Genomic DNA, 197,502 nt, shown 5'->3' on the forward strand with positions numbered 1-197,502 from the left:
ATTATGACCCACTTACACATCTTTGTGCGACAATGAATATTTACCGCGAAATACCGAAGCTCGCTCGTGAAATTGCTAATGAATATTGCGACGGTCGCTGGATCGCTGTCGGCGGCGGTGGCTATGATCACTGGCGCGTCGTTCCAAGAGCTTGGGCACTCATTTGGCTCGAAATGAACAACATCCAAAACATCTCAGGTTATCTCCCTCCAGAATGGATTGCAGCTTGGAAAGGACAAGCAGAAACAGAACTTCCCCTCACATGGGAAGATCCAGACAACATGTATAAACCTATCCCCCGTAAACCAGAAATTGAAGAAAAAAACGCATTAACTGTAGCGAAATCCCTTGAAATTATTCGGAATAATATGACAAAATCTTTATACTAACGAAAAGGAGGCTCGTTTTTGAATAGCCTCCTTTTATTTGAAGTTTGCTATTATTGTCGTTTTCTGTCGGTAAGTCGATATATGTTAATAATCGCTGATATATTCCGAGTTACGCCGATATATTCTAATAATCGCTGATATATTCCGAGTTGCGCCGATATATTCTAATAATCGCTGATATATTTTCATTTCATAACAGTCTGGCCCAACTTTTATGAGAAAAGGTCGTGATATTATGTGGACACAACAAATAATCAACACGAAACGCGGTACATTTGAACTCTTTACAAAAGGAAATGGCGAATCGCTTTGTATTACACATCACTATTCACAATTTAATGAAACTGGTGATTACTTTGCGGATGTTTTTACTGCTACGCATCGTGTATTTCTCATTAATTTACGAGATACTGGTCGCTCTGTAACCGCCCAGTCAGAAAACGAATTAAGCATGATTGAAACAATCCACGACTTAGAAGCCATACGAGAAGCATTACAACTTCCAACATGGCATTTCGCCGGTCATTCAGCAGGTGGTATGCTTGGACTTTTATATGCGATTACATATCCAAATTCCTTACACTCATTAGTCATAGCAGGCGCTGCAGCAAGTAACTATACCGAAACACCATTTTGCATTTATCACCCAGCACATCCACAGTTTCATTATATGCAAAAACTCATCGAAAACTTAAAAAGCCCTCACCTTACAAGTGAAGAACGAAAAGAACTATCTACTGAGAGAACAAAATTATCATTGTTTAAACCAGAAAACTACAACTCTTATTTTTGTAAACCAATCAACAAAACAATGTCCATTAGCCGGATGAATGCTTTCGCCAATGAATATCCTTCATTTGATTTAAGAGAGTATTTACCTTTCATCCAAACAAAGACACTTATTATATGCGGAAGATATGATGTGCAGTGTCCTATTCAATATTCCATCGAGATACATGAGGGTATATGCGATTCTACTTTTGTGACATTTGAGGAGAGCAACCATTATCCTTTTTTAGAAGAAGCGACCCTGTTTACTTCTACTACTCAAATATTTTATAAATCGTTACGCCAGTACCGTTATTATTAAGGAAAGCTCACAGTCTCTATAAGACTATGAGCTAAATTTTCAGAAGAAATATTTCGTACTATATAAAAATAAAAGATAAAAGGAAAAGAGCACCAAACCTACATCAAACAACACTGACTTTTTATCCCCTTCTTTTAAACCTATCGTAATATTAAAAATGCTTCTAACTATCCAACCTAATACTAAAAATAACCAGCCGAAATGATCATTTGTATAATCTTTATCATAAAACATTTGTATTGCACCAATAATTAATAAAATAATTATAATATTAGTTCCAATCCTTAAGACCTTGTTTGATTTATTATCTTGTAATGTATCTCCCAAAATGTAGCACACCCTCTCATGCTCTACTATGTTTTATCTCTCTTTATATCTTAACACAAATTACCTATTATTTCCTTTTTGCAAATAACATAAAAAACCTGCCAATTACTCGGCAGGTATATTACACGTTAAAACGATAACCAGCTCCCCATACTGTTTCAATATATTGCGGGTGAGCAGGATCTCTTTCAATTTTTTCACGTAGCTTTCTAATGTGGACGACAACAGTGGCTAAATCCCCAGCGGAATCTAATCCCCAAATGCGTTCAAATAACTGTTCTTTATTTAATACTTGGTTTGGATGTGTGACAAAGAATGTTAATAAATCAAATTCCTTCGTTGTAAACGCAACTTCTTCATTGTTTATAAAAACTTTTCTCGCTCGTTGATCGATAGAAATTCCGTGAATATATAACGTATCACGTTGCTTACTTACATTTCCTAATAATCTTTCATAACGGGCAATATGTGCTTTTACTCTTGCGACTAATTCACTCGGGCTAAACGGTTTCGTTATATAATCATCCGCTCCTAATCCGAGTCCGCGAATTTTATCTATATCTTCTTTTTTTGCTGAAACAAGTAGAATCGGAATATCTTTTACAGCACGTATTTGTTTACAAATTTCGAATCCGTGCATTTTCGGAAGCATAATATCTAAAATAATTAAATCATAGTCTTCTTGCAGAGCTGTTTGTAAACCTATTTCTCCTGAATGCTCTACATCAACTTGGAAATCATTAATTTCTAAATAATCTCTCTGTAATTCTGCAATACTTACTTCATCTTCTATTAATAAAATTCTTTTCAATTTACTCACCACATTCCTCTACTTTTTCCAATGAGAAGAAAATGCTTGTGCCTTTACCAAGCTCGCTTTCCGCCCAAATTCCCCCGCCATGTTCTTCAACAATTTGCTTCGCTATCGCTAAACCAAGTCCACTTCCACCTGTGCTAGAATTCCGCGATTGCTCTGCACGATAAAAACGTTCAAAGATATACGGCAATGTATCAGATTCTATACCTGATCCGTTGTCCATCACTTTCACAATAACTTTATTATTATCACTCGATACTGTTACAGTAATTTTCTTCTCTTCTTTATCCATGTATTTCACACTATTATGAATTAAATTTGATATAACTCTATTGATCTTTTCGCAATCAGCCGTTACATATAGTGGTGATGAATGTAACTGTAGGCGCACTTCTATACCTTCTTCACTTAAATCCATCTGCATCTCTTCTATTAATTCTTGCATAAACGTATTCAATTCAACTGTTTCAAACTGGAATGGAACCCGATTCAAATCGAGCTTCGAAAATAAAAATAGTTCATCAATGAGTGTGTCCATATGTTTTGCCTTCGTATGGATAGTTGATAAATACTTATCCATTTTTTCTGGCGTATTTGCTATCCCGTCCTTTATTCCTTCTACATATCCGATAATTGATGTAATCGGTGTTTTTAAGTCATGAGAGATGTTTGAAATAAGCTCTTTTCGATTTTCTTCATACTGTGTTTGCACTTCAATCGATTCTTTTAACTTCTTCCTCATTTCTTCAAATCCTTGATTTAATTGCCCGATTTCATCATGCGATGTAACTGGAATTTGAAAATTTAAATCCCCTTCTTTTATTTTCTCAGTCGCATCTTTCAATACGAAGATTGGCTTTATTACACTTCTTGAGACGAGGTAACTTAATAATCCAATAAGCAAAATGGCTAACAGTAAAAGTGATACGAACAAAATCGGAAATAACTTTTGTGTAAGATCTACAAATGAACTTTGTCTTTTTAGTACAAATATACTTCCTTCTTCATCCCCGGGAAAATAAAAATCAAATTTTACATATCGATAAAATGTATCGCCTAGTTCCGTTGTACCACGACTATTAATATTTGCTGATTCAAATTTCGGAAGGGCTTCTTTTAAAGATATACTTTCAAATATTTTTGTAGCATAAGAAATGGTTTCTCCCTTTCTTACAACTATTTTCACACCTTCTTTTTCAAGTGATGAAACGAACAATTCATCTAATAGTTGTGATTGATTTTTCTTTGCCGCTAATTTCAATTCCATATACGTATTCTCTTCTTCTGGTGTAAGCGGCTTTTGAATGTAAGAACTTTTATAGAAATTTTTCACTGCTTCCAAGTCACCTGTTATCGAAAAAACGATTAAAAATCCCGCGACTAATATAAGCGTAATGGAAACGAGGATAACAGCAATATAAGAAAATAAAAACCTTGTTTTAATAGACATATCTTAAATCCTCACTTTATCAAACCTTATTATTTATAAGCATAAAAAGATATGTTCAATTACTCAAGCGATTTTATAGTAATTTTAGCGTCAGTTTATAAAAATTTAATGTTCCTATTTTACAGTTGAAATTAGGAGGTTGAAATTCCATGTTCAAAAAAACATTCAGTATGATATGTTGCGTAATTTTTTTACAAGGATGCTCGCAAGAACAAGAAATAAAAAAGGAGATGATAAACATGGAGACTGCACTACTAGCAGCCACTGAAAAAAATGAAACGAATACTGTTATATCTTTACTAAAACAAGGTGCAAATATAAATGCGACGGATAGTCAAGGACGCACTCCGCTTATGATTGCTACATACAAAAATGATGTAAAAACCGCAAAGGCGCTTATCGAAGCTGGTGCTGACGTAAATATCCAAGATGACATGAAAAACAATCCCTTTCTATACGCCGGTGCGGAAGGTTACTTAGACATTTTAAAACTAACAATTGATGCTGGTGCAGATCCTACGATTACAAATCGTTACGGCGGAACAGCTCTTATCCCAGCCTCAGAACATGGCTATATTGACGTTATAAAAGAACTCCTCACTCGAACAAATATTGATGTAAATCATGTAAATAACCTGGGATGGACAGCTTTAATGGAAGCCATCGTACTAAGTAACGGAAACGAAACACAGCAACAAGTCATTCGCCTTCTTATTGAGCACGGTGCAGATGTAAATATTCCAGACAATGATGGTGTTACCCCGTTAGAGCATGCTCGCACTCATCACTTTGAAGAGATAGAGAAGATTTTGTTAGAAGGCCGTAAGTAAAAAGCTAATTTTTGCCTTCCTCCCCCACCCTATGCTACATTTAAGCCGTTACATTACTATTAATAGGGTGGGAATAAAAATGAACAAACCTAAAATTGGGATGATTGGACTTGGAAGTATTGCGCAAAAGGCCTATCTTCCAACACTTACAAAAGAAACTGATTGGAATTTTGTAGGGGCGTTTACACCTAACGCACAGAAAAGAAAACAAGTTTGCCAGCAATACCGAATTCAAGACTTTCATTCTATTGAAATGTTAGCTTCGGAATGCGATGCAATCTTCGTTCATAGTTCAACTGCATCGCATTATGAAATCGTTTCTGAACTTCTAAAAAAAGGGATCGACGTTTATGTTGATAAACCGCTAGCAGCTACAGTGGAACAAGCTGAGCAACTAGTCGAGTTAAGCGAGAAGTATAACCGAAAATTAATGGTCGGATTTAATCGCAGATTCGTTCCTATGTATGTCGCTGCCAAAGAACAGGCTCATGATATTTCATGGATTCGAATTGAAAAGCATCGTACAAATAAAGTCGGGCCATATACGTACGACTTCACTATGTTAGATGATTATTTACACATTGTAGATACTGCTCGCTGGTTAGCTAATGATGACCTTAACGCCGTTCACAATATGATGCAAATCAATGAAAAGAATGAACTTCTTTACGGACATCATACATATACAACTCCAAGTGGACTATTACTTTCTACTGCAATGCATCGCCATGCCGGTACTAATTTAGAACAAATTGAACTTGTAACGATAGGAAAAATCATTCGCGTAAAAAATATGAATACATTTGAAATTGAACAGGAAAACTCAGTTTCACAAAGTGGTTCCCCATCATGGGATACGACGTTAAAACAACGTGGTTTTGAAGATGCTGTTCATCATTTTATTGAGTGTGTACAAGGCGATACAAAGCCCGTTGTAGATGGATTAGAAGGATTAAAAACGCAGCAACTGTTGCAATCTCTACTAGATGATGTAAATAAAAATTAAAACGGATACATTTTTCAGAATTTACTTTCATTCCCATTCCCTCTTTATTTCTCTCATAAATTTCTATAGAATATGTTGATAGGAATTATAAATTTCATAATGAATCGTGGAAAGGATGGGATTAACACATGTGGAACGAGTTTAAAAAGTTCGCTTTCAAAGGGAATGTAATCGATTTAGCTGTCGGGGTTGTAATCGGTGCTGCATTCGGTAAAATCGTTAGTTCTTTAGTAAAAGATATCATCACACCATTACTTGGTATGGTATTAGGTGGCGTTGACTTTACAGATTTAAAAATTACATTCGGTAAATCATCTATTATGTATGGTAACTTCATCCAAACTATTTTTGATTTCTTAATTATTGCAGCTGCTATCTTTATGTTTGTTAAAGTTTTCAACAAACTAACATCTAAAAGAGAAGAAGAAAAAGAGGAAGAACTTCCAGAACCAACAAAAGAAGAAGAACTTCTTGGCGAAATTCGCGACTTACTAAAACAGCAAAACTCTTCTAAAGATAGAGCATAATTGAACGGATAAAAAGGCATGTCCCTCGGGACATGCCTTTTCTATATGCTATAACGTTTCCGAATTCATATGAATAAATAAAATAATACCAGCAACCACAAGTACCATAATGCTACCTGCAAATAGTGTAATACCAATAAACATTAAACTTGTGCTCATATCTACTGATACACTTTCAATAAAAATAGAAATTACATACGTGATAAGGGCAATTCCTGCAAGAATACTTCCTGGAACAAATCGCTTTAAACCATTTTGTTTTAACGTCATATATGCAAAAATAGCAGTCATACAAAGCGTAATTATCCAAAGAACGATCATCTCTTTTCCCCCCTCACAAGCCTTTTCTTTCTATTATACATGACATTGCCCTATAATAGTTAAATTTGCACTTATGTGACATATAACAAGGAATAGCCCCATCTATAGCGAAGGCATTATGAAGAGAATCACAATACACTTTTTGAAGAAAGCATTATTCTTGTTAAAGCAAACAGTTTAGAGGATGCTCACGAACTTGGTAAAAAAATTGCTATGCAATCTGAAGATACGTACGATAATGTGTACGGTGAGCAAATAACGTGGAAGTTCCGAAAAGTGTTGCATGTGTTTGAATTAGACGATACCCCCTTTGAAACTGGAAAAGAATTGTACGCAAGATTTTTACACGTTAAGAAAAATAAAGCGGTGGATACAGTCGTACAAAAATACTATCCTGAATCCGAATAAAAGCTCACAGCAAATGCTGTGAGCTTTTTTATACTTACTTCGTTGAATCTCTAAATTGGATACGGTGAGGTAAGATAACAGTGTGATCTTCCACTTTTTCTTTGTTCATATACTTTGTTAATAAACGCATTGCTACTGCACCGATATCATACATCGGTTGAACAACTGTTGAAAGCTGCGGACGAACCATTAATGCAAGACGTGTATTATCGAAACCAAGTACTTCTACGTCAGTTGGTACGTTTAATCCAGCGTCTTGTGCTGCATGGATTACACCTAGTGCCATTTCATCAGAAGACACGAAGATTGCTGTTGGCTTTTCATCATTGCTCCAAAGCTTTTCGAATGCTTCAATACCTGAGTCATATGTGTAATCTCCATCGATTACAAGATTTTCATCATATGAAATACCTGCTTCTTCTAAAGCTTTTTTATAACCTTGTAACTTCTTCGCGCTTCCCGCTTTATCAATGAAAGGACCAGAGACGAAACCGATACGTTTATGTCCTTGCTCGATAAAGTGCTTCATTGCATCATAAGCTGCTTGTGTATAATCAATATTTACTGATGGCGTTTCATTTTGCTCATCAAATGACGCTGCTAATACAATTGGTACTGGAGATTTTTTAAATTCTTCAATGTGAATGTCTGTAATATCTTCACCCATGAAAACAATTCCGTCCACTTGTTTTCCAAGCATCGTATTTAATAAATGGAACTCTTTCTCTTTGTTTTGATCAGAGTTACTTAAAATGATGTTATATTTGTACATTGTTGCGATATCTTCAATTCCACGTGCAAGTTCTGCATAAAACGTATTTGAGATATCAGGAATAATAACACCTACTGTAGTTGTCTTCTTACTTGCTAGTCCACGTGCTACCGCATTCGGGCGGTATCCTAAACGATCAATTGCTTCTAATACTTTCTTTCTTGTTGTAGGCTTTACATTTGGGTTACCGTTCACAACACGAGATACGGTAGCCATTGAAACGTTTGCTTCGCGCGCTACATCATAGATTGTTACGTTCATCTCATCGCACACTCCTTCTATTTTTGTTATCTATTTTTATGTATCGGTTACTTGAATGAAAAAAAGACATCAACTCTATTTGCAGATGCCACCAATCGTCCCGAGTTCTTCCTTTTACTAATGATACGATAAAAACGCAGGCTCATACAATATTTTCCCGCAAAAGTTTCGAAAAAATTCGCTTCTTTTCTCGTATTTTCGTATTTTTTATGAAAAAAGGGCATTTTTTGTAAAAAAATAGATGTTTCCTAAGTAAAAATCTTATTTTAAGCAGTACGATAGTAAATGAAATTTATATCGGCGATTTTTCGAATATATCGACTGTAACTCTAATTATATCAGCGATTTTCCAAATATATCGACCGCAACTCTAATTATATCAGCGATTTTTTAAATATATCAACTTACCAACAAAAATCGACAATGACAGTCGCTATACAATAGGAGAAAGCTGTTCCAAAATGCCTTTTTGGAACAGCTCATTAAAAGTTTTTATAATTTACTTCCAAATGATTTTAATTCATTCATAAAATCATTGAACTGCGGTATATTCATTTGCTGCGCCGCATCTGATAAAGCTACAGCTGGATCTGGATGTACTTCAGCCATAATTGCATCTGCACCAATTGCCATCGCTGCTTTTGCAGTTGGTAAGAGAAGGTCACGTCGCCCTGTAGAATGCGTTACATCGACAACGACAGGTAAATGTGTTTCTTTCTTTAAAATCGGCACAGCGGAAATATCAAGCGTATTACGCGTCGCTCTTTCATACGTGCGAATACCTCGTTCACATAAAATAATGTTCCCATTTCCCTTTGCCATAATATATTCTGCCGCATTAATGAATTCTTCAATCGTTGCTGATAGACCACGTTTTAATAATACTGGTTTATTTACAGCACCAGCTGCCCTTAGCAAATCAAAGTTTTGCATATTGCGAGCACCAATTTGAATAACATCAACGTAATCTAATGACATCTCAATATCATTCGGATTTAAAATTTCACTAATAACAGCCAAATCATATTCATCTGCTACCTGGCGCAAAATTTGTAATCCCTCTAATCCAAGACCTTGAAAATCATACGGTGAAGTACGTGGTTTGAACGCACCACCACGCATTAATTTCAGACCTTGCTCTTTCATTGCTTCAGCAACTTGACGTACTTGTTCATAACTTTCCACTGCACACGGTCCCATAATAAAATGCTGATTTCCGTCACCAATTTTTTCACCATTAATTTCAACAATCGTATCTTCTGTTTTTTTCTTACGAGAAACAAGTAATGCTTTACGATGATCATCTTCTTGTAATTCTAAACCAGCTTGAAAAATTTGTTTGAAAATATGTTGTAAAGTCGAAGTTTCAAATGGACCATTATTATTCTCTGCAATTAAATCCAGCATATTTCTTTCACGTACAGGATCAAAACGTTTCACACCTTGTACTTCTTTTAAATTACCAACTTCTTGTACGAGACGACCTCTTTCGTTTAGTAACTCTAATATTTGTAAATTAAGTTGATCAATTTCAGAACGTAAACGACCTAATTGTTGTGATGCCATAAGAAAGCCACCTCTTTCAAATTCCTATATGTTACTTTTTTAAGATAACTTATTATAGCTGATACATATACGATTGTCACACGATATACAGCAATGAATTACTATCAAAAAACATTGTATATTTTCATTTAAAATAAAAAAAAGACAGTTTACATACTGTCTTTTTTTACAAGAAGGAAACAAACGGTTTATCACTGTTTTTCTCTTTTATAATAACGGCCTCAATTTTACTCTCGGACTTAATCTGTAATTGTACTTTCGCATCTTTAGGCAATTTGTCTAACATGCCTTGAGCAGCCAATTGGGTAAGAGCCATTAATTCTGTTTTACCGTTATATTTAATAACAATATTCATATTTAATGTATCCATTTGATCTTTCTTATAAGAAACTTTAGCGTTGACTGGAATAAAATCTCCATTAGAAAAACCTTTTATTTCCTTAGCAAAGTTATTTATTTTTGTATTATCTTCTCCATGTGCTTGTGTAAATTCATCAGAAGGATATGAATACGACTTTTCATCAATTGTACTCCAATTTCCAAGGTTCGTATCATTCTTTTGAACAGTAGCACTAGCAATATACGTACCATTTTTTAAAGAACTAGTACTTTCTTGCTTAAAGATAGCAAACGTAATTGGAGATTTGTTATACTTATCATTTTTGTTAATAGCTTCAATAAGTTGTTTAGCAACTTCAGTCCCTTTAGACATAGCTTCTTCATTCGATACACTTGAAGACATAGCTAAACCTATCATAACACCAGATAAACTTAATTCATTTGAATTCTGTTTTCCGAAATAGTCTTGTTCTATAATATTTGTCAAAACTGGCGCTTCTACTTTCGCAACTAGTTCATCAACTAGTTTCTCTGGAATATACTGATTTAATTGCAGTACGTGACTCTCTGTATCAAATTGCTGCGTTGCAATATTTATTAAACCATTTTCATACTCTGCTAAATCTAATTTAGAATTTGTTTTTATATTAGCTGTATTAATAACCTTTTGTTCTTTTAAAGGAATAACAGTTCTATAATAATCTTTAGAAACAGCAGTTCTCGGAATCATACTTTTTTCTTTTGTATCTTTTTGTATAACTTCATCCTTCTTACTAATCGTATTACTATTGTTACTACAAGCTCCTAGTAATAAACTTACGACTGCGAAGGATAATGCCATTTTCTTCATTACTTAAAACCTACTTTCAACAATCTAGTTATTTAGTTTGAACTATTAATAGTGTACCACTAAATATATTTCAACAAAAACAAAAAAAAAGAAGCAAGCACCTTTAGCTTGCTTCTTTTTACTTTATATTCTCTTCTAAAGCATCTTTTTTAATATTCCAATGAGATGTATTCCATACTACCATCCCATCTTTTATGTATAGCACTTGCGGTGATTCATGTCTAATACTGTATTGTTCTGCAACACGATTTGACACATCTCTCGCATCTTGTACGTATAAGTAATACGCTGGCACTTCTCTTTCTTCACTGCAATACGCTTGAAATTCTGTGTATGCACCGTGACTAATCGGGCATGTCGTACTATGTTTAAAAAGAACATACGGCTCATTCTTTTCTACTAAGACTTCAAGCTCTTCAATTGTTTCAAGTTTTGTCATATTCATCACGATTCACCTCTCATACGAAATCTAGAGCGCTTCTCTTTCTTTTCAGCTTTTTTCTCAATTCTTTCTAATTTACGCTCTTCTTTTTCAACCTTCTTCTCTTGTCTCGACGCACGGTAATGATTGTATACTTCAATCGCCGCACTGCTCCACTGTACAACTTGCGCTACTTTATCAGCGTTATTTTCAATTTCGTCCGTTACAGAGTCTGATACATTACGAAGCTTCGTATTTAAAGATTGGATTGTCGTTCCAATCCCATCTACACCCGCTACCACTTTATTTAATGACTGTGACTTCTGTTGAATATCATCAGCTAACGCATTCGTTTTATGTAATAATTGCTCTGTCTCTACGCTAATTCCTTGCATTTGCTTTTCTAAACCTTCTAACGTGCTTGCAACGTTTTCCAACGTCTTCTGAACCGATAACAACGTTCTGCATACATACACTACTAATACTGCGAAAGCAACCGCGATAATAGCCGCACTTACATATAAAAGAACTTGCATTTCATCACTTCCTTTATCTTTTTCATACTTTCCCCTATTATACAATCATTTTCCGTTTCATTCTAATCCCTATCTCATCATTAGAATTTTCATACTTATTCGTTAACTGTAACATAAATCATTCAACAAATTCCACTAAGTAGGTTACAATAGGAGAGGATACATAATTAGTAGGGAGGCTTTACATATGAAAGATCCACGTATTGAAAAGTTAGCATACAATTTAATTAACTACTCTATCCGCTTACAAAAAGGTGAAAAAGTATTAATTGAAAACTTTGGCTTACAAAAAGAACTTGTAACTGCACTTGTAAAAGAAGCATATGCAGCTGGTGGTTTCCCATTCGTCTCTTTAAAAGATCATCAAGTAGATCGCTCTTTATTAATGGGTGCTACTGAAGAACATTTCGAACAAATCGCTGCATATGAAGCAAGCGTAATGAAAGACATGGACGCTTATATCGGTCTTCGCTCTGGCGATAATATTAATGAACAAGCTGACGTTCCAAGTGAGCGTATGAAAGTTCATGGCCAAACAGTTGGTAAAAAAGTTCATAGAGACATTCGCGTTCCAAAAACACGCTGGGTTGTTCTTCGCTACCCAAATGCTTCTATGGCACAGCTTGCTAAAATGAGTACAGAAGCTTTCGAAGACTTCTACTTCGAAGTATGTAACTTAGACTACGGCAAAATGGATAAGGCAATGGATAGCCTTGTTACATTAATGAATAAAACAGATAAAGTTCGTTTAACTGGTCCTGGAACTGACTTAACATTCTCTATTAAAGACATTCCAGCTATTAAATGCTCAGGTCATTTAAACATTCCAGACGGTGAAGTATACTCTGCACCAGTTCGTGATTCTGTTAACGGTACAGTTTCTTACAACACACCATCTCCTTACAACGGTTATACATTTGAAAATGTACAACTTAAGTTTGAGAACGGTCAAATCGTTGAAGCAACTGCAAACGATACAGAGCGCATTAACAAAATCTTCGATACAGACGAAGGCGCACGCTACGTTGGTGAGTTCGCAATTGGCGTAAACCCATACATCTTACATCCAATGGGAGACATCCTATTCGATGAAAAAATCGATGGCAGCTTCCACTTCACTCCTGGACAAGCTTACGACGATGCATGGAACGGCAACAACTCGAACATCCACTGGGATTTAGTATGCATCCAACGCCCTGAATACGGCGGCGGCGAAATTTACTTCGACGACGTACTAATCCGTAAAGACGGACGCTTCGTTGTACCTGAACTAGAAGCTTTAAACCCAGAGAACTTAAAATAATAATAAAAACGCTCGGAATTTTCGCCGAGCGTTTTTTATTTCTTCCCTACCATTTCTATTTTCACATGTGGATTTTCTTTCTCTATAAGCCTTAAGAATTCATCCATATTTTGCGGCATCGCAACCATATGTACTTTATATGCATTCGTCGTAATTTCAAGAAACTTTCCGACCTGACGTATAATTCTCACATCTTTTAATACAATATCATCATTTAAAATACCGTACTTTAATACGCCATTTTCTACTTTATGTTTTTTAATAAATACTTCCCAAACGAGTGGTACATTTACAATGAAGCATAAACCCATCCCAATCAACGCTGACATCCAATGCGCTTTATTAGTGAAAAGCATGACAATTGGATATATAAACATAAAAACTAACGTAAGACAAACGAAAATGACTACTGACTTACTTCTTTGAATTGGAAAGTTCATACCTACACCCCCTAACCTAAATTATACCATTATTTCTATTTTGCTTCATAGAAAAAGGCCATTTCTAAATGACCTTTTACACAATGTACCTATAAAATTTCTTATCTACCTGTAGCACCGGAAAGTTTTTCGGCAACTCGTCTATACTCACACTTTCAAAACCATTCTTTTCATAAAAACGATGTGCCGCTAAAAATTTTACTGTTGTTCCTAAGTAAATATCTTTCAATTTTTTATCCTCAGCCCATGAAATTGCTGTTTGAAGCAACATATGTGATGCGCCCCATTCTTTTCCGCGAAACTCTTTCTTCACGAACATTTTTCTTAACGCTACTTGATGATTCTCAATATCTAATAAAGCTACTGTTCCAACTACTTTCCCATCATAAATTGCTATCCAAAAGTTTCCGTAATCCTTTTGATAGAATGTTTCTATTTCAAGTAAATCAGGTTGCTCTTCTTTCGTAATTGAAACATTATACTCTTTTTGCTGAATAGGAACGATAAGATCTACTACTTCCTCTTGAAACGTACTTTCATACGGAACAATACGAATCTTCTCGTTCATCGAATATCTTTCCATTCTGAAGCTAGTAAACTATATACAGCGATATCATGAAAATGATCATATAGCCATTCTTCCTCTCTTAAAATACCATCTAACTTAAATCCTAAACGTTCTGGAATTGCGCGGCTCTTCGCATTTCCAACACCGCACCGAATTTCAATTTTATTCAACTTTAAATTTTCAAATGCATAGTGAAGTACAGCCTTTACGCTACGCGTCATAATACCTTTCCCGCCAGCATCTTCTGCAAGATAATACCCAAGACTCGTCGCTTTCTTCCCCCAGCTCACTGGATGAATACCTACCATCCCAACGAGCTTTCCTTTGTAACGTATGCCACTTTCAAAACCATCTCCCTCTGCAAATTTCTTTAACCACATCGGAAAAATCTCATCATACGCATCAGCTGATTTCGTCCCATCTACCCAAGGGAGCCATTTTCGTAAATGATTACGGTTTTGATCTAATAATTGATATAATTCCCCTTTATGATGTTTTTCTAGTAATTGTAGTTCGATTTCGTCATCTACTCGGAGTGTGAACATGTTTTTTAGTCCCCTTTTTATTTTTCTTATTATTCTAACATTTATAACTAAAGACATATACGCTAATATATCGACTTATCGACTTATCGACTAACCTCAAGAATCATATATGCCAACATAGCACACAAAAAAGACGCACAGCCATCGCTATGCGTCTTTTCTATTACTTCTCTGCAACTTGAACTTCTTTTACGTAAGCTGCTTCGAATTTTTGGATGTCTCCTGCGCCCATGAAAATTAGAACGCCGTTTTTATGTTTCTTTAATACATCCGTTGTTGTATCTGTAATTAGTTCTGCACCGTCAATACGCTTTTGCAGATCTTCGATTGTTAATTCACCTTTGTTTTCGCGTGCTGATCCGAAAATATCACATAAGTATACTTGATCAGCTTTGCTTAGGCTTTCTGCGAACTCATCTAAGAACTTTTCTGTACGTGAGAATGTGTGTGGCTGGAATACAGCGACAATTTCACGCTCTGGATGTTTTTGACGAGCTGCTTCAATCGTTGCATTAATTTCTGTCGGATGGTGTGCGTAGTCATCGATAATCACTTGCTCTCCCATCGGCTTTTCATTAAAGCGACGTTTTACGCCTTCAAAAGTTGTTAGCTGATGCTTTACTGCTTCTACATCAACGTTTTCATAATGGCAAAGTGCAATTACTGCTAACGCATTTAATACGCTGTGATTGCCGTATCCTGTAATTTTGAACGTGTCATAGTACGTATTACGAACGAATACATCAAAAATAGTACCATCTGTTCTCTTTTGGATGTTGCGTGCTTGGAAATCATTATCTTCTCCAAATCCATAGAAAATAACAGGTACTTTCGCTTGAATTTTTTGAAGTTCTTCATCATCTCCACATGCAATAATGCCTTTTTTCACTTGCAATGCCATCTCTTGGAATGCACTGAATACATCATTGATGTCTGCAAAATAATCTGGATGATCAAAATCAATATTCGTCATAATTGCATAGTCTGGATTATAAGACAAGAAATGACGACGATACTCACAAGCTTCAAATACAAAATACTTACTATTTTCTACCCCATGCCCTGTTCCATCTCCAATAAGGTAAGATGTTGGGTGTGCACCTTGCATTACATGGGCTAACAAACCTGTTGTTGATGTTTTTCCGTGTGCACCAGTTACAGCAACACTTGTGTATTGGCTCATCAGGTCACCTAAGAAATGATGGTAACGATGGACTGGGATGTTTAATTCTTTTGCTGCTACGATTTCTTCATGCGTATCAGGAAATGCATTTCCTGCAATAATCACTTGTCCTTCTTCTACATTATTCTTATCAAAAGGAAGGATCGAGATACTACGCTTTTCCAACGCTGTTTGTGTAAAGAAACGCTTTTCATAATCAGACCCTTGAACAGTATGCTTCATATCATGAAGAATTTGCGCTAATGAACTCATTCCTGTTCCTTTAATTCCTACAAAATGGTAAACTGTCATCTTAAAGAACCTCCAACATTTCGAACTAATACAACGGCCTATCTATAAGACAGTATATGAATCTTTTCTTATTTTGGTAATCATCATACATTTTTGATGTAGTGAAGTTATTCTTCCCTTCACTTATCAGGATAAACTCGTACGTACTTCTTTATATATCCATAACAAGTCCATTATAGCAAAAAAGAAGCCGCTATACTATGATAACAGAAAAACTGATAGGGTCAATCACCTATCAGTTTTTCTCTCTTTTACATCTCTTCTCTTTTTTCTAATTGAACACGCTCTAAACGTGGGTTTGGACGATATTTACGACCAGCTTTTGCTTCTGGTTTCCCATTTAATTCTACATTATCACCAGTAAAGCCAATATTCATTTTTAATAAGCTACTTCCTACCCCGTATATGTCAACAGGTACGTTTTGAGCTTCAAATTCACGAATACGCTTCTCATCAAATCCACCAGTTACAACGATGTCTACATGCTGGAATCCTTCTTCATCAAGTGCTTTACGAAGTGCGAATACAAGCGATGGGTTTACACCACGTGGATCGAATGTTCCAAGTACTTCTGGGTGGCGAATGAAGTATTGATCAATCATCGTGCGGGACGTATCTACACGTACACCTTTTAATGTTGATCCAAATTCACGCGCTACGCGAAGTGCATCTGTAATGACATCATTGTTGTAATCAATTAATACAACTAATTCATCTTCTGGGAATTTCTTATGATATGCTTTTGCCGCTTCTACAACATCACCATTAAACATTTGAATTAATGCGTGAGGCATCGTCCCCATACCACTTTTGCCCCACCATTCATTCATCGCATGCGTCGCTTGTGCGCTCATACCTCCGATGTATGCTGCATAACCGTCACCAGCTTGTTGTGTATAATGATCGTCACGATCTCCCATGAAAATAACTGGTTTTTCTTTATCTACGCTACGCGCAGCTTGGACAACGTTATATACGTTTGTCGCAACCGATGTACGACGAGCTAAAATCCCATCAATGACACCTTCTAAAAATCCGAAATTTTCATAAGGACCATGAATTGTTAACACTGTTTCAAATGGACTAATTTTATCGCCATCTTTTAAAGAGTTAATCTCAAGTTCCTCAGGATTTTTAGCGAATGTTTGTAGCAATGCAATTACTTCATCCGTTCCGCAAAGAACTGCATTTTCCTTTTGGAAAAATTGCATCGTTACAACACTTTTCGGGCGAAATTCTTCGATGATTTCTCTAGTCTTTAAAAAGTAAACGGCAGAGAACCACCCTTCTCCAACACGTTCGTCAAATTTAAATGTTTTATTTGTTAGTCTATTTATTTCACCTTTTAATTTTAATTCAATTTCTTTCATGTCGCTTTACTCCCTACTTTACTATCCAACATTTTCTCTTAGTATACAGCATAACCGTTTACTATACATTTGTTTCCTGCATAGCAGCGAATTCATCCTCAGAAATAAGGACATCTCTTGGCTTCGTTCCTCTTGCTTCAGAAATAATTCCTTGCGATTGCATCTCTTCAATGAGACGTGCTGCGCGATTATAACCGATGCGGAATTTTCGCTGTACAGAAGATGTGGACGCTCCCCCTTGTTCTACAACAAATTGACATGCTTCGAAGAACAATTCGTCTTCCGACTCAGCTTGTTCTGTTTTCGCTAATAAATCCTCTTGCTTAAATAAGTAATTCGGCTTCATTTGCTTTTTCACATGATCAACTGTTTTTTCAATCTCATCATCCGATACATATACACCTTGTACACGAACAGGCTTAGATGTACCGTTCCCTAAGAATAACATATCACCACGGCCAAGTAATTTCTCCGCGCCACCAATATCGATAATCGTACGCGAATCAACTTGAGATGATACAGTAAACGCAATACGCGTTGGAATGTTTGACTTAATTAAACCTGTAATAACATCTACAGATGGACGCTGCGTCGCTACTAATAAATGAATACCACAAGCACGTGCTTTTTGCGCAATACGACAAATCGCTTCCTCAACATCACCAGGTGCTACCATCATTAAGTCGGCTAACTCGTCAATGACAATAACGATATAAGGTAATGTTTCTCCCGGAATTTCTCGCTCACTTACAATCGTATTATAACGAGTTAAATCACGAGCACCTGCGTGCGCAAACAATTCATAACGGCGTTCCATTTCCTCAACTGCCCATTTTAATGCAGCTGTTGCTGCTTTTACATCCGTAATAACAGGTGCTACAAGATGTGGAACAGAATTGTATGGTGCAAGCTCAACCATCTTCGGATCGATTAACATTAACTTCACTTCATGTGGTTTCGCTTTATATAAAATACTCGTTAAAATCGCGTTAATACACACACTTTTACCTGAACCCGTTGCACCCGCAATAAGTCCGTGCGGCATTTTTCGAATATCCGTTACAATTGGATCCCCTGAAATATCAAGCCCCAGCGCAACAGTAAGCGGTGATTCACTCTTTGTGAATACAGGACTTCTTAAAATTTCGCGAAGAAATACTGGCTTACTTTCTTTATTTGGAACTTCAATTCCAATCGCACTCTTCCCTGGAATTGGCGCTTCAATACGAATATCTTTCGCAGCTAAACTTAACTTAATATCATCACTTAAATTTGTAATTTTATTTACTTTCACACCTGGGTCTGGCTGCACCTCAAAACGAGTGACTGCCGGACCTTGCGATACATTAATAACATGTGCTCCAACGTGAAAATTATTAAACGTTGTATCTAATAATTCTTTCTGCTCCTCTAACCATTCTGTATTATCTAACGCTGATTGCTGTGGAATCGACAACAGCGCTAATGGCGGAACAGTGTATGTCGGTGGTGTGTGCAATACATTTCGCATATCGTTCTCTCTTTGATTTACAACATATGCTTTCTCTTGTACTTCCGTACTTGAAATTGGCTTTTGTACTTGCTCTACCACTACTTGCTGTACTGGTTGTTCTTCCACTTGTGGCTCTGCTACTACTTGCTGCACTGGGTGCTCTTCCACTTGTGGTTCTGCTACTACTTGCTGCACTGGGCGTTCTTCCACTTGTGGTTCTGCTACTACTTGCTGCACTAGGTGCTCTTCCATTTGTGGTTCTGCTACTACTTGCTGCACTGGGTGCTCTTCCACTTGTGGTTCTGCTACCTCTTGTTGCACTGGCTTATTCTCTACTCGTACATTAGCAGAAGGCTGCATTGCATTTGCTCTAGCTGCATGTCTTTCCATTAATCGTGTTCTATCTTGTTTCAACATAACAACATTAAATGGTACATGACGCTTTTTCTCACGTTTTGGTTCTTCTTTTTGTACAACTGGTTGTTCTTCTGCGACTGGTGTTTCCTCGGCAACTGGTTGTTCTTCTACGACCGGCGCTTCTTCTACAACTCGTTGCTCTTCTACGACCGGTGCTTCTTCTACAACTCGTTGCTCTTCTGCGACTGGCGCTTCTTCTACAACTCGTTGCTCTTCTACGACCGGTGCTTCTTCTACAACTCGTTGCTCTTCTGCGACTGGCGCTTCTTCTACAACTGATTGCTCTTCTACGACCGGTGCTTCTTCTACAACTGATTGCTCTTCTACGACCGGTGCTTCTTCTACAACTCGTTGCTCTTCTGCGACCGGTGCTTCCTCGACAACTGATTGTTCTTCTACAATCGGTGCTTCTTCTACAACTGGTTGTTCTTCTGCAATTAAAACATCCGCAAAGCTTTGAACATCTTTCTTCGTTTGTTCATCAGCCTCAGCAACATGTATGAATTCACTCTTTTGTTCAATTGCTTCAGCTTCTTGCTGAATGTCCTCAAGTGCTACAAATGTCTCTACTACAGGCGCGTTTATTTCTGCAATCACTTCTACTTCTTCTGACTCTTCCGTTTCCGCAATTACTTCAGCTTCTTCTGACTCTTCTACTTCCGCAATTACTTCCACTTCTTCTGACTCTTCTGCTTCCGCAATTACTTCCACTTCTTCTGACTCTTCCGTTTCTGCAATTACTTCCACTTCTTCTAACTCTTCCGTTTCTGCAATTACTTCCACTTCTTTTGACTCTTCCGTTTCTGCAATTACTTCAGCTTCTTCTGACTCTTCTGCTTCCGCAATTACTTCCACTTCTTCAGGTGCCTCTGTTTCCATAACTACTTCTTCAAGCTCTTCCGTTTCTGCAATCACTTCTACTTGTGACACTTCTTCTGGTATTTCCACAATGATTGTTTCTTCAAGTTTTTCTTCTGCTTTGACAATCACTGATTCTTCTAGAGCTTGCTTTTCTACTTCAATAGTAGGTTGTTTTATTTCTGTATTACGTTTAATTTCTTCTGATAATATTGTATCCTCGTGCTCTACTTTAGAAGCTACTAATTCTTCTTGTAGATTGTTTTCGTTTAACACCACTACATCTTTTTCTAGCTTAGCACTTTCCATCTGCTCAGCTACTGTTTTATGAAGTAATTCATCCGCTGGAACTTCCTGCGGTGTACTCATTTCTTGAATCACTTCTTTTTCTTCTACTAAAGGCACTTGGCGTTCAATTTCATAACCGTTTTTCTCTAGCCATTGATCAACAACTGATTTTTCTTCTTTTTTGCTCTGTTGACCTTGCTGTTCAACTACTTCACCTGAAGCAGAAGACGTTGCTTGTCCTTCTGAGAAATCAGATAATGTATATCCTTTTTTCTCTAACCATGCATCAACGACTGATTTACCCTCTACAGATATTTCAAGGTCTTCTCTTTCCTTTACTTCCTCCTGCTTTTCTTCCTTTTTCTCTACTGAAGGACGATTATATCCATAAATTGGCGAAATCATTTCTGTTGGCCGAAATGGTCTACGGTTACTCTCTTGCGAAGGTGCAGATGCCTTTTTAACGACAGACTCCCGCACCGGTTCATATTGCACTTCCGGCTCTTCATATGTAGAAACTACCTTTTCCACATACGGTCGTCTGCTTCTTTCCACCTTTATTCCTCTTTGGGCAGTCGGTTCTTCATATGTTACTCCTTGAACAGGTTGTTCTTCGAAGCGATTTACTTCGCTTTCATCCTCTTCATCGAACCCATTATCCGGTACTAAAGGAAAACGGCATTTACCTGCATTCCTACTTGCCATTTGTGCTTCTCTTGCTTCAGTGTAGTGGTTTACACGAGGAATTTTCGGCTGACTTTCAATTTGCTTTGGTACTTCTTTATTCATCGCTGTTTGTTCTTCCTCTTTGTTAAACAGCTTTTTCATCCAATCTAACATGCTTACCACTCTTTCTACTAAATAGTAACATCCTTTATTGTATCAGCATTCGGCAAAAAGTGCAGGTAAAATTAAGCATGTCATATTTATCCATAATATTCTAATTTACGAGTGTTTTCATATAAAAAAAACGCAGTCTTTCATGTAAGACTGCGCTTAAGCTTTACTCTTCTGATATGCATCTATGCTATCCGTTACACTTTGCAATAAAGAATTTACATACTGCGGGTCAGATAATTTTTTATCTTCTTCATGGTTTGACATAAACCCAAGTTCTAATAACACACCAGGAACCTTTGCCCAATTAAATCCAGAAAGATCATCCCGAAATTTAATTCCATTTACTTTTACTTGCTGGTTCTCCCTCATTTTATTTACAATCATTTGAGAGATTTGAAGACTTTCCGCATAAATCTCTTTCGTATATGGACTTCCTTCTGCCGGCGTCAATACAGCGAATCCACTTTGGTTTGGATTTTCAGAACCATCTGCATGAAGACGTAAAAATAAATTAGCCTTATGATTATTTGCGAATGTCGCCCTTTCTTTATTACTTATATCAACGTCTTGTGATGTTCTCGTCATTAATACTTGTATTCCCTTTGCTTCTAACTTTTCTTTTAATACGAAAGCCATTTCTAATACAAGTACAGCCTCTCTCTTTTTCGTCACAACACCTGTTGTACCGTCTGTCACTTTATATTTTTGCGTTGTTGCCCCTGGTCCAATCGGCTCTAAATTTAAATTCGCTTTTTGTTGATGCCCTGGATCAATAACGACGAGAAACTTCTCTTGTTTTTCATTACTCTCTACTTTTTGTTCATTATTTTGCACTGGTTGCTCAGTCGGCTGCACTGGCGTAGTTTCTTCTTTCTTTTCATCAGATGATACTTCCTCTTGCTTATGTTCTACTTGCTCATTCGTTTGAATTGCTTGCGATTCTTCGTTCTTTTCTTGTTCTTGCTGCTTTTCTACCGGTGCATCTTCTTTGGTATCTTTGTTTTTCTCTTGTATAGAAGATGTAGTTTCTTTTTTCGGCTGCTCTTGTGAACAACCGGCCATATATATTCCAATGAATGCAATCATGCTCATTATTTTTATATACTTCATACTTCTCTCCCATCACTTTGCACCGGATTCAAAGTTTTTCTTATAATTGCCCTATAATCTCATCCATATTTCCAATATAAACTGGCTGCCATTTTTCTGTACCACGTTCTGCAGTATAAACCGGATAAGCGTCATCATCTATATTTACGAAAACTGGATCGCCCATATCCGTTTCATATCCAATTGTAATCCATCCTTCTTGCCACTTTCCATTTTCTTCACTTATTAATGAATTTTTATGTTTATCATATCGATAACCGATTTGTCCTTTTTCTAATTCACTTTCACTAAACACATATATTTCATAAGTACCTAGCTCAATATCTTGCTGTTTTGAAGTTTCAATTCGTTTTAGAAGTTCTGCGATTTTTGGTTGTTGTTTCATACGTCTATCCCCTTCTACTTTTCTAAATTTTAACTAGTTTGTTTATAAAATACAATATAGATTTTAAGAAAAAAGGTGACATCCTTATCATATTAACAATTTTTTGAATATATCTATCACTACTCTCAATATATCAACGATTTTTTAAATATATCTATCACTATTCTCAATATATCAACGATTTTTTGAATATATCTATCACAACTCTCAATATATCAACGATTTAACACGAAATTTCGATTTACCGACAAAGAATGACAAAAAAAGAGAGGTTGTCCAAAAGGACAACCTCTCTTTTCTTATATCAATTAAAATTTGAACTCTTGTCCAACTTCAAAGCTATCTTCTAATACAAGAATACCTTTTTCTTGTGGAGCGTCTGGAAGCTCTAATTCACGTGCAGAGCAGATCATTCCAGAAGAAGGAACACCGCGAAGTTCTGCTGGTTTAATTAACATACCGCTTGGCATTACAGCACCAATTTTTGCAACGACAACTTTTTGTCCTGCATCAACGTTTGGTGCACCACATACGATTTGTAGTGTTTCTGTACCGATTTCTACTTTACAGATGTTTAGCTTATCAGCATTTGGATGCTTTTCTTTTTCAGCTACATAGCCTACAACAAATTTTGGAGAAAGATCTGCTTCTACTGTTTCTTCAAAGCCATTCTTCGCTAAAATTTCGTTGATTTTCTCTACAAGCTCTTTCGTTAATGTAAGGTTGCCTGTTTCTTTTACTTCTAAGTAAGAAGATGCATTAAAGATGTTGAATCCTGCTGTCTCGTTGCTTTCACGATCGTATACGCGTGCAACATCTCCTTTGCGATCAAAAGTACGGTTCTCTAAAGTAATATCTTGTAAGGCAACAATTAAAGTGTCACCAATTCCTTCAAGGTTGTAAAAAACGTTCACTTCGTTCATCCTTTCTCTTTTCCATCTGTCTTCTTCCGATTTTTCGCTAAAATAAAGATTGGTTCAAATTCTCCATCTTCATATACGAATGAAAGTGATGTAATCGGAACATGCCCTTCGGCAAAAAATTTCATTGTCATTTGTGCAATAATATCATAACCGATTTCGTTGACGATATCAGCAATAATTAATACATCTTGGTGAGGAACAGCAACAACCATGTCACCAGAAATCTTTTCACGCATCGATTGTAGTAACGATTCGTTTAAAATACGAGTCGCGTCATACCCATCATTTGTGTTTAAAAAGTAGAATGTATTACCCGCTACTGTGTCTTGTTTAAATTCATAACCTAATGAGCGTGCGTTGAATAATGCCATTTCACGCACTTGCTGTTCTGTAAGTTCTAATTTTTGTAATAGACGCTCGTCAATTAGTCGATACGTTTTATTCGAATCTAACGCATAGTAAATACGTGTTTCCGCCGTATGATCCGTCATAATAAACGGATTTCCTTCTTCTGCTTGTTTCGGGAAAGAAGTAGAGCGAATAACAGGTAAAATTTTCGCTCCGCTATTTTCTTCTTTATGCATCGCAATTAGCGCTTCTTGTACGTAATAAGCAACTTCTTCAATTGCCTTTTCTTTGTTCACTTCCCATTTTGCCACAACTCCTGGAAGCGATACGTTAATACCTTTTTTGGAGTCTTTTTGTTCAATACGTAAAACTTCTTTCTCACTATCATACTGAAAGTCCCATTCTGGGCGAGATAATTTCTTTATTAACTCATCTTTCATCTTTTTACTTGTCATCTTCATCTCTTTTTCCTCCCTTCCAAAAAAATAACCTCCCCCGCGAAGGTAGAGGTTGTTTTACAATTCAATTGGCAAATTGCCTTATTTTAAACCTTCAATGAACTCTTCGATTTGTTCTTGTGTTTTACGATCTTTGTTTACATAGCGACCAGTTTCTTCACCTTTATTGTACGCTACAAAGCTCGGAATGCCAAATACGTCTAATTTTACACATAGATCAATAAACTCATCGCGATCTACATAGTAAAATGAGAAATCACTATATTTCTCTTCTACTTCTGGCATAAATGGGTCTACAAAGCGGCAGTCTGGGCACCATTCTGCTGAGAACATAAAGACTACATTCTCTTCATTTTTTAACTGTTGGAATTGCTCCATGCTTTCTAATGACTTCATCTATATTTCCTCCTCTAACGAGTGCATTTTTCATGTTATAATCTTTCTTTTATACTACCATACATCGCGCACGGTGCAAGGTTTATGCTTGCTTTTTGTCATACTTATATTGCCCAACTAACAACTTAACAACGTGTACAAATAATTCCGTACGGTCGACATAATCATCTGTAAAAATACCGATCGCACCTTCGTGACTACGAATATCTTTTCGCTGCACAAACTCTTCCATCACTTCGCTTAATTCCTTACCATCTTCAAGAGGTGCTAAAAAATCGTCTGGTAACGTAATACGCGCTCCTCCGGCCACAAATACTTTCCCATCACTTGTTGCTAGCGCGCCCCAGTTACACATAAATAAACCGTGCTCCGTTTTCATTACGCCGCCTTCTAGCCCAATACCAATTGGAGCTTCTCCTTCCTCTAGCGCTCGCTTCGCTCTATTAATCGCTCCTTGCATCGTCTCTTCATCTGAGAAAGGCTGAGCTGATACTCCTGACGGAACAGAAAGAGATGTAATTTCAGCATCTTTCCAAACCTTCTCCACAGCCCCAACCTTCGTTTTATTCTTTGATCCAACCACTACTTTCATTTCGTTCACCTCTATAAAAATTCATCATTCTATTCTAATATCCGCTTCGGCACAAATTAAGTACCAACCACTACCACACACCATCAGGGAATTCCTTCTCCCCATAAAAGAAGGTCGCTTTCTACAATATTACTGGTCCTAAACACAAAAACAGGCTTCTTCTTTCTTCCTACCCGCGGTCTTAATACATCATTCGAGCACCCATTAGGCACTAACCGCCACCACTCATCGCTGGGTCATCTATTCAACCTAAAAAAAGAAGGGTTTTTCGCCCTTCTTCTCTACGCGTTATTCTTAATTGTCTCTAACGTCGTTTTATCTGTTGTTCTTACAAGCTTCGTAATTAATTCTTTCGCCGCTGCATAATCATCAACATGTAAAATTGAAGCATGTGTATGAATGTAGCGTGCACAAACACCAATTACTGCTGATGGGATACCAGAGTTACTTGTATGTACACGGCCCGCATCTGTACCACCTTGTGAAATAAAGTATTGGTACGGAATGTTGTTTGTTTCTGCTGTATCTAAAATGAATTCGCGCATTCCTCTATGTGTTACCATCGTGCGATCATAAATACGAAGAAGAGCACCTTTTCCTAATTGACCGAACTGCGTTTTGTCACCAGATGCATCGTTTGCTGGACTTGCATCAAGCGCATAAAAAATGTCTGGTTGAATCATATTTGCAGCTGTTTGCGCTCCGCGGAGGCCTACTTCTTCTTGTACAGTAGCACCAGAATATAATGTATTTGGTAATGTTTCATCTTTTAATTCTTTTAACAATTCGATTGCAAGACCACATCCGTAACGGTTGTCCCAAGCTTTCGCCATAATTTTCTTCTCATTTGCCATCGGTGTGAATGGGCAAATCGGCACGATTTGTTGTCCTGGTTTTACACCAATTTCAATCGCATCTTCATAACTATCTGCACCTATATCAATTAACATATTTTTTATATCCATCGGTTTTGCACGTTGCGCGTCACTTAATAAATGAGGAGGAATAGAACCAACAACCCCAATAACAGGACCATTCTTCGTCATAACTTGTACACGCTGTGCTAATAAAACTTGACTCCACCATCCGCCTAACGTTTGAAAACGAAGCATTCCGTTTTTCGTAATTTGCGTAATCATGAAACCTACTTCATCCATATGACCTGCTACAAGAACACGCGGGCCAGTTTCGTCCCCTTTTTTCAGACCAAATACGCTACCTAAACCGTCTTGTACAATTTCATCCGCATATTTGCTTAATTCTTGTTTCATAAAACGGCGTACATCATGTTCAAAACCTGATGCACCTTGTAATTCTGTTAACGTACGAAATAATTGTAATGTCTCTTTATTCACGAAGTCCCCTTCTTTCAAACCTTAGTAGAATACCTCTTTTATTGTAACGAAATTTTCGAAATGTTTCTAGTTTCTTCTTTTTTGGCTGTATTTGCTTTATAATTATTATCGGTACACTATTTTTATTTTATAGAATTGAGGTGAATATATGAGCTGGAAAGGTTTAGTAGCAGGTCTTGGCGTTGGGTTCGCAGCTGGTTATCTCGTTGCAAACAAAGTACAAGAACAATCCCATATTTCTTCAGAAAAAGCATTGAAAATGGTGAAACAAGCATTAAGTCATAAAGGTGAAATTACTGGCTCTTGGGTACATATGGTTCCAGAGACATTTGAAAAATATGATGTCGCATATGAAGTTTATCGCGGCGGTCTTACAACAATGTTAAATGATATACAAGAACGATTTGAATTTTTAGTTGATGCTAAAACAGGTACTGTTTTAGAGGTTATAGCAGCATAAAAAGGAGGGTTCCCATTAGGTGAACCTCTTATTTTTTTTGAAATTGCGGGTATTGATTAAAATTATATCAGCGATTTCCCAATTATATCGGCGCAACTCAATTTATATCAGCGTTTGTTTAAATATATCGACTTACCGACAAAACCCGACAATAAAAAAGAGGCTGCTCCAATAAATATGATGGAACAACCTCCTATTTTTATGCTTCTATACTCGTTTTCCGTTCTACTTTTTCTACGATATGCCCTTCCTCATTCCACTTCACAGCGCGATAATATGCGTCATGGTAAAACGTAAACCATGCCTCTTTTTCAGCACCATACTTCATCCACTTTTGTTTATTTTCAATCGAGGTCATCGGATAATCGTCGTATGCCATTACCCATAATACATTTTGATGTGCGTGCGTCGGTAATAGGTCTGCTAAATGAAGCATCGTTTCCCCATGGCTTTCTAAAGCAATAACTGCATGTCCATCACTATGACCACCTGTATGCACCATTTTTATTTCATCTGTAATTTCTATTTCTTGCTGGAACGTAACAACTTGATCTACAATCGGCTCCCAATTTTCCTTCCAATATGTATTACGGGATCTAATATTTGGGTTCCTCATTTCATTCCATTCTGTTTCACTTACGTAAACTTTCGCATTTGGAAACGCAGGTACAAGGTGATCATCTTCCCATTTTGTTAAACCAGATGCATGATCAAAATGAAGATGTGTCATTAAGACGTAGTCGATATCTTCTGGCTTTAATCCTAGTTTTTCTAATGATTCATAAACCGATGATTCTTCTGTTACACCTTGATTTCGCTTCATCTTTTCATTCAATTTACCGTTTCCTATTCCGGAATCAATGAGCATATTTCCGTCTTTCGTTTGCAAAAGTAACGGATCTGTTCGTAAATAAATATGATTTGTATCATTATGTTTATACTTACGTGACCAAAGTACTTTCGGGACGACACCAAACATCGCTCCCCCGTCTAAATGTGTGTTCCCACCTTTTAGCCACGTCACTTTTATATCTCCAATTTGTAACTGTTCCATTTTTCATCCCCCTTTTCTTTTAATACTAACATAAAATTCTGATTATTTTAGATACAAAAAAACCTATGCATTACTGCATAGGTTCTGTACGATATTTTGCTTCCACTCGGTAAATACGATGACCTTTACTAGAGAATTTCTCTTCGTACTCAGTCATAATGTTTCCTTCATAATCACTATTATGAAGATCTAGGCTAAGGTAAGTTAATAACATACCATACTCAGCCATACTCATAAGAGAATATTCAAATAAACCTTGGTTATCTGTTTTGAAATGAATTTCTCCGCCTTCTACTAACACTTCTTCATAATTACGTAAAAACGTTTTATACGTTAAACGACGCTTCGTATGACGTTTCTTTGGCCATGGATCTGAGAAGTTTAAATAAACGCGATCAATCTCACCTTTTGCAAAGAAAACTGTTAAATCTTCAGCATCTTTATTAATTAACTTTAAGTTCGGTAATTCTTCTTCAATTAATTTATCAAGTGCGTCTACAACAACACTTGTGAATTTTTCAATTCCAATATAATTAATATGTGGATTTGCTTTTGCCATATCATACATAAAGCGGCCACGACCTGTACCTACTTCAATATGAATTGGTTGTTCATTTCCAAATACTTCTTTCCAGTTACCAGCGCGCTCCTCTGGGTTTCCAATTACGATATGTGAATACTCATTAATTCGATCCATTGCATATGGTTTATGTCTTAAACGCATAGATGTCTCCCTCTCTTTACATAGCTATTTTAAAGGAATAATTCCTTCTCTCTGTTTTTAATCAATCTACCAAACAAAAAACCAAGTACGTACGAGCACTCGGTCCGTTTCTTTCAAGTATAAGATGTACCATCTTGATAAAAACTACATACAGCATTAAACATTCCATGACGAAACAGCTTTTTCTCTTACATTTCTAAAAAGAGAAAAACAATCGAAAGGATGATCCGTTCATGCCAATTAATCAACAACATCAATTAGAAGTGCTGAAAGATATTTTAGTCAATCACCAAAGTGATTGTTGCGGGACAGTTTCTGAATGCGAGCAATTAGAGCGTCTCATTCAATCGTTACTCGCAAACGATAATGTAAGTAGTGACGCTAAAGCAATGCTAAACGATGTATATTCTTATAGTCAATCGGGTAAATCTTCCTCTAATTTGGACAACCACATTTCCAATAATCAAGAACAACTTACTCAGTGGATTGCTGGAATGGACAATTTTTCTTAAGTATTATTCTGAAGCAAGTAGTTGCTGTAAATATTGATGCCAATATTCAGCTTCTGCTTGCTGTTTTTTTGTTGTATGCCATTGAATAGACAAAATCGTTTGTGCTATCACATACCATCTCATACGCCTAAGCAGCGATTCATCCATTTCAATATCATAATAACCGAGCCACTCACTCCACTCCTGGCGCGGAATGTACCAATATAATAACATACCGAGGTCTAGAGCTGGGTCAGCAATTACAGCTCCATCCCAATCAATTAAAAACAATTCATCTTCATCCGACAATAGCCAGTTGTTATGGTTTACATCACAATGGCATACAACGAATTCATTGTATTCAATAGCTTTTAATGAATCCATTAAATATTGAAGGCCTTGCTGAATTGTTTCATCATCCCTTATATCTCCTCTTAAAACGAGTTGCAGTTGTTGTAATAACTCTTGTGCGTGAAGCGGCTGCTTCCCAAGTCTTTGAATCATCTGTACAAGCGCTTTAGAGGAGTGTATTTTCTTCAAAAGTTTCGCAACACGTTCTAGTTTCATATCCTCTGGCTCTAGCTTCTGTCCCGGAAGCCATTTTTGAGCAGAAATTACATCACCATTCGTTACCCTTCTTGTCCAAAGTAATTTTGGAACAATTCCTTCTGCTGACAATACCGCTAAAAAGGGCGATGTATTCCGCTTTAAAAATAACTTCTGTTGTCCGTTTTGCGCAATATATGCATCGCCCGTTACTCCACCAGCCGGTACAAGACTCCACTCTTTTCCTAATAATTGTTCCAACCATTCCATATTCATTACCCGTTAACAAATCCTTATCTTTTATAGTTATGAAAAGAAAAACCGCAACATTTCTACACATGTTGTGGATTCATATATTTTACTGTAAATGAAAAGAAAAATTAGCCTAAGCCAAAAATCCTCTATTTTATTTTACAAAACCTGTCATAGAATGACAACTTATCAAAATCGTCACCTTTGTCAATTCTACATTTATTACATTCTCATCGTCAAGTAGCGATTTGTCACATTATCGTCAATATATACGTGCTAATTGGAGCGAGCCTAAGTTCCTTTCCTCTAAATGAAGAAATTGGCTCTATTTTCGCTTCGTTTTCGTTTACTAACACATGCCACGTTGCTTCTTTCGGAAGTTGCACAGTTTTAGCTTCTAAACCGCTATTAAATAAGACGATAATCTCTTTCCACGGCCCAAACGATTCTGCATGCTCTAGGTGATATGCAAGTACTTCTGTAGATGTTTGTAAAAAAGTCATATGTTTTTTTATAAGGTCTGCACTTTGTAATCGGAATGCCCCATGCTCTTTACGAATCGCGATTAAACCTTTTATATAGTTAACGGTCTCTATCTCTTTCTCTTTTTGATCCCAATCTAATTGATTGATCTCATCATTTGCATTATAACTATTTTCATTTCCTTTCTTCGTACGATAAAACTCTTGCCCTGCGTGTAAGAAAGGAATGCCTTGTGAAAGAATAACCATTGCGCTCGCTAACAGGTGACGTTTTTTCAAAATCGTTTCTGATTCTTCATTACTGCGCACTAGTTTATCCCACATCGTCATATTATCATGACATTCTACATAGTTAATGCTTTGCGCTGGCTCTAGAAACAGCCCTGTTTCTTTCATACTTAAAAGACTTCCTGCTGCAATATACTGCAAATGATTACAGTCTACATGCCCACCAAATGCAAAACCACGCTTATTTATATGAAATGTACTCCCTTTTATCCCATCACGAAATTGATCATTAAACTGTGCGATATGTGGCATTTTCTTCGCATTATTTAACGTTGCTTTTTCCTCAAGAGGAAGCGGTGTTTGTAAATCCCATCCTTCTCCTAATAACAAAGCATCTCGTTTTATGTTTCGCACTTCTTTCTCTATCATATTCATTGTATCAACATCTAAAATTCCCATTAAGTCGAATCGGAATCCATCGACATTGTATTCAGTAAGCCAATATAAAATAGACTCTACAATGAATTTCCTCATCATTTTCCGTTCAGACGCTATATCATTTCCGACTCCCGTCCCATTAGAAGGCATACCATCTTCACCATGACGAAAATAATATCCTGGAACAAGCTTCTCAAATGATGATAGCTCTCTTTCATAAACATGATTATATACAACATCTATAATCACCCTAATACCTTGTTCATGAAATGTTTCAATTAGTTGTTTGCACTCAACTATCCTGTTATACGGATCAGAGGGGTTTGTAGCATAAAATCCTGTTGGTGCATTGTAATATAATGGATTGTACCCCCAATTATAGGCAGAAGAAGGATTCGCCTCATCCACACCACCGAAACAATATAAAGGCAATAATTCAACATGCGTAACACCTAAATCTTTTATATGAGACAAACCTGTCAATGTCCCATTTCGTCCTGTTGTTCCTTCTTCCATTAGCCCTTTATACGTCCCTTTTTTACTCACTCCACTGTTCGGATGAATAGTAGCATCACGAATATGCAATTCATACAATATGGCATCTGTCATTGCTTGTAATGGTGGTAATTGCTCTCGTTTCGTTACAGTCGTCTTTTCTAAATCGATAACAATGCCATACTTTCCATTTACAGTCACTGACTTTGCGTAAGGATCCACCGCTTCGTTCCATATTAAATTAATACAAACAAGAAATGTATAGCGTGCTCCGTCTAAATCACCTTGTAATGTTTGAATCCAAACTCCGTTTTCTCCCCTGTACATTTCATGATCGGTATATTCTTTATCGCTCTTATAAATTCTTACTTTCGCAAGCCTTGCAGTTGGGGCCCATACTTTAAATGTCGTTTCTTGTTTTTGATACACAGCACCTAAATCTGTACCTTCGTAATAATACTTTTCATCGAAAATTTTTGTTCGAATAACAGCACCTATTTGTAAATCAGTTTCTTCATTCCGTTCATCTCGTACTGTATAATACTTCCCCACATCTAGCGGCTCTTCTATAAAGCACTCATACTTCGTTGCATCTGGAAGCGCAATAGTATGAGCAATCGGTAAATCTTTCACATTACTTCCTTCTTGCAAACGAAATGTCCGACTTGTTCCATACGCATGTGGGAGCAAAATTGTAATTTTATTCATTTCATCTAAATAGGCATCAAATGGACGTTTTACTTTCAACATAAAAAAATCACCATCATTCTCAAAGTTAAAATAAAGTGAAACTTTAATGAGCGAGAAAATTTTTCCATCCTCACTTATTATTAGCCTTCACCAATTAGGCGAGATAAAATGAGCTGCAAATGATAAGGCTTTTCTTATCAACAAGACTCTATACAGTAACTCCATTCTTCTCTATAGTATATTCACCTGCATAAAAAACGTTTTCAACATTCTATTTTTGTAATTTTATTTCAGCAATCGATTTATACTTCGGGGTTTCTTTCACGTGGGATTCGTATAAAGTAATTGTATCTACTTGAAATGATATTTCAGGCACTTCTTTTATACTTTCTAAACGAAACTTTTCTTCTCCTATCCATTTACGAGCAATGGTAATATGCGGGTGATACGGGCGTGTTTCTAGAGAAAATCCATTTTCTTCACAAATGGCATGTATTTGCTTTTGCAACTGAAACAAATCGTGATTCTCACTTACCTTCGCCCAAAAAATACGAGGCTGATCTTCCCTACCAAACGTTGAAAAACCTTGTAACGTGAAGGATAGTTCTTTTGTTTCTGCAATTGTTTGTAATCCATTCTTTATTCCCTCTAACTGTTCCTCCGTTGCACTCCCTAAAAATGAAAGGGTAATATGATAGTCTTCTTTATGTACCCATGAACGAAATTGTAATTCCTCTTGCATGTCCTCTTTATAGTTAGACAGCATTTCTTTTATATGATTCGGTAACGTAATTGCGACAAAATAATGCAGTTCCATGTACATCTTCTCCTTCTTTCTATTGTTGCTTTTCTTTCTTATCTCATTCAGGTAAAAAGAAGCCGCTCTCCAAAATAGAGAGCGGACATTATTTATATATCCATTACTTCGCTAATTCATGAATTGCTTGCGCGTAAATTGCTGTTGCTTTTAATAAGTCTTCAATTTCGATATACTCATCTTTTTGATGCGCAAGTTCTTCTTTTCCAGGGAATAGCGGGCCAAATGCCACACCAGCTTTTAATGAACGAGCATAAGTACCGCCGCCGATTGCTAATAGTTCTGCTTTTTCACCTGTTTGTTCTTCATACACACGTTGTAACGTACGGATTAATACGTGATCTTTATCGACGTGATGTGGGCGAGAATTAGAATAGTCAGCCACTTCAAAACCATGTGTACCAACATATTCTTTCAACTTCACAATTGTTTCTTCAAAGTTAGTTGTAACTGGGTAACGTACGTTTAGCCCTAAGTTACCACCGTTTTCTTTCGTATAAGAAATGCGACCGACATTCACTGTTAACGGACCGCTAATTTCATCTTTATAAGCAATAGTAGCTTTTTCACCAAAAATATCACCAGTAAATGTTTCTGTTGCAAATGTCGCAAATGCAGTTGCTTTTCCATCAAGTGAAACTGTAGTTAAGAAGTTTGCTAATAATAAACCTGCATTTTCTCCTTTTTCAGGAGTAGATCCGTGCGCTGAAATTCCTTCTATTTGCACCGTCACTGTATTTCCTTCTATAGTCGATTTCCCTATTTTTTTAGCAGTTTGTAAATACTCTTCATATGCTACTGTAAGTGCATTTACATCTTCTCCTGTAATAACCGCTTCTGCAAAATCAGGAACCATATTTAAACGGCGCCCTGAATCAAATGAAACAAGTTCATATGTACCTTTTTTCTCTTCACTACCATTTTGCACAACTTGTATATCAGAAATTCCTTTTTCTGCATTAATAATTGGAAAATCCGCGTCTGGCGCAAAACCGATTGTTGGCATTTCTTCGTTTTTAAAGTAGTGATCTACACATTTCCAATTGCTTTCCTCATCTGTTCCTATAATCATACGAACACGTTTGGAAAGAGGTAAGCCTAATTCCTTCACAATTTTCATCGCATAATATGCTGCCATCGTTGGGCCTTTATCGTCAATTGCACCACGTGCAAAAATCTTTCCATCGCGAATATCCGCACTATATGCAGGAGTCGTCCAGCCATCTCCTTCTGGTACAACGTCAACGTGACAAAGAATGCCTACTAACTCTTCTCCTTGTCCCATTTCAAGATGACCTGCATATCCTTCTAAATTTTTAGAAGCAAAACCTTCAGTTTCTCCTTTATGTAACATGAAAGATAAAGCTTTTTCTACACCTTCACCGAATGGTGCGCCCTCTTTCGCCGATTCTTCTTCCCATACACTTTTAATTTGTAAAAATTGTTGTGTATCACGAATTAAATCATCTTTTCGTTTCGCAACTTCTTCTGTCCAATTAATTGCTGACATCACGCATCCATCCTTCACTATATTGTTTCTTTCATCATAACAAACCGAAATCTCTTATGCCATACACGAAAACTAAATACCGAACAATTGTAATATTTCAGATATTTCTTATTAGTTTTTCTTTTATTTTTTCAAAAAAATTTGCAGGAATTTGGCGTTTTACGTAGAATTTTATGTGTTAGTTGACTGACCATATATACAATGTCAACTACCAATATTTTTCTATATGAATATTTGTTAAATTTCTGTAAAATTTAAGTAGATTAAAGCATGAATTTTATCATGTAGAGTACAATGGTAGTAACGACCTTCTTTCCTGAATGGGGTCAAAAAAACTAGTAGAGGAGTGGTTTTCTCTTGAAACCTACAACTACTCGTATGCTAACACGCATTAAATCAATTTATATGTACATCAATGAAAACGGAACGGTAACGACGAAAGACCTTGTAGATGAGTTCGGGATCACACCGCGAACGATACAACGTGATCTAAATGTGTTGCAGTTTAATGAACTCGTGTATAGCCCTTGCCGCGGTAAGTGGACAACAACAGGAAAGAAAGTGAGAATGACCTCATAATGAAAAATAATTGTATGTAAATAAATACATACCCCTTTCTAATAATTAGAAAGGGGTCTTTTCTGCGCCTATAAAGGTACTACTTTTCAGTATCTACTTGATATGTTTTTAACATTTCTACTTCTTCATCTGTTAGCTCTCGGTATTGTCCAAGTTCTAGTTCTTCATCTAATACTAACGGACCCATCTCTGTTCTCTTTAGGTAGACTACTTTTTTCCCTACCGCTTCAAACATACGCTTCACTTGATGGAATTTCCCTTCCGTAATCACAAGCTCAATTTCAGAAATATCATCGCTTTTCAATATTGTAAGTGCACCTGGCTTTGTTTCATAGCCATCATCTAAAATAACACCTTTAGCAAACTCTTTTACATCCTCTTCTGTTACTACTCCTGCAACGTGTGCATAATATTTTTTCGGCACATGCTTTTTCGGAGATAATAATTGATGTGATAACTTCCCATCATTTGTTATCAATAAGAAACCTTCCGTATCGATATCAAGTCGTCCAACTGGGAACGGATCAAAGATTGCATCTTCTAATTCTAATAAATCTATTACTGTTTCATGATTATCATCTTCCGTCGCTGAAATAACACCTTGTGGTTTATGCATCATTAAGTAAACAAATTCTTTGTATTCCACAACTTCACCGTGAATCATAACTTCTTGCTCTTCTACATTTACATGAACTTTCGCATCTTTTACTGGCGTTCCATCAATTTTCACAACGCCGTCTTTCAATAATTTCTTTACTTCTTTTCTACTTCCATATCCCATATTTGCTAATAATTTATCTAATCTCACGTTTTTCACCTTCTTTATTTATCATAGAAAAGGGGACGTAATTACGCCCCTCTTGATTTCAACTTTATTTTAAATCTACTACCAAGTTTACGTTGAATTTTATCTAATGCTTCTCCGCCAAATACTCTTTCAAGTACTCCTGTGCGAATTGCTAACAATCCGTAAACAAGACCGCCAATACCTGCACAAATTGCAACTGTTATAAGAGCACCCATACGGCCATCAGGCGAAATCATGAAGGATAGAAGCCATTGTGATAGTTTTACAGCAACGACCATTATAAGTGTTAGTACTGCAATTTGGAATGTTCTTTTATATACAACACCGAATGAATAGTGTGCGTATTTTTTAATTTGTTGATTTGTGTACCAAACAGAAGCTAAGAAACCAACTGCTGTTGCTAGAATTGCTCCTACTGTACCGAAATAACGAATAAAGATTACGTTACATACAAATTTCAAAATAACGCCCATTATAAGCGCAATAATCGCATGCTTCTGCTGGTTAATACCTTGCAGGATTGCCGCTGTTACTGTAAATAAAGCGAATAACAACGCAACTGGTGCATACCACATTAATACTTGTCCACCTAGTGGATCTGAATCGTAAAACGCAGTATAAATTGGATATGCCAGTGAAGAAATACCGACAACTGCTGGCAATGTTAAAAACATATTCGCCTGGAATGTTTGTGTAATTTGTAATTTCAAATAACGGTATTGTTTTTCAGTAAATGATTTTGTAATTGCTGGTACAAGCGTTAAACTAAACGCTGTTGCAAGTGATACAGGAATCATAATTAACTTATGCGTCCACATTGTGAAAATACCGAGAGCTCGCTCTGCGATATCACCTTGACCAATCGCCTGCATAATTGAGTTAAATGTCAATGTATCAATTTGTTGATATAAAGGAATTGTTAACCCAATTACAACGTAAGGAATCGCATATGCAAATAACTCTTTAAACAATTGAACGGTGCTTACTGTTGATTCTGGTACAGTTTGTTCAATTAGATATTGATCCAAATATTTTTTACGTTTTAACCAGTACCAAATTAACACACCGAGTGCTCCAACCGCTGAAACGAACGCAGCAAATGTCGCTACTCCAACTGCTGTTGCAACTGTACCGCCAAGTACTTTAATAACGATAAAACTACCTGCTAATAAAAAGACGATACGAATAATTTGTTCAATAATTTGTGAAACGGTAGTTGGTCCCATAGACTGGTGACCTTGGAAATAACCACGAATTAAACTCGCTGCTGGTACAACAATAAGTGCGAAACTTACAAGACGAATAATCGTCGTAACTTCTCCTACATTATTGTGTATACTTTGTTTACCAAGCATCGCTTCTGCAAACAATGGCGCCGTCATGTACAGTACTAGGAACGAAAGAACTCCTGTTACTATCATCATAACCATTCCCGAGCGGAACATTCTCCGGCTCGTTTTATAATCGCCAAGCGCATTATATTTGGAAACAAATTTTGAAACAGCAAGTGGCACACCTGCCGTTGCGATACTTAAAAAAATCGTATATGGAATGTATCCATATGTATAGAGCGTTCCGCCTTCTGTTCCTACTAATGCATGAAACGGAAAGACGTAAATCATGCCTAAGAACTTTACTAAAAATGTCCCTAGCGTAACAATAAGCGTTCCGCGCAGAAATTTCGAATCGGACATACAAAAATCCTCCTACATCTACATAAAGTGAAACTATAATTAGTTGGAGACTTCTCTCCTACTCCTTATTAGTTGAACCATTCGAGCATTTACAGGCTAACAGACTCCCTATTTACTTCTCCTAAATCTTGAGGTTTTAGTCTTATCGCCTACAAATGGCAGGATAGTGCTGAACTCTAACTTTTGTATTGTACCACAATTCTCTCATTAAGCAGTACTTCACTCTATTTTTCTTTTAAGGGAAAACATGCTATTCTTTTAGGCAGGAAATGTAGAAAATGAGGTCGATATATTATGCATTATGATGTTATTGTCATCGGCGGCGGTCCTTCTGGGCTAATGGCTGCAATTGGTGCTGCAGAAGAAGGCGCAAATGTCTTACTTCTTGATAAAGGAAATAAACTTGGGCGTAAACTTGCAATTTCTGGTGGTGGACGCTGTAACGTAACAAACCGTCTACCACTTGATGAAATTGTTAAACATATACCAGGAAACGGTCGCTTCTTATACAGCGCTTTTTCTATTTTTAATAATGAAGATATTATTACATTCTTCGAAAATCTCGGTGTTAAATTGAAAGAAGAAGACCACGGTCGCATGTTCCCTGTGTCAAACAAAGCACAATCTGTTGTAGACGCACTTTTAACACGATTAAAAGACTTAGGTGTAAAAATTCGTACAAATACACCTGTTGAAACGATTGAATATGAAAATGGTCAAACGAAAGCAGTTATACTGCAAACAGGCGAAGTGTTAGAAACAAATCACGTCGTTATCGCTGTTGGCGGAAAATCAGTTCCTCAAACCGGATCTACTGGAGACGGATATGCTTGGGCTGAAAAAGCGGGTCATACAATTACAGAATTATTCCCAACAGAAGTACCTATCCTTTCAAACGAGCCGTTTATACGTGACCGCTCATTACAAGGTCTTGCTTTACGTGATATAAACTTAAGCGTATTAAACCCGAAAGGAAAAGTTATCATTTCTCACAAAATGGACATGCTCTTCACTCATTTTGGCCTATCTGGTCCTGCTGCTCTTCGCTGTAGTCAATTCGTCGTGAAAGCACTGAAAAAGTTTAAAACGAATACAATACAAATGAGTATTGATGCATTGCCAGAGGAAAATAGTGAGCAACTATTCCAGCGCATGCTGAAACAAATGAAAGAAGATCCAAAAAAAGGAATTAAAAACGTTTTAAAAGGTTATGTCCCTGAACGTTACTTCCTATTCTTATTAGAAAAAAATGAAATTGACGGTAGCGAACAAGCTGGACAAGTTTCTCACGAAAAGATTCGTGCACTTGTGAAAGACTTTAAAGAGTTTACTGTGAATGTAAATGGTACGCAGTCAATTGAAAAAGCATTCGTTACTGGCGGCGGTGTATCCGTGAAAGAAATTAACCCGAAAGAAATGTCTTCTAAATTTACGAACGGCTTATATTTCTGCGGAGAAGTTCTTGATATTCATGGTTATACTGGTGGCTATAATATTACATCAGCCCTTGTTACTGGTAGAATTGCCGGAACGACAGCTGGAGAAAACGCGAAAATGCAGTATTAAAAAAGGAAACAGGGATTCCTGTTTCTTTTTTTATAGGTACATGAAATTATATGAGCGATTCCACAACTTATATCAGCGATTTCCCAAATATACCGACTCGCCGACAAGAAACGACAAATATACGCTCCACTTAACTTCCCATTGCTTTTTTGTTGCTTTATATACCTTAGTACCTTTATATTTTATATTGTTGAATATTTAAAAAAGGGTAAGGGGAAAGCAAATGAGAAAAAAAGTCATGATGTCTTTAATGTTAATGACGTTTCTTTCTGCGGTAGAAGGAACGATTGTTAGTACAGCAATCCCTCGTATAACGAGTGATTTGTCAGGCGTCGAACTTGTTAGTTGGGTATATGCAATTTATATGCTTGCAACAGCTGTTTCGACTCCAATATACGGAAAGCTCGCTGATTTATTTGGCCGTAAAAAAGTTTTACTGATCGGAGCTACAATCTTTTTAGTCGGTTCTGCACTTTGCGGAGTCGTTACATCGATGGAACAATTAATCTTCTTCCGCGCGCTTCAAGGTATCGGTGCTGGTGCTGTTATGCCAATCACAATGACGATTATTGGAGACTTATATAGCGAAGCGAAAGACCGCGCGAAAGCACAAGGTTGGATGAGTGCCGTTTGGGGTGTATCCGGTGTTATCGGACCGTTAGTAGGTGGATTTTTAGTTGATTCTCTTTCTTGGCGTTATATTTTCTTCCTAAACGTTCCATTCGGAATTATCGCTTGCTTAATGATTGCAATTTACTACAAAGAATCTATTAAACCTGCTAAGCATCATATCGATTATCTTGGTGCAACAGTCTTCTCATTAAGTACAATCGCTCTACTATATGCATTATTAACAGGTAGCAGTAAGCAAAACTGGGGAGACATGACAATTATCGGCCTATTAATCTTTGCCGCTATTTCATTTATTATTTTCTTATTCATCGAGAAAAAATCTCCAGAACCATTAATTCCGCTAGCACTTTTCTCTAACCGTACATTATCTACGATAAATATATTAACTCTTATTGCTGGCGCAATGATTATTAGTATTACAATGTACCTTCCAATTTGGAGCCAAGGTGTATTAGGGAAAAATGCTACAGAAGCTGGACTTATTTTAATGCCAATCCCTGTTATGTGGACATTTGGCGCTATTTTCTCTGGTAACTTAGTAGGCAAATTAAAAACGAAACAAATCATTTTACTTGGAGCTAGCATTTTATCAGTCGCTACGTTCTTATTATTTACACTATCAACAAATTCACCATCGTTCCTTATTTATGTAGCAGTCGGATTATTCGGCTTAGGAATGGGGCTTGTGACACCGATTTACATGGTAACAATTCAAGCAGCCGTACCAGCTCATACACGCGGAACAGCTGTTGGTTTAAACACATTTATTAATACATTCAGTCAAACGTTAGGTGCTGCAATCTTTGGAACAATCTTTAATACGATGATTCATGCACGCGGCATTAAAAACCTTGATCTTGTATCTGGTGGACACGGCGGGACTACAGCAAGTGTAGCCACTGAATCACAATCCGCATTAGCTGCAAGTGTACACGTTATTTATATGAGCACTTTCGTATTAGCAGTATGTACATTAATTATCGGTTGGCTTTTATTAAAGCCAGCTACACAAACAAGTGAGCAACAATAAAAAGGATGACCATTTTGGTCATCCTTTTTTTATTCTTCATTCTCCACAATATGTTTCAGCATGGATAATTTATTATCCCAAAAACGTTCATAATATGAGAGCCATTGTTGTAATTCTTCTAATGGTTCTGGATGCAAACGATATATCTTCTCTCTTCCGCTCTTTCTTCCACTTACTAAATTCGCTTCCGAAAGAATATGAAGGTGCTTTACAACCGCAGTACGACTCATCGGAAAATGATCCGTTATTTTGGAAATCGGTAACTCTTTGTCACTTAATAACCGTATTACTTCTCGGCGGGTTGGATCAGCAATTGCTTGAAATACATCATATTTCGCTGCTGACGAGGACACTTAGCCTTCGACAACCTTTTTCAGTTTTTCATTTACAATCGCTACCCAACCACCGCTCATTCTATCGCGAATAATAGAGCTCTTCGCATTTGCTTTCGGAAGAATTTCATCAGGATGTTTCCAGCCGCCGTGAATTAACGTAAATTCTGTTTTGTTATCTCCTAAGTCTTTCAAATTAAATGAAACAACCCAGCCATCTGTATCCCATGAGAAAGATAAATGGTTTGGCTCATCAATTTCTAACACTTTACATGGTGATGGCCCAAATGGTGATTGCACATGAAATTCATGTCCTACCTCTAATACAAAATCATTTGGCATAAACCATGACGCAATCCCTTCTGCAGTTGATACTACACTCCATACCTTTTGAATAGACGCGTTAAAAACGATTGTTTGTTTAATATCATTTAATGTATTTTGTTGTTCCATTTTCATTCTCCTTTACTCGGCGTTATAACATAACACCTTTTGGTTATACTTCGATAATATAACACCTTTTAGTTTCATGTCAACGCCAATTCTTTTACTGTTGAGAAATTCTCAACATTTTTTCAACAGGACAAACACCCTCTGAGCATTTCCTCATAATATACTCACAAAGGCAATACAAAATAAAAACTTCTCTCAACATGAAACTCCATCATTTATCTTGAGAGAAGCGCCTTACTTATATCATGCGTACTTCGTCTCTCCTCCTTCCCTCAAGGGACAATACGCGAGATATGACAAATCAGAAGGAATATGCCCACCATTTGAGTAGGTAGTTATTTCTCTTCTCCTCAACATTTTCTCAGGAGCGAAATGACTACCGACTCACTTTTTTCAAATAAAAATAAAAAGGGGATGAAAGCTATGTTCTATTGCATTAACTGCTCTGATATTCATCATGAAAAACATCCGAATGATAAAGTATTCAAAAACGGTTTTTATATTGATCCATTTTTAGGTGATCGTTATCACCTTGGTATGTGTAAAGATGCTCAAAATCATGAAACAGGGGAGCCTCTTTTAACGACAAAGAAATTAGGCACACCCCAATCTATTATGAACGTATTACCGACACATGTTGTCCCAACATAAAACATAAAAAAGAGCTGGGTGAGCCAGCTCTTTTTTATGCTTTATAAACGATCATTGCTGAAAAACAATAAATTTGGTTTTCATCGTCATTAATGGAAACACCAACTTGATACTTAATATCTACAAAGTTGCTATCATCAATCTTTTTCAAAAACACATTCACAGCGTCTTCTAAGTCTTTTTCGTGACTTTCATCAAACACTTTCACACGAATCATGTTAACACCATCCTAGATCGCAGCCCTCCGCCGCTTGATTATTGCCACGGTGCGTATCTATGATGCGATAAAACTTTCCATTCTCATATATATATCCGTCTTCTAACACATATTTTTTATCTTCAGTATAGACATAAAACTTACCTATCATAAATTTACTCGTATATAATTCCAAATAATTTGGTCTAAATTTAGCTACAACTTTATTTGTAATATCAATTTTTATTGTGCGCCCCACCTTCTCTCCCTCCTTTGCAAAGAACGGATTTAGGTATATTGTATTAGCGCTTTTACATTTTATGCTTAAAAATAAGTGGATATGCCTTCTTTCTCACCTGTACTATTTTTCTAAAAAAATCACTATAAAGTGAAACTTTAATCAGCCCGACCCCCACCTAACTTCTTTGCTTTCTCTAAATTTTGAGATGGGGGTCTTATCGCCCGTTAATGCGGGATAAATAAGTTCAAAAAAAACATAAAAAAAGCACTTTATCTTATTGACTCGAATATAAATATTATGTTATTATATAAAATTTGACATTTTTACATACGTATGCTATCATTAAAAGTGGTTACCACATATGGAGGTGGATGATTTGTTTCAAATTGGTGATAAAATCGTTTATCCAATGCACGGTGCAGGAATCATCGAAGCAATTGAAGAGAAAGAAATATTAGGTACTTCACGTCAATATTGTGTGATACGCATCATTAGTAAAGATATGCAAGTAATGCTTCCGATGGAACAATTAAAAAAATCAGGTATTCGTTATATCGTTGATCGAGGTACGTTAGATGATATACTTCTTGAATTTCAAAACGGGGAGTCAGACCCATCACTCTCATGGAAACAAAGATATACAATGAATATGGAAAAAATGAAAAATGGCAATTTACAAGATAGCGCAGAAGTGGTTCGGGATTTACTTCGCCGTAATAAAGAGAGAACATTAAATGCGAGCGAAAAACAAATGCTAGATAATGCACGAAAAATGATGATCAGCGAAGTCGCGCTCGTACAAAATGTTACTGAACATCAAGCAACAGAATTTCTTCAAGATACAATTAATCATTAAATTTAAAATAGCTGAACGCTATTTTTTTGTAAAAAAGGACAAAGAGATAAAACTCTTTGTCCTTTTCATATTACCCACGCCCAGCTTGAAACGATGGGTATAAAGTCATTCCACCATCTGCAAATAACGTAATTCCAGTTACGTAACTCGCCTCTGATGAAGCAAGCCAAGTTGCTACTGCTGCGATTTCTTCAGGTTTTCCAATGTAGCCCATCGGTATCATACTTTCTACGTCAGCCCGTTTTTTAGGATCAGCAAACTTTTCGGCATTAATTGGCGTATTAATTGCACCTGGCCCAATATTATTTACTCGAATACCTTTTGGCGCATATTCTAGCGCTAACGTTTCTGTCATCAGTTTAATACCACCCTTACTTGCTGCATAGTGCACAAATAGTGGCCACGGAATTTTCTCATGAACACTAGACATATTAATGACAGACCCTTTAATATCATGTTCTACAAAATATTTAATTGCTTCACGACTTCCTAAAAAAGCACCTGTTAAATTTGTATTAATTACCCTATTCCAATCTTCAAGCGGCATTTCATGCGACGGTACCGCGTTTTCTATCCCTGCATTATTAATCATAACGTCAAGCGTACCAAACTCTTTCACAGCAGATTGAATAAGATTCACAACATCTGATTCGACGGTTACATCACCTTTTACAGCAATCGCTTCGCCGCCTACCTTTTTAATTTCTTCTAACACATCATTCGCTTCTGATTCTCGTGAGCGATAATTAATAACCACTTTCGCTTTTTCCTTAGCAAACCTTACTCCCATCGCTCTTCCGAGACCAGTTGCTGATCCTGTAATAACGACAACTTTCCCTGCTAAATCACTATACATTTCCATACCTCCTTTAACTTTTGGCTATACCTAACATAATTCCGGCTGCGATAATAAAAACGATACCGACAACGATACCCGTTAATTGACGTTTCGTTTTCTTTTCACCTAATATAAGGATCCCACCAAGCGTGGAAATAATAATTCCCATTTGCGATAGCGAGAAACTTGTTGCGACTCCAACACGCGGCTGTGAAATGAATAAAAACATATTTCCAGCTGCCCAAATTAATCCTGGAATAATATTTCGAATTGCATATTTATTAAATGGATGATGTTTAAAGGTAAGCAAAATCCCACCTAACACCATACCAACTGCTTGTGGCAACAAAGCCGACCAGCCATCTACGTTAAATAACCTAATTACTACTACGTAAACTAAATAACCGACTGTTGAAATTAATAAAATTACGATACCTCTTTTAAAGTTTGCTGCTTGCTCTGCATTCTTTTCTTCTTCACTTTGAAGCGATGTTAAAATAACACCGATAATAATACAAACGAGCGCTAAAATCCCAAGGACGACCGATATTGTCGTGGACCATTCATGAAATACGATAACGCCAAATAAAGTCGTCGCGACTAATTGAAGTCCTGTTGAAATTGGCATCGTCCTCGAAACACCCATTAAATCAATACTTTTCAATTGATTTGCCTGACCAAGCGCCCAAAATAAACCTGACACAACTCCAACTCCGATAACGGTAGGTGTTAATACTGGCTTCATAAAAATATAAACAACAATTGAGAAAATAAGTGCTCCAAACGTTGTTCCGAGCGTTTGACTATACGGGCCCCCGCCCAGTTTTACGTTAAATAGCACAATACTTCCCCAAAATATAGCTGGTAAAATCGCTAAAAATATATCCATCACTCATTACCTTTCTTTACTAAATGCCATAGATTATCACTCTAAGTCGTTAGAGTGAGCTTTTATTTTTTCTTTTTCCCGCTCACAAACTTTTTCTGCAATAACGTCAGAAACATTCTTTTCTCGCTCCACTTTCTTTATCTTTACGTGATCTAAATGATCTTCCAAAGTAAGCGTAACTTTATCGTTCGGCGGATTATGCGCTCCTTGAAATGTAAGAAATTGTAGCTTCACTTCGTATCTAGGAACAAATTCATCTTTCTTGCCAAGACGCTTTATATCTATAACTGAAGCACATTCATATTGATCTTCTGTCACTTGTCTAATAACTGAATAGTACCTATTTGATAATGCACTCTCTAAAAGCTGTTCTCTTGATTCTTTCGCGAAAGAATCGCTTGGAGGAGAGAAAAAGGCCACACAGAGCATTGTGATAACTACACATATTTTTTTCATAGTTCCCTCCTTGTTCTATAGATTAGTGTTCTCAAAACTGCCATAAAAAAACGACTTTCCCTATGTAGGAAAGTCGTTTTAATAAATCCAATATTAACCACCGCTCACTGGTGGAATTAGTGCAACAACATCACCAGATTGGACCCTGTCATCTTCATTTGCGTATTCTTCATTAATCGCAACCATAATTGGCTCTGAAACTGGTACATTATATTCGTTCGCAACAACATCTTTTAACTGTGCAACCGTAATATTTTCTTTCTCTATTTGTAATTCACTTGTCCCTGCTTCTTCTTGCAAGTGCGCAAATAACAATACTCTAATCATACTTATAGCTCCTTCCCAGGCTCTCCCGCCGGATATGTTGTTTTTTCTAATTGATCACCAATCCATGAATCACCATCTTCCCAAAACTCCTTTTTCCAAATCGGCACAATTTGTTTTATGCGTTCCATAATATATTCGTTCGCTTCATAAGCCGCTTTACGGTGTGGTGTTGAAACAACAACAACAACCGCTATATCAGAAATTTGCAACGTACCGATGCGATGTGTAATCGCAACGTATGTACCTGGCCATTTCTCTTTCACTTCCAAGCCAATTTTCTCTAGCATCTTTTCTGCCATCGTCTTATAAGCAACATACTCTAAGTATAATGTACGACGCCCTTTCGTAAACTCTCTAACCGTTCCAATAAATGTTGTAACAGCACCGCATTCACGTCGAATTACTTTCTTCGTTACTTCTTCAATCGAGATTTCTGTATCAATTACTTCATAATATGTATTTATCATTTCGCACTCCTAACCGTTTGTAAAAACCAGTCTATGTACAACTCTTCTTCTGTTATATGAAATACTTTATATTCTTCTCGTATATTTGCCGGAACATCATACCACGTAATAACCGCCACTATATTTTCTACTTTATGTAAAAGCTCAATGTCTTCCGCAGAACAAAGTAACACTACTTTCGAGTAATTCTCTTTTTTATAGCCTTCTATTAAAATTGTATCCACTTCAAAAAACTCATATAAGCGAATAATTTCTTGCAAGGACCATTTCTTTTTTAGTGAAGAAAGTGAAAGCAATCCAGCACCTTCTACACTACTTACGACAGCACCAGCTTTACGGTGTCTTTCGCTATCTTTTTGCGCTACTTCTGGAAAGCCTCCGTGCCCGTGATGTTTAATTGTAGCAACTTTCATTTTTCGTTCAGCTAATGCATGCACCACTTTCTCAACAAGTGTTGTTTTCCCGCTATTTTGATATCCTACTATTTGTAAGATTGAAGGGGCTTTGCCCATGGCCAATCACATCCCTCAGAGTGCTCTAACAATAATACGGATACTTTCATTCCGGTCTCAAATCCTCTCGTTCCTCCAGGTAACACGATAAAAGCATTCGCATCTGCAAGTGAAGATACCGCACTCGATTTATCTAAACCAACTGGCATCGCTTGTAACGCCCCGTCCACAATTGTTACGTTCGCTCTTACGAAACGAGTAAATGGATTTGGCTTTGGAAAATCTTTTTGTAAAATAGCATCCGCTCTATATACGTGAGGTTCCTTCGCATACAAATACGTTTTTATAATTGGATGCACAAATAATTCAAAGCCTACATAACAAGCAGACGGATTTCCTGATAAACCAAAGAGTAACTTTCCATCAACTTCAGCTACTGTCGTTACACTTCCGGGCCTCATGGCTATCTTATTAAAGAGTACATTTGCCTGTAACCTTTCATAAATAGCTGGTAAGTAGTCATAATCTCCTACTGATACACCGCCTGTTGTAATTAAAATGTCGACCTCATCCACCGCTGATTGAACAGCTGTAAAACATGCATCTAACTCATCCGCGAGTTGACCATAATATCGGACTTTACCTCCAGCTTTCATAATTTGAGCAGCAATCATATAAGAGTTACTATTTCTAATTTTCCCCGGTTCTAACGGCTCATGTACTTCTAATAATTCACTTCCTGTCGTTACAATACCGACAACAGGCTGTTTTACAACTTTCACAGTACTATATCCAAACGTTGCTAATAAGGCGGCAACACCTGGATTAATTGCAACGCCTTTCTGAACGAGAACTTGATTTTGTTTTATATCTTCTCCTTTAAACGACACATTGTCACCGTTATTAAAAGGGCGTTTTAACTTCATATATGTTTTCCCGTTCTTCTCAAACCCTTCTGTCAGCTCTAGCATTACGACTGCATTGCAATCTTTTGGAATAGCTGCTCCTGTCATAATACGAACCACCTGAAAAGATCCTACTTCTTCTGTAAAAACAGAACCCGCCCCGATTTCTCCTATTACTTCAAATTCAACTGGATTCTCTTGAGTTGCTTCTTTCGTATCTTCTGCTCGAATGGCGAAACCATCGTAAGGGGAACGATCAAAATGAGGAACGTCATGATCTGAGACAACATCTTCCCCGAGAATTCTCCCGTAACTTTCCGTAATAGAAATTTCTTCTACTTCACCATGCTTTGCATATTTCATTACCCGTTCTACTGCCTCAGCAACTTGAATTGGAATTCGTTTTTCTACCATCGTTTCTCACCTCATATTTGCAATTTTTTTTATCTCGATTAAACTTTATATATTCAATAGAAATTACTTCAAGGAGGAATTCCATGTCTTCATTTACACACTTTAATGACCAAGGACGCGCGAAGATGGTTGATATAAGTGACAAAAAAGCAACCGTTCGAACAGCAATTGCGTGCTCTAGCATTGTCGTTACGAAAGAAATTTACGATAAAATCTCTCACAATGAAATTGGAAAAGGTGACGTATTAGCAGTTGCGCAAATCGCAGGCATTATGGCTGCGAAACGAACTTCTGATATTATCCCAATGTGCCATCCTTTACTATTAAAAGGTGTTGACGTTTCTTTCGATTGGAAACAATCAGAAGAACAATATCGTTTACTCATTGAAGTAAAAGTTAAAACAGAAGGTAGCACCGGTGTTGAAATGGAAGCTTTAACAGCTGCTTCGGCTACCGCTCTTACTGTGTATGATATGTGTAAAGCTGTCGATAAAGGTATGATTATCGGCGAAACGTACTTACTTGAAAAAACAGGTGGAAAAAGTGGAGATTATACGAGAAATTCATAATCCTTTCTCCGTTGAACCTAAAGGATTTCCTTTAGGTTCAACCTATATATCTTGCATATAAACTTTTCGCTACATTTATATCATTCGTCCCATGAATGAAAGCTCTGCCATCTGTAAATAAAACAAAACGATATTCTTCTACCGGAAACGATAATAAATAAGGTGTCGCCTTTATCTCTACACTTCTTTGTAAGCGCTTTTTAATTTCTTCCAAATTAAAATTCTTCCGCACACCTGGACGAATTTGCACTGTATTTCGCCCACATAACACTTCTGTTTTCGTTTGTGCTTCAAATGTTAAACTCGGATATGTACGTAACCTTCCGCAAGATAAACAAGTATCTTTTTTCTGCCTATTCACTTTAAATGCCATCTGTTGATTATTCCAAAGATCAAATGATAACATCGTTTCACGAAGCGCTCCGTAGTCTTCTACTAATATTTTCAGCGCTTCCGTAGTTTGATGCGCAACTACTAATTGTACTGCCGGTTGTATAATACCAGCTGTGTCACATGTTGCTCCGCTCGCCGGATGCTCCATTAAACAGCGAAAACACGGTGTTTTCCCTGGTAAAATTGTATACGTTACTCCGTAGCTTCCAACGCACCCACCATATATCCACGGAATATTATACTTTTGTGAAATATCATTAATGAGAAGACGCGTTTCAAAATTATCTGTCGCATCTAATATTAAATCTACATCATTCACTAATTCTTCCATTTCTTGCACCGTTACATCCGTCACAACAGGAGTTATTTCCACCTCAGAATTAATCGCTCTTAAATGCTCTGCTGCCGCTACCGCCTTCGGTTTATACTGCTTTGCATCTTCTTCTGTATATAGTTGTTGTCTTTGTAAATTACTCCATTCTACATAATCACGATCAGCAATCGTTACTTTTCCAACACCCGCTCTAACAATCGCTTCTGCATTTGCCGCACCGAGAGCACCAGCACCAATAATAAGCACATGCTTCTCTCTTATTTTTCTCTGTCCTTCTTCTCCAACACCAGAAAATAATATTTGTCTTGAATATCGCTCCTGCATGCGATACCCCCCTTTCTTATCCTCCTATATAAGACATTTCGATTTTCGGACGATTTTTTGCACTTTCTTCTGTTCGTTCATCCGAATACCTATCTTTTCTATTCATCCATACATCTTGTATAACACTTAATAACTCCTCATCCGAAAGATTTCCTCTAAGAAGTTCTCTTACATCCAAACCATCTGTCGCAAATAAGCACGTATAAAACTTTCCATCTGCCGAAATTCTCGCCCTCGTACAAGAGGCACAAAATGACTCAGAAACAGATGTAATAAAACCAACTTCAACATTTGTTCCAACGTACCGATATCGCTTTGCAACTTCACCAAAGTAATGGGCTTCAGCTGGCTCAAGCGGATACACCTTATGAATCATCTCAATCAATTCTCGTTTTGTAACGACTTGATCAAAATTCCACCCATTTGTACTACCAACATCCATAAACTCAATAAACCGAAGGGTGATTCCTTGCTCTTTAAAATACGCAGCCATCGGTAGTACTTGATGATCGTTCATCCCTTTTTTCACAACCATATTTACCTTTACTTCCAAGCCCGCCTCTTTAGCTGCTATAATTCCCTTAATTACCGGTTTCGTATTAATATTTCGACCATTAATATTCTTAAATATGTCATCATCTATCGCATCTAAACTAACATTCACTCTATGTAATCCAGCTTCTTTTAATGCCTTCGCTTGTTTCGTTAAATGAATAGCATTTGTCGTTAACCCTATATCTATTAGCCCATCAATTTTCACAAGACGTGCAATAAGTTTTGTTAAATCTTTACGAAGCAGTGGCTCACCGCCAGTAAGTCTAATTTTCCGTACACCGATTCTAACAAATAATTTTGCCAAACGCTCAATTTCATCAAAAGTTAGTAAAAACTCGTCTTTCAAAAAAGCATATTCTGGCCCAAATATTTCCGCTGGCATACAATATGTACATCTAAAATTGCAACGATCAATGACAGATATACGTAAATCTTGAAGTGGGCGTCCAAAAAAATCTTTAACCATCTCCTGCATCGCCACCCTCCCTTTCTGCCAAATTTCTTTCTTTTCATTCTATTATAATATATTTTCGAACTGCGATGTTTTTGCTCAAGTGAATAAAGTGAAACTTTAAATAATTAGAGGGGATCCACTCCCCCTGGTTAACGAGGTTTACTTACAAATACAAAGATAAAAAAACCTTGAAACATAAAAGCTTCAAGGTTCTCTGCTTATTAACTTAATCTAATAATAGTCAAGGTAGCCCCTGGCGTTGCTGTAGATAATGTAGCTATTGCAACTACTCCAAATAACTGTAAGCTAACAGCAGCTCCAGCAGGCAAGTTAGCAATTATTGTTGCACTAAATGAACCAGTAGCAACTGTCGGAGCATTTATCGTTCCCGCAAGCGGACTGCCATTTACAGTTATACGAGAACTTACAAGTAATCCTGCCGTTAGATTAATTGTATAAGCTATATAATAATTCCCTGCATTCGCAACTGTAAATACAGTATTTCCTCCACTAACAGTAATTCCTGGACCAATATTTTGATTGTTCGGTAATGGTACATTCGTACCACCTAATAAAACGGAAATAGCGGTTCCTGATGTATTATTCGCAAATGCATACGTTGCAGTTGTACTAACTCCAGTCGCCCCGGTCGCTCCAGTGGCTCCAGCTCCGGTTGGACCTGTATCTCCAGTTGGACCTTGTGAACCCGTTGCTCCTGTAGCCCCCGTTGGACCTTGGATTCCTTGCGGGCCTTGAATTCCTTGGGGACCTGTCGCTCCGGTTGCTCCTGTAACTCCCGTTGGACCTTGAATTCCTTGCGGGCCTTGGATTCCTTGTGGACCTTGAATTCCTTGGGGGCCGGTTGGACCTATGTCGCCTTGTGGGCCTTGAATTCCTTGTGGACCTTGTGCTCCGGTTGCCCCCGTTACTCCTTGGATTCCTTGTGGACCTTGAATACCCTGTGGACCGGTTGGACCTATCTCTCCTTGAACACCTTGGATTCCTTGCGGGCCCTGTAAACCCGTCACTCCGGTTGCTCCCGTTGCTCCTGTCGCTCCTGTCACTCCAGTTGAGCCTGTCGCCCCGGTATCTCCTGTTACTCCTGTCGCACCTGTTGCTCCTGTCGGACCAGGTGGTCCACCTGATGGACCTGTCACTCCTGCCGGACCTGATGGCCCCGTTGGGCCGGTCGGTCCTGCTGGTCCTCCTGACGGGCCAGTCACCCCTGTTGGACCGGTTACTCCTGTTGGACCGGTAGTTCCTTCTCCCGTCGCTCCGGTTGCCCCCGTATCTCCTGTTGCTCCCGTCGGACCTTGTATCCCTTGAATCCCTTGTGGGCCTTGCACTCCTTGTGCACCTGTTGCTCCTTGAATCCCTTGTATACCTTGCACTCCTTGTGCGCCCATCGGACCGGTTGGACCAATCGCCCCTTGTATACCTTGCACTCCTTGGGGGCCCTCTGGACCCGTTGCTCCTATTTCCCCTTGTATCCCTTGAATTCCTGTTGCTCCCGTTATCCCTTGCACACCTTGTATTCCCTGTATTCCTTGTGGACCTTGTAGGCCTGTTGCTCCTACCGGTCCTTGAATGCCTTGTATCCCCTGAGGACCCTCTGGACCCGTTGCTCCAACTGGCCCTGGCACACCTTGTATTCCTTGCGGGCCCTGAAGTCCTTCTGGGCCTTCTGGACCTGTTGGACCTATCTCTCCTTGTATCCCTTGGATTCCAGTTGGACCTTGTGGCCCAGTCGGACCTATGTCACCTTGCGGACCTTGGATTCCCTGTGGACCTTGTGCTCCTGTTCCCCCTGTCGCTCCTTGGATTCCTTGAGAACCTTGTAGGCCTTGAATTCCTTGTGGGCCGGTTGGACCTATGTCGCCTTGTGGGCCTTGAATCCCTTGCGGACCTTGATCTCCAGTGGCCCCCGTTACTCCTTGAATTCCTTGGAGACCTTGAACACCTTGGGGACCCGTCGAACCTATCTCTCCCTGCACACCTTGGATTCCTTGCGGACCTTGCAAACCCGTCACTCCGGTTGCTCCCGTTTCTCCTGTCGCTCCTGTCACTCCAGTTGAGCCTGTCGCCCCAGTATCTCCTGTTACTCCTGTCGCACCTGTTGCTCCTGTCGGGCCAGGTGGTCCACCAGATGGACCAGTTACTCCCGCCGGACCTGATGGCCCCGTTGGGCCGGTCGGTCCTGCTGGTCCTCCAGATGGGCCTGTTACCCCTGTTGGACCGGTTACTCCTGTTGGGCCTGTAGTGCCTTCCCCTGTCGCACCTGTTGCTCCCGTATCTCCTGTTGCCCCCGTCGGACCTTGGATTCCTTGAATTCCCTGTGGACCTTGCACTCCTTGTGCGCCCGTCGCTCCTTGAATTCCTTGTACTCCTTGCACACCTTGGGGACCCATCGGACCTGTTGGACCAATCCCCCCTTGAGCACCTTGCACTCCTTGGGGACCCTCTGGACCCGTTGCTCCTATTTCCCCTTGTATCCCTTGAATTCCAGTTGCTCCTTGTACTCCAGTTGCTCCCGTTATCCCTTGCACACCTTGTATTCCCTGAATTCCTTGGGGACCTTGTGGGCCTGTTGTTCCTACCGGTCCTTGAATACCTTGTATCCCCTGGGAACCCTCTGGACCCGTTGCTCCAACTGGCCCTGGCACACCTTGTATTCCTTGCGGGCCCTGAAGTCCCTCTGGGCCTTCTGGACCTGTTGGTCCTATATCCCCCATCGGACCTTGTATCCCTTGAACTCCCTGTGGGCCTGTTGCTCCTGATGGCCCTGGTACTCCTTGTATTCCTTGTGGACCTTGATCTCCTGTTGCTCCTGTGGCCCCTTGAGGCCCTATAGCCCCCTGTATACCTTGTGGACCTTGATCTCCTGTTGCTCCCTTTGCCCCTTGAATACCTTGAACTCCTTGTATTCCTTGTTCACCAGTTACTCCCGTCGGACCAGGAATACCTTGAATACCCTGTGGACCTTCTGGACCTGTTGGCCCAATTGGCCCTTGAATCCCTTGGATTCCTTGCAAGCCCTGTGCTCCCGTGCTTCCAGTCGGACCTGTACTTCCCGTTACCCCTGTACTTCCTGTAGCTCCAGTATTCCCAGTTGCTCCAGTCGCACCTGTACTTCCACTCGGTCCACCGCCCGGACCTGTCGCACCAGTCGGCCCCGTCGGACCAGGAGGTCCTCCAGATGGTCCAGTTATCCCAGTTGGACCTGTTATTCCAGTCGGGCCTGTTATCCCCTGACCAGTTGCTCCGGTTGCACCTGTATTTCCACTCGGTCCTTGTGTTCCTTGTATCCCTTGTGCTCCTTGTATTCCTTGTGGACCAGTTGCACCCGGCAACCCTTGGACACCTTGAATTCCTTGAGGTCCCTCAGGTCCCGTCGCTCCAATTGGCCCCTGTAATCCCTGTATCCCTTGTATACCTTGTGCCCCAGTCGCTCCCGTTGGACCAATCGGACCTTGTAACCCTTGCACCCCTTGAGGTCCTGTCGCTCCAGTTTCTCCTTGTGGTCCTCTCAATCCTTGTGGGCCCTGCTGTCCTTCTGGTCCAGTTGCACCTATTGGCCCAACTGATCCTTGTATCCCTTGCACACCTTGAGGTCCTGTCGGGCCCATCTCCCCCATCGGACCTTGTAATCCTCTTGGTCCTTGAGGTCCTGTTGGGCCTTGTGGACCGGTTGGACCAGTAATCCCTATACCTGTAAACCCAGTTGGAACAGGGGGGAAAGTAGGACCAATAAGTTCGGGTGGAATTCTAAATTTAGAGCTTAACGAATTTTGCTTCCGATTATTATCACGATTCTTCACACTTTCACCGCCTACAAACCGTCTTTTTCATAATAAATAAGCCTCTTCTTAATCTATTTACAAAAATAATTTCCAAGACTATTTTTATTTTAAATAATAAAAACTCCCTTAATTTCTTAAGGGAGTCCTGCAATTGAATCCATATTATCTGTATTAGGGACAGCTTGCGCTATACTCGATGTATTTACATTTTGCCCCATATTTGCTCCTGTTACAGTACCAGCAGGAGTGCCCCTTGTATACGTCGTCGTCACCGAATCTCCCGGCTGTAAACAAAGCTTCGTCTCCGTCCCTATTACTGTAACAACATCAATCCAAGTACACCCCATTGAACCACTATATGATTTCGAAGCAGTAAATGAAGTGTCGCTCAAATTATCACCGGTAAATATATTTCCAGTGTTATTCACAATAACAAACTCTTTTATATGAGCAGGCATAATTACACTCTACCTTTCCTCTATGAACCTAACGTACGTGTACTCGTTGCCAAAGGCGGAAGAAATACTGATGTTCTAATGACCGCTTCTGGCTGCCTTTTTCCATTTAAAAAAATAGCCGCACTCGATCCTCCAGCACCTGCATATACTTTTGCTACAGCTAAAGGTGAGAGATCATAACAGTCACCGACATTAACAGCTCCTGTATTATTAATAATTTTTACTTTACGCAAATTAATCCCCATTTACCCCTCCTCCTTTTTTATACTGTATGCAAAAGAAAAAAACTTGAAACAGACTCGTTTCAAGTTTTTTACAATTAACTATTTCGTTTCACCTTCATATTGAAGCATACCGCCAACCATGTTCACTGTTTTAAACCCTTGTTCATTTAAATAATGACATACATTTTCACTGCGCATTCCTGAACGACAAATAAAGATATATTCATTCTCTTTATTAAAGAAATCTACTTTATGTGGGATATCGCCCATTTTAATATGTACAGCTTCTGGAATCTTTCCTGCCGCTACTTCTTCATCTTCTCTTACATCTACTAAAAATAACGTTTCTCCATTTTCTAAACGCTCTTGTACCTCTTCTGTAGTGATTGTTTTAACTTCTGTCATATGTAGTTCCTCCTTATATACAATAAAACCTTTAGTTTCTTTTTCACAAACATTCTCTACCAATTTTAGCATGCAAAAGAAAGAACGCAAAGAATCGAAAAGCTATTTCTCAATTTTCTCGTAAAACTTATTCTTTACAAACATAACTAGCACATTGTATCCTCAATATACTTGTTTTATGAAAGGAGTCGATTAAAATGACGCTTTTTCTTTTCATTATAGGCATTGTGTTCTTACTCGCTGCAATTATTGTACTTAGTATGAAAAATAATAAAAAGATAAAATCGCCACAAGAAATGTCATTCTTATTTCTATTGCTTAGCATAGCGTTTTTCGGTATAGCAATTGCTACATATATTTTCCGTCTACAAATCATGTGAAAAAAGGTGCCTACTTCAAACACTGCACCTTTTCCCCATCATTTTCCTTCTACACAAAACTAGATACTTTCCGATTCAAAAATTCATAAACTTTCTTTTCGAATAAATGAATATCCAATACTCCTGCCATATGCCCATTTATACTTTCTATCTCATATACTTCCGCATACTTCCCTTGTTTTTGCAAAATATCTACCATTTTATAATTATAACGAGACGGCTGAAGCAAATCTTGTTTACACGGAATCATAAGTACATTCGCTTCTATGTTAGAAAGAGATTCTTCTAGTGAAGAAAACCCATGTGCAATATCATGCAATAAAACTGCCTTCGCAGTATACATCCATGAATTTGCATCTACTAGCTCTATACTTCTATATGTCGCTTTATTTATCTCTTTTTCAAATGATGTTAGTGTAGCAAACTTTTCATAAGGTTCTACCTCTATACTGTTACGAGAAAATGTTCTTTCATAAAAATACTCATCAAAAGCGTTCATAAACATCATTCTATTTGCTAAATGAAGCCCCTTTATCGGCTGCTCTTCTCCATATTTTCCATCTTTCCAATTTGGATCGAGTTGAATTGCCTCAATCGCATTTTGCGCTACGTTTACTGACGTAATAATTGGGTTTTGTGGGTTCGTAATAACGCCAATCATCCGCTCTACCATATGTGGATAGTGAACCGCCCATTGTTGTGCAATCATCCCCCCCGCCGACGGTCCGATTACAGCGTGTAACCTTGAAATTCCCATACCTTTTATTAACTCATATTGTACACGAGCTACATCAAGAAATGTAAAAATCGGAAAATCCATAGCATATTCTTCTCCAGTTTCTGGATTAATTGATTTCGGTCCTGTTGTAATTACATATGGATTCCTCACCTGCACATTACAAAGATTATCCGTACATATAACAAAATACTTATTTGTATCAATTGCTTTTCCAGGTCCAATGAGCCCATTCCACCAACCAGACTCCTCATCATGCACTGTATATTTTCCTGCCGCATGACTTGTTGCACTAAAATAATGACAAACCAAAATCACATTTGACCTTTCTCTATTTAAAGTGCCATATGTCTCGTATCCCATTTGAACAGGAATTTCTCTGCCATTTTCAAACGTAAACCCTTTTAAAACAAACTTCTCCTTTTTTACAATTTGCACAGACTCTCCCTCTCCCCGTTATAGTATGAACTGCTTACTAAAGTTTTTTTTCTATGCAAACTAATCTCCTTCTTCTTTTCATAAATAAATGAATAATATACAAAATTAGCCACAAAATAGCACTATATTACAAGATTAAAGAGGGCGTACATATGATTTGGAATTGGTTACGTAAGAAAAAAAAATCAAATACATCAAAATTAAACGAAACAGATAACCAGGAGCAGCATTCTAACAATCAAGAGGATGATAACAAAGAACAGACTAGAAGTATGAAACATAATAAAGGTAAAAATAACGAGCAAAAAGATTCTTCTCAGAATAAGCAACAAAGTGCTAAACAAGAGGATTCCTCTCAGGATAAGCAACAAAACGCTAAACAAGAGGATTCCTCTCAGGATAAGCAACAAAACGCTAAACAAGGTGATTCGTCTCAGGATAAGCAACAAAACGCTAAACAAGAGGATTCCTCTCAGGATAAGCAGCAAAGTGCTAAACAAGATGACCCTTCTCAGGATAAGCAACAAAACGCTAAACAGGATGATTCCTCTCAAGATAAGCAGCAAAGTGCTAAACAAAATGACCCTTCTCAGGATAAGCAACAAAACGCTAAACAGGATGATTCCTCTCAAGATAGGCAACAAAGTGCTAAACAAGGTGATTCGTTTCAGGATAAGCAACAAAGCGCTAAACAGGATGATTCCTCTCAAGATAGGCAACAAAGTGCTAAACAAGATGATTCCTCTCAAGATAAGCAACAAAGCGCTAAACAGGATGATCCCTCTCAAGATAGGCAACAAAGTGCTAAACAAGATGATTCCTCTCAAGATAAACAACAAAGTGCTAAACAAGGTGATTCGTCTCAAGATAAACAACAAAGTGCTAAACAAGGTGATTCGTCTCAAGATAAACAACAAAACGCTAAGCAAGGTGATTCGTCTCAAGATAAACAACAAAACGCTAAGCAAGATGAACCTTCTCAAAGTAAGCAACAAAGCTCTGGAGGTAATAGTATTTATGACTTTACAAAACCAGAAAAAGATCGTATTCATTCTTTACAAAATTTAATAGAGAAGCTGAAAAAGTCTAGTGATTTTGTAAATTATCATACATCCGACGATGAAACGATGCCTTATTGGATTTCTTACTATCGCCCTTCACTTGATGGAGAAAAATTACAAAAGTATTTAATGCCCACTCTTTTAGAACGACCTAACGCATCACTAGAAGAGCTGAAGGAACATATCCCGATGAGCGGCATTACAATTACGAACGACTTGCAAAAAATTGAGGATATGGTTTTAAAGGGGCATGCGATTATTCAATTGAATCAGCAAGATCAAAAATGTATGCTTGCAAACATTGCAATTGATAATTATCGTGCACCAACCCCTCCTTTAAACGAATCAACTGTTATTGGTCCGCAAGAAGGTTTCGTAGAGGATATTGATACAAACATTAATTTAGTTCGAAAACGTCTTCCTGTTTTAGATTTACAAACAAAAGAAATGATTATCGGCGAGTTTTCCAAAACAAAAGTTGTCATGATGTATTTAGACAACCTTGCTGAAAAAGATAATGTAGATTTTCTAGAAGAGTCATTACGCGCTCTTGAATATGATCAAATTAATGATAGTGCTTATTTACAAGAATTAATGGGTGAAAAATCGATTTTCCCTCTCTATATCAATACAGAACGTACTGATAGAGTTACAAAAGCACTAATTGATGGAAAAATCGCTATTTTTGTTGATGGTTCTCCAAGTGTTTTACTAACACCCGTATCCTATTTTGATTTTTTCATTTCACCAGAAGACTATAATGTCTCCTGGATGTACGCTACATTTTCAAGGATTTTAAGATTAATTGCCGTTCTATTTTCAATTTGCGCTACACCGTTATACGTTGCAGTTTTAAATTATCATTATGAACTTATTCCAAGTGATTTACTTGAAACTTTGATTTTATCAAGGGCACAAGTACCATTCCCACCTTTAATTGAAGCGCTCTTTCTAGAACTCGCAATCGATTTATTAAGAGAAGCCGGGGCGAGGTTACCGATGAAAGTTGGGCAAACGCTCGGTATTGTAGGCGGTATCGTAATCGGACAAGCATCTGTACAAGCTGGGTTAACGAGTAATATTTTATTAATTATCGTTGCACTATCAGCACTCGCTTCCTTTATTACACCTATTTATAAAATGGGTAATGCTGTTCGATTACTACGTTTCCCGTTTCTAGCATTCGCGGAAATAGGGGGGCTTTTCGGTATCTCTCTTGGGTTTATCTTTTTATTTACCCATCTATTTAGACTTACTTCCTTACGTAAACCGTACGCTTTGTTTTATCCGACAAGACAACAATCTGTTAAAGACTCTTGGATTCGTTTCCCGTTAACAATGATCGATACAAGAGATGTACAAGCAAGACCACAACATGTAAAAAAAGCTGCTAAAGGAATTTCAACAAAACATAGATCAGACTTTGATGATTAAGAGATGAGGTGCATTGATGAGTAAAGTTCAAGAAAAATATCAAATATCTCCTATCTTTGTTTTCTTCTTAATTCACGGTGCACAGTTTGGAGCTGGCGTTCTCGGATTTGCTCGAATCACCGCAAAGGCCGCTGGATACGACGGCTGGATAGGCGTTGTAATCACAGGCATCGTTATCCATGTTCTTATGTGGATGATGTATTTTTTATTAAGGGAAACAAACGGGAATTTAATTGATTTACAACGACAAACCTTTGGAAAGTGGATAGGGAACGTCTTTAATATCATCTTTGCAACTTATTTTTTAATCGTCAGTATTTCGGTTATTCGAACATACGTTGAAATTATTCAAGTATGGATGTTCCCAACTGCCTCCACCTTTATGTTAACACTCTTTTTGTGCCTAGTTAGCTATTACATCATTTCTTCTGGATTTCGTGTCATTACAGGCATTTGCGTCATCTCTGTTGGTGGTACACTAGGGTATTTATTTCTAAGCTTATTCGTTTTGAAATACTCACATTGGGAAAATTTATTACCCATTCTCACACATTCTTTTTCAGATATTTTAAAATCCGCTCAACTGTCAATCTACAGTATGACTGGTTTTGAGATTTACCTCATGGTTTATCCATTTGTGAAAAACCCTAAACAATCTCATAAATTTGCTCAATATGGGGCACTATTTTCAAACCTTCTATATTTATTTAGCACTCTTTTAGCCTTTTCGTTTTTTAGTGAAAAACAATTGTTAAAAACGATATGGGCCCAACTTTCTATGACCCAAGTTGTTCAATTACCATTCATAGAAAGGCTAGAATATATCGCAATTTCAGCTTATGCCCTCGTTATCATTACAAGTTTTATTCTACCTTTGTGGGCGGCAACGAGAGCAACGCACGAAATATTCCGTGTAAAACAAAGAGGTGTTTTAATCGCTTTTATGTTTATCACCCTCATTGTTTCACAACTTCTAACAAACAGACACGATATTAATAATTTTATTAGTAATGCATCAAAAGGAAGCTTTTGGCTCATTTATGTATACATCCCAATTCTATTTATTATTGTGTGGGTGAAAAGAAAATGGAAAAAATCAAAAGAAAATTAATACTTATCTCTTGTATAGCACTCTTTAGTCTAACTGGATGTTTACAAAAAAATATTATCGATGACGTACACCTTATCCAAGGAACTGTCTTCGATGTAGCAAAAGATAATAAAATAAAGGTAACATTTGTTTGTCCTATTCAGCAAAAAGGAAACAAAGTTCAAGTTTTTGAAGGAACAGCAAATGCGGTAAAACAAGTAAAAGCTGACACATCTTTAGAGTCTTCTCAACCATTTGCTAGCGGGCAAATGCGGGTTGCTCTATTTACCACCCGAATTGCTAAGAAAGGAATGGTTGCTTCCTTCGATACATTAATTCGTGATGTAAACATCGGGAATGCCTTATATGTTGCTTTACTTGAAGGTAATGGTACTGAACTTTTAAAAGGAAAGTACACGACTTCATCCAACGTTGCAATTTATATAAAAAAAATGCTAGAACATAATATGGAGACCGGTCCTTTACCAACAGATAATCTGCATATAGGAGCATTCCGTTATTATCAAGAAGGGCAAGACTACTATATTCCAATTTTAAAGAAACATGGTGATAAAATAAAAATAACGGGAATTGGTCTTTTTAAAAAGGATAAATATGTTGGTAAAATTGCAGAAAAAGATATGTTTATATTCAAAGGACTTTTAGAAAAACATAAGTTAGATTCACATGAATTTAAAGCAGATCCTGGGTACGTAATGATTAATAATATTCGTTCTATTCCAACATACGATATAAAAATAAAAAATGGTAAGCCTTCCTTTTCCATTCATGTTAAACTTGAGGCTCGTATTCAAGAAGTATCGAAACAGATTAACTTAGAGAATGCTAAGAATACAAAAAAGATTGAGAAGGTCGTTCAAAAACAATTGGAGACACAAGGTAAGAAATTAATTAAGCATTTTAAATCTCTAGATGTCGACCCTCTTGGGCTAGGAGCTAAATATAAGCAACATTATCGCCCATTCAAATTAGAAGAGTGGAAACAAATTTACAAAGATGTTCCCGTTACTATAAAATATACCGTAGACATTACAAATTCTGGTGTAATTGAATGAGAAATGATTGAACTCCTCTCTCCAGCATGATACAACGGAGAGAGGAGTTTTTATTTTAGATAGAGAGAGAAGATATTTATGGGGGAGCTTATGTCTAAAAAATTAGTAAAGCCTATTTTAAATGGTATTTTATTTCTCGCCGTCTTTTTATTTGCTCATACATACTTAAAAAATGTTTCCTTCACACGTTATTTACTTGTCGTTATACCAATGTTACTCGTTGGTATATTCGGTATTGATCTTATTTTATCTATTTTAATTAAGAAAGAAGAATAACGAGCGAACATCTTATTTCTATAAGATGTTCTTTTCATTTCATAATCACCTTATGTTACAATAAACTTCGGCATAACGTAAGAAAGGATGAAACAACATGACAAACGAAAAAGGTTTAGATAAAGGATATGAACTTGTTGCAAAAATGCATGAAGTATTCGGACATCCTGTAACAAATACTCCAACAAAATTAACAGAAGAGCGTGCAAAAATCCGTGCAAGTTTTATGCAGGAAGAACTAGAAGAATTTCTTGAGGCAACGACTGTTGAAGATCAATACGATGCACTGATTGACCTTATTTACTTTGCATTCGGAACGTTTGCAGAAATGGGCGTACGTCCAGATAAAGGATTCGAAATTGTAAACAACGCCAACATGGCAAAACTATTCCCTGATGGGAAGCCTCGATTCCGTGAAGGCGACGGTAAGATTCTAAAGCCAGAAGGCTGGCAAGCACCGGAACCACAACTTCGTGCTGAAATTGAACGTCAGCGCCAAGAAGCTGAAAAAAACTGCTAGGATTTCCTAGCAGTTTTTTATTATGTCTTTTTTCTGTTGGCTTGTTAATGACCCACGTGTCCCGCGTGCCCTGCTGCTCCACTAATGCTAGCCGCTCCTGCCGCTGCTCCTGCTGCTCCCGCTCCAATTCCACCTGTCCAAGGAGAAGATTGTTGTTGTTGATATTGCTGATATTGTTGGTGTTGGTGCTGTTGACTATGCTGTCCTTGATGACCGTGGTGACCTTGTTGGCCTTGATGGTGATGATGTCCATGATGACCTTGGTGCCCTTGGTGGTGTCCATGATGACCTTGGTGCCCTTGGTGGTGTCCATGATGACCTTGGTGCGTTTGATAAAGAACAGCTTGCGGATGAATGTGGTGGTGTCCATGGTGATGTACTTGTTGTTGGTGATGACCATGATGGCCGTGTTGACCTTGATGGTGGTGATGACCATGATGGCCGTGTTGACCTTGATGGTGGTGATGTCCATGATGGCCGTGTTGACCTTGGTGGTGGTGATGTCCATGATGGCCGTGTTGACCTTGGTGATGATGGTGTCCATGATGGCCATGTTGACCTTGATGGTGGTGATGTCCATGATGACCGTGAACAACTTGCGGATACGCACCTATTCCTCCAGCTACAACACCTATTCCTGGTACCGGAAATCCTGTCTGCACTCCTCCAACGAAAGAAGGAAATGTAGTTGGTGCTCCTACTGGAATTCCTGTCTGTACACCAGCTACTGATGTTGGAAATCCACCTGTTATTGTAGGCATTCCAGCCCCTGATGTCGAAAAGCCTCCCATTGATGTAGGCATTTCAGTTTGCATGCCAGCTACCGATGTTGGAAATCCACCCGCGCCTCCACCCATCCAGCTCGGAATTCCACCGTATCCTTGTTGTCCTCCTCCCATTAACATCATTTGTTCATAACTATCCGATCCACCCCCGACGAAACCATGTGGTGCATTATTGTCCATCCCTTTCATTCCTTTCACCTCTTCTACTCAATTTAGCCTACCTTTTTTATCATATTTCCTATAGAAGAATAGGTGTTTGTCTGCACTAGAATTCCGCTTCTTTTTCTTCATTCATGATAAAATTAATTAACTGAATATTTTTTCTAGGAGGTATGTATATTGAAGAATGTAACAAAGGCTTCTATCAATGATTTAGATTCAATCGTCCATATAGATATTGACGTAATTGGAAACGATAGTAGACGAAATTATATTAAGCACACTATCCGTGAAGGCAGATGCATCATTGTAAAAGAAGAAAATTCTATCTCTGGCTTTCTAACATACGATACAAATTTCTTTGGTTGTACTTTCCTCTCATTAATCATTGTTTCACCAACTAAAAGAAGGCAAGGCTATGCAAGCTCGTTAATCTCATATATGTTAAGTCATTCTCCTACTCAAAAAATATTTTCTTCAACGAACGAATCGAATGAAAGTATGCAGAAAGTATTTAACTCGAATGGTTTTATACATAGCGGAATAGTTGAAAACTTAGATGAAGGTGACCCTGAGATTATTTTCTATACAAAAAAGCTCAGAGCATAAACGCTCTGAGCTTTTATTTAGAATGAATTAGTTTGCAACAACGTTAACAAGTTTTCCAGGAACAACAATTACTTTACGAACCGTTTTCCCTTCAATTTGGTCTTGAATTGCTTCAAGTGCAAGTTGTTCCATTTCTTCTTTTGATGCGTCTTTACTCATTGTTAGTTTTGCGCGAACTTTACCCATAACTTGAACAACGATTTCAACTTCATCTTCTACAAGTTTAGACTCATCAAATGTTGGCCAGCTTGCATATGTGATTGTTTCATTGTATCCAAGCTTGCTCCATAGCTCTTCCCCGATATGAGGTGCAACTGGTGCAATCATTTTTACGAAACCTTCTACATATTCTCTTGGAAGTGTTTCAGCTTTGTATGCATCGTTGATGAATACCATCATTTGAGAAATCGCTGTGTTGAAGCGAAGCTCTGCATAGTCTTCTGTTACTTTCTTCACTGTTTGGTGGTAAGCTTTTTCAAGCTCTTTATTTGGTGCGTCAGTAATTTTCTCACTTAATTCACCGTTATCTTGAACGAATAGACGCCATACGCGGTCTAGGAAACGACGAGCTCCGTCAAGACCATTTTCAGACCAAGCAATTGAAGCATCTAATGGACCCATGAACATTTCGTATAGACGAAGTGTATCTGCACCGTGGCTTGCTACGATATCATCAGGATTTACAACGTTACCTTTTGATTTACTCATTTTCTCGTTGTTTTCACCTAGAATCATACCTTGGTTGAATAATTGTTGGAACGGTTCTTTCGTTGGAACTACACCGATATCGTATAATACTTTATGCCAGAAACGAGCATATAGTAAGTGAAGTACAGCGTGCTCCGCTCCGCCGATATAAATATCAACTGGAAGCCATTGTTTTACTTTTTCAGGATCTACAAGTGCTTCGCTATTGTTTGGATCGATGTAACGTAGGTAATACCAACAGCTACCAGCCCATTGCGGCATTGTATTTGTTTCACGACGACCTTTTTTACCAGTCTCAGGATCAACAACATTTACCCACTCGTCAATGTTGGCAAGTGGTGATTCACCTGTACCTGAAGGACGGATGTTTTCTGTTTTCGGAAGAACTAATGGTAATTCCTCTTCTTTCACAGCTGTCATTGTACCATCTTCCCAGTGAATTACTGGAATTGGCTCACCCCAGTAACGTTGACGGCTGAATAACCAGTCACGTAGACGGTACGTTACTTTTTGATTTCCTGCGCTCGTTACTTCAAGCCATTCAATCATTTTTGCGATTGCTTCTTCTTTATTTAAACCATCAAGGAATGCTGAGTTTACGTGTGCACCATCACCTGTGTACACTTCTTTCGTAATATCTCCGCCTTTTACAACTTCCTTCATTGGAAGATTAAATACTGATGCGAATTCATAGTCACGCTCATCGTGAGCTGGAACTGCCATTACAGCACCTGTTCCGTAAGTTGCAAGAACATAGTCAGCAATCCAGATTGGTAATTTCTCACCGTTTACTGGGTTAACTGCGTAAGCACCAGTGAATACACCAGTTTTTTCTTTCGCAAGTTCTGTACGCTCTAGATCACTCTTCATTTTTACAGCGTTAATGTAAGCTTCTACCGCTTCTTTTTGTTCTGCTGTTGTGATTTCTGCAACAAGTGCATGTTCTGGAGCTAGTACACAGTATGTTGCACCAAATAATGTATCAGGGCGTGTTGTGAAAACTGTGAATTTCTCGTCTGTACCATCGATGTTGAAGTGTACTTCTGCACCTTCAGAACGACCGATCCAGTTACGTTGCATATCTTTTAAGCTTTCAGGCCAATCAAGCTCATCTAGATCTTCTAATAGACGATCTCCGTAAGCTGTAATTTTTAACATCCACTGTCTCATCGGACGACGCTCAACTGGATGTCCACCACGCTCACTCTTACCGTCAATGATTTCTTCGTTTGCAAGTACTGTACCAAGTGCTGGGCACCAGTTTACAGGTACTTCATCAACGTAAGCTAAGCCTTTTTCAAATAGTTTTAGGAAGATCCATTGCGTCCACTTATAGTAATTTGGATCTGTTGTATTTACTTCACGATCCCAATCGTAAGAGAAACCTAATGATTTAATTTGGTTACGGAACGTATTAATATTATGCTCTGTAAATTCAGCTGGGCTGTTTCCAGTATCAAGTGCATATTGCTCTGCTGGAAGACCGAATGCATCCCATCCCATTGGATGAAGAACGTTATATCCTTGCATACGCTTCATACGAGATAAAATATCTGTCGCTGTATAACCTTCTGGATGTCCTACGTGTAGGCCTGCACCTGATGGATATGGGAACATATCTAGTGCATAAAATTTTGGTTTTTCTGTCTCATCTGGCGTACGGAATGTTTTATTTTCTTCCCAGTACCCTTGCCACTTCTTCTCAATTTCTTGATGATTAAAGCTCATGAGATACCCTCCTTGAAATTATATTTATTTTCACCGCCCAAAATACAAAAAACCTCTCATCCCTAGAAAGGGACGAGAGGTTGTAGATTCCCGCGGTACCACCCTAAATTAATGTACAAATGTACATTCGCTTAGATCCGTAACGTGGATTAACGGCAATTGCTACTATTAATTTCACAACTGCAACTCAAAGGCGAGTTCATAACGAAACGTGGATTGACTTGCACCGACCGTCAACTCTCTAAACCAGCTTCTATTACTACTACTCCTTCTCACTGTTATTACACATATAAGTTACGTGAACTATCCTTCACCTAGTATCTCTTAAGAGCTTACTAAAGCGAGGACTTCTCGGTTAATCGTTACTCTTCATAACTAACGAATTCATCTTAAGACAGCCGAGCTATCTCCCTTGTTCTAAAGGTTGTTTTATTTAAATATATTCTAAAACATGTGAACATGTTCCGTCAAACTAAACTGCAATTTTTTCTTCAACTGTTTCTTCTACTTTTACTCGTTTATCATAAATACTTGTTGCTACAAGCGCTACTACAAGCATTACCATGATTGCTATAAACAATACTTCCATATTGTATAAATCAACAATTGCTCCGCCAACGACCGGTCCGAACATTTTCCCTACAGTCGCCGCACTATTTACGACCCCTTGATAAAATCCTAATTTATCTTTTGGTGCAAGTATATTTGCAATCGTTGGAACCGCAGGCCATACAAATAACTCACCAATTGTTAATGTTACCATCGCAACGAGGAACATCGTAAATTGCTGCGCTTGACTTAACACAATGAATGACGCCGCAAAAATGAAAATTCCAATCATAATTTGCTGTTTTAAGGAACGCTTCATCCAGCGAATTAACATACTAACAAGTGGCTGCGCACAAACGATCATTGCTCCGTTTATCGTCCATAATAAACTATAATGACGAAGACTAATGTTTAATTCCTGCATATGTGTTGCAATTGCACCTTGCCACTGTACGTATGTAACCCAGCATAAAGCATATGCTACACACACGATAAGAAGTGCTTTAAATCCAGGTGTAAGTGACCAACCTTTTTTCATTTCGACTTCTTTTTGTACTCCTGGCTCCTTCTTGTCCTCCATACCACGGAATCCAATAAAAGCAATTAAGAAGAAAACAAAGTATAAAATAAAGTTCGCTAAGAAAATATAATCAAAACGATACGAAGCAACTAATCCACCACACGCTGTTCCAATCGCAATACCAACGTTTTGTCCAACATACATCGCATTAAATGCTCGTCTTCCGCCCTCTGGCCAAACTGTACCGACCATCGCATACATCGATGGGAAGACCATTCCAGAACCGAAGCCGATTAACGCTAGCCACACAACGTATAACGGCCAACCGTGGAAGAACACAAGACCTAAAATTGATACAAGTGTAATCACAATCCCTACTAAAGTTGATTTATAACCGCCCCATTTATCAAATAAAACACCGCCGAGCAAGTTTCCGATTACACCGGTAAGCGAGTTGATCATTAATACCATTCCGGCCACAGATAAAGATTTTCCTAGGTGATCATGCAAATAAATTGTATTAAAAGGCCATAAAAAAGAAGCACCCGTGACATTAATAATCATCCCAGCTACTAATAGCCATACTTTCCTTGGCATAGCTTCCCCTCCTATTCTATTTTTTTCGTTCATATATAACAGTAAAATTGTAGTCGTTTTTAAATAGGAAGGCAACTGATTAATAGTTGATGAAATTCAGATAATAGTTCGTCGGTAAATGAATTTATATTGGTTGCTTCTTGGATTATATCAGCGATTATTAGAATATATCGGCGCAACTACAAATATATCAGCGATTATTAAAATATATCGACTTACCGACAAAAAACGACAACAGTAACAATATATAAAAGGGTAGACTGCATGAAATTTTCATGCAGTCTACCCTTATTTGTACTATCCAACTTCCTTTTCTCGCTTCACACGTTCTTTAGCACTCCATTTAAACACCTTATCTAGTAGCGAGTATATTCTCCCAGATTCTTTCGTTAACAAAGGTCCTAACGATGCTAATATTAAAACATACAAAGCTGAGAACGGTTTAATCGCTGCCATTAAGCCACCCGCAATTCCAATATTCGCGACGATAATAGAAAATTCTCCGCGTGATACAAGCGTTAAACCGATATTCGTAGAAGCCTTATGCGATAACCCAGCTTTACGCCCCGCAACCATTCCAGCAGTAAAATTACCGATAAGAGTAATGAAAACTGCTCCTAATGCCAACCACACTGCTCCGCCAAGTGAAAATGGGTCTATACTTAAACCGAAGCTGAAAAAGAATATAGCTCCAAAGAAATCACGAAACGGAACAACAAGCTGTTCAATTCGATCACTATGCTCTGTTTCAGAAAAGACGAGCCCCAATAATAATGCTCCAATCGCCTCCGCAACATGAATCGTTTCTGAAAATCCTGCTACAAAGAACAAAATAGCAAATATTACGATAATAAAAATTTCATTGGACGAAATATCTAACATTTTATTTAAAAATCGTGTAGCTTTTCTAGCAACTACAAAGAATAGTAGCATATACCCTACTGCGATTAAAATAGATGTAAGAGCACCTACAAATGACGTTGCCCCTCCGAGTACTAATCCTGAAACGACTGATAAATATACCGCTAAAAAGATATCATCAAACATAATGATTCCTAAAATTAGCTCCGTCTCTTTATTACCAGATCTTCTTAAATCAACAATTACTTTCGCAACAATTGCACTCGATGAAATTGTTATAATCCCAGCAATAATTAATGTTTCTAATAAGGGGAAACCCATTATATATCCGTAAAGTAAACCTAATATAAAATTAAGCGATATATGAACAGTTCCCCCAAAAGCAATTGATTTTCCTGATTTAATTAATTTTTTAATTGAGAATTCTAAACCTAAGTAAAATAGGAGGAATATGACGCCAACACGGCCGAGGAAGGAAATAACTTCTCCACTTTCAATAAATCTTAAATCGATAAGCCCTAAATCTGGGGCATGAGGCCCCACTAGCATACCGAGTATAATAAGAAACGGGATAATCGAGAACTTTAACTTTGCAGCAAGAATAGCTGCAAAAGCGACTAATACTAACGCAGTTCCAACTTCAAAGATTAAAGTATCCATCGATTATGAATCCCCTCCTACTGAAAGCAACTCATTAATAATTCTTTTCACTTCATGTCTTTCACCTGATAATACGAGCATATCGCCAGCTTCAATGATAGAATCTGGGCCTGGATTAAAGAACTTCTTCATATTCTTTTTCAAAATGGCAATAATCGTTACGTTATATGTGTTTCGAACATGTAAACTACCAATTGTTTTTTGTACAACTGGTGCATTATTTTCCACCTTAAACCACTCAATTGATAATCCCTCAAAAGCCATTTCAATCGTATCTAAAGCTTGTGGTCTATATACCATTCCGCCCAATATAGCTGCAATTTGTCTCGCTTCAGAATCACGAAGAGAGACGCTTGAAATACTCTCTTCATGATCAGTATCAAAATGGTACATTTCTCTTCGGCCATCATCATGAATAACGATAACCATCTTTTCATTACCTTTTGTAATCACTTCAAACTTACATCCAATACCCGGCAGTTCACTCTCTCTAATATTCATATTTTCCGCCTCCTAATTTTTTAGTTACGGCTTTTATAAATCGACATCAATCTCCGTTTTAAAGCTCTCATCCTTTGAGATCCCTAAATACTTTAGTGTCTCTGATGGAGTCGCGTGATGAAAATGTTTTTGCAATAGCGCAATCGCTATCCCTCTTTTGTAAGCATGAAATCCGAACGTTTTTCGCATTGAATTCGTTCCGATTTTACCAACAACTCCAACTGCTTCTGCAGCATTATGAATTACACGATACGCTTGTTGGCGCGTAATTGAATTTGGCGTTTTATTAGATTGAAATACGTAATTTTCTCTTTTAACGCCAATAGATTGTACGTAATCTAAAAGCGCTTCTTTTACTTTTGTATTTAAATAAATATCTTGTTTAAATTTTTCATCTTTCACAGGAAGAGCATAAAACTCTTTAACAGTCCCGTCTTCATTTAATACATCTTCAAATTTCATGCTAAGTAATTCTGTAATTTTTAATCCTGTGTTAATTCCAATAACAAATAAAAGATAATCTCGCTGGGAGTGCTCTTTTAAATATTTTTTCATAGCCTCAATTTGGCTTATATCTTTTAATGCCTCTACAACTTCCATACATGTATTCTCCTCATCTTATGAACGGTAATTTTCTCATTATGTTGTCCATTTTACCTTATCATGCTATGAGATTTCCATGTGTTATCCATTATTTTCACAATATACTCAGGTGGTTCTGAAAACTTTCAATGTGGAAACTTACGATTGTATAAATACGTTGCGGTAAAAAAATGTGGGGGTAAAAGTTCAGCTTTTTTCTACAGATTGGATTCCTCCTTTCCTTATCCAGCTGCTCCTACTTTTATATTACGTTACTTATTTACATTATATTATACATTTCAGTAACATTAAAGTGTTTTTTCTGAAAATAATAAAAACCGAGCGTTTTTGCTCGGTTTTTATTATTAATCTTCTTTCGGAAGAACAATTCCTTTATACAATTGAACTGTAATGAAGTAATAAATCGCATAAATAACTACGAAAATTACGATTGGTACCCAAATACGGAAGTACGGATCGATTAAAATAAATCCGAAAATATTCATACCAACTAATACGTGAGCGATACCCACAATTGCTGGGAATAAGAATACTAAGAATAACTCTTTATAAATTGATTTCGTTAATAACTCACGGCGCACACCGATTTTACGAAGCATTTGATAACGCGTAATATCTTTTGATGCACCAGAAAGAATTTTAAACATAAGGCAGCTTGCCATCATTGCTAAGAACGCAATTCCAAGGAAGAATCCCATAAATACTGTTCCACTCGCAATGCCATAGAACCCACTATAAGCTTGATATTTACTATCCATTTGTTCAGCTTTTACATTTTTATATTTATCTAGCTGCAACTCGTCAAGTTTTTTCCATTCTTTTTTATATGTTAAAAAATCATCTGTTTTTCCGATAAATGCTATACCATCTTTACCATTTATCCCATCGTACATTTTTTGATCTACAATTTTAATTGCATGATCATTGTATAAATAATATGGATGGATTGTACTAAAAGCATCTATCCATTCCACTGAAAGTTCTTTAGTGTTCGCATCTTTTTGATTCATCTCTCTAGAAACTGCACCTACCGGTAGTTCCTCTGAAACTTTTTTCGTATTTACTAAATCCTTCATAGACTTCATCTTTGCCATATCTTTTACTAAAGGACGATTTTTCTCTAAATCTTCTTTTACATAGTAAACGTATTTATCATCAACTTTGTAACGATATTCGCTTTTCTCTTTAAATGTAATACCGTCTAAAACTTTCTTTTCTTCAGCTGTTGGATTATGAACTACTGAATCATATATTACTAAACCATCTACCATTTTTATAACGTTATTTTTAAACGCCATACCGCCCGAAATTGCACCAGCTCCAAGCGCAACTAACATTGCCACTGTTGCAAGCACTTTCGTTAAACTATTAATTCGGAAGTTTAATTGTGCAAATGTAAAAGCGTTAAGTCCTTTTTCACTACGCTTTTTATTACTCTTTAATTTTTTAATAATAACCGGGAGAAGTGAACTAAATAGCATATAAGTACCAGTTGTTGTCGTAATTAATGCAATAAGGATTCCCATCTCTTTTAGTTTTTCCATATAGATCATAGATGCATAACCTATACCTAATAAAAGAACAGCAAGGAATGCCACTACAACTGTCTTTTTACCTTTTACTGCAACACGCTCTGTTTGCGCATCTGCATGTACTAATTGCAATACAGAAATACGTGACAATTTAATACTGTTCATAATTGCTGATAATACAAATAGTGCAAAGAAGAAGATGCAAGTAACAGTCATAGATGGTAGATAAAATGCTTTATACCCTTCACCAGCAAATTCAAGCTGTTTCATTAATAACTGTCCAATACCTTCTGCAAGTCCTACTCCAACTGCAATCCCGATTGCAAGAGACGCAGCACCTAATACGATTGTTTCAATAAACATAAGTAATGTAACTTTATGTTTTTTCGCACCTAACATCATATACATACCGAACTCTTTTTGACGAAGAGATAATAAGAAAGAGTTTGCATATAAAATGTAGAAGAACGTTATAATTGCTAATAAAAATGATCCTGCTTGGAATACGAATCCAATAGATTTAATCACTGAATTAGATTCTAAAAATGCTTTATTCAGTGCTAACGTTTGGAACATGTAAAAAATTGAAATCGACATGACAAGACCGACAAGTAAGACGATATAATCTTTCAGCTTACTTTTCAGCCCCGACATGGAAAGTTTAAATAACATACTGGAACCTCCTTTCTTACGCCTTTTGTGTACCTAAATCTGCAAGTACATCTAAAATTTCTTTGTAGAACTCTTCACGCGTACCACCGCGATGAATTTCTTTATATAGCTCACCATCTTGAATGAATAAAATACGCTGACAGTAACTTGCACTATATGGATCATGCGTAACCATCATAATCGATACGCCTTGATCTTTATTTAAGTTTGTCATCGCATCAAGTAAACTCGTTGCATTTTTAGAATCAAGCGCTCCTGTTGGCTCGTCCCCTAAAATAATTGCCGGCTCATGCACAAGTGCACGCGCTGCTGCTGAACGTTGTTTCTGTCCACCAGATACTTCAGATGGATACTTTTGAAGAATTTCTGTAATCCCTAACATACCCGCTACTTTTTCTACTTTCGGTCCAATATTACGTGATGCGACACCTTGAAGAGAAAGTGGAAGTGCAATGTTTTCATAAATAGATAAGTTCTCTAATAAGTTAAAGTCTTGGAAGATGAATCCTAACTTTTGTGAACGGAAATCAGAAAGCTCACCTTGTTTCATTTTCGTAATATCTGTACCCGCAATTTCAACAACGCCGCCCGTTGCTTTATCAAGCGTTGAAATTACATTTAATAATGTCGTTTTACCAGAACCAGATGGTCCCATAATCCCAACAAACTCACCCTCTTGAATTGAGAATGAAACACCTTTTAACGCGTGTGATTGGTTCTCACCTTTTTTACCGTACACTTTTTGAACGTTTTTCACGTCTACAACTGGTTTCGTCATATATATCCTCCTACGCTTGTTTTTCCATTACCTATTTTGCGCCTTTTGGAGGTGAACTGCTATTTGTTAACATTACAATTACCTTACACTTTTGTAATATAAAGAAGGTGGGCGTGTAAGTTTGGCTTTTCATACTAGTTCGCATTTCGGCATAGTAAATCGGTAAATGAAATTATATCGGCGATTTTTCAAATATATCAGCGGTTCTTACACTTTTATCAGCGATTTTTCAAATATATCGGCGATTCTTACACTTTTATCAGCGATTACCAAAATATATCGACTTATCGACAAAAGATGACAATAAAAATAGGCTGTTCCGCGAAAGGAACAGCCCACTGATTAAAGTTTCACTTTATTTCTTTAAAGGTGTTACCGTCCAGTACGTAATAACACGCCAAACCCATTCTAATGGACCCATTTTAAAGATTTTCATCCAAATTACACTAAACACAATTTGAATTGCATAAATTGCGATACATACATATAGCGTCTGCATGTATGTTAAGTTACCTGCAAAGTTAAATACACTACCAGCGATTAAAATCATTGCCGTTTGTCCGATATAATTTGTTAAAGCCATACGACCGTAGTATTTCAATGGTGCTAATAATGTTTGAACTGGTTTTAACTGAAGTAATAAAATTAATGCTCCTACATAGAAAGCTGAAATAATTGGTCCAACAGTAATACCAATTTTTAGAAAATGGCTTGCAGCATCCATTGTTCCATCTTCATTCATCAATATCATATTTACAAATGGGCCAGCAGGCACGTGTCCATATTGATACCATACAGCTGCCACACTTAAAACAAACATAATGCCTGTAAAAATAGCGACTTGCTTTATGTTTTTTGAAAGATTTTCAAATACACGATATTGTCCTGCAGCAAGACCTAATAAAATTAAACCAAGTGGTAATAGTTCTTTAACACCCATTATACTAAAGGCTATTGTCAAAATAAGACCAATTACTAAGTTCGCTTGTTTTTTCGCTTTATAAAACGGTAAAACGATTAATCCGCAAATTGCATATAACGTTAACGCTTCTCCAGGCTGAAACATGTAATGAATCAAACCAAAAATAAATAATGCAACTACGCGGCGGAAAAATAGAACATATCCATTTTTCCCTTTCGCAATCGCTCTTGTAATGAAGATATAGAATCCCACTCCAAATAAGAATGAGAAAATTGAGAAGAAACGACCTTCTACAAATAAGTATAGAAACCTTTGATAGCTAGCATCTACTGTATTAGGATCTGGAGTTTTAATATTAAGTAGCGCTAGAATATTTACTAAAATAATCCCCAGTAATGCGAAGCTACGAATGTAATCTAACTCATCAATTCGTTTGTTTGTAATATTGTTCCCCATAAGCAACTCCTTGTCCAAAATTTAATCCTCCCTTACTCTACTGGAAAAGGACAATTACAACTATCGGCAAACCTTACAGAAATCTTACATTATTGTCATATAGCAAAATAAAACCAGGTCATATTTCGACCTGGTTTACTCTGATTGTTTTGATTTTTGAGGTTGTCCTTTTTTACTATTACGCTGTTTTACTTGAACAATGGGATCAAGTTCATTCGAAAACTCAGCGTTATGTCCATTTTGTGTTTTTTGCTCTGGATTATTTTGATTTGAACGTTTCGCCATTACATTCACTCCTTCTTAGTGCGGTGTAATAATCATTTGATGTTGCAATTGGCGAATTGCCATGCGTGCTCTATTTAGCTGCTCACGTTGCTCATCATTCGCATGTTGTTGCATCGTTTGTAAATCGTTATATGCTTGTTCTAATTGTAACTGCGCATCTGAATACTCCATCGTATTGTAATGCTCTTGTCTCATGCCTTGGTCTAATTGTTCTTTCGCATATTCCACAGCTTGTTCCGCTTGTGTAATATACGATTCAAGTGATTGACGCTCTGCCATAATTGTCCCTCCTTGCTTCAATTCCCCTTTAGTGTGTCCCTTCCATCTCCACCTTATGAGTATGTTATAATGGATTTTGTTTCATTTTGACTCGGCTTAGGAGGGAAAGTAATGAAGGTTCAAAACCCTTTTCCATATACAAACGACAATAAACGTTATCATACATGGAATTACCATTTACGAAATGAATTTGGTGAAAAAATCTTTAAAGTCTCATTAGATGCTGGCTTCGATTGTCCGAATCGTGACGGTACAGTTGCTTACGGCGGTTGTACATTTTGCAGTGCCGCTGGATCTGGTGACTTCGCCGGTGATCGCCGCGATGATGTTATAACGCAATATCATGAAATGAAAGAAAAAATGCGCTCTAAGTGGAAAGATGGAAAATGTATCGCTTATTTCCAAGCGTACACAAATACACATGCACCACTTGAAGTGTTAAAAGAAAAATTCGAACCGCTTCTAGCAGAAAAAGACGTTGTCGGTCTTTCTATCGCAACTCGTCCAGATTGTTTACCAGATGATGTTGTTGAATATTTAGCGGACTTAAATAAACGCACATACCTTTGGGTTGAACTCGGTTTACAAACTGTTCACGAACGAACTGCAAACCTTATTAATCGCGCTCACGATTATCCGTCTTACGTGGAAGGCGTAAATAAATTACGTAAGCACGGCATTAAAGTTTGCTCTCATATTATTAACGGTCTTCCACTTGAAGATTACGACATGATGATGGAAACAGCTCGTGAAGTAGCGAAACTTGATGTACAAGGAATTAAAATCCACTTACTTCACTTATTAAAAGGAACGCCAATGGTGAAGCAATATGAAAAAGGACAACTCGAATTCCTTTCTCTTGAGGATTACGTAAGTCTCGTTGTTGACCAACTTGAAATTATTCCAGAAGACGTAATTGTGCACCGTATCACAGGTGACGGCCCACCTGATTTAATGATTGGTCCAATGTGGAGCTTAAATAAATGGGAAGTATTAAATTCCATCGATGCAGAATTTGTACGCCGCGGAAGCTGGCAAGGAAAATATGCAAATGAGGAGAAACAACAATGAAATTAGAACGTGTATTACCGTTTGCTCGCACACTGCTGCAAACGGCTGTTAAAGAAGGCGACTACGCTGTAGATGCAACACTTGGAAATGGTCATGACACTTGCTTCCTAGCTGAAATTGTTGGGGATAGCGGAAAAGTATTTGGATTTGATATTCAAAAAGAAGCAATTGAAAGCTCAACAACTCGTCTAAAAGAAAAAGAACTTTTTGAACGTACTGTTTTAGTTCACGATAGTCACGATACACTTCTATCCGTACTACCAGAAGACGCAAAAGGAAAAGTAACAGGCGCTATCTTCAACTTAGGTTACCTTCCTGGCGGTGACAAGCATATCGTTACAAAACCGAACTCAACAATTTCGGCAATTGAACAATTACTAGAAGTAATGGCACCTGAAGGAATCATCGTCCTCGTCATTTACCACGGACACCCAGAAGGACAAGTAGAACGCGACGCTGTTCTCAAATTTGCAGAAGAGCTAGACCAAAAACAAGCTCACGTACTGCGATATGGCTTCATTAACCAGCAAAATAACCCGCCATTTATTGTGGCGATTGAGAAACGATAAAGTGAAACTTTAATCAATGGGGGGAATCCCCTACTGATTATTAGTTGAACCAATCGGGCATTTATGGGCAGTTTATCCCCCACCTAACTTCTTTGCTCCAACTGAATTTTAAGGTGGGAGTTTTACTGCCCGTTAATGCGGGGTAATATATCAACGATTTTTTCGATATATCGACGATTCGACAAAACATAACAAAAAAAGACGTGCACTCATTGCACGTCTTTTTGTTATTCTCCTATATAATGGATATATACACTATTTAAAGAAAGAAGGATAGAACTTTGCTAGTAGAACTAAGGGGAATTCAAAAGAAGTATGGAAAATCGCTTATACTAGACAACATTGATTTATCCATTCCAGAAGGAGAAGCACTCGCTATTGTTGGCGGGAACGGGACTGGAAAAAGTACTCTACTCAAAATAATTGCAGGCTTTATTTCACCTACGGCAGGGACAATTCAAAGGAAAGAACATATACAAATCGGTTATGTACCTGAACATTTTCCTGAAGGAATTCGTTTTACATTAGAGGATTATCTATTTCATCTCGGCCACATTCACGGTTTATCAACAAAATATGTAAAAGATAAAATTCCGCTGCTTCTTCAATCTTTTCACCTACATCATGCAAGGCATTCCGTTGTACGAAACTTTTCAAAAGGCATGAAACAAAAAACAGGCATTATGCAAGCATTACTTACGGACGTACATTTATTAATTTTAGACGAACCTCTTTCTGGGCTCGATCCGAACTCTCAACAAGAACTAGAACATATTTTACTATCATTAAAACAACAAGGTATATCTATACTCTTCACATGTCATGAAAAACAACTATTAGAAAACTTCGCCGATAGAATTGTGACGTTAACAAATCATACAATTGCAGAAAATATCTCTGCACAAAAAGGAGCAGAACAAGTCTATATTGAGGCAATCGTTCACGAAACATTCTCAGCGATAGAACTACAAAAGCAATCCGGTTTTATACACGTTGCACACAATGCAAATCAAAATCTTATTCAATTACAAATCGAAAAAGAATATACAAACGAAATGCTTCAGTTTTTATTACATAAAAAAGCATCTATCACACTGCTACAACCTAACTTTTAAATCGAAAGAAGGTTTATTATGTTCGCGCTTATTCGTTACCATTTTCTCGACTATACAAAATCGTATAAGTACATCCCTCCTATTGCGATGTACTTTGTGAGCTTGCTTTTTGTATATACATATAAACCGACTCCTATTGTACCGACATATTTAGAAACAGCACTCGCACTTTATTTATTATCTGCCTGGATTACGGTCACAATTTTTCATACTGAAGACCCTGTACAAGAACAAATTACTATTTCTCACACAAATAATATTTCCGCACTATATGTGGGTAAATATATTACGGCTCTTCTCATTTGTACTGTATTATCTTTTATATCCGTAATCTATCCAATTATTTTGCAAATGTTTAATGAAAAAATGACAGTTTCTTTATTTCTAGTCGGATTTCTCTCTCACATGTCTTTCTCTATACTAGGAATTTCAATCGCAACATTATTTACTAGAAATATGATTCAAAAAGCAGGCACTGCTTGGCTTAGCCTTACCTTTATATTGCTTATAACGATCGCATCTATCCGGTTTAAAAAAGAGTTATTATGGTTTTTACCACCTGTCGAAAGCTTTCTAATGCTTGGCCAATACAAATATAATATACTGACTCACACACTATGGCTCACAGCTTGGGCTATCGTATATTCATTTTTATTATTTACCTTATTTCTTTTTATCGTTCGCAAAAAACGTTTTTAATTACATATTAAAGGAGACGAGACAATGATCGGAATACTAGCAGGAATGGGGCCAAAATCAACCGGACCATTCGTCGATACAGTTGTAGCAGAATGCCAAACAATATACGGAGCAAAGCATGATATGGACATTCCTCATATGATGATCTATTCGTGCCCAACACCGTTTTACATAGATCGCCCTATTGATCACGAAGCGATGAAAAAAGCGATTATTGAAGGAGCACAAAAACTTGAAAGTACTGGCGCAAGCTTTATCGCTATGCCGTGCAATACGGCACATCTTTATTTTAAAGAATTACAGCGTTCTCTTTCTATCCCGATTTTAAATATAGTTGACGAAACGTTAAAAGCAATTCCTGAAACTGCAAAAAGAGTCGCTCTTCTTGCAACGGAAGCGACAGTTCAAGCTGGTATTTATCAAGACGGGATTGCAAAGCGGAATATAGAATACATTCATTATGAAAAATGGCAAACGATGATTAATCAAATTATTACGTATATTAAAAGCGGAAAAGTTGAAGAAGCTCACAAATTATGGAGCGCACTCGTTGTGCAATTGAAGGATGAAGTAGATAACGCAATTATCGCATGTACTGATTTGAATGTTGTGGCTAGTGAGGATTTTGTTGATTCTTCTCAATGTCTTGCGAAAGCGGTTGTTAGGATGTACTTATCAAATATAAAGAGATCTTCATAAACATAAAAAACACTCCTTCTAAAATGTGTTTTCTGTTTAATAAAAATCCCACAAACTTTTAACTTTCTTCACAATTCTTTCAAAGTAATCACACTTAATCTCGCTATATTAAATACGTAGTTATTCATATAGGGAAGGTTAGGGGAACTGAAAGTATGAAAGTAAATCGTTCGCTTCATTACATTTTTTGGCGTTGGCATTTTTATGCTGGACTTTTTATTACACCGCTTCTTATTACGTTGTCACTGAGCGGAATTGGGTATTTATTTCGGGAAGAGGTTGAAGATTTCATCTATAAAGATTTATATTTTGGGAAGAGCGCCCAAACAGAATCTATTTCGATGTCTGATTCTATTTCCTTAACCGAGAAAAAATATCCACATTATAGTGTGGCGAAAATTAGTGAGTTTAATGGGGATTATAATACGAGGCTTACGATTGCAAATGAATATACGGGGCAACAAAAGTATGTATATTTAGATAGCAATAATCAAATTGTCGGAGATCAAAACGCAAGTGAAACGTTTGCGAATATAATGAGGGAATTACATAGTTCTCTTTTAATCGGTGGCACTGTCGTCAACTATACTGTAGAACTCGCGGCATGCTGGACAATCTTTTTAATCGTAACCGGATTGTACATGAGTATACGACAGTTCAAAAACACACCATCATCCAATAAGCGAGAAAAAGCAAAAAGACGTCATTCTATTATCGGTATTATATTTACAATTCCACTCGTTTTGTTAGTCGCATCTGGATTGCCATGGTCAGGATTTATGGGTAACCAAATTTATAAAATTGCATCGTCGAATGAATCGATTGGATATCCAAAGTTGTATATGGCACCGCCTGAATCAAAGGTAAAAGAATTGCCATGGGCAACAAGAAAAGAAGCTCCTCCTGAATCGAATTCGAGTAAGCCAAAAACAATTTCTGTCGATGAATTACAAAAAGGAATTGAAATAAAGAAGCCATACGTTATCTCACTACCAGCTGATCCGAAAGGTGTATTCACTGTTTCGAAATCGAGCGGTTCTGGTATTACAGGTATGCATGTTGCACCAAATGAAGAGATAACAGCTTACTTTGACCAATATAGCGGAAAGCTTATTTCCAAAACGGACTATCGTGATTATGGATTACTTGCACAATGGTTCACTTACGGCATCCCGCTTCATGAAGGACATTTATTTGGATGGCCAAATAAAATATTATGCTTACTAACGACATTATCTCTACTACTTCTTATTTATTACGGAGTAAAAATGTGGTTAGCAAGAAAGCCGAAAGGAAAATTAGCAGCACCTCCAAAACAAAGAGATAAGAAGAGCATAATCGTTTTCTTTATCATGATGGTTATACTAGGCGCTATCATGCCTTTATTCGGACTATCTGTATTAGTGATTTTTGCGATTGAACTTCTTATATATGTATTTTTAAAAATACGATCATAATGAAAAAAAACCACTCTACATGAGTGGTTTTCTTCATCACTGCGCTGTTTTCTTTCGGTACATCTTCCCATTCCAATAGAAGAATCGTGAAGTGAGGCCTCCGTACTTTACAATGCGCCGTGCCATTTTGTGCATATTCTTTTGTGCTGATACTTTTTGATCTGATAAATAAATACCAAGTAACCCTCGGCTTATGAGACGATGAAACTTCGCATGAGGCAAATCACCAATGCTCTTCTCTGCTTCTTCTACAAAATGTTTCATACGATCTAATATCGCTTGCTCGTTTTCGTAATAACTACAGAAATTCAAATCTCCGCCTATACGGTCTTCTTCTTGATCAATGAAATAATCCAGCAAAATATGAAGTCCTTGTACGTAAGGGAAGTATCCTTGTCTAATTTTCGCAATATCTTCATCATGTAATTCATCATGAAATGCATATGCGACAAGACAGAAAATCCCAAGTGTAGAACCGGCACATGCTGAAAATTCAAACCAACTCATCTCAGGTAAGTTTTCTTTATGTGCTTCAAACCAATTTTTCAGGCGCGGCTCTCTTTCTTCTAATTTCACGTGTTTATGAATTTGCAAATCACAATAATAACAAGCAAGTTCATGAAGAACAGGAGCAATTTTGTCATAGTGCTTCGTTTTCTTTAAAACATCTTGGCATGTTTCAACAAGTTCATCTAAATAACCACCATCATCTTGATCATCACGATAACGATAATAATTACCGCCGCCTTCTACTTCAGGTGATAATGCCATTAACATCGATTCATGCAGTGCGGCAAAATCATTTGGATCAAGTGATGTACTGCGATCACATAAATTATCTAAATAGTCGCTGATCGTTTGATACGCTACGATAAAACGAATACATTCTTCTCGGTGTTCATTTGCTAGCAGAGCTAAAATGCCACCGCCCTCACAATGAAACGTTTTATGCTCAATACTTGCGATTGCCTGACTATGAAGCTCATCGTTCGGAATATGGTAGGCACGCTCTTTCCACATCGCTAGCTCATGGTGTACAACCGGAAACACATCACGGTATACTTTCGCCATGAGCGTTATGGGATTACTCGGTACGTTCACTTCTTCCTTCATCTCCTCTATTAAATGTACAAATAATGATTTATTTGTTTGTTTTTACTATATTATTGACATGCATTTCAGTAAATGACTGAATATAACTCAAAATTTCATCACGCTCATACTCATTTAATAGCTCGTGATAACAATTCGGCCATTCTTTAAAAGCCTTATCACTTATTTTAACATTATCAAACCAAGTGCGGACACGTGTTTTATCTACAAGTTTATCCTCACAAGCTTGCATTAGCAAGAGCGGAACATCTGGAAAATCATCTATTTTTTTATGAGCAATTTCGATAGACTTAATCAATTCACTATACCAACGTACTGATACTTTGCGCAAGAACAAAGAATCATTCTCCATTGCATCTCTCACTTCATGGTTACGTGTTGACATTTCCACCGTAAGATTCGTTGCAAATTGCAATTTTGGAGCCACAACATTTAATATTTTTGAAGCAAATTGAAGCGGAGCAGAGGGTCCAGTCACTACCCCTAAACAAGGCGAACTCAAAATAATACCCTCTACATCTTCTCTCTTCGTTTCTTGCATCATACGAATGACAATAAGACCACCCATACTATGACCGAATAGAAAAATAGGTAACCTATACTTTCTTGCTTCTTTCACCCATAATTTAACTTCCTCTATGTATTCATCAAATGAATCAATATGTCCTCTATTTCTTGAAGTCGTTCCATGTGACGGAAGATCCCCCATCACGACGTGGTAGCCGATATGATTCCACATTTCCGCAACGGCTTCGTAACGTCCGTGATATTCCATTGCGCCGTGCACAATAACAATGACAGCCTTTGCTTCCTCCGCTTCATAATTCCACATACGGCTCTCCTCCATTTCACTCTTTCTCATAATTTGATACACTAAAACTAGTCTCTAGGAAAGGAAGACTTTACATGATATATCCTTACAAAGAAAAAAATCCGAAAATTGCGAGTAGTGCTTTTATCGCTGACTATGTTACGATTACAGGCGATGTTTCCGTTGGCGAGGAATCAAGTATTTGGTTTAATACAGTCATCCGTGGTGATGTATCACCGACAATCATTGGAGACCGAGTAAATGTACAAGACCAATGTACACTTCACCAAAGCCCGCAGTATCCTCTTATTTTAGAAGACGACGTAACAATTGGGCATCAAGTCATTTTACATAGTTGCCATATTAAGAAAGATGCTTTAATTGGAATGGGATCTATTATATTAGATGGTGCTGAAATTGGCGAAGGAGCTTTTATCGGCGCTGGAAGCCTCGTTTCACAAGGAAAGAAAATTCCACCAAACACGTTAGCTTTCGGTCGTCCCGCGAAAGTCATTCGTGAATTAACAGAAGAAGACCGTAAAGATATGGAGCGTATTCGCACGCAATACGTTGAAAAAGGTCAATATTATAAATCATTACAGAAGTAAATTTCCGCTGCCATAAGATTGGCAGCTTTTTTTATATAAAATCTAACTTTTTCTTTACAAAACATTATTACTCCCTCAACAAAATCTTATTAAAATAAAAGCTAATATCTCCATATATATGTAGATGAGGGAGGAGAATTTTCATGAAGGTCAGTGGATTATATAAAATAGAATGTTACATTTTCAGAGGAATTAACCGCTACTTTGATCAAAAAACATTAAATATCTTTTTCAGCAATATTACTCATATCGGTGGCGCGACTTTCTCCATCGCACTCACACTTTTCTTTTTAATTTTCGCAAAGGGAACTTTGCATCAAGCTGCAATTGCAACTGCTATTTCGTTAGCAATTAGCCATATTCCTGTGCAAATATTAAAAAGGTGGTATCCGCGAAAACGTCCTTATTTAACAATTCAGGATGCAAAATATCCAGTCCATCCATTAAAAGACCACTCTTTCCCGTCTGGTCATACAACAGCCGTTTTCTCTGTCTTCATTCCATTTATTTGCTATAATCCAAGCTTACTTGCTTTCCTATTACCGTTAGCATTATGCGTCGGTATTTCACGTATTTATTTAGGACTTCACTATCCGTCAGATGTATTCGTCGGTATGTGCCTTGGCACTTGCTCTGGCATCATCTCTTTTTATCAATTCATCCCACTTTTCACATAAAGGAGTGATATGATGAGAGTCGCCATTTTTACCGATACTTTTACGCCACAAGTTAACGGGGTTGCGAAAACGTTAGAGCGATTAACACAATATTTTCAGAAAGAACAGATCGCCTATTCTGTTTTCGCCCCTCAGCATACAGCTGAAGATAATTTTGTAGCGAATGTGAATAAGATGAGAAGTATCCCGTTAACAATATTATATCCAGAATGTCGTTTTTCTTTTCCTACTCCGCGCATTAAACGGGAACTACTTTCCTTTAAACCTGACATTATTCACATTGCCACACCTTTCAACATGGGACTTTGTGGATTGTATTATGCAAAAAAGTTAAACATCCCAGTTGTCGGTTCTTATCATACTGATTTCGATGCCTATTTACGTTATTACAAAATCGAATTCCTCTCCAATATGCTGTGGAACTATTTAAAATGGTTTCATAGTCATATGCAAAAAAATTTTGTACCTTCCTTTGAAACATTACATCAATTAAAAAACAAAGGCTTTCAGACCCTCTCTATATGGGGACGTGGTGTAGATTGCACACTCTTTCATCCTGCTTACAATACAGACCTATTCCGAAAAAAATATAATATTACAGCGAAGTATGTCCTTTCCTATGTTGGACGAATTGCTCCTGAAAAAGATATTGATACGCTGCAACACCTTATCGTTAAAACAGCACATACTCGAAACGATATTCATTGGCTCATTGCAGGAGATGGTCCTCTAGCAACAAGTTTACGTGAAGCTGTTCCGAAAACAAATATCACTTTTACTGGCTATTTACAAAGTGCAGATTTAGCTGAAGCATATGCTTGTTCTAACATAATGGTGTTTCCATCAGCTACTGAAACATTCGGAAATGTCGTACTTGAATCACTCGCATGCGGTACACCTGTCATTGGTGCAAATAGTGGCGGGGTTAAAAATATTATTACAGATGGAAAAACGGGAGTTCTTTGTCCGCCTAAAAATGAAGATGCATTTCTATCATCCATTTATTTTTTATTACAAAATGCAGAAAAACTTGAGCAGATGGGAATAGCAGCTTCATCTTTTGCGAAATCAAAGAGCTGGGATGAGATCTTTCGTGGCTTGCTTAACCAATATGAAGAAGTCCTTCAGCATAACGCATCAGAGTTGCTTGCTTAAATAGAAAAACTCCCTTCAAAAAACGAAGGGAGTTTATTACATGGTCATAAATTTTAGTTTAATAAATGATACATAAGGTTAAGCATTGTTTTATTTCTATATTAATTATACCAAAAATAAACATAACTAAACAGACTTGTAATAAAAACCCATAAAAATTAATATATGGTTATACAGTATTTTAACTGTATAATGATTTTAAAAATTCCCTTTAAAATCAACTTACTCACATACCTTTATACAGCAATTGTTCCCCAATTCTGTATATCAAAAAACCTTTCATTCATTTGAAAGGTCTTTTTGAGCCTGCACATATTCTTCTTTCGTATTTACATTTATAAACCAATCCGCATTCGCTTGTACATCTTCTCCAGAAACATATTTCACATTACATTGTGATAAAAGCTGGCCCACACTTCTTTTTTCTTCCTGAAGTAAAGCATAAATCTTTTCTTTCACGCGGTTGTGATACGCTGCAAGTAACGGTTGTTTTCTTCCATTAATAATAGGTACAACCGCATCATATTCATTGCTCGTTTGCTCTAATAAAATGGTAAACCATTCATGCGAAACATTTGGCGCATCGCAAGGCATAATAGCGTACCAATCTGCTTCTATGTATTCCATACCTGATACAATGCCGGCCAGCGGTCCATTCCCTTTATAGTGCGGGATATCCTCTATAACAGGAACTTGTACGAATTGCTCTACTCGCTCTTTTATATCAGTACGGCTAATTACTACAATGTCTTGCAAAGTATTTCCCATCACTTTCACAATATGCTCAACAAAAGTAGTTCCCTTCCAAATTGCTAACGCTTTCGGCTCACCAAACCTACTCGACATACCACCCGCTAATACAATCCCAGCACACTTACTCATTGGCGATGCAGCTCAAATGTAATATGGCCTAATTCCGGTAAAATTAATTTATTCATCGCAAGTCGAACCGCTCCGCTAGACCCTGGCATCGAGAAGACTACTTTGCGCCCAATTGTACCACCAATCGCTCTACTTAACATTGCGCTGCTTCCGATATCTTCTAAATAACTAATCATACGGAACAGCTCACCAAATCCAACAATTTCTTTATCTAATAACGCTGATACTGCTTCAATTGTGACATCGCGTTTCGTAATACCAGTACCGCCATTTGTTAATACAACATCTACATCTTCCTTATGATAACCAGCTAACACTGCTTGCTGAATACTTTCTTTATCATCTTTTACAATTTCATAAGAAGTTACTTTATGTCCTGCTTCTTTTAACAATTCATGTAATAGTTGTCCGCTCTTATCTGTTTCTTCCGTACGTGTATCGGAAATCGTAACAATCTTGCAACGCACTTCTTTTGGAGCTTGTTTTTTATGTTCAGTTACACTCATTTTTTATCTTTCCTTTCTTAAAGACTTTTCTTCATTTTATCATACATACCTTTACACAATTATGCATGAAACCAATCATGCGCCATGATACAATATAAGTATGCTAACCCACAAAAAGGAAAGTGCACTTTCTTATACTCCTAGACTACACATCTTTAGCTACTCTTTATATTTTCTACATAATAGAATTCAATTTTAAAACTTGTACTAAAAAATAAATTGGAGGTCTACATAGTATGGAACTTTATAAAAAATTAACAACAACATTTATCCTCTTATTCATCGCTTCAATCACTGTCGGCTTTTCCTTAAAAGGTGCAATTCCATACGCTACATTAGTAAGTATTATATTCGCGACACTATTTTTACTAAGTAGTGCCTTTTGCGCAAGTAAAGCACGTCAAATGAAAGGTTGATTACATATGTTCAAAAAGAAATCAATCTTTTGTAAATCATGTAAAACAGAAATACAAACGTATGAAAAAGCGTGGATTCATATGCCCATTCCGGCGAATGGCATGACGAATATGAAAAAGTATATTGAATTAGAAGGACAAATTTATTGTAGTTCGTGTGTTGAGATAATGAACAAAAACCAATAAATACAAAAGGGGTGTTTACATTGTTTGAATCAAACCGTATCCAGTTACGAAAGTTTTCCGAAGATGATATTCTAACATATTATAAATGGCATAATGATGTAGACGTTATGAGTTCAACTACACTCACTCTTGATAAATATTCCTTTCAAGACACAGAAAAACTTTGCCAGCAATTTATTCATTCTTCGAACTCTAAGAGCTATATCATTGAAGAAAAAGCTACGCATCTTCCAATTGGTATTACTTCTTTAATTCATATTGATTCGTATAATCGAAACGCTGAATGCATTATTGATATTGGTAAAAAGGATTACTGGGGGCAAGGTTATGGGCAGGAAGCTTTAACCCTATTATTGGATTATGCATTTTTAGAATTAAATTTACATCGCCTTTCTTTACGAGTATTTTCTTTTAACGATAGAGCAGTTAAATTATATAAATCACTTGGTTTTCAACATGAAGGAACTTGTAAAGAAGCTATATTCCGCAACGGCACTTGGCATGACATTGAACTCTTCGCTTTATTCCAACGTAATTATAAATAAAAAAAGCTTTGCGCTCACCGCGCAAAGCTTTTTTTCATATATTATAGACCAGCTTGCTCTTTTAAAGCTGCAGCTTTGTCTGTACGTTCCCATGATAGATCTACATCAGTACGTCCGAAGTGGCCGTAAGCTGCTGTTTGTTTGTAAATTGGGCGACGTAAGTCTAGCATTTTAATAATACCAGCTGGGCGAAGATCGAAGTTGTTACGAACTAGTTCTACTAGTACGTCTTCAGATACTTTACCAGTGCCGAATGTATCAACTGAAATTGATACTGGTTGTGCTACACCGATTGCGTATGCAAGTTGTACTTCTGCTTTTTCAGCAAGACCAGCTGCTACGATGTTTTTCGCAACATAACGAGCTGCATATGCTGCAGAACGGTCAACTTTCGTTGCATCTTTACCAGAGAATGCACCGCCACCGTGGCGAGCGTATCCACCATAAGTATCAACGATGATTTTACGTCCTGTTAAACCAGCATCACCTTGTGGTCCACCAATTACGAAGCGGCCAGTTGGATTAATGAAGAATTTCGTTTCTCCATCCATTAATTCTGCTGGTACTACAGCTTTAATTACGTGCTCTTTTAAATCGCGATCGATTTCTTCCCATGTAACATCTGGGTGATGTTGTGTAGAAATTACGATAGTATCAACACGTACTGGTTTACCATTTTCATCATACTCAACTGTAACTTGCGTTTTTCCATCTGGACGTAAGTATGATAATGTATCATCTTTACGTACTTCAGTTAAACGGCGAGCTAATTTGTGAGCAAGCGAGATTGGAAGTGGCATTAATTCTTGTGTTTCATTACATGCAAAACCAAACATTAAACCTTGGTCTCCTGCACCAATCGCCTCAATCTCAGCGTCAGTCATTTGACCTTCGCGTGCTTCTAGCGCTTGGTCAACACCCATAGCGATGTCAGCGGACTGCTCATCGATAGATGTTAAAACAGCACAAGTTTCTGCATCGAATCCGTATTTTGCGCGTGTGTAACCAATGCCTTGAATTGTTTCACGAACGATTTTCGGAATATCTACGTAAGTAGAAGTCGTAATTTCCCCCGCTACCAATACTAAACCAGTTGTTACAGTTGTTTCACAAGCTACACGTGCATTTGCGTCTTTTGATAAGATCGCATCTAAAATTGAATCAGAAATTTGGTCACAAATTTTATCTGGATGTCCTTCAGTTACAGACTCAGATGTGAACAGATGACGTTTTTTTGTCATGTGGTAAACCTCCCTACAGTAATTGTATATATTGTACGGAACTCATCCTTAATTTGCCACAAACTGCGACATACATTTATTCTCCCACACAAGCATACAGAAAAACCTTTCCTACTTTACATAGAGGAAAGGTTTAATTTGCTACTTGCATACTGCTTTTTGCCCTTCGCTCTTATCGTTCGAGACCTGTAGCCTCGCACAGGTTTTAGCACCTATTCACCTGCATTTATCAATACAAGTGAGGTTGCTGGGCTTCATCGGGCCTGTCCCTCCGCCAGCTCGGGATAAGAGAGTATCCGTCCCAACCTATACTAAAGAAATGATATTCATTTGTCAATTAATATTCACATTTTCCTGAAAGTTTTTCTCAATACGCCTGAAATGAAATATTAATAGGGAAATAATGCATTCACACAAACAAAAAGAAATAAATAGTATACATTATTTATATAATTGTGTTATACTCTTGTTGGGGATTACGAGAAATATTTCATTAAATGAAAAGGATGGTATATAAATATGAGTACTGTGAATGTCCAAATTGGTTTACACGAATTATTGAACGGAAGCAATGCACAGATTCAACTAAGTGTTCCGCAATTAGTGGAAAAAGTATTAATGCGAAATGAAGGGAAATTAACTTCTACTGGTGCCGTTTCTGCTTCAACAGGAAAATATACAGGACGTTCTCCTAAAGATAAATTTATTGTGAAAGAAGCATCGGTTGCTGACAAAATTGCTTGGGGGGCTGTGAACCAACCGATTTCTGAAGAACATTTTAATAAATTATATACTAAAGTTTTAGAATACTTAAAAGAAAAAGAAGAGTTATTCGTCTTCAAAGGATTTGCAGGCGCTGACCGCAATTACCGCCTACCAATTCAAGTTATTAACGAATATGCATGGCACAATTTATTTGTACATCAATTATTCATTCGTCCAACTGAAGAAGAATTAACGACTCATGAATCAGAGTTCACAATTGTTTCTGCACCGAATTTCAAAGCTGATCCAGCTGTTGACGGTACAAACTCCGAAGCATTCATTATGGTTTCATTCGAAAAACGCATCGTATTAATTGGTGGTACAGAATACGCTGGAGAAATGAAAAAATCAATCTTCTCTATTATGAACTTCTTATTACCTGAACAAGATATTCTTTCTATGCATTGTTCTGCAAACGTAGGTGAAGAAGGCGATGTAGCATTATTCTTCGGTTTATCTGGAACAGGTAAAACAACATTATCTGCTGATCCAAACCGTAAATTAATTGGTGATGATGAGCACGGTTGGTCTGATAACGGTGTATTCAATATTGAAGGCGGTTGCTACGCGAAATGTGTAAACCTTTCTCACGAGAAAGAACCACAAATTTTCGATGCAATCACATTTGGATCTGTTTTAGAAAACGTTATCATTAATGACCAAACGCGTATCGCAGACTATAACGATACTACTTTAACAGAAAATACTCGTGCTGCATACCCTATGCATGCGATCGACAATATCGTACTGCCAAGTGTTGCTGGACACCCAAATACAATCATTTTCTTAACTGCTGATGCATCTGGCGTATTGCCTCCAATCAGTAAGTTATCAAAAGAACAAGCTATGTATCATTTCTTAAGTGGTTACACTAGTAAACTAGCAGGAACAGAGCGCGGTGTTACATCTCCGCAAGCAACATTCTCAACTTGCTTCGGTTCACCATTCTTACCACTTGATGCATCTCGCTATGCTGAAATGCTTGGTGAAAAAATTGAGAAACACGATGCGAAAGTATTCTTAGTAAACACTGGCTGGACTGGTGGCGAATACGGCGTTGGTAAACGTATGAACTTAGGTTACACTCGTGCAATGATTCAAGCTGCATTAAACGGTGAACTTGCGAAAACTGAAACAGCTAAACATGACATCTTCGGTCTTGAAGTTCCACTTCACGTACCAGGTGTACCTGACGAAGTGTTAATGCCTGAACAAACTTGGGCTGATAAAGCTGCTTACAAAGCAAAAGCAATCGAACTTGCAAATGAATTCAAAGCTAACTTCAAAAAGTTCGACAGCGTATCTGAAGACATTATTAACTTAGGCGGTCCAATCGCTTAAATTAAAACTTTCTGTTGAAATAACCCTTTACTCATATGAATAAGTGTCGTGTAACCGTAAAGTTTCGCGTACTCACCGACAAAACCCAATGCGGCTTAACGGTTTATACACACTTACATAAAAAAGAAGCTTACGTGAAAACGTAAGCTTCTTTCTATATCTTATATAAAGTGAAACGCTAATCTCTTCATCTGTGACTTAGATTATAAAATTACAGCTTCGGATATATAAATTATATCCCTACTCGCTACATCTCTCTGTTTTCACACCACATGGGGCCAAAAAAGTCCCCGACCGCTTCTATCCGTGGCTGGATCATCTATCCCATCTAAAAAGAAGTCTTTTAGCTTTTTATCTTTTTAATTCTTTCTCATCTTTCATGCTATAGTATCCTAAATTAACAACGATTAAGAAATAACCACCCATAATCCCTACTGCAAATGCCCACATAACCATGTGGTGCTCAATTTCGTACATAATAATAGCACCCAAAATGGCAGCTGCAAAACGGTTAAACATACCGAGTGTCGGTGCTTTCGTCTTCTTTACAATACTATCTCCAAGCTTCTCAATTCTTCTCCCTAAAAGCCAAACGCAATACATACTTACAATAAGCCCAATTCCAGCACCTAAAAAGTGTGCTGAAAACGGTGTTAACATCCATCCTAGTAACAAAATACCTAGTATATAATACGATTGGATTTTAAATGATCTTAGTGACATACTAATCATGCTGTACCTCTCTTCATTCGTTCTTATCTATCCAACAAAAAATTTCTTTCAAATTCATATTCCTTACATCTATTTCACTCAAATTAAAAACAACATAAACAGTATGTTTATGTTGTTTAAATATTTTTAGAAAATAATATTATACAAGATTTCAAACATCATATCCTCATATTTTGTGACGGTTTTTCAAACTTTTTTCGTCCATTTATGAAAAAAATGATATCAATCTATGAACATACGGATATGATGTAATAAGCACACAAATAAAGGGGGCGTCTAATGATTTATTTTTTAATGGCTCTCATTCACATCATTATCCCTGCACTTATTGGACTTTCATTGTATTGGTACACGAAAAACCATAGCATTTTTTACGCTGTCCTCGGTGTTCTTCTTCCAGGTATTATTCTTATTACACTCTTCCGTATTCCATTTTTAAACTTAATTCCACTTATTACTGCTATCTTATTTCTCATCTTCTTACCAAAAATAAAAAAATAGGAAAGCAGATCATAGGTGATCTGTTTTCCTATTTTGATATAGGTTCCCCTGCAATAGAATGAACTTTTACTTTCTCCGATTTCACAAACCATAGACCAACAAAAATGATAATTCCACCGATGATTTGTTGAAACGATACATATTCATTTGCCCAGACAGCTGCAAATAGAACCGCTACAAGCGGCGTTATATACATATATACCATCGTATGTGACGCCCCAATTTTTTGAACACCAACATACCACATTACTAGACCAAATACTGTTACAAAGAAAATAGAATATAGTAAAGCAAATAGTGTCATTTCGTGAGTAATGTGAAATGGCATGACAAACACATGTGGACCACTTAACAATAATAGCGGAATCGCACCGACTAATGCAGACCATGCTGTAACACGTAATGCTGAATATTTTTTAATTAATGGTCCTGCTAAAACAGGATAAAGTCCCCAGCATATTGATGTAATAAGTCCAATTCCATTGCCATAAAAAGAACTAGTAAGCGAATGTCCTGCTACTAAAACTAATGCTGCACCAACAAAGGCAGTCATAGAACCGATTAACTTTCGAGAAGAAAACTTTTCTTGTTTCAAGAAAATCGCAAATGCAGTTGTAAAAATAGGTGAAATAGAAATGAGTAAAGAGGCATTTGTAGCGGATGTATATTTGACAGTTTCCATAAATAACGTTTGATACAGTACAATACCTACAATGCTAACGATAATTAATCTAGGTATATCCTTTCGCTCCATATAAACCGACTTCTCAATAAAAAAGGTAAGGAGTAACAGAAGCGGTGCCGCCGCCATCATGCGAAGTGCAGTAAACTCAATTGCTGTAAATTCTAAAAGTCCATACTTCGCAATTGTATAGTTAATCCCCCAAATAATAACAACACTCAAAATTAACAACTCAATTCCCCATCTTCTCATGCGTATCCCCTCCGCAAAGAAGATTATACAGAAAATTCAATCATATGTACATTTCATTATGTGAAAAAATCTTTTTATTATATGAAACGTTTTGGTAAATGAAATTATATCGACGATTTTCTGAATATATCGGCGCAACTCCATTTATATCGGCGATTTCCCAAATATATCGACTTATCGACAAAAATCGACAATAATAGCGACTTATAAAATAAAAAAGGTGATTCCAAAATACATTTTGGAATCACCTTTCCTTTACTATATTCGAACGTGTAACTTCATATTTGGATTATAAAACTGGCTTGGGCTCTTTAACTGAAAAGTTCCTCCACCTTCATGCCAATCAACAGTTAACTTATCATCCATAAATACAAGCTTTGTACGATCAGCGATAAAGTTCATTGTGCTTGATTCAATATCCACATCGCGCTCATCTTTCTCTGCTACAGCTACTAAATCGATAATTCCGCTCATAACACAACCGCAACCTTCATTATCGTAAAATAACTTTATATATTTCGCTTCACTTGGAATCGTATCCATAATCTTTTTATATGCTGCTTCTGTTACAGTAACGTACATACGTTAATCTTCATCCTCTCTTCTCTTATCATTCATATATTGTATCACCATTTTTCTTAAAAGTTATATACAGAAAATTAAGACTAATATACAATGTATGTGATAAAGTTTCAGCAATCGAGCTTTTATGAATAGTTCATGCAGAAGAAAGGAGGTTTACTATCCGTGTTCAAACTACAACGATATCCTATGTTATTAGGGTCTATTGGGTAGTTTCTTCATTTCTAGCGGAATACTGTTACAGCATGTACTTCCCTATTCTCATTCTATCGGCTGGATTCTAGGTTTTATTTGTTACCTATCCGCTTCTTATTTTACTACGAAGAATACAAACAACTCATAAAGCAAGAATCATCTTAAGGAGGATTATCAAACATGCCAGCCTTAAAAAAAATAGAGCAATCACTCAATCACTTATTCCAAATTGAAAAATACGGAAAAGATAGTGCCTTTAGTCGATTTATCCCAGCCGTATATGATCCTATCAAATTTCCTTGGCAACAATTTTTCGACGCAAATTTTGTAGATTTATTTAACGGCCTTATGATGCACGGATCTGAAAATGTAAACAAAGTATTTTTAGCTGTATTCCCTACAGATGACGTTCTTGAAACATTCATTTCACAATCCACATCTGGTGATTTACTCTTTATGCACCATCCCCTTGTAATGGAGTGTGGTGATCCGCTTGGAAGATCAGGTCGCGGTTTCATACCAATTCCTGAAAAATATTTGCAAGGAATAAAAGAAAAACAACTTTCTATATATACATGTCACGTACCAATGGATTTTCATCAAACGCATGGAACGAGTATTTCAATTGCAAAAGCATTAAACGCTACTGTAGTGGACGACTTTGCATATGGAGGTCCAGAACAAGAACCAATTGGCCTTATTTGTGAAATAGATGAAACATCAACAGAAGCACTCCAAAAACATCTAAAACAACTCTTCCAGATTCCTTACACAGACTTCGAAGGTAAACGACATGATTCCATTAAAAAAATCGCAATTATCGCTGGGTGTGGCGATGTTGTATCTTTAATGAAGGAAGCAGAAGAAAAAGGTGCTGAAGCATATATTACAGGAGAAATCCATTGCCATATCGACAATGATTACGGCCGACATAAATACTCGCTCATTATGGATTATGTAAAAGAAACGAATATGTCTCTAATTGGTGTGTCACACTCTGCCTCTGAATATTTAGTGAAAGAGACATTGATGTATGATTGGTTTAAAGAAAATTTTGATGTGGATGTTATTTTGCTTCCGCAGGAGAAATGGTGGCTCTAACGCTATCATTTTTTAAATTTATATACACAATACAATCGACCACAGAAAAATAGATAAAGTGAAACCTTAATCAGCCCTCACCAATCGGGCTGCCCGGCAAATAGCTGGATAAATGAGAAAGCACATGTACCAACGTAAATGTTTTCGTTGTGCCAGAAAACGATCCTGCCAGTATTACAGCTGGAAACCTATTTTTGAGAGCGAATACAACCTCTCTTTATATTCATGCTGCAAGTGCTGTATATTCTATTTTTCCAATTACTTACATATAGCAATTCATTTCATAAAAAAAGACCCGAGATTCGGGTCAACAAATAGAAATATAAATGAACTACAACAAATAACAGACAAAGCCATTATATATTTTTCATAGTAAAACATCCATTATTTTCTTTTTACACTATCAATATATTATTTTTCGTTATAGTCCTCTTTTTTAGAACGTCTACCTAAGAAGAACACAAAAACATTACTTCCAAATAAGTGATGTTTTTTCTATTTAATGCAGTGGTAACATAACCTCAACCGTTGTTCCAACCCCAACTTCACTTTCAAAACTCATTTTACCATTGTGGTCTTTAATAATTTTTTCTGTAACTACTAAACCTAGACCAGTTCCTGTTTCTTTCGTTGTATAAAAGGCTTCATTTAACTTTGGAATTTTATCTTTCGGAATACCACATCCCTCATCTTTCACTTGAACGATGATTCCATCTTTTACAGTAACTTTAATCGTAATTGTTCCCCCAACTGACATTGCTTCAATTGCATTTTTGATTAAATTAAAAAAGACCTGTTTTAATCGTTTTTCATCACATGTAATGGACGGTAAGTCTTTACTGTAAATACCTTGTATGTGGACTCCTTGTTTTAAAGCAGGCTTTTCCATAACTCGAATAACATAAGAGATAATTTCTTGTATGTTATGAGTTTCTGATTCTAGTGATTTAGATTTCTCAAATCCACTAAGTTCTGTAGCAATTATATGAATCCGATCTACTTCTTGTTTCATAATATCACTATAAATTTTATCCTCTGGATGCTTGTCTGCCTGTTTATTCACAAGTTTTTTTAAGTTTGCTAAAGGTCTTCTAATCTTATAACCAATAACCGTTGCCATTTTTCCAACAGCTGCTAGTTTTTCTGTCTGTTTTATTTCTTTGTCCATCATCTCAAGCGTACGAACGTAAGACTGAACCCTCAAAAATATAATCCAACATATAATAGTAAATACACTATATAATGCCATTGGGATTAAAACGAGAGAAGATTGAATAATGATTCCTGTAAGAGCGTACTTCCCGACAAGTATCGCTGGAACTAACCAGAAATATCTTTTGTTCACAAAGATTGGTGCGAACAAAATAAAAAATACTTCTACTATATTTCCACCGTCAAATTCCGCATCGCTACCATAATAAATCATAATGTTATGGATACAATCTAATACATTATAGCCAATTAGAATAATATACTTTACCACAAAAACATTCTTCCATTTCATAAAGTATATTCCAATGCAAAACAATACTACCGTCAAAAGGTAAAGCCATAAACCTAAACCATCTTCAAACTTTCCTACGCCTTCTTGCTCTCCCGCGATTAAAGGTACGATAAATTCATAGGCAAGATCATACACAAAAAATATAATAAAAAATAAACTTAAAAATACTTTCAATGCCTTTATTTCTTCATTTTTAAATATATAGCCTTTATTCATATGGTAACTCCTAGCTTTTCTTCCACTTGGATTTCAGTATTTCCACACTTCCTTGGGAGAATGATGTCTATTCTCGTTCCAGTATCTCTTTCACTTGAAATATGCAGCTCACCAAGGTGCTCGGCGACAATTCGATTCGCTACCGTAAGTCCCAGACCAATTTTATCTTGTTTCGTTGTATAAAAGGCTTCTGTAACACGGGTTAAGTTTTCTTGCTTAATACCATGACCATTATCGATTACGCTGATTATTACATATTCTTTCCCTTTATTCTCTAATTGTAAATGTAATATGCCACCTTGTTCCATTGCCTCTAAAGCATTTTTTATCGTATATAAAAAGACTCCTCTTATTTTTCGTTCATCACATTCAACTTCTATTGTTTTTTCTTCCACATTAGAAATAAACTGCACGTTTAATTCATTCATTTTTCCGCGAAGACTTGTTATTACTTGTAATACAATTTTTCCTACATCATGTTTCTTATAAATAGAAGGTTTGCATGTAGCAACTTCCATCAACTCACTTATCATATTATTCATATTTTCTATTTCAAAAATCATACGTTTATAAATAGGATCCTCTTCATGCTTCTCTCGTTGTAATTGCGTAAATCCTTTTAATGAAGCCAGTGGATTTTTAATTTCATGTCCAACAGTCGCTGCCATTTTTCCGATTACTGCTAATTTTTGTGATTCACTAGCAATCGCAATACTTTCCTTTACAGCTGAAAGATATTGTAAAAATCGATTTAAAATGATATATGCAGCTATTAACATAAGCGTACACATAATAAGGAACATAAATGCTTTTATTTCCTCTAATACAAATAAATAAATTAAATATTTTCCTAAAATAGAGGAAAGCAAAAACACATAAAATTTTTTATTTAAAAATATGGGTACAAAGAAAATGAGAATAATTTCTATTATATTTGTCGCATCAAACGCCGCCTTATTATAAAAAATATACGAAACTATATTAGCGATTTCTATCCCTATGTATGCAAATATCCATGCATATTTAACAAGGTTTGCCTTCTCTTTTTTCAGTAAATATATATTCACGCATAGTATTGCTACTCCGCAAATAACTTGCCATATTATGTTGTATCCCTTATCCATTATTGATTTATCTTCTAATACGATTGCATAGAAAATTTGATATACAATAACAATGACATATAACACCCATAAAAGGATTTTTGCATTCCTTTCTTCTTCTTTATATGATAGAAAACTTTCTTTCACTTCAACACCCCTTCAAAATAACATCTCAAAGAATACCATTTATTATAATAAATGATTTTCATAGACAAACAAAGATAAATCGAACATTTGAGGAAAATCATCCCAACGATGCAATACCTTCATGCTATATACAAGCATAAAAAATGTAAACAATAATACGTATATTATGGGAGGTGTTTTTTATGGATGGCAAAAAAATAAAAAGACCGAACAACTCCAATCTTTCATGCGTGAAAATGAAGGAAAAGAGATGAAAACTCTTTAACTGCCAGTGATCGTTTCCGAACGATTAGGCATAGTGCAGGGAAATGATACTTTCTTAACAGGCTCACCACTCCTTTATGATGGATTACTTCTTATCGGCGGAAAGATGGAGGATCATTCTCTTAACAAAGCAAGTTCATTTTTCGTAGAATCATATAATCGCTTTAAGCCGATTGGCTCCTTCCAAAACTGCTCTTCTATTATTCAATCTTTAAATATCGAAGGAAAACCTGGTTTTTTAATAGAATAAGACCCTACGCGACTAGCAAATGAATTTATTAAAGCTATAACAAAACAACGCTTTTGGGATAGAACATATTCATAGAATAGGGGGACATTTATGTTTGTTACTGTCGAGAAAGATGTGCATATTTTTGTGCAAGACGTTAATCCTGGTCCAGGTAGTAAGACTGTTTTCTTCGTTCACGGATGGCCTTTAAATCATCAAATGTATCAATATCAACTCAATGTTTTACCAGAGCATGGCTTTCGCTGTATTGCCATGGATATACGAGGGAATGGGCAATCTGATAAGCCATGGACTGGTTACACGTATGATCGATTAGCCGATGATATCGCAATTGTTCTGGAAGCACTTCAAGTAGAGAACGCTACATTAGTCGGTTTCTCAGTTGGTGGTGCTCTTTCTATTCGCTATATGTCTCGCTATAATGGGCGCCGCATTTCTAAGCTCGCATTAATTGACGCTGTCTCCCCCTCTTTCGTTAAAAATCAAGAGTCCCCTTACGGTGTACCGAAAGAACAAGCAGATGCTCTCATTAATCAAATGTATGCTAATTTACCAAAATTTTTAAATGACGTATCTTTATCCTTTTTCAATAGAAACTTAGGGGCTGCAACCCTTGAATGGTTTTCTTATCTCGGTATGCAGTCCGCTTCTTATGCCCTTATCAAAATTTTACAAGCAGCTGCAAATGAAGATGTAACGAAAGATTTAAATAAAATTAACGTCCCAACAAAAATCTTCCACGGCGTTCACGACCAACTAATTCCTTACAAAAGTGCTGAACTTACACAACAACGAATTAAAAATTCTCAGTTACATGCTCTTACAAATAGTGGTCATGGTTCACCAATCGATCAAGCGGATGAATTAAATAAAGAACTGATAAAATTTTTACAAACATAACAACTGCAATATAAGAATGAAAGTTAACATAATCGTTTTTATAAAACATAAAATTCACACATTTCTCACAAATACACGAATAAAACGATTACATTTTCATATATACTAAATGTACAAGTAATACTCCCTAAACCCAGCTTGTCTGGTTACCCCGTTAAATACTATGAAAAAAGAACTTGTATCGTTATACAAGTTCTTTTTGTTTCTTTTATTTAAAGAGGATATCTTTACTATATTGATTTCCAACGAGTAAATCATATTGAAGCATTTTATATTGCTCTAACATTTCGTTTTGTTTCTTTGTTAAATCATTGATTACTTCTCCATTTTTATCAACTTTTAATTCATCTCTAAGCACTGGTATTTCCTTGTAAAGTTCCGATAAAAATTGATAAAATAAGGATTTATTTAATCCTGCATAATCAAAAATAAGATTAGAAAAATGAATTGGGCTTACTAAACCTATATTATCATTTGGCATATCAAAGTTTGCATACATTAATAGCGGCGTTTGCGCCATCGCTAAACGTTCACTCGGTATTTTTTCATTCGTTATATACCCGTTTTCTTTATAAAAAGATTTATTTGTTCCTAATGATGGAAGATGATCTCCAAAGAATACTAATAATGTAGGTCTATCTAAATTATCTAGTTGCTCTATTAAATATTGAAGTGCCTCATCTGAACGTCTTAATCCTTCTGTATACGTCTCTAATTCTCCTTTTGATTCTTCATTTTCTAGACCGCTAATTTCTATTAGGTTTTCACCAAATCGGCCTTCTGTAAATGGAAAATGATTTTGCATCGTAACTGCATGAATAAATGTTGGCTGTTTTTGTTCCTCTAACTCAGCAATTATCTCTTTACTCATCGCTAAATCACTAATATAATCTCCATCAATATCTACATTTTCCATCGTGTCCTCTGCATTAAACTTATCAAATCCTAACACCTTATATACATCGTCACGTTTAAAGAATGTGCGACCAAATGAATGAATTGCACTTGTATAATAACCTTCTTTTTTCAACGCCGTAGGGATTGATGGAACTTCTTTCTTATTTGTAATAACCTGCTGATATGGTATAGAACCTGGCTTTAACAAACTCATTGAATAACTTGTTAATGCTTCAAATTCAACGTTCGCTGTATTTCCCCCAAATGTAGGAGAAATAGTTTGTCCCCCAGGAAAGTTTTCTATATAATGATGCAAATTTGGTACAGGATCTTCACTAAAAGAAAGGTTGGTTACTTTCGTCGGATCCCAAAACGATTCACTCATTACAAAAATAATATTCGGTTTCTCTTTTTTCTTTTGATTCCCTATATTTCCACTATATTGTTTTTTTATATCGTTTGCTATTTGAAGCATATTTTCTTTAGAATAATTTTTTGGTTTTTCCATAACTGTTGTATCTAAATTGCTAATAAACCCAAGTACAAAACCATTTGAAGCGTAGTTCTCATTTTGATTCCACAAAACAAAATCTACACCTGATTTTTGAAATACTTTATTCATAAATGTATTCGCAAAATTACCGTACGCATATAGAACAAAAATAGATCCTACTACTAATAAGGCTCTTATTCCTAGATGAATCTTTACATTTTGAATATACCTTCTCATATATATCCCTGCTACAATACAAGCTACGATACTTACGATAATGACAAAAATATAACTCCAACTAAAATAGTCCATCACCATCGGTATAACAGATTGCATATGCGTAATTTGTGTGAAATCAGAAGGATATAACGGATCACCTCTGAAAATAAGCTTCAAATAATTCACAATACATAAAATGACTAACGTACAGCTCGTTAAAACCATACTTAGAAAAACCTTACCTATTAAATTATATACAAGAATATATATTGCATAAATTACTACAAAACTTAATATAAACTGCATATTATAAAAGTAAATCCAATTCATTGCCTCTATGAAACTCATATTAACTTGCATGACAATATAAAATAACGCTACTGTATGAGCTAATAAAAGTAATATAAAATGCACTCGCAGGGATGCTCTAAGTATAGACATCTCTTTTTTATTGAAATGCGTAATATAAAACGTTATGCCCCATATGAAAATCATCATAACACTTAAAACAAGCTTTTGATTTAAATGATCTTTCATCATGTCTAAATTAAAAACCTTTAAAATCATAAACAGCATAGTTATTACTAATAAAGTCACCATACTACTTATAATGCTAGAAATTAATATATTTCTTTTTGGAAGATGAAAAAGTGTAGAACCATACTTCAATTCATTCCCTCGTTTCTATGTCTTAATTTCCCCCGCATCGAAAGAACTATTTCTATTAAAATAACATATATTACATATTTCGTCTGCATACTTGCTTCTACTATAAATGTATTGTCTTAATATTCCCTTAATCAACAGTTAAATTGTGGTATACAAATTACTCATTCTTGAAAAACTTAATTTCAGCATTCCACTTTATGATATAATAACTATGTTTTGGAAATCCTTAATACTATTAAAGATTTCACATAAAAATACGAAAGAATTAATAAAAAAGGAGTTGCTCATTTTTGCTTACTAAGTTTAAGAGTTTGCCTAAAGCGGTATATGCAATTTTGGCGCTTTCTTTCCTGTTGCACGTTTTTTGTTTAGTAAAACAGCCAGGATTAGATGGAGAGTTAGTCAAAGTAACATATGGTGCAAATGATGCCTTTAACTATTCGTTAACAGCTGAACAACTATTAAAACATGGTGTATTTGGTTATGTGTATTTAGAACCTAGTGAAGTTCCAGGGAAAAATGCATATATTACACCAGGTCAGCCATTACTATTAGCTGGCGCTATGATTATTTCTGATATTACATCAATTCCTTACTATTACGTAGCAACTGTTATTAACATGATCATGAACCTTTGCACAGTGCTATTAGTATTCTTAATAGGAAAAGAATTGTTCGAAAAAAACATTTATGGAATTGTTGCAAGTATTTTATATGCTATTTATCCAAGTAACTATACATACTTCCGTACATTGCTAACAGAAGTTCCATCCATATTCTTATTGGCGTTATGTGTATATGTATTTGTTCTCGCATGGAAATACAATAAAGTGAAATTCCATATATGGTTTGGAATTGTCGTTTCAATTTTACTTATGTTCCGTCCAAATCCAGCTCCAATGATGCTTATTCCTGTTCTTGTTGTGTTATTTACATATGGATTTAAAGAATCCATTCGAATCGGATTGTTATGGTTTATCGGACCTTTCTTTATTATTGGCGCATGGGTTGTTCGTAACTACTTAGCACTCAACCAATTTATTTTATTCTCAACCCAAGGTGCAGATCCACTAATTGCCGGTGCAGATCCATTTAATAAAATTGGATATGAAAATATAGTAAATGAAATGAGAGCTAAAGGCTTAGATGACAAAGGTGCATACGCAAAAGAATTAATTAAGAACGGATTTAAGACGGACTTCACTTATTGGTTCTCTTGGTTCACTGTCGGTAAAACAATTGAATTATTCAAAACAGCTCCTGCTGTAGACCAATATCGTATTCACAACTTTATGCAACTATGTCATAGAGTGTTTATCATCGGTACATTCTTGAGCAGCTTCTGCTTCATGCTAAATTCATTTAAACATAAACGCGTTATGATGCTAGTAGCAAGTTCAATTATTTACATTATCTTCTCAAACTTATTCTTAGCAATTAATCGCTATGGATTTTTCATTAATCCTCTTATGTGCTTAATTCTTGCATACGGATTAATTCACATTGTGCAGAAGCTTCCATTCTTCCGCACTAATCAAGCATAATAAGAAAGAGGTCGTCCACCGTTGGACGACCTCTTTCTTATTCCCCCACACTTTACACACGGCCAATTTGTCCATTCTGTAATCACACTTTAATTCCGTATGTATGTGTGTCTGTATTTGTCAAAATATCTTTCACAACACCACTCACTGTTTTACGTATAAATGCAAGTTTTTTACAACTATTACTATAACCACAAAATCAAAAAAATCTAATCTCGGGCCTTTTTCATATTCATATGTAGCCACATATGAAACCATTTTATTTTTGTATATTTATGGATGTTTTTCTTTGCAAATCGTTAAATAAGCATTTGCATAATAAAAAATCCGGCCACAAAAATAAATACTAAGATGAGAAATCCAATCACAAAATTCCTCCTATTTTTGTAGCGTTTTTTCTACTATCCGATTTTTCAAAACCCACTCTTCAAACTGGGCACTTCCAAATTCCCAACTAAGATCGCGAGCATGTACAGAAAAAACGTAATAACCGGCATATTCGTCCATAAACCTACCTAACTCTACATCGTCTTTCTGAATACCGTATACTCCAAAATTAAAATACACATCCCATACGTCTTCATTCTTCCTCTTATAAGCGATCGATTCCATATCACATTCTGTCCCGAAATAATCAAGATGTAAATGTACGCTATCATCGTATTCGTACTCCATTTTATCACCCCTTATATTTGTACTTCTTTACCACCCAAAAAATTCCTGCTATCTACACTCACATATGGGCACTTACCTACATATCATGCTTGTAGAGTGACTTCTAGGAGGTGTTATATAGTGAAAAAATTAATCGCGATTTTTTGCATCATGTTACTAGCTGTTTTTACTTTTGCTGCTTGTAGTAGTAAAAAAGAAAGTACGAAAGAACAAACTCAAAACATTCGCGTTGGCGAAGTTACCCATTCTCTCTTCTATGCCCCATTATATGTCGGGATTGAAAAAGGATTTTTTAAAGATGAAGGACTAAATATTGACCTACAAACAACAGCTGGTGGCGATAAAACGATGACCGCCCTATTATCTGGCGGAATTGATATTGCTCTCGTCGGTTCTGAAACGTCTATTTACGTTCATCAACAAGGAGCGAAAGACCCTGTCATTAACTTTGCACAGCTTACACAAACAGATGGGACATTTTTAGTTTCACGTAAAAAACTAGACTCTTTTAATTGGAATGACGTAAAAGGTGTTACATTTTTAGGACAGCGTAAAGGCGGCATGCCGCAAATGGTTGGGGAATACGTTTTAAAGAAAAATGGCATTGATTCTCGGAAAGATACGAACTTAATTCAAAATATCGAATTTGCTAATATTGCAAATGCCTTTGCATCTGGTACAGGAGAGTTTGTGCAGCTCTTTGAACCGACTGCAAGCATATTCGAAAAAGAAGGTAAAGGTTATATCGTCGCTTCATTCGGAAATGAATCTGGTACTGTTCCTTATACAACGTTCATGGCAAAAGAAAGTTTCTTAAAGAAAGATAAAGCTGCTGCTGAAAAGTTCACAAGTGCGCTCTATAAAGCACAGCAATGGGTTGATACACATAGTCCAGAAGAGATTGCTGATGCTGTTTCTCCGCTATTTAAAGACACTTCGAAAGACATTACAGTAAAAGTAATTGAACGGTATAAAAAACAACATTCTTATGCGACAAATCCACTACTAGATGCGGAAGAATGGAAACAGCTCCAAACGATTATGAAAGACGCTGGTGAATTACAAAAAGAAGTCCCACATGAAGCGCTCGTCAATACAAAAATTGCCGAAAGCGTTATTAAGAAATAGAGGCGAAGTGTATGAGTTTTTTACAAATACGTAACGTTTCTCACTGTTTTTTCGCAAAAGAGAATGCCAAACTTATTCTCGAAGATATGAGCTTACAAGTGGAAGAAGGCGAATTTATTTCTATACTCGGCCCAAGTGGTTGCGGTAAAACAACGCTCCTCTCAATCATTGCTGGACTACTTGATCCAATTGATGGTATCGTCTTTTTAGATGGTGAACCAATTACAACGAAAACTTCATCTATGGGATATATGTTGCAGCAAGATTACTTATTCCCGTGGAAAACGATTGAAGAAAATATTATGCTTGGACTTCATATTCGAAAGATTTATGATGAACAGATGAAAGAACATACTTTAAATCTTTTACAACAAGTCGGTCTACATGGGGTAGAAGGACAATATCCTCGTGAACTATCCGGCGGTATGCGTCAACGTGCTGCTCTCGTTCGAACGTTAGCAACTGATCCGAAAATTTTATTACTAGATGAACCATTCTCCGCACTCGATTATCAAACGAAATTAAAACTAGAAGAACTCGTTTTCAACTTACTAAATAAATATAAGAAAACATCACTACTTGTTACTCACGATATTGAAGAGGCGATTGCGATGAGTGATCGTATTTATTTACTTCAAGCGAATCCTGGAAAAATCGCAAAAACCTTTATCGTCCCGGAAAGTATCCGTTCTTTATCACCGTTAGAAGCACGCCATCACTACGATTTCCCAGCCCTCTTTCAAGATATATGGAAGGAGCTGGAACGACTTGGATAATATAAAACAACTACATGAACAATTTCGAAAGAAAGAACGCAGGCGTGCTTGGATTGCTCGCTCATTACAGCTTTTACTACTTATTCTTTTCTTTGCACTATGGGAAATAGCTAGCAAAAAAGAATGGATCGATCCTTTACTCTTTAGTTCTCCTTCGAGTATTTGGGACCTCTTCTTAACGAAATGGATCGACGGTTCACTTTGGGCCCACATATGGACGACATTGCTGGAAACAGGAGTAGGCTTCATTCTCGGAACGGTACTCGGTGCTATTATTGCCACGTTTCTTTGGTGGATGCCACTTCTAGCCCGCGTACTTGATCCTTACCTCGTCGTTCTAAATGCAATGCCAAAAGTTGCACTCGGTCCAATCATCATCGTTATTTTCGGTCCAAACATTTCATCTTCTATCGCAATGGGAGTAATCATTTCCATCATCATTACCATTCTCGTTATTTACAGTGCATTTCAAGAAGTCGATTCTAACTATATAAAAGTGATGGACACATTTGGCGCAAATAAATGGCAATGTTATAAGCAAGTCGTTCTCCCTGCATCCTTTCCAGCAATTATCTCAACGTTAAAAGTAAATGTTGGTTTATCCTGGGTCGGTGTTATTTTCGGAGAACTTCTCGTTTCCAAACAAGGACTTGGCTACTTAATTAGCTACGGATTCCAAGTCTTTAACTTCACACTCGTCTTACTTAGCGTACTACTCACATGTGTTCTTGCAACTCTTATGTATGTATTTGTTGAGGCATTTGAAAAAATTCTAATTGGAAAAAGAAAAAGAAGCTGACTCAAAACAGTGCGCTATAGTCAGCTTCTTTCTTTTACCTTTTATCACACATTTTCGTTTCATTTGTAATGTTTCCATCCGCAACCGTAACTGTATGGAAACAGTCTTTCACACGTACTGTAACGACATTATCTTTTCGATCTATCACATGATAATCATTAAACTTTTCATTCAAAGCACTACGAATTTGCTCCCCTTCAAAAATCGGAAAACCGTGAGACATTACCCAAATGAGACCAGCAACAGCAAGAATCGTTTTCATACGTTTCATTACCTCCTCGAGAGTAAACTTATAGTCCCTACAACACGCGCATTATAATTGTGTCTAAATTGTGACATTTTTATACTAATTCTATTTTATACCGCAAGTTCCTTCTTCTTTTTAATAAAATACAGAATTTTCAATTTTATCAACATAAAAAAACGCAAAGAATTAAAAATTCTTCACGCTTTTCTTTAACGAAACTATATCGAATGCATAACTCACATTAGTCTCCACTTTGTTGTTCTATCGTTTTTGAAACACCATATAATCCCGACAGCACTTCCGCTCTCATTTTTACAAGCTCAGGAAACTGATAGAAGAAAGCAATTTTCTTATATTTTAACTCTGTTCCTTCTTTCACCTTTTTTGAATCTTGTAAAATGAACGCTGTAAATGTATCTGCGATATCTTCCGTTACATTTGTTGTTCCATACAGCGATACAAACTCATCATGCTTTTCTTTATAAAATTTAATTTGTGCCTCTTCACTTTCTTCTACTTTCTTTTCTGTCCACTCTTGCTCAATTGGTTTCCAAAATTCATTATAAAATTGGTTAATATACGAAGTTTTTCTCGCACATCCATTTTTCAAGAACACCGTGTTACATTTATTTCGATATGATGAAATGTCTTTCTCTTCATCAAACGCCTCTAAATATTTCCTATCCACTGGTACTTGTTTATGCCCAATCGTTAATACGTGAGCCGTTTCATGAATTAATGTTTTCATCACTTCATCTATATTCACCCCAGAATCGAGCACGTCTAAACTAAGCAACCAATCTCTCGGGTCATCCATACTTGGCATGACATGGGCAACAACGCCGTCATAACCATCCGTTATTAAATCCACCCCCGTTATATTCTCACGATATTTCACTGGAATGAGAGTGCGATACATGTCCCATAACGTTTCATGATACTCTCTATCTTGTCGCTGGCTTAACAAATCATCTTTTGCTACTTCGTCATCTGCAAAAACTTTATTCAATCTCTTACGATCCAATTTTTCAAAATAAGGATCTACAATTTCATCATCATCGATATAATAAGAAGCTAAAAAGAAGTAATTGTCATCCTCTTCTTTTTTCTGTTCCGCCTCTTTCATATTCATACTTTCATACTCTTCTATGTCATAATCCTCTACTTTTTCAAGTTCTGAAAGTCCCTCTATCTTTTTATATACTTTTTGTAATGTTTTATCTCCTATTTGCGTGCACTCTTCTTCTGTTTTACAAATTTCTTTTTCTTTCGTAACCTCGATAGCACTCTCGCATCCTGCAACTAAACTGCTTGCTATAATACAACACACTAACTTGCCATACAGTTTCTTCATACAATCCCCCATTATTCCATTCTACAAAATATCATAATCATTTTTTTGCGAATATGCGATAATTAATTATAAAAACTGCAAGGAGGCTTCCCATGATTCGTGCAATCTTATTCGACTTAGATGGAACACTATTAGATCGGCGCCAATCTTTAGAACAATTTATTTGTGAGCAATATAATCGCTTCGCCTCACATTTGAAGAGCATAGAGAAATCAGAGTATTGTTCTCGATTTCTTGAACTCGATAATAATGGCTATACGTGGAAGGATAAAGTATATGCTACTCTCCTTTCCGAATACAACATTACTACTTTAACGCAAGAGCAACTACTACACGACTATATTACAAACTTCCAACATCATTGTATTCCTTTCAAAAACACGCATGAACTACTTCAACAGTTAAAACAGCGAAACATTAAAATTGGTATTATTACAAATGGTTTTACTGAATTTTAGATGAGCAACCTTCGAGCACTACATATACATACGTATACAAACGCCATTCTCGTTTCGGAAGCTGAAGGAATTAAAAAACCTCATCCTGAAATTTTCGAACGTGCTTTGCAAAGACTAGATGTGAAGGCAGAAGAATGTCTTTATGTTGGAGATCATCCAGAAAACGATGTGCTTGGTTCTGAACAAGTAGGGATTCTTGGTGTTTGGAAAAAAGATTCGTTTTGGGGGAATTTTAAGCATTCACGTATCGTAGATGATTTGTTGGAGGTGCTTTCGTTTTTAGAGGTGGAGATAAAGTGAAACTTTAATCCGCCCCCACCTGAAAGAAATATATGCAAATAACCAATTCCAAACGACAAAGCAATTATTATAAAAAATAAAGAAAAGTTTAATTTAACCATCGAAACAGTAACAGTCGTTTCTTTTATCCATCTTTCCCCTCCTAAAATGTAAATATATCTTTACAAAATTGTATAATATACCCAAAATAATATAAAGATATATTTACATTTATTCTTACATACAAAAAAAGAAACCGGCTACTTTACTTCGTAAAACAGCCGATTTCTTCTATATGTTTCATCGTACGCGCTAATACGTCATCGCGCATTATAAAGCTAAATTTTCTATTCGTTTTAATGTTGTCAGGAATGTCTTTTAATAAAACAGACCCTTTCGTTTCTTCGTAATGCGTATGTTCTTCTACCGCACTAATTGTTGCAAAATAAATGTTTTTAATGATTATTTTGTCTTTTCCAGATACTTTGTATTGTCCTAAGTAAGTTAAATCAGAAACTATGCCGCCGGTTTCTTCATGAACCTCTCGAACTGCCGCTTCTTCCGGTGTTTCCCCTAGTTCTACTTTACCACCTGGAAATTCAAGACCGCGACGTAAATGATGCGTTAATAACCATTGATCCCCGTACCGGCATACAACCCAAACATGCTTTGGCTCAGGAGAAAATGGATAACGTTCAAACGATAATTGTACAGTGTTGTGGTAATAATCTTTAAATTTGTACATGCCATTACTCCCCTATTGATGGTTACAAGTTTTTCCTACCACAAATTGTAGCATATTCTCGCTTTTCTGCATAATATTATCCAATTACAATCCATTGATTATTCCCATTTGCGCGACTAATTCTTTCGTCTCATGATTTCCTAAATCATAAATCATTTTATATGCTTTTTGTAGTTGTTCATCATATCGGTCATTATTTGAATCGTGATGATACTCAACAAATGGAACGTGGGAGCGTACAAATGACCCTAAATCTTCTACATATGCTTGATCGAAGTGCTCTCTTAATTCCGTAATTTCTTCATCATTTGCGGAAATCTCAAAATTATAAGTATCCGCCGTCTTCACTTGTGAAATTTGACCGTTTCCTATTGATATATAATATGTTTTTTTCGTATCCATGTAACACCCTTCTTTCATCCTTTTAATTTCTATTGTTTTCATCAATTACAAAATTATGTAAAATAAAGAAAAGGAGGGGTTTTATGTTCAAAATATTAATTATCGGTATTATCATCGTCCTAATCATCCTCGTACTCTCCATCATGACAATTAATAAAGGCTATGCTTATAAACATTCGGTCGATAAACTAGAAGATAATCCTTATACAAAAAAGAATAAGGAGGATTCATAATATGCTTCGTATACTCCGCATCACAATCGCCCTCACTGTGATCGTTATGTCGGCAATTGGATTATATACAGGTCAAAATAAATTTGTACCTCTTTCATAATTTCTATTAGGGGTTTTAATGTTTCTCATCGCATTTGAACAAATAAAGAAAAAGGAATTAGCAACTGGACTTATTTGTATTATTGCTGGTGCCTTCATTTGGATTGTTCTCATTATTACCTACATAAAATAGAGGAGGTCTTTTATGCTAAAAGGAGTCCGGATTACTTTATCACTTATTGCCTTATGTATAGCAACCTATGGATTTTTTACTGGTAGTAGAGAAATAATGCCTTATATGTTCATCTTTTTAGGAGGTATGGCCCTCACCATAAGTTTAGAGGAAATATTAAAACGACAAACAGGAGGTAGTCTGCTCGCTCTACTAGCAGGAGCCGCTGCTTTATTTATTGGTTTCACAGAAATATTCTAGTAAATGGTCTAAAGGAGGCCATACAATGCTAACTCTAACTATATTACGGATTTTTTTAGCATTTCTCATGCTTCTCTTACTCACTTTAAGCACTTATGTCCATGTTACCGATAATTTTTCACTTCTTCCATACTTACAATTTATTCTCAGTTGTTCCTTTATTCTTCTAGGAATTAATGAATTAAAATCCGGACGAAAATCAATGAGTATCCCGTATTTTTTCGTTTCTGGTCTTATATTCTTCTTCTTAATATCGAACTACTTTCACTACATGTAGAATGAAATTTTGACCAATTTAGCATTTATAATTATTTTCTCTCAGTAACTATGTCTTTCTACTAAGGGGGATTCCATGTTAAAAAACATTCGAATTATAATCGCCACTATCGCTCTTTCTCTCGCCCTATTTAGCTTCTTTGCAAACTTCACTATTCTTTTACCTTACGTGTTCATCCTTTTAAGTATTATGTGTATCCTTTTTGGAATCGATGAAATAAAGCAGCAGCAAAAAACGAAAGCATTTATTTATTTTCTCTGTTCTGCCTTTGTTTTATATGTTGGAGTATCTAATATATTTTCATAAAAAAGAAGAGTATGGCCGCTCTTAGCACAATAAAAAAACTGCCCTTTCACAGGCAGTTTTTCTTTTTATCCAAAAACTTTCTCAAGTTCATCTTTATCTTGGCTTAACCAGAAGTTCATTAAGCGTTGTGCTCCTTCTAAGTCGTGAAGCTTCGCTTGACCACATTGCGTTTCATTTGCAGCCGGAATTTCTGTAATTTGAACCGCATCTTTTAATGTTAGTTCTAATAAATCAATGATTTCTCGAACTGTCGGCGTTCCGCTCACTACAAGATAATATCCTGTTTGGCAGCCCATCGGTGAAATATCGATAATATCAAAATGCGGATAACGATCAATATATTTACGTAAATTAAATGCTAATAAATGCTCTAACGTATGAATAACATCTGGTTTCATTGCTTGTTTATTCGGTTGACAGAAACGAATATCAAATTTATTTACAATACCGTCACTACCTACATTGTGAACTCCGCAATGTCTTACATAAGGTGCCTTTACAATCGTATGATCTAATTCAAAGCTTTCTACTGATGGCATACAACATCTCTCCCGCTTTTAATTTAATTCCGTTATATCCAATATGATATAACGGAAATGCACATTAGTAAAGTATTATGTACAGTCGTGCTATAATACTTTAAGAGTATGCTGAAAAGGAGACCGTTATGAAACAGATTTTTATTGGGATTATACGCTTTTATCAAAAGTTCATTTCTCCGATGACACCACCAACATGCCGCTTTTATCCAACTTGTTCTCATTATGGATTAGAGGCGTTTCAAAAACATGGTGCACTCAAAGGCTTTTGGCTTACTTGTAAGCGTATATTAAAATGTCACCCTTTCCACCCGGGAGGATTTGATCCTGTCCCAGATAAAAAGGATGACAAAGTAAATTCTTAATTGTCGTAACCATTCACAACTAAATCTAATTTTCCTGTATCAGGATCTATAACAAGACCGTGAACAGGTACTTCTTCCGGAAGTAATGGGTGGTTGCGAAGTACCGATACGCTATGTTCTACACTTTCTTCCACACTAGAGAAACCGCGCAAGAATTGTTCTAAATCGATTCCAGAATAACGAAGCATATCTAATTTCTCTTCTGTTATACCGCGTTCTTTCATTTTCTCAATCGTACTCCTTGCTTGAATTTTTGCCATACCACAATCATGGTGACCAACTACACATACTTCATCAGCACCAAGTTCGTATACAGCGACTAAAATACTACGCATAATACTTCCAAATGGATGTGAAATAACAGCGCCTGCTACTTTAATAATTTTCACATCACCGTTACGCATATTCATCGCTTTCGGTAATAGTTCAACAAGTCGTGTATCCATACAAGAAATAATTACCATCTTTTTGTTTGGAAATTTCCCCGCTACAAACTCTTCATATTTTTTCTCTTCAACAAATTTCTCATTGTACTGCAAAATCTCTTCTAATGACTTCATAGTAAAGGACCCTCTTTTCTCTCATTTACACTACATAAATAGTGTACCAAAATATGAAAAACTCAAAAAGGATATCGCTTTATAGTAAAAATAAGATATTTTCAGATAATCGACATAATTCTTTCAAAATATACACACAGCTTTGTAACAAGTTTCACATACTTTAAACGTATTTTCACTATAAACTGATTGTAGATAATGTAAAAAAGGAGTGAATATTTATTATGTCCGACGTTCTGTTACTGAGTCGTTTTCAATTTGCAATTACTATTTTTTATCACTTTTTATTTGTACCTTTGACAATCGGACTTGTCATTTTAGTAGCATGTATGGAAACTCAATACGCCCGCACATTGAATCCAACATACCGTAAAATGGCAAATTTCTGGGGTAAATTATTTACAATTAACTTCGTAATGGGGATTATAACCGGGATTACGATGGAATTTCAATTTGGAACAAACTGGTCTGAGTACTCCAAATATATGGGAGACATTTTCGGATCACCTCTCGCAATCGAAGCACTTGTTGCCTTCTTCTTAGAATCTACTTTCATGGGAATATGGTTATTCGGTAAAGACAAAATTTCACCAAAGTTCCGTGCCTTCTGTATGTGGATGGTTGCACTTGGAACAAACATTTCCGCCCTTTGGATTATTACAGCAAACGGCTTTATGCAAAACCCTGTTGGCTACGTAGTACGTAACGGCCGCGCTGAATTAAATGATTTCTGGGCACTCGTTACGAATCCATACGCTTGGAATATGTTCTTCCATACTGTAGTTGGTTGTTATATCGTAGGTGCTTTCTTCGTTATGGCAATTAGTGCCTATCACTTATTACGTAAAAATGAAGTAGAATTCTTCAAAAAATCATTTAAGTTTGGTTTAATGTTAGGCTTATTCGCCGCAACAATTACACCGTTTATGGGACATCAATCTGGTGTATCAGCAGCTAAATATCAACCCGCAAAAGGAGCTGCGATGGAAGCAGTTTGGGAAACTGGAAAAGGACAAGGCTTCTCAATTGTTCAAATTCCTGATGTAAAAAATGAGAAGAACTTTGAATTCCTTACGATTCCAAAACTCGGAAGCTTCTTCTACACAAATTCATTTGATGGCGAAATTGTTGGTTTAAAAGATATTCCGAAAGATGAACGTCCAAATGTTAACCTTGTGTATTATAGCTTCCGCTTAATGGTTGCACTCGGTATGTTCTTTATGGCATTAACTTGGTATGGCTTCTATTTAAACCGAAAAGGAAAACTAGAAAACTCAAAACGTTATTTAAAAATTACAATATGGTCTGTCTTACTTCCTTATATCGCAATTAACGCAGGATGGATTGTCGCTGAAGTAGGTCGTCAACCATGGACAGTATATAAACTAATGCGTACAGCAGAATCTGTATCACCTATATCTGTCCCGCAAATTTGGTTCTCATTAATTAGTTTAATTTTATTCTACACTTTACTTTTAATTGCAGACGTATACTTAATGCTAAAGTTCGCGAAAAAAGGACCTGCCGCATTAGAAGAACCTGCTACTGAGGGAGGTGTGGCTCATGTCTCATGATATGCTTGCAATCATCTGGTTCGGTTTATGGGGCGTGATTTGGACAGTTTACTTCATTCTTGACGGGTATGCACTTGGTAACGGAATGATTTTTCCTTTCGTTACGAAAGACCGACAAGAACGAAATCAATTACAAGAAGCAATTGGCCCGTTCTGGGGCGGTAATGAAGTATGGTTAATTACAGCTGGTGGCGCAACATTTGCTGCCTTCCCAGTCACATATGCTAATATGTTTAGTTATTTATATACACCGTTATTCTTAGTATTACTTGCACTATTTGCTCGTGCCGCTGGACTGGAATTCATGCATAAAGATGATTCACCAATTTGGCAAAAAACTTGTAAATGGGCATTTGCAATTGGCAGTTTCCTAATCGCCTTCTTATTCGGTGTTACATTCGCTAATCTTTATTACGGACTACAAATCGGAAAAAATGGCTATGAAGGAAATTTACTTAGCTTACTAAACCATTACGGTATATTAGGTGGTCTTTTCTTCACTGCTATATTTGTCGTATCCGGTGCCCTTTGGGTCATGATTAAAACGACTGGTGAAGTATCTGATCGTGCTTATAAAATCGCAAGACCATTTTCAATGGCAGCTGCTATTATTTTAGCTATCTTCTATGTAGCAACTGCTAATCGGACAAACTTATTCCAAAACTTTACGGAATATCCGGTACTATTCATTCTTCCAGTACTTGCAATGCTAATGAGTGTACTCGCACTTATTATGGTGTACAAACATAAAATTGGCCTTGCATTCACATTCATTTGCCTAACAATCGCAATGTTTATGACAACTGGCTTTGCAGGTATGTTCCCAAGAATGTTACCATCTCGTATTAACGATGCATACAGTACAACGTTATACAACGCAGCTGGTAGTCAATTAAACTTAAAAATTATGTTCTTCGTTGCAATGATCATGGTACCAATCGTTATTGGATATCAGCTTTGGAGCTACAGTATTTTTAAAAATAAAATTCATAAAGACTCTGCTAAAGGATATCACTAAAATACAAAAGACACTTCGTTTGAAGTGTCTTTTTTTGTACGTATGATTTTCGATAAGATGTTATATTTCTAATCTAACAACTATAATACAGAAGAATCATTAACAGCTCACAGCTAGATTGTATCATAGGGCAACTTCATCATTTTATGCAATTTTACATACTGTACTATAAAGTAAACTGTATCCCCTGATCATTCGCATCATTATCCCATACATCAGCTGTACTAATCCCGCTAAACGTTTGTACTTTCATTCCTGTATTTGATGATCCCGATCCATTATAAGCCTTCGTCTTTTCAATCGGCTGTACGTTATATTTGTCACCTACATTAATTGTTCCATTGCAGTTTTCAATAATAACACCTTCCACAACTGCCGGCATTTTGTCACCCACTTTCATTTCTTTACTTTTATTTTATGAAAATCGCCTAGAAAAATAGCATGTTTCAATAAGAAAAAGCACTCAATTTGAGTGCTTTTTCTTTAAGCATAAAGACAAGTTTGGAGACAGTTGACTTCTTCAAAATTTTATTAGGGGTAATATTTTGAAAAAGAAAGCCTTTCATATGTAGGTTAACACCACTGGAATATATAGTAAATTGATAATATTTATACGGAAGATTGCTAATGTTTAGTATAGATAGTTTACACTATGCTAACAGTGAAAACTATCTATACTAATAAAAAAAGGTGCCTTTCAAAAACAGACACTATAAAACAGAATTATTTATTGTTATACGATTGTTAGATACAAAAAGTAGAGGGAAATGTTTGTATTAAATTCTGCTTTATAAAGTCTGTCTACAAATTATATTGTAATCCTCTTCATTTGAAAAAAAATATAATATGCACAATTGCATACAAAAAGAAAAAGCACTCTACTGAGTGCCTTTTCAACCATTTTACTTTTAATATATCGCTTTGAATATATTGTAACATATGTATCCATATATTTTATTGAGAAAATTCAAAATCCTTTTTCTTTCATTTTCACTTATAAAATCATGTAATATAAAAGGTATGTCAAATTCTTATACAAATTGAGGTGTACTATATTTATGATGTATTTCGGAATTATTCCTCTTATATTATTTATTATTTTTCTTATCTCATATTTAAAAGATCCGCGAAAAATAATAAACGGCTTTTTATTTAATTCCTTTGTCTGTTTTTTCCTTCTTTTTTGTGTGATTATATCTGTAAATTCAAGTAGTGATGTCCTACGCTATATTATAATTTTACCTATTTTAGCACTTCTTATTATGCTTCCTTTCGGTATTGTTGCTTTAATGTTTGGGCTATTTCTTAATGCTAGAATTTTAATGAAGCGAGAAGGAAGACGGTTCACTAACTGTTTAACACTCCTTGCTGCTTTAGGGATGTTATTCTTTATGTTACTCCCTATCATAAACCCAGCAAGTTTGGTCTCATCGCATTTAGAGCCTATTTTTGCAGCTATTTCTCTTATAAGCTTCTATTTCTTTATACACTTATCTAACTTCTTAAGCGCATATTTTTTATACCAATTCAACAGACCAAGACGTAATCAAGATTTCATTATCGTTCTTGGTAGCGGCTTAATTAATGATAAAGTACCACCATTACTTGCAAGCCGCATTAATAAAGCTATCGACTTCTATTGGAAACAAGCAGCTGTAAATACACCACCAACAATTATTTTCTCTGGTGGTCAAGGTCCAGATGAAGGTCTTCCAGAGGCAGAAGCAATGCAAAATTATGCTGTTGAAAAAGGAATTCCTCTTGAACATACAGTACAAGAAAATCGCTCTGTAAACACATATCAAAATATGTTGTTCTCTAAAGAAATTATGGATTCTTTAAAACCTGAAGGTAAATATAAAAGTATTTTTACCACAAATAATTTCCACCTTTTCCGCGCTGGCATATACGCTAGACAAGCTGGTCTTAATAGCCAAGGAATCGGGTCAAAAACTGCATTTTATTACTGGCCTAACGCAATGATTCGCGAATATGTTGCGATTGTCGTAATGGGACGTAAGCGCCATATGAAAATATGTGGAACTATTTTAGGTTTCGCTTTATTCGTATCAATACTTAGTTTTATATTTTCTTAATAGCATCCCATCCTTTGAAAGGATGGGATTTCTTATACTGATTTCAAAAATATTTTAAAGATAATATGGTGATAATATTCCCTGCATACACCCATTAAAGGAGAATTTTTTCAAATTAAATGTTAAAATAAAATTTAGGTGTGAATGACGTAACAAATAAGAAACTAGTTTGAAACGAGGAAATTATATGGAGAAAATTATCAAAAACAAGCCCAATAAGCTAAAAATTGCTTCAAAAGCTTTGATGATTATTATTGGGGCATTTATCACAGCGTACGGATTAGAAGCAGTATTAATTCCAAATAACGTATCGGACGGTGGTGTGACTGGTTTAAGTATCGTTAGTTCAAGATTATTTGGATTGCCATTAGGAGCTCTAATCGCAGTTATTAACATTCCTTTCGTTTGGTTAGGGTATAAGCAAATCGGTAAAAGCTTTGCGATTTATTCTATTATCGGAATTGCTTCATTAGCAGTAGGTACCGTTGTCATGCACGGAATACCAGCTATTATTGAAGGCGATACATTATTAGTTACAGTTGTTGGTGGTATTATCATCGGTTTTGGTATGGGACTAGCATTACGTAACGGTGGGGCATTAGATGGAATCGATATGCTTGCTGTATTGCTTTCTCGTAAGTTACCATTTGGAACGAGTGACCTTATTTTATTCTTAAACATGTTCGTATTTATTTTCGTATCAACGGTATTCGGTCTTCAAGGAGCTATCCTTTCGGCAATTGCTTACTTTATCGCTTCGAAAGTGATTCATATCATTGAAGTTGGTTTAAGTGGTTCAAAAGCATTTAAAATTATTACAAAAGAGCCTGAATTAATGGTAGAAACAATTCGCGATCGTTTAGGCCGAAGTGCAACATATAACGAAGTATACGGTGGTTATTCAAGAGAGAAATTCAAAGAAATTTCTTGCGTAATTAACCGTTTAGAAGAAAGTAAAATGAAAGAACTTATTAATGAAATCGATCCACACGCCTTTATTACAGTTTATGACGTAGCAGAAGTAAAAGGCGGTAATTTCAAGAAACGTGATATTCATTAATCGTTATATAAAAGAGGGTATGCCAAAATTTTGGCACACCCTCTTTTTATTATTAAGTTGCTATCGTTGTTAGTTTTTGTCAGTAAGTCGATATATTTCAATAATCGCTGATATATTTTAAGTTGTGGTCGATATATTCCAATAATCCCTGATATATTTTAAATTGCGGTCGATATATTCTAATAATCGCTGATATGTTTTTACTCGCCCCCTTATGCCTAAATTGCACCAACTAAAAGGAATTAATTCCCACAACACGAAAAAAGACCAAAAAGCAAATTCAACTTTTCGGTCTCTATACTATCTTCTCTTTGTAATTTTCCCTGAACCACCGACCCTTGTTTTCGGAGGAGATGTATTCCTTGGCGGCGTTTTAATAGATGATTTTGGCTTCACATCTGATCCGCTTGAACCACCTGGTGTTTTCGTAATTTTCCCCTTGCTTCCAGTAGAAGGTGGGGGCGTCGTATTACTTCCTTTTTCAGTAATACTTCCCTTATCACCTACTGATGGTTTCGAATCTACATTATCGCCTCGCTTAATGATAGACCCTTTCCCTTCCTTCGTAATTGGAGGTGGGGTTTTCTTTTCTTCTTTTGTAGGTGGTCTTTCTGGAATAACTGGTTTATGATTTTGTCTATCGTTATATCCTCGATAATCACCGTATGATGATTTTCGTGAACCGAATATATCGTTTAATATGCTACCCATAATATATCCTTGCAAGAAGGACGGTTGGTAATTTTGACGGACAAATTCTTTGTTACTTATTTCAATTAACGTATCAGATGGTTTCTCTTTATCCTTTTGCAGGTTATAAATCTTATCAGAATAAACGAGGAACATTTGATTTTCGTCTTCTTTAGATGCTTGCTTCGGTTCTCTTTCGTTAATGAGTTCCTTCGCTACTTCAGGAACTGACCGATTGGCGGCCCTATACACGTAAGATTCTTGTTTACCTTCCTTGGCAACAGATTCAAGTGGATAACGGTCTTGAATCGACTTTGTCTGCCCGCCTTGACAACCTGATAAGGCATAACCAGCAACAACAAGTAATATAACGATAGCAAGTATAGGGATTACAAACGATTTAATCATGGTAAACAATCGGTTTGACATGATTACGCCCCCTTACGTTGCTCTTATAATTTGTACATCAGCAGGAATGATTGCTTCTCCCTCATACATCATTGTCCGACCATTTTGCCATTCAATACGCAATAATTTTCGATTATCTGATTGGAATTCCCATACGTACTGTTCTTCTGAAGCTGAGAATGGAGTTTTTCCCATAACAACAACACGTCCGTTATATTGTTCTTCCATATGGTACTCGGTATCATCCATTTCAATTGTCGTCGGAATTTCATCAATTGAATCTAAGCGACCATCAATTGGTGTATATAATTTGTAATACGTATTTTCACGATCTTCAATTTTTAAATAACGAATGTCTTTTCCATCTTGCAATGTCAAAACAATTTCCTTACGCGAATGCATACTCGTTTTCCCGATTAATTCATACATAACTAATGACACTTCAATCATATCGCCAGGAGCTAACGTTAAAAGACTCTTTTCCGGCTTCGGTGGCTCTGGGCTTTTCATTATATTTTTAATTCGTTTAAATAAACTCATGATCTACCCCTCCTTTTCTCTTTATAAACAAGCACCTAAAATTAGTGCACCAACAATATGTAATGATCCGGCTAACATCGCATGTGCAACGCTACCTTCTTTCGTACCTTCTTCTAAATCAAGACCAGACATTTTCTTTAATACAAATTCGATAAACATTTCTACCACTAATAAAATAACGAAAGAAACTGCTGAAGCAAGAAGTGCCTGCCATAAGTCATTTGCTTTCGTAATTGATTGGGATAAAATGTACCCTTGTGCAAATAATTTCATAATAAAACGAGTTGTTACAGCTGTATTTCCATTTTTAATTTCTTTTAAATCATTGTATTTTGTAAAAATTGAATCAACCCACATAATTGCAAATAAAAGTACTGCACTCGCTCCAGTCCATACAAGCATGGCAACTACATTCATCCATGTCATTGCAAAACCTCCTCTAAATATAATAGAAAACCGACATGAATATATTTAGACATGTCGGTTCATTTGTCTCTATTCTATATTATTTCTCATACTGCTTCATAATACGAGCTAATTCATCGTCAACAGCAGAATTTTTGTTTAAGCTTGCGAATTCATCATCTAATGATTTTTCTTTCTTATAAACTTCACCGCTTGCTTCTGCTTCAGCCTCTAATTGAAGAGCTTTCTCTTCCATACGGCTTAAACCAGCTTTTGCTGAGTTTGAATCAAATCCAGACATTGCCTGATTAATATTCTTTTGTGCTTTCGCCGCATTTACACGTGCTACAAGTGTTTCACGCTTATTTTTTAGCTCATTTAATTGCTTGCGCATTTCTTCTAGCTTTAGGCGCAGGTTATCAGCAGCAGCTTTATTTTGCTCGTAGCTTGCTTTATACTCATTCATTTTTTGTTCTGCATTTTGTTTCTCTTCTAATGCACGACGCGCAAGATCTAAGTTATTAGCTTGAACAGCCATATGAGCCTGCTCTTCACGTTTTTTCACAAGTGCTTCTTGCTCTTCAAATAATATTTTGAATTTCTTCTCAAGCGCGATTTGAGCTGCTACACTTTTCTCAGCTTCTTGTACATCCGCTTGCATATCGCGTAAATATTGATCAGTCATCTTAACTGGATCTTCCGCTTTTTCAATTAATGAATATACATTCGACATTGTTAAATCTCTTAATCGTTTGAATACAGACATCTAAATTCCTCCTATGATATACCTCATATTTCAAATTCACTACTTGGAAAACTGAAAAATCTCCCTTTACAGTAAAGAATATTCATTTTTACAGCCTATGTGTTTATTATAACAAAACTAATATGTCCTTACATGTTATTTCCAAAATACATCCATTATAATATGACATTCTATATACAATATTGTATTTCTAATATATTCTCATTATCCCTCTTTGAAATTAACTTACTTTTGTGCAATTTCACTAAATTACATAAGTGTAATGTTACTGTAAGCTAACTCGATAGTTGCATTCTGATATTTCTTATACACTAATACCAGAAGCAACAAACAAGCTTCTTCACTTGTAAGCAACAATACAAAAATTGTATTTAATATAAAACATATAAAAGGAGAAATCATCATGAAAAAATTAGTAGGAATCGGATTAGCAGCAGCAATTTCACTTGGAGCATTATCAGGTTGTTCTTTATTAGGAGAGAAAGCGAACGGTTTTGTACTGTACGGCTCAGAAGAACAAGTTCAGCAAATTACAGATAAAAACAAAAAAGAAGTGAAAGAAAAAGACTTCTATAAAATGAAAATGACAACATTAGATGGTAAAAAAGTTCTTGTAATGGATAAGAAAACTGGTGAGGAACTAGTGAAAAAAGAGTTACTTAGCAAAGTTGATGAAAAAGACAACACGAAACCACTTGATAAATTACCAGCTGTAACAACAGAACAAGGTGTATTATTTGCAAAAGAAAAAGTAGAAAATGCTACACTTGATGGAGCCAAATTAAAATATGAAGGCAACACAATTATCGGAAGTGGCCGTGCATATACAGATATGTATGCGATTGTCGATGACGCAACTTACAACAATGTAAAAGGTGATGAAAAATCTGTAGGTGTATTAAAATTTGATAAAGACCCAAGTAAAGAATTCCCTGGTTACAACGGCGTCGAAGCTTCTCAACTTGTAAAAATTAAAAAGTAAAACAAAAAAGCTTTGCGAAATTCGCAAAGCTTTTTTCTATTTATTATGAGCAACTTGTTCCATATCTGGACTACAAGTTTTCGACTGACATGACTTATTTAAAGAACATGCTGCGCATTTTCCTTTTTTACTTCTCTTTACAAAATTAACTAACGTGTATGCTGCATAACCAAAAATGATAGCTCCAATTATAATATTGACCATCATTATACATCTCCTTTTAGAATCCTAGTAAAGATCCAACTTGGTATATAATAAGCGTTAATACATACGCAACAACAAGCGGGTAAACGACTGAGAAAATCGTCCATTTCGCTGATCCTGTTTCACGTTTAATAACAGCCACCGTCGCTAAACATGGAACGTATAATAAAATAAAGAACATAAATGCATAAGCTGATAATGCTGTATAATGTGCTCCCATTACGTTTCCAAGCACATCTTCTTTAACTGCATAAATAATTGCCATTGTTGAAACGACAACTTCCTTCGCTAAAAATCCTGTTAAAAGGGATGCTGCAGCTTGCCACGTTCCAAAGCCGAGCGGTGCAAATAGCGGTGCGATAAATCCACCAATCATCGCTAAGTAACTGTCTCCCATATCAACACCAAATCCTGATGGACCTGCATAGTTTAATAACCAAATGATAACTGAACCACCGAAGATGAATGTACCAGCTTTACGAACAAATCCTTTTCCTTTCTCCCATGTGCTCAGCCATAACGTTTTTGCTTGTGGCACACGATAAGGAGGTAATTCAATTACGAAAATAGACTTTTCCGCTTTCAAAATCGTAAGAGACATAATTTTTGTAACTAATAACGCAAGAACAATCCCTGCAACATATAAAGAAAATACAACAGTCGCCTGACTATGCGGGAAGAATACGCCCGCAAATAATGCATATACAGGTAATCGTGCTGAACAAGACATAAATGGTGTTACTAAAATGGTAAGTAAACGTTCTTTCTCCTGTTCAATCGTTCTCGCAGCCATAATACCTGGAACGTTACATCCAAAACCGATAATCATCGGAATAAAAGCTTTTCCGTTTAAGCCGAAAAACTCCATAATTCTATCCATAACAACCGCAATTCGCGCCATATACCCTGAGTCTTCTAATAATGAAATGAAAAAGAATAGTGCAAAGATTTGTGGTACGAATACTAATACAGCACCAACACCGGCAATAATACCTTCTGTAACGAGTGCTTGAATAAACTGAGAAGCTCCAATACTTGTAAGTCCAGCCGTCACCCAATCCGTAAGCTGGCCACCAAAAAACTCATCTAACATATCAGATAAAGGTGTACCAATCCACGTAAACGTAACCTGAAAAATAAAAAACATAACTGCTAAAAAGATTGGAAGTCCTAAAATTTTATGTGTAATTAATCTATCAATTTTTTCTGAAAAAGGAATTTTCCCTTCTTTCTCATGCTTCATAACATTTGTTTTTAACTTTTCAATATACGCTTCACGAGTTTTGTAAATGTGCTCTTCTAACGTACAATCAAGTTTTCCTTCTAAGCGAGATCGAATGGCTATGAGTTCCTTATAAATTGGTAATGCTTTCATTTCTTTTTCTACTACTTCGTTATTGCTTAAAAATTGAAGTGCTAACCATCTCGGATGCTCGTAATTCACTGTCTCTAAAAGAGCAATTACTTCTCCAATTCCTTCATCCATTTGTACACCATATGAAATAAGGAATGGCTTTTTCTCTTTTTTGTCATTTTCTTTAAGAGTCGTAAGCAGTTCTTCACAGCCTTTTCCACTCCTTGCAACAACAGGAACGACTGTTACACCTAATAGTTCTGATAATCGTTTTACATCAATGACAATTCCTCTTTGCTTCGCCACATCAACCATGTTTAAACCAATTGAGACTGGCTTACCAAATTCAAGTAACTGCAACGTTAAATGCATATTTCTTTCAAACTGCGAGGAATCTACGATATTTAACATATGATTAAATTCTTCTGTTAATAGAAAGTTTGTTACAACACCTTCATCACGTGAAACTGGATTTAAATCATAAACACCTGGTAAATCAATTAATGTTCCTTGTCTATCTTTTAATTTACCAACCTTCTTTTCTACTGTTACACCGCTCCAGTTTCCTACATACTCATAAGAACCAGTAAGTGCATTAAATAATGATGTCTTCCCTGTATTCGGATTCCCTAGCAAAGCTACCTTATTCACGCTAATTCCACCTTTATCATTTTCGCGTCACAATGACGAATACTAATTAACTGTCCACGACACTCCAATGTACAAGGACCTTTAAACATCGCTTTCTGTTTCAGGCGAAGTTCGCTTCCTTCAGCAAGACCGAAAGCAGCTAGTCTACGCTTTAATAGCTGATCTAAAGACTGAATACTTTTTACTAACACTTTCTCTCCAATTTTAATATCTACTAAGCTCATAACCTTCCCCCTCAGAAGAGAATGATAATTATTTTCAAAAAAATTATACCACACCCAATTTCTCTTGTACTATACCCTTTTGCTTCATATTTATTAACATTTCGCTACAATTCTATTTCAATTATTGTCATACTGTATTCGTTTGCCATTCTCATCCATTTCGCTTACAATAAACAATAGCAAATAAAGAATCTCGTTATCACTGGGGGAGCCATGTCGCTGAGAGGGAACACTTCGTTCCGACCCTTCGAACCTGTTAGTTAATGCTAACGCAGGGATTGTGCAAACGTCCGAAATACATACCTCATTTTTATTTACGTATTTCGTATCCTCCTATGATATCTATTCTTTTTTGTACAACTTGGATTTAGGGGGAGACAACATGCGTAACACTAATTTACAAGCGATGATCGAATCTGCTATTCTTGCAGCCTTCGCCTTGGTCATCGACATTTTACCACTTTCAATAAAAATATCAGCAACAGGCGGTTCCATTTCATTTGCTATGATTCCTATTTTTATTATCGCATACCGCTGGGGCTTCAAAATGGCTTTCTTAGGGGGCCTAATTTGGGGATTATTACAAATTGTCGTAGGCGATGCCATTATCGTCACACCAATTCAAGTACTAATTGAATACTTTGTTGCTTTCGCATTCATTGGATTTGCTGGTTTATTCTATCGTCCAATTCAAAAAGCACTTTTAACTTCCAATGATAATAGCGAAGAGCAATCAAATTTAGGTAACCGTAAAGACAAACCTTCATCAAAACCAAACCAAGGAAAGAAAGTAATTGGATACATTATCGTCGCTACTTTTATCGGTAGTCTAGCTCGTTACTTCTGTCACTTTATCGCTGGTATCATTTTCTGGGGACAATATGCACCAAAAGGCCAATCGGCTTTCCTATATTCTTTAATATTTAACGGTAGTACAATGATTGGTTCCTATATTCTATGTACCGTTTTACTTATATTTTTATTTATCACTTCACCACGCTTATTCAAAAGCATCAGTGCTTATCAAATGAATACACAAAAAAAGGGCGCTTAATGAGCGCTCTTTTTTCATATCGTAATATTAATTAAAAATACAATAAATGCGCAAAAGAAAATAAATACCATTATACTTAGCCAATTGCTATGCACGGTTCATCGACTCCTTACATAACCTCATATTCTAAACAAATTATACTGATTAAAAATAAAGATTAGGTAAAGATAATATGAAAATAAATTAAAAAAGCGTAGCATGCATTATCTACGCTTTTTTCGGTAAGTAAAAGTAAAATAATACACCGTCTTCTGTATTTTTCACTCCATATTCAGCATCGTGTAATTCTAAAATATTTTTAGAAATAGCAAGCCCCAGTCCCGTCCCACCTTGTGAACGCTGACGAGCTGTATCCACGCGATAAAAACGATCCCAAATTTTATCTAATTGTTCTTCTTCAATGTGAGTACCTTTATTTTCAATACAAACTTTTATACGATTCTTCTCATCTATTGTAGAAATAATAATATCTTCTTTATTTGGTGTATAACGTATGGCATTCGTAATGAAGTTCACGATGACTTGTTCAATCCGGCCTTGATTTGCAATCACTTCAAATGAACATATATTTTTATGAACATGAAGTTCTTTTTTCTCTATTTCCACAGATAGATGTTCACATATATCTTCAATTACTGTATCAATATAAAACGAATCCTTTTTCATTTTATATGTACCAGATTCAAATTTAGCTAACTCAAGCATATCCAAAATTAAAGTATCCATTTTGTCTACTTCTCTTTCCATTGCCTGAAAATAATACTCTTTTTTATGTTCAGCTACTCCATCTTTTAAAATAGAAATACAGCTTTTCATAATACTTAGCGGTGTTTTTAATTCATGTGAAACACCAGAAATGAATTCTTTTCGCGTCCTTTCTAACTTTCTTTCCTTTTCAATATCTTCTTCTAACTGTCCAATATGGGAATGGAGTTTATTTGATAGCACATTAATATTTTTCGATAAATCCCCAATTTCATCTTTTGAAGTAATTGGTATTTTTTCTGTAAAATCTAATTGTGCTATTTTCTTCGTCGTATCATTTATTTTTAATAACGGTTTGGCAATTTGTTTTGAGTAATAGAACGAAGCTAAAAAAATAAGAACGACTACAAATGCAATGATGTAGATATAGTAATCTTGCACCATTTGTACAGCTTCATCTACGGGCTGTAAAGAAGCCATCGCATAAATATATGTTACTGATCCGTCTTTTTCTTTTATTGGTTTCATTAATAATTTATATTTTATATCATTCTTTTCATAGTCCATTGTTTGTGTTGTATATTGTATGTGTTTGTTCTCTTTTAATAATAAATCAGTTTGAAATTCTTTTATGTTATCTAAGAAGATGCCATTTTTATAAATTGGATTCACAGGACCTTTTACATCTGGTAACTGTACTTTTGTAACACGTCCACCTATGTAAACATTTGATTCTTGAGCAGCTTGCTCCTGAACAGCTGGTTTCTTTTCCTTAACAAGTTGTTCCTCAGCTGCTCTCTTTTTCTCCTCATTTAATTTACTCATTTTCTCATTAAATGCTTTTTCTAACGGTTTATTAGATCCACTTAAATTCTGCTTAGATAAAGAAAAAGAGAATGGAATAAAACTATCTTCTTTTTTCACTCCAGAAAAATAAATTTCTTGCCCTAAAAACTGCTCTGATAATTTATTATCAATTTCCTCTATATTGACGAGATTACCTAAGGGAATTTTAAATATTTGTTGTCCAAAGCTCTTTTGTTGCCTACGATCTATCGTTACTTCAAAATAAAAATCATCTGTATGTTTTAAATTCCCGTTCTTATCTAATGTCGTAATCCACGTATTATTTTCTCTTAAAAAGTCTTGCTCTAGTTTCTGAATTTCTTCTGCATTTCCTGCATAATTTAAATAATTCTTCTCAAAGGAATTTAAATTTACTTTAATATCTTCCACTTTTCGATTCGCATAATATTGTTTAAAAAATATCGTTTGTCCAATAAATATCGTCGCTAAAATCAACATACATAATGCTGTTGTAAGAGTAAATAATTTTAGTACAATTCCTTTCTTCATACATTCCCCTCAAATTTATAACCAGTTCGTACTACAGTTGTAATATACTTTGCTTTCTCTCCTAATTTATTTCTTAAATTACGAATATGGCTATTCACCGTTCGATCATCGCCAGCAAATTCATATCCCCAAATTCTTGAAATGAGTTGCTCTCGCGTTAAAACGATTCCTTGATTTTTCATGAAATACACCAATATTTCAAACTCCGTATGCGTTAAACTAACATCTGCCTCATCAACAGTAACAGTACGCGACGGAAAATGGACATGGATGCCATGAATCGATAACGTATCATCTTCGTTCTCTAAAGGTTTCTTCGATGCTTTTCTACTTTCTAATAATCGTTTCGCTCTTGCTAATAAAATTGGAGGACTATACGGCTTCGTCACATAGTCATCTGCTCCAAGTTCAAAACCAAGTAACGTATCGTCTTCATCTACGCGCGCCGTCAGCATAATAATAGGCACCTCGGACGTCTTCCTAATCCTTCGGCAAACAGACCATCCATCGAGTTCTGGCAACATAATATCTAAAATAACTAAATCAACCTCTTCTTCTTCAAATACAACTAAAGCCTCTTTCCCGTCCCTCGCTTCAAACACTACATATTGTTCACTTAAAAAATAATCTTTTAATATTTCACGTAATATGTCTTCATCTTCAACAATTAAAATGTTTTTTGACATAACTTATATATCCCCCTCTCGCTTTCAGAAACTATAATTTCACTTTGAATAACTGCCAGTTAACTTCGCCTCGATAATATATCTATCTGGTGCATCCCCTATATAATCAAATGGGTAACAAGTTGTCAGTGTTAATATCGGTTCTTCTTTTTTTATAATAACAGTACGATCATCCGCATGAGTAATCCATGTCTTTTGAATTTCATATGTGTACGTTTTATTATCATACTCTAAAACAAGGGTATCCTTTTCTTTCAACTCTTCTAAATCTGTAAATACAGTATCTCGATGTCCACTCAGTACAGTATGTCCCCCTCCAGATGGAGTTGTCGTTAAATCACTAACGAACATACCCACTCCTTTTTTCAAAGTCGTATCATCTGCTCCCCAATATATAGAAAACTTCTTCTTTATTTTCGGTATGTTTAACATCGCTACCTTTTCTCCTTCTTTATGTTCTGTTTGAGAAGAAGGCACTTGAGAAGTTACAGGTGTTTCATGAGAAAGTTGAGTATCTTGTATATTTTTAAGGCTCTTTATTTCTTCTGCCGTTAATTGCCCGGCAGAGCTTTTTCCTTTATACCATTCCACAGCGTAATAGGACCCCATGAATAGGCCTATAGCCATCAATATGATACCGATATAATTAAGTAACTTCATTCTTCATCCCTCCATGCCAAAAATGGTAGGAGTAACCTACCATTTTTAATATATGAAATTATCCCATTCTTTATAGGAAAATATTTTATTTATGCTTTAATCTTATTGCGACGATTCAAACCAAATAATGTACCTACCGCTACAAGACATGCACTTAATCCCATCATTACTACATTATTTGATGCTGTATTTGGTAATTTTTCACCTTGTACAACTGGCTTTGCTTCTTCTTTTTTAGCTACTTCATTCTTTTGCTCGGCTTTTATCGCTGCTTCTTTTTTAGCCATATTGTTTTTTAACTGTTCTTGCGCTATTCTCTTTTTCTCTTCTTCACTTTTTTTCTCAGCTTTTATTGCTTCCTCTTTTTTAGCCATATCATTTTTTTCTTGTACTTGTGCCGCTTGCTTTTTCTCTACTTCACTTTTTTGCTGTTCCTTAATTGCTTCTTCTTTTTTAGCTTTATCCTGTTGTACTTGCGCTTCTTCTTCCTTTGTTACTGTTCCAGTATCCGCACTCGCTACTGAAGAATATCCTACTGTTAAAAGTGCCATTGCACAAATTGGTAATAGTTTCTTTTTCATTTTCACTCTCTCCTTATATTTTATTCACATCAACTCGCATCGGATGTATTACTAGAATAAGCAAGAGATATAAATATAAGATGCAGATGAAATATATTTCATTTAAAGATTTCATTGTAGAAAAAGAAAAAAACATCGCAATATGTACGATGTTTTTTTCGGGTGTGTGTCTCAATTATTTACATGTTACTTTCGCGTGATTTGGAAGTAGAACGGGCCGGAGCGATAACTAATTGTCTCGGCTCAGTTTTCTTGAAGTGATTTTTGACGTTACACTTACGACGTTGAACAACCCACGCTTTAATAGGGTTTGTTAAAATAATCTTTTGCTCTTCGTTAGGGGCCTCTTCTTCAAACCTACAACTCTCGCTCCATTTATTCCATTTCATTGTAAATTTAGAAGAAGAATGATCATCTTCACGATCAAACAAGTGCAAAAAATCCATTTTTCCATCTAGCATTACGGTGTTACTAGTCGCTAAAAAAGAAAAGGTCGTCCAACGTTTCTCCATGCCCTCCTACTCCTTTTTCACATATAGAGTGCCTAAAACTTAATTTACCTAAAATATGCTTGCCTTTTACCTTACACCCATAGTTTATCCAAAATGCTCTTATGCAACTATCGATTTGCCTTACAACTACCTTACATTTTTGTAAGAAACAAAAAAACCTTCACTCTATATAATGAAGGTTTCTTACTTTTTATCTATATGATCTCTCATATCATCAAGTCCAGCTTCTTTTAGCTGCGACATCATACCGTGCGAAATTGCTCCTAACACTAAAGTCATTCCAATTAATGAAATACGAATCGCAGGTACATCAATTACGTAAGCCAACAGGCCAAGAACAATTGTTAAAAGTAATGCTTTTATAAATGTTACACTTGTGTACTGTTTCTTCTTCATCATATTCACCCTTTATGGAAGCGTTTTCTTAATATACTTAGTATATCATATCATCAGATGATTTTGTCGTTATCTTTGTAAAAAATTACTATCTCCTTTGACTTTTTCTATTCTATCCTTTACAGTCGAAATGTTCATAAGTTTTACACTGTAGGAGGATTACAATGAATATTGAAATAAAAGACACTTTAATTTCTGAAGAACAATTACAAGCAAAAGTTAAAGAATTAGCACTTCAAATCGAACGTGACTTTGAAGGAGAAGAAATCGTAGTTATCGCAGTATTAAAAGGTTCATTCGTATTTGCTGCTGATTTAATTCGTCACATCAAAAATGATGTAACAATTGACTTTATTTCTGCATCTAGCTACGGAAATCAAACAGAAACAACAGGAAAAGTGAAACTACTAAAAGATATCGACGTAAACATTACTGGGAAAAACGTAATTGTTGTAGAAGATATTATCGATTCTGGTTTAACACTTCATTTCCTAAAAGACCACTTCTTTATGCATAAACCAAAAGCACTCAAGTTCTGTACATTACTTGATAAGCCAGAACGTCGTAAAGTAGACTTAACAGCTGAATATGTTGGCTTCCAAATTCCAGACGAATTCATCGTTGGATACGGTATCGACTGTGCGGAAAAATATCGTAACTTACCATTCATTGCTTCAGTTGTAACGGAATAATCGTATAACTTAAAAAATCGATAGTACATAAAATGTATATCGGCGATTTTCAAAATATATCGACCGTAACTCAAATTATATCGGCGATTTTTTAAATATATCGACTTACCGACAATAACTGACAATCTTAGCGCCCAATTAATAGGGAGAAGCTGTTCTAAAATACATGGGAACAGCTCCTTTCTTTCCATTTACAAACTACAGGGAGAGATGAAATATGACAAAGACAAAATTTGAAAAAGTACTCCTCATCGTAAATCCGAAAGCTGGTCAAGGTGACTTACATACAAATTTAACGAAAATCGTACCACCTCTTGCCGCAGCTTTTCCTGATCTACATATCCTTCATACGAAAAAACAAGGTGATGCAACAAAATATTGCCAAGAGTTTGCTAGTAAAGTAGATTTAATTATCGTCTTTGGTGGTGATGGAACAGTATTTGAATGCACAAATGGCTTAGCACCTCTCGAAACTAGACCTACACTTGCAATCATTCCAGGCGGAACTTGCAACGACTTCTCTCGCACACTTGGTGTTCCGCAAAACATTGCAGAAGCGGCAAAACTTATTACAAAAGAACACATAAAACCAGTTGACGTTGCAAAAGCAAACGGACAACATTTCTTAAACTTCTGGGGCATTGGACTCGTATCTGAAGTATCAAACAATATTGATGCAGAAGAAAAAGCAAAGCTTGGTAAAATCGGTTACTACTTAAGCACAATTCGAACTGTCAAAAATGCTGAAACATTCCCAGTAAAAATCACTTACGATGGACAAGTATATGAAGACGAAGCTGTCCTTGTCATGGTTGGAAATGGTGAATATCTTGGTGGTATTCCATCCTTTATTCCAAACGTAAAATGTGATGACGGAACACTTGATATTTTTGTAGTCAAATCAACAGGTATTCAAGCATTTAAAGATTACATCGGAAAGAAACTATTTGAAGACTCAAATGAAAATGACATCTTCCACGTAAAAGCGAAATCCATTCATATTGAAACGAAAGAAGAAAAAGAAGTAGATACAGATGGAGAAAGTTCGCTTCATACACCTGGTCACATTGAATTATTACCAGGACACTTTACGATGATTTATAATCCTGCGGTTGTGTAATAAAAAAACGAGTGCTAGCACTCGTTTTTTCTCTTCTAATCTAGTTATATTGTTGGATCATTTCCTCTATTTCTTTAACTCTCTCTAAAGTAATTCCATTTCTTTGTTCGATCGCTAAAGGATGCTCGGTTGGCTCTAATTCAACATACGGTGCCATTCCTACTTCTCTTATATGTACATTTGTTTTTAAATTTAATGTTTCTGGATAAACTGGTATTTCTACAGATAACCAACCAAAATAAGGATCACTATTTTCTCGGCCTCTCTCATCCCACTTTTCTAATACTTCATCATAACTTTCTTTACTAAGTGATACCCACACAGTCCAAATAAAATTTTCGTGGTAATCAATGATAGGAATCTCTAAACATCCTCTAATAAAATAATGTTCATCATCCATTACACAAAGATCTGATGTTAAATGGAAGCGTTCCTCTCTTTCATGGGGCGCTACCTCGTAATAATAATATGGTGCTTCACTTCCGTAGCATAGAGGTAGTGCAAAACGATGCATTTGTACTTTTTCTCCGGATTTTCTTCTTCTTTTCATTTGTTATTCTTTCTCCTATCCTTTTCAGTCACAATCAAACTCCACCCAATTTTTCCAATGCGTATTAGCATTTTCAGTCACAATAACACTTGGATCTTTCTTCTCTATTGCAGCGGCTACTGATTGGAAGAATTCATTTTCACTTACTTTTTCGTCTTCAACATGTTTCCATTCTTCCGTTTCATACGCTACTTCCCAGTCGCCTTCTAAACCGAACTCTTCTAAAATTTCTTCTTTATCCCACCACAATAATTTTTGAGCTTCTTCATTAGTAGCAAGCATACGCATAAAGTATGTTGGATAATGTTCTGTCGTTTGTACTTCTATTCCATTATTTATATAATCCTCTTCTGTAAATTCATATTCAAAATGATGCTCGCGAATTTTCAAACTTCCTTTATAAATATTCGGTATAAATTCACCTTCATCATCAAACAACTCATAATCGCCATTATTTAATTGTAAAATGCAATCATCACCCATTGAATGAGTAATTCTATCGCCATATACTTGAATATCATTACATACACCTAATGAACCTACACCAACAATTTGAAACACCATTAGCCAATCCTTAGCATCTTTAAAGAAAAGAGAAAATTTCACTTGTGAAATATCCATATATTCATTATCAAAGGCAGGAAATTCATAGTTACTTTGCTTTTTATCTAATAGTTTTAAAATATCTTTTTGCATATGTATCATCTTCACCCCGATATAAACAAAAATATTTTTTTAATTTCACTAGAGTATAACATAACCATACTTACCTGTGACGTTCTAATAAAACTACTAAAAAATAGAAGAATGGCTTGTTTGCATACTCTAGTTCTTTTTATGTACAATGAAGGAAAGAAGCACCTTCATATAAGGGAGAGGACAAACTTTGTTCAACCAACAGTTAGTTAATTTACGCATTGATTTTGCATTTAAACAATTGTTTGGTACGAATGGTAGCGAAGATATTCTAATTGCATTTTTAAATGCTATGTTACAAGAGTCTTTAGAGTCGCCCATTGCTTCTCTACAACTAGAAGATCCACATTTACACAGGGAATATGAAGAGGATAAGTTATCTATTTTAGACATTTCAGCGACATTAGACACAGGAACAAAAGTCAATGTAGAAATACAACTCAATAATAATCACGATATGGTTAAACGCAGTTTATATTATTGGGGAAGACTATACACATCTCAACTACAAAAAGGGATGCCCTACAGTGCACTTCACAAAACCATCACCATAAACTTACTAAACTTCGTAATGTTTTCGGAACACCCAGCCTTCCAAACAACAAGCATATTATGGAATACACAACAACAAAAACTCCTGAGTGACGACATTGAAATCCACATTATAGAAATTCCAAAGTTAACTGAACAATGGCATGAAGAAAAAGTAAATCCGTGGAAAGATCCATTTGTTCGTTGGCTTTTATTGCTTTCAGCAAATGAGGATGAGCACTTAACTAAACTATTGGAGGATATTGCTATGAACCAAGACCCTATTTTACAAAAAGCGATAAATAAATGGGAACGTATGAGTCAAGATTCATCTTTCCGACAAGCCTATGACGCAAGGGAGAAAGTTTTAATGGATGAAGCAGCAAAATTCGCCCATGCAGAGACAGAAGGAATAAAAAGAGGAATGGAACAAGGGATGAAACAAGGAATTAAAAAAGGCATTGAAAAAGGCATTGAACAGGGCATTGAACAGGGCATTGAACAGGGCATTGAACAAGGTCGAAAAGAAGGAGTTCAGCAGGGAAAAATTCAAATGATTAAAAATATGTATGATCTTGGTATACCACTTGAAACGATTGCTAAGGCAAGTAAATTAAGTTTGCATGAGATTGAGCATATTTTAGGACATAAATAGTGATAAAAAAAGAGCTTGAATAGTTTCAAGCTCTTTTTTATCAACTCTCCTCAATATCATCCAATTGAGTCTTATAACATTCATCACACTCTGGCCTCGTAGGAAGAATTCCTCTTTCATCAGGTAATAAAACCCTCAAAACTTCTCGATCCATCTCTACGAAAGACTTCATAATAATGGGATATCCTTCAATAATATTCGTATACTCAATCCCTTGTTCAAACTTTTTTCCGCTCTTTATTTCTTCTATTATGGTACAAAAAACACTATGCGCGGCTTCAGGATCCATATTTAATGCTATTTGTAAATCTTGATGATTAAAGTTATCTCTTAGACCATGCGTATGATAATTAGCATGGATGCCATCAATATCTTCTGCTAATATGCTATGCATGTACCATCCATACTCTTGTAGCATGTTTTCTTCCCATTCATCTGCATCCTCTTCTAAATCTTCATCAAACAAATTCGGATCATACCACACGTCCTCGTAATCTCCAGCAATTAAAAATCTCCAACCAGGTGGTAACCCTAAATACTTCTTTATTTCAGGTGCCCATTCATCAATATGTTGAACGTGTAAAGGAAGAAAGAAATCTTCTTCTGTCCCCATTTCTTCACCAGCCCAAATGTACCAACCTGTCGTTCCGTTTTCTATAGGCATTCGTAACCCATTAATCGGAGCGATACCATCTTTCACATTTTGCGCTATTCCTAATTTCAAGTCATTCGGAGATTCTACATACTCCGCTTTATATTTATCACATATACTCCTCTGTTCTTTTATGTATGTTTCCATCCTTTTAGCACACTCCCCAATTTTTGAAAGATAGATTTCTTTGCCGAAGCACTCTCTAACTTCCATACCCCACACGGATTATAAAATGGATCCTCTTGTTCATAACGATTATCTATATAATGAGATAAAAGATACACTGGAGCATCTTCTGTGAAACTAATTGTATCTCCATCTTTCAAATTAGGTTTTTCCAATATATTATGTAGGTTAAAATCATTTAATAAATCTACAGCTACTTCCGGATCTATCCCTCCGTCTAAAACAACGTCTGGTAGATTAAATGCTTGCATTCCACATGAATAGTAGCCGTCCTCTTCATCTCCAACTAAAGTTACAAGGTGCGAATACATCGGGAATATTTCCTTATCCTCTGCAAGCTCTTGCCATTCTTCTTTCGAATAAGCCATACCTGCTGTTTCAACTTTTAAAGCAAGTCCACCTGCATTTAAAAGTTCCATTCCTACATCAATTACTTCTTGTAATCTCTCTGTATCGTCAACTTTTGCAATAACATACACTGTATAAGTATGCTTCTCCAACTCCTGAAGCAATTCTTCATCAAAACGCTCACCACCTGCATAGAAGAAAGCCTCTCTCAAAGAAGGGTCTTGTTCATATATATCAATTTCAAAGCCAATCTCTTTCTCCTTATGGTGCATAACATTTCCCGCTAATATATAGTTACTTTTACTCACAACTTCTTGTATTAATTCTGTTCTATCTTTCCATAAACCAGGTACTCCAATAACGATTTGTGTCTCCATCATATGCACTCCACTTCTCATCTATTTTCAATCTATTCTTTCAATCTTCCAAACTAAATTAGCTGGGATATCTTTCTCTAAGAAGGTTAACATCCATACAGTTTTTCCTTTATCGTTCATCAGCAGTACTTTATGGTTTAACTTCCAAGCCACTTTACTAACATGATCAAACATCTTATACATATCTTCTTCTCTAATAAGCTTTTCCTTTTTGATTAACCGCCTCGTTCTATACTCTCTTATTTCTAAGTACACGTCAGCATAAGCCACTTCATGCTGACATGTTATATTACATACGTATTTTTTATTCGGACTACTCTTTTTTATATATACGAACTCGTTTCTATAATTCAATTCTAGTATCTTATTCTTCACTTTTTCTAACTCTTCTATATCCCAATCATATTTCACAGCTAAACGCTTCATTTCCGCATGAACGATTTGAAGGGCTAATTCTTTTTTCTCTCTATCTGATAAATATGGAAAATCCCTCACACTCCCATATTCCACAAAAGCATTCATATATTCAGGGAAAATTCGATATTTCTTCTCCCACTCATCGAGTAATGAAATATCATCCACACAATGAATCAAAATACCTTTCTCATACTCCATTCTTAACTTTGGCATATGTCGACAATATAAAGAAGTAATACAGCTCGTCTCTTTACCAAAAGAGATATCTTCATCGTAGTTGCTTGTAGATGCTAACTGTAATGTCTCAGTGCTTCTAGTATGCTCTTTTACTTTTAGAAAACTCAATTGTATATCTCTTATAACCGGCATTTGCTCTCTCCTCTTCGCAATACAACTATGAAACATCTTTGTTAATACGCCTTAATCAATTTCAAGCCATCCCATTCCCATAGAAAGAAATAACAGCCCGATTACAAAAAAGAGACCCCCAGTTAAAAAATAGAACGGTGCTCCGTGCAATGGATCACTAAATAACTCTATCAAATTTCCAGCTACTACTTTCCATTTCTCTTTCTTTGAATTTTTTTCTTTTATTTCTTTAACAAATCGATAGATACTTATACTAATCAAAATAATTCCTATTAATAGGCATCCTACTATGATTAAAATCTCCAAATATAACACTCCATGTGTACATTTATATTTATTTTCGTTTACATACTATTGTTATTCATAATCCATTTTAGCTAATAAACAAACGAAAGAGAACTAGGTGGATTAATGTTTACTTAAAAATAAAAAGTCCGAAACTATATAAAGTGATTTCGGACTTTTTATTTTTAAAATATTAAATTACATTTCGAACAAAAAGGAGCTGAATTTCCTCTTCTAATTTTCGTATCACATTTTGGACAATATACATATCGTTCCTCTACCTTTTGTCGTTCTATCATGTGTAAGGATACTATTTTCATACTGCACATAATTCCAATTAAGATAAGGCTAAAAATGAGTAGCACAACGCTCTTCCTTCCTTAACTACTTACCTATATTTTACCATTAAATAAAGATAATTTTATACTTATAATCCTATCTTGTCCTTCATACTGGAAGAAACTTTCTTTACTTCTATTTACTCATCAGCGTGATTCTTTTTTGTCTATATAAATAAAGAATACCTGTAACTATAAAAACAATCACGCCAAAATACACGCCATATTCTATCGCGATCGCTACAATACTTTCAATATGTTTTCCAAATAAAGCACCGAGCACAAAGTAAACGAGTGTCCAAACAAATCCTGTCGTATAAGAATACAAAGCATACGTCTTAAATGACATGTTATTCATTCCAACTAAATACGGTACGATATGTCTTACAACTGGTATGAAGTAACTTGTGACTAACGCATAATGACCATACTTCTCTACCATTTGTTGAGATTTCAAAAGATATTTCGCCTTTTTCTTTTTCATTAGCTTATCAAGTACTTTCGTACCAAATATTTTCCCTAATATATAGCCTAAAGAAAGCCCAGATACAACACCTAAATATGTTAATAAAAATGCAGGAATGACACTTAATATCCCTAGTGAAGATACAAAGCCACCACTCATTACGATCATTTCGTCTGGAATTGGCATACCAATAATACCTAACCATAAACAGAAAAATAATGCCCAATAACCGTATTGTTCAATATAAGATAATAATTCATGTAATTCCATTATGCATATGCTCTCCTTAGCTCTTTTTTACAGCTAAAGACATACGCTGGTGGGAAATTGAGCCACACTTTCTCTAGCGTAATTTCAGGAAAGAAGTGCTGTATAAATCCTTTTTTCACAAGTGAATATTGAAATGTAATAAATTCACCATTCTCATGTATCCCTTCCATTACATTGTTTAAAATACGCTTTGAAACTTCTTCTGGTAAAGAGGTAAAAGGTAATCCCGATAAAACGTAATCCACGCATTCTATATTGAGATCTTCTATATACTTTTTTATATTTTCGGCTGAACCGTGTACAACAATGACGTTCTGCTCATCTTTAAATTTTCTCTTTAGCTCCTTGCAAAACACTTCATTAATTTCAATAAGAAGAAATATTGTTTCCTTCTTCTTTCTCTTCATAATTTCTTTCGTAAAGACTCCTGTACCAGGACCTAACTCTACAATGCATTTCGCTTTATTAAAATCAATTACATCTACCATTTTCTTTGCTAATATTTTTGAACTTGGCGCAATTGCACCAGTATGTTTCGGATGTTTAATAAATTCATGTAAGAATGTTATGAGTTGCATATAAACCTCTCCTCATTCGTTCAATAGTTTTTAACTTGTTTCTAAGTATAACTATTATTTCTTAACAAAAATTGAGGAGATTTCTTAAGATTTTATGAAGAATAAAAAAACAGCTATCGTCTCTAGCGATAGCTGTCCCTTATTACTTCGCACTCACGATCTTATAATAAGAACGAACCGTTAAGAAGTAATATCCAATATAAATCGCGCCGTATACTCCAATACTAATGAGAAGCGGAATCATAATTTCAAATGGTAATATATTTGACAAACCTTTTAGTGCAAATAAACTGTGTAAAATACCAATAATTAATGGAATAGCAAAGATAAAGCTCACTTGTTTTGCGATAGCTCTCTTCATCTCTTGCTTCGTTACACCAATTTTATGAAGAACAACGTAGCGATCACGGTCAGCACTTGCTTCTGTTAATTGTTTAAAGTAAATGATTGAGCCTGTTGCTAATAGGAATACTAATCCTAAGAATAACCCAATAAACATCATTAAGCCTGTTGTTTCAAGCCCCATTTGGAATCCTGTATAGAAATCGTTAAATGGTTTTAAAACTTCTGATTCTCCAGCTGGCATAATGCTTGCTAATTTTGCTGTTAACTCTTTACTATTTCGCTCACCTTTTACATCAATATTTTTTACAGTACGCGTTTCGTTTACTTGTTTCACTTGCTCATATGTTTTATCAGGAACGATTACAAATAGTTCATTTAAATTTGTAAGGCTTCTATTATTTACACCTTTAATTTTTAATTCTTTTGACTCGTTTCCAACAGGGAATACAGCTGTATTTCCTGTATAAAGAGGACCAAAATCAAGTTTCTCAATATATAAGCTATCATATACGAAAGCTTCATTCGCACTTAAATTTACAGGTTCTACATCTAAATGTTTCACAAGTGTATTAAAGCTTGATTGAGAAATAAGCTGGTACTGATTCGTAACATTATAGTGTGTGTTCAGAACTTGATCAGCTCTTTCACCTTTAAATGTTCCCTTCACAGGAATCATTTCAACTTCTGATTCATATGTGACTGGGTGATTATTCTTCTCTCCAGCAAGTATTTCATTTACTTTTTTATCTAATGCTGCATCTTTTTTCTCATAGGAATAACTATACGGCGCAGCAACTTTTGATTGCGTAAATGTGTTGTAATACATCGTAACTGACGTACCAACCGCTGTTAATGTAACTGCACTTAAAATAGCGATTGTCGCCAGTGATTTCGCATTTCCTTTAATACGATATAGTAACTGCGATGTCGTTACCATATTCATACCATTATAAAATGCTGACTTATTATTTCTTGCACGTTTCAATACAAATACTGTGAAGAACATGAACAGTAAATAAGTCCCTGCTACTGTCGCTAATAAAATATATAATGCAACGACCATAAAGTCTGCATACATAACTGCTTTCATGTACATTAATGCTAAAAAATAACCTGAACCGATTAAGAAAACTGAAATTAATGCCATGATGACAGATCCTTTTGGCATTGCTTCTCCTTCACGTTCTGCACGGAAAAGTTCAATTAACTTAAAGCGATAAATTAAACGATATCCTTGAAGTGATGTATATAAAATAATCACAAAGAAAATAATTGCTGTATCAATAATGGCAGCCACCGGTACTTCAAAATGAACGTTTAAATTTAATCCCATCATATTTACTAATAACTCAAGGAATAATTTTGAAAGGACACTACCGATCGCAATCCCAATTACTAATGACATTAATCCCATTAACATATTTTCATAAAAGAGCATTTTACCAATTTGTCTTTTCCGAATACCTAGTAAAGAATATAATCCAACTTCTTTTTTACGTTTACGTGTAAAGAATCCGTTCGAATATATAATAAACACTGCTACGAAAATGATAAGCATCACACTGGAAACTTGAAACGCACCGCTAATCTTTTTAGAAGCTTCTGCTGCTTTTTCCATTTGTGAATTATATTGCAGTGCTTTAAATGTAAAATAAATAACGATACTAAAAATCATAGATGCAAAATATACAAAGTAGTCTTTAAAGTTCCGCTGTATGTTGCGGAGGGCAATGCTAGATAAGGTCATCAGCCATACCTCCAGAAATAGAAGACATTACGTCAACAATTTTTTGGAAGAACTGTTTACGCGTCGATTCACCGCGGTGTAATTCTTTATAGAGTTCACCATCTTTAATGAAAATAACTCGTTTACAATAACTTGCTGCAAATGCATCGTGCGTTACCATTAAAATTGTTGAGTTATCATATTCATTTAACGACTTCATACTTTCAAGTAAATCTGTTGCAGATTTAGAATCAAGTGCTCCAGTTGGCTCGTCTCCGAAAATCATACTTGGATTCGTAACAATTGCACGCGATGCTGCACAGCGCTGCTTCTGCCCACCAGATACTTGATATGGGAACTGACTTAAAATATGATCAATACCGAATTTCTTTGAGATTTCAAGAACGCGGCGATCAATCTCACTCGCTTTCACCTTTGATAACGCAAGTGGTAAAGCGATATTCTCTTTCACCGTTAACGTATCTAATAAGTTATAATCTTGGAAAATGAAACCTAAATGATCACGGCGGAATAACGCTAACTTATCATCATTCATCTTTACAATATCTTTTCCATCAATTAAAATTTCACCGTTCGTCGCATTATCAATTGTAGAAAGAACATTTAGTAAAGTCGTCTTACCAGAACCAGAAGGTCCCATAATTCCAACGAACTCACCTTCTTTTACTTGTAAGTTAATACCTTTTAACGCTGCAAATTTATTCCCACCCGTGTCGTACACTTTTTCAATATTTTTTGCTTCTAACACTGTTTTCATCTCGACATCCCTCATTTCTTCTATTCTCTATTTTCAACTATATACACTCTCTACTCTTGCCACTATCGATGTTTCTTACACAAACATGACAGTTATGTAAGACGCATAAGTAAAGATATAAAAATTTAACCTACTGAACAAAAGTACTTTGTTACTATAACATTGGGATATCATACCATCCATTCATTCTCCTTACAGGAACATTACAATTTTGTAAGGTTAAAAATGTCCCCTACAAAGTTGTGCACGAAATGTCGGATGGAGCTATTTCGTTCCTGCTATTCTATGTACAGAGGAGGTCATAATATGGATTCACTTAAAAATATGAATACTGCAATGCGCTATATTGAAGATAACCTTACGAATGAAATTGATTTTAAAGAAGTTGCGAGGCTAGCTCTCTGTTCTGAGTATCACTTTAAAAGAATGTTTTCGTTTTTAGCAGGTATATCACTATCTGATTATATTCGCTGTAGACGTCTTACTCTTGCTGCCTTTGAACTAAAAAATAGCAATGCAAAAGTCATTGATGTCGCTATAAAATATGGCTACAACTCACCAGATTCATTCGCTCGTGCATTTCAAAACTTGCACGGTATAACACCTTCTGAAGCCCGAAATAGTAGCCGTTCTTTGAAAGCTTATTCACCAATGACCTTCCAGTTATCCATTCAAGGAGGAAATGAAATGAACTATCGAATTGAAGAAAAAGAGCCATTTCGAATTATAGGTATTACAAAACGAGTACCAATTGTTTTTAACGGTGTAAATGAAGAAATTGCTTCTATGTGGAAAAGTTTAAACCCAGAGTCTATTCAAACATTAAAGTCCCTTTCAAACATTGAACCTACTGGAATTATTAGTGCTTCTACTAATTTTTCTGAAGGAAGAATGGAGGAAAAAGGCGAACTCGATCACTATATTGGAGTAGCCACAACAAAGGATTGTCCAGAGGAGTTTAAACAGCTTGAAGTTGCTGCTTCAACATGGGCTATATTCGAAGCTGTCGGTCCATTTCCTGATGCACTACAAAATGTATGGGGACGTATTTATTCTGAATGGTTCCCTTCTTCGAACTATGAACTAGCGGAAGGACCGGAGATATTGTGGAATGAAAGCAAAGACGTATCCTCTCCGAATTTCAGAAGCGAAATATGGGTACCTGTTTTAAAAAAGTAATATAAGAGTCTAACCTTTTCAAAATAAAGAAGCTACTCTTCCTTTTTAAAGGAAAAGCAGCTCCTTTATTTTATACTTCTTCTCGACTCGTTCTTATACAAGAAAATAGTAATAATCGTAAGCACTATAATAACTGCAAAAGTAAATACTCTGTAGTTCGAGATAGTAGCAGTACCAATTAACAAGGCAGGTATAACCGCCACAATTAAGCCACCAAACATACCAACAAACGATCCTATACTTTGTTTTACTACTTGAGTTTCTGATACCCAATCATAATAACCAAATCGATTATTAATGAAAATCCCCCATACTGCTGAAAATAATGAATATGTTATCGGTGTTATTACGATGAAAAGAGAGCTCCAAACATCTAGCTTTAACCCGATTATCAGTAATACAGCACTAATAAGTGATGCAGGTATACTCAATGAAAGATTCATAAGAATTTTACTATCATAAATCATCTTTGGCGCTATAGGCAATGATTTAATAATCCATACATTTTTTCCTTCTAAAGACAATGACACACATGTTGTACATGTCATCGAAATCGCTGCTGCAATAGCAAATGGAGCAATCTTTTGCAACAGGGGCTCAATTCCAGGATACGCTATTAATTGGCTTGGTCCTACTACAACTATAGCTAGCGAGAAAGCTAGCGCCATCACGACTCCCATTCCACTATTTATGACATACACTGTAGAAGAGAAGAAACGTTTCAGCTCTTTTTTATACAATGCGACCAATACACTCTCTTTTTTCATGCTATTAATCTCATAATTTGAAAGCATATGATAAGTGGTGATCCCTGTGTTTATTTGCTTATATTTTAACGAAAGTATTTTTACAAAAAGATAATACCAAATCACTGATATCCCCACGAATAAGATGAAAGCTACCATATCAGCATTAACAATTGCTTTTTGAAACATGTTAGCTAATGGATACACTTTAGTTAATTGCTCCGAAACAATTGCACCAATTCCGTTCATATCATTAAGGCTATATTGAGCATTTCCGTTTTTTAGCATAAAGGAACCGAATGTAATAATTACTATAAAACTTAAAATCGTAGTTATTTTATTCGTATTTTTAAATTTAGAAGCGATTGCCGTAATCGAAGCTCCAAAGATTGCTGCGATTGTTGTTGGGATTAAAGATGCTATAAACATACTGATGAACCACATAAAGTAAAAAGAAACTGATGGATTTTCATGTATGCAATACACAACTCCCATTGGTAGCATGATTATGATTGAAAAGATTGTATTCAGCAAGTATAAATACAAAAACCTACTTGCAATAACAGTACTTACGCGAATCGGCAATGACATTAAAAAGTCGTAATCCTTAAAAGCAAAAATTTCTCCATTTGCCTTAAATATAGTGAAAAACAACGTTAATACACTGCTAATAACTAGTGCATAGACGGGAATAATTTCACTAATTCCTATTTTTATCAATCCATATGCCGAAGCTCCGCAATATAACATTAACATGACACCAACTAGAGCAATAGATACTGTCAGCAAAATCTTATTCTGCTTCTTTCTCTTATCTTTTTCGTATTTAAAGGTGTTTAAACCGAGCTGCGTTATCAACCGAATTTTCAAAAGACCTAAACTATTAGTATTCATTAGCAAGCTCCTTCATAAAGAGCTCTTCCAATGAGCCTTCCTTTATTAAAGAATTTACTTCTCCTGAAAGTGCTAATTTCCCTCTATTAATCATTGCTACTTTATTACATAACTTCTCAGCTACATCTAAAACGTGTGTAGAAAAGAAAATCGCACTTCCTTTTTCACAAAGCTCTTTCATAATACCTTTCAATACTACGGCTGCCTTTGGATCAAGACCAACGAAAGGTTCATCTAAAACTAATAATTTCGGTTTATGTAAAACCGCCGATATAATCGCTACTTTTTGTTTCATACCGTGTGAATAAGAAGATATTAAGTCCCCTAAGTACGGTGTAATCTCAAAAGCATCCCCATACTTCTGTATCTGTTCTTCCCGATCCCTCGCAGGCACTTTAAACACATCCGCAACAAAGTTCAAATATTGAATTCCTGTTAATTGCTCATATAAATCTGGATTATCAGGAATATACGCCATTACTCTCTTACATGCAATCGGATCCTTTTTTACTGAATGTCCATCAACAAAAATTTCACCCTCTTCAAAATCTATAACTCCTACTAACGACTTAATTGTTGTACTTTTCCCCGCACCGTTATGTCCAATAAATCCAAAGATATCCCCTGCTTTAACAGTAATATTCAAATGATCAACTGCTTTCTTACCGTCTTTATATGTCTTGCTAAAATTTATAATTTCTAACATGTAAATCCCCCCAAATCACCTTTTCGATTGAATTTTCAGACCTTAAAACGAAAAATTTACTCAGTGAGCTTTTCATTATTCCCACTGAGTATTAAAATCTCTTAACACATAGAAACTATAAATATAAAATTTGACTAATATAGCTCACATTTGTATTTCTTTTTTATACAAAACGTAAGAATATAAATTCGTTATAATGACAGCAACTACTATAATCCCAAGCATCATATAAGTTCTCCAATCAGCCGGAGCGAAAACACTTATAATCATAATAATTCCTAACGCCACAAATACTTTTCCGCTAAACCGATGTGTTTTCCGCCATACTTCTTCATTACTTAACGTCCATGGATTACGCATCCCAACAAAAAAGTTTGGCTTACACTGTGGTAAATAATTACCCATTACTAAAAATAAAACACCAACTAATAATTCAGGCACCCGATTAATGAATAAGTTATATCCTAATCCACTTGTAATAATATCTATATTTCCTACAAATAGTAGCAATAGTACACCATTATTCATCATCATAAAGGCTTTAGAAAATTTCTCGTAATTTGCTTTTCTTGGATCAATCTTTGGTATCACATTTAGAAATATATATAATGCAATCATAATTCCGACCATAGAAATCATTCCGTAAAATTTAGAAGAATATCCATCTACCTTACCGCCGCTCCAATGCGTTGCAATTGTATCCGGCAAATGTGGCCAAGCAAACGCCCAAGCTAAACAAGTTATAACAATTAATAAGATTGCAAAAAGATGTTTTTTCATTTCCCCTCTTCCCCCTTATTCGTAAATGTAAACACCCAAGTTAATAAATCTTGAAAGACAGTTGTGTTTAAAGAGTACACAACAAATTGCCCTTTCTTTTCATCTTGAATAAGTTCAGCATTTTTAAGTGCGCTTAAGTGGTGTGAAATACTTGGTTTTGTCATATTGAAATGTTCAGCGATTTCACCAGCGGTTAAATCACCTTCTTTTAATAAGTCTAAAATTTTTCGCCTTGTTGGATCTGCTAATGCTTTGAATGCTTGATTCAATGTCTTTCTTCCTTTCGATAATTAGACATTTAGATATTTATCTAAATGTTAAACCGATTACTGTTATTTGTCAATTGTATCCAGTGCCCTTTTTACTTTTCTCACTTTTAACCTATACTGTTTACTAGCTTATCTTTCAACATAATGAAAAGACTTGAAACACATGATACACTATAGCTACAATTGTTTTTCTGAGGAGGAATATACATATGTATAAAATTTTAATCGTTGAAGACGATCCAAATATTTCATCATTACTGCAATCTCACATTCAGAAGTACGGTTATGAAGCTGTTGTTGCAGAGAATTTCGATGATATTATGGAATCGTTTAACGCTGTGAAACCACATCTTGTTTTACTTGATGTAAACTTACCGAAATTCGATGGTTTCTATTGGTGCCGTCAAATTCGTCATGAATCTACTTGTCCAATTATTTTCATTTCAGCGCGTGCTGGTGAGATGGAACAAATTATGGCAATTGAAAGCGGTGCGGATGATTACATTACAAAACCATTCCACTACGACGTTGTAATGGCAAAAATTAAAGGACAATTACGCCGTATTTACGGTGATTATGCACCAAATATTTCTGAACGTATCGTTGAAGTAGAAGGTTTAAAACTATTCCCAGAACGTCCTGAAATTCACTTCGGATCTGAACAAGTTCTTTTAACGAAAAAAGAAGCTATTTTAGCTGAAATGTTATTATCTAAATTCCCTCGTACAGCAAGCCGTGAAGATTTATTAGCTGCGCTTTGGGATGACGAAAGCTTCGTTGAAGAAAATACATTAAACGTAAACATTACGCGTCTTCGTAAAAAGTTTAATGAGCTTGGTATTGAGAACTCTATTGAAACAGTACGTGGACTTGGATATCGCTTTAACGCAACTTGGAGTGAATAAGCATGAAGCTATTTTTACGTGATCATTTTGCATTTTTCCTACTGTACGTTTTAAACTTCGGTATCATTTTCGTTCTTTATGATGCAGTAGATGGATTTCAAAACAATAAATTTTATTTCGTCGTTTTAAGTTTATATTTATTTATTTGTTTCCTCGCTTACCGTTACGTTCGCAATCGTAGAATGTACCATAGATTAAGCGAGCAACCAGAGAAAATGGAAGATGCGTTTATTGAAAGAGCAACTGCTCCGATGCCTCACGGTGTAAATGAACTCGTGCGCACGCAATACCGTCTCTTCCAAAAAGAACTACAATCGTATGAAGTAAAACAACAAGAACATCAATTATTCATTAACCACTGGGTGCATCAAATGAAGACACCTGTTTCCGTTATGCAGCTTATGGTGCTCGAAATGGAAGATGAGCATTTGATTCCGAAATTCAAAAAAGAATTAGAGCGACTAAATCAAGGACTCGATATGGCTTTATATATGGCAAGGCTAAATAACTTCCATGAAGATTTCCATGTTGAGACGATTTCATTAAAAGATACGGTAACAAAAAATATTAACGGATTAAAAGAACTATTCATTCGTAATGGTGTCTTCCCTGTTTTAGAAGTCCATTCTGATTTAAAAGTTGCTTCTGATGCGAAATGGCTAAAATTTATCATCTATCAGTTAATGACAAATGCTGTTCGTTACTCTGGTGAGCGCGGAAAGAAAGTTTTCTTATCTGCTTACCGAAACGGAAAAGATATTATTTTAGAAGTTCGTGATGAAGGTGTTGGTATTCCACAAGAAGATATTCGAAGAGTATTTGAACCATTTTACACTGGGAAAAACGGTCGCGCATTCGGAGAATCTACTGGTATGGGACTTTATATTGTAAGTAAAATTTGTGATTATTTAGGTCACTCTGTCAAACTAGATTCTGAAGTTGGTAAAGGAACGACGATTAAAATCATCTTCCACAACGCTGCAAATAATCAAGCAGAACATACGGAGAAGGTGACCGAAGCATGATCGTAACATATGCAAGCAAAATGTATGAGAACTCACTCTCATACATTTTTTGCAATACAACTACTTCTATATCTTCTAGCCGGAGGTATAATCTATGACATTTTGGCAATTTGCATTTAAAAACGTCACGCGCAACTCGAGAGCTTATTTTGCTTACTTTGTAAGTAGTTCCTTTTCCATTGCTGTGTTCTTTTCGTTTGCTGTTTACTTATTCCATCCGAAATTACAAAACTTTGACATGACCTCTGAAATTTCAGGATTAATGATATTTTCAGAAGTAGTAATTGTATTTTTCTCTTTCTTCTTTTTACTATATTCCATTGGTACTTTTTTAAAAGTTAGAAAAAAACAATTTGGTGTTTTGACCATTTTAGGAATATCGAGAAAACAATTACATCGTCTTGTTTTTATGGAGAATATGTTAATCGGGATTTTATCTATCTTTTTCGGCATGCAGTTTGGAGTTGTTTTTTCTCAATTTTTCTTATTAGTAACAGCCAAACTTACGCATGTTCCAGGAATATATTTATACGGTCCTACTAACGCGTTTATTTTAACAACCATTGTTTTCCTTAGTCTTTTTATCATTGTATCTGCATTCACACCAATGCTTATTCGTACAAAAAAAGCGGTACACCTTTTAAAAACAAATGGTGGAAAACAAAAAGAAAGAAAACCATCCATACTTGTTTCATTATTTGGTGCGATTTGTTTATTTGGTGGTTATACGTTAGCTGGAAATCCTAAATATTTCGTATCAGTAAGCCCGCAAATCGGTGTTATATATATGGTTTCGAGTATTTTCGTTATCCCAATGCTAGTTACAATAGGAACATATTTTTTCTTTTCTCAAATTAGTTTCTTACTGATTTATATTTTAAAGAAAAGAAGAAGATTTTATATGAAACGGATTAATATGCTTTGGATTTCAGATTTAGCAAACCGTATTCGGACGAATATTAATATGCTTTTTATTGTAGCGATGCTCTCTACAATTGCTTTCACAATGATCACGTTCCTATATGGATTCGGGAAATTTATTAAGCTAGAGGTGAATAGAACTTCCCCTTTCCCAATTTCTTATTTCTCTTATGATGCGAACCCTTTTGTTACAGAGCATTTAAATTGGCTTGAGCAACAATTACAAAAAGAGCATTTCCCTTATCAAAAAATAAAAGCTGATATATATGAAACACCACTAAAAGAAGATAAAGATATAGCTATTTATAATGACGTATACGCAATTAAGCAAAGTGACTATAACAAACTTGCGAATTCTTTACGAATGAAACAACTATTTATGGATGATAACGAAGCATATGTGTTAACAGGGACATCTTATATCACCATATTCAACGAATTTGAGCAAAGCTACAATAGAGATTACATTACACTCTCTAGTACAAATACGAAATTAAGAGTTAAAGGCTATGAGCATGTAAATGCAATTCCATCTGGCTTTTCATATCAAACGATAGTTTTGCCTGATGTTATCGTAAATAACTTACCTAGCACCGTAAAGCATATATCAGCATACAATTACAAAATTCAAAACTGGGAACAGACATATGAAATTGCTGATAATTTTATAGAAAAGGTGCAAAAAGATCGAAATAAATACCAGTATGAAGGACCACTTATTCGCTCCTTTGAATCAGCGGGATCGTTATACAAAATAACATCAGGCAGTGCCGCGTACTTCCTAATCGGGACATTTTTAGGAGTTATTTTCTTCATTGGAGCTGGTAGCGTTCTTTACTTTAGAATGTATACAGATTTGACGAACGAACAAGAGAAATATATAACGATTTCTAAAATCGGTGTAACAGATACAGAGATGAAACGATCTGCAACCATTCAACTTAGTATTTTATTTTTCGTTCCGTACATTATGGCATCCATTCATACAATGTTCGCAACAAAAATGCTACAAGATGTAATTGGTCTGTCTTTGTTCAAAGAAGTTTCAGCCGTTCTTATTATTTTTGGATTCGTTGAAATCGTATTTTTCTTATTCATTCGTTCACTTTATATGCAAAAACTATCACATTACACGAGTGGACAAAATATTTAAAACAAACTTGATGAAAAGAGTATCTCTCATAATCTTTTCATCTTCACACTATTAGGAGGTTTAGGTGAATGACATTTTGGCAGTTTGCATTTAAAAACGTCACAAGAAACGCCAGAGCTTATTTCGCCTATTTTGTAAGCAGTGCGTTCTCCATCGCAATCTTTTTCTCATTTGCAGTTTATTTATTTCATCCTAAATTGCATATGACAGACGTGAATTTTTCTCTGAACATATTAATGACAATTTCAGAAGTTGTCATTGTATTCTTTTCATTTTTCTTTTTACTGTATTCAATCGGGACGTTTTTAAAAGTACGAAAAAAACAGTTCGGGATTTTAACAGTACTTGGCATATCTCAAAAACAATTAAAGCGACTCATATTTATAGAAAATATGTTAATTGGTGCTCTTTCTATATTTTTTGGCATTCAACTTGGACTTGTCTTTTCACAGTTCTTTTTGTTAGTTACCGCTAAAATTACACACGTACCTGGTTTATATTTATATCCGCCTACAAGTGCTATCGTTTTAACTATCATCATCTTTCTCGGGCTCTTCATTCTCGTATCATCTTTTACACCGATGCTCATTCGCACGAGAAAAGCCGTACGTCTTTTAAAAGAAGGAAAACAACAAAAAGAAAGAAAAGCATCCGTGCTCATCTCTCTATTTGGTGCGATCTGTTTAATATGTGGATATGCGTTAGCCGCAAATCCGCTGTATTTTATGTCGCTAGGTGACATAATTGGACTTTTATATGCCGTCTCTAGTATATTTGTCATCCCATCGCTTATTGCAGCTGGAACATACTTTTTCTTTTCACAAATTAGTTTTTTACTTATTCGTATTTTAAAAACACGAAGAACGTTTTATATGAAACGAATTAATATGCTTTGGATTTCTGATCTAGCATCACGTATTCGGACGAATATTAATATGCTCTTTATTGTGGCGATGCTATCGACGCTCGCTTTTACAATGATTACATTCTTATATGGATTCGGGAAATTTACAAAGTTTGATGCGATTAGACAAAATCCTTTCCCGTTTACTTATTTATCGCATACTGAAAATACGTTAGCTGATGAACATTTAAACTGGTTAGAGCAGAAATTTAATGAAGAGCACTTTACTTATACAAAATTTAAAACGGATATATATGAAGTATCTTCGGCTGAAGATAGCACGCAGCTCTATTATGCCATTAAACAAAGTGACTATAATGTACTTGCTAAGGCTTTAAATTGGGAAACGCTCACGGTCAATAAGAATGAATCTTATATTCTTATGAAAGACTTAGATGATCAAGTTATTGGAACGCTCCATAATAAAGAACAGAAAAATACTCTTACACTTACTCAAAACAATTTACAACTACAAGTGAAAGAATATAAAAGTTATAGCCCATTCCCAAACAGCTTAATATACCAATTACTCATACTATCTGATGAAAATGTAGAAGCCTTATCCACCGTTTCCAAACAAATGAGTGTATATAACTTCAAAGTTACAGATTGGGAAAAAGCACATAATATCGGTTCATCGTTTATAACAAAAATCCATAACGATAATGCAGCAATTCAAGCAGAGCATCCACCTTTCCATGCAAGTGAAGCGAGCGATTCTCTATATAAGACAAAACTAAATGTCGCTTCGTTCTTCTTAATTGGTACTTTCCTAGGAGTTATTTTCTTTATCGGTGCTGGCAGTGTTCTTTACTTCCGGATGTATACAGATTTAACAAATGAGCAAGAAAAATATATAACGATTACGAAAATCGGCTTAACTGAGACTGAAATGAAACGTTCAGCGACAATTCAGCTTGCGATTCTTTTCTTCGTACCTTACATTATGGCATCAATCCATACGATGTTTGCGACAAAGATGCTACAAGAAATATTACATCTCTCGTTCTTCGCTGAAATTACAGTCGTACTGTTGATTTTTGGAACAGTTGAAATTTTATTTTTCCTTTTAATTCGTTCCTTTTATATGCAAAAATTATCACAACACATTAAGTTTTAAAAAGTAGAAAGGTGATTACTATGGAAGAAGTATTACACATAAAAAACGTCTCAAAAGTATATGAGGGAAAAGTCCCTCATACTGCTTTAAAAAATATAAATTTACACGTGGATAAAGGGGAATTCGTTGCCATTATGGGACCATCTGGTAGCGGAAAATCTACATTTTTAAACGTTATCTCTACAATCGATTCTCCGACTTCTGGTGATGTCGTGATTAACGGAAAAAAACCGCACACATTTCGTAGAGAGAAGTTAGCTATTTTCCGAAGACAAGAGTTAGGATTTGTTTTCCAAAACTTTAACTTACTAGATACACTAACAATCGGTGAAAATATCGTACTACCTTTAACATTAGATAATGTTCCATTAAAAGAAATGGATGAAAAGCTTGATAACATTTCAAAAAAGCTTGGAATTGATCATATTTTGGACAAACGTATTTTTGAAGTTTCTGGAGGACAAGCACAGCGTACCGCAGTAGCACGTGCTGTTATTCATCATCCTTCACTTCTACTAGCCGACGAACCGACAGGAAACTTAGATTCAAAAGCGGCAATTGACGTAATGGAGTTATTTACGAAATTAAATAAAGAAGAAGATGCAACGATTTTAATGGTTACGCACGATCCGTTTGCAGCAAGTTATTGTAACCGTGTTATTTTTATTAAAGATGGCGAACTTTACAATGAACTGCACCGCGGATTATATCGCGAGAAATTTTATCAAGAAATATTAGATGTTTTAGCATTATTAGGAGGAAGACGTGGATGACATTTTGGCAATTCGCATTTAAAAATGTCTCACGTAATTCGAAAGCATATTTCGCCTACTTTGTAAGTAGTGCGTTTTCTATCATGGTTTTCTTTTCATTTACTGTATACGCGTATCACCCGCGGTTACAAAGTGTACAAAGTTTCCAAGAACGTGATCCTCTAATGAACTTAGCTAGTACAGCACAGCTTGTGATCGTTATGTTCTCGTTCTTCTTTCTCTTATATTCAATTGGAACATTTTTAAATGTACGGAAGCAGCAATTCGGGATACTCACCATTCTCGGTATCTCACAGAGACAATTAAAGAGACTGTTATTTACTGAAAATATGATAATCGGGATATTGTCTATCTTTATCGGCATTCAAGGTGGACTTGTATTTTCTAACTTTTTCTTATTAGTCACTTCGAAATTAACAAGTGCGAAAGGTCTCTATTTATATTGGCCAACAGAAGCGATTATCGTTACAACCGTAACGTTTATCATTTTATTTTTAATCGTTTCTACGTTTACACCAATGTTTATTCGTACTCGAAAAACAGCCCACCTCATTAAAGGGAACAAGAAAATGCCAGCTGAAAAAAGACCATCTATACTCATCTCTTTATTCGCTTTAATTTGTTTAGGGCTATGCTATTATATCGCTGGTTATCCGCAAGGCTACGTAACGGAAAAAAATGTGCAAAATGGATCTGTCTTTTTTATTATGTTATCTATTTTACCGCTCGTAATAGTCGGGACATATTTATTCTTTTCACAAACATTCCTTCTTTTCATCTATATTTTAAAGAAGCGCAGAAAGTTTTATTTGAAACAAATAAATATGTTATGGATTTCAGATTTAGTTTCTCGTACACGCAGTAATATTAATGTACTCTTTATTGTTTCTATGCTATCTGCACTTGCATTTACGATTATTATTGGATTATTCGCCGCTAATAACAATACGAAGGCATCAGTACTAGAGCGATATCCCGTTCCCTTCACGTATACATCAGAAGGTGACAATTCCCTTGAACAAAAGCATATTTCTACAATTGAAACGGAGCTTACAACTAATAATTTTCTTTACAAAAAATATAAGTTTACAGTATTAAAAGATACAGCTTCCAAAGAAGATATTATGCTTATGAAGATGAGTGATTATAACGCAATTGCTAAACAATTGAAAAGATCGGAAATAACAATTGATTCTACAGAAGTGTATATTATTTCTCGCCACTCACCAGAACTTCTCGATCTCGTATCTAATCCATTTGCAAAGCAAAATACGATTACACTTGGATCTAATAAAAAAGAATTTCATATTAAAGGGTTTATTAATAAAGGAATCGAACCATCATTTGCATTCCCTCATTTAGCTGTCGTACAAGATTATGTATTTGATAATATGATTCCTCATATTGAAACAACTGTAATCTATAACTACTTCGTAGAAAACTGGGAAAATGCAATCGTTCCAACAAAAAATATGTTACGTGTTATTAGTGGTGATGCACGTGAGTTCTACGAAAAGCATACTGAAGAGAAAGCTCAAGTTCCTTTCTTCATACATACGGCTACGGATGAACTTATTTACGGTAAAGGAAATGCAGTTGCTCAATTCTTTATTTGGGCATTTCTCGGCTTTATTTTCTTTATCGGTGCGGCTAGTGTTCTATACTTCCGTATGTATAATGACTTAACAACTGAAAGACAAAAGTATATTACGATTACAAAGCTTGGCTTAACTGAATCAGAAATGTTTCGCTCTGCTACCATTCAATTAGGAATTTTATTTTTCGTTCCTTACATCGTTGCTGGTGTTCACACGTTATTTGCGGTTAAGTTTTTACAAAGCATGTTTTCTTTCTCATTACTAAAAGAGACATGTATCGTACTCACCTTTTTCGGGATTATCGAGATTATTTTCTTCTTCTTAATCCGCTCTCTGTACATTAATAAATTATCACAGCATATAAAAATATGAATAAAATGGCCTTGTGCATATTGCACAAGGCCATTTTCAATAGTTTTTAATAATTAGCAGCAATATCCGCCGTAGCCACCAGCATAACCGCCGTAACCACCATAACCACAACCGCCGCCTCCGCCGAAGCAGCTAGCACCGATGATAATTAATAAAATAAACAATACGATTAGAAGCGCAAAACCGCCTCCGCACCCATGTCTGCGGTTACAATCATCATGTCTGTGTTCACACTTTTCGCTCATTACTCTATTCCTCCTTTAGTATCATTCATAACAAGTTCACCTTGCTCTAAATGAGGGGATTCCATTTATAGTATGTTTTCAGGGCGAATAGGAAGCTTGGCTTTCTTAAAAACGGGCTTGTTTTCGGAAATGGGCTTCATCAAAAAAAGATACCAATTAAGGTATCTTCTAAATAAACATATTTAATAAAAGTGCAAAACCAAATGCAATAAATGATAACAATGTCTCAAGTACCGTCCACGTTTTAAACGTTTCCTTCACCGTTAATCCTAAATACTCTTTTACAAGCCAGAATCCTGCATCATTTACGTGAGAAAACATTAATGATCCCGCACCTGTTGCTATAACGAGCAATTCTAAATTTACACCTGACATGTGCTGAATAACTGGTGAAACAATTCCTGCTGCCGTCGTTAATGCTACTGTTGCTGAACCTGTTGCGATTCGAATTAATCCAGCTACCATGAAAGCTAACACGATCGGTGATAACGATATATGTTCTGCCATTTGCGCAATCGCTGTTCCAACGCCGCTTTCAATTAATATTTGTTTAAACCCACCGCCTGCACCGATAATTAAAATAATGGAACCGACTGGTAATAAACTTTCATCCGTTAACTTTTTAATCATCTTTTTATTAATCCCTTGTCTTATTCCAAGTAAATAAAATGCTGCGAAACATGAAATAAGTAAAGCAATTACTGGGCTTCCTATAAATACTAAAAATTCAGTTATCTTTTTCGGTAATGAAATATATGGTGCCACTACTGATAAAATCATCAATACAACTGGTAATAAAATAATGAAAAATGAAACTTTACGACTTGGTAAATCTGTTGATACAGTCGTAACTCGAACAAGCTCTGGTTCATTTTCGGGTATAACCCTTTTATGTACCCACTTTGCAAATATCGGTCCTGCGATAATGGCTGCTGGTAACGCGATAAGTAATGAATATAAAAGTACCTTTCCTAAGTTCGCGTTATAAATACCGATTGCTGTCATCGCCCCTGGATGTGGTGGCACAAGCCCGTGCACAATAGATAATCCAGCAATAACAGGTAACGCAATTAATAATATATTTTGCTTCGTCGTTTTTCGAATCGAAATAACAAGTGGTAATAATATGACGATCCCCACTTCAAAAAACACTGGAATCCCTATAACAAAACCTGCAAATAACATAGCCCAAGGTAGTTTCTTCACACCGAAAAATCGAATAAAGAAGTCTGCCACTTGCATGCCCGCCCCTGAATCGGACATCATTTTTCCTAAAATTGTTCCGAGGGCTAAAATACCAACTAGATGCCCTAGTACACTACCAACACCAGTTTCATAGGCAGTCACTATTTTCGTCAAATTCAGTCCAGACATAATAGCTAAAAATAAACTCGCCACTGTTAAACTAATAAATGCATGCCATTTCCACCATGATACCCCTAAAATAACAATCGCAATTGCAAGTAATGTGACGATTAATAAGTATATATCCATCTCTCATTCTCCTTACTTTTATCCCGATTGGTGTGGGCTAATAATTAGTGGGTGATGCCCTCCTCCACTAATTAAAGTTTTACTTTATAAAAAAAGAGGGAACATCCCCTCTTTTATACGTCATAATTCACTACATAATGCTGCATTTCTGTATTGTAGTAGCCTTCGCTATATTCAATTACTTCGCCAACTTCATCATAAGAATAGCGCATACGTTTTAATAACGCTGTCCCCTCTTTTTCACCTAGCGCTTCTGAAACGAAACTAGGCGCGAGTCCAACAGCGAATTCATCTCTGAAGTTTTCTAAGTGAATGCCTCGGTCTTCAACTAAATCATAAAGCGATTGCAAGTCAAAGTCCGATAAATCTGTACTTGCCATTCCTGCTGAGAAATAGTGCGTATAATGAATGTAAGGTGCATCATTTAACGTATATAAACGTTCAATACGAAAACTCTCCTTGCCGAATAATCGAAATGGCACCGTTCCTTCTTCATTATGAACGATTTCTGCTTTTAGCAATTTCTTTTGTACTTTATATCCTTCTTCCACTAACACTTCTGTAAATTTCTTACCTTTTGACAACTTTGTCGCAGAAGTATTACGGATAACTTTCGTTCCTTTACCGCTTTTCTTTTCTAAATATCCTTCTTGAGCGAGTTCTTTAATTGCATTACGCACTGTAATTTTGCTCACTTTGAACTCTTCTTCTAACTGCGGTTCGGAAGGAATATTCGTATGAATCGCATATACACCATGCAATATTCGATCACGAATAATATTTTTTATTTGTAAATATAATGGTCCTTTTTTCCTCGTTACGTTCACCGTTACACCCACTACCTTTCTACATCACCTACTGATGCCGTCATTGCCCGAAGTATATCCTTCTCTGATGACATTGGCGTATCACCGACGATTGTATGTGCAAGCATTCCAGCTGCTGACGCAAATGAAACAGCTTTCTCTGGTGCAAACTCTTTTATCTCGCCATGAATAATCCCGCTCGTATAAGCATCTCCAGCACCTATTCTATCATATACAGAAAACGTAAGTGTTTTTGCAAAAGTGAACGCACCATCTTTACATATAAATCCGCGAAGCGAGTGTGTATTATCACTATTAATAGAGCGATGTGTACCAGCGATTGTAGCGATATGATATGTTTCAGCCACCTTTGGAATAAGATCAATAAGTTGTGCTTCTCGCTCCGTCTCCTCTGTTTTCATTCCAAGAACGAACATTGCATCTTTTTCATTCATCATAACGATATCAGCAAGAGCCAGCATTTCTTCATAATGTGGTTTCGCCTGCTCATACCCATCTTCTCCCCAAAGAGATGGACGATAGTTGCAATCAAAGACGACAGTGCCTCCGCTTTCTTTCACTGCTTTCGCTAAAGATTTCATATGATGGCGCACCGTATCATTCATCGCAAGTGTAATTCCGCAAAAATGAACGATATCAATTTCCTTTGCGATTTCTTCAAATTGATACATGTCTTCACATGCCGTATTGAAACTACTTTCTAATCGATTCGAATATGTAACGCGACTTGCCCGTGCGCCAAATCCATTTTCTAAAAAGTACATGCCGACATATTTACCGCTTCTTGAAATAAACGGTGCCTGAATGCCTAACTTTTGAATATGTGATACTGCAGCATCCCCAACAGAATTTTCCGGTAAAGTTGAAATAAGAAAGCCTTCATGACCGAGATGAGAAAGTGCTGCTGCAACGTTCACACCCGTACCAGAAAATGAGTAATTTAATGTGTTAGCTTGCGACAACAATTCATATCCTGGTACTTGCAGGCGCATCATTACTTCACCAAATGCTGCAATTTTCTTACGCATATTGATCAACTAACTTTTTCACGACTGCTAATAATTCACGAACATCTTCTACTTTCGTATTGCCAGTTTCTTTATCAATAATAGAAGAGTACACGTGCGGGATAACTTGCTCTACATTTGCCTCAAGCGCAATACGTACAATTGTTTCGAAGTTTTCTTTATCGATTCCGCCTGTTGGCTCTAATGCGAATCCTTCTTCCGCACAAGCTTTCGCAACTGCACGATATTCTTCTTCATGAGCTAGCCCTTTCATCGGGAAGTACTTCAATGAATTTCCGCCCATATCACGTACAAGTGCGATCGCTGTTTTAATTGGAACGATTGCTTTTTCTTCTCCAGCTGCGCTAATTGGGCCAGTAGAAATATTTACGTAACCTACTTTTCCTGTTGGCGATACTAAACTATTAATCCAGCTATCTTTTTCGCCAAGATTTGCACGTGTCGCTCCAACTGAAGGGAACACTTGGTTAATATGACTACCAGGATAATGCTTCGCAATTTCAGCGACAACTGCCGCTTGGCGATTATCTCCTGCGCCTAGTCCGATTGATACAGCGTCATCAATTTCTTTTCCGTATGCTTTCATCGCTGTAACAGCTTCTTCTACTGTTGGGTAGTCTTTTGATAACACTCCCACTACTACATAACCTTCTGCTGCTTCAAAAATATCTTTCGCATTTCGGGTATTGTTCGCTAATACATTTAATGCTACGCGGCCTTTATAAAAACGTTTTTGAATATTTGTCATTTTAGTTTCCCCCTACAATTTCTCTCAATTTTTCTTCAATTACATGTATGTCATCACCTTGAAGTGGACGTGGATCAATATCAAAGAATCCTTGTCTTACTCCGTAATCACGTGTATAGATTGCGATTTCCCCTTCGCGTAATGCTGTCACAACGTCTTTTGCCGATTTATTTAACTCTTTTTCGCTAATATGAATACGTGCTCTAAAGATTGCTCTTCCAGCTTCATCTTGAACGATCGTTACATTTACACCTTTTAATTCTTTTAGCGGCATAAGTACTTGTAGCAATTCTTTTTCTTGCTCACTTTTATCTTCTTTTACGCCGTACTCATCAAGCGCTTGAAGTAAGCCGAAAGTTGTTTCTTTCCCAACTTTCATACTTCTTCCGATGCAATGTAATTGCACTTTCAGCCACTCAATATATTTTCGTTTCCCGCCAACAATACCAGAAGTAGGTCCTTCAATTGCCTTTGAACCACTATAAATGGCAAGGTCTGCATACTTCACATATTTTTGAATATCTTCTTCAGCTGCCGCATCAACGATAAGTGGTACGTTATTTCGCTGCGCAACTTCCCATGCTTCTTCAACAGAAATCATATTTTTTTGCACGGCGTGATGGGATTTCACATAAAGAATCGCTGCTGTATTCTCACCAATTGCATCTTCAATATGCTCTGCTTTCCCTTCATTTGCGTAGCCAACTTCTACAAGTTTACCGCCGCCTAAATAAATCATCGTTTCGACTGGAGCACCGTATTGAACGTTATGCCCTTTTAACATAATCACTTCGTTTTTCGCGATGACCTCTTGATGAAGTCTTTCACTTTTACGGCGATTTCCTTCTGTCACGATACCAGCGATAGAAAGTGCAATTCCGCTCGATGCTGAATTCACAACGACCGCTGCCTCTGAATCTAGAATTCTCGCAATATGGTCTCCCGCTTTATCTACTAAATCAGCAATTTCCACATAATTTTGTCCACCATGTTTCATCGCATCCATCACTGTATCTGTCGGAGCGGATACACCTAAAATACTCATTCTACCGCTCGCATTAATTACTCTTTTTAATCCGTACTTAGCATTCAATGAATGACCCATTGATGACAACCCCTTTCGTATCAATTCTTCTTTCAGCAATGCGCTGATCCCCTTCTGAATCAATTAACGTAACCTTCTCATCTTTCACCGTAAATAAAGTTAAGTTTGCAATATCGCCTTCTTGAATACGACCAAGCTCTGGTTTTTTCAGCCACTCTGCCGCATGTTTCGTAACCGCATCAATTACTTCTTCTAGCGGATAACCTAAGTAAAGGAATTTCGAAAGAACGTGAGCCATACTATACACGGGACCGTGTATACGATTCTTCCGGTAAATATCTGTACTAATCGTATTAAAGGTGATATCGTGACGCTTCGCCGCTTCTGCTACTTTAAAAGAAAAACTAGCATTACCGTGACCAACATCTAAATGAACACCGCGCTTCACTGCATCTAGTAATACAGGTAGCGGTTTTCCTTTTTCATCAAATAAATTATTTTCTTTCCCGTTTAAGTAATGTGTAATGACATCATCTTTTTCTAAAAGAGGTACAACTTCCTCTATGCGAGGAGGTGCTGAACCGATATGTACCATAATCGGCAATGATGTTTCACGAGATAACGAGCGTGCAACATGAAGCGGTTCAATTCCACTGTCACAAACGACACTTTTACTCATTCTCGCCTTTAACCCAACGATTACATCTTTATACTTTTCTACTGCTTCTATTACTTTCTCTTTATCGATCCATTCCATATTGGATAATTCATCAATTCGTTTCAAACCGATGCGAGAAATATTTAAAAAGGCAAATAAATTCGTTTTTGCCTGCTCCCTACTTTTTATTAAATCTGCAATACGATCAGCTCCGCAGCTGCCCGCATCAACAATTGTCGTTACCCCTTGCTTAACGCCAATTTCATCCACCTCATCGCCATACGGATCAAACTCCGGAAAAGCATGAACATGTAAATCAATCCAGCCGCTCGATACGTAAGTACCTGAGTAATCAAGAACCTTTCCACCTTCGCCAGCACCAGCTTTCGTCACCTGTGCGATTTTATTATTTTCAATTACAATGTCAATCTCTTCCCCGTTCACACGTTTTACATTACGTAGTACGAATCGTTCTGTCATTGTACTTCCACCCTTTTCTATAAGAAGCCATAAGAATACGCTTACATTAAAGTTTCATTTTATATGTCTTTCACACGTTTAGCGTAACACAAAAAAAGGGAGAAGTAAATATAACGTTATAATGTTTGAAAGTGAATAAAAAGATGCTCCTCCAAAATGGTAATAGTATAGGAAATTATATCAACGATTTTTTGAATATATCTATCATAACTTACAATATATCAACGATTTTTCAATTATATCTATCATAACTTATAATATATCAACGATTCGACAAGGAATATCGATTTACCGACAAGAAACGTCAATTCCTTTCTTATATAAAAAAAGCTGTCCCAAATGGCACAGCCTTTTTCTTTATTCCTGAACCGTCACAATAACCCCATCCATATTGTTCCCGGAAATTTCATACTGCTTGTTTGCTGGAACGTTCACTTTCATATTCTCAGAAACTTTATAATAAGAAACAGTATATTTCTTACCTTCTACTTCAGTTGAAATCTCTTTTTCCTCTTTTAAAAACTCTAAATATTCCTCTAGTGTGAAATTTTTTTTTTGCATAATTGCGCTATGAGGTAGGCCAACATAACGGATATGCCATGGCTCATATTGAATTCCAGTAATGTTACTTTTATTTTTCGGATAACGTAATACAAAGCCATGCTTCCATACGTTCTCTTCGATCCATTTTCCTTCAGGCGCTTTCTCCATCTTCTTTTGCGTTGATCCAACGTCTAGTGATAATCCTAAATTATGTTCACTATATCCTGCTGGAAGCGCGTAATCAGATCCCATTTCTTTATATAATTTACTTTGTTCTTTAAAATCTCGATACCCACTACTCATTAAGAAATGCTGTACGCCATCTTTTCCAGCCGCATCGACAACGTTCAAAAACTTTTTTACAACATACTTTGATAAACGAAGATTTCTATCAAATATTACGTAGCCTCTCACTAATTCACTATTATGATTTACATTTATAATATCAGACCTAATACTATCTTTTTTTACTGGATAATCCCTATTAACTAATAATAAATCACCCTTATAAATTTGTTCCTTCGTAATCTCTTTCCTCTCGGTATTTGTCGCCTTTACTAGCTCATCTTTTCCGACAATTTTAACATCGATTTCCTTCTGAAATAACGGTGATATATAAAAGCCTACACATACTGTGCATGCTATAAAAAAAGAAATAAATACCCACTTTTTCATTTCTAGTTCCTCCTTAACGTAACTTACGTATAGAATAGAAAAAACTATTAAAATAAAAAGTGGGGTAAAGTTTAAATTTTTATTAAATTGTTAAGTTCTCGTCTTTTGGCAATCGCACTTCAAACATTGTTCTAACTACATTACTTTCAGCAGAAATTGTACCGTTATGCTGCTCAACAATATTTTTCGCAATAAACAGTCCAAGGCCTGTCCCGCCACGGTTCTCAGTTCTCGATTTATCACCTGTATAAAACATATCAAAAAGATACGGTAAATCTTCTTCTGGAATACTATCTCCATAATTTATAACTTGTACGACAACTTCTTCATTATCGATATACCCATTCAGATCAACAAATTGCCCATCATATCCGTATCGAACGGCATTTGTTAACAAGTTTTCAAATACTCTAGCTAACAATTTTCCATCACCGTTAATTGGCAAATGAGGATCAATATTCAACCTAGCTTGTAAATGATGTTTCTCTAATAAAGGATACAATTCCTCATCTAACTGTATAAGTAGTTCACTTATATCAATCGGCTTTTTATCCAGCTTTAGCATGCCATAATTCATACGTGTAATTTCAAATAACTCATCAATTAAACTTTCGAGCCTTTGCGATTTCGTATATGCAATTGTGGAGAAATGTTTAATTTGTTCTTTTGTTAAATTCTCATCTTTAAGAATTAAATCTAAATACCCTAACACGGATGTTAATGGAGTTCTTAAATCATGAGCTAAGTTTACAACGAGCTGATCTTTACTACTTTCAGCAAAGTCTCCTCTTTCCACCGCTTCTTTTAACTTTTCACTCGCAACATTTATTTCACGTGCGATATCTCCAAACTCATCGTTTGATGAAACTTGAACTTTATTCGTAAAGTTACCGTTCGCAAGATGATGAATCCCGTTAGAAATCTCACTAAAATACTTTAAATACGGTTTTGTCAAAAAGAAGAAAAAGATAATAGATAACGGAATAAAGAAAATTAAAAAGAAGTTAATGTCTCCAAATTCCCTTACCACTGACCTAAATTGCGCTAAAGGCTCTTCGTAGCGAACCATCGTTTTATAATACAGCTGCAATCCTTTATAAATTATATAAGTTACAGTTGCTGCAAGCACCATACTTAACGCAAATAAGGCAATCATTTTAAATCGAAAACTTTTCATCATATTAGCCATTGAAAGTATAACCTACTCCCCACACTGTTTTTATTAATTTATCCTTTCTTTTATCTTCCCCAAGCTTTTTCCGCAACGTACGAATATGTACCATAACTGTATTTCCGCCTTCATAATAATCATCTGCCCATACTTGCTGAAAAATATTTTCCACATTATACACTTTCTTCGGATGGCTCGCTAATAAATATAAAATATCAAACTCTTTCGGTGTTAACTCAATTTGCTCTCCATAGACGTTCACTGTTCTTCGCTCAGGATCAATAATAACTCCGCCTATCTCTAAAGCAGATTTATTCTCCGCTACTTTCGGCTGATTTAATGTAAGAAACCTACGTAATTGTGCATTTACACGTGCAACTAATTCAATCGGTGTAAAAGGTTTCGTCATATAATCATCTGCGCCTAATACAAGACCTGTCACCTTATCAAAGTCCGAAGTTTTCGCACTTAAGAAAATGATTGGCATATGGTGCTTCGCGCGAATTTGACGCGTCACTTCATACCCATCCATTTTCGGCATCATAATATCTAAAACCACTAAGTCGATTGGCTGCGTTTCAATAATATGAACAGCCTCTTCCCCGTCCGCTGCCTTCACGACGTGGTACCCTTCTTTTTCTAAATGTATCTCAATTAAATCAGCAATTTCTGCCTCATCATCCACTATTAAAATTGAAATGCGCTTCATTTTACTCCCCCTTTATACGCTCGATTGTAAACTAGTCTATCCAATTTGTACAATACGAAAAGGTTACTCGCGGGAGTAACCTTAGTAAATGAAATTTATATCGGCGATTTTTCAAATATATCGACCACAACTTGAATTATATCGGCGATTTTCCAATTATATCAACCGTAACTCGAATTATATCAGCGATTTTTCAGTTATATCGACTTACCGACAATTACCGACGAAATTCGCCCGCTATTTGAAAGACTCAACCTACCGCTCAAAAACAATCCGTTGCTTCGTAATTTCCGCCAGCCTTCCGCAGTCAACTTCATACTCAGCGGCAACACTTTGCGGCACCATCACTTTCCCGCCCTTAAGCGTCACTTCCGGCGAAATAATATCCTGCTCCCAATGTCTGCTAGAAGCAGATATATCGCCTGGAATCGTAAAGTTCGGCAATGAGGCAAGCGCAACATTTTGTGCTCTTGAAATCCCCATCTCCACCATACCGCCGCACCAAACGGGTATGTTGTGCTCCATGCAATAATTATGGATTTGAACCGATTCTGTTAATCCGCCCACTCGCCCTGGTTTAATGTTCACAATTTGGCAGCTACCAAGGGTAATCGCAACGCGTGCATCTTCTAAACTATGAATACTTTCATCTAAACAAATCGGCGTTTCAATTTTCTTTTGCAACTCCGCGTGATCAAGAAAATCATAATCGGCTAACGGTTGTTCAATCATCATTAATTGGAATTCATCTAGTCGTTTCAGCCTCTCCGTATCCCCTAATGTATATGCTGAATTTGCATCTGCCATTAGCGGGATATGCGGAAACTCTTTTCGAATCTCTTTCAATAATTCGTAATCATGCTCTGGCTTTATTTTCACTTTAAAACGCTCGTACCCTTCTTCTGCGTACTTTTCGATTTGTTTTAACATAACCGGAATTGTATTGATACCAATTACAACACCGACCTCAATTTCAGGTCTAGTCCCGCCTAGTAATGTCGCTAATGACTTCTTTTGTCGCTTCGCATATAAATCCCAAACAGCTCCTTCTATTCCTGCCTTTGCCATTCGGTTTCTTTTTATATGCTGGAACAAACTTGGCACTTCATTCGGATGAGAAATTTCAGCCTTTAATAAATCAGGTAATAAAAAATCTTGCAGTACATGCAATGCTGTCTTCACTGTTTCTTCCGTATACCACGGTTCAGAGAAGGCGACGACTTCGCCAAATCCAATGTATCCGTCCGTATCCTCTAATTTAATAACGATGCTCTCACGCTTCTCATACGTTCCGTAGCTTGCAGCAAACGGGATTACGAGTGGCATTTCTGTTATATGAAGTGTCGCTTTTTTTATTTCCACCTACATCTGCTACTAAAAATATAGACAAATGTATATTCTTAGAGTATTCCTGCTTCTACGTGCCCTGCCTCGCTAATCACTTGCTACTACAGTTTGCTGTGACACTCCACAGGCGTAAATTCCGATGTAGCCCACCGTACATATATACAATCTATTTACGTTAGTATTGTATATTTTTTTGCTTGTAAAAGGTTGATAGATGCATTTAAATCTCTATCCATTACATTTCCACAATCACATGTATATACTCGGTCAGACAGCTTTAAATCCGACTTTTTTTGACCGCAACATGAACATATTTTAGAAGATGGATAGAATCTGTCCACTTGCCGTAGTTCAATTCCATATTCCCTACATTTCGTTGATAACCATGTTTTAAAAGCATAAAAACATTGTTGCGCTACAGCTTTAGATAGATGTTTGTTCTTCATCATACCTTTCACATTCAAATCTTCTACTGTAATAAACATTGGCTTGGTTTTCACCACATCATTTACAATAGACTTTACATACGCTAATCGAATATTTGCTAGCCTAGCATGTAGCTGTTGCACCCTAAGAATATTTTTGTTTATATTCGCTCTTTTATTAGTAACAGGTTGTTCACCTCTCTTTCTTATATTTTCAAATTTGCGTGATAAAGAGCGTTGTTCACGTTTTAACCGTTTTTCTATCTTTTTTACTTGTACTGTTTTATTTATATTTTTGTGAGTTTTTCCATCGCTACGTACAGCGAAGTCTTTAATTCCCAAATCAATTCCTATACCTACTGCATTGAGAATTGAATTTGGTTTTACCTCTTTCACTTCACAGAGTATAGACACATAGTATCTTCCTGCTCTTTGATATACTGTACCACTTTTTACAGTTGTATTTTTTGAAATATATCCATACTCTTTTAACCTTATCCAACCAATTGTAGGGACTTTTACTCTATGTCTTTCTACTGTCCAATCTGTTTTGTTGTTTTTCGGAAAGTAGCACTTCACATCTTGCTTCTTCTTTTTTTTATATCGTGGAAACTTAGATAAACCTTTAAAAAATCGCTTAAAAGCTTTATCTCCATTCATAATCGCTTGTTTTACCGCTTTGCTCGACACTTCTTTAATCCACTGGTCACACTCTTTTGTATGAATGTTGTTTAACCATTTAGAAAAGTCATAGCCACTAAGAAATTTCCCATCCGACTCATATGCCTCTTTATTTTTAGAGATATACAGGTTATATACATATCGCCACACCCCAATAGTTTGACGGATTTTACTAACTTGTTCAGTTGTCGGTTTGATTTCTATTAAATATGCTCTTTTCATAAATCTTCATCCTCCGACATTTTCTTTTTGTATTTTCTCAACCCATATATTCTACCGCTAAATACATGAATGATAGATATTAAATCCTGCACAAGTTCTTCTTGAGGAGATAGTTTTTCATTGTTAACAATCATAATTTCCACTCCCATTTTACGAAGAAACTTTTCAAACCACTCATATCCAAAACGTACAAATCTATCTTTGTGTGCAATGATGATAGTCGAAATATTTCTTTCCATACAACTGTCAATCAGGTTATTCCACTGTTTTCTTTTGTAGTTTAATCCGCTACCAATATCTTTGATAACTTCATCTACAATCATCCCTCGTGCATTTGCGAATGTTTTTAAAAACTCAACCTGATTTTCTAAATCATCTTTCTGACCTGGATTTGATACTCTTGTGTAAATAACTACTTTGCCTACTTTATTTTCTTCTTGAATACCCATATATTCCTTATACTGTTCTTCTGTATAGTATCATCTTCCTTTTTGGTTTCGGTAAGCAGTTAAAACACCTTGATTGTCCCACCTTTGCAATGTCTTAACAGAGACATTAAGCATTTCTGAAAATTCTTTTGGTTTATATTGTTTCATAATTATTTTTTATTATATATGCCTACTTTTGTCTATGTTTTTGTTTACTGTTTCTTTCTCCTCCACTAATTCTCTTAACTCTCGTCTTAACAATTTTTTCGAAGCGTTACGTGGTAATTCCTCTAAGAAACATGCTTTCTTCGGCACTTTATATTTCGCTAATTTCTCCTCGCAAAAGTGAAGAATTTCTTCTTCTGTTACCGCCCCGCTTTTCACAACAAAAGCAGCGGGTACTTGTCCCCATTTATCATCAGTCATACCTACAACACCAGCTTCCGCTATCGCTGGATGGGACAGCAACACTTCTTCAATTTGAGCCGGATATATATTCTCTCCGCCAGAAATAATTAAATCACTGCGGCGATCTAATACGTATAAAAATCCTTCTTCATCTAAATAACCGAGGTCGCCAGTATGAAGCCATCCGTTTTGAATAGTCTCACGCGTCGCATCTTCACGGTTAAAGTAACCACCTGTTACGTTCGGTCCTTTTACTACGATTTCACCTTCCGCATGTGGCGGCACTACTACGCCATCTTTTTCAATACGAAGTTGGCACTGAAATAGTGGCTTTCCAGCTGATCCTACTTTCGTTAACATGTAATCTGCGGACAACGTACAAATTTGCGAAGACGTTTCTGTCATACCGTACGTTTGATACACAGGAATTCCTTTATCTACACACGTTTCTAATAACGGCTTCGGCGCTGGTCCTCCGCCAAGTAACATACATCGTAAAGAAGATGGATATGTTTCTTCTCCAAGTCTCTCTAATAAATCAGTTAACATTTTTGATACGACTGAAATAATCGTTACACCTCTCGTTTGAAGTGCTGTATGAATAAAATCAGCATCATATTTCGGAACGAGTAAAATGCGCATGCCGTACATAATATTTTTCATTAGAAGAGATAACCCGCCAACATGGAACATCGGCATACACGCTAACCAGCAATCATCATCACGAAGTCCTAAATTAAGCGAAGAGCCAACCGCGCTTGCCCAGTGATTGCCGTACGTTAAAATAACACCTTTCGGTTTTCCTGTCGTCCCTGACGTATAAATAATCGTCATCGCTTCTTCTAAAGAGAATTCTTCTTGTATAGAGGCTTCCTCTTTTGGTCCATTCATCACTTCGGCGAATGAATAGACAGGAACATCTTTAGCATCAAATTCTTGATCGGTCACTAAACAAATAACTTCAGCATCATCCATTTGCCAAAGTAGCTCTTCTCTTGAAAGACGCGTATTTAAAAGCACAGCTACTGCCCCTACGTACGATAGGGCGTGAATAACTGTAATCATCTCCATACCATTTTTCATCAGAACAGCCACCTTTTGCCCTCGCTTCACTCCAACATGCGTGAGACGTTCACAAACAGATACTACTGTTTCATGCAGCTGCATAAAAGTAACTTTCTCTTCCTCTATTTCAATTGCAGTTCGATCTGGTGTTAAAAACGCACGTTGCATTAACCAATTTGGCATAGTTTCCATCATACATTCTCCTTTCATGAAAGAAAGAGACTTGATATGACATCAAGTCTCTTAGTTGTTTTGTTTCCGGTTTGATCATTTGGTTGCGACTCACTTTGTGGGCGAGCCGCTTCCGTCTCAGAACCTTTGCCAACGAGGCTAAACAGTCGGCTCCGCTTTTGGTTTCATCCAGCTACAGCAGCTAGAATGTTCGGTGGCTTCACTTCTTCCTACGAGGCAAAAAACGCCTCTACGTCAGAAGCTCCATCCCCCTCACATTCTAAGCGAGCCGCTTCCGCTTTTGATTTGATCAAGGGAAACGAGGGAATTGACCGAAGTCCGGACTGCGTTTTTCTTTGAACGCGTCGCGACCTTCTTTTGCTTCGTCAGTTGTGTAGTACAATAACGTTGCATCTCCAGCTAATTGTTGAATACCAGCTAGACCGTCTGTGTCTGCGTTGAATGCAGCTTTTAGGAAACGAAGTGCCATTGGGCTGTTTGCTAAGATCTCTTGTGCCCATTGTACTGTTTCTGCTTCAAGTTGTTCTAATGGTACTACTGTATTTACTAAGCCCATATCAAGCGCTTCCTCAGCACTGTATTGACGGCATAGGTACCAAATTTCGCGAGCTTTCTTGTGGCCTACCATACGAGCTAAGTAACCAGCTCCGTATCCACCGTCAAAGCTTCCTACTTTAGGACCTGTTTGTCCGAATACAGCGTTGTCTGCAGCGATTGTTAAGTCACATACGATATGAAGTACGTGTCCACCACCGATTGCATAACCTGCTACCATTGCGATAACTGGTTTAGGAATTGCGCGAATTAGACGTTGTAAGTCTAATACGTTTAGACGTGGGATTTGGTCGTCACCTACATATCCACCATGACCACGAACTTTTTGGTCGCCGCCAGAACAGAATGCACGTCCACCTTCACCTGTTAAAATGATAACGCCAACATTTGCATCATCACGAGCTTGTGCAAAAGCGTCGATTAACTCCATTACCGTTTTTGGACGGAATGCGTTATGTACTTCAGGACGGTTAATCGAAATTTTTGCGATACCATTGTATGTTGAATAAATAATATCTTCGTAATTGCCTTCTTTTATCCATTCAATAGCCATTACAACTACCTCCTTGTATATTTCTGATTTCCTCTATAAGTGTAACTTCATTCTTAACTGAAAAAAGCATCACTGCATAGTTTTTAGAAATCCCTTTACTATTGTATCAAACTTTTCCGGTTGTTCCACATGAATTGCATGGCCAGCACCATCAATTTTGACAAATTTCGCGTCAGAGACGCATTTTTCGATGTTTTTTAATATGCGAAAGAACTTTTCATCATGCTCTCCGTTCATTAAAAGAACAGGTATTTTTAAGTTTTTCAGCTCATCCCACCATGAAGGCTGAGCCCCAGTTCCCATGCCTCGCAAGCTATTTGCGAGCCCTTTTGGGTTGTTAGCAAGTCGTTCTTTTCGCACCGCTTCTTGTACGTTTTTTGCTAAACGTCTTTGCGTTTCAAAAAGCGGAATATTTTCCCACATCGATACAAAACTTTCTATGCCTTCTCGCTCAATTTTATCGGCAAGTCGATCATCTTTTTCACGACGTTCTTTTCTATCTGCTTCGTTTTCGAGCCCAGCTGTACAATTTTCTAATAAAAGAGAATGTACATAATCTGGATATAGACATGCCATCGTAATCGCCAATCTACCGCCCATTGAATAGCCAAGTATATGTGCTTTTTCAATATGAAGATAATCTAATAGTTCTTTCATTTGCAATGCCACATTTCGAATGTCATAATGCGCAACATCTTCAGGACTCTCGGTCTTTCCATGTCCAACAAGATCCACTACAATAACTTGAAACTGCTCACTCCATGAAGAGATAAAAGAACGCCACGTTTCCATGCTTCCCGTAAAACCATGAAGAAGTAGAAGTGGTTCCCCGCTTCCGACTACTTCATATTCATACGATACACCTTGCAGCGTTACTTTCATTTTGATTCACCTTGTAAAGATGTAGTAATTACGTCCATCGTTTTTGTCCATAATGTACGGTGCAATGTTAAGTTCTCATCACGATTCGTACAAATTTCCACAACGTTTAAACCTTCCGCCCTTGTTCCCTTTTGTACCTCTTCTCGGAATTGCTCCCAACCGTTTACACGGCTAAATGAACCACCGTACATTTTGACAACGTGCTCATAATCAAGTCCAATTGGTGTTCCAAATAATGATTCAAAATGTTCCTTTTTCTCATACTGTGGTAAGAATGAGAAAATACCCCCGCCATCATTATTTACAACGACAATTGTTATGTTTAATTCATGTAATTTCGCTGCTAACAGTCCATTTAAATCGTGATAAAATGATAAATCACCAATCACTAATACAAGTGGGTCGCAAATAATGCTCGCTCCTAGAGCTGTCGAAATGATTCCATCAATACCATTTACACCACGATTTGCCATCACATGGATATTTTTATCCGATGTGAAGAAGAATGAGTCTGTATCACGAATTGGCATACTATTGCTCGCAAATAACGTTGCGTCTTCTGGTAATACGCGCACAATATCTGTAATAACCTTTCCTTCAAATGCAGTTTCATATGTTTCCATTTCACGAAGCGTTTCCTTCGTTTTTTCGTTTATATGTTGCCACATACTGAACCAATCATTCTTTTTCATAACTGGCATTTTTTCTATTAATGCCTTGCAGAATTCAATGTCACTTGCTTGCACAACTTCTGTCGCAACAAGAGCTGGATCTCTCCATTGTCCTGATTCATCGACAACGATATGAACTGCTTTTGTTTGTTTTTTTATGAACTGCGTTAATGATTTAGAAATAGGCATACCACCAAAGCGAATTAAAACGTCCGGTTTCCATGTTTCTTTTAACTGTTCATTTCGTAAAAATGTATCGTAACAGTCAATTACCATCGTTTTATCGTGGTGTCCGCTACGAATATTAGAAAGTGGGTCTGCTAATATAGGATAGCCAGTTTTCTCAGCTAATTGCGTTGCAAACATTGCAATTTCTGCATGACTATCATCTCCACAAATAATAAGCCCCTTTTCCATATGTGAAAGGCGCCCTACAAGAGAATCTACATATTCACTCGGCATCACCGCGTTTCCTTGCTGAACTACTCCTGTATATTCACTACGTCCTTTATCCCATAAGCTTTCTAGTGAGAAATCAGGGATAAGCGGCTCGCGAACTGGAAAATTAAGATGAACAGGACCCTGCGGCGCTAAACAAGCATTTGCTACTATACGCTGCGTCGTCATACGAGCGTAATGATACATCGCCTCACTTGCTTCTGGCAGTGCCATCTCTGTAAATTGTTTCACAAAAGTACCGTATAAATTAAATTGATTCATTGCTTGTGGTGCACCCACATCTCTTAATTCATGCGGTCTATCCGCCGTTAAGACGATAAGCGGGACCCTTGAATGAAAAGCTTCACATACAGCTGGATAATAGTTCGCTGCTGCTGTTCCTGACGTACATAATAATGCTACTGGGCGTTTTTTTGCTTTCGCAATACCGAGCGCAAAAAATCCTGCAGATCTTTCATCTACATGTAAATAAGTGTTCATTCCTTCATGTTGTTCCATTAGTAGAGCAATCGGCGTTGACCGTGAGCCTGGACTAATGACAACATCACATACATTTAGACGCGTCAGTTCATCCACGAACGCGCCTAAATAATATGATAATGCTTCTATATGATTGTTCATTTCATTAATTCCTCCAAAGCACCAAGCATCGGTCTAAACTTCAAACTTGTTTCTTCATATTCAAGTTGCGGTACAGAATCAATTACAATCCCGCAACCAGCAAATAATGATGCTTTCTCGCCATTTAATAACCCGCAGCGGAGTGCAACCGCAAACTCACCATTTCCTTCATCATCTATCCAGCCAATCGGTGCGCCATATAATCCTCTGTCTAACAATTCAACATCACGAATCAGTTTCATCGCTTCCAAACGAGGTGTCCCGCCAAGAGCTGGTGTTGGATGTAATTCTTCTACCATTGTTAAAAGACTCGCATCGCCCTTTGCCTCTACAGGCGTATATAAATGAATTAAGTTTTTCGTTGTTAATAAGCCCGGACTTTCCGGAATATTAACAGATTCGCAGTGCTCATTTAATACTCCTCGAATCATGTTTACAACATAACCGTGTTCAGCTAAATTCTTTTCATCATGAAGAAGCGCATTACTATTTCGCTTACTTTCTTCTATAGATTGACCATGACCAGTTGAACCAGCAAGACACATCGAAGTAAACTTCTCATCTTCTTTGCGAATTAACCTCTCTGGCGTCGCTCCTAAGAAGCATGCTCCTTTATAATCAAAAGAAAATACGTAACAATCCGGTTGCCCAATGCGAAGTGCTTCTAAAACGAGAGCAGAATCAATATGATGATCCATTTCTACTTTTAGCTCCCTCGCTAATACAACCTTCTGCACGTTCCCCTGCTTCATCTCATCTTGCACTTTCTCAATGGCATTCATCCAGCTTTTTGGATCTACTTCCACTTTAGAAGTAACTGTTAATTTCGATCCTTCTAATGCACATTTACTCTCCCCAAAAATTTTCTCTTCTAAAGAAACAATTTCGTTATAAAGAGTTTCTGCACAATCTGTTGCTGAAACGAATGTATTCATTGTTAACCATGCTTTTTCATTTTTTACAGTTAATAAAAATGCTGGTAGTGAAAATGTCGTATCATCGAATTCTTTCCATAAGTCCGTTTTCTCTTTTTCTTGGTCAAATGAAAATCCACCAAATAAAAGAGGACCTGTTCCAAATTCATATTTTTCTCTTTGTACAAATGCTTTCTCTTTTACTTTATCCCACTCGTCACGAGCCGCTTGAAAGCGTTTGTGAGAAGAATTTGCTATAGTGAAAACAGAGCCAATTCCAGCAAATATTACATGCTGAGCTGGATCTGCAAAATAACATCTATTTTCCAATGCAATCCTTTTTCCTGCTGCATAAAACAGAAGCGGATCCATCCAGTCTATTTGTTTTACAAAACTAACCAATATTTTTTCATCAGTTACATGCTTAATGGCTGCACTAAGAACTTCTTGCAAGCCTTTTTGTTTCGTTTGAATCACAATTGTCTCCCCCCTATGGGCGAAAAATAGTCATAATTACGCTTGATTTTAAGATACACCTCAAACGAAAGGCCTGTCAACGTTTAGCATTTCTGAGAAATTCACCTTCTCTTCCTAGAAAATAAACGTTGACACTAAATGATGCTTTTTCTACACTTAGTTGTGTACAATATGTGACCAAAGGAGGATTCAACATGGAAATGAACGTCGAAACGAATTCCTCTCCTACGGCGCCAAAACCAAGCAAGCAAACAGGCTGGCGCATTTGGTGGAGTTTACTACGTCCCCATACATTAACAGCAGCTTTCGTTCCTGTTTTCATCGGAACAGCCTATGCAATGCAGGTCGGAGGTATAAATCAAATACATCTCCCTCTTTTCCTTATAATGCTTCTTGCTTGTCTTCTCATTCAGGCAGCAACAAACATGTTTAATGAATACTTTGATTATAAAAGAGGACTCGATCACGAAGGTTCAGTTGGTATCGGCGGCGCTATCGTTCGCGATGGCATTCAGCCAAAAACAGTGCTTAACTTAGCATTTGGATTTTTCGGCATCGCAATACTATTAGGTGTTTATATTTGTATGAATTCTAGCTGGTGGCTTGCTGCAATCGGTCTTGTTTGTATGGCCGTTGCTTACCTTTACACGGGTGGCCCACTTCCCATTGCCTATACACCATTTGGAGAGTTAACAGCCGGATTATTTATGGGTGTTATCATTATTGGAATTTCATTCTTTATTCAAACTGGAACTGTAACATCAGAAGTCATTTTACTATCTATTCCAAGCTCCATTTTAATTGGTGCCATTTTACTAGCTAATAATATTCGTGACTTAGATGGCGATAAAGAAAACGGTCGTAAAACGTTAGCAATTCTCGTTGGACGTGAAAGAGCGGTTGGTGTACTTGCTTCTATGTTCATCGTTTCCTACATTTGGACAATTGCTTTAATTATCGTGGGCATCGTATCACCATGGATGCTTATCGTATTTTTAAGTGCACCGAAAGCATTTAAAGCGACGAAAGGCTTTATCGGCAAAAGCATTCCAATGGAAATGGTACCTGCGATGATTGCAACAGCAAAAACAAATACGATCTTCGGTCTCCTCATGGGAATCGGATTATTACTTGGATACTTTCTATAAAAGGAGCTGCTTATGCGGCTCCTTTTTCATATCTGAAATTCCTCTCATAATTCCTACTCGCAACGCTCATACTATGTAAAGAAACTGAATTGTAGGAAGGTGGACGACTATGTTAACTCCACAACAAATAAATCAATTTAAATCCGTTTTAGAAAAACAAAAACACGAACTAGAGCAAACGATACAAACACACGAAAATGAAGATCGTGCATCTGAACGTGAGTCTGTTGGAGAATTATCTAGCTATGATAACCATCCAGCTGATATGGCAACAGAGCTATATGAACGTGAAAAAGACTTCGGGCTTATTGAACTTTGGCATAAACAGCTAGAGGATACGAAACATGCCTTGCAAAAAATAGAAGCGGGTACGTACGGCATTTGCGAAGTGTCTGGCGAAGAAATTCCATTTGAAAGATTAGAAGCAATGCCGACTGCTACAACATGCATCCAGCACGCGACAAATAAGCTAAATATGAATACACGACCAGTCGAAGAAGAAGTGTTATCTCCTTCTTTCCACAAACATGATGAAGATCGTTCAGTTGAATATGATGCAGAAGATGCATGGCAAGATGTTGCTAATTACGGAACATCTGAAACACCATCTGATTTAGAAAGACAAGATTCGAAAAACTATAATGGCATGTACGTAAATAGTGAAGAAAACGTAGGCTACGTAGAGGATTTCGAAAACTTTATCGGTACAGATATGTATGGAAAAAATCCGCAAGTTTTCGCTACGGAAGAACATGAAGAATATGAGCAAATGCTTGATGACTTTGAAGAGCGTACGTTTAAGGGCGAACTATCTTCAAATGAGTCGAGTTCCAAAGAATAAAAAAAAAGCATTCCGAAAATCGGAATGCTTTTTATCGCTAGCTAATTAGTTTTTTGTAACGTTAGCAGCTTGTGGTCCACGGTTACCTTCAACGATTTCGAAAGAAACTTCTTGACCTTCTTCTAAAGTTTTGAATCCGTCACCTTGGATAGCTGAGAAGTGAACGAATACATCGTCTCCACCTTCAACTTCGATGAAACCGAAACCTTTTTCGCTGTTGAACCATTTAACTTTACCTGTTTGCATGTCATGTACCTCCTAAATAAAAATGAAACTATGAATCCACATGAAAAGGTGGATATAAAGGACATGAATGTATAACAAGCTTACAGCCTTTAATTCAACGTGCTTTATTTCCGTACCACATTATGTAGCTCAATAGTGATTTCACTATATCACGCTATATCCAAAACGTCAAATGAGAACACTTTCATTCCACCATTTTTTTATAATTTTAATATAATGTTGAATTTCCATATTCATATTTTATCCCACCATTTACGGGCAGCTTGATTGGCGGGAACTGCTAATCCGTTTTGGGTTGGCCCCATTTTATTTGAAAATTAACAAAACTAAAGTATTCTAATCCTATTAAATTCTGTACAATATAAGTATCTATTACATACGAGGTGAAAAAAATGAGAGCACACGAAATCGAATATAAGTTATACGGAGATGATATGCAGTTTGTTGAAATTGAGTTAGATCCAGAAGAAAGCGTGATCGCAGAAGCTGGCGCAATGATGATGATGGAAGATTACATAGAAATGGAAACAATCTTCGGTGATGGTTCTGGCCCATCTGGAGGTTTATTCGGAAAATTAATGGGCGCTGGTAAGCGTCTCGTTACAGGCGAAAGTATGTTTATGACTGTATTTACAAATACAGGTCACGGCAAACGCCACGTCTCATTTGCTGCTCCTTATCCTGGTAAAATTATTCCTGTAGATTTAACAGAATATCAAGGAAAAGTAGTTTGTCAAAAAGATGCCTTTCTTTGTGCCGCAAAAGGTGTTTCTATCGGAATTGAATTTACGAAAAAAATAGGAACTGGTTTCTTCGGTGGTGAAGGTTTCATCATGCAGAAACTTGAAGGTGATGGTCTTGCTTTCATGCACGCAGGTGGAACTGTATATAAACGTGAATTAAAACCTGGTGAGAAACTTCGCATTGATACAGGTTGTCTCGTTGCTATGACAAAAGACATTAACTATGATGTCGAGTTCGTTGGAAAAGTAAAAACAGCTCTATTTGGCGGCGAAGGTTTATTCTTCGCAACGTTAGAAGGACCTGGAACAGTTTGGATTCAGTCCTTAACACTTAGCCGATTAGCAGCACGCCTTACAAGCCCAGCAGCGCAAAGTACTGGCGAAGGTAGTGTATTAGGTGGCCTTGGTCGTTTATTAGATGGGAAAGAGTAAACTGTGCCCTTATGTGGGCATGGCCATCAACTAATAAAATAATAAAATTAAAACACCCTTGCTTGCAGTAATAAAGTGAAAGGGTGTTTTAATTTACGTCTACAAACGAGAAAAAGCAGTTAAAATAAAGTAATAAGGTTTACTTCAGGAAAATAAGGTATATTATATTTGTTGAGTAGATTCTCTTTAGAGACAAGAAAAGTAGGTGAACAAAGTGGGAAAATATCAATTGGATTCCAAAAGTCAGGTAGCTGTGGCAAAGTTCCATGAAAAACAGAAGCCTGCCAAATTTGATAAAAAGCAGCAACTTGAAAAATTGCGTATGGAGTATTTGAAAAAGAAGCAAAAACAAACAGATAAATAATATGTTTTATTTTCCGAATTTTTTCTGTATGTAACGCAAACAAACACAAGAAAATAGGTAAGTTATTCATCATTCAAATATATACAGGCTATTTTTTCAAACCTCTTACTTATGCAACTAACGCATGCGTCAGTTCATTAAGAATAACTAAAAAAGTCGATTCCTTGAGATGAAAAAGAGTAAACAGTGCCCTTATCAGGCACTGTTTTATTTTGACATTATAATTTCCTCCACTGATTTAGGTAAGCGATACAAGCTATTCCCCACCTCCAAAAGAATGAATCAAGTTCCTCACCGCATATATTAAACTATACCTTTTCTTAAGGAGGGCTACCTTAATGCGTACTCCTTTATCCTTTGATAAAGAAACTGCCATACTGTTAGCTTCTTGTTGTGAGTTAACGTATGAACAATATAAACAAAATGGTATTTTCGAAATACCAGATGGTTTTCAATATGTACAAGGTTTTCAAGGAAAGGCCATTCAAACAACAGAATGGTTCGGATTTATATTAGAATCTGAGGATACAATTATCGTTGCCTTCAGAGGCACTCAAACAGATCCAGATTGGATTATTGATTCTCTCGTCAATCAAAAACCTTATCCTTATGCTTTAAATGGCGGAAATGTCCATAACGGTTTTCTCTCTATTTATGAGTCTTGTCGTGATTCTATTATGGATATGCTCGTATCATTGCCAGCACATAAAAAACTGCTAGCTACTGGGCATAGTCTAGGTGGCGCGCTTGCCACATTACACATATTAGATGCACGTATAAATACTGCCTTCGCACAGTATGGACTTTATACATTCGCTTCTCCAAAAGTAGGAGATATCGCTTTTCGAAATTATTATAAACTACAAGTAGCTAGTAGCTTTCGTTTCGTCAACTTATTCGATGTCGTTCCACTTCTCCCTCCCCGAAACATAAATTTTAATGATCATGACTGGGAGTATGCACACGTCCATCACAACATGACATTTACAAAAAACACAAAATCCATTACAAATAATCATTCCATTACAACATACAAAACATGTCTGGCTTCTCATTTTTAACCAGTAAACAATTGGAAATAAAATATTCGTATACTATAATAATCTATGAAGTTATTTTTGGATGAGGGGACCTTACATGTTAAAATTTATCTTCGCATTTTTCCTTATTGTAATTTTTACGGTTACAGGTTTCTTTACATTTTCATACTTTGCGACAGGAGAGTATGATGGGGCAGGTATCATATATACCACTGTTCCATTTCTTTCTTAAGCAAAATAAATAAAACGAGCTTAATTTTATTAAGCCCGTTTTATTTATTAATATCCATTTCTGTTGGTAAATCGATAATATATCTCCCAATATAGCAACCTCTTTAAAACTGTTTAACAGCATTACCAATACCCCAAATTTCATTACTGTACTGCAAAATCGTTCGATCGCTCGCAAAATGACCAGACTGTGCAATATTTAAAATCGACATTTCTAGCCACTTCGTTCGGTTCTCATAAGCTCTACCGACAGCTTCTTGTCTTTCAGCATATGGACCAAAATCTCGCAGAACGAAATATTCATCATTTTGAATAACGAGAGAATCGTAAATTGCTTCAAATTCGGCTCCCGACTGTGCAAAAAAACCATTCGTTAACTGATCTACTACCTTTTTAATGTGCCCATTGTGGTGATAATAATCACTTGCACGATATCCACCATTTTGATAGTAATGAAGAACCTCTTCTGCTGTTAAACCGAAAATGAAACAGTTATCATCACCGACCCTGTCTTTTATTTCAATATTCGCTCCGTCTAACGTGCCGAGTGTAATCGCACCATTCATCATAAATTTCATATTCCCTGTTCCCGATGCTTCTTTACTCGCAGTTGAAATTTGTTCACTTACATCGGCCGCTGGGAATATATCTTCCGCTACAGAAACTCGATAGTTTTCTAGAAAGATAACTTTCATATATTGGCTTACGTACGGATCATTATTCACTTTTCTTGCGAGTTCATTTATTAATTTAATAATTTTTTTCGCGTAATAATAGCCAGGTGATGCTTTCGCTCCAAAAATAAAAGTACGCGGATAAAATGTAAAACTAGCATCCTCTTTCAGACGGTTATACAAATATAAAATATGAAGAACGTTTAGTAATTGTCGTTTGTAAGCATGCAGTCTTTTTACTTGCACATCAAAAATAGAATTAGGATCAATTGTAATCCCCATTTTATTATGAATGCGCGCCGCTAAAATCTCTTTACGCTCTTGTTTTACCTCTGCAAATTTCTCTTGGAAACTCGCATCGTATTGAACTAATTGTAGCTCTTGAAGCTTAATCGGTTCTTTCTTCCACTCTGTTCCAATCGCCTCTGAAATAAGGTTTGTCAGCTGTGGATTCGCCTTCATTAACCAGCGTCTATGAGCGATCCCATTCGTTTTATTATTAAACTTATCTGGATAAAACTCATAAAACAATCGCATTTCACGTTGCTTTAAAATTTCCGTATGAATTTTTGCTACACCGTTTACGCTATGGCTACCGACAATTGCCAAATGAGCCATTTTCACAAGATCATGTGCAATAATCGCCATCTCTTCAATACGATGCCATTCATACGGATAACGTTCCCAAAGCTCATGACAGAAACGTTCATTAATCTCTTCAATAATCATATAAATTCTCGGTAATAACGGTTTAAAAATGTGAATTGGCCACTTCTCAAGCGCTTCTGATAACGTCGTATGATTTGTATAAGAAATCGTTTGCGTCGTTATGTGCCAAGCTTCTTCCCATGCTAGTTTTTCTTCATCTAATAAAATACGCATCAATTCTGGAATCGCCAAAACTGGATGTGTATCATTAATATGAATCGCAATTTTCTCATGTAATTGACGAAGATCACCATATCTTTCTCTATGCATACGAACGATATTTTGCAAACTTGCTGATACAAGGAAATACTGTTGTTTCAAACGAAGTATTTTCCCCTCATCATGCGTATCATCTGGATATAAAAACTCCGATACCGCCTCTGTTTCACGCTTATATTTCAAAATATCTTTGCAATTTTGCGGGAAAGGAACTGGTTCAGCATTCCAAAGTCTAAGTGTATTTACAGTACTCGTCTCATAACCTACTACCGGAACGTCATATGGTACTGCCATAATCACTTCTGCATTCGTATGCCTAAACTCTAAACGTCCATCAATGTATAGCGGTTCAACATTGCCGAAATAACTTACTTCTACAGCTTGATCATGCCTTCTTACTTCCCATACGTTTTCATGAAGAAGCCATTGTTCTGGAAATTCAACTTGGTAACCATCAACAATCTTTTGATCAAATAAGCCGTGTTTGTAACGAATGCCACAACCATGACCTGGTAAGTTTAACGATGCAAGTGAGTCAAGGAAACAGGCTGCTAATCGTCCAAGTCCACCATTTCCAAGACCTGCATCTGCTTCCACTTCTTCTAACTCTTGTAACGAAATCCCTAGTTCAGATAACCCCTGCTCGCATACATCTCGAATACCTAAATTCAAGATGTTACTTCCAAGCAAACGTCCAAGCAAAAACTCAATAGACAAGTAATACATTTGCTTTTGCTCTCCGGATCGATAACTCTCGTTCGTTGCAATCCATTGACCATTCATATACTCACGTACCATATGGCCGAGTGTATTATATTGATCACGAGTTGTAGAGTCTTTGAAACTTTTACCATACATCGTCTCTAACTTTTCTAGAAAAGCTGATTTGAAACTTTCAACATGAGTAAACATTTCTTCACCACCTACATGTTATTCCATGAGACTTTTATACAATTTCTTATAAGCAAGAGCTGACTTCTCCCAGCTATAATCTTCCGTCATCGCTTGCTTTACAAGCTGCTCCCATACCGGTTTATCATGATAAAATTCAATTGCACGAAGAACTGTGTGCAACATGTCATGTGCATTAAAGTTCGTGAAACTGAAACCATTTCCTTCTCCAGTTTCTTCATCATAAGATTGTACCGTATCATTTAATCCGCCTGTTTCTCTTACAATTGGAATCGTACCGTAAGCTAATGCGATAAGTTGTCCAAGTCCACACGGTTCAAACAGTGATGGCATTAAAAATAAATCACTTCCCGCATATACTTGGTGAGCTAATTCTTCATTAAAGCCGATATACACTTTTACCTTCTCAGGATACTCGTATGCCATCCACTCAAAGAATTGCTCATATTCCGAATCACCTGATCCTAAAATAATGCATTGTACATCTTCCTCCATTATTTCACGGAATACAGTACGTACTAAATCAAGACCTTTTTGCTTCGTTAATCTCGTTACCATTGAAATAATCGGCGTATCTTCTTTTTCTGGCAAACCGAAATAACGCTGCAAGGCGCGTTTATTTTCATTCTTTTCCTCTAATGACTCTGCATCGTACTGAGCAGTAATATACGAATCCGTTTCTGGATTATATACGCTCGTATCAATTCCATTTACAATGCCGCTAAGCTTATCATTATATTTTCGTAACAACCCATCTAACTTCTCACCGAAAAATTCATATTGAATTTCTTCTTTATATGTCGGGCTAACCGCTGTAATTTGATCAGAAGCGATAATACCGCCCTTCATAAAGTTCACATTTCCATAAAACTCTAACTGCTCACTATGGAAATATTCATCACCAAGTTCTAACAAGTCGTACATCACTTCAGGAGGAAATACACCTTGGAACTGCAAGTTATGAATTGTATATACTGTTTTAATATGCTCATATAATGGGTTATCTTGATACTTTTCACGTAGTAAAAAATTAACCATAGCTGTATGCCAATCGTGGCTATGAAGAACATCCACTTCGAAATCAAGATGCGGAATACACTCTAAAACTGCTTTCGAAAAATAAGAAAAACGCTCTCCATCATCATAATGACCATACAGAGAATCCCTCTTAAAATAATACTCATTATCTATTAAGTAATACGTAATCCCGTCTTGCTCACCTTTTAAAATTCCACAATATTGATTTCTCCACCCAAGCGGGACGTTAATTACTTTATGTAACGTACATCCATCTCTTAACTTTTGCGGAATGAGACTATAATTCGGAAGTATAATACGAACGTCCACTCCTAATTTTTTCAGCTCTTTTGGGAGCGCACCCGCTACATCAGCTAATCCTCCCGATTTCACAAACGGTACACATTCTGATACTGCAAATAAAATATTCACTTGTTGTCCCACTGCGCGAAAAGTTTTTATTACTCCTCTTGCAGCTTCCTCCCTTCGAGTTTTCATTTGAATTAAAACTTTAATCAGTGGAGGAAGACCCCCACTGATTCTTTTAAGAATAACTATTAATCGTACTGTTTTGAACGCTTCCTTTTTCTACAACGTATGGCTCATCGGCGTTTCCTTTTAGTACAACACCGTCACCAATTTTCACGTCTTTATCAATAATAACACCGTCTATTATACAGTTATCTCCAATTTGGCTCTTTTGCATAATAATACTGTTACGAATAATTGAACCTTTTCCAATTTTAACTGAACGGGAAACAACACTGTTTTCGACTTCCCCTTCAATAATACTACCGTTTGCAATCATTGTATTTTTCACGACTGCACCCTTTAGATAACGAGTTGGTGGCTCATCTTTTACTTTCGTAAAGATCGGTGCTTCTTTCTTAAATAATTGCTTCCAAATAGCAGGTTGCAAAATTTCTAAGCTATGTTTATAGTAACTTTCAATCGAGTCAATAATTGCTACATATCCAGTATGTTCATATGTAGCAATGTGTAATGATTTCCCGCGCTTTTCTCTCACTACATCAAATAAACTGTATTGTTCCACATCTTTATATGACTCAAATAAGTCTAACAATAATTGTTTCTTTAACACATATGTTTGAAGCGAAACCCCTTCATGGCAAACTTCCGTAATATCAGCTGCCGTATGTATATGTCGCTCTAACACCGCTTGAAAATTTAATGCTGTTACGAGATGGCTATTCGTAATAACAACGTACTCTTCTCTGCTTCTTAGAAAATAATCAATATGTCTTCTAAAGTGTGCAAAAGACCCAAATTCATCTTGGTCACATTGGCAGTTTGGCGGGAATAAAAATAGTCCGTCTCGTTTTCTATCTAAATCCCACTGTTTTCCTGAACCAACATGGTCCATTAACGAACGATTTTTATGGCTTGTAAAAACTGCCACACTATGAATACTAGAATTCACCATATTTGAAAGCATGAAATCAATGAGTCGATAACGGCCCCCAAACGGTAACGCCGCTAGTGAACGATGCCCTGTTACTTTCTTTAAGGAAGGAAAACTTCCCGTTGCATTAATAATTCCTAACATTTTTTCTCCCATTCATTTCATCCCCCTTTTCTATTTCCCTTCAGCAATTAATACTACATCGTCAACATTCTTTTCTGGACGAATGATTGTTCCATCTTCGATAACCATTTCTGATCCAACAATCGCTCTTTCAATCACAACATTTTTACCAATCTTAGCCCCTGGCATAACGACAGAATCAATCACCATACTTCCTTCTTCCACCGTCACTCCTTGGAATAACACAGAATGCTTCACGTCCCCTTCAATGACGCACCCTTCGTTAATAAGCGATTCTTCTACTTTCGCCTTTTCAGCAATATATTGAGGCGGTTCGTTTGGATTGACAGAGTAAATACGCCAATTACGATCATTTAAATTCAGTGATGTTTCATCGCGAAGCAAATCCATATTCGCTTCCCATAAGCTCTTCACCGTTCCAACATCTTTCCAATATCCTTCAAACGGATACGCCATTAGCTTCTTCCCTTCATCCAATAAAAGCGGAAGTACGTCTTTTCCGAAATCGTTACTAGATTCAGGGTTTCTTGCATCCATCTCTAAATACTCTTTCAAAATTGACCAATTAAAAATATAGATTCCCATTGATGCAAGATTACTTCTTGGAAATTGCGGTTTCTCTTCAAACTCAACAATCTCCATTTCTTCATTTGTGTTCATAATGCCAAAGCGACTTGCTTCATCCCAAGGTACTTCAATAACAGAAATGGATACGTCCGATTCTTTCTCAATATGGTAATCTAGCATCTTACTGTAATCCATTTTATAAATATGGTCGCCTGATAAAATGAGAACATACTCCGGTTCATACTGACTTAAATAGTTTAAGTTTTGATAAATGGCACTTGCCGTACCTGTATACCACTTAACCCCTGAAGACTCCGCATAAGGAGGTAACACTGTGACCCCACCGTTTACTCGGTCTAAATCCCACGCATTTCCGATTCCGATATAATTATGAAGTTCGAGTGGTTGATATTGCGTTAAAATCCCAACCGTTTCAATACCAGAATTCGCACAGTTACTTAGCGTAAAATCAATAATGCGATATTTACCACCAAATGGAACAGCTGGCTTGGCTAAATTCTTTGTTAATGCACTTAAACGACTACCTTTTCCCCCTGCTAGTAACATTGCTACGCACTTTTGTTTTTGAGCCATCTTGTTTTTTGCTCCCCTTTCTCGTCTTCACTGGTCGTAATATGGATACGCCAAATGGTGGAATTGTAATTTCTACATGTGCTGCTTGATTATGAAACGGTTCTTGAATCGCCTTCAGACGTTTCTTATTTACTTGCCCTGACCCGCCATATTGCTCAGCATCACTATTTAAAATCTCGTTATAATACTCGAAATCTGGTACACCTACTTTATAGTTTTCATATGTAGCTTTCGTAAAATTACATACGATAACTAATGCATCTTCTTGTTTATCCCCTTGGCGGATAAACGAGAAAATACTTTGCTCGTTATTATTAGCATCAATCCACTGAAAACCTTCAGGCGAATGATCAAGCTGCCAAAGTGGTTTTGAGCGCTTATACAATGCTATGAGCTCTTTAAAGTAATCATGCATATAACGATGCATTTCAAAATCATGTAAATTCCAATCTAAATCTTCAAGGTCTTTCCACTCATCAAACTGCCCGAATTCTCCTCCCATGAAAAGTAATTTCTTTCCTGGGTGAGTAAAGAAATATCCATATAACAAACGAAGCTGAGCAAACTTATCCCAGTAATCACCTGGCATTTTATTTAATAACGACTTTTTCCCATGAACGACTTCATCATGAGAAAGGGGTAATATGAAGTTTTCAGAGTAAGCATATAGTAAAGAGAACGTCATTTTCTCATGAATATATTTTCTGTACTCTGGCGCACACTCCATATATTTCAGCACGTCATTCATCCAGCCCATATTCCATTTGTAATTGAATCCAAGCCCACCTTCATACGTTGGTGCTGTTACAAGTGGCCAAGCTGTTGAATCCTCTGCCGTCATAAGAAAATCTTCATCCTCTGCAAACACTGCTTCATTTAACTCCCGTAAAAATGACACAGCGTACTCATTACTTTGCTCTTGTCCTTCTTTATTCCAGTACAACATGTTCGCAACTGCATCTACTCTGAAACCATCAATATGGAAATATCTCATCCAAAATAACGCATTTGAAATTAAGAAATTACGTACCTCTCTCTTTCCTAAATCAAAATTGACAGTTCCCCATACTAGATTTTCTTGTACATCTTTATCTTTATATTCATAGGTCGGTGTGCCATCAAACAAATATAAACCGTGAGCATCTTTACAAAAATGCCCCGGTACCCAATCTAAAATGACACCGATTCCATATTTATGACATTCGTCGACAAAATACATTAAATCATGCGGTGTACCAAATCTACTCGTCGCTGCATAATATCCCGTTCCTTGATATCCCCAAGAACGATCATATGGATGCTCAACAAGCGGCATAATTTCAATATGTGTAAATTGATGTTCCACCACATACGGAATGAGTTCTTCTGCCATTTCCCTGTAAGAATATAGTGTTCCATCTTCTTTCTTTTTCCAAGAACCAAAATGTAATTCATAAACTGTCATCGCTTCTTTATAAATCGGTTTTTTCTTTTTCTTACGATTCCAGTTTTTATCATTCCATTCATATCCTTTTATATCAAAAACTACAGATGCCGTATTCGGTCTTACTTCTGCATATATAGCATACGGATCTGCCTTTAAAATGACGTCACCAGCCAACGTTTCAATCGCATATTTATATATTTCTCCTTCTTCAATATGCGGTATAAATAAGGACCAAATGCCTTCTTCTGTCACTTGTAGCATCTTATGTTGCTCATAATCCCACTCATTAAAATCTCCAACAACACTCATTGCTTTCGCATGAGGAGCCCAGACTGTAAATCGTACCCCTTGAATCTCATCTTCCGTCACAACATGTGCGCCAAAGATGTTATAACTTTCATAGTACTTTTCTGTATGAAACTCATCTCGTTTCACTTCTTCACAATTTATTACACTCAATATGCTCACCTCACTTAGATGACAGAATTTTTTATACTTTAACTATTTCTGCGAAAAACTGCAATATCCTTGTTAATTTATAAAAAACATTCGTTTTTTTCTTAAAAATGTTAGTTTTTCTTCACATTTCCGTGTAAAATATCGAATTTTGACGAATATTCATTGAAAACGCTTTATTATTCTTCTATATTTTTACCAATTATTTTTTCTCAACCTTTATTTTATTATGTTTATCCTATTTTTCATGCTATTTTCCACTCAAAATCAAAACAAAATAATCTGTCATAAAAAAATGTTTCTCAATATTTTTTGTCACAATGTTATTGAAATGCGAAATTTAATCCTGCTTTTGAAAAGCTACTTTCCGAAAAAGGAGTAACCGCAAAAGTAAATGAACCGAAATTAGAGGCAGGTTCTGTTACAGTTGGCGGCGCTATCGATGACAAAAACTTTGCTGGATTAGATGGTGATTTCCCGTTCATTGATGTAACTTTCAAAGTAGAAAATGATGAATTTTATGAAGCAAACGCTCAATTAGAGTCACCAATTTTTGTTTACTGGAAACAAGGTGAATCAGAACCAAATAGAATGCGTGTACTTCAAGATCAAACATTCTCAGTTATGTCCTTAAACTCACTAGTAGAAGGAAATATTAAACCTGGTGCGTTCTTAAATGAACGCGAATATTTAGATGAAAAGTTCGATTATACAAAGCTTGGCATAAAAGTATATGCGACTGATTCTTACCGTCATAAGTTTGAAGGCTCACTAGATAAATACGGATACTTCAAACTAAATGGACTTCCAGTTAATAAACGCGACTATAACTTATATGTAGAGGTGCCAGGACATTTAACAAGCCGCATAACAACGAAACTTGGTACTGAAAAAGACGGTAAGCTGCTTGGCCAATATTATTATGCAAGACCTGACGAAAACCTTGCCGGCGATGTAAATGCTGATAAAGTAATCGATATTAAAGATGCTGAAATTATCGCTAGCAACTATGGTAAAAAAGGACTAACTGTAAAAGACGGAGACCTTAATAAAGATGGTATTGTCGACGAAAAAGATATTCGCTTCGTTGAAAGGAACTTCTTGAAAAAAGGTCCAGATGCATCTAAATCACAAACACCTGTAGAAAAATCCAAAAGCGGTACACTGGCAGATATTTTAAAGAAATTAGGATTAACACCTAAAAAATAATAAAATGAAACTTTAATCAGTGGGTTTTTACTGCCCGGCAAATAGCGGAATAATAAAGAGCACTCTACGTAAAATAGAGTGCTCTTTTCTATAAACGACCCTTATCCAGCAAAAGGGGTATATTGGGGATATACAAGGGAAACCGGAAAAGGAATTTATATTAAATTATATAAGTTCAGAGGTAAGAAGCAGTTTCCCACCTCTGAATTATTTAGCAATTATTATAGTACTGGTGCCATTGTTTCTTTTAATACTTTTACAGAATGAGCGAATTTCGCTTTTTCCTCTTCATTTAGCTCAAGTTCTACGATTTCACGTACACCTTCGCGGTTAATTACAGCTGGAACACCTACGTAAGCATCTTTCTCGCCGTATTGACCTTCAAGGTATGCAGATACAGTTAATACGCTGTTCTCGTTGTTTAAGATTGCTTTAGTTACACGAAGTAGTGACATACCGATTCCGTAGTAAGTTGCACCTTTACGCTCGATGATATGGTAAGCTGCATCACGTACGTTTTCGAAGATTTTGTCTAAGTCTTCTTGTTTGTACTGTTCGTTGTTAGCTAAGATTGTTTCTAATTTTTGTACACCGATAGTAGCGTGGCTCCATACTGGAAGTTCAGTGTCACCGTGTTCACCAACGATGTAAGCATGAACGTTACGTGGATCTACATCTAAGTAGTCACCTAACATGTAACGGAAACGAGCAGAGTCTAAAGTAGTACCAGAACCAATTACGCGCTCTTTTGGTAGACCAGATTCTTTCCAAGTTACGTAAGTTAAAATATCAACTGGGTTAGTTGCGATTAAGAAGATTCCATCGAATCCGCTATCCATAATGCCGCGAACGATTTGTTTAAAGATCTTTGTATTTTTCTCAACTAAGTCTAAACGAGTTTCACCTGGCTTTTGTGGTAATCCAGCAGTGATAACTACTAAATCTGCATCTTTACAATCTGCATAGCTACCGCTCCAAACTTTTGTTGGTGATGGAGAGAATGGTACCGCATGGCTTAAGTCCATTGCTTCCCCTTCTGCTTTTGCTTCATTAACATCTACTAATACGAATTCTTCAGCTACACCTTGGTTGATCATTGAGTAAGCGTAACTACAACCTACAGCTCCTGTTCCTACTAATACTACACGATTGATACCTTTTTTCATGGTAATTTCCCCTCTCTATTGTTCACATATATTTTTTTATGATTGTTTAAGTAATTAATTAAAATACTAATTTAATGTTGTTTAACTTCTTTACATTCATATTGTAGCACGTATTATTGTGAATTACTTCACAAATTATGACCTATTTGTGAACTTTTTCACATAGAGTGTAAAGTTATTGGAACAGGTGTGGAATCCATTTCAATGGAGGCGTTTTCTTTAGATTGTGAAAGGGTTTTTCTTGTGTTTTTCATCGGTAAGTGAAATTATATCGGCGATTTTTAGAATATATCGACCGTAACTCCAAATATATCAGCGATTATTAAAATTTATCGATCGTAACTCAAATTATATCAGCGATTTTTGCAATATATCGACTTACCGACAAAACTCGACAATACTGACAACATAAAAAAGCTGTCTTCAGTAGATCACACCTGTTGAGAGAAAGCAGCTTCTTCTATATATTATTTATTTTCATCGGTTTCTCCAAGTGTAGGAGGCTATAGCCATACAGCTGGGGTAAAAGTTCAACTTGAGGTATCATTTATTAGATAGATAGTTCCTTCATATTCATACAGGCCCAAATAAACAACATGATTGTATTTACGGCTCTATATACCCAACTGCAACAGCCCATACTTCATATTTCTTCTATTGCATAAAAGATGCAGACTATCCAAAGTCCACCTTTATACAACAAAAAAGAGATAGCAGATTATGCTATCTCTTTTAGTATGACCCGTACGGGATTCGAACCCGTGTTACCGCCGTGAAAGGGCGGTGTCTTAACCACTTGACCAACGGGCCAATTCTGGCAGAGAAGAAGGGATTCGAACCCTCGCACCGCGTTCGCGATCTACTCCCTTAGCAGGGGAGCCCCTTGAGCCACTTGGGTACTTCTCTATAAATATGGCTCCGCAGGTAGGACTCGAACCTACGACCGATCGGTTAACAGCCGATAGCTCTACCACTGAGCTACTGCGGAACAATTATGGTGGGCCTAAATGGACTCGAACCATCGACCTCACGCTTATCAGGCGTGCGCTCTAACCAGCTGAGCTATAGGCCCATAATTGAAAAGCGGGTGAAGAGAATCGAACTCTCGACCAGAGCTTGGAAGGCTCTTGTTTTACCACTAAACTACACCCGCATTAAATTGTAAATGGTGAGCCATGAAGGACTCGAACCTTCGACCCTCTGATTAAAAGTCAGATGCTCTACCAACTGAGCTAATGGCTCATTTTGAAAGTGGTGCCGACTAGAGGACTTGAACCCCCAACCTACTGATTACAAGTCAGTTGCTCTACCAATTGAGCTAAGTCGGCTCGTGATTTCAAAATGGTGGCTCGGGACGGAATCGAACCGCCGACACGAGGATTTTCAGTCCTCTGCTCTACCGACTGAGCTACCGAGCCTTTATGTAAAAAATGGCGGTCCCGACCGGGGTCGAACCGGCGATCTCCTGCGTGACAGGCAGGCATGTTAACCACTACACCACGGGACCATTTGGTTGCGGGGACAGGATTTGAACCTGCGACCTTCGGGTTATGAGCCCGACGAGCTACCGTGCTGCTCCACCCCGCGATGATAAAATATTCACTTTAGAAAAAATGGAGGAGGTAGAGGGATTCGAACCCCCGCGCGACTCTCGCCGCCTGTCGGTTTTCAAGACCGATCCCTTCAGCCGAACTTGGGTATACCTCCGAGATATATACGTCTAATGGTGGACCTTGTAGGACTCGAACCTACGACCGGACGGTTATGAGCCGTCTGCTCTAACCAGCTGAGCTAAAGGTCCTTTATGGTAGCGGCGGAGGGGATCGAACCCCCGACCTCACGGGTATGAACCGTACGCTCTAGCCAGCTGAGCTACACCGCCATAAATGTTATTAATATAAGTGGAGCCTAGCGGGATCGAACCGCTGACCTCCTGCGTGCAAGGCAGGCGCTCTCCCAGCTGAGCTAAGGCCCCATGTTTTTTGGGAATATCGGGAAGACAGGATTTGAACCTGCGACCCCCTGGTCCCAAACCAGGTGCTCTACCAAGCTGAGCCACTTCCCGTTAATAAAAGCGCGCCCGAGAGGAGTCGAACCCCTAACCTCTTGATCCGTAGTCAAACGCTCTATCCAATTGAGCTACGGGCGCATATGGTGCCGAGGGCGGGGGTCGAACCCGCACGGTGGTCACCCACCGCAGGATTTTAAGTCCTGTGCGTCTGCCTGTTCCGCCACCCCGGCATGTCATATTGAAAATTGGAGCGGAAGACGGGATTCGAACCCGCGACCCCAACCTTGGCAAGGTTGTATTCTACCACTGAACTACTTCCGCAAGACATGTATGAGTTATTTAATTAAAAGTGCGGGTGAAGGGAGTCGAACCCCCACGCCAAAGGCGCCAGATCCTAAGTCTGGTGCGTCTGCCAATTCCGCCACACCCGCATATTAATTTATTTAAGAAAAATGGGGCGACTGATGGGAATCGAACCCACGAATGCCGGAGCCACAATCCGGTGCGTTAACCACTTCGCCACAACCGCCATGATTTCTGGTGCCGACTAGAGGACTTGAACCCCCAACCTACTGATTACAAGTCAGTTGCTCTACCAATTGAGCTAAGTCGGCTAAATGGTGGAGGATGACGGGATCGAACCGCCGACCCCCTGCTTGTAAGGCAGGTGCTCTCCCAGCTGAGCTAATCCTCCATTTGCCTGGCAACGTCCTACTCTCACAGGGACAAGGTCCCAACTACCATCGGCGCTAGAGAGCTTAACTTCCGTGTTCGGTATGGGAACGGGTGTGACCTCTCTGCCATCATTACCAGACTGTATTCATTTAAGACAAGAATTATTTTAACTCATTTACTTTTGAAAGTCAACAAGTTTTTTATATTCTTTCAAAACTAGATAACATCGCTTCATATTATATGGTTAAGTCCTCGATCTATTAGTATTCGTCAGCTCCACATGTCACCATGCTTCCACCTCGAACCTATCAACCTGATCATCTTTCAGGGATCTTACTAGCTTACGCTATGGGAAATCTCATCTTGAGGGGGGCTTCATGCTTAGATGCTTTCAGCACTTATCCCTTCCGCACATAGCTACCCAGCTATGCCCTTGGCAGAACAACTGGTACACCAGCGGTGCGTCCATCCCGGTCCTCTCGTACTAAGGACAGCTCCTCTCAAATTTCCTACGCCCACGACGGATAGGGACCGAACTGTCTCACGACGTTCTGAACCCAGCTCGCGTACCGCTTTAATGGGCGAACAGCCCAACCCTTGGGACCGACTACAGCCCCAGGATGCGATGAGCCGACATCGAGGTGCCAAACCTCCCCGTCGATGTGGACTCTTGGGGGAGATAAGCCTGTTATCCCCGGGGTAGCTTTTATCCGTTGAGCGATGGCCCTTCCATGCGGAACCACCGGATCACTAAGCCCGACTTTCGTCCCTGCTCGACTTGTAGGTCTCGCAGTCAAGCTCCCTTATGCCTTTGCACTCTACGAATGATTTCCAACCATTCTGAGGGAACCTTTGGGCGCCTCCGTTACACTTTAGGAGGCGACCGCCCCAGTCAAACTGCCCACCTGACACTGTCTCCCGGGTCGATAAGACCCGTAGGTTAGAATTTCAATACAGTCAGGGCGGTATCCCACCAGCGCCTCCACCGAAGCTAGCGCTCCGGTTTCAATGGCTCCCGCCTATCCTGTACAAACTGTACCAAAATTCAATATCAGGCTACAGTAAAGCTCCACGGGGTCTTTCCGTCCTGTCGCGGGTAACCTGCATCTTCACAGGTACTATAATTTCACCGAGTCTCTGGTTGAGACAGTGCCCAAATCGTTACACCTTTCGTGCGGGTCGGAACTTACCCGACAAGGAATTTCGCTACCTTAGGACCGTTATAGTTACGGCCGCCGTTTACTGGGGCTTCAGTTCAGAGCTTCGCTTACGCTAACCCCTCTCCTTAACCTTCCAGCACCGGGCAGGTGTCACCCCCTATACTTCGCCTTACGGCTTCGCAGAGAGCTGTGTTTTTGCTAAACAGTCGCTTGGGCCTATTCACTGCGGCTTTCCGTTAAGAAAGCACCCCTTCTCCCGAAGTTACGGGGTCATTTTGCCGAGTTCCTTAACCAGAGTTCTCTCGCACACCTTAGGATTCTCTCCTCGCCTACCTGTGTCGGTTTGCGGTACAGGCACCTTTTATCTCGCTAGAAGCTTTTCTTGGCAGCGGGGAATCAAAGACTTCGCTCCATAAGGAGCTTCCCCATCACAGCTCAGCCTTTACGATAAGCGGATTTGCCTACTTATCAGCCTAACTGCTTGGACGTGCACAACCAATCGCACGCTTCTTCTATCCTTCTGCGTCCCTCCATTGCTCAAACGATAAAGAGGTGGTACAGGAATATCAACCTGTTGTCCATCGCCTACGCCTGTCGGCCTCGGCTTAGGTCCTGACTAACCCTGAGCGGACGAGCCTTCCTCAGGAAACCTTAGGCATTCGGTGGACGGGATTCTCACCCGTCTTTCGCTACTCATACCGGCATTCTCACTTCTAAGCACTCCACCAGTCCTTACGGTCTGACTTCACTGTCCTTAGAACGCTCCCCTACCACTGATACCATTCGGTATCAATCCGCAGCTTCGGTGGTGTATTTAGCCCCGGTACATTTTCGGCGCAGAGTCACTCGACTAGTGAGCTATTACGCACTCTTTAAATGGTGGCTGCTTCTAAGCCAACATCCTAGTTGTCTAAGCAACTCCACATCCTTTTCCACTTAATACACACTTTGGGACCTTAGCTGGCGGTCTGGGCTGTTTCCCTTTTGACTACGGATCTTATCACTCGCAGTCTGACTCCTAAGGATAAGTCATTGGCATTCGGAGTTTGACTGAATTCGGTAATCCGATGAGGACCCCTAGTCCAATCAGTGCTCTACCTCCAAGACTCTTACACTTAAGGCTAGCCCTAAAGCTATTTCGGGGAGAACCAGCTATCTCCAGGTTCGATTGGAATTTCTCCGCTACCCACACCTCATCCCCGCACTTTTCAACGTGCGTGGGTTCGGGCCTCCATTCAGTGTTACCTGAACTTCACCCTGGACATGGGTAGATCACCTGGTTTCGGGTCTACGACCACGTACTAAACGCCCTATTCAGACTCGCTTTCGCTGCGGCTCCGCCTCTTCAGCTTAACCTCGCACGGGATCGTAACTCGCCGGTTCATTCTACAAAAGGCACGCCATCACCCGTTAACGGGCTCTGACTAT

The 197,502-nt window shown here is 36.7% G+C and carries 197 protein-coding genes, 22 tRNA genes, 2 rRNA genes, 10 pseudogenes, 2 riboswitches and 1 other annotated feature (2 of these 234 running past the window's edge); of the genes and pseudogenes, 73 read left to right on the plus strand and 158 right to left on the minus strand.

The window, feature by feature from the left end:
• Positions 1-389: the 3' portion of an acetoin utilization protein AcuC gene (gene acuC / locus NST86_RS23915; RefSeq protein ID WP_080119306.1), read on the plus strand. It extends 778 nt beyond the left edge of the window; 389 of the gene's 1,167 nt are visible here — the last part of the coding sequence; its start codon lies off the left edge, out of view; the stop codon is at positions 387-389.
• A 214-nt stretch (positions 390-603) separates the two neighbouring features.
• Complete coding sequence (locus NST86_RS23920; protein WP_137025961.1) at positions 604-1,479, plus strand: alpha/beta fold hydrolase; 876 nt, start codon at positions 604-606, stop codon at positions 1,477-1,479.
• A 39-nt stretch (positions 1,480-1,518) separates the two neighbouring features.
• Here the strand turns inward: NST86_RS23920 and NST86_RS23925 are convergent, their stop codons facing one another.
• From NST86_RS23925 to NST86_RS23935, 3 genes are all read right to left on the minus strand, one after another.
• Positions 1,519-1,806 carry a hypothetical protein gene (locus NST86_RS23925; protein ID WP_000502934.1) on the minus strand — a complete coding sequence of 96 codons (288 nt, stop codon included), beginning with the start codon at positions 1,804-1,806 and terminating at the stop codon, positions 1,519-1,521.
• Positions 1,807-1,927: 121 nt separating this feature from the next.
• Positions 1,928-2,617: a response regulator transcription factor gene (locus tag NST86_RS23930; RefSeq protein WP_061663960.1), complete on the minus strand. Its 690-nt coding sequence runs from the start codon at positions 2,615-2,617 to the stop codon at positions 1,928-1,930.
• Position 2,618: 1 nt separating this feature from the next.
• Positions 2,619-4,073, minus strand: a complete 1,455-nt coding sequence (locus tag NST86_RS23935) for a sensor histidine kinase (RefSeq protein ID WP_061663954.1) — start codon at positions 4,071-4,073, stop codon at positions 2,619-2,621.
• A gap of 149 nt (positions 4,074-4,222) precedes the next feature.
• Between NST86_RS23935 and NST86_RS23940 the strand changes: the two genes are divergently transcribed.
• The 3 genes from NST86_RS23940 (at position 4,223) to mscL (ending at position 6,436) form a co-directional block, all read left to right on the plus strand.
• Positions 4,223-4,903 carry an ankyrin repeat domain-containing protein gene (locus NST86_RS23940; RefSeq protein WP_061663953.1) on the plus strand — a complete coding sequence of 227 codons (681 nt, stop codon included), beginning with the start codon at positions 4,223-4,225 and terminating at the stop codon, positions 4,901-4,903.
• A gap of 79 nt (positions 4,904-4,982) precedes the next feature.
• On the plus strand, positions 4,983-5,909 hold the full coding sequence (locus NST86_RS23945; protein ID WP_061663952.1) for a Gfo/Idh/MocA family protein: 927 nt from the start codon (positions 4,983-4,985) through the stop codon (positions 5,907-5,909).
• A 128-nt stretch (positions 5,910-6,037) separates the two neighbouring features.
• A complete protein-coding gene (mscL, locus tag NST86_RS23950; protein ID WP_000267003.1) occupies positions 6,038-6,436 on the plus strand; it encodes a large-conductance mechanosensitive channel protein MscL in 399 nt (132 codons plus the stop codon).
• 48 nt (positions 6,437-6,484) lie between these two features.
• Here mscL and NST86_RS23955 read toward each other — a convergent pair whose 3' ends face one another.
• Entirely contained in the window at positions 6,485-6,757 is a 273-nt protein-coding gene (locus NST86_RS23955) for a DUF3917 domain-containing protein (protein WP_000636590.1), read from the minus strand.
• A gap of 114 nt (positions 6,758-6,871) precedes the next feature.
• Here NST86_RS23955 and NST86_RS23960 point away from each other — a divergent pair.
• A pseudogene (locus NST86_RS23960) lies at positions 6,872-7,165 on the plus strand (DUF4288 domain-containing protein); the annotation flags it as partial.
• A gap of 34 nt (positions 7,166-7,199) precedes the next feature.
• On the opposite strand, the gene ccpA reads toward NST86_RS23960, so the two are convergent.
• The 5 genes from ccpA to NST86_RS23985 all read right to left on the minus strand — a co-directional run bounded on the left by ccpA (position 7,200) and on the right by NST86_RS23985 (position 11,910).
• Positions 7,200-8,198, minus strand: a complete 999-nt coding sequence (gene ccpA, locus NST86_RS23965) for a catabolite control protein A (RefSeq protein WP_001103297.1) — start codon at positions 8,196-8,198, stop codon at positions 7,200-7,202.
• Between the two features lie 492 nt (positions 8,199-8,690).
• Positions 8,691-9,764 (minus strand): bifunctional 3-deoxy-7-phosphoheptulonate synthase/chorismate mutase, encoded by a 1,074-nt coding sequence (locus NST86_RS23970; RefSeq protein ID WP_000168204.1) that lies wholly within the window; start codon positions 9,762-9,764, stop codon positions 8,691-8,693.
• A gap of 166 nt (positions 9,765-9,930) precedes the next feature.
• Complete coding sequence (locus tag NST86_RS23975; protein ID WP_000738031.1) at positions 9,931-10,953, minus strand: CamS family sex pheromone protein; 1,023 nt, start codon at positions 10,951-10,953, stop codon at positions 9,931-9,933.
• 118 nt (positions 10,954-11,071) lie between these two features.
• Positions 11,072-11,398: a bacillithiol system redox-active protein YtxJ gene (gene ytxJ, locus NST86_RS23980; RefSeq protein ID WP_001057469.1), complete on the minus strand. Its 327-nt coding sequence runs from the start codon at positions 11,396-11,398 to the stop codon at positions 11,072-11,074.
• Entirely contained in the window at positions 11,398-11,910 is a 513-nt protein-coding gene (locus NST86_RS23985; RefSeq protein WP_001197720.1) for a DUF948 domain-containing protein, read from the minus strand. Before NST86_RS23985 ends, ytxJ begins: the two co-directional genes overlap by 1 nt.
• 187 nt (positions 11,911-12,097) lie before the next feature.
• Here NST86_RS23985 and NST86_RS23990 point away from each other — a divergent pair, with 187 nt between their 5' ends.
• Positions 12,098-13,213 (plus strand): aminopeptidase, encoded by a 1,116-nt coding sequence (locus NST86_RS23990; RefSeq protein ID WP_000654731.1) that lies wholly within the window; start codon positions 12,098-12,100, stop codon positions 13,211-13,213.
• A gap of 35 nt (positions 13,214-13,248) precedes the next feature.
• On the opposite strand, the gene NST86_RS23995 is transcribed toward NST86_RS23990, so the two are convergent.
• The 13 genes from NST86_RS23995 to NST86_RS24055 form a co-directional block, all read right to left on the minus strand.
• Positions 13,249-13,653 carry a PH domain-containing protein gene (locus NST86_RS23995; RefSeq protein WP_016118736.1) on the minus strand — a complete coding sequence of 135 codons (405 nt, stop codon included), beginning with the start codon at positions 13,651-13,653 and terminating at the stop codon, positions 13,249-13,251.
• A gap of 76 nt (positions 13,654-13,729) precedes the next feature.
• A complete protein-coding gene (locus NST86_RS24000) occupies positions 13,730-14,221 on the minus strand; it encodes a GNAT family N-acetyltransferase (RefSeq protein ID WP_061663950.1) in 492 nt (163 codons plus the stop codon).
• On the minus strand, positions 14,218-14,766 hold the full coding sequence (locus NST86_RS24005; RefSeq protein WP_061663949.1) for a GNAT family N-acetyltransferase: 549 nt from the start codon (positions 14,764-14,766) through the stop codon (positions 14,218-14,220). The genes NST86_RS24000 and NST86_RS24005 overlap by 4 nt, the downstream gene beginning before the upstream one ends.
• Before the next feature lie 163 nt (positions 14,767-14,929).
• A complete protein-coding gene (gene murC, locus NST86_RS24010; protein ID WP_000219468.1) occupies positions 14,930-16,240 on the minus strand; it encodes a UDP-N-acetylmuramate--L-alanine ligase in 1,311 nt (436 codons plus the stop codon).
• Positions 16,241-16,491: 251 nt separating this feature from the next.
• Positions 16,492-17,610 carry a nicotinate phosphoribosyltransferase gene (locus tag NST86_RS24015; RefSeq protein ID WP_000658370.1) on the minus strand — a complete coding sequence of 373 codons (1,119 nt, stop codon included), beginning with the start codon at positions 17,608-17,610 and terminating at the stop codon, positions 16,492-16,494.
• Positions 17,611-17,671: 61 nt separating this feature from the next.
• Positions 17,672-21,505: a DNA translocase FtsK gene (locus NST86_RS24020; protein WP_325858996.1), complete on the minus strand. Its 3,834-nt coding sequence runs from the start codon at positions 21,503-21,505 to the stop codon at positions 17,672-17,674.
• Between the two features lie 156 nt (positions 21,506-21,661).
• Complete coding sequence (locus NST86_RS24025) at positions 21,662-22,615, minus strand: N-acetylmuramoyl-L-alanine amidase (RefSeq protein ID WP_000874044.1); 954 nt, start codon at positions 22,613-22,615, stop codon at positions 21,662-21,664.
• Positions 22,616-22,655: 40 nt separating this feature from the next.
• Positions 22,656-23,000: a hypothetical protein gene (locus NST86_RS24030; protein WP_047386990.1), complete on the minus strand. Its 345-nt coding sequence runs from the start codon at positions 22,998-23,000 to the stop codon at positions 22,656-22,658.
• 308 nt (positions 23,001-23,308) lie between these two features.
• A complete protein-coding gene (gene ytpR, locus NST86_RS24035) occupies positions 23,309-23,923 on the minus strand; it encodes a YtpR family tRNA-binding protein (protein ID WP_001006761.1) in 615 nt (204 codons plus the stop codon).
• Positions 23,920-24,732 (minus strand): DUF1444 domain-containing protein, encoded by an 813-nt coding sequence (locus tag NST86_RS24040; RefSeq protein WP_000784588.1) that lies wholly within the window; start codon positions 24,730-24,732, stop codon positions 23,920-23,922. Before NST86_RS24040 ends, ytpR begins: the two co-directional genes overlap by 4 nt.
• 78 nt (positions 24,733-24,810) lie before the next feature.
• Complete coding sequence (locus NST86_RS24045) at positions 24,811-25,125, minus strand: thioredoxin family protein (RefSeq protein ID WP_000838193.1); 315 nt, start codon at positions 25,123-25,125, stop codon at positions 24,811-24,813.
• Positions 25,126-25,207: 82 nt separating this feature from the next.
• The gene (locus NST86_RS24050; protein ID WP_000869941.1) at positions 25,208-25,717 is read right to left on the minus strand and encodes a DUF84 family protein; all 510 of its coding nucleotides are present in this window, start codon (positions 25,715-25,717) and stop codon (positions 25,208-25,210) included.
• A 281-nt stretch (positions 25,718-25,998) separates the two neighbouring features.
• A complete protein-coding gene (locus tag NST86_RS24055) occupies positions 25,999-27,072 on the minus strand; it encodes a M42 family metallopeptidase (protein WP_001031508.1) in 1,074 nt (357 codons plus the stop codon).
• Positions 27,073-27,220: 148 nt separating this feature from the next.
• On the opposite strand from NST86_RS24055, the gene NST86_RS24060 reads away from it, so the two are divergent.
• On the plus strand, positions 27,221-27,532 hold the full coding sequence (locus NST86_RS24060; RefSeq protein ID WP_000118543.1) for a PepSY domain-containing protein: 312 nt from the start codon (positions 27,221-27,223) through the stop codon (positions 27,530-27,532).
• A gap of 199 nt (positions 27,533-27,731) precedes the next feature.
• Here NST86_RS24060 and NST86_RS24065 read toward each other — a convergent pair whose 3' ends face one another.
• Together NST86_RS24065 and trmB are read right to left on the minus strand one after the other, a co-directional pair.
• Positions 27,732-28,586, minus strand: coding sequence for a YtnP family quorum-quenching lactonase (locus tag NST86_RS24065; protein WP_061664594.1), 855 nt, complete (start codon positions 28,584-28,586; stop codon positions 27,732-27,734).
• A 70-nt stretch (positions 28,587-28,656) separates the two neighbouring features.
• Complete coding sequence (trmB, locus tag NST86_RS24070) at positions 28,657-29,310, minus strand: tRNA (guanosine(46)-N7)-methyltransferase TrmB (RefSeq protein WP_001239381.1); 654 nt, start codon at positions 29,308-29,310, stop codon at positions 28,657-28,659.
• 233 nt (positions 29,311-29,543) lie between these two features.
• Between trmB and NST86_RS24075 the strand changes: the two genes are divergently transcribed.
• Positions 29,544-29,822 (plus strand): YtzH-like family protein, encoded by a 279-nt coding sequence (locus NST86_RS24075; protein WP_016118745.1) that lies wholly within the window; start codon positions 29,544-29,546, stop codon positions 29,820-29,822.
• 3 nt (positions 29,823-29,825) lie between these two features.
• Here the strand turns inward: NST86_RS24075 and NST86_RS24080 are convergent, their stop codons facing one another.
• From NST86_RS24080 to pepV, 4 genes are all read right to left on the minus strand, one after another.
• On the minus strand, positions 29,826-30,623 hold the full coding sequence (locus NST86_RS24080; protein ID WP_001986674.1) for a phosphotransferase family protein: 798 nt from the start codon (positions 30,621-30,623) through the stop codon (positions 29,826-29,828).
• A gap of 227 nt (positions 30,624-30,850) precedes the next feature.
• A complete protein-coding gene (gene pulA / locus NST86_RS24085; protein ID WP_061664592.1) occupies positions 30,851-32,992 on the minus strand; it encodes a type I pullulanase in 2,142 nt (713 codons plus the stop codon).
• Between the two features lie 211 nt (positions 32,993-33,203).
• Positions 33,204-33,749, minus strand: coding sequence for an RNA 2',3'-cyclic phosphodiesterase (gene thpR / locus NST86_RS24090; protein ID WP_016118747.1), 546 nt, complete (start codon positions 33,747-33,749; stop codon positions 33,204-33,206).
• Positions 33,750-33,852: 103 nt separating this feature from the next.
• The gene (gene pepV / locus NST86_RS24095) at positions 33,853-35,259 is read right to left on the minus strand and encodes a dipeptidase PepV (RefSeq protein ID WP_016118748.1); all 1,407 of its coding nucleotides are present in this window, start codon (positions 35,257-35,259) and stop codon (positions 33,853-33,855) included.
• A 357-nt stretch (positions 35,260-35,616) separates the two neighbouring features.
• On the opposite strand from pepV, the gene NST86_RS24100 reads away from it, so the two are divergent.
• Positions 35,617-35,838 (plus strand): DeoR family transcriptional regulator, encoded by a 222-nt coding sequence (locus NST86_RS24100; RefSeq protein WP_000805512.1) that lies wholly within the window; start codon positions 35,617-35,619, stop codon positions 35,836-35,838.
• Between the two features lie 79 nt (positions 35,839-35,917).
• On the opposite strand, the gene NST86_RS24105 is transcribed toward NST86_RS24100, so the two are convergent.
• A complete protein-coding gene (locus NST86_RS24105; RefSeq protein WP_001234947.1) occupies positions 35,918-36,646 on the minus strand; it encodes a pseudouridine synthase in 729 nt (242 codons plus the stop codon).
• A 41-nt stretch (positions 36,647-36,687) separates the two neighbouring features.
• Positions 36,688-38,340 carry a putative polysaccharide biosynthesis protein gene (locus tag NST86_RS24110; RefSeq protein ID WP_001284030.1) on the minus strand — a complete coding sequence of 551 codons (1,653 nt, stop codon included), beginning with the start codon at positions 38,338-38,340 and terminating at the stop codon, positions 36,688-36,690.
• A gap of 294 nt (positions 38,341-38,634) precedes the next feature.
• On the opposite strand from NST86_RS24110, the gene NST86_RS24115 reads away from it, so the two are divergent.
• Positions 38,635-39,906 (plus strand): BaiN/RdsA family NAD(P)/FAD-dependent oxidoreductase, encoded by a 1,272-nt coding sequence (locus NST86_RS24115; RefSeq protein WP_000558862.1) that lies wholly within the window; start codon positions 38,635-38,637, stop codon positions 39,904-39,906.
• A gap of 223 nt (positions 39,907-40,129) precedes the next feature.
• The gene (locus tag NST86_RS24120) at positions 40,130-41,569 is read left to right on the plus strand and encodes an MDR family MFS transporter (protein ID WP_001228022.1); all 1,440 of its coding nucleotides are present in this window, start codon (positions 40,130-40,132) and stop codon (positions 41,567-41,569) included.
• Positions 41,570-41,598: 29 nt separating this feature from the next.
• On the opposite strand, the gene NST86_RS24125 is transcribed toward NST86_RS24120, so the two are convergent.
• Both NST86_RS24125 and NST86_RS24130 read right to left on the minus strand, forming a co-directional pair.
• Positions 41,599-41,922, minus strand: coding sequence for an ArsR/SmtB family transcription factor (locus tag NST86_RS24125; protein WP_000098837.1), 324 nt, complete (start codon positions 41,920-41,922; stop codon positions 41,599-41,601).
• Positions 41,923-42,354, minus strand: a complete 432-nt coding sequence (locus NST86_RS24130) for an SRPBCC family protein (RefSeq protein WP_000437769.1) — start codon at positions 42,352-42,354, stop codon at positions 41,923-41,925.
• Between the two features lie 423 nt (positions 42,355-42,777).
• Between NST86_RS24130 and NST86_RS24135 the strand changes: the two genes are divergently transcribed.
• Complete coding sequence (locus NST86_RS24135) at positions 42,778-43,005, plus strand: DUF3973 domain-containing protein (protein ID WP_000498988.1); 228 nt, start codon at positions 42,778-42,780, stop codon at positions 43,003-43,005.
• A gap of 34 nt (positions 43,006-43,039) precedes the next feature.
• Here NST86_RS24135 and NST86_RS24140 read toward each other — a convergent pair whose 3' ends face one another.
• Complete coding sequence (locus NST86_RS24140) at positions 43,040-43,222, minus strand: sporulation protein Cse60 (protein WP_000621751.1); 183 nt, start codon at positions 43,220-43,222, stop codon at positions 43,040-43,042.
• A gap of 1 nt (position 43,223) precedes the next feature.
• Positions 43,224-43,460, minus strand: coding sequence for a DUF2553 family protein (locus NST86_RS24145; RefSeq protein ID WP_000533804.1), 237 nt, complete (start codon positions 43,458-43,460; stop codon positions 43,224-43,226).
• Positions 43,461-43,803: 343 nt separating this feature from the next.
• Between NST86_RS24145 and NST86_RS24150 the strand changes: the two genes are divergently transcribed.
• Positions 43,804-44,298 (plus strand): CarD family transcriptional regulator, encoded by a 495-nt coding sequence (locus tag NST86_RS24150; RefSeq protein ID WP_000451446.1) that lies wholly within the window; start codon positions 43,804-43,806, stop codon positions 44,296-44,298.
• A 70-nt stretch (positions 44,299-44,368) separates the two neighbouring features.
• Here NST86_RS24150 and NST86_RS24155 read toward each other — a convergent pair whose 3' ends face one another.
• The 7 genes from NST86_RS24155 to moeA form a co-directional block, all read right to left on the minus strand.
• Complete coding sequence (locus NST86_RS24155) at positions 44,369-45,154, minus strand: glucose 1-dehydrogenase (RefSeq protein WP_000286673.1); 786 nt, start codon at positions 45,152-45,154, stop codon at positions 44,369-44,371.
• A gap of 13 nt (positions 45,155-45,167) precedes the next feature.
• Positions 45,168-46,025: a glucose uptake protein GlcU gene (glcU, locus tag NST86_RS24160; RefSeq protein WP_000350861.1), complete on the minus strand. Its 858-nt coding sequence runs from the start codon at positions 46,023-46,025 to the stop codon at positions 45,168-45,170.
• A 36-nt stretch (positions 46,026-46,061) separates the two neighbouring features.
• The gene (locus NST86_RS24165; protein ID WP_061664588.1) at positions 46,062-46,481 is read right to left on the minus strand and encodes a DUF3888 domain-containing protein; all 420 of its coding nucleotides are present in this window, start codon (positions 46,479-46,481) and stop codon (positions 46,062-46,064) included.
• Between the two features lie 93 nt (positions 46,482-46,574).
• Positions 46,575-46,808 (minus strand): molybdopterin converting factor subunit 1, encoded by a 234-nt coding sequence (gene moaD / locus NST86_RS24170; RefSeq protein ID WP_000621778.1) that lies wholly within the window; start codon positions 46,806-46,808, stop codon positions 46,575-46,577.
• A gap of 2 nt (positions 46,809-46,810) precedes the next feature.
• On the minus strand, positions 46,811-47,275 hold the full coding sequence (gene moaE, locus NST86_RS24175) for a molybdopterin synthase catalytic subunit MoaE (protein ID WP_061664586.1): 465 nt from the start codon (positions 47,273-47,275) through the stop codon (positions 46,811-46,813).
• Positions 47,272-47,787: a molybdopterin-guanine dinucleotide biosynthesis protein B gene (mobB, locus tag NST86_RS24180; RefSeq protein ID WP_061664584.1), complete on the minus strand. Its 516-nt coding sequence runs from the start codon at positions 47,785-47,787 to the stop codon at positions 47,272-47,274. The genes moaE and mobB overlap by 4 nt, the downstream gene beginning before the upstream one ends.
• Positions 47,757-49,046: a molybdopterin molybdotransferase MoeA gene (gene moeA, locus NST86_RS24185; RefSeq protein ID WP_000229696.1), complete on the minus strand. Its 1,290-nt coding sequence runs from the start codon at positions 49,044-49,046 to the stop codon at positions 47,757-47,759. Before moeA ends, mobB begins: the two co-directional genes overlap by 31 nt.
• Positions 49,047-49,129: 83 nt before the next feature.
• Here moeA and moaC point away from each other — a divergent pair, with 83 nt between their 5' ends.
• Positions 49,130-49,615 carry a cyclic pyranopterin monophosphate synthase MoaC gene (gene moaC, locus NST86_RS24190; protein ID WP_000094146.1) on the plus strand — a complete coding sequence of 162 codons (486 nt, stop codon included), beginning with the start codon at positions 49,130-49,132 and terminating at the stop codon, positions 49,613-49,615.
• A 37-nt stretch (positions 49,616-49,652) separates the two neighbouring features.
• Here moaC and NST86_RS24195 read toward each other — a convergent pair whose 3' ends face one another.
• From NST86_RS24195 to NST86_RS24220, 6 genes are all read right to left on the minus strand, one after another.
• A complete protein-coding gene (locus NST86_RS24195; RefSeq protein WP_001158106.1) occupies positions 49,653-50,666 on the minus strand; it encodes a molybdopterin-synthase adenylyltransferase MoeB in 1,014 nt (337 codons plus the stop codon).
• 16 nt (positions 50,667-50,682) lie between these two features.
• On the minus strand, positions 50,683-51,696 hold the full coding sequence (moaA, locus tag NST86_RS24200; protein ID WP_061664582.1) for a GTP 3',8-cyclase MoaA: 1,014 nt from the start codon (positions 51,694-51,696) through the stop codon (positions 50,683-50,685).
• Between the two features lie 200 nt (positions 51,697-51,896).
• Positions 51,897-55,493 (minus strand): BclA-related collagen-like exosporium protein, encoded by a 3,597-nt coding sequence (locus NST86_RS24205; RefSeq protein ID WP_340934508.1) that lies wholly within the window; start codon positions 55,491-55,493, stop codon positions 51,897-51,899.
• 116 nt (positions 55,494-55,609) lie between these two features.
• On the minus strand, positions 55,610-55,933 hold the full coding sequence (locus tag NST86_RS24210) for a hypothetical protein (RefSeq protein ID WP_001110848.1): 324 nt from the start codon (positions 55,931-55,933) through the stop codon (positions 55,610-55,612).
• A 20-nt stretch (positions 55,934-55,953) separates the two neighbouring features.
• The gene (locus NST86_RS24215) at positions 55,954-56,178 is read right to left on the minus strand and encodes a spore germination protein (RefSeq protein WP_000512465.1); all 225 of its coding nucleotides are present in this window, start codon (positions 56,176-56,178) and stop codon (positions 55,954-55,956) included.
• A 78-nt stretch (positions 56,179-56,256) separates the two neighbouring features.
• Entirely contained in the window at positions 56,257-56,562 is a 306-nt protein-coding gene (locus tag NST86_RS24220) for a rhodanese-like domain-containing protein (RefSeq protein WP_000141207.1), read from the minus strand.
• Between the two features lie 197 nt (positions 56,563-56,759).
• Between NST86_RS24220 and NST86_RS24225 the strand changes: the two genes are divergently transcribed.
• The gene (locus tag NST86_RS24225) at positions 56,760-56,942 is read left to right on the plus strand and encodes a hypothetical protein (protein WP_000171881.1); all 183 of its coding nucleotides are present in this window, start codon (positions 56,760-56,762) and stop codon (positions 56,940-56,942) included.
• Between the two features lie 49 nt (positions 56,943-56,991).
• Here the strand turns inward: NST86_RS24225 and NST86_RS24230 are convergent, their stop codons facing one another.
• Positions 56,992-58,116 (minus strand): alpha/beta fold hydrolase, encoded by a 1,125-nt coding sequence (locus NST86_RS24230; protein ID WP_061664578.1) that lies wholly within the window; start codon positions 58,114-58,116, stop codon positions 56,992-56,994.
• A 152-nt stretch (positions 58,117-58,268) separates the two neighbouring features.
• Between NST86_RS24230 and NST86_RS24235 the strand changes: the two genes are divergently transcribed.
• From NST86_RS24235 to NST86_RS24255, 5 genes are all read left to right on the plus strand, one after another.
• Positions 58,269-60,611: a spore germination protein gene (locus NST86_RS24235; protein ID WP_080451716.1), complete on the plus strand. Its 2,343-nt coding sequence runs from the start codon at positions 58,269-58,271 to the stop codon at positions 60,609-60,611.
• Between the two features lie 16 nt (positions 60,612-60,627).
• Positions 60,628-61,722 (plus strand): spore germination protein, encoded by a 1,095-nt coding sequence (locus NST86_RS24240; RefSeq protein WP_061664577.1) that lies wholly within the window; start codon positions 60,628-60,630, stop codon positions 61,720-61,722.
• On the plus strand, positions 61,698-62,777 hold the full coding sequence (locus NST86_RS24245) for a Ger(x)C family spore germination protein (protein ID WP_061664575.1): 1,080 nt from the start codon (positions 61,698-61,700) through the stop codon (positions 62,775-62,777). Before NST86_RS24240 ends, NST86_RS24245 begins: the two co-directional genes overlap by 25 nt.
• Positions 62,778-62,867: 90 nt before the next feature.
• Positions 62,868-63,053: a hypothetical protein gene (locus tag NST86_RS24250; RefSeq protein WP_000038775.1), complete on the plus strand. Its 186-nt coding sequence runs from the start codon at positions 62,868-62,870 to the stop codon at positions 63,051-63,053.
• A 97-nt stretch (positions 63,054-63,150) separates the two neighbouring features.
• A complete protein-coding gene (locus NST86_RS24255; RefSeq protein WP_000180554.1) occupies positions 63,151-63,573 on the plus strand; it encodes a hypothetical protein in 423 nt (140 codons plus the stop codon).
• 44 nt (positions 63,574-63,617) lie between these two features.
• On the opposite strand, the gene NST86_RS24260 is transcribed toward NST86_RS24255, so the two are convergent.
• Positions 63,618-64,547 carry a hypothetical protein gene (locus NST86_RS24260; protein ID WP_340934512.1) on the minus strand — a complete coding sequence of 310 codons (930 nt, stop codon included), beginning with the start codon at positions 64,545-64,547 and terminating at the stop codon, positions 63,618-63,620.
• Between the two features lie 150 nt (positions 64,548-64,697).
• Between NST86_RS24260 and NST86_RS24265 the strand changes: the two genes are divergently transcribed.
• The gene (locus NST86_RS24265; RefSeq protein WP_000800324.1) at positions 64,698-65,126 is read left to right on the plus strand and encodes a GNAT family N-acetyltransferase; all 429 of its coding nucleotides are present in this window, start codon (positions 64,698-64,700) and stop codon (positions 65,124-65,126) included.
• 27 nt (positions 65,127-65,153) lie between these two features.
• Here the strand turns inward: NST86_RS24265 and leuS are convergent, their stop codons facing one another.
• The 10 genes from leuS to NST86_RS24315 form a co-directional block, all read right to left on the minus strand.
• A complete protein-coding gene (gene leuS, locus NST86_RS24270; RefSeq protein ID WP_000009466.1) occupies positions 65,154-67,562 on the minus strand; it encodes a leucine--tRNA ligase in 2,409 nt (802 codons plus the stop codon).
• 65 nt (positions 67,563-67,627) lie between these two features.
• Positions 67,628-67,847, minus strand: a binding site (T-box leader).
• A gap of 187 nt (positions 67,848-68,034) precedes the next feature.
• Positions 68,035-69,228 (minus strand): MDR family MFS transporter, encoded by a 1,194-nt coding sequence (locus NST86_RS24275; protein WP_001137555.1) that lies wholly within the window; start codon positions 69,226-69,228, stop codon positions 68,035-68,037.
• Positions 69,229-69,525: 297 nt separating this feature from the next.
• Positions 69,526-70,749: a cation:proton antiporter gene (locus NST86_RS24280; protein ID WP_000380174.1), complete on the minus strand. Its 1,224-nt coding sequence runs from the start codon at positions 70,747-70,749 to the stop codon at positions 69,526-69,528.
• A 3-nt stretch (positions 70,750-70,752) separates the two neighbouring features.
• Positions 70,753-71,250: a cation:proton antiporter regulatory subunit gene (locus NST86_RS24285; protein ID WP_001026056.1), complete on the minus strand. Its 498-nt coding sequence runs from the start codon at positions 71,248-71,250 to the stop codon at positions 70,753-70,755.
• A gap of 33 nt (positions 71,251-71,283) precedes the next feature.
• The gene (locus NST86_RS24290; RefSeq protein ID WP_000454205.1) at positions 71,284-71,850 is read right to left on the minus strand and encodes a tyrosine-type recombinase/integrase; all 567 of its coding nucleotides are present in this window, start codon (positions 71,848-71,850) and stop codon (positions 71,284-71,286) included.
• 347 nt (positions 71,851-72,197) lie between these two features.
• Positions 72,198-74,057 (minus strand): FtsX-like permease family protein, encoded by a 1,860-nt coding sequence (locus NST86_RS24295; RefSeq protein WP_061664571.1) that lies wholly within the window; start codon positions 74,055-74,057, stop codon positions 72,198-72,200.
• A gap of 16 nt (positions 74,058-74,073) precedes the next feature.
• The gene (locus NST86_RS24300) at positions 74,074-74,835 is read right to left on the minus strand and encodes an ABC transporter ATP-binding protein (protein ID WP_000165838.1); all 762 of its coding nucleotides are present in this window, start codon (positions 74,833-74,835) and stop codon (positions 74,074-74,076) included.
• Positions 74,836-75,190: 355 nt separating this feature from the next.
• Positions 75,191-76,213 (minus strand): DUF418 domain-containing protein, encoded by a 1,023-nt coding sequence (locus tag NST86_RS24305; RefSeq protein ID WP_063263998.1) that lies wholly within the window; start codon positions 76,211-76,213, stop codon positions 75,191-75,193.
• Positions 76,214-76,348: 135 nt separating this feature from the next.
• Complete coding sequence (locus NST86_RS24310) at positions 76,349-76,498, minus strand: hypothetical protein (RefSeq protein ID WP_044796432.1); 150 nt, start codon at positions 76,496-76,498, stop codon at positions 76,349-76,351.
• 15 nt (positions 76,499-76,513) lie between these two features.
• Positions 76,514-76,777 carry a YtzC family protein gene (locus NST86_RS24315; RefSeq protein WP_000840869.1) on the minus strand — a complete coding sequence of 88 codons (264 nt, stop codon included), beginning with the start codon at positions 76,775-76,777 and terminating at the stop codon, positions 76,514-76,516.
• Between the two features lie 111 nt (positions 76,778-76,888).
• On the opposite strand from NST86_RS24315, the gene NST86_RS24320 reads away from it, so the two are divergent.
• The 6 genes from NST86_RS24320 to NST86_RS24345 all read left to right on the plus strand — a co-directional run bounded on the left by NST86_RS24320 (position 76,889) and on the right by NST86_RS24345 (position 82,387).
• A complete protein-coding gene (locus NST86_RS24320; protein ID WP_000868030.1) occupies positions 76,889-77,848 on the plus strand; it encodes a TIGR01212 family radical SAM protein in 960 nt (319 codons plus the stop codon).
• Complete coding sequence (locus tag NST86_RS24325; protein WP_000764497.1) at positions 77,845-78,417, plus strand: class I SAM-dependent methyltransferase; 573 nt, start codon at positions 77,845-77,847, stop codon at positions 78,415-78,417. Before NST86_RS24320 ends, NST86_RS24325 begins: the two co-directional genes overlap by 4 nt.
• A 281-nt stretch (positions 78,418-78,698) precedes the next feature.
• Positions 78,699-79,532, plus strand: coding sequence for an ABC transporter ATP-binding protein (locus NST86_RS24330; protein WP_000959736.1), 834 nt, complete (start codon positions 78,699-78,701; stop codon positions 79,530-79,532).
• Positions 79,533-79,550: 18 nt separating this feature from the next.
• Positions 79,551-80,231 (plus strand): hypothetical protein, encoded by a 681-nt coding sequence (locus NST86_RS24335; RefSeq protein WP_000457744.1) that lies wholly within the window; start codon positions 79,551-79,553, stop codon positions 80,229-80,231.
• A 24-nt stretch (positions 80,232-80,255) separates the two neighbouring features.
• Entirely contained in the window at positions 80,256-80,930 is a 675-nt protein-coding gene (locus NST86_RS24340; protein WP_061664569.1) for an aspartate/glutamate racemase family protein, read from the plus strand.
• Positions 80,931-81,085: 155 nt separating this feature from the next.
• Entirely contained in the window at positions 81,086-82,387 is a 1,302-nt protein-coding gene (locus NST86_RS24345) for a PepSY-associated TM helix domain-containing protein (RefSeq protein ID WP_044796428.1), read from the plus strand.
• Positions 82,388-82,423: 36 nt separating this feature from the next.
• On the opposite strand, the gene NST86_RS24350 is transcribed toward NST86_RS24345, so the two are convergent.
• Together NST86_RS24350 and NST86_RS24355 are read right to left on the minus strand one after the other, a co-directional pair.
• Entirely contained in the window at positions 82,424-83,488 is a 1,065-nt protein-coding gene (locus NST86_RS24350) for a tetraprenyl-beta-curcumene synthase family protein (protein ID WP_001102461.1), read from the minus strand.
• A 40-nt stretch (positions 83,489-83,528) separates the two neighbouring features.
• Complete coding sequence (locus NST86_RS24355) at positions 83,529-84,332, minus strand: alpha/beta hydrolase (protein WP_000267421.1); 804 nt, start codon at positions 84,330-84,332, stop codon at positions 83,529-83,531.
• A 74-nt stretch (positions 84,333-84,406) separates the two neighbouring features.
• Between NST86_RS24355 and NST86_RS24360 the strand changes: the two genes are divergently transcribed.
• From NST86_RS24360 to NST86_RS24370, 3 genes are all read left to right on the plus strand, one after another.
• Entirely contained in the window at positions 84,407-84,919 is a 513-nt protein-coding gene (locus tag NST86_RS24360) for a gamma carbonic anhydrase (protein WP_000640206.1), read from the plus strand.
• A gap of 143 nt (positions 84,920-85,062) precedes the next feature.
• Positions 85,063-85,596, plus strand: a complete 534-nt coding sequence (locus tag NST86_RS24365; protein ID WP_000868592.1) for a phosphatase PAP2 family protein — start codon at positions 85,063-85,065, stop codon at positions 85,594-85,596.
• A 12-nt stretch (positions 85,597-85,608) separates the two neighbouring features.
• Positions 85,609-86,751, plus strand: coding sequence for a glycosyltransferase family 4 protein (locus tag NST86_RS24370; RefSeq protein ID WP_001261603.1), 1,143 nt, complete (start codon positions 85,609-85,611; stop codon positions 86,749-86,751).
• 279 nt (positions 86,752-87,030) lie between these two features.
• Here NST86_RS24370 and NST86_RS24375 read toward each other — a convergent pair whose 3' ends face one another.
• Both NST86_RS24375 and NST86_RS24380 read right to left on the minus strand, forming a co-directional pair.
• Entirely contained in the window at positions 87,031-87,633 is a 603-nt protein-coding gene (locus tag NST86_RS24375) for a molybdenum cofactor guanylyltransferase (RefSeq protein ID WP_000030832.1), read from the minus strand.
• A complete protein-coding gene (locus tag NST86_RS24380; protein WP_000117124.1) occupies positions 87,630-88,139 on the minus strand; it encodes a MogA/MoaB family molybdenum cofactor biosynthesis protein in 510 nt (169 codons plus the stop codon). The genes NST86_RS24375 and NST86_RS24380 overlap by 4 nt, the downstream gene beginning before the upstream one ends.
• A 236-nt stretch (positions 88,140-88,375) precedes the next feature.
• Between NST86_RS24380 and NST86_RS24385 the strand changes: the two genes are divergently transcribed.
• The 3 genes from NST86_RS24385 to NST86_RS24395 are packed head-to-tail and all read left to right on the plus strand — an operon-like array spanning position 88,376 to position 89,286.
• Positions 88,376-88,555 carry a hypothetical protein gene (locus NST86_RS24385; RefSeq protein WP_000424800.1) on the plus strand — a complete coding sequence of 60 codons (180 nt, stop codon included), beginning with the start codon at positions 88,376-88,378 and terminating at the stop codon, positions 88,553-88,555.
• Between the two features lie 6 nt (positions 88,556-88,561).
• Complete coding sequence (locus NST86_RS24390; RefSeq protein ID WP_000473618.1) at positions 88,562-88,741, plus strand: hypothetical protein; 180 nt, start codon at positions 88,562-88,564, stop codon at positions 88,739-88,741.
• 20 nt (positions 88,742-88,761) lie between these two features.
• Positions 88,762-89,286, plus strand: coding sequence for a GNAT family N-acetyltransferase (locus NST86_RS24395; protein WP_000464130.1), 525 nt, complete (start codon positions 88,762-88,764; stop codon positions 89,284-89,286).
• A gap of 41 nt (positions 89,287-89,327) precedes the next feature.
• Here the strand turns inward: NST86_RS24395 and metK are convergent, their stop codons facing one another.
• Positions 89,328-90,527: a methionine adenosyltransferase gene (gene metK, locus NST86_RS24400; protein ID WP_000163123.1), complete on the minus strand. Its 1,200-nt coding sequence runs from the start codon at positions 90,525-90,527 to the stop codon at positions 89,328-89,330.
• Between the two features lie 169 nt (positions 90,528-90,696).
• Positions 90,697-90,818: riboswitch (SAM riboswitch) on the minus strand.
• Positions 90,819-91,046: 228 nt separating this feature from the next.
• On the opposite strand from metK, the gene pckA reads away from it, so the two are divergent.
• Entirely contained in the window at positions 91,047-92,633 is a 1,587-nt protein-coding gene (gene pckA / locus NST86_RS24405) for a phosphoenolpyruvate carboxykinase (ATP) (protein WP_000108802.1), read from the plus strand.
• A 351-nt stretch (positions 92,634-92,984) separates the two neighbouring features.
• On the opposite strand, the gene NST86_RS24410 is transcribed toward pckA, so the two are convergent.
• Entirely contained in the window at positions 92,985-93,365 is a 381-nt protein-coding gene (locus NST86_RS24410) for an ATP synthase subunit I (RefSeq protein WP_016118766.1), read from the minus strand.
• 279 nt (positions 93,366-93,644) lie between these two features.
• On the opposite strand from NST86_RS24410, the gene NST86_RS24415 reads away from it, so the two are divergent.
• Entirely contained in the window at positions 93,645-93,866 is a 222-nt protein-coding gene (locus NST86_RS24415) for a hypothetical protein (protein ID WP_000639041.1), read from the plus strand.
• 28 nt (positions 93,867-93,894) lie between these two features.
• Here the strand turns inward: NST86_RS24415 and NST86_RS24420 are convergent, their stop codons facing one another.
• Positions 93,895-94,800 (minus strand): DMT family transporter, encoded by a 906-nt coding sequence (locus NST86_RS24420; RefSeq protein WP_001255413.1) that lies wholly within the window; start codon positions 94,798-94,800, stop codon positions 93,895-93,897.
• A 258-nt stretch (positions 94,801-95,058) separates the two neighbouring features.
• Positions 95,059-95,382, minus strand: coding sequence for an iron-sulfur cluster biosynthesis family protein (locus NST86_RS24425; protein WP_000289569.1), 324 nt, complete (start codon positions 95,380-95,382; stop codon positions 95,059-95,061).
• Between the two features lie 375 nt (positions 95,383-95,757).
• On the opposite strand from NST86_RS24425, the gene NST86_RS24430 reads away from it, so the two are divergent.
• Positions 95,758-96,678 carry a Nif3-like dinuclear metal center hexameric protein gene (locus NST86_RS24430; RefSeq protein WP_001111131.1) on the plus strand — a complete coding sequence of 307 codons (921 nt, stop codon included), beginning with the start codon at positions 95,758-95,760 and terminating at the stop codon, positions 96,676-96,678.
• A gap of 499 nt (positions 96,679-97,177) precedes the next feature.
• Here NST86_RS24430 and NST86_RS24435 read toward each other — a convergent pair whose 3' ends face one another.
• Both NST86_RS24435 and NST86_RS24440 read right to left on the minus strand, forming a co-directional pair.
• Positions 97,178-98,398, minus strand: coding sequence for an ATP-binding protein (locus NST86_RS24435; protein WP_001032638.1), 1,221 nt, complete (start codon positions 98,396-98,398; stop codon positions 97,178-97,180).
• Positions 98,395-99,648: an ATP-binding protein gene (locus NST86_RS24440; protein ID WP_000664886.1), complete on the minus strand. Its 1,254-nt coding sequence runs from the start codon at positions 99,646-99,648 to the stop codon at positions 98,395-98,397. Before NST86_RS24440 ends, NST86_RS24435 begins: the two co-directional genes overlap by 4 nt.
• A gap of 268 nt (positions 99,649-99,916) precedes the next feature.
• Between NST86_RS24440 and NST86_RS24445 the strand changes: the two are divergent.
• Both NST86_RS24445 and NST86_RS24450 read left to right on the plus strand, forming a co-directional pair.
• Positions 99,917-100,237 (plus strand): annotated as a pseudogene (locus NST86_RS24445) (catalase); the annotation flags it as partial.
• A gap of 15 nt (positions 100,238-100,252) precedes the next feature.
• A complete protein-coding gene (locus tag NST86_RS24450; protein ID WP_000498279.1) occupies positions 100,253-101,062 on the plus strand; it encodes an alpha/beta fold hydrolase in 810 nt (269 codons plus the stop codon).
• 208 nt (positions 101,063-101,270) lie between these two features.
• On the opposite strand, the gene NST86_RS24455 is transcribed toward NST86_RS24450, so the two are convergent.
• A complete protein-coding gene (locus NST86_RS24455; protein ID WP_061664567.1) occupies positions 101,271-103,340 on the minus strand; it encodes an LTA synthase family protein in 2,070 nt (689 codons plus the stop codon).
• A gap of 290 nt (positions 103,341-103,630) precedes the next feature.
• Here NST86_RS24455 and NST86_RS24460 point away from each other — a divergent pair, with 290 nt between their 5' ends.
• Complete coding sequence (locus NST86_RS24460) at positions 103,631-104,884, plus strand: glycosyltransferase family 39 protein (protein WP_000956220.1); 1,254 nt, start codon at positions 103,631-103,633, stop codon at positions 104,882-104,884.
• An 82-nt stretch (positions 104,885-104,966) separates the two neighbouring features.
• Here NST86_RS24460 and NST86_RS24465 read toward each other — a convergent pair.
• From NST86_RS24465 to NST86_RS24475, 3 genes and pseudogenes are all read right to left on the minus strand, one after another.
• A pseudogene (locus NST86_RS24465) lies at positions 104,967-105,038 on the minus strand (DUF2196 domain-containing protein); the annotation flags it as partial.
• A pseudogene (locus NST86_RS24470) lies at positions 105,029-105,252 on the minus strand (hypothetical protein). The pseudogenes NST86_RS24470 and NST86_RS24465, both read right to left, overlap by 10 nt.
• Before the next feature lie 10 nt (positions 105,253-105,262).
• Entirely contained in the window at positions 105,263-105,559 is a 297-nt protein-coding gene (locus NST86_RS24475) for a DUF3986 family protein (RefSeq protein ID WP_000455580.1), read from the minus strand.
• A 120-nt stretch (positions 105,560-105,679) separates the two neighbouring features.
• Between NST86_RS24475 and NST86_RS24480 the strand changes: the two genes are divergently transcribed.
• The 3 genes from NST86_RS24480 to NST86_RS24490 are packed head-to-tail and all read left to right on the plus strand — an operon-like array spanning position 105,680 to position 108,262.
• Complete coding sequence (locus tag NST86_RS24480) at positions 105,680-106,687, plus strand: ABC transporter substrate-binding protein (RefSeq protein WP_061664565.1); 1,008 nt, start codon at positions 105,680-105,682, stop codon at positions 106,685-106,687.
• 11 nt (positions 106,688-106,698) lie between these two features.
• A complete protein-coding gene (locus NST86_RS24485; RefSeq protein ID WP_000009029.1) occupies positions 106,699-107,463 on the plus strand; it encodes an ABC transporter ATP-binding protein in 765 nt (254 codons plus the stop codon).
• Entirely contained in the window at positions 107,456-108,262 is an 807-nt protein-coding gene (locus NST86_RS24490) for an ABC transporter permease (protein WP_016118773.1), read from the plus strand. Before NST86_RS24485 ends, NST86_RS24490 begins: the two co-directional genes overlap by 8 nt.
• A gap of 34 nt (positions 108,263-108,296) precedes the next feature.
• Here the strand turns inward: NST86_RS24490 and NST86_RS24495 are convergent, their stop codons facing one another.
• Entirely contained in the window at positions 108,297-108,524 is a 228-nt protein-coding gene (locus NST86_RS24495) for a hypothetical protein (protein WP_000849112.1), read from the minus strand.
• Between the two features lie 226 nt (positions 108,525-108,750).
• Positions 108,751-109,863, minus strand: a complete 1,113-nt coding sequence (locus tag NST86_RS24500) for a hypothetical protein (RefSeq protein ID WP_061664563.1) — start codon at positions 109,861-109,863, stop codon at positions 108,751-108,753.
• Between the two features lie 92 nt (positions 109,864-109,955).
• Between NST86_RS24500 and NST86_RS24505 the strand changes: the two are divergent.
• Positions 109,956-110,621: pseudogene (locus NST86_RS24505) on the plus strand (HAD family hydrolase).
• Positions 110,622-110,635: 14 nt separating this feature from the next.
• On the opposite strand, the pseudogene NST86_RS24510 reads toward NST86_RS24505, so the two are convergent.
• The 3 genes and pseudogenes from NST86_RS24510 to NST86_RS24520 all read right to left on the minus strand — a co-directional run.
• A pseudogene (locus NST86_RS24510) lies at positions 110,636-110,722 on the minus strand (DUF3267 domain-containing protein); the annotation flags it as partial.
• 143 nt (positions 110,723-110,865) lie between these two features.
• Complete coding sequence (mutTA, locus tag NST86_RS24515) at positions 110,866-111,345, minus strand: antimutator 8-oxo-(dGTP/GTP)ase (RefSeq protein ID WP_000276385.1); 480 nt, start codon at positions 111,343-111,345, stop codon at positions 110,866-110,868.
• An 84-nt stretch (positions 111,346-111,429) separates the two neighbouring features.
• A complete protein-coding gene (locus NST86_RS24520) occupies positions 111,430-111,747 on the minus strand; it encodes a hypothetical protein (protein WP_000379942.1) in 318 nt (105 codons plus the stop codon).
• Between the two features lie 83 nt (positions 111,748-111,830).
• Between NST86_RS24520 and ytzI the strand changes: the two genes are divergently transcribed.
• From ytzI to NST86_RS24540, 4 genes and pseudogenes are all read left to right on the plus strand, one after another.
• Positions 111,831-111,980 carry a YtzI protein gene (gene ytzI / locus NST86_RS24525; RefSeq protein WP_000472790.1) on the plus strand — a complete coding sequence of 50 codons (150 nt, stop codon included), beginning with the start codon at positions 111,831-111,833 and terminating at the stop codon, positions 111,978-111,980.
• A 1-nt stretch (position 111,981) separates the two neighbouring features.
• Positions 111,982-112,212: pseudogene (locus NST86_RS24530) on the plus strand (DUF3953 domain-containing protein).
• 12 nt (positions 112,213-112,224) lie between these two features.
• The gene (locus NST86_RS24535; protein WP_000912057.1) at positions 112,225-112,452 is read left to right on the plus strand and encodes a DUF3953 domain-containing protein; all 228 of its coding nucleotides are present in this window, start codon (positions 112,225-112,227) and stop codon (positions 112,450-112,452) included.
• A gap of 352 nt (positions 112,453-112,804) precedes the next feature.
• The gene (locus NST86_RS24540; RefSeq protein WP_000916676.1) at positions 112,805-113,035 is read left to right on the plus strand and encodes a YczI family protein; all 231 of its coding nucleotides are present in this window, start codon (positions 112,805-112,807) and stop codon (positions 113,033-113,035) included.
• 65 nt (positions 113,036-113,100) lie between these two features.
• On the opposite strand, the gene luxS is transcribed toward NST86_RS24540, so the two are convergent.
• Entirely contained in the window at positions 113,101-113,574 is a 474-nt protein-coding gene (luxS, locus tag NST86_RS24545; RefSeq protein WP_001141371.1) for an S-ribosylhomocysteine lyase LuxS, read from the minus strand.
• A 128-nt stretch (positions 113,575-113,702) separates the two neighbouring features.
• Between luxS and yidD the strand changes: the two genes are divergently transcribed.
• Entirely contained in the window at positions 113,703-113,939 is a 237-nt protein-coding gene (gene yidD / locus NST86_RS24550; protein ID WP_000809334.1) for a membrane protein insertion efficiency factor YidD, read from the plus strand.
• Here yidD and NST86_RS24555 read toward each other — a convergent pair.
• Positions 113,936-114,499 (minus strand): beta-class carbonic anhydrase, encoded by a 564-nt coding sequence (locus NST86_RS24555; protein ID WP_000838158.1) that lies wholly within the window; start codon positions 114,497-114,499, stop codon positions 113,936-113,938. The genes yidD and NST86_RS24555 overlap by 4 nt on opposite strands.
• 224 nt (positions 114,500-114,723) lie before the next feature.
• On the opposite strand from NST86_RS24555, the gene cydA reads away from it, so the two are divergent.
• Positions 114,724-116,073, plus strand: coding sequence for a cytochrome ubiquinol oxidase subunit I (gene cydA / locus NST86_RS24560; RefSeq protein WP_001286188.1), 1,350 nt, complete (start codon positions 114,724-114,726; stop codon positions 116,071-116,073).
• The gene (gene cydB / locus NST86_RS24565; RefSeq protein ID WP_000017658.1) at positions 116,063-117,091 is read left to right on the plus strand and encodes a cytochrome d ubiquinol oxidase subunit II; all 1,029 of its coding nucleotides are present in this window, start codon (positions 116,063-116,065) and stop codon (positions 117,089-117,091) included. Before cydA ends, cydB begins: the two co-directional genes overlap by 11 nt.
• A gap of 166 nt (positions 117,092-117,257) precedes the next feature.
• Here cydB and NST86_RS24570 read toward each other — a convergent pair whose 3' ends face one another.
• The gene (locus NST86_RS24570) at positions 117,258-117,491 is read right to left on the minus strand and encodes a spore germination protein (protein ID WP_002001299.1); all 234 of its coding nucleotides are present in this window, start codon (positions 117,489-117,491) and stop codon (positions 117,258-117,260) included.
• A 658-nt stretch (positions 117,492-118,149) separates the two neighbouring features.
• Here NST86_RS24570 and NST86_RS24575 point away from each other — a divergent pair.
• Both NST86_RS24575 and NST86_RS24580 read left to right on the plus strand, forming a co-directional pair.
• On the plus strand, positions 118,150-119,187 hold the full coding sequence (locus NST86_RS24575) for a YdcF family protein (protein ID WP_000990101.1): 1,038 nt from the start codon (positions 118,150-118,152) through the stop codon (positions 119,185-119,187).
• Positions 119,188-119,374: 187 nt separating this feature from the next.
• Entirely contained in the window at positions 119,375-120,247 is an 873-nt protein-coding gene (locus NST86_RS24580) for a YitT family protein (protein ID WP_340934527.1), read from the plus strand.
• Positions 120,248-120,547: 300 nt separating this feature from the next.
• Here NST86_RS24580 and NST86_RS24585 read toward each other — a convergent pair whose 3' ends face one another.
• From NST86_RS24585 to NST86_RS24600, 4 genes are all read right to left on the minus strand, one after another.
• Positions 120,548-121,366: a DUF4247 domain-containing protein gene (locus NST86_RS24585; RefSeq protein WP_000071190.1), complete on the minus strand. Its 819-nt coding sequence runs from the start codon at positions 121,364-121,366 to the stop codon at positions 120,548-120,550.
• A 12-nt stretch (positions 121,367-121,378) separates the two neighbouring features.
• A complete protein-coding gene (locus NST86_RS24590; protein WP_000051746.1) occupies positions 121,379-121,885 on the minus strand; it encodes a DUF4178 domain-containing protein in 507 nt (168 codons plus the stop codon).
• A gap of 21 nt (positions 121,886-121,906) precedes the next feature.
• Positions 121,907-122,311: a DUF350 domain-containing protein gene (locus tag NST86_RS24595; protein ID WP_000220087.1), complete on the minus strand. Its 405-nt coding sequence runs from the start codon at positions 122,309-122,311 to the stop codon at positions 121,907-121,909.
• A gap of 79 nt (positions 122,312-122,390) precedes the next feature.
• Complete coding sequence (locus NST86_RS24600; RefSeq protein WP_000110280.1) at positions 122,391-123,056, minus strand: PspA/IM30 family protein; 666 nt, start codon at positions 123,054-123,056, stop codon at positions 122,391-122,393.
• A gap of 403 nt (positions 123,057-123,459) precedes the next feature.
• Here NST86_RS24600 and NST86_RS24605 point away from each other — a divergent pair, with 403 nt between their 5' ends.
• Positions 123,460-124,038 (plus strand): lipoprotein BA_5634 family protein, encoded by a 579-nt coding sequence (locus NST86_RS24605; RefSeq protein WP_000737502.1) that lies wholly within the window; start codon positions 123,460-123,462, stop codon positions 124,036-124,038.
• A gap of 36 nt (positions 124,039-124,074) precedes the next feature.
• Here the strand turns inward: NST86_RS24605 and NST86_RS24610 are convergent, their stop codons facing one another.
• The 3 genes from NST86_RS24610 to NST86_RS24620 are packed head-to-tail and all read right to left on the minus strand — an operon-like array spanning position 124,075 to position 126,471.
• A complete protein-coding gene (locus NST86_RS24610; RefSeq protein ID WP_000989593.1) occupies positions 124,075-124,245 on the minus strand; it encodes a FeoB-associated Cys-rich membrane protein in 171 nt (56 codons plus the stop codon).
• A 13-nt stretch (positions 124,246-124,258) separates the two neighbouring features.
• Positions 124,259-126,247, minus strand: coding sequence for a ferrous iron transport protein B (gene feoB / locus NST86_RS24615; RefSeq protein WP_001044845.1), 1,989 nt, complete (start codon positions 126,245-126,247; stop codon positions 124,259-124,261).
• Complete coding sequence (locus tag NST86_RS24620; protein WP_000060512.1) at positions 126,244-126,471, minus strand: FeoA family protein; 228 nt, start codon at positions 126,469-126,471, stop codon at positions 126,244-126,246. The genes feoB and NST86_RS24620 overlap by 4 nt, the downstream gene beginning before the upstream one ends.
• 194 nt (positions 126,472-126,665) lie before the next feature.
• Positions 126,666-126,767, plus strand: a riboswitch (TPP riboswitch).
• A gap of 86 nt (positions 126,768-126,853) precedes the next feature.
• On the opposite strand from NST86_RS24620, the gene NST86_RS24625 reads away from it, so the two are divergent.
• Entirely contained in the window at positions 126,854-127,525 is a 672-nt protein-coding gene (locus NST86_RS24625) for an energy-coupled thiamine transporter ThiT (RefSeq protein WP_001246570.1), read from the plus strand.
• A 207-nt stretch (positions 127,526-127,732) separates the two neighbouring features.
• On the opposite strand, the gene NST86_RS24630 is transcribed toward NST86_RS24625, so the two are convergent.
• From NST86_RS24630 to NST86_RS24655, 6 genes are all read right to left on the minus strand, one after another.
• On the minus strand, positions 127,733-129,586 hold the full coding sequence (locus NST86_RS24630; RefSeq protein ID WP_061664561.1) for a sensor histidine kinase: 1,854 nt from the start codon (positions 129,584-129,586) through the stop codon (positions 127,733-127,735).
• Positions 129,583-130,272 carry a response regulator transcription factor gene (locus NST86_RS24635; RefSeq protein WP_000041848.1) on the minus strand — a complete coding sequence of 230 codons (690 nt, stop codon included), beginning with the start codon at positions 130,270-130,272 and terminating at the stop codon, positions 129,583-129,585. Before NST86_RS24635 ends, NST86_RS24630 begins: the two co-directional genes overlap by 4 nt.
• A gap of 39 nt (positions 130,273-130,311) precedes the next feature.
• A complete protein-coding gene (locus NST86_RS24640) occupies positions 130,312-130,932 on the minus strand; it encodes a class D sortase (protein ID WP_000771572.1) in 621 nt (206 codons plus the stop codon).
• Between the two features lie 89 nt (positions 130,933-131,021).
• On the minus strand, positions 131,022-131,513 hold the full coding sequence (locus tag NST86_RS24645; protein WP_016118782.1) for an LPXTG cell wall anchor domain-containing protein: 492 nt from the start codon (positions 131,511-131,513) through the stop codon (positions 131,022-131,024).
• A gap of 179 nt (positions 131,514-131,692) precedes the next feature.
• Positions 131,693-132,025, minus strand: coding sequence for a hypothetical protein (locus tag NST86_RS24650; protein ID WP_000415613.1), 333 nt, complete (start codon positions 132,023-132,025; stop codon positions 131,693-131,695).
• A 183-nt stretch (positions 132,026-132,208) separates the two neighbouring features.
• The gene (locus NST86_RS24655) at positions 132,209-132,424 is read right to left on the minus strand and encodes a hypothetical protein (RefSeq protein ID WP_002001286.1); all 216 of its coding nucleotides are present in this window, start codon (positions 132,422-132,424) and stop codon (positions 132,209-132,211) included.
• Between the two features lie 161 nt (positions 132,425-132,585).
• On the opposite strand from NST86_RS24655, the gene hpt reads away from it, so the two are divergent.
• Complete coding sequence (gene hpt, locus NST86_RS24660) at positions 132,586-133,113, plus strand: hypoxanthine phosphoribosyltransferase (RefSeq protein ID WP_001019295.1); 528 nt, start codon at positions 132,586-132,588, stop codon at positions 133,111-133,113.
• Between the two features lie 217 nt (positions 133,114-133,330).
• On the plus strand, positions 133,331-134,233 hold the full coding sequence (locus NST86_RS24665) for a diacylglycerol/lipid kinase family protein (protein WP_061664559.1): 903 nt from the start codon (positions 133,331-133,333) through the stop codon (positions 134,231-134,233).
• Between the two features lie 40 nt (positions 134,234-134,273).
• Here NST86_RS24665 and NST86_RS24670 read toward each other — a convergent pair whose 3' ends face one another.
• Complete coding sequence (locus tag NST86_RS24670) at positions 134,274-134,783, minus strand: DUF2199 domain-containing protein (RefSeq protein WP_061664557.1); 510 nt, start codon at positions 134,781-134,783, stop codon at positions 134,274-134,276.
• A gap of 24 nt (positions 134,784-134,807) precedes the next feature.
• Positions 134,808-135,479 carry a DUF7003 family protein gene (locus NST86_RS24675; protein ID WP_061664555.1) on the minus strand — a complete coding sequence of 224 codons (672 nt, stop codon included), beginning with the start codon at positions 135,477-135,479 and terminating at the stop codon, positions 134,808-134,810.
• A 190-nt stretch (positions 135,480-135,669) separates the two neighbouring features.
• On the opposite strand from NST86_RS24675, the gene NST86_RS24680 reads away from it, so the two are divergent.
• A complete protein-coding gene (locus NST86_RS24680) occupies positions 135,670-136,665 on the plus strand; it encodes an Rpn family recombination-promoting nuclease/putative transposase (RefSeq protein WP_000483124.1) in 996 nt (331 codons plus the stop codon).
• 40 nt (positions 136,666-136,705) lie between these two features.
• Here the strand turns inward: NST86_RS24680 and NST86_RS24685 are convergent, their stop codons facing one another.
• From NST86_RS24685 to NST86_RS24725, 9 genes are all read right to left on the minus strand, one after another.
• Positions 136,706-137,464 (minus strand): DUF4262 domain-containing protein, encoded by a 759-nt coding sequence (locus NST86_RS24685; protein WP_061664551.1) that lies wholly within the window; start codon positions 137,462-137,464, stop codon positions 136,706-136,708.
• Complete coding sequence (locus tag NST86_RS24690) at positions 137,449-138,228, minus strand: DUF4261 domain-containing protein (RefSeq protein ID WP_061664549.1); 780 nt, start codon at positions 138,226-138,228, stop codon at positions 137,449-137,451. Before NST86_RS24690 ends, NST86_RS24685 begins: the two co-directional genes overlap by 16 nt.
• A gap of 27 nt (positions 138,229-138,255) precedes the next feature.
• On the minus strand, positions 138,256-139,014 hold the full coding sequence (locus NST86_RS24695; protein WP_001144128.1) for a hypothetical protein: 759 nt from the start codon (positions 139,012-139,014) through the stop codon (positions 138,256-138,258).
• A 51-nt stretch (positions 139,015-139,065) separates the two neighbouring features.
• The gene (locus NST86_RS24700) at positions 139,066-139,320 is read right to left on the minus strand and encodes a hypothetical protein (protein ID WP_000404319.1); all 255 of its coding nucleotides are present in this window, start codon (positions 139,318-139,320) and stop codon (positions 139,066-139,068) included.
• Between the two features lie 164 nt (positions 139,321-139,484).
• Positions 139,485-139,664 (minus strand): hypothetical protein, encoded by a 180-nt coding sequence (locus NST86_RS24705; protein WP_001986677.1) that lies wholly within the window; start codon positions 139,662-139,664, stop codon positions 139,485-139,487.
• A gap of 109 nt (positions 139,665-139,773) precedes the next feature.
• The gene (locus tag NST86_RS24710; protein WP_000418924.1) at positions 139,774-140,373 is read right to left on the minus strand and encodes a DedA family protein; all 600 of its coding nucleotides are present in this window, start codon (positions 140,371-140,373) and stop codon (positions 139,774-139,776) included.
• A complete protein-coding gene (locus NST86_RS24715; RefSeq protein WP_001176053.1) occupies positions 140,373-140,951 on the minus strand; it encodes a class I SAM-dependent methyltransferase in 579 nt (192 codons plus the stop codon). The genes NST86_RS24710 and NST86_RS24715 overlap by 1 nt, the downstream gene beginning before the upstream one ends.
• Before the next feature lie 142 nt (positions 140,952-141,093).
• Entirely contained in the window at positions 141,094-143,043 is a 1,950-nt protein-coding gene (locus tag NST86_RS24720) for an ABC transporter permease (protein ID WP_044796400.1), read from the minus strand.
• Entirely contained in the window at positions 143,030-143,800 is a 771-nt protein-coding gene (locus tag NST86_RS24725) for an ABC transporter ATP-binding protein (RefSeq protein ID WP_000859655.1), read from the minus strand. Before NST86_RS24725 ends, NST86_RS24720 begins: the two co-directional genes overlap by 14 nt.
• A 306-nt stretch (positions 143,801-144,106) precedes the next feature.
• Here NST86_RS24725 and NST86_RS24730 point away from each other — a divergent pair, with 306 nt between their 5' ends.
• Positions 144,107-144,979: an AraC family transcriptional regulator gene (locus tag NST86_RS24730; RefSeq protein WP_025966501.1), complete on the plus strand. Its 873-nt coding sequence runs from the start codon at positions 144,107-144,109 to the stop codon at positions 144,977-144,979.
• A 65-nt stretch (positions 144,980-145,044) separates the two neighbouring features.
• Here the strand turns inward: NST86_RS24730 and NST86_RS24735 are convergent, their stop codons facing one another.
• From NST86_RS24735 to NST86_RS24750, 4 genes are all read right to left on the minus strand, one after another.
• Entirely contained in the window at positions 145,045-146,619 is a 1,575-nt protein-coding gene (locus NST86_RS24735; RefSeq protein WP_001095689.1) for a hypothetical protein, read from the minus strand.
• Positions 146,609-147,325 carry an ABC transporter ATP-binding protein gene (locus NST86_RS24740; protein WP_000889756.1) on the minus strand — a complete coding sequence of 239 codons (717 nt, stop codon included), beginning with the start codon at positions 147,323-147,325 and terminating at the stop codon, positions 146,609-146,611. The genes NST86_RS24735 and NST86_RS24740 overlap by 11 nt, the downstream gene beginning before the upstream one ends.
• Positions 147,326-147,469: 144 nt before the next feature.
• Entirely contained in the window at positions 147,470-148,105 is a 636-nt protein-coding gene (locus tag NST86_RS24745; protein ID WP_000716347.1) for an SdpI family protein, read from the minus strand.
• A complete protein-coding gene (locus NST86_RS24750) occupies positions 148,102-148,374 on the minus strand; it encodes an autorepressor SdpR family transcription factor (RefSeq protein WP_001070531.1) in 273 nt (90 codons plus the stop codon). Before NST86_RS24750 ends, NST86_RS24745 begins: the two co-directional genes overlap by 4 nt.
• A gap of 209 nt (positions 148,375-148,583) precedes the next feature.
• Between NST86_RS24750 and NST86_RS24755 the strand changes: the two genes are divergently transcribed.
• The 6 genes from NST86_RS24755 (at position 148,584) to NST86_RS24780 (ending at position 157,145) form a co-directional block, all read left to right on the plus strand.
• Complete coding sequence (locus tag NST86_RS24755; RefSeq protein ID WP_000276738.1) at positions 148,584-149,279, plus strand: response regulator transcription factor; 696 nt, start codon at positions 148,584-148,586, stop codon at positions 149,277-149,279.
• A gap of 2 nt (positions 149,280-149,281) precedes the next feature.
• Complete coding sequence (locus NST86_RS24760) at positions 149,282-150,304, plus strand: sensor histidine kinase (protein ID WP_000765341.1); 1,023 nt, start codon at positions 149,282-149,284, stop codon at positions 150,302-150,304.
• 94 nt (positions 150,305-150,398) lie between these two features.
• Entirely contained in the window at positions 150,399-152,378 is a 1,980-nt protein-coding gene (locus NST86_RS24765; protein WP_061664547.1) for an ABC transporter permease, read from the plus strand.
• Positions 152,379-152,446: 68 nt separating this feature from the next.
• Complete coding sequence (locus NST86_RS24770) at positions 152,447-154,402, plus strand: ABC transporter permease (RefSeq protein WP_000144972.1); 1,956 nt, start codon at positions 152,447-152,449, stop codon at positions 154,400-154,402.
• Positions 154,403-154,422: 20 nt separating this feature from the next.
• Positions 154,423-155,175 (plus strand): ABC transporter ATP-binding protein, encoded by a 753-nt coding sequence (locus tag NST86_RS24775; RefSeq protein WP_000393250.1) that lies wholly within the window; start codon positions 154,423-154,425, stop codon positions 155,173-155,175.
• Positions 155,172-157,145 (plus strand): FtsX-like permease family protein, encoded by a 1,974-nt coding sequence (locus NST86_RS24780; protein ID WP_061664545.1) that lies wholly within the window; start codon positions 155,172-155,174, stop codon positions 157,143-157,145. Before NST86_RS24775 ends, NST86_RS24780 begins: the two co-directional genes overlap by 4 nt.
• 53 nt (positions 157,146-157,198) lie before the next feature.
• Here NST86_RS24780 and NST86_RS24785 read toward each other — a convergent pair whose 3' ends face one another.
• From NST86_RS24785 to NST86_RS24870, 18 genes and pseudogenes are all read right to left on the minus strand, one after another.
• Positions 157,199-157,390, minus strand: a complete 192-nt coding sequence (locus NST86_RS24785) for a YjcZ family sporulation protein (protein WP_001290392.1) — start codon at positions 157,388-157,390, stop codon at positions 157,199-157,201.
• Positions 157,391-157,558: 168 nt separating this feature from the next.
• On the minus strand, positions 157,559-158,884 hold the full coding sequence (gntP, locus tag NST86_RS24790; protein WP_061664543.1) for a gluconate permease GntP: 1,326 nt from the start codon (positions 158,882-158,884) through the stop codon (positions 157,559-157,561).
• Positions 158,885-158,997: 113 nt separating this feature from the next.
• Positions 158,998-159,723 (minus strand): GntR family transcriptional regulator, encoded by a 726-nt coding sequence (locus NST86_RS24795; RefSeq protein WP_000539263.1) that lies wholly within the window; start codon positions 159,721-159,723, stop codon positions 158,998-159,000.
• Positions 159,723-160,739 (minus strand): sugar kinase, encoded by a 1,017-nt coding sequence (locus tag NST86_RS24800; protein WP_061664541.1) that lies wholly within the window; start codon positions 160,737-160,739, stop codon positions 159,723-159,725. Before NST86_RS24800 ends, NST86_RS24795 begins: the two co-directional genes overlap by 1 nt.
• Entirely contained in the window at positions 160,732-161,487 is a 756-nt protein-coding gene (gene dagF, locus NST86_RS24805; RefSeq protein WP_000181937.1) for a 2-dehydro-3-deoxy-phosphogluconate aldolase, read from the minus strand. The genes NST86_RS24800 and dagF overlap by 8 nt, the downstream gene beginning before the upstream one ends.
• A gap of 1 nt (position 161,488) precedes the next feature.
• The gene (locus NST86_RS24810) at positions 161,489-162,592 is read right to left on the minus strand and encodes a DgaE family pyridoxal phosphate-dependent ammonia lyase (protein ID WP_061664539.1); all 1,104 of its coding nucleotides are present in this window, start codon (positions 162,590-162,592) and stop codon (positions 161,489-161,491) included.
• Positions 162,570-163,670, minus strand: a complete 1,101-nt coding sequence (locus NST86_RS24815) for an amidohydrolase/deacetylase family metallohydrolase (protein WP_061664537.1) — start codon at positions 163,668-163,670, stop codon at positions 162,570-162,572. Before NST86_RS24815 ends, NST86_RS24810 begins: the two co-directional genes overlap by 23 nt.
• A gap of 357 nt (positions 163,671-164,027) precedes the next feature.
• Entirely contained in the window at positions 164,028-164,888 is an 861-nt protein-coding gene (locus tag NST86_RS24820; RefSeq protein WP_016118793.1) for a D-Ala-D-Ala carboxypeptidase VanY, read from the minus strand.
• An 82-nt stretch (positions 164,889-164,970) separates the two neighbouring features.
• Positions 164,971-166,077 (minus strand): HAMP domain-containing sensor histidine kinase, encoded by a 1,107-nt coding sequence (locus NST86_RS24825; protein ID WP_000002609.1) that lies wholly within the window; start codon positions 166,075-166,077, stop codon positions 164,971-164,973.
• On the minus strand, positions 166,070-166,768 hold the full coding sequence (locus tag NST86_RS24830; protein ID WP_000822516.1) for a response regulator transcription factor: 699 nt from the start codon (positions 166,766-166,768) through the stop codon (positions 166,070-166,072). Before NST86_RS24830 ends, NST86_RS24825 begins: the two co-directional genes overlap by 8 nt.
• Before the next feature lie 255 nt (positions 166,769-167,023).
• Positions 167,024-168,130, minus strand: coding sequence for an o-succinylbenzoate synthase (gene menC / locus NST86_RS24835; RefSeq protein ID WP_193533662.1), 1,107 nt, complete (start codon positions 168,128-168,130; stop codon positions 167,024-167,026).
• 155 nt (positions 168,131-168,285) lie between these two features.
• Positions 168,286-169,443, minus strand: a complete 1,158-nt coding sequence (locus NST86_RS24840; RefSeq protein ID WP_016118796.1) for an RNA-guided endonuclease InsQ/TnpB family protein — start codon at positions 169,441-169,443, stop codon at positions 168,286-168,288.
• A pseudogene (locus NST86_RS24845) lies at positions 169,440-170,039 on the minus strand (IS607 family transposase). The gene NST86_RS24840 and the pseudogene NST86_RS24845 overlap by 4 nt, the downstream one beginning before the upstream one ends.
• A 12-nt stretch (positions 170,040-170,051) precedes the next feature.
• Complete coding sequence (locus NST86_RS24850; RefSeq protein ID WP_000449593.1) at positions 170,052-171,536, minus strand: o-succinylbenzoate--CoA ligase; 1,485 nt, start codon at positions 171,534-171,536, stop codon at positions 170,052-170,054.
• Positions 171,537-171,825: 289 nt separating this feature from the next.
• A complete protein-coding gene (menB, locus tag NST86_RS24855) occupies positions 171,826-172,644 on the minus strand; it encodes a 1,4-dihydroxy-2-naphthoyl-CoA synthase (protein ID WP_098783398.1) in 819 nt (272 codons plus the stop codon).
• 69 nt (positions 172,645-172,713) lie between these two features.
• The gene (menH, locus tag NST86_RS24860) at positions 172,714-173,526 is read right to left on the minus strand and encodes a 2-succinyl-6-hydroxy-2,4-cyclohexadiene-1-carboxylate synthase (RefSeq protein WP_000869211.1); all 813 of its coding nucleotides are present in this window, start codon (positions 173,524-173,526) and stop codon (positions 172,714-172,716) included.
• Positions 173,523-175,277: a 2-succinyl-5-enolpyruvyl-6-hydroxy-3-cyclohexene-1-carboxylic-acid synthase gene (gene menD, locus NST86_RS24865; protein WP_098783399.1), complete on the minus strand. Its 1,755-nt coding sequence runs from the start codon at positions 175,275-175,277 to the stop codon at positions 173,523-173,525. Before menD ends, menH begins: the two co-directional genes overlap by 4 nt.
• On the minus strand, positions 175,274-176,668 hold the full coding sequence (locus tag NST86_RS24870) for an isochorismate synthase (RefSeq protein ID WP_227593359.1): 1,395 nt from the start codon (positions 176,666-176,668) through the stop codon (positions 175,274-175,276). The genes menD and NST86_RS24870 overlap by 4 nt, the downstream gene beginning before the upstream one ends.
• A gap of 194 nt (positions 176,669-176,862) precedes the next feature.
• Here NST86_RS24870 and NST86_RS24875 point away from each other — a divergent pair, with 194 nt between their 5' ends.
• Both NST86_RS24875 and NST86_RS24880 read left to right on the plus strand, forming a co-directional pair.
• Positions 176,863-177,816 carry a 1,4-dihydroxy-2-naphthoate polyprenyltransferase gene (locus tag NST86_RS24875; RefSeq protein WP_000425740.1) on the plus strand — a complete coding sequence of 318 codons (954 nt, stop codon included), beginning with the start codon at positions 176,863-176,865 and terminating at the stop codon, positions 177,814-177,816.
• A 109-nt stretch (positions 177,817-177,925) separates the two neighbouring features.
• Complete coding sequence (locus NST86_RS24880) at positions 177,926-178,657, plus strand: yteA family sporulation protein (protein ID WP_000957365.1); 732 nt, start codon at positions 177,926-177,928, stop codon at positions 178,655-178,657.
• A gap of 45 nt (positions 178,658-178,702) precedes the next feature.
• Here NST86_RS24880 and cspD read toward each other — a convergent pair whose 3' ends face one another.
• Complete coding sequence (cspD, locus tag NST86_RS24885) at positions 178,703-178,903, minus strand: cold-shock protein CspD (RefSeq protein WP_001193054.1); 201 nt, start codon at positions 178,901-178,903, stop codon at positions 178,703-178,705.
• 392 nt (positions 178,904-179,295) lie between these two features.
• On the opposite strand from cspD, the gene NST86_RS24890 reads away from it, so the two are divergent.
• The 4 genes from NST86_RS24890 to NST86_RS24905 all read left to right on the plus strand — a co-directional run bounded on the left by NST86_RS24890 (position 179,296) and on the right by NST86_RS24905 (position 181,714).
• Positions 179,296-180,078 carry a TIGR00266 family protein gene (locus NST86_RS24890; RefSeq protein ID WP_001201257.1) on the plus strand — a complete coding sequence of 261 codons (783 nt, stop codon included), beginning with the start codon at positions 179,296-179,298 and terminating at the stop codon, positions 180,076-180,078.
• Between the two features lie 214 nt (positions 180,079-180,292).
• The gene (locus tag NST86_RS24895; RefSeq protein ID WP_000521638.1) at positions 180,293-180,442 is read left to right on the plus strand and encodes a hypothetical protein; all 150 of its coding nucleotides are present in this window, start codon (positions 180,293-180,295) and stop codon (positions 180,440-180,442) included.
• A 338-nt stretch (positions 180,443-180,780) separates the two neighbouring features.
• A complete protein-coding gene (locus NST86_RS24900; protein WP_086424125.1) occupies positions 180,781-181,503 on the plus strand; it encodes a lipase family protein in 723 nt (240 codons plus the stop codon).
• 76 nt (positions 181,504-181,579) lie between these two features.
• Positions 181,580-181,714, plus strand: a complete 135-nt coding sequence (locus NST86_RS24905; RefSeq protein ID WP_000911065.1) for a hypothetical protein — start codon at positions 181,580-181,582, stop codon at positions 181,712-181,714.
• A 103-nt stretch (positions 181,715-181,817) separates the two neighbouring features.
• On the opposite strand, the gene glgP is transcribed toward NST86_RS24905, so the two are convergent.
• The 5 genes from glgP to glgB form a co-directional block, all read right to left on the minus strand.
• Positions 181,818-184,226: a glycogen phosphorylase gene (gene glgP, locus NST86_RS24910; RefSeq protein WP_000494063.1), complete on the minus strand. Its 2,409-nt coding sequence runs from the start codon at positions 184,224-184,226 to the stop codon at positions 181,818-181,820.
• 18 nt (positions 184,227-184,244) lie between these two features.
• Entirely contained in the window at positions 184,245-185,675 is a 1,431-nt protein-coding gene (gene glgA, locus NST86_RS24915) for a glycogen synthase GlgA (RefSeq protein ID WP_033683981.1), read from the minus strand.
• A 112-nt stretch (positions 185,676-185,787) separates the two neighbouring features.
• Positions 185,788-186,822, minus strand: a complete 1,035-nt coding sequence (gene glgD / locus NST86_RS24920; RefSeq protein ID WP_000504163.1) for a glucose-1-phosphate adenylyltransferase subunit GlgD — start codon at positions 186,820-186,822, stop codon at positions 185,788-185,790.
• Positions 186,823-186,840: 18 nt separating this feature from the next.
• Positions 186,841-187,971, minus strand: coding sequence for a glucose-1-phosphate adenylyltransferase (gene glgC, locus NST86_RS24925; RefSeq protein ID WP_000057604.1), 1,131 nt, complete (start codon positions 187,969-187,971; stop codon positions 186,841-186,843).
• Positions 187,919-189,856 carry a 1,4-alpha-glucan branching protein GlgB gene (gene glgB, locus NST86_RS24930; RefSeq protein WP_000111397.1) on the minus strand — a complete coding sequence of 646 codons (1,938 nt, stop codon included), beginning with the start codon at positions 189,854-189,856 and terminating at the stop codon, positions 187,919-187,921. Before glgB ends, glgC begins: the two co-directional genes overlap by 53 nt.
• A 327-nt stretch (positions 189,857-190,183) precedes the next feature.
• Between glgB and NST86_RS24935 the strand changes: the two are divergent.
• A pseudogene (locus NST86_RS24935) lies at positions 190,184-191,062 on the plus strand (dockerin type I domain-containing protein); the annotation flags it as partial.
• A gap of 221 nt (positions 191,063-191,283) precedes the next feature.
• Here NST86_RS24935 and NST86_RS24940 read toward each other — a convergent pair.
• Entirely contained in the window at positions 191,284-192,228 is a 945-nt protein-coding gene (locus NST86_RS24940; protein ID WP_000715339.1) for an L-lactate dehydrogenase, read from the minus strand.
• A 471-nt stretch (positions 192,229-192,699) separates the two neighbouring features.
• Here NST86_RS24940 and NST86_RS24945 point away from each other — a divergent pair.
• Positions 192,700-192,866: pseudogene (locus tag NST86_RS24945) on the plus strand (IS4 family transposase); the annotation flags it as partial.
• Positions 192,867-192,966: 100 nt separating this feature from the next.
• On the opposite strand, the gene NST86_RS24950 reads toward NST86_RS24945, so the two are convergent.
• The 24 genes from NST86_RS24950 to NST86_RS25065 form a co-directional block, all read right to left on the minus strand.
• Positions 192,967-193,038 (minus strand) — tRNA-Glu (locus NST86_RS24950).
• A gap of 5 nt (positions 193,039-193,043) precedes the next feature.
• Positions 193,044-193,134, minus strand: a tRNA-Ser gene (locus NST86_RS24955).
• Positions 193,135-193,141: 7 nt separating this feature from the next.
• Positions 193,142-193,216: transfer RNA gene (locus tag NST86_RS24960), tRNA-Asn, on the minus strand.
• Positions 193,217-193,223: 7 nt separating this feature from the next.
• Positions 193,224-193,300, minus strand: a tRNA-Ile gene (locus NST86_RS24965).
• A gap of 10 nt (positions 193,301-193,310) precedes the next feature.
• Positions 193,311-193,381 (minus strand) — tRNA-Gly (locus NST86_RS24970).
• Between the two features lie 13 nt (positions 193,382-193,394).
• Positions 193,395-193,470: transfer RNA gene (locus NST86_RS24975), tRNA-Lys, on the minus strand.
• A 10-nt stretch (positions 193,471-193,480) separates the two neighbouring features.
• Positions 193,481-193,556 (minus strand) — tRNA-Thr (locus NST86_RS24980).
• 14 nt (positions 193,557-193,570) lie between these two features.
• Positions 193,571-193,646: transfer RNA gene (locus NST86_RS24985), tRNA-Phe, on the minus strand.
• 13 nt (positions 193,647-193,659) lie between these two features.
• A tRNA-Asp gene (locus tag NST86_RS24990) sits at positions 193,660-193,735 on the minus strand.
• 3 nt (positions 193,736-193,738) lie between these two features.
• Positions 193,739-193,815: transfer RNA gene (locus tag NST86_RS24995), tRNA-Met, on the minus strand.
• A gap of 27 nt (positions 193,816-193,842) precedes the next feature.
• A tRNA-Ser gene (locus NST86_RS25000) sits at positions 193,843-193,935 on the minus strand.
• Positions 193,936-193,952: 17 nt separating this feature from the next.
• Positions 193,953-194,029: transfer RNA gene (locus NST86_RS25005), tRNA-Ile, on the minus strand.
• Positions 194,030-194,033: 4 nt separating this feature from the next.
• Positions 194,034-194,110, minus strand: a tRNA-Met gene (locus NST86_RS25010).
• Between the two features lie 20 nt (positions 194,111-194,130).
• Positions 194,131-194,203 (minus strand) — tRNA-Ala (locus NST86_RS25015).
• A 16-nt stretch (positions 194,204-194,219) separates the two neighbouring features.
• Positions 194,220-194,293, minus strand: a tRNA-Pro gene (locus tag NST86_RS25020).
• Positions 194,294-194,303: 10 nt separating this feature from the next.
• Positions 194,304-194,377: transfer RNA gene (locus NST86_RS25025), tRNA-Arg, on the minus strand.
• Between the two features lie 3 nt (positions 194,378-194,380).
• A tRNA-Leu gene (locus NST86_RS25030) sits at positions 194,381-194,469 on the minus strand.
• Between the two features lie 16 nt (positions 194,470-194,485).
• Positions 194,486-194,560 (minus strand) — tRNA-Gly (locus NST86_RS25035).
• A gap of 29 nt (positions 194,561-194,589) precedes the next feature.
• A tRNA-Leu gene (locus NST86_RS25040) sits at positions 194,590-194,670 on the minus strand.
• 22 nt (positions 194,671-194,692) lie between these two features.
• A tRNA-His gene (locus NST86_RS25045) sits at positions 194,693-194,768 on the minus strand.
• Between the two features lie 9 nt (positions 194,769-194,777).
• Positions 194,778-194,853 (minus strand) — tRNA-Thr (locus NST86_RS25050).
• 4 nt (positions 194,854-194,857) lie between these two features.
• A tRNA-Val gene (locus NST86_RS25055) sits at positions 194,858-194,933 on the minus strand.
• Positions 194,934-194,937: 4 nt separating this feature from the next.
• Positions 194,938-195,053: ribosomal RNA gene (rrf, locus tag NST86_RS25060) — 5S ribosomal RNA — on the minus strand.
• Between the two features lie 101 nt (positions 195,054-195,154).
• A 23S ribosomal RNA gene (locus NST86_RS25065) occupies positions 195,155-197,502 on the minus strand (it continues 575 nt past the right edge of the window).

Source organism: Bacillus sp. FSL L8-0199, from assembly GCF_038005705.1.
Lineage (GTDB): Bacteria > Bacillota > Bacilli > Bacillales > Bacillaceae_G > Bacillus_A > Bacillus_A cereus.

Excerpts from the sequence above, each read along its gene's own strand:
- NST86_RS23920 (WP_137025961.1), top strand. The coding sequence starts at position 604 with ATGAGAAAAGGTCGTGATATTATGTGGACACAACAAATAATCAACACG.
- NST86_RS23935 (WP_061663954.1), bottom strand. The coding sequence starts at position 4,073 with ATGTCTATTAAAACAAGGTTTTTATTTTCTTATATTGCTGTTATCCTC.
- NST86_RS23940 (WP_061663953.1), top strand. The coding sequence starts at position 4,223 with ATGTTCAAAAAAACATTCAGTATGATATGTTGCGTAATTTTTTTACAA.
- NST86_RS23945 (WP_061663952.1), top strand. The coding sequence starts at position 4,983 with ATGAACAAACCTAAAATTGGGATGATTGGACTTGGAAGTATTGCGCAA.
- mscL (WP_000267003.1), top strand. The coding sequence starts at position 6,038 with ATGTGGAACGAGTTTAAAAAGTTCGCTTTCAAAGGGAATGTAATCGAT.
- NST86_RS23955 (WP_000636590.1), bottom strand. The coding sequence starts at position 6,757 with ATGATCGTTCTTTGGATAATTACGCTTTGTATGACTGCTATTTTTGCA.
- ccpA (WP_001103297.1), bottom strand. The coding sequence starts at position 8,198 with ATGAACGTAACAATCTATGATGTAGCGCGCGAAGCAAACGTTTCAATG.
- NST86_RS23970 (WP_000168204.1), bottom strand. The coding sequence starts at position 9,764 with ATGGCATCACAACAATTAGGTCGTTTACGTTCTGAAATTGATCAACTT.
- NST86_RS23975 (WP_000738031.1), bottom strand. The coding sequence starts at position 10,953 with ATGAAGAAAATGGCATTATCCTTCGCAGTCGTAAGTTTATTACTAGGA.
- ytxJ (WP_001057469.1), bottom strand. The coding sequence starts at position 11,398 with ATGAATATGACAAAACTTGAAACAATTGAAGAGCTTGAAGTCTTAGTA.
- NST86_RS23985 (WP_001197720.1), bottom strand. The coding sequence starts at position 11,910 with ATGCAAGTTCTTTTATATGTAAGTGCGGCTATTATCGCGGTTGCTTTC.
- NST86_RS23990 (WP_000654731.1), top strand. The coding sequence starts at position 12,098 with ATGAAAGATCCACGTATTGAAAAGTTAGCATACAATTTAATTAACTAC.
- NST86_RS23995 (WP_016118736.1), bottom strand. The coding sequence starts at position 13,653 with ATGAACTTTCCAATTCAAAGAAGTAAGTCAGTAGTCATTTTCGTTTGT.
- NST86_RS24000 (WP_061663950.1), bottom strand. The coding sequence starts at position 14,221 with ATGAACGAGAAGATTCGTATTGTTCCGTATGAAAGTACGTTTCAAGAG.
- NST86_RS24005 (WP_061663949.1), bottom strand. The coding sequence starts at position 14,766 with ATGTTCACACTCCGAGTAGATGACGAAATCGAACTACAATTACTAGAA.
- murC (WP_000219468.1), bottom strand. The coding sequence starts at position 16,240 with ATGACAGTTTACCATTTTGTAGGAATTAAAGGAACAGGAATGAGTTCA.
- NST86_RS24015 (WP_000658370.1), bottom strand. The coding sequence starts at position 17,610 with ATGAAAGAAATTGAATTAAAATTAAAAGGTGAAATAAATAGACTAACA.
- NST86_RS24020 (WP_325858996.1), bottom strand. The coding sequence starts at position 21,505 with ATGTTAGATTGGATGAAAAAGCTGTTTAACAAAGAGGAAGAACAAACA.
- NST86_RS24025 (WP_000874044.1), bottom strand. The coding sequence starts at position 22,615 with ATGAAGTATATAAAAATAATGAGCATGATTGCATTCATTGGAATATAT.
- NST86_RS24030 (WP_047386990.1), bottom strand. The coding sequence starts at position 23,000 with ATGAAACAACAACCAAAAATCGCAGAACTTCTAAAACGAATTGAAACT.
- ytpR (WP_001006761.1), bottom strand. The coding sequence starts at position 23,923 with ATGAACGAAGTGAACGTTTTTTACAACCTTGAAGGAATTGGTGACACT.
- NST86_RS24040 (WP_000784588.1), bottom strand. The coding sequence starts at position 24,732 with ATGAAGATGACAAGTAAAAAGATGAAAGATGAGTTAATAAAGAAATTA.
- NST86_RS24045 (WP_000838193.1), bottom strand. The coding sequence starts at position 25,125 with ATGAAGTCATTAGAAAGCATGGAGCAATTCCAACAGTTAAAAAATGAA.
- NST86_RS24050 (WP_000869941.1), bottom strand. The coding sequence starts at position 25,717 with ATGAAAGTAGTGGTTGGATCAAAGAATAAAACGAAGGTTGGGGCTGTG.
- NST86_RS24060 (WP_000118543.1), top strand. The coding sequence starts at position 27,221 with ATGAGCTGGAAAGGTTTAGTAGCAGGTCTTGGCGTTGGGTTCGCAGCT.
- NST86_RS24065 (WP_061664594.1), bottom strand. The coding sequence starts at position 28,586 with ATGGAACAGTTACAAATTGGAGATATAAAAGTGACGTGGCTAAAAGGT.
- trmB (WP_001239381.1), bottom strand. The coding sequence starts at position 29,310 with ATGCGTTTAAGACATAAACCATATGCAATGGATCGAATTAATGAGTAT.
- NST86_RS24075 (WP_016118745.1), top strand. The coding sequence starts at position 29,544 with ATGCCAATTAATCAACAACATCAATTAGAAGTGCTGAAAGATATTTTA.
- NST86_RS24080 (WP_001986674.1), bottom strand. The coding sequence starts at position 30,623 with ATGAATATGGAATGGTTGGAACAATTATTAGGAAAAGAGTGGAGTCTT.
- pulA (WP_061664592.1), bottom strand. The coding sequence starts at position 32,992 with ATGTTGAAAGTAAAACGTCCATTTGATGCCTATTTAGATGAAATGAAT.
- thpR (WP_016118747.1), bottom strand. The coding sequence starts at position 33,749 with ATGGAACTGCATTATTTTGTCGCAATTACGTTACCGAATCATATAAAA.
- pepV (WP_016118748.1), bottom strand. The coding sequence starts at position 35,259 with ATGTCAGCAATTAATTGGACAGAAGAAGTTGCGAAACGAAAAGATGAT.
- NST86_RS24110 (WP_001284030.1), bottom strand. The coding sequence starts at position 38,340 with ATGTCCGATTCGAAATTTCTGCGCGGAACGCTTATTGTTACGCTAGGG.
- NST86_RS24115 (WP_000558862.1), top strand. The coding sequence starts at position 38,635 with ATGCATTATGATGTTATTGTCATCGGCGGCGGTCCTTCTGGGCTAATG.
- NST86_RS24120 (WP_001228022.1), top strand. The coding sequence starts at position 40,130 with ATGAGAAAAAAAGTCATGATGTCTTTAATGTTAATGACGTTTCTTTCT.
- NST86_RS24130 (WP_000437769.1), bottom strand. The coding sequence starts at position 42,354 with ATGGAACAACAAAATACATTAAATGATATTAAACAAACAATCGTTTTT.
- NST86_RS24135 (WP_000498988.1), top strand. The coding sequence starts at position 42,778 with ATGTTCTATTGCATTAACTGCTCTGATATTCATCATGAAAAACATCCG.
- NST86_RS24140 (WP_000621751.1), bottom strand. The coding sequence starts at position 43,222 with ATGATTCGTGTGAAAGTGTTTGATGAAAGTCACGAAAAAGACTTAGAA.
- NST86_RS24150 (WP_000451446.1), top strand. The coding sequence starts at position 43,804 with ATGGAGGTGGATGATTTGTTTCAAATTGGTGATAAAATCGTTTATCCA.
- NST86_RS24155 (WP_000286673.1), bottom strand. The coding sequence starts at position 45,154 with ATGTATAGTGATTTAGCAGGGAAAGTTGTCGTTATTACAGGATCAGCA.
- glcU (WP_000350861.1), bottom strand. The coding sequence starts at position 46,025 with ATGGATATATTTTTAGCGATTTTACCAGCTATATTTTGGGGAAGTATT.
- NST86_RS24165 (WP_061664588.1), bottom strand. The coding sequence starts at position 46,481 with ATGAAAAAAATATGTGTAGTTATCACAATGCTCTGTGTGGCCTTTTTC.
- moaD (WP_000621778.1), bottom strand. The coding sequence starts at position 46,808 with ATGATTAGAGTATTGTTATTTGCGCACTTGCAAGAAGAAGCAGGGACA.
- moaE (WP_061664586.1), bottom strand. The coding sequence starts at position 47,275 with ATGATAAATACATATTATGAAGTAATTGATACAGAAATCTCGATTGAA.
- mobB (WP_061664584.1), bottom strand. The coding sequence starts at position 47,787 with ATGGGCAAAGCCCCTTCAATCTTACAAATAGTAGGATATCAAAATAGC.
- moeA (WP_000229696.1), bottom strand. The coding sequence starts at position 49,046 with ATGGTAGAAAAACGAATTCCAATTCAAGTTGCTGAGGCAGTAGAACGG.
- moaC (WP_000094146.1), top strand. The coding sequence starts at position 49,130 with ATGTCTTCATTTACACACTTTAATGACCAAGGACGCGCGAAGATGGTT.
- NST86_RS24195 (WP_001158106.1), bottom strand. The coding sequence starts at position 50,666 with ATGCAGGAGCGATATTCAAGACAAATATTATTTTCTGGTGTTGGAGAA.
- moaA (WP_061664582.1), bottom strand. The coding sequence starts at position 51,696 with ATGCAGGAGATGGTTAAAGATTTTTTTGGACGCCCACTTCAAGATTTA.
- NST86_RS24210 (WP_001110848.1), bottom strand. The coding sequence starts at position 55,933 with ATGCCTGCTCATATAAAAGAGTTTGTTATTGTGAATAACACTGGAAAT.
- NST86_RS24215 (WP_000512465.1), bottom strand. The coding sequence starts at position 56,178 with ATGGGGATTAATTTGCGTAAAGTAAAAATTATTAATAATACAGGAGCT.
- NST86_RS24220 (WP_000141207.1), bottom strand. The coding sequence starts at position 56,562 with ATGACAGAAGTTAAAACAATCACTACAGAAGAGGTACAAGAGCGTTTA.
- NST86_RS24225 (WP_000171881.1), top strand. The coding sequence starts at position 56,760 with ATGACGCTTTTTCTTTTCATTATAGGCATTGTGTTCTTACTCGCTGCA.
- NST86_RS24235 (WP_080451716.1), top strand. The coding sequence starts at position 58,269 with ATGATTTGGAATTGGTTACGTAAGAAAAAAAAATCAAATACATCAAAA.
- NST86_RS24240 (WP_061664577.1), top strand. The coding sequence starts at position 60,628 with ATGAGTAAAGTTCAAGAAAAATATCAAATATCTCCTATCTTTGTTTTC.
- NST86_RS24245 (WP_061664575.1), top strand. The coding sequence starts at position 61,698 with ATGGAAAAAATCAAAAGAAAATTAATACTTATCTCTTGTATAGCACTC.
- NST86_RS24250 (WP_000038775.1), top strand. The coding sequence starts at position 62,868 with ATGTCTAAAAAATTAGTAAAGCCTATTTTAAATGGTATTTTATTTCTC.
- NST86_RS24255 (WP_000180554.1), top strand. The coding sequence starts at position 63,151 with ATGACAAACGAAAAAGGTTTAGATAAAGGATATGAACTTGTTGCAAAA.
- NST86_RS24260 (WP_340934512.1), bottom strand. The coding sequence starts at position 64,547 with ATGAAAGGGATGGACAATAATGCACCACATGGTTTCGTCGGGGGTGGA.
- leuS (WP_000009466.1), bottom strand. The coding sequence starts at position 67,562 with ATGAGCTTTAATCATCAAGAAATTGAGAAGAAGTGGCAAGGGTACTGG.
- NST86_RS24275 (WP_001137555.1), bottom strand. The coding sequence starts at position 69,228 with ATGCCAAGGAAAGTATGGCTATTAGTAGCTGGGATGATTATTAATGTC.
- NST86_RS24280 (WP_000380174.1), bottom strand. The coding sequence starts at position 70,749 with ATGGATACTTTAATCTTTGAAGTTGGAACTGCGTTAGTATTAGTCGCT.
- NST86_RS24285 (WP_001026056.1), bottom strand. The coding sequence starts at position 71,250 with ATGAATATTAGAGAGAGTGAACTGCCGGGTATTGGATGTAAGTTTGAA.
- NST86_RS24290 (WP_000454205.1), bottom strand. The coding sequence starts at position 71,850 with ATGGAAGTTGTAGAGGCATTAAAAGATATAAGCCAAATTGAGGCTATG.
- NST86_RS24295 (WP_061664571.1), bottom strand. The coding sequence starts at position 74,057 with ATGTTATTTAAACTTTCCATGTCGGGGCTGAAAAGTAAGCTGAAAGAT.
- NST86_RS24300 (WP_000165838.1), bottom strand. The coding sequence starts at position 74,835 with ATGACGAAACCAGTTGTAGACGTGAAAAACGTTCAAAAAGTGTACGGT.
- NST86_RS24305 (WP_063263998.1), bottom strand. The coding sequence starts at position 76,213 with ATGGGGAACAATATTACAAACAAACGAATTGATGAGTTAGATTACATT.
- NST86_RS24310 (WP_044796432.1), bottom strand. The coding sequence starts at position 76,498 with ATGGCGAAACGTTCAAATCAAAATAATCCAGAGCAAAAAACACAAAAT.
- NST86_RS24315 (WP_000840869.1), bottom strand. The coding sequence starts at position 76,777 with ATGGCAGAGCGTCAATCACTTGAATCGTATATTACACAAGCGGAACAA.
- NST86_RS24320 (WP_000868030.1), top strand. The coding sequence starts at position 76,889 with ATGAAGGTTCAAAACCCTTTTCCATATACAAACGACAATAAACGTTAT.
- NST86_RS24325 (WP_000764497.1), top strand. The coding sequence starts at position 77,845 with ATGAAATTAGAACGTGTATTACCGTTTGCTCGCACACTGCTGCAAACG.
- NST86_RS24335 (WP_000457744.1), top strand. The coding sequence starts at position 79,551 with ATGTTCGCGCTTATTCGTTACCATTTTCTCGACTATACAAAATCGTAT.
- NST86_RS24340 (WP_061664569.1), top strand. The coding sequence starts at position 80,256 with ATGATCGGAATACTAGCAGGAATGGGGCCAAAATCAACCGGACCATTC.
- NST86_RS24345 (WP_044796428.1), top strand. The coding sequence starts at position 81,086 with ATGAAAGTAAATCGTTCGCTTCATTACATTTTTTGGCGTTGGCATTTT.
- NST86_RS24355 (WP_000267421.1), bottom strand. The coding sequence starts at position 84,332 with ATGTGGAATTATGAAGCGGAGGAAGCAAAGGCTGTCATTGTTATTGTG.
- NST86_RS24360 (WP_000640206.1), top strand. The coding sequence starts at position 84,407 with ATGATATATCCTTACAAAGAAAAAAATCCGAAAATTGCGAGTAGTGCT.
- NST86_RS24365 (WP_000868592.1), top strand. The coding sequence starts at position 85,063 with ATGAAGGTCAGTGGATTATATAAAATAGAATGTTACATTTTCAGAGGA.
- NST86_RS24370 (WP_001261603.1), top strand. The coding sequence starts at position 85,609 with ATGAGAGTCGCCATTTTTACCGATACTTTTACGCCACAAGTTAACGGG.
- NST86_RS24375 (WP_000030832.1), bottom strand. The coding sequence starts at position 87,633 with ATGAGTAAGTGTGCTGGGATTGTATTAGCGGGTGGTATGTCGAGTAGG.
- NST86_RS24380 (WP_000117124.1), bottom strand. The coding sequence starts at position 88,139 with ATGAGTGTAACTGAACATAAAAAACAAGCTCCAAAAGAAGTGCGTTGC.
- NST86_RS24385 (WP_000424800.1), top strand. The coding sequence starts at position 88,376 with ATGGAACTTTATAAAAAATTAACAACAACATTTATCCTCTTATTCATC.
- NST86_RS24390 (WP_000473618.1), top strand. The coding sequence starts at position 88,562 with ATGTTCAAAAAGAAATCAATCTTTTGTAAATCATGTAAAACAGAAATA.
- metK (WP_000163123.1), bottom strand. The coding sequence starts at position 90,527 with ATGACAAAAAAACGTCATCTGTTCACATCTGAGTCTGTAACTGAAGGA.
- pckA (WP_000108802.1), top strand. The coding sequence starts at position 91,047 with ATGAGTACTGTGAATGTCCAAATTGGTTTACACGAATTATTGAACGGA.
- NST86_RS24410 (WP_016118766.1), bottom strand. The coding sequence starts at position 93,365 with ATGATTAGTATGTCACTAAGATCATTTAAAATCCAATCGTATTATATA.
- NST86_RS24415 (WP_000639041.1), top strand. The coding sequence starts at position 93,645 with ATGATTTATTTTTTAATGGCTCTCATTCACATCATTATCCCTGCACTT.
- NST86_RS24420 (WP_001255413.1), bottom strand. The coding sequence starts at position 94,800 with ATGAGAAGATGGGGAATTGAGTTGTTAATTTTGAGTGTTGTTATTATT.
- NST86_RS24425 (WP_000289569.1), bottom strand. The coding sequence starts at position 95,382 with ATGTACGTTACTGTAACAGAAGCAGCATATAAAAAGATTATGGATACG.
- NST86_RS24430 (WP_001111131.1), top strand. The coding sequence starts at position 95,758 with ATGCCAGCCTTAAAAAAAATAGAGCAATCACTCAATCACTTATTCCAA.
- NST86_RS24435 (WP_001032638.1), bottom strand. The coding sequence starts at position 98,398 with ATGAATAAAGGCTATATATTTAAAAATGAAGAAATAAAGGCATTGAAA.
- NST86_RS24450 (WP_000498279.1), top strand. The coding sequence starts at position 100,253 with ATGTTTGTTACTGTCGAGAAAGATGTGCATATTTTTGTGCAAGACGTT.
- NST86_RS24475 (WP_000455580.1), bottom strand. The coding sequence starts at position 105,559 with ATGGAGTACGAATACGATGATAGCGTACATTTACATCTTGATTATTTC.
- NST86_RS24485 (WP_000009029.1), top strand. The coding sequence starts at position 106,699 with ATGAGTTTTTTACAAATACGTAACGTTTCTCACTGTTTTTTCGCAAAA.
- NST86_RS24495 (WP_000849112.1), bottom strand. The coding sequence starts at position 108,524 with ATGAAAACGATTCTTGCTGTTGCTGGTCTCATTTGGGTAATGTCTCAC.
- NST86_RS24500 (WP_061664563.1), bottom strand. The coding sequence starts at position 109,863 with ATGAAGAAACTGTATGGCAAGTTAGTGTGTTGTATTATAGCAAGCAGT.
- mutTA (WP_000276385.1), bottom strand. The coding sequence starts at position 111,345 with ATGTACAAATTTAAAGATTATTACCACAACACTGTACAATTATCGTTT.
- NST86_RS24520 (WP_000379942.1), bottom strand. The coding sequence starts at position 111,747 with ATGGATACGAAAAAAACATATTATATATCAATAGGAAACGGTCAAATT.
- ytzI (WP_000472790.1), top strand. The coding sequence starts at position 111,831 with ATGTTCAAAATATTAATTATCGGTATTATCATCGTCCTAATCATCCTC.
- NST86_RS24535 (WP_000912057.1), top strand. The coding sequence starts at position 112,225 with ATGCTAAAAGGAGTCCGGATTACTTTATCACTTATTGCCTTATGTATA.
- NST86_RS24540 (WP_000916676.1), top strand. The coding sequence starts at position 112,805 with ATGTTAAAAAACATTCGAATTATAATCGCCACTATCGCTCTTTCTCTC.
- luxS (WP_001141371.1), bottom strand. The coding sequence starts at position 113,574 with ATGCCATCAGTAGAAAGCTTTGAATTAGATCATACGATTGTAAAGGCA.
- yidD (WP_000809334.1), top strand. The coding sequence starts at position 113,703 with ATGAAACAGATTTTTATTGGGATTATACGCTTTTATCAAAAGTTCATT.
- NST86_RS24555 (WP_000838158.1), bottom strand. The coding sequence starts at position 114,499 with ATGAAGTCATTAGAAGAGATTTTGCAGTACAATGAGAAATTTGTTGAA.
- cydA (WP_001286188.1), top strand. The coding sequence starts at position 114,724 with ATGTCCGACGTTCTGTTACTGAGTCGTTTTCAATTTGCAATTACTATT.
- cydB (WP_000017658.1), top strand. The coding sequence starts at position 116,063 with ATGTCTCATGATATGCTTGCAATCATCTGGTTCGGTTTATGGGGCGTG.
- NST86_RS24570 (WP_002001299.1), bottom strand. The coding sequence starts at position 117,491 with ATGAAAGTGGGTGACAAAATGCCGGCAGTTGTGGAAGGTGTTATTATT.
- NST86_RS24575 (WP_000990101.1), top strand. The coding sequence starts at position 118,150 with ATGATGTATTTCGGAATTATTCCTCTTATATTATTTATTATTTTTCTT.
- NST86_RS24580 (WP_340934527.1), top strand. The coding sequence starts at position 119,375 with ATGGAGAAAATTATCAAAAACAAGCCCAATAAGCTAAAAATTGCTTCA.
- NST86_RS24585 (WP_000071190.1), bottom strand. The coding sequence starts at position 121,366 with ATGTCAAACCGATTGTTTACCATGATTAAATCGTTTGTAATCCCTATA.
- NST86_RS24590 (WP_000051746.1), bottom strand. The coding sequence starts at position 121,885 with ATGAGTTTATTTAAACGAATTAAAAATATAATGAAAAGCCCAGAGCCA.
- NST86_RS24595 (WP_000220087.1), bottom strand. The coding sequence starts at position 122,311 with ATGACATGGATGAATGTAGTTGCCATGCTTGTATGGACTGGAGCGAGT.
- NST86_RS24600 (WP_000110280.1), bottom strand. The coding sequence starts at position 123,056 with ATGTCTGTATTCAAACGATTAAGAGATTTAACAATGTCGAATGTATAT.
- NST86_RS24605 (WP_000737502.1), top strand. The coding sequence starts at position 123,460 with ATGAAAAAATTAGTAGGAATCGGATTAGCAGCAGCAATTTCACTTGGA.
- NST86_RS24610 (WP_000989593.1), bottom strand. The coding sequence starts at position 124,245 with ATGATGGTCAATATTATAATTGGAGCTATCATTTTTGGTTATGCAGCA.
- NST86_RS24620 (WP_000060512.1), bottom strand. The coding sequence starts at position 126,471 with ATGAGCTTAGTAGATATTAAAATTGGAGAGAAAGTGTTAGTAAAAAGT.
- NST86_RS24625 (WP_001246570.1), top strand. The coding sequence starts at position 126,854 with ATGCGTAACACTAATTTACAAGCGATGATCGAATCTGCTATTCTTGCA.
- NST86_RS24630 (WP_061664561.1), bottom strand. The coding sequence starts at position 129,586 with ATGAAGAAAGGAATTGTACTAAAATTATTTACTCTTACAACAGCATTA.
- NST86_RS24635 (WP_000041848.1), bottom strand. The coding sequence starts at position 130,272 with ATGTCAAAAAACATTTTAATTGTTGAAGATGAAGACATATTACGTGAA.
- NST86_RS24640 (WP_000771572.1), bottom strand. The coding sequence starts at position 130,932 with ATGAAGTTACTTAATTATATCGGTATCATATTGATGGCTATAGGCCTA.
- NST86_RS24645 (WP_016118782.1), bottom strand. The coding sequence starts at position 131,513 with ATGAAAAAGAAACTATTACCAATTTGTGCAATGGCACTTTTAACAGTA.
- NST86_RS24650 (WP_000415613.1), bottom strand. The coding sequence starts at position 132,025 with ATGGAGAAACGTTGGACGACCTTTTCTTTTTTAGCGACTAGTAACACC.
- NST86_RS24655 (WP_002001286.1), bottom strand. The coding sequence starts at position 132,424 with ATGATGAAGAAGAAACAGTACACAAGTGTAACATTTATAAAAGCATTA.
- hpt (WP_001019295.1), top strand. The coding sequence starts at position 132,586 with ATGAATATTGAAATAAAAGACACTTTAATTTCTGAAGAACAATTACAA.
- NST86_RS24665 (WP_061664559.1), top strand. The coding sequence starts at position 133,331 with ATGACAAAGACAAAATTTGAAAAAGTACTCCTCATCGTAAATCCGAAA.
- NST86_RS24670 (WP_061664557.1), bottom strand. The coding sequence starts at position 134,783 with ATGAAAAGAAGAAGAAAATCCGGAGAAAAAGTACAAATGCATCGTTTT.
- NST86_RS24675 (WP_061664555.1), bottom strand. The coding sequence starts at position 135,479 with ATGCAAAAAGATATTTTAAAACTATTAGATAAAAAGCAAAGTAACTAT.
- NST86_RS24685 (WP_061664551.1), bottom strand. The coding sequence starts at position 137,464 with ATGGAAACATACATAAAAGAACAGAGGAGTATATGTGATAAATATAAA.
- NST86_RS24690 (WP_061664549.1), bottom strand. The coding sequence starts at position 138,228 with ATGGAGACACAAATCGTTATTGGAGTACCTGGTTTATGGAAAGATAGA.
- NST86_RS24695 (WP_001144128.1), bottom strand. The coding sequence starts at position 139,014 with ATGCCGGTTATAAGAGATATACAATTGAGTTTTCTAAAAGTAAAAGAG.
- NST86_RS24710 (WP_000418924.1), bottom strand. The coding sequence starts at position 140,373 with ATGGAATTACATGAATTATTATCTTATATTGAACAATACGGTTATTGG.
- NST86_RS24715 (WP_001176053.1), bottom strand. The coding sequence starts at position 140,951 with ATGCAACTCATAACATTCTTACATGAATTTATTAAACATCCGAAACAT.
- NST86_RS24720 (WP_044796400.1), bottom strand. The coding sequence starts at position 143,043 with ATGACCTTATCTAGCATTGCCCTCCGCAACATACAGCGGAACTTTAAA.
- NST86_RS24725 (WP_000859655.1), bottom strand. The coding sequence starts at position 143,800 with ATGAAAACAGTGTTAGAAGCAAAAAATATTGAAAAAGTGTACGACACG.
- NST86_RS24730 (WP_025966501.1), top strand. The coding sequence starts at position 144,107 with ATGGATTCACTTAAAAATATGAATACTGCAATGCGCTATATTGAAGAT.
- NST86_RS24735 (WP_001095689.1), bottom strand. The coding sequence starts at position 146,619 with ATGAATACTAATAGTTTAGGTCTTTTGAAAATTCGGTTGATAACGCAG.
- NST86_RS24740 (WP_000889756.1), bottom strand. The coding sequence starts at position 147,325 with ATGTTAGAAATTATAAATTTTAGCAAGACATATAAAGACGGTAAGAAA.
- NST86_RS24745 (WP_000716347.1), bottom strand. The coding sequence starts at position 148,105 with ATGAAAAAACATCTTTTTGCAATCTTATTAATTGTTATAACTTGTTTA.
- NST86_RS24755 (WP_000276738.1), top strand. The coding sequence starts at position 148,584 with ATGTATAAAATTTTAATCGTTGAAGACGATCCAAATATTTCATCATTA.
- NST86_RS24760 (WP_000765341.1), top strand. The coding sequence starts at position 149,282 with ATGAAGCTATTTTTACGTGATCATTTTGCATTTTTCCTACTGTACGTT.
- NST86_RS24765 (WP_061664547.1), top strand. The coding sequence starts at position 150,399 with ATGACATTTTGGCAATTTGCATTTAAAAACGTCACGCGCAACTCGAGA.
- NST86_RS24770 (WP_000144972.1), top strand. The coding sequence starts at position 152,447 with ATGACATTTTGGCAGTTTGCATTTAAAAACGTCACAAGAAACGCCAGA.
- NST86_RS24775 (WP_000393250.1), top strand. The coding sequence starts at position 154,423 with ATGGAAGAAGTATTACACATAAAAAACGTCTCAAAAGTATATGAGGGA.
- NST86_RS24780 (WP_061664545.1), top strand. The coding sequence starts at position 155,172 with ATGACATTTTGGCAATTCGCATTTAAAAATGTCTCACGTAATTCGAAA.
- NST86_RS24785 (WP_001290392.1), bottom strand. The coding sequence starts at position 157,390 with ATGAGCGAAAAGTGTGAACACAGACATGATGATTGTAACCGCAGACAT.
- gntP (WP_061664543.1), bottom strand. The coding sequence starts at position 158,884 with ATGGATATATACTTATTAATCGTCACATTACTTGCAATTGCGATTGTT.
- NST86_RS24800 (WP_061664541.1), bottom strand. The coding sequence starts at position 160,739 with ATGCGTAAGAAAATTGCAGCATTTGGTGAAGTAATGATGCGCCTGCAA.
- dagF (WP_000181937.1), bottom strand. The coding sequence starts at position 161,487 with ATGACAAATATTCAAAAACGTTTTTATAAAGGCCGCGTAGCATTAAAT.
- NST86_RS24810 (WP_061664539.1), bottom strand. The coding sequence starts at position 162,592 with ATGGGTCATTCATTGAATGCTAAGTACGGATTAAAAAGAGTAATTAAT.
- NST86_RS24815 (WP_061664537.1), bottom strand. The coding sequence starts at position 163,670 with ATGACAGAACGATTCGTACTACGTAATGTAAAACGTGTGAACGGGGAA.
- NST86_RS24820 (WP_016118793.1), bottom strand. The coding sequence starts at position 164,888 with ATGAAAAAGTGGGTATTTATTTCTTTTTTTATAGCATGCACAGTATGT.
- NST86_RS24825 (WP_000002609.1), bottom strand. The coding sequence starts at position 166,077 with ATGGCTAATATGATGAAAAGTTTTCGATTTAAAATGATTGCCTTATTT.
- NST86_RS24830 (WP_000822516.1), bottom strand. The coding sequence starts at position 166,768 with ATGAAGCGCATTTCAATTTTAATAGTGGATGATGAGGCAGAAATTGCT.
- NST86_RS24840 (WP_016118796.1), bottom strand. The coding sequence starts at position 169,443 with ATGAAAAGAGCATATTTAATAGAAATCAAACCGACAACTGAACAAGTT.
- NST86_RS24850 (WP_000449593.1), bottom strand. The coding sequence starts at position 171,536 with ATGGAAACTATGCCAAATTGGTTAATGCAACGTGCGTTTTTAACACCA.
- menB (WP_098783398.1), bottom strand. The coding sequence starts at position 172,644 with ATGGCTATTGAATGGATAAAAGAAGGCAATTACGAAGATATTATTTAT.
- menH (WP_000869211.1), bottom strand. The coding sequence starts at position 173,526 with ATGAAAGTAACGCTGCAAGGTGTATCGTATGAATATGAAGTAGTCGGA.
- menD (WP_098783399.1), bottom strand. The coding sequence starts at position 175,277 with ATGAACAATCATATAGAAGCATTATCATATTATTTAGGCGCGTTCGTG.
- NST86_RS24875 (WP_000425740.1), top strand. The coding sequence starts at position 176,863 with ATGGAAATGAACGTCGAAACGAATTCCTCTCCTACGGCGCCAAAACCA.
- NST86_RS24880 (WP_000957365.1), top strand. The coding sequence starts at position 177,926 with ATGTTAACTCCACAACAAATAAATCAATTTAAATCCGTTTTAGAAAAA.
- cspD (WP_001193054.1), bottom strand. The coding sequence starts at position 178,903 with ATGCAAACAGGTAAAGTTAAATGGTTCAACAGCGAAAAAGGTTTCGGT.
- NST86_RS24890 (WP_001201257.1), top strand. The coding sequence starts at position 179,296 with ATGAGAGCACACGAAATCGAATATAAGTTATACGGAGATGATATGCAG.
- NST86_RS24900 (WP_086424125.1), top strand. The coding sequence starts at position 180,781 with ATGCGTACTCCTTTATCCTTTGATAAAGAAACTGCCATACTGTTAGCT.
- NST86_RS24905 (WP_000911065.1), top strand. The coding sequence starts at position 181,580 with ATGTTAAAATTTATCTTCGCATTTTTCCTTATTGTAATTTTTACGGTT.
- glgP (WP_000494063.1), bottom strand. The coding sequence starts at position 184,226 with ATGTTTACTCATGTTGAAAGTTTCAAATCAGCTTTTCTAGAAAAGTTA.
- glgD (WP_000504163.1), bottom strand. The coding sequence starts at position 186,822 with ATGGGAGAAAAAATGTTAGGAATTATTAATGCAACGGGAAGTTTTCCT.
- glgC (WP_000057604.1), bottom strand. The coding sequence starts at position 187,971 with ATGGCTCAAAAACAAAAGTGCGTAGCAATGTTACTAGCAGGGGGAAAA.
- NST86_RS24940 (WP_000715339.1), bottom strand. The coding sequence starts at position 192,228 with ATGAAAAAAGGTATCAATCGTGTAGTATTAGTAGGAACAGGAGCTGTA.